This window comes from Micromonospora sp. NPDC049203 (genome assembly GCF_043197215.1).
Lineage (GTDB): Bacteria > Actinomycetota > Actinomycetes > Mycobacteriales > Micromonosporaceae > Micromonospora.
In genome coordinates this window covers 1-224559 of the sequence record NZ_JBICSV010000006.1, presented here as the reverse complement: position 1 = coordinate 224559, position 224559 = coordinate 1, and the positions used below count along the sequence as shown (strand labels likewise).

The following is a 224559-nucleotide window of genomic DNA, read 5'->3' as shown; positions in this document are numbered from 1 at the left end:
GTATGCCCACTGTCGCCCGGGTGATTGGCCCGGTTGCCGAGGTCCGTCACCGGCCGACCGACGCCGGGGCGACATGTCCGCTTTATGCTGGCCAAAGTGTGGCGAGGGCCACTCAATCGGCCTGGGTGATCCCGGTTTGCCCTGCCTAGCCTCGTCGGATGCGTAACGACGGCAACCTCGACGACCCGTTCGGCTCCGGCCGCCCGGCTGACCGTTCGGACGATACCTCCTCCACCAACCGGTCGGCGACGCTCCGACGGCTCTTCCCACGTACCCGCTTCTGGGCACCGACGAACCCCCGGCCCGGCCGGACGAAGCTCGCGGTCGCCACTGGCGCGGCCTGCTGCCTCGGCCTGGTCGGCGTCAGCCAGGCCGGCTTCGGCGCCCCGGAGCGCGCCGCGAGCCCGGCGCCCTCGGCGGAGGTCGCCGAGCGCGCGGCGGTCGACCCGGCCTCCCGGGCCATGGCCCGCCCGAGCACCGCCCCGGCCACCCCCAGCGCCTCCCCGTCCGCTACGGCGAGCCCGAAGGCGACCGCCAAGCCCAAGCCGAAGAAGACGGTCCGGCAGATCGTCCCGGTCGCCGGCCTCGACCGCACCCAGATGAACAACGCCAAGAAGATCGTGCAGGCCGGCCAGAAGATGGGCATGCCGCGCCGGGCCCTGGTCATCGCGGTGGCGACCGCCATGCAGGAGAGCACCCTGCTCAACTACGCCAGCGGCGTGCTGCCCGAGTCGCAGAGCTACCCGCACCAGGCGATCGGCTGGGACCACGACTCGGTCGGGCTGTTCCAGCAGCGCCCGAGCAGCGGCTGGGGCACCGTCGAGCAGCTGATGGACCCCGAGTACGCGACGAAGGCGTTCCTGTCCGCGCTGGCGGAGATCCCCGGCTGGCAGAACCTGCCGCTCTCGGTGGCCGCGCAGGCGGTGCAGATCTCGGCGTTCCCGGACGCGTACGCCCAGCACGAGTGGCGGGCCGGCGAGGTGGTGGCCGAGATCCTGGGCTGACCCGGACGGGGGTTGCCGAAGGGGCGATTCGGGTATCAGAGGGCTTGCCGGTCCCAGGTACACATGAAGGGGACCGCGGGACGGGAGGACCCTCATGTCACTGATGCAACGGATCACCGCCTTCCTGCGGTCGCCGCGGGGCCAGCAGCTGGTCGAGCGCGGCCGGCGTGAGATGTCCAAGCCGGAGAACCAGGCCCGGCTTCGGCAGATCGCGACCCGGCTCCAGTCGCGCCGGCGCTGACCCGCGTCGCCCCCCGCCGCACGAGCCCTCCGGAGCCCTTCGTGACCGACCCCGCCCCCGTCGACGGGGAGCCCAACGCCGTCCCCACCGCCCCCGTCCCGCCGGTGGAGGCGCCCGAGGCGCCACCGGCCAAGCTGTGGGACCGGATGCGGGCGGACCCGCAGTACGCGCCGGAGCACCTGGCCCTGGAAGCGGTACGCCGGCTCGGCCCGGAGGCCGCGCAGTGGGCCGCCCGGGAGCGGGCGCTTCGGCCCGACACGCCACCGGAGCAGCTCGCCGACCAGGCGGTACGCAAGTTCGTCAACCACGCCCGGCTCTCCGGCGCGGTGTCCGGCGCGGCCGGGCTGCCCGGCGCGGTGATCGACGTGGGCGTGCTGGCCTGGACCCAGGCCCGGCTGGTGCTGCACGTCGCGGCCGCCTACGGCGCCGACCCGACGGACCCCGAGCGGGCCACCGACCTGCTGGTGCTCCAGCGGGTGCACAAGGCCGCCCAGGCCGCCCGCCTGGCGCTCGGCGTGGCCGCCGGCCGGGAACGGGCCGGCGCGCTGTTCGGCGCCGCCGGTGACCGGGCGCTGGGCCGGGTGATGCTCCAGCTCGGCGTCCGGCTGGCCCGGATGGCCGGGGTACGCGCCGCCAAGCGGATGTTCGCCAAGATCGTGCCCGGCGCCGCCATCGTGCTCGGCACCTGGGCCAACTCGTCGGCGACGAAGGAGCTGGCCGACCGCACGCGCGCCCTCTACCGCGCCGCCGGCCACCAGCAGCTACCCGGCCCGCGCCGGCCCTGACCCGCCGCGCGCCGGCCGACCCGCCCCGGGCGGCCGGTGCCGGCCGGTCAGCTCGCCCAGCCGGAGGCGTTCCAGGCCACCTCCGCCAGCCGGTCCTGCCCGGCCGCGTTCGGGTGGAACCAGTCCAGCACGTTCACCTGCTCCAGCGTGAAGCGGTGGCGGTGCACCGCGCCGCCGTCGAAGCGGCAGCGCGAACCGTACGCCCGGCAGGCGGCACGGAGTTGCCCGTCGTACGCCTCGATCCGGTCCCTGACGCGGGCCCGGCGGGCCGCCGCGGCGGGCGCGCTCGACGTGGCGTCGGCCAGCAGCGCCGGGCAGACGCCCCGCGACCAGGCCCGCACCGCGCGGGGCTCGGTGTGCCCGATCTGCCAGAGCCGGTACAGGTCCGGGATGCTCGTCACCAGCACCCGGGCCTTCGGCCGGCCCTCGCGCAGCACCGCCAGCGCCGCGTCCACCTGGTCGCGGAAGGTCGCCACCGCAGTCATGTCGTCGACGTCGCCCCGGCAGGCGTCGTTCGCCCCGATCAGCACGGTGACCAGGTCGGCCTTGTCGCGTACCGCCGACCGGGCCTGGCCGCTCAGCGCCGTCGCGCGAGCCCCGGGCGCCGCCCGGTTGTACGCCCGCAGCCCCGGCACGTCGGCGCGCAGCCGCCGGTAGACGCTCCCCACCCGCAGGCCGTCCCCGGTCGACCAGGAGTTGCGTTCGCAGCTCACCAGCACCAGGCAGGAGCCGTAGCCGGTGGTCACCGAGTCGCCGAGCGCGGTCAGCACCCGGGGCTCGCCGGGGCGGGGCGTGCCGGAGGGCCGGGGCGACGCCTCGCCGGCGCCGTCACAGGCGAGCGCGACGAGCGCCGCCAGGCAGGCCAGCGCGGCGATCCAGCGTCTCATCGGTCCCCCGTCCGGCGGCGGCAACGGGCGCGTCGACCCTATGCCCCGGCGGGGTCCCGGCGGCGGTTCTGTCGACTATCGGGCATCGACGACTGTCGTTCACATCTGCCGTGTGGGCGCCGACCGGCCGTGCAGCCACCGGTGCAGCACCCGGGTGATCCGGGGCAGCACCAGGTAGGTCATCAGCGGCGTGAGCACGAGCGTCATGAGCAGCGTCCGGCCGGCCAGCGGCACGCCGGACAGGAACCTCGTGGTCAGCAGCGTGGCGGCCAGGCTGAGCGGGAAGAACGCCAGCCAGATCGTGACGGCCTGCTTCCAGCGCGGCGGCGCGGCCGGCTCCGGCCCGCCGAACGTCTCGACCACGTGGTCCACCGGCGGGGCGAACCACCCCTCGATGCCGGTCCGCCGCTCCACCCGCGTGTGCTCGACGATGCCCTGCGCGGAGCTGAGCCACCAGCGCCGCTGCGGCGACTCCTCCCAGTCGCGCAGCGTGTCCGCGTCGGCGAACCGGTACATCACGTGCCACTCGCCCGAGCCGGGGGCGCTGCGGACGAAACCGGCGCCGAGGAAGCCCGGGAAGCCCTCCGCCAGCGCCGTCCCGGCCCGCATCCACGCCACCACCTCGTGGGTACGCGCCGGGTCAGCGCGCCGGGACACGGCGACGGTCACGGGTACGGCCTGAGTCGTGGTCATGCCATCCTCTCCACCGGCCCGCGGGATCTCCGCCGGAACCGGCAGACCGATGTAACGCACCCGTCCACCGGGCGCATCCGGCGGCCACCCGCCGGGTGTCCCGGATCACCGGCGTTCCCCCGCCCGCCGGTTATCCCCGCCCGAGCCGGGGTAGGCGACAGGAATGACCCGATCACAGCCCCGTCGCGCCCGTGGCACGGTCGGCCACGCGAACAGCGCTCTGAACCTGCGGCTCGCGCTCGCCACGTTCGGTCTGGTCGTGATGACCGTCTTCGCGGTGCTCGCGTTCGCCGCCGACATCGCCTGGCTGGGTGTCGTCTGCGCGCTGCTCGCCGTGGTGGCGGTGGTCGACCTGGTCGTGATCCAGCGCCGCCGCGCCGCGCGCCGCCGGGAGGAGCCGGGCGTGCGGCACTCGCTGTTCGAGTGACAGGAGTACGAGATGCCCATCGCCACCACCAATCCCGCCACCGGACAGGTGCTCAAGACGTACGAGGCGATGTCGGACGAGCAGATCGACGCCGCGATCGAGCGGGCTGACCTCGCCTTCCGGCAGTTGCGGGACACCACAATCGCGCAGCGGGCCCGCTGGCTCCTCGCCGCTGCCGACCTGCTCGACGCCGAGCGCGACGAGACGGCCCGGTTGATGACCACCGAGATGGGCAAGACGTACGCGGCGGCGAAGGCCGAGGTCACCAAGTGCGCCACCGCCTGCCGCTTCTACGCCGGCAACGCGCCGCGGATGCTCGCCGACGAGCCCGCCGACGCCGCCGCGGTCAAGGCCAAGCGGGCGTACGTGCGCTACCAGCCGATCGGCCCGGTGCTGGCGGTGATGCCGTGGAACTTCCCGCTGTGGCAGGTGATGCGGTTCGCCGCCCCGGCCCTGATGGCGGGCAACACCGGCCTGCTCAAGCACGCCTCGAACGTGCCGCAGACCGCGCTCTACCTGGAGGATCTGTTCCGCCGGGCCGGGTTCCCCGAGGGCGCGTTCACCACGCTGCTGGTCGGCTCCGACGCGGTCGACCGGATCCTGCGCGACCCCCGCGTGCGCGCCGCCACGCTCACCGGCAGCGAGCCGGCGGGCCGGTCCATCGCCCAGATCGCCGGCCGGGAGATCAAGAAGACGGTGCTGGAGCTGGGCGGCAGCGACCCGTTCGTGGTGATGCCCTCGGCCGACCTGGACACCGCCGCCGAGGTCGCCACCACCGCCCGCTGCCAGAACAACGGGCAGTCCTGCATCGCCGCGAAGCGGTTCATCGTGCACACCGACGTCTTCGACGCGTTCGCCGAGAAGTTCGCCGCCCGGATGGCGGCGCTGCGCGTCGGCGACCCGATGGACGACGGCACCGACGTCGGCCCGCTCGCCAGTGAGCGCGGTCGCGACGAGGTGCACGCCCAGGTCACCGACGCGGTGGACCAGGGCGCGACGGTGCTCTGCGGCGGCGAGAAGCCGGCCGGGGACGGCTGGTACTACCCGCCGACTGTGGTCACCGACCTGCGCCCGGAGATGCGGATGTGGAGCGAGGAGGTGTTCGGGCCGGTCGCCGGGCTCTACCGGGTCGGCTCGTACGAGGAGGCGATCGAGGTCGCCAACGGCACCAGCTTCGGCCTCGGCTCCAACGCCTGGACCAACGACCTGGCCGAGCAGGAGCGCTTCGCCGTCGACCTGGACGCCGGGAACGTGTTCATCAACGGCATGACCACGTCCTACCCGGAGTTGCCGTTCGGCGGCGTGAAGAACTCCGGGTACGGCCGCGAGCTGTCCGCCGCCGGCATGCGCGAGTTCTGCAACACCAAGACCGTGTGGATCGGCGAGGGCCAGGCCGGCGCGGGGGCCGGCGCGCACTCCGAGTGAGGTGTTAACAGGGGCCCCTTCCTCTACCGGAGGCGTTAAGAAGGGGCCCCTGCTTACATCCGGACCGGGGTGGGTAGGAGTGGCGACCATGACGGCGTTCGGCTTCCACGCATCCCACGAGCAGATCCATCCGGCCCGGCTGCTGGAGGCGGTGATCCACGCCGAGCGCGCCGGCTTCGACGCGGCCATGTGCTCCGACCACTTCTCGCCGTGGAGCGAACGGCAGGGGCAGTCCGGGTTCGCCTGGTCGTGGCTCGGGTCCGCGCTCCAGGCCACGAACCTGTCCTTCGGCGTGGTGAACGCGCCCGGCCAGCGCTACCACCCGGCGATCATCGCGCAGGCCATCGGCACGCTCGGCGCCATGTACCCGGGCCGGTTCTGGGCCGCCCTGGGCACCGGCGAGGCGGCGAACGAGCACATCACCGGCGAGGTCTGGCCGCGCAAGGACGTGCGCTCCGCACGGCTGCGTGAGTGCGTCGACGTGATCCGGGCGCTGCTCGCAGGCGACGAGGTCAGCCACGACGGGCTCGTCACCGTGGACCGGGCGAGGCTGTGGACCCGGCCGGAGGAGCCGCCCGCGCTCGTCGGCGCCGCCGTCAGCGTCGCCACCGCGCGCTGGTGCGCCGAGTGGGCGGACGGGCTGATCACCGTCAACGCGCCGGTCGAGCACCTGCGGCAGATGATCGACGCCTACCGGGACGCGGGCGGGCGCGGCCCGCTGCACCTCCAGGTGCACGTGAGCTGGGCGCCCGAGCAGGCCGAGGCCGAGGCGATCGCGTACGAGCAGTGGCGCAGCAACGTGTTCGCCCCGCCGGTCTGCTGGGACCTGGAGACCCCCGAGCACTTCGACGTGGCGAGCGCCGACGTGCCGATGTCCAAGGTCGCCGAGACCGTGAACGTCTCCGCCGACCTGGGCCGGCACATCGGCTGGCTGGAGGAGTACGTGGCGCTGGGCTTCGACCAGATCGCCCTGCACCACGTCGGGCAGGAGCAGCGCGCGTTCATCGACACGTTCGGCGCCGAGGTGCTGCCGAAGCTGCGCTCCGCCGCCTGATCCCACAACGGCCCGCCGCCGCATAGGCTCGACGGTCGTGGATGCACTGTTCGAGGTCGTGGTCTTCCTGGCCATCGCGACCTTCGGCGCGGCGCTGGCCCGCCGGCTCGGCCTGCTGGCACCGATCCTGCTGGTGGTGCTCGGCCTCGCCTTGTCCTTCCTGCCGTTCTTCCCGCACGTGCGGCTGGACCCGGACCTGGTGCTGGTGGGCATCCTGCCGCCGCTGCTCTACGTGGCGGCGCTGGAGACGTCCGTACCGGCGTTCCGGCTCAACCTGCGGCCGATCCTGCTGCTCGCCGTCGGGCTGGTTGTCTTCACCGCGTTCGTGGTGGGCACCGTCGTGCACTGGTTCCTGCCCGAGCTGCCGTACGCGATCTGCCTGGCGCTCGGCGCGGTGGTGGCGCCGCCGGACGCGGTCGCCGCCACCGCGGTGGCCCGCCGGGTCGGACTGCCCCGCCGGGTCGTCACCATCCTGGAGGGCGAGAGCCTGGTGAACGACGCCACCGCGCTGGTGCTGCTGCGGGTGGCGATCGTCGCCGCGACAGCCACCACCGGCGGCGTCGGCGTCGGCGCGGTGGCCCGGGAGGTGGTCGTCGCGGCCGGTGGCGGCATCCTGGTCGGTCTGCTGGGCGTGGTGGTCTTCGGCTACCTGCACAAGCGCATCACCGACCCGGTTCTGGACAACGCGCTGTCGCTGATCGTGCCGTTCGCCGTGGTCTTCGCCGCCGAGGAGATCCACGCCTCCGGTGTGGTCGCCGTGGTGGTGACCGGCCTCGGCATCGGGCACCGGCTGCCCACGCTGCTGTCGGCCGCCTCCCGCCTCCAGGTGACCGCGTTCTGGCGGCTCATCCGGTTCCTGCTGGAAGGGCTGGTGTTCCTGCTGGTCGGCCTGCAACTGCCGGAGGTGGTACGCGACCTCGACGAGCCGATCGGCTCGCTGGCCGCGATCACCGCCGGGGTGCTGGCCGCGGTCTTCCTGTCCCGGTTCGCCTGGGTGTTCCCGGCCACCTACCTGGCCCGCCTCGTGCCCCGGATCCGCCGGCGCGACCCGGCGCCGCCGGTGCAGTTTCCCGTCGTCGTCGGCTGGGCCGGCATGCGGGGCGTGGTGACGCTGGCAGCCGCGCTGGGCCTGCCGCTCACCCTCGCCGGCGACACGCCGTACCCGCGTGCGCTGCTCATCTGGCTGGCCTTCGCGGTGATCGTCGCGACGCTGGTCGGCCAGGGCGCCACGCTGCCCTGGCTGGCCCGGCGGCTGCGGCTGCCCCCGGACGACCCGGTGCAGGACGCGCTGTCCGCCGCCGGGGTGCAGCAACGGGCCAGCCGGGCCGCCCGGGAACGCCTCGACGAGCTGGCCGCCGGCGCGCCGGAGGCGGTGGTGGAACGCCTGCGCGGGCTGACCACCTCCCGCGCCAACCTGGCCTGGGAACGGCTCGGCGGCACGGAACGGGAGACCCCGTCCCAGGCGTACGCCCGCCTGCGGCAGGAGATGATCGACGCCGAGCGGGAGGTGTTCCGGGCTGCCCGCGACTCCGGCCGGATCCCGGAGGAGGTGCTCACCCGCGCCTATCGTGACCTGGATCTGGAGGAGTCCCTGCTGCGACAGGAGGTCGTTGAATGAGTTGCGAGCACCTGGCCGAGGCCGGTACGGCCGAACCCGGCACCACCACCGAGTGCCCCGACTGCGTGGCGATCGGCAACCCGGACTGGGTGCACCTGCGCGCCTGCCTGACCTGCGGGCACGTGGGCTGCTGCGACTCGTCGCCGTACCAGCACGCCACGAAGCACTTCGAGTCGAGCGGGCACCCGGTGATGCGGTCGGTCCAGCCAGGGGAGTCGTGGCGTTGGTGCTTCGTGGACGAGGAGATCGGCTGACTCAGCCGACCCGGCGCTCCAGCACCTGCCCGGTCCACGTCGGGCGGCCCGGCCGCTCCACGGTGAACGGTTCGGTGGCGGTGAACCCGCAGCTCTCGTAGAACCGCACGAGCGCCCGGTCGGGGCTGCGGAAGCAGTCCACCCGCAGCAGGCCGACACCGCGCTCGCGGGCCAGCTCCGCCGCGTACTCCAGCAACCGCGCCCCGACCCCGCGCCCCGCGTACGCCCGGTCGGTGACCAGCAGGTTCACGTACAGCTCAGGCCCGGTGGCCGGCGGCACATACTCGGTGGCCGCACCCACCACGAGCGCGCCCACCACAGTCGCGTCGATCTCGGCGAGGTACAGCCCGTCCCCGGCGGCCCACGCGTCGGCCTGGGCGATGCGACGCGGGTCGATCGACGCCGGCTCGCTGCCCCACTGGTCGGTACGCCCGAGTTCCGTCAGCCAGGCGGTGGCGCTGTCGAGCAGCCGCAGCAGCGTGGGGGCGTCGCCGGGTCCACCCGGGCGGATCGTGATGCTCTGCCGGTCGGTCATCCCGCCATGCTGCTACACCGCGCTCAGCCGGGCACGCCGGCGGGTCGCCTCGCGGGCGCGGCCCGGCTCGCCACCGCGCGGCGGGTCAGCGCCGGGGCGGTCAGCCCGGCGGCGGCGAAGATCCCGCCGAGCACCAGCCAGCCGACCGGACCGCCGCCGAGCACCAGCAGCGTGAGCAGGCCCCGGCCGAGCGCCTGGGCCAGCCCGGCGACCAGGCCGTCCGCGCCCTGGTAGGCGCCGATCGCACCCGGTGGGGCCAGGTCGTAGGCGAGGCCCGCGCCGGCCGCGCCGTGCCACAGGTCGCCCACCGTCCACACCGCGGTCGCGACGAGCAGCAGGACGACCGCCGGGAGCACCGGCAGGACGCCCGTCACGGCGTAGAGCGGTGTCGCCGCGGCGAGCACCAGCCCGGCCCGGCGCAGCTTCCGGGCGGCCGGGGCGGCACGCTCCGCGCCCCGGCTCAGCCGTACCGCGAGCAGCACGGTGAGGACCGTGTTGACGAGCAGCACCGCCGACACCACAGGCGGTGGCGCGCCGGCCCGGTCCACCATCCACAGTGGCACGACGAGCACGAGCACCGTCACGTGCGTGCTCAGCACCGCCGACGCGCCGCTGACCGCGAGGAACCGTCCGTCCCGTAGCGGCCCGCCGCGTCGCAGCCGATTGCCGCGCTTCAGGGTGCCGGGCGTGCGTCGCGCGCCGTCGGCGGCCGGCTGCGGCGGCAGGCGCAGCAGCAGCGCCGCCGAGAGCAGGTAGGTGGCCGCGTTGCCGACGATCAGCACCTGGTACGCCCGGTGCGTGTCCACGGCGAGGGCGATCCCGGCCAGCGCGGTACCGACGGTGATGCCGAGGTTCGCCACCGCGCGCAGCGTGGCGAAGGCGTGCACCCGGCCGTCCGGGCCGCCCACCGCGGCGACGAGCGCCGCCCGTACCGCCAGGTTGCCGGCCGCGAGCAGCGCCTCCGGCACCGCCACCGCCAGGAACACCGGGAACGAGCCGACCATCAGGTACGCCAGCGCGACGACCGCCTGGCCCACCTGGAGGGCGGCCCGGAGCGTACGCGGATCCCACCTGTCGGCCAGCCCGCCCAGCGGCACGCTCGCGCTCAGCCCGATCAGCCCGGCGACGGTGAGCCCGGCACCCACCGAGGTCGCGGAGAGCCCCACGTCCCGGGTCAGGTAGAGCGCCCCGCCCGCCAGCCACAGCCCTGCGCCGACGGTGTTGGCCAGCGTGGCGTACGCGAGCGTGCGCAGCGGCCCGGGCGGCGGGAGCGGCGAGACGCGCCCCATCAGCGGGGTCCGGCGAGGGCCATGGGGTCGACGCTAGGACTGTTCCGGTCGGCCCGGAGCCCCGCTCGGGGCGACGCCTGTCACACCGCGAGCCCAGCGGGGCGTCGCCGGCGCTGGTCGCCGCCGGAACACCCGGAGCACGACACGGGAAATCCGCTCGCCCGCCGGTCCCCGCTCTGCCAGGGTCGGCGCCGTGGAGCGCAGCAGGATCGCCCGGGCCGACGAGTTGACCGAGGTGCAGCGGATCGAGGTGGCCTCCGGTGCCCCGTTCCGGGAGATCGGCATGACCCTGGTGGCCGACATGCCGCCGCTGCCGGTGGAGGCGCTGGCCGCCGGGCAGCGCGCCGGCCGGCTGTGGGTGGCGACCGACCCGGCCGACCGGCCGATCGCGTTCGTGCTGGCCGACGTGGTCGACGGCGCGGCGCACGTGCAGCAGCTCAGCGTCGACCCGGCGTACGCGCGGCGTGGCATCGGGCGGCGTCTGCTCGACCGGGTGGCGGGGTGGGCGTCGTCGCAGGGGTTGCCGGCGTTGACGCTGACCACGTTCCGCTCGGTGCCGTGGAACGGGCCCTACTACGTGCGGTGCGGATTCCGCGAGCTGCGCGGGACGGAGCTGACCGCGGGCCTGATCGAGCTGCTGGCCGCCGAGGCGGCACTGGGCCTCGACCCGGCCGAGCGGATCGCGATGCGCCGCCCCGTCCCCCGCACGGGGGCCGGGAGCGGTCAACCGGTCGACCGGGACCGCGTCCCGTGCCACGATCGCGCGGTGTCCGCCCCCGTGAACACCCTGCTGCGCCGGCAGTTCGACCTGACCTGGGCGCTCGCCGAGTACCACCTCGACCGGCTGGAGCCGGCGGACTTCCTCTGGGAGCCGGGCGGACTCTGCTGGACCATGCGTCCCGGCCCGGACGGCGGGTGGCGTCCCGACTGGGCCGACACCGAGCCGGACCCGGTCCCGGTGCCCACGATCGCGTGGCTGAGCTGGCACATCGGCTGGTGGTGGTCGGTCGCCGCCGACCACGTGCGGCAGCGACCGGCGCGGGAACGCGACGACATCCGGTGGCCCGGGCCGGGCGACGACACGGTCGCCTGGCTGCGGGAGCTGCGGGCGGAGTGGACGGACGTGCTGGACGGGCTGACCGCGGCCGACCTGGATCGGCCGGCCGCGTACCCCTGGCCCGCCGACGCGGGGCTCACCGTCGCGCACCTCGCCGGCTGGGTGAACGCCGAGCTGATGAAGAACGTGGCCGAGATCGGGCAGCTCCGGCTGCTGCGGGCGGCGGGGCGGCCGGCCTGAGCCGGGCCGTGCTCAGTGCGCGCCGCCGAGGTTGAGCACCACCACCCCGGCGATGACCAGCCCAGCCCCGACCACCTTCGCCACGCTCAGCGGCTCACCCAGGAACGCCGCGCCGATCGCCATGATGGCGGCGGTGCCGAGGCCGGACCAGACCGCGTACGCGACGCCGACCGGGATGTCCTTCACGGCCAGCGAGAGCAGCCCGAACGCGGACAGGTACGCCACGGCGAGGCCGAGCGTCGGCCAGAGGCGGGTGAAGCCGTCGGTGGCCTTGAGCAGACTGGTGCCGATCACCTCGGCGGTGATCGCGCCGAGCAGGAACAGGTACGCCATCGCAGGACCGTACCCGGTCCTGCGATGGCGCCCGATCCGCCCGGTCAGGAGACCGTGCAGGCCTTTCCGTTCAGCGTGACCAGCCCGGGGTCGGGATTGGGGCCGGGGGAGGAGACGCCGTTGAAGCCGAACGTGGTGCTGGCGCCGGGCGCCAGCTTCGCGTTCCACGACAGGTTCTTCGCGGTGACGGTGGCGCCGCTCTGGCCGACCTGCGCCGACCACGACTGGCTCACCTTCTGGCCGCTGAGGAAGGCCCAGCGCAGGGTCCAGCCGTTCACCGCCTTCGTGCCGGTGTTGCGCACCGTCACCTGGGTGGTGAAGCCGGACGGCCAGCTCCCGTGGGTGGTGTAGGTGACCGCGCAGGACGGCGCCGGCACCGCGCCGGCGTCACCCTGGTCGGCCAGGAACGACGCCAGCCAGGCCAGCGCCGAGTTCCAGTTGATCGCCACCTCGTTCGTCGCGTACGAGTTGATGTCGTCGACGTAGCAGAACATCGGCGCGCATCCGGCGAGCAGGTTCGCCGCGAACGGGTCCTGGAGCGCGGCGTTCGGGCCACCGGCGAGCGAACCGGCCGGCGGGCGCGGCAGGTCCGGGTTCAACTGGTGGGCGAAGATGCGGCTGTGCTGGTTGCGGGCGTGCTGCTCGCCCCAGCCGGTCACGTACGACATGTTCAGCGCGTTGCGGCCGAACAGGTAGTCGGCGGCCTGCACCGCGCCGTCGCGGTACTTCGCGTCCCGGCTCAGGTCGAACGCGGTGGCCAGCACGATCGCGTTGTTCACCAGGTTGCTGTTGCTGCCCCAGACGTACGCGTCGGCGCTGCCCGGGAACGGCAGCCCGTACGCCTGGCCGGCGATGGTGGCCAGGTAGCTGTCGGCGGCGGCGGTGATGGACTCGCGGATGCGGGTCTTCTCGGCGGCGGGCAGCGTGTTCGGCACGGTGGCCAGGTCCAGGCGGCCCAGCGCGGCGACGCTCTGCCAGCCGAACGCGCCGTTCGCGGCGAACACGTCGGCGGTGTGCAGCGGCGAGCCGGTGACGTCGGCCAGGTATGCCTTGTCGCCGGTGGTCAGCCACAGCTCGACGGCGGCCCAGTAGAACTCGTCGCTGACGTTCGTGTCGTCGTACGCGCCGCCGCCGGTGCCGTCGGTGGCCGAGGCGTAGATCGCCGGGTGCGCCTTGGCTGCCGCGTACGCGGTCTTCGCGGCGGTGCCGCAGCGGGCGGCGAACGCGGCGTCGTACGGGGCGTACAGGCGCTGGCACTGCGCCGCGACGGCGGCGAGGTTCAGCGTGGCGGCGGTGGACGGCGCGTGCAGCTCGCGCGGCTGCGGGTCGTCCTGGGGCTGCAGCGGCAGGCCGGTCCAGTTCCGGTCGTGGATCTTGTGGTGGACCATCCCGGCCAGCGGCTTGCCGGCCGGGACCTGCATGCGGAGCAGGAACTCCACCTCCCAGCGGGCCTCGTCGAGCACGTCCGGCACGTCGTTGCCGCGCTCGGGCACCCGCAGCGTGGCGTCGCCCAGGGCGGCGCCGCCGTCGGCGGTCTCGGCGGTCTTGGTCCGCTCGAACGTGCTCAGCAGCTGGTAGGCGGCGATGCCGCCGTTGACGACGTACTTGCCGTGGTCGCCCGCGTCGTACCAGCCGCCGCGCACGTCCAGCGAGTAGTCGCAGACGCCGGCCTGGCACGGCACGTCGGTGTCACCCTGGTTGGGCTCGACGCCGAGGTGGCCGGCCGGGCGGGCGTACTCCTCGCCGATCAGGTCGCCGTCGATCTCGATGCCGCTGCGCTGGGCGTAGAAGAACTGCAGCGAGTCGGCGCGCAGCCGGTCGTAGAGCGCGCCGGAGATGTCGAACGGGTGGCTGGTCTCGCCGTCCACTGTGAGCGTGTAGCCGGTGCCCGGCGTGCGGTACGCGGAGAAGTCGACAGTCTGCACGTTCTGCGCCGAGGCGGCGTCGGTGCCGCGCGGAGCGGTCTGCCCGCTGGCGACCACCGAGCCGGCGGCCGACTTGAGCTGCCAGGGCAGCGCCTCGGTGGCCTCGGTGACCACAGTGGCGTGCTTCGGGCCGCCGGGCAGGTAGCCGACCTGGTTGACCCGGACCCGCGGACCGGTGTCCGGCTCGTACGGCGGCGCCGGCTCCCCGCCGCGCAGCGACACGTTGTCCAGGCAGAACGTCTGCGCCTGGGCGCTGCCGCCGACCTGGAAGATCAGCTGGGCGGTGGGGTTGTCGGCCGGCGAGGTGAAGGTGGTGGTGACGTGCTTCGCGGTGCCGGTGGCGGTCGCGTCGACGCTCGCGTACGTGGTGTAGGGGGCGCTGCCGAGCTGGAGCACCGCCTTGACGGCCGCGCCCGGGGTGGCGGAGACGTCGAAGGAGAGTTCGTACTCGGCGCCCTGGGTCAGCGGCACCGCGTCCTGGCCGATGCCGGCGTCCCACGGGTTGGCGGTGCCGGCGGCGACTGAGGTGCAGAGCCGGCCGTCGACGACAGCGAGGTCGCCGGTGCCGTACGAGAACCAGGGTGAGACACCGGCGCTGAAGTCGCCGTTGCGTAGTTGTTCGGGGGCGTCCGGCGGCACCTCGGCGCTCGCCGGGCCGGCGGTGAGGCCGGTGAGCGCCAGCGTGGTAGCCGCGATCGCGGCGAGCCGACGACGGGATCGGGTCACGGAGGTTCCTTCCGTGCTCGGGGGTGGTGGGGGAGACCGGGAACTGGGAGCGCTCCCAATATCAGCCCGATGTTTCCACCGCGTTCCGTCGCTGTCAATCGATCCGGCCCGATGAGCTGCCGCGCGCCCGCGCGCGGCGGGATTCCGCGCGCCACGTACGATGTCAGTGATCTCCTAGAGACATCCGAGCCCTAGACCTGGCAGGCTGCGACCCATGACCCTGAAGCTTCGTTCCGTCGGAGCGAGCGACCGTGGGCTGATCCGCAGCGGCAACCAGGACGCGCAGCACGCCGGCGCCTGGCTGGTGGCGGTCGCCGACGGCATGGGCGGCATGGCGGCGGGCGACCTGGCCAGCCGCATCGCCATCGACGCGATCGCCCCGCTGGACGTGGAGACGCCGGAGGACGCGCTCGTCGCCGCGCTCCAGGGCGGGATCGAGGTGGCCACCGCGCGGATCCGCCAGGCCGTCGAGGAGGATCCGGAACGCCAGGGCATGGGCACCACGCTCACCGCGTTGCTGTTCGCCCGCACCGGCAGCTGCCTGGCGGTGGCGCACGTCGGCGACTCCCGGGCCTACCTGTACCGCGAGGGCGTGCTCAAGCAGGTCACCCGCGACGACACGTTCGTGCAGATGCTCGTCGACCAGGGCGTCATCACCGCCGAGCAGGCCAGCAGCCACCCCCGGCGGGCAGTGGTGACCCAGGCGTTGCAGGGCGACGAGGTCTCCCCGTCGTACGCCACGATGGTGCCCCGGGCCGGTGACCGCTGGCTGCTGTGCAGCGACGGCCTCTCCAACGTGGTCCGCGCGGACACGCTCACCGAGGTGCTCAGCGAGCAGCCGGAACGCGACGCCTGCGCGGCCCGGCTGATCGACCTGGCGCTGCGGGCCGGCGGCCCGGACAACATCACCGTCGTGATCGCCGACGTGGTCGAGGAGTAGCAGCCCTCACCGCCGGCGCGGGCTGGCCCGGCGGGTCGGCTCGGCGGTGGTCGGGTCCTCCGGCCACGGATGGCGCGGGTAGCGTCCGCGCAGCTCCGCCCGTACCTGCGGGTATCCGGTGCGCCAGAACGACGCCAGGTCGGCGGTGACCGCCACCGGCCGTCCGGCGGGGGAGAGCAGGTGCAGCAGCACCGGCACCCGCCCGTCGGCGACGCGTGGCACGTCCCGCCAGCCGAACGTCTCCTGGAGCTTCACCGCCAACACCGGGGCGGCCGGATCGGCGTAGTCGACCCGGATCCGCGAGCCGCTGGGCACCGCGAGCCGCTCCGGGGCCAGCTCGTCCAGCCGCGCCGCCTGCCGCCAGTCCAGCAGCCGCCGCAGCGCCGTCGCCACGTCCGCCCGGCCGAGGTCGGCCCGGCGGTGGGCGCGGGCCAGCTCCGGGCCGAGCCAGACGGGCGCGCCGGCGAGCAGCGCCGCGTCGGTGACGTCCGGCCAGTCGTCGCCGAGCGCCTGGCGGCAGAACGCCAGCCGCTGGCGCAGCCCGGTTGCCTCCGGCGTCCAGCGCAGCAGGCCCGTCCCCTCCTGCCGCAGCCCGTCCAGCAGCGCCGCCGCGACCAGCTCCGGCTCCGGCGCGGTCAGCGGCCGGTCGACCAGTTCGACGGCACCGAGCCGCACCACCTCCCGGGCCACCACGTCCCCGCCGGACCAGGTCACCTCCCGTCCGGAGCGCAGCAGCGCCGTACCGGCCTCCCGGGCGGTCGCCTCGTCGATCGGCGCGGCCAGCCGCACCCGGGCGGACGGCGCGCCGGGGGAACGGTCGGCCACCGCGACGGCCAGCCACGCCGCTCCGGCCAGCCCCGACCCGGGCGCCAGCTCCGCGGCGGTCCCGCCGGCCATCAGGTACGCGGACCCGCCCGGCCGCCGTGCCCGGGCCAGCCGTTCCGGGTACGCCAGCCCGGCGAGCAGCCCCGCGGCCAGATCGTCGGGCAGGCGCTCCCGCTCGTCGCCGGCCGACGGTTCGCCGCTCCCGCTGCGGTGCGGCGTCGATCCGGCCGGGGTGCCGGCGGGGTTCCGGTCGGCGGGCAGGGCGGCGCGCAGGCGGCGTACCTCGGTGCGCCAGCGCGCGGTGGCGCCCGGATCGGTGCCGTCGCGCAGCCGGCGCCAGCGTGCGGGCAGGTCGTCTCCCGTCCCGCCCAGCGTGTCCTCGCCGAGGATCGCCACCACCTGGGCGGCCCGGTCGGCACCGACCCGGGGCGCGCCGTCCAGCAGCGCCCGCGCCAGCCGGGGATGCGTGCCCGCCGCCGCGACCGCCCGTCCCCGCGCGGTGATCCGGCCGTCGTGGTCCACCGCGCCGAGCGTGGTCAGCGTCTCCCGCGCCACCGTGAGCGCGGCCGGCGGCGGTGGGTCGGGCAGCGCCAGCCCGGTGCCGTCCGGTGTGCCCCAGGCCGCCAGCTCCAGCGCGAACCCGGTCAGGTCGGCGGTGGCGATCTCCGGTTCGGGCTGCGGGGCGAGCCGCTCGTGCGCCGCCTCCGACCAGCAGCGGTAGACAGCGCCGGGCGCCTCCCGTCCGGCCCGGCCGGCGCGCTGGGTGGCCCCGGCCCGCGACACCGGCACCGTCACCAGCGCGCCCAGCCCTCGGGCCAGGTCGGTGCGGGGCACCCGGCTCAGTCCGGCGTCCACCACCACCCGGACGCCGGGGACGGTCAGGCTGCTCTCCGCCACCGCCGTCGCGAGCACCACGCGCCGTCCGGCAGCAGGGGTGAGCGCCGCGTCCTGGGCGGGCCCGGGCAGCCGTCCGTGCAACGGCAGCACCGCGATGTCGCGGAGATCGGCCAGGCGGCGCGCGACGGCGCCGATCTCACCGGCGCCGGGCAGGAAGACGAGCACGTCACCGTCGCGTTCACGTAGCGCCCGGCGGACCGTGGCGGCCACGTGGTCGAGCAGTGCCGGGTCGACCCGGCCGGCGCCGGGCGGCGTCACCGGGCGCGGTGGCGGCGCCCACACCCGCTCGACCGGGTGCAGCGCCGCCTCGGCGCGTACCACGGGAGCGGGGTCGCCGGCGCCGAGCAGCGCGGCGAACCGGTCGGTCTGCGGGGTGGCCGACATCGCCAGCAGCCACAGGTCGGGGCGCAGCGTCGCCCGGGCCTCGACGCTGAACGCCAGCGCCAGGTCGGCGTCGAGGTGCCGTTCGTGGCACTCGTCGAGCAGCACCGCGGCCACGCCCGGCAGCTCCGGGTCGTGGTGCAGGCGGCGGACCAGCAGGCCGGTGGTGACCACCTCCACCCGGGTACGCGGCCCGGTCCGGCGCTCACCGCGCACCGCGTACCCGATCCGGTCGCCGACCCGCTCGCCGAGCAGGGCGGCCATCCGGTGCGCGGCGGCGCGGGCGGCCACCCGCCGGGGCTGGGCGATCACCACGCGGCCGGTGACCGCGTCGGCGACCGCGAGCGGCGCGGTGGTGGTCTTGCCGGTGCCCGGCGGCGCCACCAGGACTGCGGCGCCCCGCTCGCGCAGCGCGTCGACGAGCGCCGGCAGGACCGGGCGGACCGGCAGGTCGAGCGGGATGTCGGCGAGCACTGACCCACTCTCGCACCGCACCGCTGGACGGTCCGCGCTGCCCCCGGGAACGCGGAACGGCCCGGCCGGCGCACCGCCGACCGGGCCGGGTGGCCGCGACGCCGGGTCCGCCGACCCGGCCGCCGCCCCCTTGCTAGTACGTTCCGTCGAGCTGACCGCGCAGCTTGGTCAGCGCCCGGGCCAGCAGGCGGGACACGTGCATCTGCGAGACGCCGATCTGCTCGGCGATCTGCGACTGGGTCAGGTTGCCGTAGAAGCGCAGCGTGAGGATCTTCTGCTCGCGCTGGTCGAGCGTGGCGAGCGCCGGGCCGAGGGCGACCCGCATCTCGGCCAGCTCGAACTCGCCGTCCTCGCCGCCGAGCAGGTCGCCCAGCTCGGTGGCCCGCTCGCCGTCGCCGGTCGGGGTGGACAGCGACACCGCGTTGTAGGCGCGAGCGCCCTCCAGGCCCTCCAGGACCTCTTCCTCGGTGAGCTTGAGGTGGGCGGCGATGTCGGCGACAGTCGGCGAGCGGCCGAGCGTCTGGAGCAGCGTGCTGTTGGCGTCGGAGATCGCCAGCCGCAGCTCCTGGAGCCGGCGGGGCACCCGGATGTCCCAGGTGCGGTCGCGGAAGTGGCGCTTCAGCTCCCCGATGATGGTCGGGATGGCGTAGCCGGCGAAGTCGACGCCGCGCGACGGGTCGAACTTGTCGATCGCCTTGATCAGGCCGATGGCGGCGGTCTGCGCCAGGTCGTCGTTGGGTTCGCCCCGGCCGCTGTAGCGGTGGGCCAGGTGGTTCGCCAGCGGCAGCCACGCCTCGATGGCGCGGTCGCGCAGCGCGGGCCGGGACGGGTGGTCGGCGGGCAGCGCGGCCATCGCGGCGAGCAGGTCGGCGGCGCTGTCGGTGAGCGAGCGGGGGTCGAGCTTCGCGGAGCCGGCCGGCGTGGTCGCCGGGGCGCTCGTCGTGGGAGCGGTCATGGGTGGTCCTCCCTGCACCTCGTCCACGGAAGAAAAAAGACGTGACGCTTAGGTTTAGGTGTTGGTCCTACGTTTGGAAGCCACCATAGCCCGATCGTCCTGCGGAAATCTAGCCGAAAGTACGATGTACTTAAGGTGTAGGCGGGTGTGAACGGTGTGAAGCGGTTGATTCGGGTCTCACCAGGTACCGGCTCGCCGGGCCCGCAGCGGCCTGCCGTCCGGGTCGTAGACCAGCCGGTACGCGGGCAGCGCCCAGAGCCGCGTACGCCAGGGCAACCGCTCCGGGTGGTGCGGCCGCAACCGGCCCGGCGGGCGGGGACCGACGCGCCCGCCGGCGTGCCAGCGCTCCAGTTCCTCCGCCGTCGTGGTGATCGCCGCCACCGCGTCCGCCGGGTCCAGCAGGTCGTCGTCCTGCCCGCCGCCGGGATCGCGGTCCAGGTGCTCGCGCCACAGCCACAGCCGCAGGTCGCGGGCGAACACCCGGGCACCGTCGCCCAGCCCGGCCGGGTCGGCCGGCGTGCGGGTGTCGCGGGTGTCGTCGAGGACGGCGCAGGACAGCTCGCTGTCGTGCGTCCAGGACCGGCGGTTGAAGTTGTCGCTGCCCACGCTGGCCCAGACGTCGTCCACCACGCAGACCTTGGCGTGCACGTAGACCGGCGTGCCCTCGCGGTTCTCCACGTCGAAGACGTGCACCCGTTCCGGCGCGGCCCGGTGGCACAGCGACAGCGCCTGTTCCCGGCCCACCATGTTCGGCGGCAGCGCGAGCCGGCCGTCCACGTCCGGGTGCCGGGGCACGACCGCCACCAGGTGCAGGTCCGGGTGCTCCCGTAGCGCCTGCGCGAACAGCTCGGCCACCTCGGTCGACCAGAGGTACTGGTCCTCCAGGTAGATCAGTCGCCGGGCCCGGCGTACCGCCTTTGTGTAGCCGCGGGCCACCGTGCGCTCACCGTCCGGGGCGAATGAGTAGCGGGGCCGCACCGCCGGGTAGGTGCGCAGCACCTGCACGTGGTGCGGCCCGCACGGCGGCGGGTCGGCGGGCTGCGCGGGCAGCGGGTCCGGGCGCAGGTCGGAGCCGCGCAGCCGGTCCCGCAGGTACGCCGTCGGGTTCTCCGAGTCCAGCGGCATCGGGTCGGTCCACCGTTCCCGGAACGTGGTGTCCAGCGCGCCGACCACCGGCCCGCGCACCGCGAGCTGCACGTCGTGCCAGGGCGGCGTGGGGCCGTACCGGGGGGACATGCCGACAGGTTGCGGGTCGCCCGCGTGGTCGGCGTCGTCGCGGCGGCTGTGGCACAGGTCGATGCCGCCGGCAAAGGCGACGTCGCGACTCGGGTCGCCGGGGCGGCGCAGCACCACCAGCTTCTGGTGGTGCGAGCCGCCGCGCCGGACCCGCTGGTCGAGCAACACCTCGCCGCCGGCCGCGCGGATCGCCTCGCTGAGGTCGCGGTTCTCCGCCTCGCTGTAGGAGAGCGTGTCGAGGTGGGAGCGCCAGATCAGGCCCTTGACGATCACCCCGCGCTGGGCGGCCTGGGCGAACAGCTGCGCCACAGTCGGGCCGTCCGGGCGCATCCGCTCGTCCGGGTCGCCACGCCAGTCGGTGAAGAACAGGTGGTCGCCCGCCGACAACGACTCCACCTCGCTGACCAGGCGGTCAAAGTACGCGGCACCGTGAATCAGTGGCTCGGCGAGGTTTCCATCGGTCCAGGCGGGTAACTCAGACCTCGGGTTGGCGCGTTCCTGTGCGGTGAGGAACCAGTCCCGCAGAGTCACGTTCCACCCCCCGAGGTCGACGACGTCCTCACACGGTAGGACCCCCGGCAGGGCCCCGCACGTCGAGCAGCAGGTCGGCGTCGGCGCCGCGCGCCAGGGGTGCGCCGGACCCCTGGATCGCGAAACCGAGGAGGCACCGACATGCCCGCCGAGACGACGAACACCGTGACCGACCGCGACCAGGCGGTGGAGGGGGAGCGGGGTGCGCTGGTGGCGGTCCTGTTGATGGTGATCCTCGGAGTGGCCGGGATCTTCGCCGTCTCCTGAGGCCGCCGCCGGGGCGCCCCGGCGAACCGGGGCGCCCGGAGCGGGTCAGGGCCGGTCGCCCTGGCCGTCGCTGTGCGGCACCCGCCCGGTCGGGATCACCCCGAGCCGGCCGGCCTGGAAGTCCTCGACCGCCTGGATCAGCTCGGCCCGGGTGTTCATCACGAACGGGCCGTAGTGCGCCACCGGCTCGCGGATCGGCTGGCCGCCCATCAGATAGAGCTCCAGCGCCGGGGTGTTGGAGTCCTGCGTCGGGTCGGCGGTGATCCGCAGCGCCTCGCCCGGCCCGTGCACGGCGAGCTGGCCGAGGTGGATCGGCCGCCGGTCGGTGCCGACAGTGCCACGGCCGGCAAGCACGTACACCAGCGCGTTGAAGTCAGACCGCCACGGCAGGCTCAGCTCGGCGCCGGGCTGCAACGTGACGTGCGCGATGGTGATCGGCGTGTGCGTCGAGCCCGGGCCCCGGTGCCCGGCGACCTCCCCGGCGATGACCCGGATCAGGCCACCGCCGTCGGGCGTGGTCAGCAACGCCGACTCCCGGCCGCGGATGTCCTGGTAGCGGGGCGCGCTCATCTTGGCCACCCGGGGCAGGTTGACCCAGAGCTGGAGGCCGTGGAACAGCCCGCCGCTCATCACCAGGTGCTCCGGCGGCGCCTCGATGTGCAAAAGACCACTACCTGCCGTCATCCACTGGGTGTCGCCGTCGGTGATGGTGCCGCCGCCACCTGTCGAGTCCTGGTGGTCCATGATCCCGTCGATCATGTAGGTCACCGTCTCGAAGCCGCGGTGCGGGTGCCAGGAGGTGCCCTTCGGCTCGCCCGGCGCGTAGTCGACCTCGCCCATCTGGTCGAGGTGGATGAACGGGTCCAGCTCGGTCATCGGCACGCCGGCGAAGGCCCGGCGGACCGGGAAACCCTCGCCCTCGTACCCGCTGGGGGCGGTGGTGACCCGGCGGACCGAGCGGTATTCGGTGGCCTCGCCGAGCTTCGGCAGGCGGGGCAGGACGAGGACGTCGTCGACGGTGATCGCGGGCATCGCGGGGCTCCTTACTTGTCGGCCGGGGTGGACGACGCGGTGCGGTCGACGCGCAGGCGCCGGCCGAGCCGCTCGAAGACCCGGGTGAGGCAGGCGACCTCGGCGTCGTCGAGGTCGTCGATCAGGTGGGCGCGCACGGAGCGCAGGTGGTGCGGCGCGGCCTCGCGCAGGGCGAGCAGGCCGGCGGCGGTGAGGACGGCCTCGCTGCCGCGCCGGTCCGCCGGGCACGCCTCCTTCGCCACCAGGCCGCGCTTCTGCATCGTGGTGATCTGGTAGGTCAGCCGGCTCGGTGAGAACACCAGCCGGTCGGCCAGCTCACCCATGCGCAGCCGCTGGCCGGGCACCTCGGAGAGCAGCACCAGCACGTGGTAGTCGGCGAAGCTCAGGTCGCTGTCGGCGCGCAGGTCGTCCTCGAGCCGCGTGAACAGCCGCTGGCTCGACTCGATGTACGCACGCCAGCAGGCGATCCGCTCCGCGTCCAGGCTCTCCGTCATGGCTCCGAGAGTAGCACTATTTAAAATTTAAACAAGCGCCTCTGCCGCATGCGGCATCGTGCCTGATGCCGCCCTTCTTGAAAACTGAAGATAGGGTCGGGGGATGGACGATCTCGACCTGCTCGACTGGCGGGAGCGGGTGGCCCGGCTCTATCTGTCCGGCCTCGACCTGGCTGGGTTCCGGGCCGCGCGCGACGAGCTGTTCCGCACCCACCCCAGCAGCCCGGTGCCGCCCGCCGACCGGCCCGGCTTCACCGGGCTGCGCTGGTACCCGCCCGACCCGTCGGCAGTGGTCGAGGCGCCGCTGCGCGCCGCCTCCGGCGAGCTGCGCATCGACACCGGCGGCCCGGACGGGGTGGTCGCGTACCGGCGGGTCGCGGTCGCCGAGACGCCCTGGGGACCGCTGACGCTCTGGTGGATCGAGGCGTACGGGGGCGGGCTGTTCCTGCCGCTGCGCGACGGCACCTGCGGCGACGGCTCGTACGGCGGTGGCCGGTACCTCACCGACACGGTGAAGGGCACGTTCGGGCGGGGCCTGACCGTGCTGCCCGGCGGCCGGGTCCGGCTGGACGCCAACTATCTCTACAACCCGAGCTGCGCCTACGACGACAGGTGGGCGTGCCCGCTGGCCCCGCCGGAGAACCGGGTGGACGTGTCGCTGCGGGCGGGCGAGCGGGCGTACCACTGACGCGACGAGGGAGGACCCCGGCGGGGCCCTCCCTCGATGTCGCGTACCCGCGTCAGCGGGCGGTCGCGCCGGTCGGTGTCAGGTGCATCCGGCTGAGCAGCTGCTGGGCCTGACCGGCCAGATCCGCGTCCACAGTGACCGCGTACTGGGCGGCCCGCAGCGAACTGGCCGACGTGAAGTCACGCTTCCCACCGCTCATGGCGTGCGCGACGGCGCCGAACACGGCACCCCAGATCGCGCCGATCACCAGCCCGACCAGGATCACCGCCAGCCAGTTGCCGGCGGTGAAGATGCCGAACAGCAACCCGATGAACAAACCGAACCAGGCGCCGGTGCCGGCGCCCAACAGGGCTGCCCGGCCCGTGGTGAGCCGTCCCATCACGGTCTCCACGAGCGTGAGGTCCGTCCCGACGATCGAGGTACGTTCCACCGGGAACCGGTTGTCGGCGAGATAGTCCACCACGCGCTGGGCGGACGGATAGTCCGGGTACGAGCCGATCGTGACGGTCGCCGAACCGGCCTGTGGGCCGTGCCCGTCCCCGCTCGGCGGCGTCGGGCGACCGCCCGGGCCGGACGGGAGGTTGTCGCTGCCCGGCATTCCGGGTTGCCAGGCCGCGGTCGGAGTCGAGGGTCTGGTCATGAGCATCCTCCTTCGTCAACCCGCCGCGTTCCCGCCGCCGGGCAGCGGTAACGCGCCGGGCCGGACCGATGTGGCGAGGCATGCCGGTGCCCCGGGCCGGGTAGCCACACCCGTGCCGACCCGACACATCAGCGAGCACGGCTTCCTCGCCGACGGGCGCAGCGCGGCGCTTGTCGACAGCGACGGCTCGGTCAACTGGTGGTGCCCGCCCCGGTTCGACGCGCCGTCGGTGTTCGGGCGGCTGCTCGACGCCGACGCCGGGCACTGGAGCATCCGCCCGGAGGGCGCGGCCACCAGCAGCCGGTCGTACCTGGACGACACGCTGGTGCTGCGTACCGTCTTCACCACGGCGACCGGCACTGTCGCCGTCACCGACGCGCTGGCGCTGGAGCACGGCGCGCGGGGTCACGACATCGGGATGCGCTCGCCGCGGGTGCTCGTCCGGCTGGTCGAAGGGCTCACCGGCGAGGTGCCGATGCGTGTGGAATACGCGCCGCGATTCGAGTACGGCCGGGTCGGCGCCTACCTCACCGAGCACGACGGGGTGGTGGCCGCCACCGCCGGGGCCTGCCGCCTGGAGCTGCGCGCCGACGTCCCGCTGACCATCGCCGAGGGGGCCGCCGCCGGACGGTTCACCGCCCGCGCCGGCAGCGCTCACCGCTTCACCCTCGGGTACGCCCCGACGTACGCCGGGGGGCGACCGGCGCTGCCCGACGCCGCCGAGGTGGTGGCCGAGACGGTCGCCGGCTGGCGGTCCTGGTCGGCGCTGCACGACTACCAGGGCGAGTACCGCGACGAGGTGCGGCGCAGCGCGCTCGCCGTGCAGGGCATGACGTACGCGCCGAGCGGCGCCGTCGTCGCGGCGGCCACCACCTCGCTGCCGGAGAGGCTCGGCGGCGACCGCAACTACGACTACCGCTACGTGTGGCTGCGCGACTTCAGCCTCACGCTCCAGGCCCTCTGGCGGGCCGCCTGCCCGGACGAGGCGGACCGGCAGTTCACCTGGGTGGCGCGGGCGATGGGCCGGATCGGCGACGAACCGGTGCCGATCATGTACGGCGTCGAGGGGGAGCGGGACCTGACCGAGCACGACCTCGACCACCTGGCCGGGTACGAGCACAGCCGCCCGGTGCTGGTCGGCAACGACGCCTGGCGGCAGCGGCAGAACGACGTGCTGGGCGAGGTGCTCGACGCCGCCTGGCTGATGCGGTATTACCTCGATCCGATGTCACCAGAGGTCCGTGACCTGCTGCGGACGCTCGCCGACCAGGCCGAGCGCGGCTGGCACCGGCCCGACGCGGGGATGTGGGAGGGGCGTGGTCCGCAGCGGCACTACGTGTCGTCGAAGGTGGAGTGCTGGACCGCGCTGGACCGGGCGGTCCGGTTCGGCTCCCGCATCGGCGAGCCCGCCGACGTGGCGCGCTGGGCCGCCGCGCGCGACGAGATCCGGGCGGCCGTGCTCACCCACGGCTGGAACGAGCGCGTCGGTGCGTACACCGGGGCGTTCGGTGCCGACGACCTGGACGCCTCGGTGCTGGTCATGCCGCTGGTCGGTTTCCTGCCGGCGGACGATCCGCGGATGCGCGCCACGATGGACGTGCTGGAGCGGCGGCTGTCCCGCGACGGGCTGCTGCGCCGCTGGGACGGCGACCCGGCCGGGTTCGTGATCTGCTCGTTCTGGCTGGCCGCCTGCCTGGCCGAGGCGGGGGAGCTGGACCGGGCCCGGCGGCTGTTCGAGCGCCTCGCCGCCCGCACCAACGACCTCGGCCTCTACGCCGAGCAGATCGACCAGGACACCGGCGAGCAGGTGGGCAACTTCCCGCAGGCGTACTCGCACATCGGCCTGATCATCGCCGCCGGCCGCATCACCGACGCCGCCGCCCGCGCCCCCTCCGCCCGCCACCCCGCTACCGCTTCGCGTCGATCATGAGGTTGACGGCGAAGTCGATCTCCCTGAGTGCCGCCAAGTTCATGATCGACGCGGCGAAGAGGGCGGGTGGGGGAGGATGAGGGGGTGGATCTGGTCTTGATGGCGGACACGCATGTGCCGAAGCGGGCGCGGGACCTTCCGGCGGCGCTGTGGGCGGCCGTCGAGGCCGCGGACGTGGTGGTGCACGCCGGGGACTGGGTTGACGTGGCGCTGCTGGACGCACTGGAGGAGCGGTCGCGCCGCCTGATCGCCGTGTACGGCAACAACGACGGACCGGAGCTGCGCGCCCGGCTGCCCGAGGTGGCCCGGGTCGAGCTGGACGGCCTGCGGGTCGCCGTGGTGCACGAGACCGGCCCGAAGACTCGCCGCGAGGAGCGCTGCGCCGCCGCGTACGGCGACCGCGACCTGCTCGTCTTCGGACACTCGCACATCCCGTGGGACAGCGTCGCCCCTGGTGGCCTGCGCCTGCTCAACCCCGGCTCGCCCACCGACCGGCGGGCACAGCCGTACGCCACCTTCCTGACCGCCCGGGTGGCGGCGGGGCGGCTCGACCGGGTCGAGCTGCACCGCCTGCCCCCACGTTGACCTCAGCGGCCCCGGCCGGTCTCCGCCTGGAGCTCGTCGATCCGCCGGGACGCCTCGGCCTTGGTCAGGCCCTCCGGCACCGGCTCGCCCGCCTCCTGGGCCAGGGTGTGCAGATACGACTCCTGGGCGGCGGTGGGCGGCTCGTCGCCGGTGACCCAGTCGTCCGGGTCCTTGACGGCGGCGTCCGGGTTCACGTTCCTGCCGCTGGCGTTGTCGCGGTCGGCCATGCTGATCACCTCTCCTCGAACAGGTGTACCACTACCCCCGGTCGGGCGGGTTCATGCCGCCAACCGCCTAGGATCACCTGGTGACGGCGGACCGGGCGGGCGTGGTGGTGGTCGGTGCGGGCATCGCCGGGGTGGCCTGCGCGGCCGAGCTGGCGCGGGCCGGTGTCCCGGTGCGGGTGCGCGAACGCGCCCGGGTCAGCGGCGGGCGGCTGGCCAGCAAGCGCTTCGACGGCCGTCCCGCCGACCTGGGCGCCGCGTACTTCACAGTGGACGATCCGGACTTCGCCGCCGTGGCGGACCGGTGGCGGGCCGCCGGGCTGGCCCGGGAGTGGACCGACACGCTCGTCGCGTACGGGCCGGGCGGCCGCGAGCGGGTCAGCGGCCCGATGCGCTGGGCCGCCCCGCGCGGGCTGCGCTCGCTCGTCGAGCACCTCGCCGCCGATCTTCCGGTGACGCACGAACGGCTGGTGACGCGCGTCGAGCCGGGCCCCCGGGTGGACGGCGTCGAGGCGGAGGCGGTCGTGCTGGCCATGCCCGGCCCGCAGGCCGCGCCGCTGCTGGACCCGGCCCTGGCCGACGCCACCCGGGCGGTGGCCGCGCAGCGCTGGTCGTCGGCGCTGACCGGGGTGCTGCGGTACCCGGCCCGCCGCTGGGCGGACTTCCACGGCGCGTTCGTCAACGACCACCCCGTGCTCAGCCTGGTCTGTGACGACGGCGACCGGCGTGGCGACGCCGCCCCGGTGCTCGTCGCGCACACCACCGCCGGGTTCGCCGCCGGGCACCTGCGCCAGCCCGCCGCCGCCGGCCCGGCGATCGAGCAGGCGGTCCGCGACCTGCTCGGACTGCCCGAGCCGGCCGCGTCGACACACGTGCACCGCTGGACGTACGCGACACCTGCCGCGCAGTCCGGGAGCGCCACGTACCACCTGGACGACGACGGGATCGGGCTGGCCGGCGACGCGTTCGGCCGGCCGCGCGCGCAGACCGCCTGGCGTTCCGGCCGCGACCTGGGCCGCGCGCTCGCCGCCCGGCTGGGCTGATCCAGGCCACAACTCGACGCGTGCTCAGCCGGTGGCGGCCACCGGTTGCGCCGCCGAGCCGGCCCGCGCGCCCTCGCCGGTGCGTTCGCCCGCCCGGTCCAGCAACTGCATGACCGGTGTCGCGGCGATGCCGTGCGCCACCACCGACACCACCACCACGAGACCGACTGTGGCCCAGACCAGATCCGCCTGCGGGAAGTCGGTCTTGCTGGTGGCGTACGCCAGGTAGTAGAACGAGCCGACGCCGCGGATGCCGAACAGCGCGATCACCCAGTGCTCGGCCGGCTTGCCCGGCGCCCCGCGCAGTGACAGCCACCCGGCCAGCGGCCGGATCACCAGCACCAGGGCCAGCCCGGCCAGCGCCGCCGGCCAGGTCAGCGGCGCGAGCAGCCCGCCGATCACCGCCCCGCCGAACAGCAGCAGCAGCAGCACCGTGAGCAGCCGCTCCACCTGCTCGGCGAAGTCGTGCAGCACGGAGTGGAACTCGTGCGTGCGCTCGGCGGCCCGGATCGCCCGGGCGGCCACGAACACGGCCAGGAAGCCGTACCCGCCGATCACCTCGACCAGCCCGTACGCCAGGAACGTCGCGGCCAGCGCGAGGAACCCTTCGGAGTGCCGGGCCAGCCGCAGCTTGCTCGGGGCGCGGAAGAACAGCTTGCCGAGCAGCCAGCCGACGAGCAGCCCGCCACCCACCCCGGCGGCGAGCTTGTAGAGCACGTCCACCGCGAACCACTCGGCCAGCCAGCCGGACGGCGCGAGCCCGGTGGTGGCGATCGCGATGGCCGCGTACACGAACGGGAAGGCGAGCCCGTCGTTCAGGCCCGCCTCCGAGGTGAGCGCGAAGCGCACCTCGTCCTCCGAGTCCTCCACATCGGTCGGTTCGCCCACCTGCACGTCCGAGGCGAGCACCGGGTCGGTGGGGGCGAGCGCCGCGCCGAGCAGCAGCGCCGCGGCCGGCACCAGGCCGGCCCACCACCACCCGAGCAGCGCCACCGCGGCGATGCACAGCGGCATGGCGATCGCCAGCAGCCGCCAGGTCGACGACCAGCGGGACCAGCTCAACGGACGGTCGATCTTCAGGCCGGCGCCCATCAGCGCGACGATCACACCGACCTCGGTGAGGTGGGTGGTCAGTTCCGGCCAGCGCAGCGGGTCCGGTGTGGGCAGGCCGGTGGGCAGCACGAACACGAGCATGCCGAGCCCGAGGAACGCGATCGGCATCGACAGTGGCCGTCGCTCCAGCACGCGGGGCAGCACCCCGGCCAGCAGCGCACCGACGCCCAGCAGAGCGAACGCGACATCCACCGGTTCCACGACACCACCCTTCCGTCGCCCGGCGGCCGGGCGGTGGAGTCCAGCAGTGCCCCGAAGCGGGTCCGGCTAAGCCTGCGCGCGCCGGCCGGTTGAGCCGCCCGTCAGCCGAGCGACGCGATGGCGCTGTCACCCAGCGCGCCCAGCAGCGCGGCCGGGTCCTCGTACACCGCCACCGCGCCCGCGCCGGCCAGTTCGGCGCGGCCGGTGCCGCCGCAGGTCAGCCCGATGCAGGGGATGTCGAGCTTGCCGGCGGCGGCCACGTCCCAGACCGAGTCGCCGACGAACACCACCCGCTCGGCGGCCAGGCCGGACTGCTCCAGCGCGGCGACCAGGATGTCCGGTGCCGGCTTGCTCTCCTGCGCGTCGGCCGACGAGGTGACCGAGTCGATCACGTCGTCCGCGTCCAGCGCCGCCCGCAGCGCTGTCACCTCGTGCTCGGCGGCCGAGGTGGCGAGCACCACCCGCAGCCCGCGCTCCGCGCAGGCGCGCAGCAGCTCACGGGCGCCCGGCAGCGGAGCCAGCCGCTCCCAGTACTCGGCGTAGAGCGCGTCGTGCGCGTCGCGCAGCCTGCCGTCGGCGCTCCGGTCCCGCTCGGCGCCGAGCAGGTGGTCGAGGAGCTTGTCCGAGCCCATGCCGATGGACCTGTGGATCCGCGCCATCGGCACCCGGTGGTCGCCCTGGCGCAGCGCCTCCCACCAGCTCACCGTGTGCAGGTACGTCGTATCGACCAGGGTGCCGTCCACGTCGAAGAGGACACCGCGTCGCTTGTCGTCGGCCATGTCCGGCTCCTACCCGGCCGCAGCGTCGCCGACGCGCGACTCACCCGGCGGAATGAGGATCTCGAACCAGACCGTCGAGCCGCGTACGGTCGGGTCGGTGCCCCAGGCGTCGCTCAGCTCCTCGATCAGGCCGAGCCCGCGGCCCCGGCTGCTGAGCGTGTCGGTCTGCGCCCGGGTGACCTGACCCCGGGTGCCCGAGTCGGCCACCGACACCAGCAGCCGCTCGGCGGACAGGTCGACCTCGACCCGGGCGGCCGTGCCGGCGTGCAGCAACGCGTTGGTGGTCAGCTCGCTGGTGCACAGCACCGCGGCGCCGATCACCGCCTCCGGCACCCGCCACTCGCCCAGCTGCGCGGTCATCCAGTGCCGGACCCGGCTCGGCGCGGTCGGCTCGGCCGGCACCTCCATGCTCGCCGACCGGCTGGGGCGCACCGCGTACTCCACCGCGAGCACCGCCACGTCGTCCTCGGTGGCGCCCGGCACCGACGCGGACGCCACCGCGCACAGCGCGCGCGGGTCACCGCCTGCCGCCCCGGTCACCGCCGCGCCCAGCCCGGCCATCCCGGCCGCGAGGTCCTGCCAGCGCCGCTCCACCACGCCGTCGCTGTAGAGCAGCAGGGTGTCGCCGGGACGGAACGGCACGGTGGCGGTACGCGCACGCCCGCCCAGACCCAGCGGAGGGGCGGGCGGCACGTCGACGAACTCGGCCGCCGCCGCGTCGGGTCCGGCGCGCCGGATCAGCGGCGCGGGATGACCGGCGCTCGCGAGCGTGATCAGCTCCCGGTCCGCCTCGACCACGCCGAAGATCACCGTCACGAACAGCTCCTGGGTGCCGCCCTCGACGCCGAGGCTGCTGACCAGCCGGTCCAGTCCGTCGAGCACCGCGTCCGGGCGGGAGTCGACGAGGGCGAGCGCGCGCAGCGCGGCGCGTACCTGGCCCATCCGGGCGGCGGCCTGCACGTCGTGTCCGGCCACGTCGCCCAGCACCACGCCCAGCGCGCCGGTGGGCAGCAGGAACGCGTCGTAGAAGTCGCCGCCCGCGGCGTTGCCGTCCACGCCCGGGTCGTACCGCGCGGCGATGCGCAGCCGGGGCAGGTCCGGCAGCCGTTCCGGGAGCATGCTGCGTTGCAGCATCTGGGCGGTGCCGTGCTGGGTCTCGAACCGGCGGGCCCGCTCGGCGGCCTGGCCGACCAGCTCCGCGGACGCGGTCAGCAGCGCCCGTTCCGCTGGGGACCAGGGGCGCGGCGCCCGGTAGCCGACGGTCAGCGAACCCCGGACCACAGTCGTCCGCAGCGGCAGCGCCGCGAGCGCGCGGATCTTCTCGTCGTGCCGGTCCGCCGCGACACCGCGCAGCGGCTGCCCGTCGGCGGTGAACGAGGCCACGCCACTGCGCGCGGACACCACCGCCGGCAGCGCCGACTCGGCGGACATCCGCCGCCACAGCGGGGGCAGCCGCTCGTCGGCCTCGTCGAGCAGCTCGCCGCGGATGCGGCGGACCAGCCGCCACGCGCTGCCCTCGTCCACCGCGAACGACACCCGGTCGGCGTCGAAGGTGTGCAGGCAGTAGCGCAGCGTCACCCGCGCCACGTCGTCGAGTGTGAGCGTGCCGGCCAGCGCCGCCGCGAAGTCGCTCAGGCTCTGCAACTGCTGGGTCAGCTGGGTGGTCTGCGCCGAGACGGTGAGCACGCCGACGATGCGGCCGCCGGAGTCGCGGACCGGGCAGTGGCCCCTGGTGAACACGGCCGGCTCGGCCGGGCCCTGCCGGTCGGCCGGCAGCACCGCCTCCCGTTGCAGGAACGGCTCGCCGTGCCGGTAGACCCGTTCCAGCGCCTCGCCCGCGCCCGGGTCGCGCCACACCTCGGCGAACGCCTCAGCCGCCGGCCGGCCCAGCGCGTCCGGGTGCCGGTCGCCGATCAGCTCGGCGTACCCGTCGTTGTAGAAGACCACCAGGTCGTCGCCGAGGAGCAGGGCCATCGGCACCGGGGAGGCGAGCACCACGTCGGCCACCGCGCGGACCGCGGGATCCCAGGTGTCCGGGGGCCCCAGCGACGTGCCGGCCCAGGGGTGAACGGCACCGGCCGCCGGCCCGCCGACGACGGGATCGGTGGGCGCTCCCGGTGCGGGGGCGGACGGAGTGGGAACCCGACCGACGGTGCCTGGCATGACCGCAGCCTAACCGGCGCGTGGCCGGCTGGTTCCGATCATGTGTCCGTGGCGGACGCGGGCACCCGACGACGCGGATGTTCGAGCAGGTCAGGGCCGGTTAGGCAGGCTATGTCGGGAAATTGCCCCGGTCCGGCCCGGCGTGCTGCCCAGGCCATCGGGTATGCGGGCGGCGCAGTTCACGCGACAGGAGGGACATCATGCCGAAAACCCTCGCGGTCGGACAGGTCGACATCAGTGCGGCCTGGACCGACTTCTGGAGGTCGGTGCTGCTCTTCGTACCGCGGGCGATCGCGTTCATCGCGATCCTCGTCGTGGGTTGGCTCATCGCCCGAGCCGTCCTCAAAATCGTGGACGCGGCACTGGAACGGGTCGGGTTCGACCGCGCCGTGGAACGCGGCGGTGTCAAACGGGCCCTGGAACGCACCAAGTACGACGCCAGCGACATCCTGGCCAAACTGGCCTACTACGCGGTCCTGTTGTTCACCCTGCAGTTCGCCTTCGGGGTGTGGGGACCAAACGCGATCAGCGACCTGATTCGCGGGGTGGTGTCCTGGCTGCCGCGGGCCTTCGTGGCGATCGTGATCGTGGTGATCGCCGCCGCCATCGCCAACGCCGTCCGGGACCTGGTCTCCGGCGCGCTCGGCGGGCTCTCGTACGGCCGGGTGCTGGCCGACGTGACGGCGATCTTCATCCTGGCGCTCGGCATCATCGCCGCGCTGAACCAGGTGGGCATCGCCACCACGGTGACCACACCGGTGCTTGTGGCGTTCCTCGCCACAGTGGCCGGCATCCTGATCGTGGGTGTCGGTGGTGGTCTGGTCAAGCCGATGCAGGACCGCTGGGACGGCTGGCTGCACCGGGCCGCCGAGGAGTCCCGGGCGATCCGGCAGCAGCGGCAGGCGCAGCAGGCCGGCCGCGGCGACTACGAGCGGCGGATGGCCGACCGGGGCGGGCAACCGGCACCGGCGGCGCCGCAGTCGTCCATGTCGGGGGCGGGCACGTACCGCTCCGGCGAGGCAGGGGACGAGACGCAGCAGTTCCGCCGGCCGAACGGCTGACGGCAACGGGTTACGGGGTGTCCGCGGGGCGATCGCGGGCGCCCCGTAGCCGTGCCCGGGTCAGGCCAGGTGGCGCGGGTCCAGCCCGCGGGCCAGCAGGCAGACCGCGAGCAGGCGGGTGAGCATCCAGTCCGGCTCGGACCAGTCCACCTCCGCCCCGGCCGGCGGCGTCCAGCCGTGCTCGGCCGCCGCCTCGCGCAGCCCGTCGACGTACCCGGCCAGCGCCGCGACGGTGAGCGGCTGGCGGTCGCCGTCGAGGCTGTCGCGTACCCCGGCGGCGTGCTGGTCGACCTCGGCGAGCAGCCCGGGGTTCGCGTGGGCCGCGGCGAGGCCGGCGGTGCCGACGGCGGCGGTGAGCGTGGTGAGGGTCGTCCGCGCGGCCACGGCCGCAGAGCGGCGGGTCGCGACCCGGTTCTTCGGCGCGCGCATGGTGTCCGAGGCTAACGCCGCCCACCGGGGGCCGACCTCGGCCGAGCGGCGGATGCCCGGATCGTCCGGGGGAGCGGCCGCCTCCTCCGCCAGGGTTGAGTCGCCCGTGCGGGGGCAGAAGTCCGGTACGCAGACCACGCGATCGGGTCACGGAGGGACAGGATGGGACAACGGGCCGACGGACCGGACCGGGCGCACCGGCGCCCGGAGGGAGTGAGTGACGCCACCGTCGAGGCGCTGGGCAAGCTCAGCGAGGCCCTGGAGTGCGTCGAGCGGGCCCGGGGCCACCTGTACGAGCTGCACCAGCTCATCGGCCACGCCGACCTGATGCTCGACGACGCGGTGGAGATGTTCCGCTCCGCCGGCCACCCGGCGATCGCCGAGCGGATCGACAGGGAACTGCTCGGCCGCAACGTCATCGCCGGACGGTGGACGTTCCAGATCGTCGAGGACTTCGACGACGGGTACTACGCGCTCTTCCGGGAGCTGGACCGGCGGGCCCGCGACGAGCTGGTCGAGGGCCGGCGGCACCTCTACGAGGCGGAGATGAAGGAGCGCCGCCGCAGCCGGGGGGTGCCGGGGCACGAGGCGCGCCCCGGCGGAAGCTGACTCAGTCGGAGGCGCGGGCGTCGGCCGGGCGGCGGCGGGCGCCGTCGTCGGCGATGATCACGGTCGCTACCATCAGCGCCACCACCAGGCTGAACAGCCAGGAGCTGTCGTCGGTGAACCGGGCCGAGACCGGAGCCTGGATCGCGGCGAGCAGGAAGCCCAGCCAGGCGAGCTTGCGCTGACGGTTGGAGAGAAAACCGGAGCCCTGTTGCATCCCGAAAGTCTTGCGCGCATCGAGGTGAGTGCCGTCAGCCGTTCGGCCGATTCTGGATGGGCTGTCCGTTTTCCCGACCGTCCGTACCGCACTTTATGTCGCTTCGGCCGAGCATGAATCCGGCGGCTGCGGGCACCGCTACGGGTGCCCGCAGTCACCCGGGGATCACATGCTGTCGGGGCCGGTCCGCCCGATCGTCGACGGCCGGTAGGCCCGGTCCGCATCGGTCATCTCACGCCGCTCGGCCTCCGGGCCGGCACCCCGGTCCACCGCCTCCGGGCCGTGGCCGAACGCGGCCTCCTCGCCGGCGTCGTTGGCGGTGACGTCGTCGCCCTGGCCGTCCGTGGCCGACCGGGCGATGGCCTGGTCCAGCTCGTGCAGGGGAGTACGGTCCTCGTCGCGCCACACGTGGCGGTCGTTGTCGGTCATTACCCTGCGGTACCCGGACCGGATGATCGCAAACGGCCGGGCACGGTGATGGCCGCCGGCGGTGCCGGCGGCCATCGGAGACTCGGTACGGGGGAGGGTGCTCAGGGGGTGGGGCGGTCGACGGCGCCGCGCCAGGCGCCCGTCTCCTGACCGCGCCGCTCGATGAACTGCTTGAACCGCTCCAGGTCGCCCTTGGCACGCCGGTCGACCACGCCCAGCTTGTCGCCGGCCTGCTCGACCACGCCGTGCGGCTCGAACTCCATCTGGAGCGTGACCCGGGTGTGCCCCTCGTCGAGGCGGTGGAAGGTCACCACGCCCGCCTGCTGGGTGCCCCCGGTGGAGCGCCAGGCCACCCGCTCGTCCGGCAACTGCTCGGTGATCTCGGCGTCGAACTCGCGCTTCACGCCCGCGATCTCGACCGTCCAGTGGGTCATCCTGTCCGAGAGCTGCCGGACCTCCTGCACACCCTCCATGAAGTGCGGGAACTCCTCGAACTGGGTCCACTGGTCGTACGCGGTCCGGATCGGGACCTTCACGTCCACATGCTCGGTAACGCCACTCATGTCGGGGTTCCTCCTGTTCCGCCGGTGTCTCGTCGCGGGCCGTGGGCCGGCCCGCTCACCAGCGCGTCGTCTCGTTCCGGTGCCCGAGTGCGGCCCACACCTCGGAGATCGTCTGGTAGGTGGTGCCCTCGGGCAGGGTCTCCAGGGCGGCGACGATGTCCGTCGGCGCCTCGTTCTCCAGCGCGTTGGCAAGCAGCGCCTCCCGGTCGCCGGGCAGGGCGGTCATCGTGATGAACCGCCCCAGGCGGCTGCGCGCCTCGACGTCCTCGGAGCTCATGCCCTGCGGCGCGCCGCTGCGCAGCTCCCCGGCCGGCGCCGTGGTGGCCTCCGGCTGGTCCTCGCCGGCCGGCTCGGGGATCCGGAACTCCTCGGCCCGGGAACCGCCGGTGCCGGCGCTCTGGACGAGACCGCTGACCTCACTGCTCATCTGGTCGTCGACCCTGGGCGAGTGCTTGCTGCTGCCACGTTCCATGCCTTGGGAGATGCCCCCGAGGGCCGCCGGTAAACCGGCGCCGGCCGGGGGAGCCGGTCATCCGGGCGGCAACCGGTCGGCGGTCTTCTCGCTGTCCGCGTTCTCCTTGTCCTCGTCGGCCGGGGCGCGCGGCGGCAGCACCGGGTCGTCCGGCTCCTCGATCCCGGCCTGCATCGCCCGCCCGCGCTGCAGCTCCGCGTTCACCTGCACGCCGAGCATCAACGCGCAGTTGGACAGGTAGAGCCACACCAGGAACGCGATGACCGCGCCGAGACTGCCGTACGTGACGTCGTACGAGCCGAAGTTGGCCACGTACAGGCCGAAGCCGAAGGAGGCGAGCACCCAGGCCACGAGCGCCAGCGCGCCACCCGGGGTGAGCCAGCGGAACCGCGGCTGGCGGACGTTCGGCGCGATCCAGAACAGCAGCGACAGCAAGGTCATCGCGACCACCGCGAGCAGCGGCCACTTCGCCACCGACCACGTGGTCCGGGCCACCGCCCCGGCGTGCAGCAGGTCACCCACCGCGTCGGTGACCGGGCCGCTGACGATCAGCCCGGTGGCCACCACCGCCAGCAGCACGATCGTCACCGCGGCCATGCCGATCTGCAACGGGCGCAGCCGGTAGAACGGCCGCCCCTCCCGCACCCCGTAGATCGCGTTCGAGGCCCGGGTGAACGCGCCGATGAACCCGGACGCGGACCAGAGCGCGCCGAGCAGGCCGAAGCTCAGCAGCACCTTCGCCGAGCCCTGCTGTTCGACCACGTTGCGCACCACACCGACGAACGCGTCGTTGCCGACCACCGAGCCGGCGCCGATCTCCCGGGCCAGGTCGATCACGGTGTCGACGGTGCGTGGGCCGTCGGAGACCAGTCCGACCAGCGCCACCACCACGATCGTGGACGGGAACAGCGCCAGCACCCCGTAGTAGGTGAGCGCCGCCGCCCAGTCCGCGCAGTTGTCGGTGACGAAACCCTTGCCGCTGCGCATCAGCACGCCGCGCCAGGTGCGCCAGTTGAGCTGGCGGATCCGCCGGGGGAAGCGGGATCGCGTCCGGCCGCCGACCGTCTGTGGTGTGGTCACGGTCATGTCCGCCTCCTCCAGGCCCCGCCACCGGGCGTGGGCGGGCGGTACCCGCCGGTGGAAATCGACAAACCGGGTGCCGGTTTGCCCGCCGGGCGGGAGGGAACCACACCAGACAGCCGATCGATACTCCAGGAGGACGAGATGCCCGGGCGCGAGGTACTGCCCAGCACGCTGCGGCGCTCGCCGGCGAAGGCGCAGCGGACCTGGGAGAAGACGCACGACTCGGCGGTCGAGACCTACGGCGAGGGGGAGCGGGCGCACCGCACCGCCTTCGCCGCGGTCAAGCACGAGTTCGAGAAGGTGGGCGACCACTGGGAGCCCAAGGGCCGCAAGGGCCCCAGCGACAAGCAGGCCGAGGGCGGCGGCCCGGCCCGGCGCGCGCCGACGGCCGGCGGGGTGGACGCCAACGCCACCAAGGACCACCTCATGGAGGTGGCGAAGAAACTGGACGTGCGCGGCCGGTCCCGGATGACGAAGCCGGAACTGGTCAACGCCATCGAGAAGGCCAACAACAACGCGACCCGCAAGGCCCGCGGGGGTCGCTGACCCCTTCGGGTACGCGTCGAGCCCGGGACCGCCTCGGTCCCGGGCTCATTCGTGCCGTCTCACCAGTGGCCGCCGCCCGGCGCCTCCAGGTGCACCGCCTTGACGGTGCTGAACTCGTCCAGCAGCTCCGGGCCGTACCCGAAGCCCTGGCCGCTGCCCCGGCGCGGCTGGGCCGCGCCGCCCGGCGCCCCGCCGAACACCGAATTGATCTTCACGGTGCCGACCGGCAGCTCCCGCCAGGCGCGCTGGGCGTGGCTCATGGAACCGGTCAGGACGGTGGCGGCCAGGCCGTACGGCGAGTCGGCCGCGCAGCGCAGGCCCTCGCTGAACGAGTCGACCACCACCACGGGGGCGACCGGCCCGAACGTCTCCTCCCGGACCAGCGCCATGTCGTGGCGGCAGCCCTCGACCACGGTGGCCGGATAGAACGCGCCGGGGCCGTCGGGCAGCACGCCGCCGGCGCGTACCCGGGCCCCGTCCGCCAGCGCCGCGGTGACCTGCCCGTGCACGTGGTCCCGGTGCCGCCTGTCGACAAGCGGCGCGAGCTGCGTGCCCGGATCGCGGCCGGGGCCCACGGTCAGGGCCTCGGCGCGTGCCACGAGCGCGTCGGTGAAGCCCTCGGCGACGTCGCGGTGCACGTAGATCCGCTCCACCGCCACGCAGATCTGCCCGGCGTTGGCGAAACAACCGAGCGCCGCCTGCTCGGCCGCCCAGACCGGGTCGACGTCCGCGTCCACCACCAGCGGATCGCTCCCGCCGTTCTCCAGCAGCACCTTCGCGCCGGTCCGCGCGCCCGCGACGGCGATCGCCCGGCCGGTGGCGGTGGAGCCCACGTGGGCGATCACGTCCAGTTCCTGCCCGGCCAGCGCGGCGCCGACCTCGCCGCCGCCGGTGAGCAGCGACAGCACCCCGGCCGGCAACGCCGAGTCCAGCGCGCGGGCCAGCAGCCACCCGGTGGCGGGGGTCCGCTCGCTCGGCTTGTACACCACCACGTTGCCGGTGACCAGGGCCGCGCCGAGCAGGCCGCAGGACACCGCCACCGGGTCGTTCCACGGGGTGATCGCGGCGACCACGCCGCGCGGCTCGGGAGCCATGAAGTCCAGTGCGCCGTGCGCGCCGTGCAGGGTCCGGCCGCCGCGTACCGGGGCGAGTTCGGCGTACTGTCGCAGCGTGCCGATGCCCGCCGCCACCCCGCCCCGCGCGTCATCGAGGGGCTTGCCCATCTCCGCCGTGGTCGCGTCGGCCAGTTCCCCGGCCGCCGCCTCGACCGCGTCCGCCGCCCGGTGCAGCGCCGCGGCCCGTTCCGCGGGGGCGGTCGCCGCCCACTCCGCCGCCACGCCCCGGGCCGCCTCCACCGCCTTGGCCACCTCGTCGGCGGTGGCGACCGGCGCCCGGGTCACCGGCGACCCGTCCGCCGGATCGTGGACGACCAGCTCACCGCCCTCGCCGCCGGCGCCCCACACTCCACCAATGAGCTGCGCAACCGTGTACATGCGGCCGTGCTTGCCCCGGCATGGGCAGGGCAAACGCGTTTCGCCCGGTGACCGGCCGGGTAGGCGGATCCGATGACCTCCACCGCGGACGCCGTCGTCATCGGAGCCGGGCACAACGGACTGGTGGCCGCGAACCTGCTGGTGGACGCCGGATGGGACGTCGAGGTCCTGGAGGCCACCGAGGCGCCCGGCGGGGCCGTCCGCTCCGCGTACGTGACAGCGCCCGGTTATCTCAGCGACCTCTACAGCTCGTTCTATCCGCTCGGCTACGCCTCCCCGGTGCTCGACGGGCTGGGCCTGGAACAGCACGGCCTGTCCTGGACGCACGCGCCGGACGTGCTGGCGCACCTGCTCCCGGACGGCCGGGCCGCCGTGGTCAACCGCGACCTGGACACCACCGCCGCGTCGCTGGAGGCGTTCGCCCCCGGCGACGGGGAGCGCTGGCGACACGCGTACGCCGACTGGCGTCGGGTGGCCGAGCCGATGCTGCAGGCCATCACCACCCCGTTCCCCCCGGTGCGCGGTGGTCTGGGCCTGCTGCGGCAGCTCCGCGTCGGCGGCGCGCTGCGGCTGGCCCGACGCCTCGTGCTCCCGGTCCGCAAGCTGGGTGCCGAGCTGTTCGAGGGCGAGGGCGGTCCGGTCCTGCTGGCCGGCTGCGCCCTGCACACCGACCTGTCCCCGGAGGATGCCGGCTCCGGGGTGTACGGCTGGCTGCTCGCCATGCTCGGCCAGCAGGTGGGCTGGCCGGTGCCGGTCGGCGGCGCCCAGCGGATCACCGACGCGCTGGTGGCGCGGCTGGTCGAGCGGGGCGGCCGGATCACGTACGGCGCCCGGGTCGAGCGGGTGCTCACCGCCCGGGGCCGGGCGATGGGCGTGCGCACCGCCGGCGGCGCCGACTGGCGGGCCCGGCGCGCGGTGCTCGCCGACGTGCCGGCCCCGGCGCTCTTCCTCGACCTGGTCGGCGCGGCGGCGCTGCCGCCCCGGATGGTCGAGGATCTGGCGCACTTCAAGTGGGACGGCTCCACGCTCAAGGTCGACTGGGCGTTGTCCGCGCCGGTGCCGTGGAAGAACCGCGACCTGGCCGGTGCCGGCACCGTGCACCTGGGCGCCGACATGGACGGCCTGACCACGTACGCGGCCGAGCTGGCCCGCGGCGAGATGCCCCGGGATCCGTTCCTGCTGGTGGGGCAGATGTCGGTGGCCGACCCGAGCCACTCACCGCCCGGCACCGAGTCGCTCTGGTCCTACACCCACCTGCCGTTCCGCCGGGACTGGCGCGCCGAGGAGGTGGCCGGGCACGTGGAGCGGATGGAAGAGACGCTGGAGGCGGCGGCACCCGGGTTCCGGGCGTCCGTCGTCGGGCGGCACGTGGCCGGCCCGGCCGACCTGGAGGCCGCCGAACCGAGCCTGGTCGGGGGCGCGCTGGGCGGCGGCACGGCCGCGGCGTACCAGCAGTTGTTCCTGCGGCCGATCCCCGGCCTGGGCCGGGCCGACACCCCGGTGGACCGGCTCTACCTGGCCAGTGCCTCCGCCCACCCCGGCGGCGGCGTGCACGGCGCGCCGGGCGCGAACGCGGCGCGGGCCGCGCTGGCCCGCGACCGGGCAGTCACCGGAGCGGTGTACGCCCGGACGATCGCCGCCGCCCACCGCACCGTCTACCGCTGACCCGGCCGCACCTTCACCGCTGCCGCTGCCGCTGCCGTTGACCGCTTCCCGCGCCACCGGGGGAACACCTGGCAACCTCGTCGACGGAACCGCAGACCGGCGCAGTCTCCCGGCAAACGAGATCGGCAGTCGGGGCCGAGGCGCTCAGCGGCAGCGACCGACCACCACTACGTCGAGTGCGTCACGCTGAGTGGTCGGCAGTGCCTCGACGGGATAACCGCGCCGCCGCCTTTGCTCTGCAGCCTTATATGCATCGGTTACGCATCGTGACCAACGTGCGCTGTGAACGGAACGGCCGCACGGAAAGCCTCCCTGCTCAGGGCGGTGCTGCGCCGGTGGCGGCAGAGCAAAGGGCGCGGCGGGAGATGTGGCTGAGCGGGCGCGCCCTCACGCGCGGTGACAGTTACGCGGCGTGAGGGCGCGGTGGAACGCGGAAGCGCTCAGGAGTCGAGGTTGCGGTGCCGGCTGCGCAGCTTGAACGGCATCAGCGCGCTCTCGATCTTCGTGGCGGTGGTCATCTTCGAGTCGCCGTCGCGGCGTTCCTCGAAGCGGATCGGCACCTCAAGGATCGTGTGGCCGAGCTTGGTGGCGAGGTAGTGCATCTCCACCTGGAAGCTGTAGCCGTTCGACTGCACCCGGTCCAGCCCGATCGCGCGCAGCGCGTCGGCCCGCCAGATCTTGAAGCCGGCGGTCAGGTCGCGGATGCGTACCCGCAGCAGCGTGTGCACGTACAGGTTGGCCCAGCCGCTGAGCGCGCGCCGGTACAGCGGCCAGTTCTCGTCCAGCTCGCCGCCGGGCACGTAACGCGAGCCGATGACCACCGAGGCCTGGGTGGACAGCAGCGCGCCGAGCATGCCGGGCAGCGCCTCCGGCGGGTGCGACAGGTCGGCGTCCATCTGGGCGACGAAGTCCGCGCCGTCGTCGAGCGCGCGGCCGATGCCGTCCACGTACGCCCGGCCGAGGCCCTCCTTGCCCGGGCGGTGCAGCACCGTCACCCGGTCCGGGTGCTCGATGGCCAGCTTGTCGGCGACCTCACCGGTGCCGTCCGGGGAGTTGTCGTCCGCGACCAGCACCTTCAGCCCCGGCAGCGGCAGCGCGAGCAGGCGCTCGACCAGCACCGGAAGGTTGCCCGCCTCGTTGTAGGTCGGAACGACGACGGTCAGGCGCGCATCCCCCCACGGGGAGGGTAACTGCACGGGTTCGATCATCACGGACATCCTCGGTCAGCCGACAGGTTCACCTGAGAGGGTAGCCAGTCCCTCGTACGGCAGCCGCACAGACGCCCCGCCGGGCGATCGATCACGGCTCCGGCTTCTGCCGCGTCGCGATGTCGGAGAGCCGGGCCAGCGTCTCCCGGTTGCGCAGGTGCAGCACCAGGTCGTTGAGCTTGGTACGGACCCACCGCAGCGGCCCGGCGGCGAAGTCCTCGCCGATCGTCACCCGGGTCCGGCCGCCCTCCAGCGGCTCCAGGGCGAACGCCACGATCGCCTCCCCGGCCGGCCACAGCCCGGCGCGCAGCACCAGCCGGTGCGGCGCCTCGCATTCCAGCACCGTCGACTTGTCCTGGAGGGAGAACGGCCAGGGCCCGGCCCGGTGGTGCAGGTTGGTGCCGACGCGGGGCCACGCGTCGTCCACGTCCCGCACGTGTGCGGTGCCGACCACCCAGTCGCTGTACGTCCACCCGTCCGCGAGCACCTCGAAGACCTGCTCCGGGGGCGCGTCGATCACCTTCTCCACAACCGCCATCACCGAGCGGTACCCCGCCATGGGCCGTCGCTAACGGCGACAGGGGTTAGCTTCTCCGGGGCGGCGGGTATCGCCGCACCGGGCCGGTCGTGGCAGTCGTGCGCCCCGGCCGTGCGGCACCGGCGGGGCGGCCTGGCGCCGACGTTGACGTTTACTCCTCGGGGCGTCGGGAACCCGCCGCCCGTGCGACGGGACCAGGAGCGGGATCAGTGCAGGTCAGCCCGGGTTGACCCGGGTGCTGACCGGTTCCCGTCCGGCCTGTACGACGCGGTGCTGCTGGACCGCGACGGCACGCTGGTGGAAGACGTGCCGTACAACGGCGATCCGGAGAAGGTACGGCCGGTGCCGGGTGCCCGGGAGGCGCTGGACCGGTTGCGGGCGGCAGGGTTGCGGCTGGCCGTGGTGACGAACCAGTCCGGGCTGGCCCGGGGCCTGTTCACCGAGGCGCAGATGCGTGCCGTGCACGCCCGGATCGAGGAGTTGCTGGGTCCGTTCGACCACTGGGCGATCTGCCCGCACGCGGAAGCCGACGGTTGCGCCTGCCGCAAACCCGCGCCCGGCCTGGTGCACGAGGCCGCCCGCGCGCTCGGGACGACGCCGACCCGGTGCGTGCTGATCGGTGACATCGGCGCGGACACGGGCGCCGCCGCCGCGGCGGGCGCCGCCGCGATCATGGTCCCCACGCCCGCCACGAGGACCGCCGAGGTGGCCGCCGCGCCGACAGTCGCCGCCGACCTGCCGGACGCGGTGGGCATCGTGCTGGCCCGGATGCGCCTGACGGCCGCGCCGCGGCCCGCGCGCCGGTCGCGCCGGGGCACGGTGCTGGTGGTGCGCAGCGACGCGGCCGGGGACGTGCTCGTGACCGGGCCGGGCATCCGGGCGGTAGCGGCGGGCGCGGAGCGGGTGGTGCTGCTGTGCGGGCCACGCGGCCGTGCCGCCGCCGAACTGCTCCCCGGCGTGGACGAGATCGTCGAGGCGTCGCTGCCGTGGATCGACGCGCCCGCCCCGCCCGTCGACCCCCACGCCGTCCGCGCGCTGACCGACAGGCTGTCGGGGGTACGCGCCGACGAGGCGGTCGTGTTCACCTCCTTCCACCAGTCCGCCCTGCCCCTGGCCCTGCTGCTGCGCCTGGCCGGGATACCCCGCATCAGCGCGATCAGCGACGACTACCCGGGCAGCCTGCTCGACGTGCGCCACCGCGTCCCGCCCGGCGTACCCGAACCCGAACGCGCCCTGTCCCTCGCCGCCGCCGCCGGCTACGCGCTGCCCGACCACGACGAACCGGCACTGCGCATCCGCACCGACCGGCTGCCGCCGCCCGCGGAGGCCGCCGGGCCGCCCGGCTACGTGGTCCTGCACCCGGGATCGTCGGTGGAGACCCGCGCCTGCCCGGAGGAACTGGCCACCCGCGTGGTCCGGGTGCTCGCCGCCTCCGGTCACCGGGTCGTGGTCACCGGAGGGCCGGACGAGCGGGAGCTGACCGCGCGGGTCGCCGCGGCGGGCGGCGTCGACCTGGGCGGGCGGACCGGGCTGGACGAGCTGGCGGCGGTGATCGCCGGGGCCACCGCGCTGGTGGTCGGAAACACCGGCCCGGCGCACCTGGCCGCCGCACTCGGCGTGCCGGTGGTGAGCCTGTTCGCGCCCACCGTCCCGTTCGGGCAGTGGGGGCCGTACCGGGTGCCGACGGTGCGGCTGGGTGACGCGGGCGCGGCGTGCCGGGACACCCGCGCCACCGTCTGCCCGGTCCCCGGGCACCCCTGCCTGTCGGCGGTCGAGCCGGGACGGGTGCTGGAGGCGCTGCGGCTGCTCGGCGTGCCGGCGCCGGTGGCGGGCGGGGTGGCCGGATGAACATCCTGCTGTGGCACGTCCACGGGTCGTGGACGACCTCCTTCGTGCACGGCAAGCACCGCTACCTGGTGCCCGTCACCCCTGACCGGGGCCCGTACGGGCTGGGCCGGGCGCGCACCTACCAGTGGCCGGACAACGCCGTCGAGATCGCCCCGGAAGACCTGCGCGACGCCGACGTGGACCTGGTGATCCTGCAACGCCCGGAGGAACTCGACCTGGCCACCGAGTGGCTCGGCCGCCGGCCCGGCAGCGACCTGCCCGCGATCTACGTCGAGCACAACACCCCGAAAGGCGACGTGCCGAACACCCGGCACCCGATGGCCGACCGGGACGACCTGCTGCTCACCCACGTCACCGCGTTCAACGAGCTGTTCTGGGACAACGGCGCCACCCGCACCACAGTGGTCGACCACGGCGTCGTACCACCGGCCGTCGAGTGGACCGGCGAACTCGACCGCCTCGCCGTGGTCATCAACGAGCCGGTACGCCGCTGGCGGGTGACCGGCACGGACCTGCTCGCCCGCTTCGCCGCGCTGGCGCCACTCGACGTCTACGGGATGAAGGTGGACGGTCTCGCCGCCCACCTCGGCCTGCCGGCGGACCGGCTGACCAGCCACGACGACGTACCTCAGCACGCGATGCACGCCGAACTCGCCAAACGGCGCGCGTACCTGCACCTGTGCCGCTGGACCTCACTCGGCCTCAGCCTCATCGAGGCCATGACCATGGGCATGCCCGTGGTGGCACTGGCCACCACCGAGGCGGTGGAGGCGGTGCCACCCGCCGCGGGCGCGCTGTCCACCCGCGTCGACACGCTCGTCGACGCCGCCCGTGGCCTGCTGGACGACCCGGAGTCCGCCCGCCGGGCGGGCGCCGTGGCCCGGGCCGCCGCCCGGGACCGCTACGGCCTGGAGCGATTCCTCGCCGACTGGGACCGGCTGCTGGAGGAGGAAGTATGCGCATCGCGATGATCTCGGAGCATGCCAGCCCGCTCGCCGTCCTCGGCGGGGAGGACGCCGGTGGCCAGAACACGCATGTCGCGGAGCTCTCCGCCGCGCTCACGGCGGCCGGTCACGACGTACGCGTCTACACCCGGCTCGACGCGGTGGACCTCCCGGTGAGCGTCCGCACCCCGGACGGGTACGAGGTGGTGCACGTACCGGCCGGGCCGGCCGAGCCGGTGGCCAAGGACGACCTGCTGCCGTACATGCCGGCGTTCGGGCAGTGGCTGGCCGACCGGTGGCGCACCGGCGACTGGCAGCCCGAGGTGGTGCACGCGCACTTCTGGATGAGCGGGCTGGCCGGTCTCGCCGCGGCCCGCCGGGCGGGCGTGCCGGTGGTGCAGACGTTCCACGCGCTCGGCACCGTCAAGCGCCGCCACCAGGGCGTGCAGGACACCAGCCCGCCGGGCCGGGTCGAGCACGAGCGGAGGCTGGGCCGCTCGGTGGACCGGGTGGTCGCCCAGTGCCAGGACGAGGTCGCCGAACTGGTCCGGATGGGCGTGCCCCGGACGCGGATGACAGTTGTGCCGTCGGGGGTGAACCTGACGACGTTCTCCCCGCTCGGCCCGGTCGCCGACCGCGGCGGCGACCGGGCCCGCATCCTCACCGTCGGCCGGCTGGTCGAGCGCAAGGGCTTCCAGGACGTCATCCGGGCCGTCGCCGAGGTGCCCGACGCCGAGTGCGTGGTGGTCGGCGGGCCGCCGGCCGGACTGCTGGAGACCGACCCGTACGCGTTGCGCCTGCGCGCGCTGGCCCGCTCCCTGGGCGTCGCCGACCGGGTACGCCTGGTCGGCGCGGTGCCCCGGGAGGAGATGGGCCGCTGGTACCGGTCGGCCGACGTGCTCGTCGCCGCACCCTGGTACGAACCGTTCGGGCTCACCCCACTGGAGGCGATGGCCTGCGGCGTACCGGTGGTCGCGACGGCTGTCGGCGGGCTGATCGACACGGTGGTGGCCGGACGCACCGGCGACCTGGTGCCGCCCCGGGAGCCGGCGGCCCTCGGCGCGGCCCTGCGCGGCCTGCTCGGCGACCGGATCCGCCGCTTCGCCTACGCCACCGCCGCGCTGGAGCGGGCCCGCACCCGCTACTCCTGGGCCACCACCGCGGACCGCCTCACCGAGCTGTACGGCGAGGTGGCCACCGTGCGCCGCCCGACCCGGGTGGTCGCCTGATGACGCCCGCCACGCCGGCCGCCGGCGCGACGGTGCTCGAGGACCACCTGAGCCGGCTGGCCGCCGCGCTGCTGCCCCTGCGGGAGGCCGAACACATGCTGGCCCGCTGGGGTGCGGAGCTGGCGCGGGGGCTCGCCGCCGGTGGCCGGCTGCTGGTGGCCGGCAACGGGGGCAGCGCCGCCGAAGCCCAGCACCTCACCGCCGAACTCGTCGGCAAACTCCACCACGACCGCCAACCCCTCTCCGCCATCGCCCTGCACGCCGAAACCAGTGCCCTCACCGCCATCGCCAACGACTACGGATACGACGAAACCTTCGCCCGGCAGGTCCGCGCCCACGGCCGACCCCACGACCACCTCCTCCTCATGACCACCAGCGGCACCAGCGCCAACCTCCTCACCGCCGCCCACGCCGCCCACCAGACCGGCCTACGCACCTGGGCCTTCACCGGACCCGCACCCAACCCCCTCGCCGACCTCTGCCACGAGCACCTGGCGATCGACTCGGCGGACGGGCAGGTGGTGCAGGAACTGCACCTGGTGGCCTCGCACGTGCTCTGCGAGTACGTCGAACTGGCGCTGCCCGCCGCGCTCGCCCCGCAGACTCCGGCCGGGCCGGTACGCGCCGGTGTCGAGGTCGTCGTCGGCGAGCCGGATCCGACGGCGCCGGTCGGCCGGGGAGGTACGGCATGAGGGGACCGGTGGTGGTACTCGGTGACACGCTGCTGGACCGCGACGTCGAAGGTCTGGTGAACCGGCTCTGCCCGGACTCCCCGGTGCCGGTGCTGGACGAGACCGTGTCCCTCGACCGGCCCGGTGGCGCCGGGCTGGCCGCCGTCTTCGCCGCCGCGCAGGGCGCCGAGGTCGCGCTGGTCACCGCCGTCGCCGACGACGCGGGCGGCGCCCGGCTGGGCACGTTGCTCGCCGCCGCCGGGGTGCGGTTGTACGCGCTTCCGCTGGCCGGCGCCACCCCGGAGAAGATCCGGTTGCGGGCGCGCGGCCGGGTGCTGCTGCGCCACGACCGGGGCGGGACCGCCGGTGCGCCGGGCCAGCCGAGCGACGCCGTGCTGCGGCTGCTCGCCGACGCGTCCGCCGTGCTGGTGAGCGACTACGGCCGGGGCGTGGCGGGGCATCCGGCGCTGCGCGCCGCGCTGACCGCGACCCGGGCGCCGGTGGTCTGGGATCCGCACCCGCGAGGGCCGGCTGCCGTACCGGGGGTGCACCTGGCCACCCCGAACGAGCCGGAGGCCCGCGACCTGGCCAAGACGCCGCCGGGCGGCTCCCGCCTGGCCGTCGCGTCCCGCAGCGCCCACACGCTGCGCCGCCGCTGGCAGGCGCGCGCGGTGGCGGTGACGCTCGGCGGGGACGGCGCGCTGCTCAGCCACGCCGGCGCCACGCCCCTCGTGGTGCCGGCGCCGCCCGCCGAGGGGGACACCTGCGGGGCCGGCGACCGGTTCGCGTCCACCGCGACGCTGGCCCTGGCCCGGGGCGCGCTGGTGTCCGAGGCGGTGCAGGAGGCGGTCGCCGAGGCGTCCGCGTACGTGGCCGCGGGTGGGGTGGCCACCGCGCTGCCCGCACCGGTGCGGGCGGTGGCCCCCGCCGTGGTCACCGGCGGCGGGGACCGCATCGGCGCTGGCGCGGCCGGCGAGGTGGTGGCCCGGGTACGCGCGGCCGGCGGCACCGTGGTGGCCACCGGCGGCTGCTTCGACCTGCTGCACGCCGGGCACGTAGCGACGCTCCAGGCGGCCCGGCAGCTCGGCGACTGCCTGGTGGTCTGCCTCAACTCCGACGCCAGCGTGGCCGGGCTCAAGGGGCCGGAACGTCCGGTCGTGCCGCAGGGCGACCGGGGGCGGCTGCTCGCCGCGCTCGGCTGCGTCGACGCGGTGCTGATCTTCGACGAGCCGACTCCGGAGGCGACGCTGTCCTGGTTGCGCCCGGACATCTGGGTCAAGGGCGGCGACTACGCCAGCGGCGGCGGGCCGGAGACGCTGCCCGAGACGGAGATCCTGGCCCGCTGGGGCGGCCACACGGTGGTCGTGCCGTACCTGGACGGGCGCTCCACCACCGACATGATCGCGGCGGCGCGGGCCGGGCGCGGCAGCGGCGGCTGGCCGGTCGACGCGGCCGAGGCCGTCACGCGGGTCCGGTCCACGGCGAAGGGAGCACGATGAACGAGCGACGCATCCGACCCGGCACGGCCGCTCCCGCCGGCCCGACGGTGGCGGCGTGAGCACCGGCGCGCCCGGCGCCGGGCCGACCGTCCTGGTCACCGGCGGTTCCAGTGGGCTCGGGGCGGCGGTGGTCGCCGCGGTGGCCCGCGCCGGTGGTCGCCCGCTGGTGCTGGACCGGCAGCGGCCCGCCGACGGGGTGCCCTGGGCCGAGTGCGACCTGGCCGACACCCGGGCCGCCGAGGCCGCCACCCGCGACCTCGCGGAACGCTCCGGCGGGCTGGACGCCGTGGTCACCGCCGCCGGGATGGACGTGCCCGGGAAGCTCGCCGACATCCCGGCCGAGACCTGGGAACGGATCGTCACCGTCGACCTGCTCGCCACCGCCGCGGTGATCCGGGCCGCCCTGCCCTGGCTGGAGGCCTCCCGGGGCAGCATCGTCACCGTCGCCTCCACGCTCGGCGTGAAGGCGGTCAGCGACGCGACGGCGTACTGCGCGGCGAAGTTCGGGGTGGTCGGGTTCACCCGGGCGCTCGCCGCCGAACTCGCCGGAGCGGTCGGCGTGACGCTGCTGATCCCGGGCGGGATGCGGACCGCGTTCTTCGACGAGCGGGACGCGCAGTACCGCCCCGGCCCGGACGCGGTGCTCAACGAGCCCGCCGACACCGCCGCCGCGGTCATGTTCGCGCTGTCCCAGCCGGCCGGCTGCGCGGTACGCGAGATGGTGGTCTGCGCCGCGCGGGAGTCCTCGTACCCGTGATCCTGGTGCTGCGGGCGCTCGGGGTCGGCGACCTGGCCACCGCCGTGCCGGCGCTGCGCGGTCTGCGCGCCGGCCTGCCGGGCCGGGAGCTGGTGCTCGCCGCGCCGGCCTGGCTGGCGCCGCTGGCGGAGCTGACCGGGGCGGTCGACCGGGTGCTGCCCACCACCGGGCCGGACCGGATCGGGTGGACCGGACCGCCGCCGGAGGTGGCTGTCAACCTGCACGGCCGGGGACCGCAGTCGCACCGGGCGCTGGCCGCCGTCCGCCCCGGCCGCGTGCTGGCCTACCGCAACCCGGGCGCCGGGCACCCGGACGGCCCGGCCTGGGACGACGACGAGCACGAGGTCCGCCGCTGGTGCCGGCTGCTGCACGCGTACGGGCTGCCGGCCGACCCGGGGGACCTGGCGCTGCGGCGTCCGGCGGCGGCCGGCGTGCCGGCCGGGGTGACGCTGCTGCACCCGGGCGGCAAGATCCCGGCGAAGCGCTGGCCGGCGGACCGGTTCGCCGGGCTGGCCCGGGAACTGGCCGCGCGCGGGCACCGGGTGGCGGTGACCGGCTCGCCGGACGAGCGGGCGCTGGCCGAGCGGGTCGCCCGCGACGCCGGGCTGCCGCCGCAGGCGGTGCTGGCCGGGCGGACCGGACTGGCCGAGATGGCCGCGCTCGTCGCGGGCGCGCGGCTGGTGGTCAGCGGGGACACCGGCGTGGCGCACCTCGCCACCGGCTACGGCACCGCCTCGGTGGTGCTGTTCGGCCCGGTGCCGGCGGCACACTGGGGTCCACCGCCGGACCGCCCCCGCCACCGGGCGCTGGGTGCGATCGAGCCTGCGCCCGTCAACCCGGATTCGACCGGGTCGGGCGGGGTAGGAACCCACCCGACATTGGATGCCATCGGGATCGACGAGGTGGTGGCCGCGGTGGCCGACGTGGAACGGGTATCCGGTGCGGTTGCGGCGTAGCGATCCGGGCCGGCCGGGGTACGCCCGTCGGCGGCGTGGCAAGGGCTGGCTGTTCCTCGACCCGGCCGGCGAGCCGGTGCGCGACGCCGAGGAACTGGTACGGCTGCGCGAGCTGGTGATCCCGCCCGCCTGGCGGAACGTGTGGATCTCGCCGTACCCGAACGGCCACATCCAGGCCACCGGGATCGACGCGGCGGGCCGCAAGCAGTACCTCTACCACCCGGGCTGGCGGCGCAAGCGCGACGAGGCCAAGTTCGACCACGTGCTGGAGGTGGCGCACCGGCTGCCGGCGCTGCGCGACCGGGTGACGCAGGACCTGGCGCTGCGCGGCCTGCGCCGGGAACGGGTGCTGGCGACTGTCGCCCGGCTGCTGGACATGGGCGCGTTCCGGGTCGGCAGCGACCAGTACGCCACCGGTGACGACCCCACGTTCGGGGTGGCCACGCTGCGGCCCGAGCACGCCCGTTCCCGGGGCGGCTGCGTGGTGTTCGAGTTCCCGGCCAAGGGCGGGATCGAGCAGGTCCGCCGGATCGAGGACGCGGAACTGTGCCAGGTGCTGCTCAACCTGCGCCGGCGGCGGCGGGCGCAGGAGCGGCTGTTCGGGTACTGGGACGGCCGGGCCTGGCGCGACGTGCGCAGCGACGAGGTGAACGACTACCTGCGCGACGCCAGCGGCGGCGAGATGACCGCGAAGGACTTCCGCACCTGGCACGCGACGGTGCTGGCCGCCGCCGAACTGGCCACCGTGGGCCCGCAGCGCTCCGCCACCGCCCGCAAGCGCGCCGTGGCGGCGGTGATGCGTTCGGTGGCCGAACTGCTCGGCAACACCCCGACGGTGGCCCGGACCTCATACGTGGACCCGCGCGTGGTCGACCTCTACCACGACGGGGTGCTGGCGCCGGTACGGCCGGAGATGCCGCGCGAGGCGGTGGAGAAGTCGGTGCTGGCGCTGCTGGAGGAGGAGGCCGGCTGAGTGCCGACCGGCCCCGCCGGTCCTGGGGGGGATGCGCGACGGGGCCGGAAACCGTGGCCGCGGGTGCGGTGCCGGGGCTTTACCGGGCGGGGCCGCCCACGGCTGAACCGCCGCGGGCGCCACGCCGCGGCCCCCCGATATCCGTGGGCCACCGCGAGCGGTATCGGCCCGAGATCAGTATGTACGGGCCGAGTTGACGGCGGATGCCGTGGTGTTGACGATCCGTGCCGATTCCAGGTGACGGGCCCGGTACGCCTGCGGCGTCTCCCCGTGCGCGGCCCGGAAGACCCGGCTGAAGTGCGCCTTGTCCCGAAAACCCCAGCGGGCGGCGATGACCTGGATCGAGCGGTCGCCGAGTGCCGGGTCGGTGAGATCGCGACGGCACCGGGCCAGTCGCTCGTCCCGGATGTACGCGGCCACGGTTGTCTCCTCGTCCTCGAAGAGCCGGTGCAGCGAGCGCAGCGAGATGTGATGCGCGTCGGCGATCCGGCCCGGGTCCAGCGTGGCGTCGCCGAGATGCTGGCGCACGTACCCGTGCACCTGTTCCCGCAGCGCACGCCGCCGGATCTCGGTGGGCACCGCGTCCTCGGAGACGAGGTTGCGCCCGAGCAGCGTGGCGACCAGGTCCAGCCCGACGGCGCCCAGCCGCTCCGCGTCCGCCGCGTGGTACTGCTCGGGGTGCGCGGTGATCCGGGTGAGGAAGTCGGCGACCAGCGCGCCGACGCCCTCGGAGCCGGACATCCGGCCGGCGAACAGGCGGGCTAGCCGGCGGTGCGGCAGTGGCAGCGCGTCGTACGGCATGAGGGCCACGATGGAGCGGGCGTACGCGGGACCGGCGGCGTCGGCGTGGTGGCTGACCTCGTGCGGGCGGGAGCAGTCGTAGAAGGTGAGGTCACCGGGGCGGCACCGGGCCCGCCGCCCCTCCTGGTCGGCCTGGCTGGTCCCGGTGAGCGTCAGCGCGAGCAGGTAGTAGTCCGGGTCGGAGCGCTGGATCAGCTTCGAGGTGCGCACGCAGTCCACCGACGGGTAGCGGTAGCGGATGAGCCGCATCGGGCCCAGTTCGATGAACTCCGCGCGGGCGACGAAGTCGTCGGCGTGCGCGGTGTGCACCCGCAGCGGCGTCGGGATGCCCGCCAGCATGTCCAGCCACATGCCGAAGCGTTCCCGTGGCGGCAGCGCCGCCGTGTCGAGGACCTGGCGTTGCAGCTTTCCGTCCATCAACGACCCCCGTGGCTCGTCACTCCTGCTCTAAGCAGGACGCCCCACGGGGTCGAAAAGCGACACCCGTGGGGCGTGACGTCCGTCATTGACGGATCGACGAGCCTTCTGTTAGGAGTCCGTTCAGTCGTTCAGCACGTGGGCCAGCCGGTCCCGGAACCGGCGCTCGGAATCGGTCACCGTGTCACCGCCCAGACCCAGGATGCCGCCGGTGGAGGCGGCGCCCACCACCTGCTCGGCGATCTCCACCAGCCAGTGCCGGTACGCCCCGGCCTGCCCCTCGTCCACCCGCGCGCCGAGCAGCGCGGACGCCTGCCCGGCCCGGGCCAGCACGTCCTCGATCATCGCCTTCGGGTCGTCCGGCGTGATCACCGGCAGCTCCGCCCCGGTCTCCGGGTCGCCCACCCGGTCGACGACCTCACCTGCCACCGCCGCGACCAGCGGGCTCGCCGACTCCCGGCCGGCGGCGATGGTCTCCAGCCCGGCGGCGTTCTCGGCCATGGTCCGGCGGGTGCCGTCGGACTCGGCGGCGGCCGCGGCGGTGATCACCGACTGCGGCAGCCCCACAAGCAGTCCCCACTCCTCGTCGGAGACGCCGAACCGGGTGTACGCCGGCTGCTCGATCACGATCAGGCCCCTTTCGCCGTGGTCGTCGTTGTCGACGGGCGCCCCCGTGGCGCCCGGGTCAGGCTAGTCCAGCGTCAGCAGGCCCTGTTCGGACACCACGCGCACGGACAGCGTCTTGTAGCCCACCTCGTCGAAGAGCACGGTCATCCGGTCCTCCTCGTAGCTGAGCACCAGGCCGGAGCCCCACTCCGGGTGGCGGACCTGACTGTGCACCGGGAACGGCCCGACCGCGCCGTCACCGGCCACACTGGTGCCCGCGTGGCAGTTGTCGCAGTGCGCGCAGACCTCGTTCATCTGCTCGCCGAAGTACGCCAGCAGAGCCTGGCCGCGGCAGCCGGTGGTCTCGGCGAAGGCGCGCATCATGTCGGTACGCGACCGGGTGACCGTCTGCTGCCGTTCCGCCTCGGCCAGCGCGGCGCGGCCGGCCTCGACCGCCGCCGGGGCGTACCGGGGAGCGCCGATGCGCTGCTTGGCCCGTGGCTCGGCGGCGCCGACCTGCTCCAGCAGGGACAGGTACTGCCCCAGCTTGCGTGGGCCGAGACCGGTCAGCTCACGCAGTTCCTTGCGGTTGCGGGCCTTGCCGCGCAGCACCGCCGCCAGTTCGGTCAGTTCCTTCTCGTCGGGCAGCCCGCCGCTGAAGTAGCGCTGGAGCCCGACGTCCTCGGAGCGCCACAGCAGCAGCACCCGGGCCGGCGAGCCGTCCCGCCCGGCCCGGCCGATCTCCTGGAAGTAGCTGTCCGGCGAGTCGGGCAGCGCCATGTGCACCACCCAGGCGATGTTCGGCTTGTCGATGCCCATGCCGAACGCCGACGTGGCCACCATGATCGGCACCCGGTCGGCCAGGAACGCCTCGTGCAGCTCGTGCCGGGCCGCAGTGGGCATGCCGCCGTGGTAGAACTCGGCCGGGAAACCGGCGCCGGTGAGCCGCTCGGCCAGTTCCTCGGCCGCCCGGCGGGTCGGCACGTAGATGATGCCGGGCCGCTCGTCGTCGCGCAGCAGGGCGATGAGCCGCCGCCACCGGTAGTCGTCGGTCGGGCAGTAGGCCACCTCCAGGAAGAGGTTGGGCCGGTCCAGCCCGGAGACCACCACCTCCGGCTCGCGCAGCCGCAGCCGGGCGATGATGTCGTCGCGCACCGGCGGGGAGGCGGTCGCGGTGAGCGCCACCACCGGCGGCCGTCCCAGGCCGTCGATCAGGTGGCCGAGCGCCAGGTAGTCCGGGCGGAAGTCGTGGCCCCACGCGGAGATGCAGTGCGCCTCGTCGATCGCCACCAGCGCCGGCTTCAGCTCGCGCACCTCGGCCAGGCGGTCCGGATTGCTCAGCGCCTCCGGCGTGATGAACAGGAACTCCGCGCGCCCGGCCCGGATGTCCTCGATCGCCTCGGCCTGCTGCGCGGCGCTCTCGTCCGAGCTGATCCGCACCGCGCGCAGCTCCGGGCGCTGCCGTTCGTTGAGCGCGGCGATCTGGTCCTGCTGCAACGCCAGCAGCGGGGAGATCACCACCGTCGGGCCGGGGATCAGGCTGGCCGGGATCTGGTAGATCGCCGACTTGCCGGCGCCGGTGGGCAGCACCACCAGGGCGTCGCGGCGCTTCATCACGGCGCGCATGGCGGCGAGCTGGTTGGGCCGCAGCGCGGTCCAGCCGAACAGGTTCCGCGCCGCCCGGCGCAGGCTGGTGGAGTGCGTGGTCAGTTTCATCAAGCGCCTCAGCTACCCCCGGCGATCCCGCCCGAAACCGGCACCGCCGCTCACCGCCCGGCGCGGGATCAGCGGCGGAACATGGCCCGGATCGCGATCAGCAGGAACAGGCCGCCGACCACCAGGCCGAGCAGGCGTACGCCGGGGATGTCGGCGGCGCTGGTGGCGTCGGCGAGCGGCAGGGCGGACATGTGGGAACTCTCCCACGGGTGGTCCCGGGACGCCAGCGGCTAACAGTAAGGATTGTTGACTATTTAGCTGCGCGGTGTGACCATGGCAGCACCCGCCGGTCCTGGCGGGTCCGTGGGGGAGACGGGGGTACGACAGCACATGAGCGAGCGGACCGTGGGATCGACCGGAGACCTGGCGGCGCTCGCCGCCGCCGTCCTGCAACCCGGGTTCGTCGGCACCACGCCGCCGCCGTGGGTGTGCCGCTGGCTCGGCGAAGGGCTCGGCTCGGTCGTCCTGTTCGCCCGCAACGTCGTCGACAACGAGCAGGTCGCCACGCTCACCGCGAACCTGCGCGCCGAGCGGCCGGACGTCATCGTCGCGATCGACGAGGAGGCCGGCGACGTCACCCGGATCGAGTCGGCCCGGGGCAGCTCCCGGCCCGGCAACTACGCGCTCGGCGCGGTCGACGACCCGGCGCTGACCGAGGAGGTCGCCCGCGACCTCGGCGCCGAACTCGCCGCCGTCGGCGTGACGCTCGACTACGCCCCGGACGCCGACGTCAACTCCAACCCGGCCAACCCGGTCATCGGGGTGCGCTCCTTCGGCGCCGACCCGGAACTCGTCGCCCGGCACACCGCCGCCTGGGTACGCGGCCTGCAGGCCGGCGGCGTGGCCGCCTGCGCCAAGCACTTCCCCGGCCACGGCGACACCCGGGTCGACTCGCACCACGACCTGCCGCGCATCGGCGGCGACCGGGCCCGCCTCGACGCTGTCGAACTCGCCCCGTTCCGTGCCGCCGTCGCGGCCGGGGCGCAGGCGGTGATGACCGGTCACCTGCTGGTGCCGGCGCTGGACCCGGAGTTGCCCGCCACCCTCAGCCCGCGCGTGCTCGGCGGCCTGCTGCGTGAGGAGATGGGCTTCGGCGGCGTGGTGGTCACCGACGCGGTGGAGATGCGCGCGGTGGCCGACCGGTACGGCTTCACCGGCGCCGCCGTGCGCGCGCTCGTGGCCGGGGCCGACGCGATCTGTGTGGGCGGGGAACGGGCCACCGAGGCGGACGCCCGCGAGCTGCGCGACGCGATCGTCGCGGCGGTGATCAGCGGGGAACTGCCCGAGGAACGGCTCGCCGAGGCGGCCAAGCGCGTCGGTCAGCTCGCCGCGTGGAGCGTCGCCGCCCGCGCCCGCCGGACCGCCGGCCCGCACTCGGCCGGGAACCCACCGATCGGGCTCGCCGCCGCCCGCCGGGCGGTACGGGTCACCGGCGACGCCGGGCTGCTGCCGCTGGCCGGTCCGGCGCACGTGGTGGAGTTCGCGCCCGCACGCAACATCGCCATCGGCGAGGAGACGCCGTGGGGCATCGCCGCGCCGCTGGCCCACCTGGCGCCGGGCACCACCACCGCCCGCTACGCCGCCGACGCCGTACCGGCCGATCCAGGAGCGGCGCCGGCCGGCCGGCCGCTGGTGCTCGTGGTGCGCGACCTGCACCGCCACGACTGGATGCGGGACGCGGTACGCCGGGCGCTCGCCGCCCGCCCGGACGCGGTGGTGGTCGAGCTGGGCGTGCCCGAGCTGGTCACCGGCGCGGTGCACCTGGCCACCCACGGCGCGACCGCCGCAGCGGCGCGGGCCGCCGCCGAGGTGCTGACCGGGGCACGCTGACTCCCGGCCCGGCCGGGTGGGGAGGTCCCCCGGCCGGGCCGGGCCTCACGGCTTGTCGGCCAGCAGGTCGGCGTACTCGGGGTGGCGTTCGATGAACGAGGCCACGAACGGGCACTGCGCCACCACCCGGCCGCCCCGGGCACGGACCTGCTCCAGCGCGCCCCGGACCAGCGCCGCGCCGACGCCCTTGCCCTGGAACCGGTCGTCGACCTCGGTGTGGGTGAAGACGAGCGTCTCGCCCCGGGGCGTGTACGCGGCGAACCCGCCCAGCGCGTCGTCCACCAGGATCTCGAAGCGGCGCTCGGCGGTGTTCTCCTCGACCAGAAAACTCACCGGATCATTCTCCCTCCGGGCCCGGCCAGCCGGTCCAGTTCGGCCAGCAGCCGGTCCACCTCGTCGACAGTGTTGTAGTGGTAGACGCTGGCCCGCACCGCGCCGCCGTCGGCGCGCAGGCCCATGCCCTCGAAGTACTCGTAGGCGTAGTAGTCGCCGTGCGACAGGCACAGGCCCGCCTCGCCGAGCGCCGCCGCCGTCCGTGCCGGGGCCAGACCGGCCACCCGGAACGACACCGTGGGGCAGCGCCGGGCCGGTGCGGCGTACACGGTCACGAACGGGCGGTCGGCGAGCCCGGCGAGCAGCCGGTCGAAGACCGCCTCCTCGTGCGCCCGCGCGGCGGCCAGCCCGGCGCGCAGGCGTTCCCGGCGATCGCCGGTCGCCTCCGGGTCCAGGCCGGCCAGGTGGTCCACCGCGGCGGTCACCCCGGCCAGCAGCGGGAAGCTCGGCGTGCCGTACTCGAACCGGTCCGGCACCGCGTCGGCGGAGGGGAGCAGCTTCGCCGGGCGAAGCTCCGCCCACCGCCGCGGATCGGCAACCATCGCCGCCAGGTGCGGACCGGACCACTTGTACGCGCTGGTCACCAGGAAGTCGGCGCCGAGCGAGGCCAGGTCGGTCGGGCCGTGCGGCACGGAGTGCACGCCGTCCACGCAGAGCAGCGCCCCGGCCGCGTGCGCGGTCTTGGCGATCGCCGCCACGTCCGGCACGGTGCCGATCGCGTTGCTGCCGGCGGTCACCGCCACCAGCCGGGTGCGGTCGGTGACCAGGTCGGCGTACTGCCCGGCGGGTAGCTCGCCGGTCGCCGGGTCGAACTCGGCCCAGCGCACCGTGGCGCCGGACGCCTGCGCGGCCTGCACCCACGGGCGGACGTTGGCGTCGTGATCCAGCCGGGACACCACCACCTCGTCGCCCGGACGCCAGCCCGCGCCGAGCGTGCGGGCCAGCGTGTACGTCAGCGCCGTCGCGCTCGGCCCGAGCACCACGCCCGACGGCTGCGCGCCGAGCAGGTCGGCGACCGCGGCCCGCGCCCCGGCGACCAGGTCGAGCGCCCGGCGGCCGGGCGGGAACGCGGTGCTGCGGTTACCGGTGGCGGCACGCATCGCCCCGGCCACGGCCTCGACGACGCCGGCGGCGGTCTGGGTGCCCCCGGCGCCGTCGAAGTGGGCGAATCCCTCGCCCAGGGCAGGGTAGGCGGCCCGGACCCGGGCGACGTCGAAAGCCATTCCGGCACCCTAGCGCGCACCCCGGACACGCCGCCCGGCGTGGCCTCCCGGCACCGGTGGGCGAAGGCGCCGTGGCGCGGGCCGCCTATCCTTGGGCCGGTGACGATCCGACGCGCCACCTCCGCCCCCGCCCGCCGCGCCGCCGGTCTGCTCGCCGGCCTGGCCCTCGGCGTCGCACTGCTCGCCGGATGCAGCTCCGAGGGCGCCGAGACCGACTGCGGTCTGGACGCCTGCACGATCACCTTCGACCGCGGCGTCGAGGCCAGCGCGCGGATCCTCGGCGTCGAGGCCAAGCTGGTCGGCGCCCAGGGCGACCAGGTGACGGTCGAGGTGGCCGGGGAACAGCTCTCGCTCACCGTCGGCCAGCAGGCCACCGAGGTCGCCGGCTTCCAGGTCAGCCTGGACAGCGTCACCGACCAGCAGGTGGTGCTGCGGGTCGCCCGCGACCTCAACGGCTGATCCGTTTCGGCCGTCCCGGCGGGCGCGGACGTTTGGAAAATCGCCCGCCGGGAGATTGAGGGCTCATGTCTCTCACCCGGAATGCCGGAGCCACCGCCGCCCAGGCTCGAAACAGCCGGTGGCTCGAACTGTTGACCCGTGCCGGATTCATCGGTTACGGAGTTGTGCACCTGCTCCTCGCCTGGCTGGCGCTGCAGATCGCCTTCGGGAACTCGGGCGAGGAGGGTAACCAGAACGGCGCGCTGCGCACCCTCGGTGAGCAGCCGCTCGGGAAGTTCCTCCTGATCGCGATGGCGGTCGGCCTGTTCGCCATGGCGATCTGGCAGGCCTTCGAGGCGATCTCCGGCCACGTGTCCCGCACCGGCAAGGAACGGCTGTTCGAGCGGATCGCCTCGGCGGTCCGGGTCGTCGTGTTCGTCTGGCTGGGCTGGACCGCGATCAAGGTCTTCCAGGACGCCAGCGAGAACGCCTCCGACCAGCAGCAGCAGTTCTCCGAGAAGCTGATGGCCTCCGACGGCGGCCGGTGGCTGGTCGGGCTGGCCGGCCTGGCGCTCGCCGCGCTCGGCGTCGGCATGGTGATCTACGGCCTGAAGAAGAAGTTCGAGCGCAACCTCAAGACCGGCGAGATGAGCCCGAAGACCCGCCAGCTCACCCGTCGGCTCGGCATGGCCGGGTACGCCTCCCGGGGCGCGGTGTTCGCCATCGCCGGCGGGCTGGTCGTGGTCGCCGCGGTGAACTACGACCCGGAGAAGGCGCGTGGCCTCGACGCCGCCCTGCGTACGCTGCGCGACCAGTCGTACGGGCCGTGGCTGCTGGCGCTCATGGCGCTCGGCATCGCGGCGTTCGGTGTCTACTGCTTCTTCCAGTCCCGGTACCGCAAGGTCTGATCCTGGTCGATACCCGGGCCGCCGGGCACCATTGGGCCCTTGCCCGATTCCGCCCGGTCGGAGGGAGAGAGAGTTCGTGCAGAGTTACGTCGTGACCGTCGCCGCCGCGCTCGCCGCGGCGGCGATCGCGTTGGTGCTGGCCCAGGTGGTGCACCGGGTCATCCGCCGCCTCGGCCGCCGCTCGCTGCTGATGACCGAGCTGACCGAGCACGCGCACCGCGCGTTCCAGGTCGCGCTCACGGTGGCCGCGGTGCAGTTCGCGGTCCGGTTCACCACCGGGTACGCGGTCGGCAGCCCGTGGCGGCAGTTCGTCCTGCACACGCTGGTGCTGGCGACGATCGCGGCCACCGCCTGGCTGGTGGCCTCGCTGCTGGTGGTGGCGGAGGACACCGCGCTGGCCCGGTTCCGGGTCGACGTGCCGAACAACAGGCACGCCCGCCGGGTGCGTACCCAGGTGGTGCTGCTGCGCCGGCTGACCATCGCGGTGATCGTGATCCTCACGGTCGGCGTGATGCTGATGACCTTCCCGGCCGTCCGCGGGGTGGGCGCCGGTGTGCTGACCTCGGCCGGTGTGATCGCCGCGGTCGCCGCGCTGGCCGCGCAGAGCCTGCTCGCCAACGTCTTCGCCGGTCTCCAGCTCGCGTTCAGCGACGCGGTGCGCCTGGACGACGTGGTGGTGGTCGAGGGGGAGTGGGGCCGGATCGAGGAGCTGACGCTCAGCTACGTGGTGGTGCAGGTCTGGGACGACCGACGGCTGATCCTGCCCACCTCGTACTTCACCAGCCGGCCGTTCCAGAACTGGACCCGTACCGAGGCGGCGGTGCTCGGCACCGCCGAGTTCGAGCTGGACTGGGCCATCCCGGTGCAGGCGATGCGGGAGGAGCTGCGCCGCCTGTGCGAGGGCACCGAGCTGTGGGACGGACGGGTCTGCGTGCTCCAGGTGACCGACGCGACGGGTGGCCTGGTCAAGGTCCGCGCGCTGGTCAGCGCCGCCGACGCGGGCAGCCTGTGGGACCTGCGGTGCCTGGTCCGCGAGCACCTGGTGGCCTGGGTACGCGACCAGCGCCCGACCGCCCTGCCCCGGCTGCGCGCCGAGATCGGCGAGGCCACCGGGCCGCTGCCCTGGCAGGCGGCGCAGCCGCGCCGCCCGGTACGCCGCCCGGCCGGCACCGAGGCGCCCGACGACGCGCGGGTCTTCGGCGGCAGCGACGACGGCGACGCCCGCAGCGAGGTGTTCGTGGGCCGGGAGGAGCACGCCGAGGCGCGCGGCTGACCCCGTACCCCGATCGGAGCCCCCGGCCGCCCACGGCGCCGGGGGTTCGGCGCGTACGGGCGGCTTTCCGGCCGCACGGGTTTGGCCGGGCCGTGGCGGGGGACGTGGTGCGCACGCCCCGGATCCGGTGCCCGGCACCGGCTTGCGGCGGCGCGCGGCCGGACGTACCGGCCGCGCCGCGCAGGATTGACGAGCGGCGACTCCGGGCATACAGCGCGGTGATGACGAAAGGAGGACAGCATGGCTGACGTCGCGAGTCGCAGCACGTCGCGGACCGGGAGCGAGCCGTCCACCGCCGAACTGGTACAGCGCGCCACCGAGCAGGTCACCCGCCTGGTGCGGGACGAGCTGGCCCTGGCCCGTGCGGAGCTGACCGAGAAGGGCAAGCACGCCGGGATCGGGATCGGTCTGTTCGGCGGCGGCGGGGTGATGGCGCTCTACGGCGCCGGGGCCCTGGTCGCCACCGTGATCCTGCTGCTGGCGCTGGTCATGCCGGCGTGGCTCGCCGCCCTGATCGTGGCGGTGGCGTTGTTCCTGCTCGCCGGGATCCTGGCGCTCGTGGGCAAGAAGCAGGTCAGCCGTGCCGTCCCGCCGGTGCCCCAGGCGACGGTCCGCAGCGTTCGGGCGGACGTCGAGACGGTCACCGCCGCGGTGAAGGACGGGAGGCGGGCATGACCGGTAACGGGACCGGGGACGTGGCGGCGCTCCGGGAGGAGATCCGCCGGACCCGGGTGGAGCTCGGTGAGACGGTGGAGTTGCTCGCGGCCAGGGCCGATCCGAAGGCGCTGGTGCGGCACTCGGCCGAGCAGGCGAAGGCGCGGATGCGTGAGCAGGCGTCGCTGACCGCGGCCCGGGTGCGCGGGCGGGCGGCCCAGCGGGCCCGGCTGGTCCGGGCGCAGGCGTACGAGAAGGGCGAGGCGGTCGGGCGCAACCCGTTGCCGTGGGCGGCCATCGCGGCCGGCGCGCTGGTGACGGCGGTGGTGCTGGTGATCGTCCGAGGGAGGCACAGGTGAGCGGCAGGGTCGGCAAGGCGGCGTACAAGCCGGTGGGGGTGCTGCTCGGCCTGGCCGCCGGCGCCGTCGCGGGGGCGGTCTTCCGCCAGGTCTGGAAGGTGACGGCGGGCGACGGCGAGGCGCCGAGCGCCACCGACGAGGACCGCCGCTGGGGCGAGGTGCTGGCCGCCGCGGCCCTGCAGGGCGCCATCTTCGCGGTGGTGCGGGCCGCCGTCGACAGGGGCGGAGCGGTGGGCGTACGCCGGTTGACCGGTCGCTGGCCGGACTGACGAGAAGGCCGGAAAAGGCCCCTTTCCCGAGCGCGGGGAAGGGGCCTTTCGCATGGCTCCGTCCGGTCCGCGCGGCGGCGCTCGCGCGACCTTCAGGTCACATGTCGGAGAAATTTCCTCCGCTAGGCTGTGCGAAGTTTTTGCGTACGTGGTTTGCTTTCTCACGCTGTTGAGAGACGCGTGGGTTGAGAGAAGTCTCCCGCATGGGGGCCGCCTCAGGCGCCGCTGCTCGAAAACGGCCAATCGGCCGCACGGCGTGCTCGGCCGCCAGTTTTAGAAGGAGATACACATGGCGCAGGGAACCGTGAAGTGGTTCAACGCTGACAAGGGCTTCGGCTTCATCACCGTCGACGGCGGGGGTGCTGACGTGTTCGTCCACTTCTCGGCCATCCAGACCAGCGGCTACCGCACGCTGGAGGAGAACCAGCGGGTGGAGTTCGAGATCGCCCAGGGTCAGAAGGGTCCGCAGGCCGAGCAGGTCCGCCCCATCTGAGCTGACCGCACCGGCCGCGCCGGCCGGTGCCGGAAGCCCCGCATCCCGTACGGGAGGCGGGGCTTCGCCTTGCCCGGTGGCTCAGCGGCGCCGCGCCCGCATCCCCCACCAGAGCCCGGCCAGTCCGAACAGGATCAGCACCGGGCCGACCACCGCCCAGATCCGCCTGTCGCTCATCGCGCTGCCCTCGACGTACCCGAGACCCAGCACCGTCCACAGCGCACCGATCACCACGGCGAGCAGCCCCAGGGTGAGCCGGAACCAACCCCTCATCGTTCCCCCTCCGACGACGACAGTCCCGCTCCAGCATGCCCGCCGCCGCGTACACCCGGCGACGCCGCGCCGGCCGGTCGGTTCACCACCGGTCGTGCACCTGCGGGCGGATCAGCTCGTCGTAGGTGGCCCGCACCGCGGCCAGCTCCACCTCGGTCAGCGCCGGCTGCCCGGCCGCCTCGGCGTTGCGCCGCGCCTGCTCGGGGGAGCGGGCGCCGGGGATCACCACAGTCACGCCGGGCTGGTCGAGGATCCACCGCAGCGCGAACTGCGCCATCGTCCGGTCGTCGCCGACCAGCGGCGCGAGCCGGCGTACCGCGGCGAGGCCGCTGTCGTAGTCGACGCCGGAGAAGGTCTCGCCCACGTCGAACGACTCGCCGTGCCGGTTGAACGTGCGGTGGTCGTTCGCCGGGAACGTGGTGTGCTCGTCGTACCGGCCGGAGAGCAGGCCGCTCGCCAGCGGCACCCGGGCGATGATTCCCACCCCGGCGGCAGCGGCGGCGGGCAGCACCCGCTCCAGCGGCTTGTGCCGGACCGCGTTGAGGATGATCTGCACGCTCGCCACGCCGGGCCGGGCGATGGCGGTGAGCGCCTGGTCGCAGGTCTCCACGCTGACGCCGTACCCGGCCACGCGACCCTCGGCGACAAGCGTGTCGAGCGCGTCGAAGACCCGGTCGTCGGCGAAGACGGCGGTCGGCGGGCAGTGCAGTTGCACCAGGTCGAGCGTGTCGACGCCGAGGTTGGCCCGGGACCTGTCGGTCCAGGCCCGGAAGTTGTCGAGCGTGTACGCCTCCGGCGTCTGCTCCACCCGGCGGCCCATCTTGGTCGCCACGGTCAGCCCGTGCCCGGGACGGGAGCGCAGGAACCGGCCGATCAGCGCCTCGCTGCGGCCGTCGCCGTACACGTCGGCGGTGTCCAGGAAGGTGACGCCCGAGTCGACGGCGGCGGCCAGGACGGCGAGCGCCGCGTCCTCGCTGACCTCGCCCCAGTCCGCGCCGAGCTGCCACGCGCCGAGTCCGATGATGCCGACGTGCCGGCCGAGCCGGTCGAAGCTGCGCTGTTCCACCCGGCCGAGCCTAGTGAGCGGCTTGCCGTCGCGCTCGGCGGGCCGTACGGTCTAACAAGACGTACGTACGGTTTGGAGGCTGTCATGTGGGATCCGCGCACCTACCTGCGCTACGGCGACGAGCGCTCCCGGCCGTTCCACGACCTGCTGGCCCGCGTCGGGGCCGAGCAGCCGCGCGCCGTTGTCGACCTCGGCTGCGGCCCCGGCACGCTCACCGCCACGCTCGCCGCCCGCTGGCCTGGCGCCCGGGTCACCGGCCTGGACTCCTCTCCGGAGATGATCGCCCGGGCGACCGCCGAGGGCGGACCGGTCACGTACGCCGTCGCCGACGTCCGCGACTGGCGGCCGGAGCCCGACGTGGACGTGCTGGTCGGCAACGCCGTGCTCCAGTGGGTGCCGGAACACCGCGATCTGCTCCGCCGCTGGGCGCACGCGCTGCCGGCCGGCGCCTGGATGGCGTTCCAGGTCCCCGGCAACTTCGACGCGCCGTCGCACCGGCTGCTGCGCTCCGTCGCCCGGCAGGACCGGTGGCGCGACGCGCTCGCCGGTGAGCTGCGCGAGGCGCCAGTCGACGAGCCGGTCGGCTACGCCACGCTGCTGACCGGGGCGGGCTGCGCGGTGGACGCCTGGGAGACTACGTACGTGCATCTGCTGCCCGCCACCGGCGCCGACCACCCGGTGCTGACCTGGATGGAGGGCACCGCGCTGCGCCCGGTCCGCGCCGCGCTGGACGCCGCCGGCTGGGCCGCCTTCCGCGCCGAGCTGGGGGTACGGCTCGCGCAGGCGTACCCGGTGCGGCAGGGTCAGGTGTACTTCCCGTTCCGCCGGATCTTCATGGTGGCCCGCACCGGCGCCCGCGCAGAGGAGAACTCGTGACCGACCTGCCCACCTTCATCGCCGGACTGCCCAAGGTGGAGCTGCACGTGCACCACGTCGGCTCGGCCTCACCCCGGATCGTCGCCGAGCTGGCCGCCCGGCACGAGGGGCGCAGCCCCGTCCCGGCCGACCCGGAGGCGCTCGCCGACTACTTCGCGTTCCGCGACTTCGCCCACTTCATCGAGGTCTACCTGAGCGTGGTCGACCTGATCCGCGACGCCGACGACGTCTGGCTGCTCACCCACGAGGTCGCCCGGGAACTGGCCCGCCAGCAGGTCCGCTACGCCGAGTTGACGGTCACGCCCTACTCGCACGTCAACCGCGGCATCCCGGCGCCGGCGTTCTGCGAGGCGATCGAGGACGCCCGCAAGCGCGCCGAGGCCGACTTCGGCATCGCGCTGCGCTGGTGCTTCGACATCCCCGGCGAGGCCGGCCTGCCCGCCGCCGAGCAGACGCTGCGGATCGCGCTCGACGAACGACCGGACGGGCTGGTCAGCTTCGGCCTCGGCGGCCCCGAGATCGGGGTGCCCCGGCCGCAGTTCAAGCCCTGGTTCGACCAGGCCCGGGCGGCCGGGCTGCGCTCGGTGCCGCACGCCGGTGAGACCACCGGCCCGGAGACGATCTGGGACGCGCTGCGCGAGCTGGGCGCCGAGCGGATCGGCCACGGCATCTCCGCCGCGCAGGACCCGGCGCTGCTGGCCCACCTCGCCGAGCGGCGGATCCCGCTGGAGATCGCACCGACCTCCAACGTGCGCACCCGGGCCGTGCCGAGCCTGGACGCCCACCCGCTGCCCCGGATCGTCGAGGCCGGTGTGCCGGTCAGCATCAACTCCGACGACCCGCCGATGTTCGGCACCACGCTCGACGACGAGTACGCGGTGGCCGCCCGGCTGCTGCGGCTCGGCCCGGACGGGGTGGCGGCACTGGCGCGCGACGCCGTCTCGGCCGCGTTCCTGACGCCGGCCGAGCAGGCCCGGATCACCGCCGAGATCGACGCGTACCTGGCGAACGCGGCCCGCTGAGCGGCCGTACGGGCGCCGGCCGCCGGGACATCCGGGGCGGCCGGCGTCGCGCGGTCAGCAGCATCCCGGCCACCGCCAGCGCGGTGAGCGCGACGTTCGGACCGGCCGCGGCCGGCGCGGGCCGGACGGGACCGTGCGCGAGCACCGGGTCCTGCCAGACCGCCAGCGTGAGCGCGATGCCCAGGCCGATGACGGCGGCCCAGCGGAGCAGACGGCTGACAGCCGGTGGCATGACGGTCACCTCGCGCCCGGGCTCGACGGGAGAGCGCGCGCGACGGGAGCGAGGTGTGGGGGGACCGGACTCCCGCCGCGCGCATGATCCGCCGGCCGGAAGGTGTTACGGGGCGTCCCGGCCGACGGAACTGATGGGTTCTGTCAGCGATCCTGCCAGTTCACGCCGGTTTCGCGGCCGTCGTTAAACCACCTTTAAGGAGAACTTGCGCCGGTACACAGTCACCGGTCAGCGCGGACGCGGCCAGCGCCGCCCGGCGCGCGGCTCGCGTGCCTCCCGGGCCATCCGGCCGACCAGCCCGAACCGGTTCACCGGCCGGGGCGCCGCGTCCGGATCGGCCAGCAGCATCACCACGCTCGCCCCGCCGAGCCGGGCCCGGTCGATGCTCACCGAACCGTTCGCCTGCAACGCGACCCGCTTGGCGATGTCCAGCCCGAGCCCGGTGGAGCCCCTGTCGCTCTCGCCCCGGCGCAGTGCCCGGTCCGGGTCGGCGATGCCCGGCCCGGCGTCGTCGACGCGGATCGCCACCCAGCCGTCCCGGCGGCTCACCGCCACCTCGAACGCCGTGCCCTGCGGCGTGTACCGGAACACGTTGCCGATCACCGCGTCCAGCGCGGCGGCCAGCTCGGCGCGGGGCACCGGCGCCGGGATGCGCAACTGCGCACCGACCACCCGGTGCGGGCGGTTCTGGTCCCCGGCCAGCGCCGACCAGAAGACCATCCGGTCCCGGACCACCTCGCTCACGTCGCACGACGCCGGCGCCGTCTCCTGGCTGACCGCCTTGCGGGTCGTCTTGATGAGCTGGTCGACCTCGCCCTCCAGCGTGACGATCGCCTGCCGGATGCGCCGGATGCCGCGCCGCCGGTCCAGCTCCGCCTCGCTGAACGTGCCGATGCTGGTGTCGTCGGACTCCAGCGCCTCGGCGTCCAGCCGCAGCGCGGTCAGCGGCGTACGCAGCCGGTGCGACAGGTCGGCGACCAGTTCGTGCTCGTCGGCGCGCAGCGCCACCAGCCGTTCCGTCATCCGGTTGAACGCGTGCCCGGCCTCGGCCAGCTCGCGCGGGCCGGTCGGCTCGACGCGTACCCCAAGCTCGCCGTCGCCCACCGCGAGCGCCGCCTTGACCAGGTCGCCGGTGGCGTCCACGGCCCGCGCGGCCACCCGGTCGACCACTGCCACGGCCGCGCCGACCAGCGCCAGGCCGATCGCGAGCAGCAGCAGCCACCGCCCGCCGTCGCCGGAGTCGAGCACCTCGTCGGGGACGAAGACCTCCACCACGGCGACCCGGTCACCGAGCACCACCGGGTCCAGCCGCAGCACCCCGCCGTCCACGTCGGTCACCACCGACCGGCGCTGCGTGGCGGCGTCGGCGAGCACCCGCGGGTTGGCGCGGCCGGCGGACTCGTCCGCCCCGATGCCGTGCACGACCGGACGCAGGGCCGGATCGTCGCCGGCCGCGGCGGCCACCGCCCGTTCGATCGTCGCGGTGTCCGTGCTGGCCGCCAGCGCGCCGGTCACCAGCGCGGCGCGGCGCTCGGCGTCCGCCAGCTCCGCCTCCCGGGTCCGGTCGGCGAGGGTGAGCCCGAGCGGGACGAGGAACGCGAGCGCGATCAGCCCGCACAGGCCGGCGGTGAGCCCGGCCAGCGTGAGCCTCAGTCCGGCGCCACCAGCCGGAAGCCGACCCCCCGCACGGTGCGCAGGTAGCGCGGCTTCGCCGCGGACTCGCCCATTTTGCGGCGGAGCCAGTACAGGTGAACGTCGATGGTCTGGTCCTCGCCGACCGATGGCTGCCGCCATACCTCCTCCAAGAGTTCCCGCCGGGACACTACCCGGCCGGGACGCGCGGCGAGATACGCCAGCAGGTCGAATTCCTTACGGGTCAGCGCCAGCGCCTCCCCGTCCAGCACCGCGCTGCGCTCACCCACGTCGACCCGCAGGCCGCCGACCGTGTGCGCGGCCGGCGCGACGGTACGGCTGGCCCGCCCGGCCCGGCGCAGCACCGTGGTGATCCGGGCGTCCAGGTGCGCCCCGGTGAACGGCTTGACCATGTAGTCGTCCGCGCCGGCGCGGAGCAGCCGTACCACCGACTGCTCGTCGTCGCGGGCGGTGGCGATGATGATCGGCACGTCGGTGATGCCGCGCAGCATACGCAGCGCGTCCGAGCCGTCCAGGTCGGGCAGTCCGAGGTCGAGCACCACCAGATCCGGTGTCTCCGCGGCGACCCGGCGCAACGCGTCCAGCGCGGTGCCGACGGCGTGCACCGCGTGCCCCCGGTCGGTCAGCGACCGCAGCATGGCGCCGCGCACGACGTGGTCGTCTTCGACCAGCAGGACGGTTGCCACGTCAGCACCGTACTCGGCGTGGCAAGCCGGCAGCGTTGCGGAGCTCCGGCGAAGCGGGCAAGCTGGGGCGGCGATGACGTTCACGCTCTTTCCCGACGCCCGCCTCACGCTCGCCCGCGACGCGCTGGCCGGCCTGTCGGTGGGCGACGCCCTCGGCTCCCAGTTCTTCGTCCCCGGACGGCACCCGGACGACCTCGCCGCCGGGCGGCTGCCCGAGCCGCCGTGGGAGTGGACCGACGACACCGAGATGGCCTGCTCCGTGGTGGCCGAGCTGGCCGCCGACGGGCACATCGACCGGGACCGGCTGGCGCTGGCGTTCGCGCACCGCTGCGAGCCGTACCGGGGGTACGGGCCGGGTGCGGTGACCGTGCTGCGGCTGATCCGCACCGGCACGCCCTGGCCGGTGGCCGCCGCGTCCGCGTTCGACGGGCAGGGCTCCTGCGGCAACGGCGCCGCGATGCGCGTCGCGCCGCTCGGCGCCTGGCACGCCGACTCCACCCGGCGCGCCGCCGAACAGGCCCGCGCCTCCGCCGAGGTGACGCACGCCCACCCGGAGGGCGTCGCCGGTGCGGTGGCGGTCGCGGTGGCCGCCTCGCTCGCCGCCCGCGCCCGCCTCGACGGTGACCGGCCCGACCCGGCCCGGCTGCTCATCGCCGTCGCGGGGGCGCTCGACCCGGCCGGTGAGGTGCACCGGGGGGTACGCCGGGCCGCCGCGCTGCTCGGTCACTCCGCGGCCGGGGCGGCCGACGCGCTCGGCAACGGCTCCCGGGTCACCGCGCAGGACACCGTGCCGTTCACGCTCTGGGTCGCCGCCACGCTGCTGCACGACTATCCCGCCGCGATCCGCGCCTGCGTCCAGGCGGGCGGCGACGTGGACACCACGGCCGCCATCGTGGGCGGGATCGTGGCCGCGTACACCGGAGCCGGCACCCCGGGCGGCGTGCCGGCGGACTGGCTGGCCGCCCGCGAGCCGCTGCCCCACTGGCTTCCCACCCCCGCCTGACGGGTCCGTCCCCGCCCCGTTCAGGAGTGTGTGGGGGCGCCGACGGTCACCGGCTCGCCGGCTTCCGGGGTCGCGCTGGCGGGGGCACCGTCGGTGTCGGAGGGCGTGCCGCTGTCGGCGGTCGCGGTCGCGGTCGCGGTGGTGTCGGAGGTGCCGTTGCTGCCCTGCGGGAGGGCCATGGTGTCGCGCCGGCGGCGGCTGAGCAGCCAGCCGATCGCGGCGCCGCCGGCCAGCCCGGCGAGCAGGCCGCCACCGAGCAGCAGGTCCGCGCTCGGCCCGTCGTCCGCCGTACCGGCCGCCGTGCCGCCCGGAGCGCCGTCCTGCGCCCCATCGGCAGCGCCGGGTCCGCCCGCCGCGCCGTGACCGCCGTGCGCACCGCCGTTCGCCCCCGCGCCGGGGCCGCCGTCGTGCGTCACGGTGCCCGGCAGCGGCGGCAGCAGATCGAGCGTCGGCGCGGGGTGCGCGCCACCCGCCGGGTCCGCCCACCGGACCACGGTGCCGTCGTCGTACGTCTGCACGACTGTGAACGTGAGCCGGTCGGTGGCGGGCATCGGTCCCATGCCCAGCGGCAGCCGGCCCGGCCCGGTGCCGGTGCCGGGCATCCGCAGCCAGCTCACCGAGTGGGTCACCTGGTTCAGCTCGGCCGCGTGCATGCCGGGGACCGGCTGGTCGAGCGTGCGGGTGGTGATGGTCGGCGCCCAGTCCGGCACCGACAGCGGGTACACCTCCCCGATCGGGGCGTCCGCGGGCATGGTCAGCTCGATCCGGGTGGTCCGGGTGCCGGGCTTGTCCGCCGGCACCAGCACCGACAGTTCGATCGCGTCGCCCTGGCGTACCTGGGCGGGCGAGGTCGTCACCGTCACCCCGGCCGCGTTCGCCGCGCCCGGCCAGCCCACCGCCCCGGCGAGTACGGCCGCCAGCAACGCCGCCGCCCACCGGCCCCGACGGGTCATCCTCATGGTCGTCCCCATCCCTGTCGACTGGGGCCGGCACCGGCTCCGGCCCCACCTGGTAGTTCGGGCTGCGGGGCGAAAAGGTTCAACACGGCACGGAACTCGCCGGGAACGGGCACCGGCGTCGGCGGCGGCGCGGATCCGGGCGACCGATAGCATCGCAGAGGCCGGTCACCGGCCGATCCGTACCGTCGACGACTAGGAGTCACCGTGTCCGCACCCCGTACCCCCGTCGTGGCCGACCCCGTCGTCGTCGCCGCCGGGACGACGGCGGCCGACGCGGTGGCCGCGGCCGGCCTGCCGACGAGCGGGCCGAAGGCGATCGTGGTGGTCCGCGACCCGCAGGGCCAGCTCCGCGACCTGGACTGGCGCCCGGCCGAGGAGGTCGCGGTCGAGCCGGTGCCGCTGGACAGCCCGGACGGGCTGAACGTGCTGCGCCACTCCACCGCGCACGTGCTGGCCCAGGCGGTGCAGGACATCTTCCCGGAGGCGAAGCTCGGCATCGGCCCGCCGATCGAGAACGGCTTCTACTACGACTTCGGCGTCGACAAGCCGTTCCAGCCGGACGACCTGGCCAAGCTCGAGAAGCGCATGCAGGAGATCGTCAAGTCCGGCCAGCGGTTCCGCCGCCGCCGCTTCGCCGACCTGGACGAGGCCCGGACCGAGCTGGCGGCCGAGCCGTTCAAGCTGGAACTGATCGAGGTCAAGGGGGAGGGGCTGGACTCCTCCGAGGTGATGGAGGTGGGCGGCGGCGAGCTGACCATCTACGACAACCTGGCCGCCAACGAGGACAAGGTCTGCTGGTCGGACCTGTGCCGCGGCCCGCACCTGCCGAACACCCGCCTGATCGGCGCGTTCAAGCTGATGCGCTCGGCCGCCGCGTACTGGCGCGGGTCGGAGCGCAACCCGCAGCTCCAGCGCGTCTACGGCACCGCGTGGCCGACCCGGGACGAGCTCAAGGCGTACCTGAAGCTGCTCGAGGAGGCCGCCCGCCGCGACCACCGCAAGCTCGGCGCGGACCTCGACCTGTTCAGCTTCCCCGACGAGATCGGCTCCGGTCTGCCGGTCTTCCACCCCAAGGGCGGCGTGCTCAAGCGGGTGATGGAGGACTATGTCCGGGCCCGCCACATCGAGGAGGGCTTCGACTACGTCGGCACGCCGCACATCTCCAAGGAAGGTCTCTTCCACACGTCGGGACACCTGCCGTACTACAAGGACACGATGTTCCCGCCGATGGAGATGGAGGGCAGCGACTACTACCTCAAGGCCATGAACTGCCCGATGCACAACCTGATCTACCGTTCGCGCGGTCGGTCCTACCGGCAGTTGCCGATCCGGCTGTTCGAGTTCGGGACGCTCTACCGGTACGAGAAGTCGGGCGTGATCCACGGCCTGACCCGGGTGCGCGGCTTCACCCAGGACGACTCGCACTCCTACTGCACTCAGGAGCAGGCGCCGTCCGAGATCAAGCACCTGCTCGGCTTCGTGCTCAGCCTGCTGCGCGACTTCGGCATCGACGACTTCTACCTGGAGCTGTCGACCCGCGACGAGTCGAAGCCGGACAAGTTCGTCGGCTCCGACTCCGACTGGGCGACCGCCACCGCCGTGCTGGAGCAGTGCGCGCTGGAGACGGGCCTGGAACTGGTGCCGGACCCGGGTGGCGCGGCCTTCTACGGCCCGAAGATCTCCGTGCAGGCCAAGGACGCGATCGGCCGTACCTGGCAGATGTCGACCATCCAGTACGACTTCAACCAGCCCAAGGGCTTCGGGCTGGAGTACCAGGCCGCCGACGGCACCCGGCAGCAGCCGGTGATGATCCACTGCGCCAAGTTCGGCTCCATCGAGCGGTTCATCGGCGTGCTCACCGAGCACTACGCGGGCGCGTTCCCGGCCTGGCTGGCACCGGTGCAGGTGGTCGGCATCCCGATCCGCGAAGAGCACGGCGACTACCTGGTCGACTTCGCCGCGACGCTGCGGCGGCACGGCGTCCGGGCCGAGGTCGACCTGGGCGACGACCGGATGCAGAAGAAGATCCGCAACGCGCAGCAGCAGAAGATCCCGTTCATGGTGATCGCCGGGGACGACGACGTGGCCGCCGGCACCGTCTCGTTCCGCTACCGCGACGGCTCGCAGCGCAACGGTGTGCCGATCGACGAGGCGGTGGCGCACGTCCGCGAGGTGGTGGATTCGCGCACCAACGCCGGTCCCACCGCCACCGCCGCCGAGTAGGCGGCCCGGCGACCGCGCCGCCCGGGCGGCGGCGCGGTTCGCCCCGGATCGTAGGATCGCCTGTGTGACAGGGGCGGAGCGGGACACCGGGTACGGCGGCGACAACGGTCTGGCGGACGGACTCGACCGGCTCTGGACGCCGCACCGGATGACCTACATCTCCGGCGAGGACCGGCCCGAGGGCGGGTACGAGAAGCCGGCCGGCTGCCCGTTCTGCCTCGCGCCCGGGCTGCCGCCGGAGAAGTCCCTGGTGGTGGCCCGGGGCGAGCACGTCTTCGCGGTGCTCAACCTCTACCCGTACAACCCCGGCCACCTGCTGGTCTGCCCCTACCGGCACGTGGCCGACTACACCGAGCTGGACGAGCCGGAGACGGTCGAGCTGGCCGCGTTCACCAAGGCCGCCATGCGGGTGATCCGGCACGTGTCCAGCGCGCACGGCTTCAACCTGGGCATGAACCAGGGGGGCGTCGCGGGCGCGGGCATCGCCGCGCACCTGCACCAGCACGTGGTGCCGCGCTGGGGCGGCGACGCCAACTTCATGCCGGTGATCGGCCGGACGAAGGTGCTGCCGCAGCTGCTCGCCGACACCCGGGACCTGCTCGCCGGGGCGTGGGCGGCGGCCTGACGGCGGCGGGCCCCGACAGTACGATCTCGCGCATGGCTCTCCTGCACCGCGCGGAACTGCGCCCCTCGAAACTGGAGCTGCTCGCCTCCTGGCTGCCCGGCCGACAGTGGTTCGCCGGCGAGGCCGGCGCGCCGGTCAGCCGCGTGGCGGCGTACCGCTTCGACGACCCGGCCGGCGAGGTCGGCGTCGAGACGCTGCTCGTGCGCGCCGGCGACGGCCCGGTGCTCCAGGCGCCGCTCACCTACCGGGCCGCGCCGCTTGCCGGAGCTGACGAGCACCTGGTGGGCGTCATCGAGCACTCGGTGCTCGGCCGCCGCTGGGCGTACGACGCCTGCGGCGATCCGGTGTACCCGCCGCTGCTGGCCGCCGCGGTGCTCGCCGACGCCGGTCAGGCCGAGGAGTACTTCGAGGTCGACGGAAAGCGCGAGGTGCGACCGGCGAGCATGACGCTGACGGGCAGCCGTACCGGCCGTCCGTCGCCGGTCGGTCCGGTGTCCGCCGGTCCGGTGTCGGCCGGTCCGGTTCTGCCTGGTCCGGGTTCGGCCGGTCCGGTCGGCGGCGGCGTGACGGTGGTCCGGGTCGGGGAGGTCGAGCTGGCGGTGGTCCGGCGTCCCGTACCGGCCGACGTCCCGGCGGCGGGCGGTCTCGCCGGCACCTGGCCCGGTCAGGACGCGCCGGTGCTGCTGGCCTACGCGCGCTGACGGCTCGCCGGGCGGCGGCGTCCCACCGTCTGACGTCACGGGGCGTGACCGTGGCCGGACTCCTCGGCTACGAACCGGCCCGCAGTCGCCGGGAAGGTGACAGGATGCGGCGGTGGCAGTCGACACACGACAGTTGGGGCGCAGCGGCATCGAGGTGAGCGCCCTCGGCATGGGGTGCTGGGCGATCGGCGGCCCGTGGGCCGAGGGCGCCCGCCCGCTGGGCTGGGGCCGGGTCGACGACGACGAGTCGGTACGCGCCGTCCGCCGTGCGCTCGACCTCGGTGTCACCCTGTTCGACACCGCCGACACGTACGGCGCCGGGCACGGCGAGCGGGTGCTCGGGCGGGCGCTGGCCGGCCGGCGCGACGAGGCGATGATCGCCACGAAGTTCGGCTACACGTTCGACGAGCACGCCCGGCAGGCCACCGGCGAGAACGCCTCGCCGCACTACCTGCGCCGGGCGGTGACCGACTCGCTGCGCCGGCTCGGCACCGACCGCATCGACCTCTACCAGCTGCACCTGGGTGACCTGCCGCTGCCCCGGGCCGAGGCACTCGTCGGCACGCTCGACGAGCTGGTCGACGTGGGCCTGATCCGGGCGTACGGGTGGAGCACCGACCGGGCCGACCGGGCCGCCGCCTTCGCCCAGGTCGCCCGTGGTGCCGCCGCCGTGCAGCACGCGCTGTCGGTGCTGCGCGACGCCCCGGCCATGCTCGACGTCTGCGACAAGCACGACCTGGCCAGCCTGGCCCGGGGGCCGCTCGGGATGGGCCTGCTCACCGGCAAGTACACGCCGGAGTCCACGCTGCCCCGCGACGACGTACGCGGGCTCGGGCCGACCTGGCTGGAGTGGTTCCGCAGCGGCCGGCCCGCCCCGGAGTGGCTGCGCCGGGTCGCCGCCGTCCGCGACGCGCTGACCGCCGACGGCCGCACCCTCGCGCAGGGAGCGATCGGGTGGATCTGGGCGCGCAGCGACAGGGCGGTGCCGATCCCCGGCGCCCGTACCGTCGCCCAGGTCGAGGAGAACGCCGCCGCGCTGGCCCGGGGTCCGCTCGCCCCGGACCACTTCGCCGAGGTGGAGCGGCAACTGGCGGCGGTACGGCGGGCCGCCCTGCGGGACGCCGACCGCCCCCACTGGCCGATGCCCCCGGTCCCCGCCGTCCGCCCCTGACCGCACTTCCACCCACCAGCCGACCCCGTCGAGCCGACCCCTGCCCCGGCCGACCCGCCCGCCGAGCCGACCGCTCCCACGCGACGAGATCGGTGTCCCAAATCCTGAGGGCACCGCAGATCTTGGTACGAAAGGGCCCTTATGGGGGCCCCTATGAGGGCCACTTCCTACCAAGATCTGCGCAGTCCTGACCCGACCCCGCCCTCGGCGGCGTCGATCTTGCACTCGGTGCCCTTTCGTTGCCGGAAATGCACCGCTTGCCGGGGCCGCAAGTGCAAGATCGCGGGGCCGAGGCGGGGGAAAGGGGAGGGGAGAGGGTGGGGTCAGCGGGTGGTGGATTCCTTGCGGGCCTGGTCGGCCAGGTGGGCGGGCATGGGTTCGTGGCGGGCGAACTCGCGGCGGAACGTACCGGTGCCGGCGGTCATCGAGCGCAGCTCGACCGCGTACCGCAGTAGTTCCGTCGCGGGCACCTCGGCGCGGACCAGTGTGCGGCCCTCGGCCTCCGGGTCCGGCTCGGTGCCGAGCACCCGGCCGCGCCGCCCGGAGAGGTCGCCCATCACCGCGCCGACCGACGTGTCGGGCACCCGTACGGTGATCTCGTCCACCGGCTCCAGCAGCGTCGGCTGGCCCTTCTCGGCGGCGTCGCGCAGCGCCAGCGCGCCGGCGGTCTGGAACGCCGCGTCGGAGGAGTCGACGCTGTGCGCCTTGCCGTCGACGAGCGTGACCCGCAGGTCCACCACCGGGTAGCCGGCGACCAGACCGCGTTCCATCTGGGCCCGGACGCCCTTCTCGACCGACGGGATGTAGTTGTGCGGGACCGCGCCGCCGACCACCCGGTCGACGAACTCGAAGCCGGCGCCCCGGGGCAGCGGCTCCACCTCGATGTCGCAGACCGCGTACTGGCCGTGGCCGCCGGACTGCTTGACGTGCCGGCCGTGCCCCCGCGCGGCGGCGCCGAACGTCTCGCGCAGCGGCACCCGGACCGGCTCGGTGTCCAGCTCGACCCCGCCGCCGCGCAGCCGGTCGAGCACCACGTCGGCGTGTGCCTCGCCCATGCACCAGAGCACGAGCTGGTGGGTCTCCGGGTTGCGTTCCAGCCGCAGCGTCGGGTCGCCGGCGACCAGCCGGGACAGGTTGCGGGCCAGCGCGTCCTCGTCGGCCCGGCTGCGCGCCGTGATCGCCACCGGCAGCAGCGGTTCCGGCATCTCCCAGGGGGCGATCAGCAGCGGGTCGTCCTTGGCGGAGATGGTGTCGCCGGTCTCCGCGCTGCCCGACTTGGTGATCGCGCACAGGTCACCGGCGACGCAGGCGGCCACCTCGCGCAGCGTCGCGCCGAGCGGGCTGTAGACGTGACCGACCCGCTCGTCGGCGTCGTGGTCGGGGCGGCCGCGCTCGGCCATGCCGTGACCCGACACGTGGATCACCTGGTCGGGGCGGAGCGTGCCGGAGAAGACGCGTACCAGCGAGACCCGCCCGACGTGCCTGTCGACTGTCGTCTTGACCACCTCGGCGACCAGCGGGCCGTCCGGGTCGCAGGTCAGCGGCGGGCGGGGTGAGCCGTCCACGCCGGTGACCGCGGGCAGGTCGTGCTCCAGCGGCGACGGGAACGCCGCGACCAGGCCGTCGAGCAGCGCGTCCAGGCCGACGCCGGTCTCCGCGCAGACGGGCACCACTGGATAGAAGTGGCCCCGGGCGACGGCGGTCTCCAGGTCGGTGATCAGCACCTCGGGGTCGATCTCCTCGCCGCCGAGGTAGCGGTCCATCAGGGTCTCGTCCTCGCTCTCCGCGATGATCCCCTCGATCAGCTCGTTGCGGGACTCCTGGATGGCCGGCAGGTGCTCCGGGTCCGGCTCGCGCACCGCCGCCGGCAGCCCGGCGGAGTAGTCGAACACCCGGCGGGTGATCAGCCCCATCAGGCCGGCCACCGACTCGCCGTCGTCGCCGAGCATCGGCAGGTAGAGCGGGAGCACGTTGTCGCCGAAGACCCGCTGGCACAGCGCCACCGCCTCGTCGAAGTCGGCCCGCGGGTGGTCCAGCCGGGAGACCGCCACCGCCCGGGGCATGTCGACGGCGGCGCACTCCTCCCAGAGGGCGGCGGTGGCGGCGTCCATGCCGTCCACGGCGGAGACCACGAACAGGGCCGCGTCGGCGGCGCGCAGCCCGGCGCGCAGCTCGCCGACGAAGTCGCCGTAGCCCGGCGTGTCCAGCAGGTTGACCTTGACGTCGCGGTGCACCAGCGGGGCGCAGGCGAGGCTCACCGAGCGCTGCTGGCGTACGGCGGCGGGGTCGTGGTCACAGACTGTGGTGCCCTCGGTGACGGCGCCGGCGCGACTGATCGTGCCGCTGGCGGCCAGCAGCGCCTCGACCAGCGTGGTCTTGCCGGCGCCGGAGTGCCCGACGAGCACCACGTTGCGGACCCTGCCGGGCTCGGTCACCACCGGCGCGCCGCCGGTGACACCCTTCTCGTTCTTCTGCGCCATCGCGGCGCACCTCCCTCAACCGGTGGTGGTGGCGACCGCCGCGGGCGACGGGGAGCGGACCCGGGACGGGCGCCGCGGCGATATCTTCCGGTGATCTGCTGCCGGATGCGAACGCGGACCGGTGATCCGGTGAACTGGCTCACCTCCTGGCTCGATCTCACACCCGCGCGGGTGCCGGCACAAGGGCCGTCGGGCGGGTCGCACGCCCGGCTGTGTCCCCGGCCGTTGCGGGCCGTTATCGTGGGACCGCCATGGCGAAGATCTTCCAAGTGACGGCCCGCGCGGGCATGACCCGCGTCGTGGAGCCGATCGCCCGTACGCTGCTGCGTGCGGGCGTGTCCCCCAATGCGGTCACCGTGACCGGCACCCTCGGCGTGCTCGCCGGCGCGCTCGGCTTCGGCGCGCGCGGCCACCTGGTCGCCGGCGCGCTGATCGTCACGGTCTTCGCTCTCACCGACCTGCTCGACGGCACGATGGCGCGGATGAGCGGCGGGTCCACCCGGTTCGGGGCGTTCCTCGACTCGAGCATGGACCGGATCGCCGACAGCGCGGTGTTCGGCGCCGTCGCGTACTGGCTGGCCACCGAGCACGACTACTCGGGCGTGGCGGCGGCGCTGATCTGCCTGGCCGCGGGTGGGCTCGTCTCCTACGTCAAGGCCCGCGCCGAAGGGCTCGGGATGACCTGCAACGTGGGCATCGCCGAGCGCACCGAGCGGCTGCTCATCGTCGGCGTCGGCGGCCTGCTCACCGGCGTCGGCGTCCGGCACGCGCTGGAGATCGCGCTCTGGCTGCTCGCCGCCGTCTCGATCTTCACCGTGGGGCAGCGGATGGCGCACGTCTACCGCCAGGCCCAGCGGGTCGGCGCCGAGTGAACCTCACCGAGGCGGGCTTCGTCGCGGGCTGGCGCCTGGTCCGGGCGCTGCCCCGGCCCGTCGCGGCGGCGGCCTTCCGGATGGGCGCCGACCGCGCCCACCGCAAGGACGGCGGGGGTACGCGCCGGCTGCGCGCCAACCTGCGCCGGGTGGTCGGACCGGAGATGCCCGACGCGGAACTGGACGCGCTGGTGCGCGAGGGCTTGCGCTCGTACGCCCGGTACTGGATGGAGGCGTTCCGGCTGCCCGGCCTGAGCCGGGCGGACATCCTCGCCGGGTTCCGCCTGGACGGGCAGGAACTGCTCGCCGCCGACGTGGCGGCCGGGCGGGGGGCGGTGGTGGCGCTGCCGCACGCCGGCAACTGGGACGCGGCCGGTGCCTGGGTGGCGGCCACCGGCTGGCCGATGACGACTGTGGCGGAACGGCTTCCGGACGGCGTCTACGAGCGGTTCGTCGGGTTCCGGGAAGGGCTGGGCATGGAGATCCTGCCCAACCAGGGCGGCCCGCGTCCCGCGTTCGACGTGCTGGTGGACCGGCTGCGCGCCGGTTACGTGGTGCCCCTGCTCGCCGACCGGGACCTGTCGGCCCGGGGCGTCGAGGTGGACTTCTTCGGCGGCCGGACCCGGATGCCGGCCGGGCCGGCGCTGCTGGCCATCCGCACCGGCGCACCGCTCTACGTGGCCTCGATGTGGTACGAACCGGACACCGCGTGCGCGTCGCTCGAGGGTCCGCTGCCGCTGCCGGACCCGGACAGCGCCCCGCTCGACGCGCGGGTGCGCGCGGTGACGCAGCGGATTGCCGACGGTCTGGCGGCGGGCATCGCCCGGCATCCGCAAGACTGGCACATGTTGCAACGGATGTGGCTGGACCAGGGCCGGGACGGCACGCCCGCGTCGGCGCAGCCGCCGGCCACCACCGGGACGGTCTAGGGGGACGCCATGCGGATCGGCATCGTGTGCCCGTACTCCTTCGACGTGCCGGGCGGCGTGCAGAACCACGTCATGGACCTGGCCGAGGCGCTGCTCGGGCTCGGTCACGAGGTGAGCGTGCTGGCACCCGCCGACGAGGACTCGGCGCTGCCCCCGTACGTGGTGTCGGCCGGCCGGGCGGTGCCGCTGCCGTACAACGGTTCGGTGGCCCGGATCGCGTTCGGCCCGGTCTCCACCGCCCGGGTGCGGCGCTGGATCACCCGGGGCGACTTCGACGTGCTGCACGTGCACGAGCCGCTCACCCCGAGCCTGTCGATGCTGGCGGTGCTCTGCGCGCGCGGCCCGGTGGTGGCCACATTCCACACCGCGATGACCCGCTCCCGGGTGCTGTCGGCCGCGCAGGGCGCGCTCCAGATCGTGCTGGAACGGATCACCGCCCGGATCGCGGTCAGCGCGCTGGCCCGCAAGGTGCAGGTCGAGCACATGGACGGCGGCGCGGTGGAGATCCCGAACGGGGTGGCGGTGGCGAAGTTCGCCGGGGTGCCGCCGCTGCCGGGCTGGCCGGGGGAGTGCGCCCCGGGCACCGGCGGCACGCTGGGGTTCCTGGGCCGGTTCACCGAGCCGCGCAAGGGCTTCCCGATCCTGCGGGACGCGTTCGTCGCGCTCGCGCCGCACCGCCCCGGGCTGCGTCTGCTGGTCGCCGGGCCTGGTGACGCCGACGAGCTGTACGGGCGGTTCCCGGCCGGCCTGCGCGACCGGGTCACGTTCCTCGGCCTGGTCTCCGAGGCGGACAAGGCACGCATGCTGCGCAGCGTGCACCTCTACGTGGCACCGAACACCGGAGGGGAGTCCTTCGGGATGATCCTCACCGAGGCGCTGGCCGCCGGCACCACGGTGGTCGCCAGCGACCTCGACGCGTTCCGCCGGGTGCTCGACGGCGGGCGGGCCGGGTGGCTGTTCCCGACCGGCGACGCGACCGGGCTGGCCGCCGCGCTGTCCGATCTGCTCGACGACGACGGCCGCCGCGCCGGGCTGACCGCCTGCGGCGACCAGGTGGTGGCGAATTTCGACTGGCCCGTGGTTGCCCGCCGCGTTCTGGAGGTATACGCAGCCGCGATCGAGGCCACCGACGGCCGGGTCATGGACCAGGAGTGGGCGGGACTGGGCTGACCGCTGTGGCCGCCGCGGCCGCTGTGACGAGCGCGTCGACCGGTGCGAGCGCCGGCCGGCCGGGATGAGGAGCAGCACTACGATGCCGGGCATGTGGTGGGTGGTGGGCGCGGTCATGGTGCTCGGGCTGCTCTCGGCGTACCTGATCTGGACCTCCGGGCGGGTGCAGCGGTTGCAGGTCCGCGCGGACTCGGCGGCCCGCGCGCTGGACGCGCACCTGCTGCGCCGCGCGGCCGCCGCCGCGGTCCTGGCCGAGCAGCGGTACGGCGTGGAGCTGTACGCCGCCGCCCGGATCGCGCTGGACGCCGTGCCGGAGGAACGCGAGGCGGCGGAGAACGACCTGACCCGGCAGCTGCGCGCGGTGCGGCTGGACCCGGACGACCCGGCCTGCGCGGCGGTGATCGCGGCGAGCCGGCGGCTGGCGCTGGCCCGGCAGGTGCACACCGATCTGGTCCGCGACGCCCGCTCGGCGCGCGGGCGTCCGGTGGTGCGCCTGTTCCGGATGGGACGCGGGCGGGAGTGGCCGCGCTACTTCGACATCGACGATCCCACGCTGGCGTCGCACGCGGACGTGACCACCGGCTGATCCACCGGCCGTGACCGGGGCCACACGGCAGGCCACCGGGGGTTCGATTGGCGCTCGGACCGGCGCCGCGCCGGTCGTAGCATTCCTGCGCAGTCACCTCCCGAGTGCGCCGAGGAGCGATGTCCCGTGTCTGAATCCGCAGCCCCGACCGCCGCCACCGCCGTCGGCACCGCCCGCGTCAAGCGCGGCATGGCCGAGATGCTCAAGGGCGGTGTGATCATGGACGTGGTCACCCCCGAGCAGGCGAAGATCGCCGAGGACGCCGGCGCGGTGGCCGTGATGGCCCTGGAACGCGTGCCTGCCGACATCCGCGCGCAGGGCGGCGTGTCCCGGATGAGCGACCCGGACATGATCGACGGCATCATCCAGGCCGTCTCGATCCCGGTGATGGCAAAGGCCCGCATCGGTCACTTCGTCGAGGCGCGGATCCTCCAGGCGCTCGGCGTCGACTACGTCGACGAGTCCGAGGTGCTGACCCCGGCCGACTACGCCAACCACATCGACAAGTGGGCGTTCACCGTCCCGTTCGTGTGCGGGGCGACGAACCTGGGTGAGGCGCTGCGCCGGATCACCGAGGGCGCCGCGATGATCCGCTCGAAGGGCGAGGCGGGCACCGGCGACGTCTCCAACGCCACCACCCACATGCGGAGGATCCGGCAGGAGATCCGCCGGCTCCAGACGCTGCCCGACGACGAGCTGTACGTCGCGGCCAAGGAGCTGCAGGCCCCGTACGAGCTGGTCAAGGAGGTCGCCGAGCTGGGCAAGCTGCCGGTCGTGCTGTTCACCGCCGGTGGCATCGCGACCCCCGCCGACGCGGCCATGATGATGCAGCTCGGCGCGGAGGGCGTCTTCGTCGGCTCGGGCATCTTCAAGTCCGGCAACCCGGCCCAACGGGCCGCGGCGATCGTCAAGGCGACCACGTTCCACGACGACCCGGACGTGCTCGCCAAGGTGTCGCGCGGGCTGGGCGAGGCGATGGTCGGCATCAACGTCGACGAGATCCCCCAGCCGCACCGCCTCGCCGAGCGCGGCTGGTGAGCGCAAGGAAGGGCCCCCTGTTAACGCCTGCGGTAGAGGCGGGGCCCCCTCTTAACACCCCGGAGGGAGCATCGTGGCCGTACCGGTGATCGGCGTGCTCGCGCTTCAGGGCGACGTACGCGAGCACGTCGCGGCGCTGACCGGCGCGGGCGCCGACGCCCGGCCGGTGCGGCGCCCGGGCGAGCTGGACGCGGTCGACGGCCTGGTGGTGCCCGGCGGCGAGTCGACCACGATCAGCAAGCTGGTGGACATCTTCGAGATGCGCGAGCCGATCGACAAGCGGATCGCCGCCGGCATGCCGGTCTACGGCTCCTGCGCCGGCATGATCATGCTGGCCGCGCGGGTGCTGGACGGCCGACCCGACCAGCGTGGCTTCGCGGGCGTCGACATGACGGTGCGGCGCAACGCGTTCGGCCGTCAGGTCGACTCGTTCGAGGCGCCGGTGGCGCTCACCGGCGTCGATGGCGGCCCGTTCCACGCCGTGTTCATCCGCGCGCCCTGGGTCGAGCGCGTCGGCCCGGACGTCGAGGTGCTCGGCCGGGTGACCGACGGCCCGGCCGCGGACCGGATCGTCGCGGTACGGCAGGGCAACCTGCTGGCCACCTCGTTCCATCCGGAACTGACCGGTGACCTGCGCCTGCACCGCCACTTCGTGGAGCTGGTCCGGGCCGCGTCCTGACCACCCGATCTGCCGTGCTTGTGCCGGTTCGGGCGACCTGGGGCGGGCCGGTGCCGTGCGGCGCGTGACAGCCACCCGCCGCGCGCCGGTAGGATTGCCGAGATTCGGCAGGGCCATCAGCCCGCCGCGGCTCCCAGCAGAGATCACGGCACCTCGGCGTCGGCGTGAGCCGGCGGGGGAGCGGGGCGTGTGGTGCGGTCGATGCAGACGGCGGGTAGCAACGGAGGTAACAGATGTCCGGCCACTCAAAGTGGGCGACGACCAAGCACAAGAAGGCGGTCATCGACGCCAAGCGCGGCAAGATGTTCGCCAAGCTGATCAAGAACGTCGAGGTGGCCGCCCGTACCGGCGGTGGTGACCCGGCCGGCAACCCGACTCTCTACGACGCCATCCAGAAGGCGAAGAAGAACTCGGTCCCGAACGACAACATCGACCGCGCGGTCAAGCGCGGCTCCGGCCTGGAGGCCGGCGGCGCCGACTGGCAGACCATCATGTACGAGGGCTACGGCCCGAACGGCGTGGCGATGCTGATCGAGTGCCTCACCGACAACCGCAACCGGGCGGCGACCGAGGTGCGCACCGCGCTGACCCGCAACGGCGGCTCGCTGGCCGACGCGGGCTCGGTGTCGTACATGTTCTCCCGCAAGGGCGTCGTGATCGTCCCCAAGGCCGGCACCAGCGAGGACGACGTGATGATGGCCGTCCTCGACGCGGGCGCGGAGGAGGTCAACGACCTCGGCGAGGCGTACGAGGTGGTCTCCGAGCCGGGTGACCTGGTCGCGGTCCGCACCGCTCTGCAGGACGCCGGCATCGAGTACGAGTCGGCCGAGTCCTCCCTCATCCCCAGCGTGAACGTGCCGCTGGACGAGGAGGGCGCACGCAAGATCTTCAAGCTGATCGACGTGCTGGAGGACTGCGACGACGTGCAGAACGTCTTCGCCAACTTCGACGTCTCCGACGAGGTCATGGCCGCCGTCGGCTGACCCCGCCCGACGTGCCGAGCGCCGGCCACCCCGTGATCGGGTGGCCGGCGCTCGGCGTCTCGCGTGGTCAACTCCGCGTCTCGCGTGGTCAGCCGATCGGCTCGCGCTGCCGCCACGCCGTCCGCACCGAGGTCCGCCCGTTGGTGCGCAGCAGCGAACCCTCGTAGATCCGGGCCCCGGCGAGCAGGAACCCGGCCGCCGCGAGCAGCAGCAGCGCCAGCGACACGAACGGCTCCCACGTGGCCGCGTCGCCGGTGAACAGCCGTACCGGCATCGCGGTCGGCGCGGAGATCGGCAGGTAGGACAGGATCCGCATCGCGGTGGCGTTGTCGTTGAGGAACACCACCGCGAAGAACGGCGCCATCACGGCGAGCTGCACCGGGGTGGACGCCCCGGCAATGTCCTCCTGGCGGTTCACCAGCGCCCCGGCGGCCGCCCACATCGCCGCCAGCAGCAGGAAACCGCACAGGAAGAACGGCACGAACCAGCCGATCGCGGGTGCGATCAGGCCGAGCAGGTCGCCGCCGTCGGTCAGGCGCATGCCGATCAGCGCGACGGCCGCGATCAGGGTGATCTGTCCCAGCGCCAGCGCGCCCGCCGCGAGGATCTTGCCGGCCAGCAGCGCCCGGGCCGGCACGGCGGCGACCAGGATCTCCACGATCCGGGTCTGCTTCTCCTCGGTGACGCTCTGCGCGATCTGCAACCCGAACGTCTGGGACATGAAGAAGAAGACGAACGCGAAGGCGAACGGCACCAGGTAGCCGACGAGCGGATCCACCGCGTCCGGGTCCAGCAGCTTCACCTGCGGGGCCGCGCTGAGCGCGGAGACCACGTCGTCCGGGGCCCGCTCGTCGGCGACCACGACCGGACCGGCGACCACCGCGGCGTCCGCGTCGCCGTCGCGTACCGCCTGTTCGGCGGCGCCGTCGTCGGCGACGAACATGACGTCCAGCCCGGCCGCGCGCAGCGGATCGGCGCCGGCCGCGGTCACCGCGACCGTGGACGGACCGCTGCTCATCAGCGCCGGCACCACAGTGGCGACGACGGCGAGCAGCAGGAAGATAAGCGTGCTGTAGAGGAACGTCTTGTCGCGGATCTTGACCTTGATCTCGCGGGCCGCGACCAGCCGGGTGGCCTGGAACGTGTTCACTGGTTGACCTCTCGGAAGATCTCGGCGAGGGACGGGGTGACCGGGCCGAACGCGCGGACCGGGCCGCGCTCCAGCGCCGCGCGCAGCACCGCCTGGTCGTCGGCGGGCGGGTCCACCTCGAACACGGCGCGCGCGCCGTCGAGGTCGACAAGCCGCACGCCGGGCTGGTCGCGCAGCCAGCCGGCGTCGCCGTCGACCACGAGCGAGAACCGGGGCAGGGTGTACGCGGCGCGCAGCTCCTCGCGGGCGCCGGCGGCCCGGATCGTGCCGCCCGCGATGAGCACCAGGTCGTCGCAGAGCCGCTCCACCACGTCGAGCTGGTGGCTGGAGAACAGCACCGGCGCTCCGGCGGCGGCGCGCTCCCGCAGCACCGCCACCACCATGTCGACGGCGAGCGGGTCGAGCCCGGAGAACGGCTCGTCCAGGATCAGCACCTCCGGGTCGTGCACCAGCGCGGCGGCGATCTGCGCGCGCTGCTGGTTGCCGAGCGACAGCGTCTCCAGCAGGTCGTCGGCCCGCTCGCCCAGACCGACCCGCTCCAGCAGCGCGTCGGTACGCCGGCGCGCACCTGCGGCGTCCAGCCCGTACAGGCGGCCGAGGTGGACCACCTGCTCGCGGGGCGTCATCTTGGGATAGAGGCCGCGTTCCTCCGGCATGTAGCCGAACCGGGCCCGGGCCTCGCGGGTGAGCGGCCGCCCCCGCCATGTCACCTGCCCGGCGTCCGGGGCGAGCACGCCGAGAACGATCCGCATGGTGGTGGTCTTGCCGGCGCCGTTGCCGCCGACGAATCCGGTCATGCGCCCGGCGGTCACGTCGAAGGAGACGTCCTTGAGCACCTGACGGCCGCCGAAGCTGCGGTCGACGCCGTCGAGGCGGAGCACGCTGGTCATGATCCCGACGCTACGGCCGGCCGTCGCTCCCGTCGTCCCACCGTGGGGCGATCACGAGGTCCGTCGCGTGGGGGACGGGCGTCATCCCCCGGGCCGCACCACGCCGTGCTCGTACGCGAACACCACCGCCTGCACCCGGTCGCGCAGCCCCAGCTTCGCCAGGACGCGGCTGACGTGGGTCTTCACCGTCGCCTCGCCGACGCGCAGGACGTCCGCGATCTCGGCGTTGCTGGCCCCGCTCGCGACCAGCTCCAGCACCTCCCGCTCGCGCGGGGTCAGGTCCGCCGTCGCCGCGTCGTGCCGGGGGTCCGGCGGCGCCGCGCCGGGCCGGGCGAACGTGGAGATCACCCGCCGGGTGAGCGACGGCGCGATCAGCCCTTCGCCGCGCGCCACCACCCGCACCGCCTCGACCAGGTCCTCCGGGGTGCCGTTCTTGAGCAGGAAGCCGCTCGCCCCGGCCCGCAGCGCGGCGAACAGGTAGTCGTCGTGGTCGAACGTGGTGAGGATCAGCACCGCCGGGCCGCCCGGCGTCGCGTCGGCGGTGATCCGGCGGGTGGCCTCCAGCCCGTCGAGGACGGGCATCTCCACGTCCATCAGCACCACGTCCGGCCGCAGCGCGGTCGCCATCGACACGGCACGCTGCCCGTCGGCGGCCTCGCCGACCACCTCGATGTCGTCCTCCACCTCCAGGATGACCCGGAAACCGGTCCGGACCAGGTGCTGGTCGTCGACGAGCAGCACCCGTACCGGCGCGGTCACGCCGCCCGCCCGGTGGCCTCGACCGGCAGCGGCATGCGGGCCCGGACCCGGAACCCGCCGCCGGGGCGTGGCCCGGCCTCCACCTCACCGCCGTGGGCGGCGACCCGTTCCCGCATGCCGATCAGGCCGAGCCCGGCCCCGGCGGCCGGCGCGCCGCCGTGCCCGTCGTCGCTCACGTCGATCTCCAGTTCCCTCGCCAGATAGCGGATGCGCACGTCGAGCGTGGTCGCGTGGGCGTGCTTGACCACGTTCGTCACCGCCTCCTGCACGATCCGGTACGCCGCCTGCGACACCGAGCGCGGCAGCGGCACCGGCTCGCCGTACACCCCGAGTTCGGCCCGCAGCCCGGTCTCCCGGGCCCGGTCCACGAGCGCGCGGACGTCCTCGATGCCGGCGGTGTCCTCCGGCGCGGCGGCCGCGCCGGCCGGGTCGCGCAGCACACCGAGCATCCGGCGCAGCTCGTCGACCGAGGTGCGGGCCGTCTCCTCGATCGCGGCCAGCGCGGTACGCGCCTTGTCCCGGTCGCGGTCGAAGACACGCCGGCACGCGGCGGCCTGCACGCCCATCACCGAGACGTGGTGGGCCACCACGTCGTGAAGCTCCCGGGCGATGCGGACCCGCTCGCCCATCACCGCGCGCTCGCGCGCCTCGGCCTGTGACCGGCGCAGCTGCTCGGCCTGCTCCCGCAGTTCGTGCCGGCGGCGGGCGGCCACCCAGGCGGTCTGCCCGGAATAGTAGGCGAACCCGAAGAACAGCACGTTGTAGAACACCCCGTTGACCACCGCCGCGAGTACCGGCGGCACCGGGCCGGCGGCGTCGGCGAAGGAGGCCGCCGAGATCTGGTCGGCCCGCAGCGCGAGCGACAGCGCGAGCCAGCCGAACATCGCCACGATGATGCCGGCGCGCAGCCGCCCGGCCAGCCGCCGGTCGGCGCCCCACGCGCCGAGCGTGAACAGGGCGGCGAACAACGCGCCCGAGGGGAGCTGGGCGAGCGGCACCGCCCGTGCCTGCCCGGCGATGAACGCGATCGAGACGAGCACCGCGACGGTGGCGGGCCACCGCCGCCGTACGGTGAGCGGGGCGGTCACCGCCACCGTCCACCAGACCTGCTCGCCGAGGCTCGGCGGCGGCCCGAGCAGGAAGGCCCCGGTGCTGTGCGCCAGCGTCAGCTCGAACAGGGCCAGCACGGTGACCGCGAGCCCGACCCAGAGGTCGGCGCGCAACTGCGCGGCGGTGGGAACCGGCCGGCGCCAGGCGGTGGTGGTTGCGGTGCTCACCGTACGACCATGCCACCGCCGCGCCCGGTGCGGTGCCCGGGGCGTAATCGGGTGGGCCGGACGACAACCGCGACGTAGCCTGCCGGGGTGTTCGTGCCCGATCTGCCGTTGCGCACCGAGCGCCTGGTGCTGCGCGCCTTCACCGCCGACGACCTCGCGGTGGTCCGGGACTACCGGGGCCGCCCGGAGGTGACCCGCTACCTCTACCACCAGCCGTACGACGACGCCGCCGCCCGCGCCGCCATCGAGCGGCTGGTCCGGCGGACCGCGCTGCGTGCCCCCGGCGACGTGCTCAATCTCGCCGTGACGCTGGCGGGCACCGGCGAGTTCGCCGGGGACGTGCTGCTGAGCTGGACCAGCGGGGAGCACCGGCAGGGCGAGATCGGGTACGTGGCGCATCCCGCGCACACCGGCCGGGGGTACGTCACCGAGGCGGCCCGGGAACTGCTGCGGATCGGCTTCGACGGGCTGGGGCTGCACCGGATCGTCGGCCGGCTGGACGCCCGCAACACCGCGTCGGCCCGGGTGCTGGAGCGGCTGGGCATGCGCCGGGAGGCGCACCTGCGGGAGAACGAGTTCGTCAAGGGGGAGTGGACCGACGAGGTGGTCTATGCGGTGCTGGCCCGCGAGTGGCGGGCGGCGACCTGAGCGGCCGCCGGACGCGGGCCCGGCACGACGGCCGGGCCCGCCGCCCTCAGCAGCAGCAGCCCTGCCGGAACCCCCGCTCGACGTACGACGCCAGACCGGCCTCGTAGTAGCCGGCCCCGGGCCGGATCGGGTGGTCGCTGAACAGCTCGACCCGCGACCCGAACCGGACCAGGTACGCCTCGGCGTCACCCGCGTCGTTGCGGATCATGCTGCCGCGCGGTCCGTAGACGTGCTCCAGCTCGGCGAAGGACATCCCGACCGACCCGCCGGCCGGGGAGCGCGGCGGCGCGGTGGCCGTGCCCACCGACACGAGCCGGCCGTCCCGGAAGGCCAGCAGGATCGCGCCGGCCCAGGAGCCGGTGACACCGGCGTGCACGACTCCGGGGCAGCCGGGCGCCGTCCAGTCGATCAGGCCGGCCGCGACGAGCCGGTCCAGCCGGGCGCCGATCCGGAACGGGCCGGCGCCCCGGACACTGAGCACCGCGTTCTCCGGGACCGCCGACCGGGCGCGCACCGGCGTGCCGGCATCGCCACCGGTGGCCGCCGTGCGCACCGGTGCGGCGGAGGCGGCCGGTGCGGCGACCGGCACGGCGGCGGCCAGCGCCAGTAGAGCGGCGAGGACGGTGGACGCGAGACGGTTCATGGTGGATCTCCTTCCGTCGGGTTCTCCTGTCCTGTTGGTCTCCGGCCGCGGCGGTTCGGTTCGGTGGATCGTCTACCGTCGACGTGGTGGCCCGGGTGGCGGTCCCGGAGGTGGTGCGGTGATCACGCCGACGTGGATCGGGGCGTACCGGGTGGAGCGCCTGCTCGGCACGGGGTCCTTCGCCACGGTCTGGCTCGCGTACGACCCCGCCCTCGCCGGCCGGGTGGCGGTCAAGGTGCTGGCCGAGAACTGGAGCCACGACCTGCGGGTGCGGGAACGGTTCCTCGACGAGGCCCGGCTGCTGCGGCGGCTGGACCACGACCGCCTGGTCCGGGTGCACGCCGTGGGGGAGCTGCCCGACGGCCGCCCGTACGCCGTGCTGGCCTGGGCCGACGGCGGCAGCCTGCGGGACCGGCTGGCCCGGGGCCCGCTGCCGGTGACGGAGGCCCTGTCGGTGCTGGACGAGATCGCGGCCGGGGTGGCGGTGCTGCACCGGCACCGGGTGGTGCACCGGGACCTGACACCGAGCAACGTCCTGTTCCACTCCGGCCCGGACGGTGAGCGGGTGCTCATCGCCGACCTGGGGCTGGCCAAGGCGCTCGCCTCCGCCTCCGGGCTGACCGCCCGGGCCGGCACGCCCGGCTACATGGCGCCGGAGCAGGACGACCCGCTGGCGGTGGTCGACACCCGCGCCGACGTGTTCGGACTGGGCCGCCTGGGACTGCGGCTGCTCGGCCGGGCGGGCCCACCGGGCGGGCCGGTCGAGCAACGGCCGGCCGGTTCACGCCTGCGTCCCGGGGTGCCGGCCGCCGTGGACGCCGTGCTGCGGACCGCCACCGCCGTACGCCCGGCCGACCGCCACCCGGACGCGGACGCGTTCCGGCGGGCGCTGCGGCGCGCGGTGGCGGGTGGGCCCGCCCCGCCCCCGCCCCGGCGGGCACCGCGCCCGGTGCCGGCCGTCGCCGCGGTCGCGGTGACGCTCGCCGTCGCCGTCACGGGCGCGGGGGACGCGATCCACCCCGTTGCGGCCGGTGCGGTGGGCCGCAGCGGGCCGCTGACCGTGCTCCTGCCGTCGGGCTGGCGGGCCGAGGGAACCGGCTGGGCCGGACGGTACAGCGACGACGGCCGCCTCGAACCGGCGCTGGTGATCTCCCCGGACCCGGGGAACTGGGCGGCCGACCCCATGCTGCCCGGCGCGTTCGTCGGTCTCGCCACCGGTGCGGCTCGCCGGACCGGTCCGGCGGCCTTCCTCGCCGGACGGCCGCACGCCGACTGCGTCGCGGCACCGCCGCGGCGTACCCGGCAGGGCGGCGTCGAGTGGACCGTCGTCACGTACACCTGCCCCACCGGCCGCCCGGTGATCGTCGAGGCGGCCGGGCCGGCGACCGGCCGGGCCGGCCTGCTCTACGTCCAGCTCGTCCCGCCGCCGGACGCGGGCGCGGACTTCGTCGACGGCGTGCTCGCCGGGGTACGGGCCGGGTAGGCGGCGCGGTCAGACCACCACCACTGTGATGGGGTACGCCCGCCCGTCCTGCGGGATGGTGACGACGACGGTGCCGGTGCGCACGAACCGGATGTCCACCACGCCGGCCTCGTAGCTCTGCGAGGCTAGATCCTCGCGGTCCACCGTCACCTCACCCGGGCCGATGCCCCGGATACGCAGGATTCCACCGGCGGCGAAGCAGAGCGACCGCACCAGCGCCAGTTCGGTCTCGGCCAGGATCAGGTCGTGGCGGACCGGCCCGAAGCACGCGGCCGGGGCGGTGGTGCGTACCGGCGGGGCGGGCTTTGTGGTCCGGGGCGCGGCCGGTGGTCGTGGCCGCGTACGCGGGACCGCCGGTCTGCTGCTCGACGGGGCCGGCGTGCTCCCCGGCGGTGCCGGGGTGGGCCCGGGCGGCCTCGCGGTGGTGGGTGGCGCGGCGGCGACGGCGCTTGTCACCGCCGGCCGTGCCGGAAGTGGCGAGACCGGGCGGCCGGCGCAGGCGGGCGTCGCGGCGAGGGCGGCGAGTACGACGAGCGCGACGCCGCCCCGCCGGCGGGCCGGCTCACGCATCGGACAGCCGTAGCCGCAGTTGCCGCCGGGCCTCGTGGATGCGGGACTTGACGGTGCCCTCCGGCACGTCGAGCAGGCCGGCGATCTCCCGGTAGCTCAGCCCGAGCACGTCGCGCAGGGTCACCGCCTCGGCGAGGTCCGGCGGGACCGCGTCGAGCGCGTCCAGCAGGTCGAGCCGGGTGCCGGCGACCACGCTCGTCCGGCGGGGGTCGGGCGGGTCCGGCAGCGGGACCCCGCCGGCCTCCCGCTGCCACCGTCGCCGCAACGTGCGGTAGGTGGAGCGGGCCCGGTTGGCGGTGATCCGGTAGAGCCAGGTGTCGAACGACGACCGCCCCTCGAACCCGGTGATCCCGTGCGCGAGCGCGAGCAGGGCGTCCTGGCAGGCCTCCTCGGCGTCCTGCCGGTGGGGCAGCAGCCGCGCGCACTGCCGCAGCACCTCTGGCCGTACGGCGGCCAGCAGGGCGTCGAGGGCCGTGCGGTCGCCGAGTGCCGCCGACCGGGCCAGCTCGTCCGTGCCGTCGGGGAGGGGCATCAGGGCGTCCCAGTGCTCGCCGGTGGTCCGGACCTCAGGCTATGCCCCGGGTGGCCGGTCCGCCCCGGCTGAGTCGGGCAGCCGACGGCGTCTCGCCCCGGCGCCGACGGCACCGGGGCGAGAGCGAGGTCGCGGGGACCGTAGCCGGGCGTCAGCGGGTGGCGCGTCCGGCCTTGATCGCGCTGTCGATCACATCCCAGATCGCGACCAGCACGACCACCGCGCCCGCCACCCGGGCGAACTCGACGGTGCCGCCGTCGCGCAGCCAGGCGAACCGCTCGACCAGCTCCGGGTTGAGCAGCCGGTCGGTGGCGAGCAGCCAGAGCACCGGGGCGGCGAAGGCCACGTTGAGCACCGCGTTGACCGCCACCAGCGGCCAGGTCCACCGGCCGGACCGGTATTTGGCGATCTCCAGGCCGACGGTGGCCAGCAGCACCACGATCAGGGCCGGCAGCCAGAAGCTCCAGAGCGCCGGGTCGAGCACCGGCATCCGGGAGCCGCCGTCGGTGGTCCAGCGCTGGAAGTGCTGACCGATCAGACCACCGACGGTGGCGAGCAGGAACACCACCGAGGCGATGCTGTCGGAGTGGCTGATCTGCCGCTCCCGGCTCTCCTCGGGGAGCTGGTCGACGGTCCACTCGGGCAGCCCGAGCGGGGTCCGGGTGCGCTCCAGCAGGGCGAACACCAGCGTGACCCAGAACGCGATCTGCACCGCGGTCTGCATCGCGGCCACGACCGCCGTGCCGATCGCCGCGCCCGGCTCGCCGTCGACAAGCGCCTTGGTGAGGCCGGCGAGCACGCCGACGATCGCCGGGATGTACGTGAGCAGCAGCCGCAGCAGCCGCCACCACGTCAGGTAGTAGCGCGGGCCGATGAGTTGCAGGGTGCGGTCGCTGTAGCGGGCCGCGAGCTTCTCCGGATGGCCCAGCTCGGTGAGCACCTCGCGCTCGGCGGAGGCGTGGTCCTGCCCGCCCGAGGTCCGGTCGTCGATCATGTCGGCGATGGAGCCGCGCAGCTCCTCGGCGAGCTCCAGGCGGCGTTGCGCGGGCACGGCCCGCATGGTGGCGGCGACGTAACGGTCGGTCAGGGAACTCATCGTTCCGCTCCTTCGATCAGTTCGGTGACGGACGTCCGCACCGCGGTCATGTCGTCGAGCAGGAGGTTCAGCACGGCGTCGCCGTCGGCGCTGGTCCGGTAGAACTTGCGCGGCCGGCTCTCCTCGGTGTTCCACTCGCTGGTGAGCAGGCCCTGGTCCTCCAGGCGGCGCAGCAGCGGGTAGAGCGTGTTGGCGTCGACCGCGAAGCCGTGCGCGGCCAGCCGTTGCAGCAGGGCGTATCCGTAGTCGGGGCGGCGCAGGGCGACCAGGCTGGCCACCACGACCGTGCCGCGCCGTAGCTCCTGGAGGTGGGTCCGGAGGACCTCGTCGCTGACCATGCTCAACACGATAGTGTGTGTCACACACTATTGCAATAGAGCAGAACGCCGCGTGCCGCACACCTGTCGGTCGGAGAGAGACGGAGCACCCTCGGTGTGGGCGGTGGAGCCCGCAGGGCCGCCTCGGTAGGGTGGGTCGGTCGACTCCGACGCAGCTTGATCCACAACCCGGGGGGCGCCACGCATGGGCGATTCGTTCGCGCATCTGCACGTACACACCGAGTACTCGATGCTGGACGGGGCGGCCCGGCTCAAGGACCTCTTCGCCGAGGCGGCGCGGCTCGGCATGCCGGCGGTGGCGATCACCGACCACGGCAACATGCACGGCGCGAACGACTTCTACAAGCAGGCCATGGACGCCGGGGTCAAGCCCATCCTCGGCGTCGAGGCGTACGTCGCGCCGGAGTCGCGCTTCCACAAGGCCCGGGTCAAGTGGGGGCGCCCCGAGCAGAAGAGCGACGACGTCTCCGGTAACGGCGCGATCACCCACATGACCATGTGGGCGGCCAACCGCGACGGCCTGCACAACCTGTTCAAGCTCAACTCCCGCGCCTCCATGGAGGGCCACTACGTGAAGTGGCCCCGGATGGACATGGAGCTGATCGCCGAGCACGCCGAGGGCATCATGGCCACCACCGGCTGCCCCTCCGGCGCGGTGCAGACCCGGCTGCGGCTGGGCCAGTTCGACGAGGCGCTCAAGGTCGCCGCCGCGTACCAGGACATCTTCGGCAAGGACAACTACTTCCTGGAGATCATGGATCACGGCCTCGACATCGAGCGCCGGGTCCGCGACGGGCTCACCGAGATCGCCCGCAAGCTCGACATCCCGCCGGTGGTCACGAACGACTCGCACTACACCCACGAGGCGCAGGCCGAGGCGCACGACGTGCTGCTCTGCGTACAGACCGGCAGCAACGTGGCCGACCCGAACCGGTTCCGCTTCGAGGGCGGCGGCTACTTCGTCAAGTCCGCCGACCAGATGCGCGCCGTCGACTCCTCCGAACTGTGGCAGCAGGGCTGCCGCAACACGCTGCTGGTGGCCGAGAAGGTCGACCCGGCCGGCATGTTCACGTTCCACAACCTGATGCCGCGGTTCCCGATCCCCGAGGGCGAGACCGAGGAGTCCTGGTTCCGCAAGGAGACCTTCGCGGGGCTCAAGCGCCGCTTCCCGAACGGCATCCCCGAGGGCCACGTCGTCCAGGCCGAGTACGAGCTGGGCGTCATCATCCAGATGGGCTTCCCGTCGTACTTCCTCGTGGTCGCCGACTTCATCCAGTGGGCCAAGAGCCAGGGCATCGCGGTCGGCCCGGGGCGTGGCTCGGCGGCCGGCTCGCTCGTGGCGTACGCGCTGGGCATCACCGACCTCGACCCGATCCCGCACGGCCTGATCTTCGAGCGGTTCCTGAACCCCGAGCGCGTCTCCATGCCGGATGTCGACATCGACTTCGACGAGCGCCGGCGCGGTGAGGTCATCAAGTACGTGACCGACAAGTGGGGCGAGGACAAGGTCGCGCAGATCGCCACGTTCGGCACGATCAAGGCGAAGGCCGCGATCAAGGACTCGGCCCGGGTGCTCGGCTTCCCGTACGCGGTAGGCGACCGGATCACCAAGGCCATGCCCCCGGCGGTGATGGGCAAGGACATCCCGCTGTCCGGCATCTTCGACCCGAAGCACCCGCGCTACGCCGAGGCCGGCGAGATCCGTGGCCTCTACGAGTCCGACCCGGACGTCAAGAAGGTCATCGAGACCGCCAAGGGCATCGAGGGCCTGATCCGGCAGACCGGTGTGCACGCCGCCGGCGTCATCATGTCCGCCGAGCCGATCATCGAGCACATCCCGCTCATGCGGCGCGACTCCGACGGCGTCATCATCACGCAGTTCGACTACCCGACCTGCGAGTCGCTCGGACTGCTGAAGATGGACTTCCTCGGCCTGCGCAACCTGACGATCATCGACGACGCGGTAAAGAACATCCAGCTCAACCACGGCCGGGAGCTGGACCTGCTCGGCCTGCCGCTTGACGACAAGGCGGCGTACGAGCTGCTGGCCCGTGGTGACACGCTCGGCGTGTTCCAGCTCGACGGCGGGCCGATGCGCTCACTGCTGCGGCTGATGAAGCCGGACAACTTCGAGGACATCTCCGCCGTCCTGGCGCTCTACCGGCCCGGTCCGATGGGCGTGGACTCGCACACCAACTACGCGCTGCGCAAGAACGGCCTCCAGGAGATCACCCCGATCCACCCGGAGCTGGAGGAGCCGCTGCGGGAGATCCTCGCGCCCACGTACGGCCTGATCGTCTACCAGGAGCAGGTGCAGCGCGCCGCGCAGATCCTCGCCGGCTACACGCTCGGCCAGGCCGACCTGCTGCGCCGGGCGATGGGCAAGAAGAAGAAGGAGATCCTGGACAAGGAGTTCATCCCGTTCCGGGACGGCTGCCGCGAGCGCGGCTACTCCGACGAGGCCATCCAGGCCGTGTGGGACGTGCTGGTGCCGTTCGCCGGCTACGCGTTCAACAAGGCGCACTCCGCCGCGTACGGCCTGGTCTCCTACTGGACCGCGTACCTCAAGGCGCACTACCCGGCCGAGTACATGGCCGCCCTGCTCACCTCCGTCGGTGACGACAAGGACAAGATGGCGCTCTACCTTTCCGAGTGCCGCCGGATGCGCATCCAGGTGCTCCCGCCGGACGTCAACACCTCGGCCGGGCCGTTCACCCCGGTCGGCAAGGAGATCCGCTTCGGCCTCGGCGCGGTGCGCAACGTCGGCGCGAACGTGGTCGCCTCGATCATGCGCTGCCGCGAGGAGAAGGGCGACTACGCCGACTTCTACGACTTCCTGTCCAAGGTCGACGCCGTGGTCTGCAACAAGAAGACGATCGAATCGCTGATCAAGGCCGGGGCGTTCGACGTGCTCGGCCACCCGCGCAAGGGCCTGCTCGCCGTGCACGCCGACGCCATCGACGCGTACGCCGACGTCAAGCGCAAGGAGGCGGTCGGCCAGTACGACCTGTTCGGAGCCGGCTTCGGCGAGGCGGAGACCGGCGGCACCACCACTGTCATGCCGGTCATCGGCGAGGGGGAGTGGGACAAGCGCGACAAGCTCGCGTTCGAGCGCGAGATGCTCGGCCTGTACGTCTCCGACCACCCGCTGTTCGGCCTGGAACACGTGCTCGGTGCCGCAGCCGACACCACCATCGCCGCGCTGTCCGAGGAGGGCACCGTGCCCGACGGCGCGGTGGTCACGCTGGCCGGCATCCTCTCCGGCGTGCAGCGCCGAGTCACCAAGCAGGGCCGGGCGTGGGCGTCGGCCACCCTGGAAGACCTGGCCGGCGGCGTGGAGACGCTGTTCTTCCCGAACACGTACGAGGTGATCGGGCAGTACATCGCCGAGGACGCCATCGTGGTGGTCAAGGGCCGGGTGGACCGGCGCGACGACACCCCGCGCATCATGGCGATGGACATGTCCATGCCGGATGTCAGCAGCACCCCGGGGAGCAAACCGGTCACGCTCACCATCCCGGTGCACCGCTGCACGCCGCCGCTGGTGGAACGGCTCAAGGAGACGCTGGTGCTGCACCCCGGCGACACCGAGGTGCACGTCAAGCTGCTCAACGGCGGCAAGGTGACCACGCTGCGCCTCGGCCCGTTCCGGGTCGCGGCGACCACCGCGCTGATGGGTGACCTGAAGAGCGTGCTCGGCCCGGCCAACGTGAGCTGACCGGGCCGAGCGCCTCCGGCTCAGCGAGCTAGACGCGGGTGACGCGGATGGCGTCGGCGATCACGTACCCGGTGCTGCCGGACCACCGGCTGACACCCACCTTGTTGGCGTCCCCGGCGGCCAGGGTGAAGGTGCCCAGCGAGCGCCAGGCGCCGCCGTTCGCCGTCTGGTTCACCGAGACCGTCTGGTTGCCGCTCGTCGTCGCGACGATGTACGGCGTGGAGGTGTTGTAGCCGGCCACGGCCGGATACCAGACCTCCACCCGGTAGGTGGCTGTCGCCGGGATGTTCACCTTGTACCAGGCGGTGTCGCTGGCCGCGACGGGGTTGGCGTACCGGTAGTCGGCGCCGTAGCGCTGCGCCGAGTACGTCGAGGTGCTCCAGTTGGCGCTCGCCGTGAACCGGCCGGCGGTGGTGTTGTCCACGATGGTCGACCAGGCGGTCGGCGGGGGCGTGGTGTCGCCGGTGACCAGCTGCATGTAGTAGGTCCAGTTCCAGTTCGACCCCGGGTCGGTGTGCGTGGCGCCCGGCACCTGGTTGTGCCCGATGATGTTGGTGCGGGTCTTCGGGATGCCGTACTTGTCGCACAGGTAGCGGGTCAGCGCCGCCGACGACCGGTACATCGCGTCGGTGTACCAGGAGGCGTTGTCGACGTACCCCTCGTGCTCGATGCCGATCGACTGGGTGTTGTAGGTCCAGTTGCCCGCGTGCCAGGCGATGTCCTTGTCCCGGACCATCTGCGTCACCGCACCGTCGGAGGAGCGGAGCAGGTAGTGCGCGCTGGCGCCGGCGGCGGGGTTCTGGAACCAGCTGATCGAGCCGGAGTAGCTGCCCTGCATGGTGTGGATGACGATGTAGTTGATCGGGTACGCCGACTCGCGGCTGGAGGCCGTGTAGTTGGACGAGCTGGCCGGCACCCAGGCCGCCGGGCCGTAGTCGGTGCTCAGGGTGCCGAAGTCGCCGCTGCCCAGCGGCGCGACGTCGGTGTACCGGCCCCGCTGGGGTGCGACCGGACGGCCGGCCACGCTGACCTCGCCGGTGGCGGTGGTCGCGATGAAGCCCCTGGCGAGCAGGTCGTACACGGAGTCGGCGTACAGCCGTGCGGTCGCCGGGTCCGTCGCGCCGCCGTAGCGGGCGATCGGGCCGTACCACTGGTTGACGTCGTCCCGCTGCGCCGCGGTGAGCCCGGCCTCGTCGGCGTACGAGCGCAGGACCGCCGCCGCGCCGGCCACGTTCGCCGCGTCCCGGGTACGCAGTTCGGCGCGGTCCAGCCGGGTCCGGCGGGCCGCCTCGTCGAGGGTCCGCACCTTCGGGTTGCTGGTCAGGTGCATCACGCCGTATCCGCCGGAGGCGCTGGGCTCGCCGCCGTGGCCGTCCAGGCGGGTCTCGGCGTACCCGAGCGCGGCGAGCAGGTCGCGCGGCACGTCGGAACCGGCGGCGGCCCGGTCGAAGGCGGCGGCGAGCGGCTGCGCGCGGTGCTGTGGCGCTGCCTGGGCCGGCTGACCGGTCAGGCCGATCGTGAGGATCATGGCGCCGCCGAGCAAGGTGCTCACCCGACGCGAGGGTCTCCGAATTGTCACGTCACTCCTCGTCGACTACATGGGGCGACTGGGCTCCCGTCGCCGGTTCGCCGCACCTTATAGCGTGACGCTCATCAATGTCGATACCTTGCACAAGAGGGCTTCATCGTGAAGACTTCCTTCAGTTGGGGCGAGATCCCCGGCGCGGTCGCGCCGGGGGCCCGTACCGTCCCGGTGTTGCCCGGCGGGACGCGGCCGGGCAGCATCGTGCGGATGCCGCCCGCCGACCTGCTCCGCGTCCGTGACCTGGTGCCCGACTTCCTGGCCTGCGCCGAGTCGTTCGCTTCGCCGCAGCCGTGGACCTCCCGCTACCTGGCCGGGCATCCGGACGTGCTCCGGGCGCTGCGCCGCGACGGCGACTGGTCCGACGCCGCGCGCGTGGCCGCCGTCCTGGACGGACTCCGCGACCGCGCCGCCGATTTGGCGGCAACCGCCGGGACGGTACGCGCGCTGCTGCCCGACGGCGTCGCGGCGGTGGCCGGTGCGCTGGGCTGGTCCGGCGAGGGCGGGCCGGTCGAGTGCGTGGTGCTGGTCGGGCTGCACCAGGCGAACGGCTGGGCCGGCGAGATGGACGGCAGGTACGCGCTGTTCCTCGCCGTGGAACAGCTCGGGCCGCCCGAGGACCTCGGCCTGCTGGTGCGGCACGAGGCCGCGCACGTGGTGCACGACCGGTGCGCGGCGATCCGCGACTGGCCCGAGTACGGCGTGGCGAACGCGCTGTTCACCGAAGGGCTCGCCACCCAGGTCACCGCGGAACTGGATCCCGGGCGGCCGGACGAGGCGTACCTCTGGTTCGGCCGCCCCGGCCACCGCCCCTGGCTCGACGAGTGCCGCCGCCGCTGGCCGGCGATCCTGCGCCGGGTCCGCGCCGACCTCGACGCCACCGACGTGGACCACCACGCCCCGTACTTCCTCATGCGGGACTCGCCGCTCGCAGGTGACCTGCCCAAACGCTGCGGCTACCTGGCCGGCCTGACCGCGGTACGACACCTGCGCCGGCGCCACACCCTGCGGGACCTGGCCACCTGGCCCCTGCCGAGGGTGCGAACCGAACTGGCCGCAGCCCTCACCGACCTCCCCCCACCCCGCTGAGCCTCAGCGCGACGATCATGAGGTTGACGGCGGCAATTCGGACCACAATCGCCGCCAACCTCATGATCGCCCGGCCGGCCGCCCTGGTGCGGCGCCCCGGCTCCGGCTCCGCGCTTCCGCCCCACCCCGCCCCGCGCCGCCCCTCACGCGCCCCGATCACGCGATCTTGCGGTTTCGGCCCTGTGGATGGCGGCTTTGCGCCAATTGCCGGGGCGGAAAGTGCAAGATCGCGGGCCGGGGTGGGCCAGGCCGGGGCGGGCGGGGTCGGGGGCGGGGGCGGGGGCCACGGGGGTGGGATTGGTGGTGCCGGGGGTGGGGTGGGGGTGGTTAGCGTCGGGGAATGGAGCTGGAGCAGGCGCAGAAGTTGTGGCAGCCGGAGCCGGGCTGGTTGAACACCGCCACCTACGGGCTGCCGCCCGAACCGGTGTGCGACGCCGTGGAGCGGGTGCTCGCCGACTGGCGGACCGGGCGGGTGTCGTTCGAGGTGTGGGACGAGTCGGTCGGGCGGTCCCGGGCCGCGTTCGCCCGGCTGACCGGTGTGGACGCCGCCGACGTGAGCATCGGCTCCGCCGTGTCGCAGCTGGTCGCGCCGATCGCCGCGAGCCTGCCGGCCGGCGCCTCGGTGGTGGTGCCCGAGGGCGAGTTCACCTCGATCCTGTTCCCCTGGCTGGTCCAGCGGGAGCGGGGCGTGCGGGTCCGCACCGTGCCGCTGGCCGGACTGGCCGACGCGATCGACGCCGGCACCGACCTGGTGGCGTTCAGCGTGGTGCAGTCCGCCGACGGCACCGTGGCCCCGTACGACGAGATCGTCGCGGCGGCCCGGGCGCACGGCGCGTTCGTGGTGGTCGACGCCACCCAGGCGTGCGGGTGGCTGCCGTTCGCGGCGGACCGCGCGGACGCGGTGGTCGTGGGGGCGTACAAGTGGTTGATGTCGCCGCGCGGCGCGGCGTTCGCCTACCTGGCCCCGGCGCTGCGCGAGCGGATACGCCCGGACGCGGCCGGGTGGTACGCCGGAGAGGACCCGCACGCCTCCTACTACGGGACGCCGCTGCGGCTGGCCGACGACGCCCGGCGCTTCGACATCTCCCCGTCCTGGCTGTGCTACGTCGGGGCCGCGCCGGCGCTGGAACTGCTCGCCGACCTCGATCCGGAGGAGGTGCGCGCGTACGACGTGGCGCTGGCCAACCGGTTCCTCGCCGGGCTGGGCCGCCCGCCGGGCGACAGCGCGATCGTCAGCGTGGACGTGCCGGACGCACAGGAGCGGCTGGCCCGCGCCGGGGTGCGCGCGGCGGTACGGGCCGGCCGGGTCCGCGCCTCGTTCCACCTCTACACGACCGAGGCGGACGTGGACCGGGCGATCGAGGCGCTGACCGGCTGACCCGGGGCCGGGGCGGCCGGAGAACGACCGCAGACCACCCGGAGTACGGCCGGCCCGCCACCGCGCGCCGGCCGTACCTGTGGGTCAGCAGACGGCGAAGGTCGCGGACGTGTAGGAGAGCAGCTTCCACTCCTGGTCCGGGCCGAGGCTCATGTCCCACCTGCCGTCGGTCCGGCGACCGAGCTGGAAGTAGTCGGTGGCTCCGTCGTAGTAGTACCAGCCCTCGCTCTCCCAGACGCCGAGGCGGGTGGCCGCCCGGGACAGGGTCCTGGCCCCGACGACGCCGTCGGCGACGAGGCCCCGGGCGCTCTGCCACCGCTTCGTGGCGGCCGTCGTCTGCGGCCCGAACCGGCAGTCGACCTCGGAGCGGGTGAGGTAGCCGTCGGCCCACAGGATCATCTGCCACATGGCGACGACGTTGCTGTACGAGCGCGTCGACGCCGAGAACGGGCCCTCGTCGCCCCAGTCGTCCCGCCAGTCGCCGGAACCCGCGATGTACCCCTGACTCACGCTCGCCGAGGCCGGTGCGGCCGAGAGCGCGAGGACTCCGAGCATGGCGGCGGCCGTCGTGAGCGCGACCGCCCTGGTTCGTGTGCGCATGTGCATCCCCTCCAGCTGGTGGTGCCTGTGCCGGGGACACACCCCAGACCTGCGCGTGGTTGCGCAGAGTCAGGATTGAGACACGACGCGTCAGGCCAGATGGCCGCCGATCTTCGTGTACCCGCGCAGCAGGTCCCGGGAGATGATCAGCCGCTGCATCTCGTCGGTGCCCTCGAAGATCCGGTACAGCCGCACCTGCCGGTACCAGCGTTCGATCGGCAGCTCACGGGTGTAGCCCATGCCGCCGTGGATCTGCAGCACCCGGTCCACCACCCGGTTGACCATGCCGGCGCCGTAGAGCTTGCCCATGGAGGAGGCGTGCCGGGGGTCGAGGCCCGCATCGACGGTCCAGGCCGAGCGCAGGATCAGCCAGCGGGCCGCCTCCAGCTCGGTCTCCGAGTCGGCGATCATCCACTGGATGGCCTGGTTGGTGGCGATCGGCGCGCCGAACGTCTCCCGCGTGTTGGCGTGGTCGATGGCCATCTGCAGGACGCGTTCGGCGATGCCGATGGCGTGCGACGGGATCGTGTAACGACCCTTGCCGATCCACTCCATGCCGAGCGTGAAGCCCTGCCCGATCTCGCCGAGGATGTTGCGGTGCGGCACCCGTACGCCGTCGAAGATCAGCGAGGCCGGGCCGCCCTCGCCCATGGTCTGGATGAACTCGGATCGCCAGCCCATCGTGCGGTCCACCAGGAACGCGGTCGCGCCGCCGCGACGGGCGCCCTTCTCCGGGTCGGTCACCGCGACCACGATGGCGAAGTCGGCGTCGTTGCCGTTGGTGATGAACGTCTTCTCGCCGTCGAGGACCCAGTCGTCGCCGTCGCGGCGGGCACGCAGCTTGATGTTCGCCGCGTCGGAGCCCGCGCCGGGCTCGGTGATGGCGAAGCAGGAGATCCGTTCGCCCTCGATGGTGGGGATCAGGAACTCGCGCTTCTGCTCCTCGGTGGCGTGGAACAGGATGTTGTCGGCCTCGCCGCCGAAGCGGAACGGCACGAAGCTGCGGCCCAGCTCGGTCCAGATCAGCGACTGCATGACCGCCGGGAGGGCCATCCCGCCGTACTCCTCCGGCGTGGCCAGCCCCCAGAAGCCGAACTTCTTCGCCTTGAGCTGGAGTTCGCGCAGCTCGGAGCGGTCCAGGCCGGGCTGGTGGGCGCGCTCGCGGCGCAGCACCTCCGCCTCCAGCGGCATCACCTCACGGGTGACGAACGTGCGAACGGTGTCCCGGATCGCGCGTTCCTCGTCGGACAGTGCGAAGTCCACGGTGCCCCCTCAGGTCGACTGGCTCTAAACTAGCGCTGGAAGTTTTCCCGCGTCCAGACCCGATGTCGAAGGGAGGATGATGACCAGGTGCCCAGACCCCGGCAGGCCCTGCTCACCCGCGATCGGATCGTCGAGACCGCGTTGGCCCTGATCGACGCCGACGGGCTGGACGCGCTCTCGACCCGGCGGCTCGCCGCCGCGCTCGGCGTACGCGGTCCCTCGCTCTACAACCACTTCGCCACCAAGGAGGAGATCCTCGACGCGGTGGCCGACGGCGTCGCGGCCACCGTCGACACCGGCGTCTTCGACGAGTACGACTGGCTTGACGCGCTCGGCCGCTGGGCGCACTCGTACCGGGCCGCGCTGGCCGCGCACCCGAACATCGTGCCGTACCTGGCGCAGGGGCCGGGCCGCCGTCCGGCCGCGCTCGCCATGGCCGACGCGGTCTACGGCGCGCTGGTGCGGGCCGGCTGGCCGCCCGCGCGGGCCACCCACATCGGCGCCGCCATGCGCTACTTCGTGGCCGGGTCCGCGCTCGGCTCGTTCGCCCGCGGCTTCGTCGAGGACCCCTCGCTCTACGCCGCGCACCCGCACCTCAACCAGGCGCACCGGCTCGCCGGCCACCAGCGCAGCGTGGACGAGGGCGCGTTCGCGCTCGGCCTGGACGCGCTGCTGCACGGGCTCGCCGCCGAGTACGCCGCCACCGTCGCCCCGCTGGAACGGGTCGGCGGTCCGGAGTAGCGTAGAAACTCCCACCGCTAGTTTCCCCCGCCCCCGAAGGACGCCATGGATCTCGCCGCCGCCCCGCCCGCCCTGCTGACGCGCCGCCACCTGCACATCGCCGGTGACTGGGTCGACCCGTCGTCGGGCGACACCATCCCGGTGGAGAATCCGGCCACCGCGAGCACCGTCGGCGAGGTGCCCGCCGGCACACCGGCCGACGTGGAGCGCGCGGTCGCCGCCGCCCGCGCGGCGTTCCCCGGCTGGGCCGCCACCGCCCCCGAACAGCGGGCCGCGCACCTCGACCGGCTGCACAGCGCGCTCGCCGCCCGCGCCGACGAGATCGCCCGTACGGTGGCGACCGAGCTGGGCACCCCGCTCAAGCTCGCCACCCGCGTCCAGGCCGGCCTGCCGCTCACCGTGCTGCGGAGCATGGTCGACCTGGCCGCCCGCCCGGCCGCCGAGCACACGGTCGGCAACTCGCTCGTGGTCCGGGAGCCGGTCGGCGTGGTCGGCGCGATCACCCCGTGGAACTACCCGCTGCACCAGGTGGTCGCGAAGGTCGCGCCCGCGCTCGCCGCCGGGTGCACTGTGGTGCTCAAGCCCAGCGAGCTGACGCCGCTGACCGCCTACCTGCTCTTCGACGCGATCGTCGACGCCGGCCTGCCACCGGGAGTGGTGAACCTGGTGCCCGGCACCGGCCCGGTCGTCGGCGAGGCGCTCGCCGCGCACCCCGACGTCGACCTGGTCTCGTTCACCGGCTCCACCGCCACCGGCCGGCGCATCGCCCATCTCGCCGCCGAACGGCTCGCCCGGGTGTCGCTGGAACTCGGCGGCAAGTCGGCGAACGTCATCCTGGCCGACGCCGACCTGCCCACCGCGGTCAAGGTCGGCGTCGGCAACGCGCTGCTCAACTCCGGGCAGACCTGCACCGCCTGGACCCGGATGCTCGTCCACCGCGACCGCTACGCCGAGGCGCTGGACCTGGTCGCGGCGGCGGTGGCCGGCTACCGGCTCGGCGACCCCTTCGACCCGGCCACCCGGCTCGGCCCGCTGGCCTCCGCCGCGCAGGCCCAGCGGGTACGCGACCACGTGGACCGCGCGCTCGCCGACGGCGCCCGGCTCGTCGCCGGTGGCCCGGACGCGCCACTGCCGCCGCAGGGTCACTTCGTCGCGCCCACCGTCTTCGCCGATGTCCACCCGGACAGCGCGCTCGCCCAGGAGGAGGTGTTCGGTCCGGTGCTCGCGGTGATCCCGTTCGCCGACACCGACGAGGCGGTCGCCATCGCCAACAACTCCCGGTACGGGCTGGCCGGCGCGGTCTGGTCCGCCGACTCCGACGCGGCGCTGGCGGTGGCCCGGCGGATGCGTACCGGCCAGGTGGACGTCAACGGCGGCGCGTTCAACCCGCTCGCCCCGTTCGGCGGCTACAAGCAGTCCGGCCTCGGCCGAGAGTTGGGCGCGTACGGCGTGGAGGAGTTCACCGAGCTGAAGGCGATCCAGCGGTGAGGGCGCTCGTGGTGCGCGGCCGGGGCGCCACCCCGGCGGTCGAGGAGGTACGCCTGCCCGCGCCGGGCCCGGGCGAGCTGCGGGTACGCATCCGCGCCGCCGGCATCTGCCACTCCGACCTGGCCATGGTGGACGGCACGCTGGCACCCACGTACCCGCTGGTGCTGGGGCACGAGGCGACGGGCGTGGTGGCCGAGGCCGGGCCGGGCACGACACTGGCGGTCGGCACGCCGGTGGTGCTCAACTGGGCGCCCGCCTGCCGGGAGTGCTGGCACTGCCGGCACGGCGAACCGTGGCTCTGCGCGGCCAACCCCAACCCGTCCACGCCCCGGGGCGAGACGGCCGCCGGTGAGCCCCTGCAGGTCACGCTCGGGCTCGGCGCGCTCGCCGAGGAGGTGGTGGTGCCGCAGCACGCCGCCGTACCGGTGCCGGCCGGGCTGCCGCCGGAGCAGGCGGCGGTGCTGGGCTGCGCGGTGCTCACCGGCGTCGGCGCGGTCCGCAACACCGCGCGGGTCGCACCCGGCGAGTCGGTCGCGGTGATCGGCCTCGGCGGGGTGGGCCTCGCGGTGCTGACCGCCGCGCGGCGAGCCGGCGCGGCGCCGATCCTCGCGGTGGACGTCGTGGAGGCCAAGCGGGACCTGGCGCTCGCCGCCGGGGCCACCGACTTCCTGCGCTCGGACGACCGGCTGGGCAAGGAGATCCGGGCCCGCACCGACGGGCGCGGCGTGGACCACGCGTTCGAGTGCGTCGGCCGGTCCGCCACCATCCGCGCCGCCTGGCGGGCGACGCGGCGCGGGGGAGCGGTCACAGTGGTCGGCATGGGCGGCAAGGACGACCTGCTCAGCCTCTCCGCGCTGGACATCTTCCACTCCGCGCGCACGCTGCGCTCCTCGGTGTACGGCTCGACCGACCCCGATCTGGAGGTGCCGGAGCTGGCCGCCGCGCTCGCCGCCGGCGACCTGGACCTGGGGCCGCTGGTGAGCGGCACGGTGCCGCTGACCGAGGCGCCCGCGGCGCTGGACCGGCTGGCCCGGGGCGAGGGCGCCCGCTGGGTGGTCACCTTCCCGGACTGAGGTTGCCTCGATCAGGGCGGCCCGAGCGCATCCAAGCGGTGCCGTTCCGCCGAATCCCTGGGTAGTGACCGTCTACCCGGGAGGTGCTTCTGGTGACCGAGGCGATGCCCGGCGACGCCGTCGAGGGCGTCCGCAAGCACCTCACGCTCGCCGCGGAGGATCTGGACGGTGACCGGGTGGCCGGGCTGGTCGTCGAGGCCGCCGGGCGGTGGGGCGTGACGGCGGTGTGGGAGCGGGTCTGCGCGCCGATGCTGGCCGCGCTGCCCGGGCACAGCGCGGTCGAGGTGGCGGTGGAGCACGCCTTCTCCGAGGGGATCCGGTCCGGCCTGGACGCGCTGCTGCGGGAGCCGGGGCGGGGGTTGCCGTCCGGGGGGATCCTGCTCGCCGCGGCCGAACAGGAGCTGCACTGTCTCGGCCTGCACGCGCTCGCCGCCGCGCTGCGGGAGGCGAACATGGGCAGCCTGTTCCTGGGCGCTGCCCTGCCCTGGCCGGCGCTGGCCAGTGCGGTGCGCCGCAGCCGGCCGCACACGGTGGTGGTGTGGTCGCAGACTCCGGTGACCGGCCGGGCGTACCGGATGGCCCGGTTCGCGCGGGAGTTCCCGTCGGTGTGGGTGCACAGCGCCGGACCGGGCTGGATCACGCCGCCGGCGGGGCATCTGAGGACCCTGTCCGACGCGCTCACCTCCTGCCGCGCCGCGGCCGGGCGCCGCGCCGCCATGCCCTAGGGGACCCGGACGTGACCTGAGACACACTCGATACGAACCGGTACCGTATCGAAATCCGCTCGCCTACGCTCGGCATGGTTACGAGTCCGACCCGTATCGTATTTCGGCGCGGGTGAACCGGGGGGAGAGCGGCAAGTGGAACCACACGAGAACACGGGACACCCGAGGAGGTGGGTGATCCTCGGGGTGCTGGTGATCAGCCTCCTCGTGGTCGTCCTCGACAACACCATCCTCAACGTCGCGCTGCGCACCCTGGCCGACCCGGTGCACGGCCTCGGCGCCACGCAGGGCGAGCTGGAGTGGGCGATCAACTCCTACACACTGGTCTTCGCCGGGCTGCTGTTCACCTTCGGCGTGCTCGGTGACCGGCTCGGCCGCCGCCGCTTCCTGATCCTCGGGCTGGCGCTGTTCGGCCTGTCCTCGCTGCTGTCCGCGTACGCGCAGGATCCGGGCCAGCTGATCGCGGCCCGCGCGCTGATGGGCGTCGGCGGCGCGGCCATCATGCCGGTGACGCTCTCGATCATCTCCAACGTCTTCGACCCGCGCGAGCGCGCCAAGGCGATCGGCGTCTGGGCCGGCGCGGTCGGCCTCGCGGTGGCGATCGGCCCGGTGCTCGGCGGCGCGCTGCTGGAGCACTTCTGGTGGGGCTCGGTATTCCTGATCAACGTGCCGGTGGTGGCGCTCGGCGTGGTGCTCGTCGCGGCCCTGGTCCCCGAGTCCCGAGACCCGAAGCCCGGCCGGGTCGACCTGCTCGGCGTGCTGCTGTCGGTGGTCGGCCTGGTCGCGCTCACCTACGGCATCATCGACGGCGGCGAGCACGGCTTCGGTCGCCCTCAGGTGTGGATCGCGGTCCTCGGCGGCCTCGCGGTGCTCGGCTGGTTCGTCGCCCACGAGCTGCGCAGCGACCACCCGTCGCTGGACGTACGGCTGTTCCGGGTGCCCCGGTTCGCCGCGCCGGTGGCCCTGGTCGGGCTGATCTTCTTCGCCGCCATGGGCGTGCTGTTCTTCGGCGCGTTCTATCTCCAGCTCGTGCGTGGCTACAGCCCGCTGGAGAGCGGCCTGCTGTTCCTGCCGTTCGCCGCGGCCCAGCTCATCTTCGCGCCGCGCAGCGCGGCGATGGTCCGCCGCTACGGCGGCCGGGCGGTCGCGGCCGCCGGGCTGCTTCTCACCACAGTGGCGCTCGCCGCGTTCGTCTTCATCGACGCGGACACCCCGATCTGGATCTTCTCGGCGCTGGGCTTCCTCCAGGGCGCCGGGATGGCGAACATCATGCCGCCGGCCACCGAGTCGATCATGTCGTCGCTGCCCCGGGAGAAGGCCGGTGTCGGTTCGGCGGTGAGCAACACCGTGCGTCAGGTCGCCGGCGCGCTCGGCGTGGCGGTGATCGGCTCGGTGCTCTCCGCCGTCTACCGCGACCAGGTCGGCCCGGCGGTGGCCGAACTGCCCGCCCCGGTACGCGACGCGGCCCGCGAGTCGGTCTCCGGGGCGTACGCCGTCGCCGGCCGGCTCGGCCCCGACGCGCCGCGACTGATCGACGCGGCGAACGACTCGTTCGTGTCGGCCATGCACTGGGCCGCGGGCGCCTCCGCGTTTGTGGCCGCGCTCGGCATCGTGATCGTGCTGCGCTGGATGCCGGGCCGTCCGGTCGTCGCCGCGCCCGGCGCGACGCCGGTCACGGACCGGGAGTTGGCCGGTACCGCGTAGGTTCGTGGACAATGTCTGACATGACTTCCACGGCGGATGCTCCGCGGTCGCCCGGGCGACCGCGGAGCACCCGCGCGGACGAGGCGATCATCGACGCCGCCCTCGACCTGCTGGCCGAGGGCAGCACCGTCGAGTCGCTGTCCATCGAGGCGATCGCGAACCGCGCCGGAGTCGGCAAGGCCACCATCTACCGCCGCTGGCCGGGCAAGGACGCGCTGCTGCTGGACGCGTTGCGCACGCTCAAGGGACCCGCGCCCCGCACTGCCGGGCGCTCCGTCCGCGACGACCTGGTGGTGCTCGTCGGCGCGGTGGGCCAGCACGCCGACCCCCGCGTCCGCAAGATCATGCCCTGCCTGGTGCCGGAGGTGAACCGCAGCTCCGCCCACCGGCAGGCGTACGAGGCGATCATCGGGCCCCGGCGCGCGGCGATGCGCGAGGTGCTGCGCCGTGCCGTCGACCGGGGCGAGCTGCGCGCCGACCTCGACATCGAGGTGGCGATGGCACTGCTGACCGCGCCGATGCTCACCCAGCGGATGCTGCGCTGGCACCCCGAGCGCGACGAGCGGCTGCTGCCGGAGCGGATCGTGGACACGGTCCTGGACGGCCTGCGCGTCCGCTGACCCGGCCGGCGCCCGGTCAGCGGCCGGGCGTGCGCAGCCGGTGCAGGCGCAGCGCGAGCTGCACCTCCAGCGCCCGCTCCGGCCGCTGCCAGTCCGCGCCGAGCAGGTGCCCGACCCGCTCCAGCCGCTGGGTGACGGTGTTGACGTGCACGTGCAACTGCTCGGCGGCCCGGGCCAGGCTGCCGCCCACCCCGAAGTACGCCTCCAGCGTCTTCACCAGCGCCGTGCCCCGCCGGGCGTCGTAGTCCAGCACCGGCCCCACGGTCGTGGCGAGGAACCGGGCCACGTCCCGGTCCCCGGCGTCGCCGACCGCACCGAGCAGCAGCCCGACGAAGCCCAGCTCGGTGGTGCTCGCCCCCTGCCCGGCCCGGCCCAGCGCACCGAGCGCGGACAGGCAGCGCTCCGCCTCGGCGAACGTGACCGCCAGCGACGCCGGACCGGTCGACGGGCCGCTCGCCCCGGCGGTCACCGGGCGGCCGGTCACCCGGGACAAATCCCGGGCCACCGCGCGGGCCGCGCCGCCGGCGTCGTTGCCGGGCAGCATCAGCACCACCCGCCCGTCGCGCGCCGCGGCCAGGCCACCCCGGGTCGAGGCGTACGTGGTGGCCCAGGACAGCACCCGCTGCCGGGCCGACCCGGTCTCGGCGAACGCGTCGTCGCCGACCGCCACCAGCACGTGCGGGGCGTCCAGGTCCACGGCGATCCGGCGGGCCCGCGCTCGTAGCGCGTCGGCGTCACGCAGCGGCCGGGCGATCAGGTCGTCAAGCAGCTCGCCGCGTACCCGACCCTCCGCCTCGGCCACGGTCCGGCGGAACAGCAGCAGCAGCGCGGTCACCAGCGCGGCCCGCTCCAGGATCCGCTGGTCGGCGTCGACCAGCTCGTCGTCCGGGCGCAGCACCAGCGCGCCCAGGTTCTCCGCGCCGGCCACCACCGCGGCGTACCAGAGCGGGCCCCGGCGCACGCTGCGCCCCTCGGTACGCGACGCGGCGACCGCCTCCACGATGTCCGCCCGGTCCGGCTCCTCGATCTCGCCGACCCGGGCCAGCCGCCGGCCCTCGGCGTCCAGCGCCAGCAGCGCGCCGCCGAGCACCTCGGTGACCGCCGCCGCCACGTCCTCCATCCCGCCGCCGCGCAGCACGAGCGCGGTCATCCGGTCGTGCGCGGCGGCGGCGCGCTCCACCGAGCTGCTGTGCGCCCGGATGGTGCTGTTCGCCGCGGAGAGCTCGGCCAGCGCCGCGCGCGTCTCGGCGAGCAGCCGGGCGGTGTCGATCGCCACCGCCGCGTGCGCCGCCAGCGACACCAGCAGCGACACCTCCTCGCGGGCGAACGGCCGGGCCGAGCGGTTGGCCGCGTACAGCACGCCGATCACGCTGGACCCGAGCCGCAGCGGCACGCCGAGGATGGCCACCAGGCCCTCCTCGCCCACGCCGCCGTCGATCTCCCCGGTGTGCCGGAACCGCTCGTCCTCCTGGTAGTTCGAGGTGACGTACGGGGTGCCGGTCTGCGCGACCAGCCCGCCGAGCCCGTCGCCCAGCTCCAGCCGCAGCCGCTGGAACCGGGCCGAGATGGAGCCGTCGGTGACCCGCATGTACGTGTCGCCGCGCTCGTCGTCGTTCAGCGTCATGTACGCCACGTCGGTGCCGAGCAGGATCCGCGCCCGGTGCACGATCGCGCGCAGCACGTCGTCCAGATCCCGCAGGCCGGCCAGGTCGCTCGCGGTGTCGTACAGGCCGGACAGCTCGGTCTCCCGGCGGCGCCGGCGCGCCAGCAGCGCCCGTACCCGCAGCGCCACCACCTTCGCCTGCTCCAGCTCGGCCAGCCGTTCGGCGGGCAGGCCGGCGGCGCGCGCGGCCACCAGCGGGCCCTCGAACTCGACAGCGGCGGCCTCGCGCGCCAGCAACTCCAGGAACTCCACCGGCGACGACATGAGCGACATTGTGCGCGAGGCCACTAGTTCGCCGTCCAGCCCCCGTCGAGGGCGATCGAGGTGCCGGTGAGGAACGCCGCCGGCGGGGAGCACAGGTAGGCCACCAGTTCGGCCACCTCGGCCGGCTCGATCAGCCGCTTGATCGCCGCCCGGGCCAGCATGATCTTCTCGACCACCTCGTCCTCGCCGATGCCGTGGGTGGCCGCCTGGTCGGCGATCTGGCTCTCCACCAGCGCGGTGCGCACGTACGCCGGGTTGATGCAGTTGGCGGTGACGCCGTGCGCGGCGCCCTCCAGCGCGACCACCTTGGACAGGCCCTCCAGCGCGTGCTTGGCCGAGACGTACGCGGCCTTGAACGGCGAGGCGCGCAGCCCGTGCACCGAGGAGATGTTCACGATCCGGCCCCAGCCGTTCGCGTACATCCGGGGCAGCGCGCGGCGGATCAGCAGGAACGGCGCCTCGACCATCACCCGCTGGATGTACTCGAAGCGCTCGACCGGGAAGTCCTGCACCGGCGCGACGTGCTGCAGGCCGGCGTTGTTGACCACGATGTCGGCGTCGACGTCGAGCCGGTCCACCGCCGCCGGGTCGGCCAGGTCGATCCCGACCGCCCGGCCGCCCGCCTCGGCGGCCACCGCCTCGGCCGCCGCCACGTCGCGGTCCAGCACCACGACCGTCGCGCCGGCCGCGGCCAGGCGCAGGGCACAGGCCCGGCCGATGCCGCCGCCACCACCTGTGACCAGCGCGATGCGATCGGTCAGGTCGACGTGTACGACGTGGGGGGCCGCCACTGGTTCTGCCGTCATGGCGCATGAACGTACGAGCCGGGTGCCCCCCGGCACATGGGGCGGCGACACATACTCCACCGCCCGCCTGTGTGGTGCGCCGCGTCACCACCCGTGCCCGGCGTGTCCGGCCGACCCGCCGTCGGCGGCCACCAGTAGGGTGTGTCGAACACACGTACTGCTGGCGGCTCGGGGAGGAGGCGGCGTGCGCGTGCTGGGCGTCGACCCGGGGCTGACCCGGTGCGGGGTCGGCGTGGTCGAGGGCGTGCCGGGCCGCCCCTGCACGCTCGTGGCCTACTACGTGGTCTACACCGACCCGGCCGACGACCTCGCGCTGCGCCTGCTGCACCTGGACCGCTCGCTCACCGACCTGGTCGCCGAGCACCGGCCGGACGCGGTAGCCGTGGAGCGGGTGTTCAGCCAGCACAACGTCCGCACCGTGATGGGCACCGCGCAGGCCAGCGGCGTGGCCGTGCTCGCCGGGGCGCGGGCCGGGCTGCCGGTGACGACGTACACGCCGAGCGAGGTCAAGGCCGCGGTGACCGGCTCGGGGCAGGCGGACAAGAAGCAGATGACCGCCATGGTGACCCGGCTGTTGCGGCTGCCCGAGCCGCCGAAGCCGGCCGACGCCGCCGACGCGCTGGCGCTGGCCATCTGTCACGTGTGGCGCGGGGGCACCCGGTCCAAGCTGGCCGCCGCCGCGCAACAGGCTCGACGAGGAGGGACGCGATGATCGCGAGCGTACGCGGCACGGTGACCGCCACCGGCCCGGATCACGCGGTGGTGGAGGTGGGCGGCATCGGCCTGGCCGTGCAGTGCGCCCCGGGCACGCTCGCCGACCTGCGCGTGGGCCAGCCCGCCCGGCTGGCCACCAGTCTTGTGGTCCGGGAGGACTCGCTCACCCTCTACGGCTTCGCCGACGACGACGCCAAGCAGTTGTTCGAGCTGCTCCAGACCGCCAGCGGGGTCGGTCCCCGGCTGGCCCAGGCGGTGCTCGCCGTGCACACGCCGGACGCGGTCCGCAAGGCCATCGCCAACGCCGACACCGCGGCGCTGACCCGGGTGCCGGGCATCGGCAAGAAGGGCGCCGAGCGGCTGGTGCTGGAGCTGCGCGACCGGGTCGGTCCGGTGCCGGTGGGCGCCGACGGCGCGGCCGGGGTGACCGGGGGCGCCTGGCCGGAGCAGGTGCGCCAGGCGCTGGTCGGGCTCGGCTGGACGGCGGGCCAGGCCGAGCAGGCCGTGGCCGCGGTGGCGGAGACGGTCGACGGCGAGACCCCGCCGGTGCCGGTGCTGCTCAAGCAGGCCATCCGCCTTCTGGGCCGGACGCGGTGACGGGCCCGCGCGGATGAGCGACGACAACCTGGTCTCGGCGTACGTGGACGACGCCGAGCGGGACGCCGAGGCGAGCGTCCGCCCGAAGCGGCTCGACGAGTTCATCGCCCAGCACCGCGTCCGCGACCAGCTCGACCTGCTGTTGCAGGGCGCGATGCGGCGCGGCTCCCCGCCCGACCACATCCTCCTGTCGGGCCCGCCGGGTCTCGGGAAGCCGGTGTCCGTGGAGGCTCTGGTCCTGTTGGAGAACGGATCACGGCGCCGGCTCGGTGACATCGAGGTGGGTGACCGGGTCATCACCCGAACCGGGGCGGGCGCCACCGTGCTGGCGGTGCACGAGCAGGGTGAACTGGAGTCGGTCAGGATCCGGACCACGAGCGGGCGGGATGTCGTCGCGGCACCCGACCACCCCTTCTGGACCACCGAGGGCTGGACGAAGGCGGGAGATCTCACCGACCGCGACTTCGTCGCCAATGTCCTGTGCCCGGAACTGGTCGCGGACACCGTTCAGGATGTCGCCGAGTACAAGCTCGCCGGCTATCTCATCGGCGACGGATGCACGACGAATCAGGTCACCTTCACGGGGGGTGACGAGGACGTGCTGGCCGACTTCCGGTCTGTTTGTGACCGGATCGGGCACAGTCACGTGACCAGGCCCAACAGTGCCCGCAGTTCGATGATCCGTATCTCGGGTCTTCAGCCCTGGCTGGCCGAACATGGCCTGCTCGGCAAGAACGCCTGGCAGAAGCGAGTGCCCGACTTCGTCTTCGAAGGTGACGCCTGGCAGGTGTCGGCGTTTCTCGGCGCCTACTTCGCCTGCGACGGTACGGTGAGCCGCCGGGGACGTGACCGGTACGACGTGGTCGTCGAGTTCTACAGCGTCTCACGGGGGCTGCTGGAGGACGTACAACACCTGCTGCTGCGGCTCGGTGTTCAGTCACGGCTCAAGCTCAAGCGCGGGCGTTACCAGGGTCGGCCGCACGAGTCCTGGCGGTTGAGCGTCACCAGCCAGGACGATGTGGCGCGGTTCGCGCAGCGTGTGACGGTGATCGGTGAGCGAGGTCGGCGGCTCGCCGAGTGGATGCCGCGTCGAGATCGATTCGACGAACGGCTCGCCGCCGACCGGGTGGCCTCCGTCGAGGCGGTCGGCCTGCAGGAGTGCCGGTGCCTGACCGTCGACGGCGACCACACCTTCACGGTTAACGACTTCGTGGTGCACAACACAACGTTGGCCAACATCGTCGCCGCCGAGCTGGGCACCGGGATCCGGGTGACCAGCGGCCCGGCCATCGAGCGTTCCGGTGACCTGGCCGCGATCCTGACCGGCCTCGCCGAGGGCGACGTGCTGTTCATCGACGAGATCCACCGGATCGCCAAGCCGGCCGAGGAACTGCTCTACAGCGCCATGGAGGACTTCCGGGTCGACGTGGTGGTGGGCAAGGGTCCGGGTGCGACCGCTATTCCGCTGGACGTGGAGCCGTTCACGCTGGTCGGCGCCACCACCCGCTCCGGCCTGCTGACCGGCCCGATGCGCGACCGGTTCGGCTTCGTCGCGCACCTGGACTTCTACGCGCCGGCCGACCTGGAGACGCTGCTGCACCGGTCGGCCCGGATCCTCGGCGTGCCGATCCGGGCCGAGGGGGCGGCGGAGATCGCCGGCCGGTCCCGGGGCACCCCGCGCATCGCCAACCGGCTGCTGCGCCGGGTGCGGGACTACGCCGAGGTACGCGCCGACGGCGTGGTCACGCTGGAGACGGCGCGGGCCGCGCTGACCGTCTACGACGTGGACGCGCTCGGCCTGGACCGGCTGGACCGGGCGGTGCTGACCGCGCTCGTCGACTCGTTCCGGGGCGGCCCGGTGGGCCTGTCCACGCTCGCCGTGGCGGTGGGCGAGCAGCCGGACACGGTCGAGGAGGTCTGCGAGCCGTTCCTGGTCCGGGCCGGGCTGCTGGCCCGTACCCCGCGCGGGCGGGTGGCGACGGAGGCCGCCTGGCGCCATCTGGGCCGCACGCCCCCGAATGGTACATTTGGGATGGATGCCCCTCCGGGGCCCGATCTGTTCTCGGTGCAGACCGACCAGCCGTGATCCGTTCGTGATCTGTGCCGCATTCGGTCTTCTCAGGAGCAGGGACTAGACTTCGCCGCGTTTGTACAGGACGTGAGAATTCGCTTCCGCTGCGGCGCCCTCCGGCGCCGGGGCGGACGCCAACCGGAAGGTCTACACCGTGCTTTACGCAGCAGCGAGTGGCGGAGGAGCCGGCGGTCTGACGCCGATCCTCATGATCGCTCTGCTCTTCGTCGTCATGTACTTCATGATGATCCGTCCGCAGCAGAAGCGCCGCCGCGAGGCTGAGCAGATGCAGTCCGCCCTCGCCCCGGGCGACGAGGTGGTCACCATCGGCGGCCTGCACGGCACGGTCACCGCGGTCGAGGACGAGACGGTCCTGCTGGAGGTCGCGCCCGGCGTGCAGACCCGGTACGCCCGCCCCGCCGTCGCGCGGGTGATCAAGCGCGCCGAGGCTCCGGCTGAGGAGACGATCACCGAGGACGCCGAGCCGGTCAAGGAGTGACCACCCGCCCCGGACGGGGCAGCGGATTCATCCGTACAAGTGGATAGTTGGGGTCGGCGCCCGGCGTCGGCATCCGGCCGGGCCGTGCGGCGCCCCCACGCCGCGCACCAGCCGGCGTGCCGTGCTCCGGTGCCGACCCGCCGGAGCAGTCGGGCGGACACCCCCGGCCCGACAGTTGTCGCCGCCGCGGAAGCGGCGCGACCGTACAGGGAGACAGGACAGCCGTGGCACCACCTCAGGGACAGATGCGGCCCGGACGGCAGCTCGCCGTACTCGGCTTCATCTTCGTCGTCCTCTATCTTTTGGTGTTCTTCTCGGGCGGCGCCAGCGGCGGCTGGAAGGACCGGCTGGAGCCCCGGCTCGGCCTGGACCTCGTCGGCGGCACCCGGCTGACGCTCGAGGCCACGAACACCGTGGACGGCAAGCCCCCGACCGCCGACAACCTCGAGGAGGCCCGGCAGATCATCGAGAGCCGGGTCAACGCCTACGGCGTGGCCGAGGCCGAGGTGGTGACCGAGGGCAACCGCAACATCGTCATCTCCCTGCCCGGCCAGAACCGCGACCTGACCGACGTCGGTGAGGCCGCCGAGCTGCGCTTCCGCAAGGTGCTCAAGGCCACCGACGGCAGTGGCGCCGCAGCCGCGCCCGCGCCGGTGCCCAGCGCCACCCCGTCCGGGTCCGCCAGCCCGGCGCCGTCGGGCAGCGCGTCGCCGAAGGCGAGCGCGAGCCCCAAGGTGAGCGGGTCGCCGAGCGCCGGCGGCCAGGGCGGCATGGCCCCGGCCTCCCCGTCGGCGACGCCGAGCGCCGCCGCGCCGAGCGCGAGCCCGAGCGCCGCCAGCCCGAGCCCGAGCGCCAGCGCCGAGCCGGTGCCGCAGAGCATCGAGCAGCAGCGCAAGGCCGTCGAGCAGAAGGTCGGCGCGCCCGCCTGGGCCGCCGCCTCCGGCCTGCAGGCCCCGGCGGACCTGACCACCGACCCGTCGCTGGCCGACAAGCTCAAGCCGTTCGGCACGCTCTCCCCGCAGGAGGTCGCGGTCCTGCCGGTGGAGATGCAGTTCAACGTCCCGACCATCACCTGCGCCCAGCTCGACACGCGGCCCGCCGCCTCGATCAAGGACGAGAAGCAGAAGGCGGTCGCCTGCGAGTCCGGCGCGAAATACCTGCTGGACGTGGCGAAGGTGCTCGGCACCGATGTCAAGGACGCCTCCGCCCAGCTCGACCAGACCAGCTCCTGGGTGGTCAGCCTGAACTTCACCGGCAAGGGCCAGGAGAAGTGGACCGCGCTGACCCGCGAGGCGTTCAACAACGAGGGCCAGGCCTGCGACCAGACCGCGCTCGGCCAGGACGGCAAGTGCCGCGTCGCCGTGGTGCTGGACAACGAGATCGTCTCGTCCCCGGAGATCCAGGGCGTGCTGACCGGTGACTCGCAGATCACCGGCAGCTTCGACAGCAAGGCCGCCAACGCGCTGGCCAGCCAGCTGCGCTACGGCGCGCTGCCGGTCACCTTCGAGCCGCAGGAGCAGCAGAACGTCACCGCCACGCTCGGCGACAGCCACCTCAAGGCGGGTCTGCTGGCCGCCGGCATCGGCATGCTGCTGGTCATCATCTACTCGTTCTTCTACTACCGTCTGCTCGGCTCGGTCATCTTCCTGAGCCTGGTGCTCTCCGCGCTCCTGGTGTTCGGCGCGCTCGTGGTGCTCGGCCGGTCGATCGGCTTCACGCTCACGCTCGCCGGCATCGCCGGCATGATCGTGTCGCTGGGCGTCGCCGCGGACTCGTTCGTCATCTACTTCGAACGACTGAAAGACGAGATCCGGGAGGGCCGCAGTCCACGCAGCGCGGTGCCGCGCGCCTGGATCCGGGCCCGACGGACGATCATCTCGGCCAACGCCATCACGCTGATGTCGGCGGTGGTGCTCTACATCGTGTCGGTCGGCGCGGTGAAGGGCTTCGCCTTCGCGCTCGGCCTGGCGACCGTGCTGGACCTGGTCGTCGTGTTCCTCTTCCGCCACCCGATCATGACGATGTTCGCCCGTACCAAGGCGTTCCTGTCGCCGCGGGTCAGCGGTCTGGGCCGGGCGCTCCCGGCCCGGTCGGCCGAGCCGGGCACCGCCCGCAACCCGCGTGTGAAGGAGGCCTGAGATGGCTAAGAGCGGTCTTGCCGCCCGGCTCTACCGGGGCGAGGCGGATCTCAACATCGTCGGGCGCCGCAACGTGTGGTTCGGCGTGGCGGGCCTGCTCGTGCTCGTCGCCGTGCTCAGCTTCGCGATCAGCGGGTTCAAGCTCGGCATCGAGTTCGCCGGCGGCAACTCGTTCCAGGTGCCGGCCAGCGTCGGGACGCTGGACCGGGCCGAGCAGGTGGTCGACGAGGTGCTGGCCGACGAGGCGCCCGGCGTCGAGGTGGTGAGCGCGCAGAAGGTCGGCGGCACCAGCGGCGAGTTCTACGAGATGCGCACCGGGCAGCTCTCCGCCGAGCAGGCGAACGAGGCCAAGGCCGCGATCGCTCAGGAGTTCGGCATCCAGGCCGACCAGATCAGCGGCAGCCAGGTCTCCGAGGCATGGGGCAGCCAGGTCACCTCGCGTGCCTTCCTCGGTCTGCTGATCTTCATCGCGGTCGTGTCGATCTACCTGGTGCTGCGCTTCGAGTGGCGGATGGCGGTCGCCGCCATCATCTCGCTGCTGACCAACCTGGTCCTCACCGCCGGCATCTACTCGCTCGTCGGCTTCGAGGTCACCCCGTCGACGATCATCGGCTTCCTCACGATCCTGGGCTTCGCGCTCTACGACGTGGTGGTGGTCTTCGACAAGGTGCAGGAGAACACGCGCGGCATCACCGCGAACAACAACGTCACCTACGGCGAGGCGTCCAACCTGGCGCTCAACCAGAGCCTCATGCGGTCACTGAACACCTCGGTGGTGGCGCTGCTGCCGGTCGGCGGTCTGCTCTTCATCGGTGCCGGCCTGCTCGGGGCGGGCACGCTGAAGGACCTCGGCCTGGTGCTGTTCGTCGGTATGGCGGTGGCGTTCCTGACCTCGATCCTGCTGGCCACGCCGCTGCTGGTGCTGCTGAAGAACATGGACCCCCGGATCAGCGCGCACAACAAGCGGGTGCAGGCCCGCCGGGCCGCGCTCGCCCGCGGCGAGATCACGCCGAAGGGCCGGCCGGCCGCCGCGCCGGTCGCCGACGCGCCGATCGACCCGGAGGCGGCCGCGCTGGCCGGCGCCGCGCCCAAGGTGGGCGCCCGCCCGACCGGCAAGCGCCCCAGCGGAGCCCGCGGCGGTCGTCCCGCCGGTGGTGGCGGCAACCGGCCCGGCGGCAAGCGCCGCTGACCGTAGGACCGGACGGAATTGGTTCGACGGCGTCCGCCATGCTGATGTCACGGCATGACGGACGCCGTCGTCGTTTCGAGAGGACATGGGACATACCGTGACGGAGACCCACACCGCAGGGATACGCGGAGACATCGGCCCGGAGGTCGCCCAGCTCGTCGCCAGTCGGCTGCTGGACGTGCCGGACTTCCCCAAGCCGGGTGTCGTGTTCAAGGACCTGATGCCGCTGTTCGCCGACGGTGAGGCGTTCCGGGCGGTGATCGACGGCATCATCGCCCACCACGGGCCGGACTCGTTCGACACCGTCGCCGGCATCGAGGCGCGCGGGTTCGTGCTGGCCGCGGCGGTCGCGTACGCCACCGGGGTCGGCGTGGTGCCGGTGCGCAAGGCCGGCAAGCTGCCCCGGGCCACCCTTTCGGCCTCCTACGCGCTCGAGTACGGCGAGGCGACGCTGGAGGTGCACCAGGACGCCTTCACCGCCGGTCACCGGGTGCTGGTGCTCGACGACGTGCTCGCCACCGGCGGCACCGCCGAGGCGACGCTCGACCTGGTGGAACGCGCCGGCGGGACGGTCTCCGGGTTCACCGTGCTGCTGGAGCTGGGCTTCCTGGCCGGCCGTGAGCGGCTGGCACCGCGCCCGGTCCATGCCCTGTTGACCGTTTGACCAGGCCGGCCCGTCCGGGCGGTCGGCACCGACCGCCCGGGGGAGCGGTGGCGTACCCTGCGTGCGGGTAGCATTGCCCTTTGCCCGCCCCGGCCGAGCTGTCCGGGGCGGCGAAGGCGCCGGGGCCCGGCCCCCGGCGACCGCGTGGAACAACACCGGCCCCCGGGCCGGTTGAACCAGACGTCGGCCGGACGGCCGGCGCATTCCGGCGAGCGGTGAGGAGGCCGGTGTCCCACGATGTCGTCCCTCCGGTGGAGGGCACGGTGCACCCGACAGGCGACGCGGACGGCTCGGTGACCGAGCGCAGCGGCAACCCGCCGGCGCGGGCGATCGGTGCCACCGGCGCGTCCGACGCGACCGCCGACGGCGGGGCGGTCGTGGTGCCGTTCCCGACCGAGGGCTCCACCGAATCCCCGGCCGGCGGCGGTTTCGCCCTCTCCAACGCGCCCACCGGCCGACGGGTACGCGCCCGGCTGGCCCGGTTCAACGCGCCCTGGCAGACCTCGCAGGTCAGCGAGGTGCTGGAGCCGCTGATCGCGACGCACCGGGAGAACCACCCCAAGGCCGACGCGCGGCTGCTCCAGCGCGCGTTCGACACGGCCGCGCGGTGGCACTCGGGGCAGTACCGCAAGTCCGGCGACCCCTACATCACGCACCCGCTCGCGGTGGCGACCATCCTGGCGAACCTGGGCATGGACACCACCACGCTGGTGGCGGCGCTGCTGCACGACACCATCGAGGACACGGAATACACGCTCGACCAGATGCGCGCCGACTTCGGTGGTGAGGTCGCGCTGCTCGTCGACGGCGTCACCAAGCTCGACAAGGTCAAGCTCGGCGACGCGGCCAAGGCCGAGACCATCCGCAAGATGGTCGTGGCGATGGCGAAGGACCCCCGCGTCCTGGTGATCAAGCTGGCCGACCGGCTGCACAACATGCGGACGCTCACCTTCCTGCCCCGCCCGAAGCAGGAGCAGAAGGCCAAGGAGACGCTGGAGATCCTGGCCCCGCTGGCGCACCGCCTCGGTATGAACACGATCAAGTGGGAGCTGGAGGATCTCGCCTTCGGCACGCTGTTCCCGAAGCGGTTCGAGGAGATCAACCGGCTGATCGGGGAGCATCAGCCGCAGCGCGAGGCGTTGCTGCGCCAGGTGACCCAGAAGGTGTCCACCGACCTGAAGGCCGCCAAGATCAAGGCGGAGACGACCGGCCGGCCGAAGCACCTCTACTCGATCTACCAGAAGATGATCGTGCGGGGACGCGACTTCAACGACATCTACGACCTGGTGGGTGTGCGGATCCTGGTCGACACGGTGCGGGACTGCTACGCGGCGCTTGGGGTCATCCACGCCAACTGGCAGCCGGTGCCGGGCCGGTTCAAGGACTACATCGCGATGCCCAAGTTCAACATGTACCAGTCGTTGCACACGACTGTCATCGGGCCCACCGGCAAGCCGGTGGAGATGCAGATCCGCACGTACGCGATGCACCGCACGGCCGAGTTCGGCATCGCCGCGCACTGGAAGTACAAGGAGCACAAGGGCACCCCGGTGGTGGGCCCGCCGGCGCACATCGACGAGATGACCTGGCTGCGGCAGCTGCTGGACTGGCAGCGCGAGGCGGCCGACCCGAGCGAGTTCCTGGACGCGCTGCGGTTCGACCTGTCCAGCCAGGAGGTGTACGTCTTCACCCCCAAGGGCGACGTCATCCCGCTGCCGACCGGGTCGACGCCGGTGGACTTCGCGTACGCGGTGCACACCGAGGTCGGGCACAAGTGCATCGGCGCGCGGGTCAACGGCAAGCTGGTGCCGCTGGAGTCGACGCTCTCAAACGGCGACGTGATCGAGATCTTCACGTCGAAGTCCGACACCGCCGGCCCGACGCAGGACTGGCTCGGCTTCGTCAAGAGCCCGCGCGCGCGTACGAAGATCCGCCAGTACTTCAACAAGGAGCGGCGCGAGGAGGCGATCGAGGCCGGCAAGGACGCGATCGTCAAGGCGATGCGCAAGCAGGGCATGCCGTTGCAGCGGATGCTCACGTCGGACGCGCTGATGGCGATCGCCCGGGACCTGCACCTGGCCGACGTGGCCTCGCTCTACGCCGCGGTCGGCGACAGCCAGGTCTCCGCGCAGTCGGTGGTGCAGAAGCTGATGGCCTCCTACGGCGGCGAGGAGGGCGCGGCGGAGGACATCGCCGAGACCGCCGTCGCCACCCGGCCGCCGCGCAGCCGGCAGAGCAGCGCCGACCCGGGCGTGGTGGTCCGCGGCGTCAGCGACGTCTGGATCAAGCTGGCCCGCTGCTGCACGCCGGTGCCGCCGGACTCGGTCTTCGGGTTCGTCACCCGCTCCGGCGGGGTGAGCGTGCACCGGGACGACTGCGCCAACGCCGAGGACCTGCGTGCCCAGCCGGAGCGGGTGGTCGAGGTGAGCTGGAAGCTCACGTCGGCCTCGACGTTCCTGGTCGCCATCCAGGTCGAGGCGCTGGACCGGCACAAGCTGCTCGCCGACGTGACCCGGGTGCTGTCCGAGGAGCGGGTGAACATCCTGTCGGCGACAGTCACCACCACCCGGGACCGGGTGGCGGTGAGCCGGTTCAGCTTCGAGATGGCCGACCCGAAGCACCTGGGGCACCTGCTGGCCGCCGTCCGCAAGGTCGACGGCGTGTTCGACGCGTACCGGGTCACCTCGGGGGCCTGAGCCACCCACGACGCACGCGAAAGCGCCCGCCGGCTGGATCCGCAGCCGGCGGGCGCTTCGTCGTCGTGGGTGCGGTCAGCCGCCCTGGATCGGGCTCATGGTCACCTTGGTCATGGTGATCTCCTTCTTCGGGTGGCCGCCGCCGGCCTGCTTGGCGAACGCGCCGTCGTCACCGGCCGCGGCGACCTGCTTCACCACGTCCATGCCGTCGGTGATGGTACCCAGCACCGTGTAGTTCGGGTCGAGCGGCGAGTCGCCGTACACGATGAAGAACTGGCTGCCGGTGCTGCCCGGCTGGTTGGACTTCGCCATCGCGATGACGCCCTCCGGGTACGGCGGGCGCTTGTCGGTGGGCAGGTTCTCCTCGGCCAGGTTGTACGACGGCCCGCCGATGCCGTCGGTGTCCCGCCAGCCCTTCCCGGTGGCGCTCGGGTCGCCGCACTGGAGCACCTTGATGCCCTCGGTAACCAGCCGGTGGCACTTGGTGTTGTTGTAGAAGCCCTTCTCCGTCAGATGCGTGAAGCTACCGGCGGTGCAGGGCACCTTGGCGCGGTCGATCTTGGCGGTGATCTGGCCCAGGTTGGTGTCGATGGTCAGCGTCTGGGTGCCCTTGCCCGCCTGCTGGGCCGGCGGCAGGCCGACGTCCTTGATCTGCGGCGGCCGGCCCTCCTTGGGCACCTCCGTGTACGCGCACTGCACGGAGCCCGCGCCGGTGGCGCCGCCCGCCTGCTGCTCGTCGTCGTCACCGCCGAGCGAGGTGGCCAGCCAGACCGTGCCGGCCACGACGAGCACAAGCACCGCGGCGGCTCCGACGATCGCCTGGGTCTGCCGGCGCTTACGGGCCCGGCCGGCCCGCTCCGCCATCTCCCGTTCGAGCTTGGCTCGCGCCGCCGCGCGCTGGCGGTCTCTGGTGGACGTCACGGTCACTCCTCACCTGCTGCGTATGGGTCGGCGCGCGCGCCGGATCATGTCTGACACCGCCGGCGGCCGCCGGATCGGCTTGTCGGGTCAGCCCGCGCTGGCGCTGGGCGACGGCGCGGGGCTGCCGGCCGGTGCCGCGCCGGGCTCGCCGACGGTCACGCTCTGGACCAGCACCTGCGTCTTCGGCTTGACCTTGGCGCCATTGCCATTGTCCATCGTCGGCAGGGCGCCGATCTTCTCCACCACGTCGAGGCCGCCGGTGACCTTGCCGACCACGGAGTAGGCCGGCTTGGCCGGGCTGGCGTCCTTGAAGAAGATCAGGAACTGGCTGCCGTTGCTGCCCGGCGGGTTGCCGATCATGGCGACCGTGCCCTTCGGGTACGCCGGGGGCTGCCCGGGCGCCGGGGAGGCCGACGGGTCGGGCTCCGGCGCGGTCGGGACGTTCTCGTCGTAGAACGAGTAGGTCGGGCCGCCGAGCCCGGTGCCCGTGGGGTCGCCGCAGCGCAGCGCGCCCTCGGCGGTGATCTCGTGGCAGGTGGTGTTGTCGAAGAACGACCGGCCGGCCAGGTAGCTCAGGCTCGCCGCGCCGCACGGCGCGTCGGTCTGGTCCAGCTCCACCGTGATCGGCCCACCCTGGTTGGTGGTGATCGTCATCGGGCGGGTGCCCGAGGTGGGCAGGCCAGTGGTGGGCGGCTGGCCGACGTCCTTGAGGTTGGTGTTGACGGCGCCGTCCTCGGCGGTCCAGAGGCAGACGTCCTCGGCGGCCTTCTTCTCCGGCTCGGAGTCGAACGCGCCGAGCGCCCAGGCGGAGCCGGCCACGATCAGCACGAGCACCACCGCGGCACCGACGCCGGCCCGGATCTGCCGGCGGCGCTTCGCGGCCGCCGCCCGCCGGGCGAGCTGCCGATCGAGTTTGGCGCGCGCCAGTTTGCGCTGCCGGTCCCTGCTGGAAGCCACGTGTGCTCCCCTTCCTCTGCCTGATCGCCGCCGGCGCCGGGCGCCGTCCGCCGTTCCGATCGGGGTGCGCCACGCCACACGCCCGCCAGAGTGTACGGGTAGCGACTGTGAATGTGGTGTACGAGGTCCCGCCGTCTCAGCCCGGCCGGGGCAGGCGGGGCCGGTGGCGGGCGAAACCCGCTCGCCGCTGCGACTAGGCTGCAGGGGACGACGACCGGACGGAAAGGGGAGCGACGTGCTCGTGGCCGGCTTTCCCGCAGACGCCTTCGGCACCAACTGCTATGTGGTGGCGACCGGGCCGGGGGAGCAGTGCGTGGTGGTCGACCCCGGCATCGGGGTGCTCGACCAGCTCGACGCCGTGCTCGCCGAGCACCGCCTGCACCCGGCCGCCGTGCTGCTCACCCACGGCCACCTGGACCACACGTTCTCCGTCGCCCCGGTCTGTGGCGCGCGGGGCATCCCCGCCTACGTCCACCCGGACGACCGGGAACTGCTGGCCGACCCGAGCAAGGCGCTGTCGATGGACCTGACCCAGTTGTTCGGCGGCCGGCTGCCGTACGCCGAGCCGGACGACGTGGCCGAGCTGACCGACGGCGCGACGCTGTCGCTCGCCGGGTTGGAGATCACCGTCGACCACGCTCCCGGCCATACCGGCGGGTCGGTGCTGTTCCGGTTGCCCGGCGCCGGCTCGCCCTGGGAGGCGGAGCAGATCTGCCTCTCCGGTGACGTGCTGTTCGCCGGCTCGATCGGCCGTACCGACCTGCCGGGCGGCAGCATGCCCCGGATGCTGTCCAGCCTGCGGGACAAGGTGCTCCCGCTGGCCGACGACACGGTCGTCCTGCCCGGCCACGGCCCCGCGACCACGATCGGCCGCGAGCGCGCGACAAACCCGTTCCTCGTCGAGGTGGCGGGCACCGGCGGCGCGCGCCCGGCCGCGCCCACCCGAGGCCTCTAGACCCTCGCCCGCGCCCGCGCGGGTTCTCAAGGAGTTCGTGATGAGCAAGCCCACGCCCATTTCCGGCTTCCCGGAGTGGACCACCGCCCAGCGGATGATTGAGCAGTTCGTTCTCGATCGCATCCGCGCCACGTTCGAGCTGTACGGCTTCGCGCCGCTGGAGACCCGCTCGGTCGAGCCGCTGGATCAGTTGCTGCGGAAGGGGGATACCGCAAAGGAGGTCTACCTGCTGCGCCGGTTGCAGGCCGACGCCGACGGCCCGGCCGGTGACGACGCGCTCGGCCTGCACTTCGACCTGACCGTGCCGTTCGCGCGGTACGTGCTGGAGAACGCCGGCAAGCTGCAGTTCCCGTTCCGCCGCTACCAGATCCAGAAGGTCTGGCGGGGCGAGCGCCCGCAGGAGGGCCGGTACCGCGAGTTTCTCCAGGCCGACATCGACATCGTCGACCGGGACACGCTGCCGGCGCACTACGAGGCCGAGATGCCGCTGGTCATCGGCGACGCGCTGCGGTCGCTGCCGATCCCGCCGGTGCGCATCCAGGTCAACAACCGCAAGATCTGCGAGGGGTTCTACCGGGGCATCGGGCTGACCGACACGGAGGCGGCGCTACGTGCCGTGGACAAGCTCGACAAGATCGGTCCGGCCGGGGTGACGGAGCTGCTGGCGAGCACCGCCGGGGCGAGCGAGGCACAGGCCAAGGCCGTGCTGTCGCTGGCCGAGATCTCCGCGCCGGACGCCTCCTTCGCCGACGCGGTGCGCGGCCTCGGGGTGAGCGACCCGCTGCTTGACGAGGGCGTCGCTGAGCTGACCGCGGTGGTGGAGACCGCGGCCGCGCACGCGCCCGGCCTCTGCGTGGCCGACCTGCGCATCGCGCGGGGCCTGGACTACTACACGGGTACGGTCTACGAGACGCAGATGATCGGCTACGAGCGGTTCGGCTCGATCTGCTCCGGCGGCCGGTACGACAACCTGGCCAGCTCGGGCAACGTCCGGTTCCCCGGGGTGGGCATCTCGATCGGGGTGACCCGGCTGCTGGGCCTGCTGTTCGGCGCCGAGGCGCTGTCGGTGTCCCGTTCGGTGCCGACCTGCGTGCTGGTGGCGGTCACCGCCGAGGAGGACCGGGCGGCCAGTGACGCGGTCGCGGCGGCGCTGCGCTCGCGCGGTGTGCCCACCGAGGTGTCCCCGTCGGCGGCCAAGTTCGGCAAGCAGATCCGGTACGCCGAGCGGCGCGGCATCCCGTACGTCTGGTTTCCCGGCGCGGACGGTGACGAGGTCAAGGACATCCGTTCCGGCGAGCAGGTGCCGGCCTCGGCGGGGGAGTGGACGCCGCCCCGGGCGGACCTGAAGCCGCTGGTCGGCCCGGCCGGCACTGGCGTCTGAAGACGTTTCGACCTACGGTGGCGTAAGTTACGCCACCGTAGGGAGAACGTCGTGACCGTGCTCAGCCAGACCGCTCTGCTCACCGAACTCGAGCCGGTGGTCGAGAAGAACCTCGACCGCCACCTGTCGCTGGCCAAGGAGTGGTTCCCGCACGAGTACGTGCCGTGGAGCGAGGGCCGCACCTTCGACGGCCCGCTGGGTGGCGAGGCGTGGTCGCCGGAGGACTCGACGCTGCCCGAGGTGGCGCGGACCGCGCTGATCGTCAACCTGCTCACCGAGGACAACCTGCCCTCGTACCACCACGAGATCGCCACGCTGTTCGGGCGCGACGGCGCGTGGGGCACCTGGGTGCACCGGTGGACCGCCGAGGAGGGCCGGCACGGCACCGCGATCCGCGACTACCTCACGGTGACCCGGGCGGTGGACCCGGTGGGGCTGGAGCGGGCCCGCATGGTGCACATGTCGGCGGGCTACCAGAACGCGCACGACCAGGAGATGCTGCACTCGCTGGCGTACGTGTCGTTCCAGGAGCTGGCGACGCGCATCTCGCACCGCAACACCGGCCGGGCCACCGGCGACCCGACGTGCGAGGCGCTGCTGGCCCGGGTGGCCGCGGACGAGAACCTGCACATGGTCTTCTACCGCAACCTGCTCGGTGCCGCGTTCGAGCTGGCCCCGTCGCAGGCCATGCGCGCGGTCGCCGACGTGCTGGCCGACTTCCAGATGCCGGGCGTGGGCATCGACGGCTTCGCCCGCAAGTCGGTGGCGATCGCGCTGGCCGGCATCTACGACCTGCGCCAGCACCGCGACGACGTGGTGATGCCGGTGCTGCGCCAGTGGAACCTGTTCGACGTGACCGGCCTGAACGCCGACGGCGAGGCCGCCCGCGACCAGATCGCCGAGCACCTCGACACCCTGGAGACCCAGGCGTCCCGCTTCGAGGAGAGGCGCGCGGCCAGGGCCACTCGCCTGCTTGCACGCTAACCCCACGCCGCGCCTCCCCGCCCGAAGCGAGCTACCGAGAATCCTCGGTACGGCATGGTGAAGGGCGCCGGACGAGGCGTCGCTCAACGGATCGAAGCCGCAGCTCGGCACGTATTTGCTGCAGCCGGTAAACGCAGTGCGTAAATCGGTTGACATCATGGAGAAGGCGATGGTTTCGATCAAAGGTAGTCATGCATCTACCTTCATGATAGCGTTCTTCTCAACGCGCGGAGTTGTCGAATGGCAACCTCGTGTGCCGGAATCTGCCGACGAGAAAGGTGCTACCTATGCGACGAGGGGTAAAGCGAGCGATCACCGCAGCGGCCGCCACGGGGCTCGCTCTGGCTGCTATTCCCGGCACGCCCGCCTTCGCCATCTCGAAGGTGTCATGCACCAGTTCTACCGTGGACATCATTACGGCTCTCAACTATCACCACTGCTACAGTGGTGCGGGTACGGCGTACACGACCATCAACGGTGTGGTTCGTATCAAGGCCGGGAACAACACGGCTTTCGTGACGCTCTCGAACGGAGACATGATTTACTACAACCCCGGTGAGTCCACGACTTTCCCGGCCCCCGGCAAGACTATTACGGCGGTCAGGATCGTCTAGTCGCGCCTGCGCTGACTCGCGCCCGGCGCGTTGTTTTTTCAGACGCCCAGACCGGAGCTTGTCGCGCATCCTCGAACAAGGCTGGTATGCCTGAAGCAAGCCCTGAACGCCCTAGTGGGCGTCCAGGGCTTGCTTCATTGTCTGGGGAATTGTTCCCTGTCGGATGCGCACCCTGGTCGTACTCCGCCCGATCTTCGGCGGCGTGCGCCGTTGAGGGCATACGGGCCTCCCGCGCTCGGCAATGACCAGGTGCTCGGCTGGGGTGGGCGCCGCCTGGCCGACCTGGAGGGCTCGCTTGCTGAGCGTGCGCACCGCGACTGTGGCGGCGAGGTCCGGTCGGCTCGGGCCGCGCCGAGGGCGCGAGATCGCCGAGCCGCGCGGTGCCGGGTCCCACCGCCGCGACCCTGAACCGGTTCTGACAGATGGTGTCGATGTTGTTGCTTCGGTGTTACATCGCGCGCGGGTGCGAATCCGGGCAAAGCCATGTCTTGCTTATGATCTTAAATGTGTGAATACTTTGGGCATCCGGGAGGTTTCCCCAGGTCACCCGGGTTGTCCTCGGGCGCGCCCCCATGACAGCGCCCGTTCACCCCCATTCGGAGGTTGTTACATGCGACCCACGAGGTCCACGCTCCGCCGCGCCGCCGCAGTAGCCGTCGCCGGCACCCTGGTCACCGGCTCGCTCCTCGGCGCACCCGCGCAGGCCGCCCCCACGGCCCTCTCGCCGGACGCCGCCGCCACCCTCGTCGAGAAGCTCGGTGCCCGCGCGGCCGGCACGTACGCCGACGCCAGCGGGAAGATGATCGTCACGGTGACCGACACCGCGACAGCCCGCCAGGTGCGTGACGCCGGCGCCATCCCGAAGATCGTGGCGCGCGGCGCGGACAAGCTCAACGCCGCCACCGGTGAGCTGGAGCGCTCCGCGAAGATCCCCGGCACCGCCTGGTGGACCGACCCGGCCACGAACCAGGTCGTCGTCTCCATCGACAGCACCGTCACCGGCGCCAAGCTGGAGCGGGTCAAGGCCGCCGCCGCCCGGCACAACGGTGCGATCCGCATCGAGGCCGAGGCCGGCGTGCTGAGCACCCGGATCTCCGGCGGCCAGGCGATCTACGCCGGCGGCGGGCGCTGCTCGCTCGGCTTCAACGTGCGTAGCGGCTCGACGTACTACTTCCTCACCGCCGGGCACTGCACCAACATCGGCTCGACCTGGTACTCGAACTCCAGCCGCACCACGGTGCTCGGCACCCGGACCGGCACCAGCTTCCCGGGCAACGACTACGGCATCGTGCGGCACAGCAACTCGGCCAACGCGGCCGGCAACGTCTCGCTCTACAACGGCAGCACCCAGGACATCACCTCGGCCGGCAACGCGTACGTCGGCCAGTCCGTCCGCCGTTCCGGCAGCACCACCGGCGTGCGCAGCGGCAGCGTCACCGCGCTGAACGCGACCGTCAACTACGCCGAGGGCAGCGTCTCCGGCCTAATCCGCACCACCGTCTGCGCCGAGCCGGGCGACAGTGGCGGCTCGCTGTTCGCCGGCACCACCGCCCTGGGCCTCACCTCCGGCGGCAGCGGCAACTGCTCCTCCGGTGGCACGACCTACTTCCAGCCGGTCACCGAGCCGCTCAGCGTCTACGGCGTGAGCGTCTTCTGATCCACGCACTCCCACGAACGGGCCGCCGGGCGACCGGCGGCCCGTTCCGCGTACCCGATCAGGCGCCCGCGCCCCGGCGGCCGGGACTGACCGGCGGCCCGCCCGGCCGCGGAGGCTCGGCCGGCCGGGCCGCCCAGTGCCGGTGCGCCAGCCGCGCGGACAGCACGGCGGCCAGCGGCCAGAGCGTCACCGCGAGCGCCGCCACCCGTTCGGCCAGCCCGGTCCGGGAGCCGCCCGTCACCTCGACCACCGACCAGCCGAACAGCGCCAGCAGCACCGCCGTCGCGGCCAGCGCCACCGGCCGGCGGAACGCCCACGGCGGCCGGCCCGCCGGGGAGGCGGCCACCTCGCGCGGCACCCGCAGGGGCAGGCGCAGCGCCGTTCCGGCCGGCCAGAGCGCCAGCGCGAGCACCGCCACCGTGGCCACCACGCCGTGCGCCGGGGAGCCGCCCACCTGCGGGCGGGGGAACGCGATGAGCGCGACGGTGGCCACCCCGCCGATCGCCAGCAGGAAACGGCTGGGCAGCCCGGCGGCGTGCAGCGCGGCGGCGGTGGCGCAGTAGCAGCAGCCGAGCAGCACCAACGCGCCGCCCATCAGCCACGGATCGGTAGCGCCCTCGCCGGCCAGCTCGCTGATCGTGTCGCGGACCGGGTCGTATCCCGCCGGCTGGCGGGCGCCGGCCACCGTCCAGCCCGCCACCAGCAGCGCGGGCGCGGCGGCCGCGGTGGCCACGGCCCAGCTCGGTACGGCACGCACCCGGCCACGGTAACCGCCGGCGACGCGCGCCACCGGGCTTTGTCGCCTCCCGGGAGGGGCCGGGCTCGACGGGTGCCCGGGAACGGGCCCGCCCGCCCTGACAGAATGCGGGGAGCAGTGAGTGGACCAGATTGAGGAGACGCCAGCCGTGATCCGTACCCACAATGCCGGAAGCCTGCGCGCCGCGGACGCCGGCTCGACGGTGACCCTCGCCGGGTGGGTGGCCCGCCGGCGCGACCACGGCGGCGTCATCTTCGTCGACCTGCGCGACGCCTCCGGCGTCGTGCAGGTGGTCTTCCGCGAGGAGGACGCGCACGCGCTGCGCAACGAGTTCTGCGTCAAGGTCACCGGCGAGGTGACCCGCCGTCCGGAGGGCAACGAGAACCCGGACCTGCCCACCGGCGAGGTCGAGGTGACCGCGTCCGCGCTGGAGGTGCTCTCCGAGGCCGCGCCGCTGCCGCTGCCGGTGGACGACCAGATCGAGGCCGGTGACGACATCCGGCTCAAGTACCGCTACCTGGACCTGCGGCGGGGCGGCCCGGCCAAGGCCATGCGGCTGCGCTCGCGGGCCAACCAGATCGCCCGGGGCGTGCTGCACGAGCGCGACTTCCTGGAGATCGAGACGCCGACGCTGACCCGCTCCACCCCGGAGGGCGCCCGCGACTTCCTGGTGCCGGTGCGGCTCCAGCCGGGCAGCTGGTACGCGTTGCCGCAGTCGCCGCAGCTGTTCAAGCAGCTGCTGATGGTCGGCGGCATGGAGCGGTACTACCAGATCGCCCGCTGCTACCGCGACGAGGACTTCCGCGCCGACCGGCAGCCGGAGTTCACCCAGCTCGACATCGAGATGTCGTTCGTCACCGAGGACGACGTGATCGACCTCGGCGAGGCGATCGTCTCGGCGCTGTGGAAGGACCTCGCCGGCTACGAGATCTCGCGGCCGATCCCGCGCATCACCTGGCACGACGCCATGTCCCGGTACGGCTCGGACAAGCCGGACCTGCGCTACGGCGTGGAGCTGACCGAGCTGACCGACTACCTGCGCGGCACCGCGTTCCGGGTGTTCGCGGGCGCGATCGACGCGGGCGGCTACGTCGGCGCGGTGGTCATGCCCGGCGGCGCGGCGCAGACCCGCAAGGAACTGGACGGCTGGCAGGACTGGGCCAAGGCGCGCGGCGCGCGCGGCCTGGCGTACGTGGTGCTGGACGCCGAGACCGGCGAGCCGCGCGGCCCGGTGGCGAAGAACCTGTCCGAGGCGCACCTGGCCGGCCTGGCCGACGCGGTCGGCGCGAAGCCCGGCGACGCCATCTTCTTCGCCGCGAGCACCAACACCCGCGAGGCGCAGGAGCTGCTCGGCGCCGCCCGGATCGAGATCGCCAAGCGGGCGAACCTGGTCGACGAGAGCGCCTGGGCGTTCTGCTGGGTGGTCGACGCGCCCATGTTCGAGCCGACCTCCGACCAGGAGAACGGCGGAGCGGGTGGCTGGACCGCCGTGCACCACCCGTTCACCTCGCCGAACGCCGAGTGGGTGGACCGGTTCGAGTCCGCGCCGGACCGGGCGCTGGCGTACGCGTACGACATCGTCTGCAACGGCAACGAGATCGGCGGCGGCTCGATCCGTATCCACCGCGGCGACGTGCAGCAGCGGGTGTTCGACCTGCTCGGCATCACCGCCGACGAGGCGCAGGACAAGTTCGGCTTCCTGCTGGAGGCGTTCAAGTACGGCGCCCCGCCGCACGGCGGCATCGCGTTCGGCTGGGACCGGGTCTGCATGCTGCTGGCCGGCGCGGACTCGATCCGCGAGGTGATCGCGTTCCCGAAGACCCGGGGCGGCTTCGACCCGCTGACCGGCGCGCCCACCCCGATCACCGGGCAGCAGCGCGCCGAGGCCGGCATCGACGCCAAGCCGAAGGCGCCGGCCGGTCCGCACGCCGGCACCGCCGGCCCGGCCGCCCCGGTGGCCGACCCCACCTGATCGTCACCTGCCGGAGAGGCCCGCGTCATGATGACGCGGGCCTCTTCGATCTTCAGGGGGAGTGATGAGACTGCTCGTGGTGCGTGCCAGCGGCCGGTGAGGTGGTGCTCGACTCCACCCGCGCCACCGGGCTGCTGCGGACCCGCCTGCGGGGGATCTTCGAGCTGTACGTCTAGTTGCACGGATTCTTTGCAAGCATCTTGTGCATGGAAAGTGTGCACAGATATTGTGCATCTCATGGAGGAGAAGAAGGAGCGCACCGTACGCATCGACCACCGCCAGGTCCGTGCCCTGGCGCAGCCGCTGCGCATGCGGCTGGTCGGGGCGCTGCGCGTGGGCGGCCCGGCCACCGCCACCGCCCTCGCCGAGGCGCTCGGCACCAACAGCGGCGCGACCAGCTACCACCTGCGCCAACTCGCCGAGGTCGGACTCGTGGTGGAGGACCCGAGCCTCGGCACCGGCCGCCAGCGCTACTGGCGGGCCGCGCACGACGTCACGAACTGGGAATCAAGCGACTTCGACGACGACCCCGACGCGCGGGCGGCCATCGAGTGGATCGAGGCGGACTACGTCCGCTTCTTCGCCCAGCACGCCGAACGCTGGTTCGCCCAGCGGCACCGGTGGTCGCCGGCCTGGCGCGACGGCTTCGGTATGGGTGACTTCTTCATGCGGATTCCGGCCGACCGCCTCAAGGTGATCCAGGACGAGGTCTTCGCGGTCTTCGAGCGGCACCGCGACGCCACCGACCCCGACGACCCCGACGCCGAGACGGTGCAGTTCTACCTCGCCGCCCTGCCGATGGACGCGGCCTACCCACGGTCCACCCCGCCGCCCGCCGAGGAGAAGCCGTGACCACGCTGTCCGTACGCCAGATCCGGACCCGCTACCTCACGCTGTACGGCCTGCGCTGGCTGCCCAGCGGCCTGCTCATGCCGGTGATGATCCTGCTGATGCAGGAGCGCGGGCTCACGCTGTCCCAGATCGGCCTCGTCGCCACCGCGCAGGGCCTCGTCGTGCTGGCGCTGGAGCTGCCCACCGGCGGCTTCGCCGACGCGCTCGGGCGCAAACCGGTGCTTGTCGTCGCCTGGGTGCTCGGCCTGGGCTCGCTGGCGCTGATGGCGGTGGCCGACTCGTTCTGGATGTTCTTCCTGGTCTGGGCATTGCAGGGCGTCTACCGGGCGCTCGACAGCGGCCCGATGGAATCCTGGTACGTCGACGCCACGCTCGCCGTCGACCCGAAGGCCGAGTACGAGCGCGGCCTCGGCTGGGCCGGCACCGTGATCGGTGTCGCCATCGGCGCGGGCGCCCTGCTCAGCGGCGGCCTGGTCGCGCTCGGCCCGGTCGGCCCGGTCAGTGCCCTCGCGCTGCCGGTGATCGTCGCCGCCGTCCTCCAGGCCGTCTCCGTCGTGGCGCTGCTGGCGCTGATGGCCGAGCGGCGGCCCGCGTCCGGCCCGGCCGCGCTGCGCGCCTCCGTGGTCGACGCGCCCCGGATGGTCGGGCAGGCAGTCGGGTTGCTGCGCCGCAACCGGGTGCTCGCGGCCCTGGTCGCCGTCGAACTGTTCTGGGGCTTCGGCATGGTCACCTTCGAGTCGCTGCTGCCGGTGCGCCTCGCCGAGGTGCTCGGCGACCCGGACCGCGCTGCGGCGCTGCTCGGCCCGGCCAGCACGGCGGCCTGGCTCGCCAACGCCGCCGGCGCCGCGCTCACCCCGTTCCTGCTGCGCCGTCTCGGCGCCGCCCCGGCCGCCGCGCTGATGCGGATCCTGCAGGGCGTGACGGTGGTCGGCATGGGCCTGCTGGCCGGCCCGGTCGGCATCCTCATCGCGTACCTGGCCTGCTACACCGTGCACGGCGCGTCGAACCCGCTGCACATGGGACTGCTGCACCGGCAGGTCGACGGGCCGTACCGGACGAGTGTGCTGTCGCTCAACTCGATGGCCGCCCAGCCGGCCGGCGCGCTCGGCGCGGTCACGCTCACCGCGCTGGCCGACGCCACGAGCGTCGGCGTCGCCATGGTCGTCGGCGGTGTGGTGCTGGCAGTAGCCGCGCCGCTCTACCTGCCGGCCTGGCGCGCCGGTCGCCGTACCCCGCCGGACACCACTGTGGAACCGGAGGTGACCGGCGGCGGCCCCGGCCACGCCGGCCTGGTCGCCGAGCCCGGCCCGTCCCACGACGCGACCGCCGCAGCGGCCCCCGCCGGCCGCGCCTGAGCCCGGCCCCCGCACCCGGCCCGGGCCCCCGTTGCGAGCCACTCACGCGGAAGCGGGCCCGGGCGGGCGCTGCGGGTCAGGCGAGCGCGACGGAGGTGCGGCGTTAGGCGGCGGTGAAGCCGAGCCGCCGGTACAGCCGGATCGCGCCCACGTTGTCCGGGTGGACGCCCAGCGCCACGACGTCGTACCTGCCGAACAGGGCACGCGTCATCCCGGCGGTCAGCGCCGCGCCCAGCCCTCGGCTGCGATCCGCGCCGCAGGCGAGCAGCGCGGCCCGCCCGGTCAGCACCTCGTCGACCGTGATCATTCCGTCAGCGTACGAGCATCAGGGCCGGTGCCGGAGGTCGAGCCACCGTCCGTTCCACGGTGGAGATTGACGAACAGACCGATTGGGTACATCCGTCGCCGACCTGCTGGGAACCCCCACCGGAGGAACGACATGCTCGCCATTCTCGCGGCCATCGTGTTCGGCTTCGCGCTGCTGCTCGACTTCATGAACACCGACCTCGGCGCGCCCGATCTGTTCAGCACCTCGACCCTCATGCTCATCGGCTTCCTGCTGCTCTCGCTCTACCTGGCCGGCGTCGGCTCCGGCCCGCGCGGCGGCGGTGGCGGCCGGTGGTACCGGGGCCGGCGGCCGGGTCGCGGCTGACCGGAAAAGACCACCCGGGTCGGGTCGGCGGCGCGATTCCGGCGTCGTCGGCCCGGCCCGGTACTGTTCTCGTGATGGAATCGGACGCCCTCTTCACCCTCGGCGAGCCGGCCGGCGCACCCGCGGGCGCGGGCGGCACCGACGGCTTCACCGACACCCGGGCGGATTCGCCCCTGCCTGTGCGGATGCGGCCGGCGGGCATCGACGAGCTGGTCGGGCAGGAACACCTGCTCGCGCCGGGGGCGCCGCTGCGTCAGCTGGTCGAGGGCGCGGCGCCGTTGTCGGTGATCCTCTGGGGGCCGCCGGGCAGCGGCAAGACCACCATCGCCCACCTCGTGGCCCGGGCCACCGACCGGCGGTTCGTGGCGATGTCCGCGCTGACCGCAGGCGTGAAGGACGTCCGTGCCGTGATCGACACCGCCCGTCGCCAACGCCGGTCCGGCGGCCCGCCCACGGTGCTGTTCATCGACGAGGTGCACCGGTTCAGCAAGACCCAGCAGGACTCGCTTCTCGCCGCCGTCGAGGACCGTACCGTCACGCTGCTCGCGGCGACCACGGAGAACCCGTACTTCTCGGTCATCTCGCCGTTGCTGTCACGCTGCGTGCTGCTCACCCTCCAGGCGCTCGACGACGACGACGTACGCGGGCTGCTGCGCCGTGCGGTGGCCGACGAGCGCGGGCTCGGCGGCGCGCTGGTGCTGGCCGAGGAGGCGGAGGACCACCTGGTCCGGCTCGCCGGGGGCGACGTGCGCAAGGCGCTCACCGCACTGGAGGCGGCGGCGGCCACCGCCACAGCGCTCGACACCGGCCGGATCGACCTGGCCGTGGCCGAACAGGCGGTCGACGTGGCGGCCGTGCGATACGACCGGGACGGCGACGCCCACTACGACGTGACGAGCGCGTTCATCAAGAGCATGCGCGGCTCGGACGTGGACGCGGCACTGCACTGGCTGGCCCGGATGCTGGTGGCCGGGGAGGACGCCCGGTTCATCGCCCGCCGGCTGGTGATCTTCGCGAGTGAGGACGTCGGCATGGCCGATCCCACCGCCCTGACGGTGGCCACCGCCGCCGCCCACGCGGTCGAGTACGTGGGCCTGCCGGAGGCACAGCTCAACCTGGCCCAGGCGGTCATCCACCTGGCCACCGCGCCGAAGTCCAACTCAGCCACCACAGCTATCGGCGCCGCCGTCACCGACGTACGCGCCGGTCGTGGTGGCCCGGTGCCGCGCGGCCTGCGCGACGCCCACTACTCCGGCGCGCGGGGCCTCGGTCACGGCGCCGGCTACCGCTACCCGCACGACGACCACCGGGGGGTGGTCACCCAGCAGTACGCTCCGGACGACCTCGTCGGAACCGACTACTACCAGCCCAGCGGGCACGGCGCGGAGCGGGCGGTGGCCACCCGGCTGCCGCTGCTGCGCCGGATCGTCCGCGGGCTGCCGGCTCCGGCGACCCGCGCGGAGGCCGGCGCCCCGGCCGCCGCGAACGGGGCCCGGGTGGGGGGCGGCGAGCAGTCCAGCGGGGCGAGTGAGGGCGGCAGCGACGCCGCCGAGGGGGGTCAGTAGTGATGGCGCGTGGTCCGGAGCGGCCGGCGGACGGCCCCGACGAGCGGCGCGACCCGCGGGGCAAGGGCCGCCGGTGGGGACGCGGCCGGGCCGAGTCCGAGCTGGACCCGACAGTCGTCGGCGAGGAGCTCGGCTGGATCGACGACCTGCGTACCGCCAAGCAGCAGGGCGGTGAACTCGGGCCGGACGGGGATCTCCCGGCGTCGCATCCCGGCACCGACCCGTCGCGTCCCGGCCCGGCCCGGCCGGCCGCCCCGAGCCCGGGCCCCGGCATGCCGCCGGCCGCCGGCCGCACGGCCCCGCGGCCCCCGGCTCCGGGCGCGCCGCAGCCCTCGACCGGTCAGCCGGTGCCGCCTCCGTCGGCAGCCCCGCCCGGTGCGCCGTCGGCCGCCGTGCCCTCGGGTCCCGGCCGGGCCGTACCGCCCCCGGCCACCGCACCCCATGGTCCCGGCCGGCCCGTACCGCCCCCGGCGGCGCCACCCCAGGCTCCGGGCCGGTCCGTACCGCCGTCGCCCGTCGCGCCACAGACCGCGGGTCGTTCCCGGCCGGGCGGTCCCGTCCCGGGCGACCGAACCGACCCGGCGATGCCCCCCGCGACCGGCCGTTCCGGCCCGGCTGCGCCCCCGGCCGCGGGCCGCCCCGGCGCCGCAGTGCCTCCGACCCCCGGACGGCCGGGCGTGGACCCGCCCGCGTTCCCGGGTCGGGCCGGCATGGACCCGTCACCGCCGGCCGGCCGGCCCGGCATGGACCCGCCCCCGGCCGGGGGCCCGTCGTCGGGGGTCCGCCCACCTGTGGTGGACGCGCCCTCCGGCGGTGGCCGGCCCGGTCCGGAGACGCCCGGCGACGGCCGGCCTGGTCCACGTCCCCCGGTCATGCGCCGCCCCGGCGGGCCTGCTCCGGCCGCGCCGCCGGTGCGACCCACCGGCCCCGAGACCGGCGCCCCGCGCCGGGCCGCCGACGGTCCCTGGCCCGGCGGCCCCGAAACCGCCGCCCCGCGCCGGCCCGCCGACGGTCCCTGGCCCGGCGTGCCCGAGGCGCCCCGGCCGCCCGATGCGCCGTACCGCCGCCGCGCGGACGGACCGACCGGCCAGCAGCCGCCGGTCGCCGGCACCCGCGTCCCACCCGGCCCGCCGCCGCCGTCCGGCCGGGTACCCGCCGACCTGGGCCGGCCGCCCGTCGACGGCGACACCCGCGTACCACCGACCCCTCGCGGTCGGCACGGCGCCGGGCCGGAGGGCCCGCATCCGGCCGGAGGCGACCCGGCGATGCCGCCGGCCCCGGTCGGACGACGAGCCCGGCCGGACGACACCGCCGGCATCCAGCCGGTCTCCGGTGGGGCCCGCCGGGCCCGCGCCGAGGACACCGGAGCCGTCCAGGCGGTCCCCGGTGGAGCGCGCCCGGCGCGGCCCGACGACGTGGCCCCCGGCACCCGGCCGGTCTCGGGGGCGGGCCGCCGGACCCGTTCCGACGATGTTCCACCAGGCACCCGGCCGGTCTCCGGCGCGGGCCGTCGCGCCGCGCCGGAAGGCGGCGTGCCCGGCGGGCCGGCCGGTCGCGCCGTTCCGGACGCCGCTCCCGTCTCTGGTGGCGGGCGACGCGCGCGGCGCGAGGAGCCCACGGCCGGTCACCACGTTCCCGCACCCGCGCCGGGTGCCGGCCGGCGGGCCGCCCAGGACCGAGCCCCGGTCGTGCCGCGCAGCGGAAACGCGCCGGACCTGCCGGGCGCGCCGGTGTCCGGCGGTCCGACGACCGGCCCGACCCCGCCGGCCGCCCGTCGTGGCACGCCCGGCGGCCGGAGCGCCGCACCCGAGGCACCAGGCGGCCGGAGCGCCGCACCCGAGGCACCAGGCGGCCGGAATGCCGCACCCGAGGCACCCACCGGCCGGAATGCCGCACCCGACGTGTCCCGTGGCCGGGATGCCGCACCCGACGTGTCCCGCAGCCGGGGCGCCGTGCCGGAGGCGCCCGGCGGCCGGGCCGGCGTCGCCGTCCCGCCGGTGCGTCCCGAGCCGGGCTCCCGGCGACCCGGGCAGTCCGGTCCCGGTGCGCCGGAGCATGCCGAACCGGCCGGCCCGGCGCGCCGCCCCGACCAGTCCGGTCCGGTCGTGCCGTCGGCCCGCCCCCAGCCGTCCGATCCGGGACCGGCCCGGCCCGCCCCGGCCCGAGGCGCGGCCCGCCCCGGTGTCCCGCCCGTTGCCGGTGGCGGTCCGGCCGGGCCGGGTCCGCGCGGCGACCGTGAGCGCACCGGCGGGATTCCGGTGGGCGGTGGACCTCCCGGTGGCGCTCCGGTCGCCCCCGGCCCGCGCGGCGACGGCGAGCGCACCGGCGGTATCCCGATCGGTGGCGGGCGACCCGGTGGTGCTCCGGCCGGTGGCGACGGGCGTGGGGTGGCCCGCCCCGACGACACCCTCCGGCCCGGTGCCGCGCCTCGTCCGCCGGTGGCCCCCGGCGCGCGGGGACCGTCGGGCGACGGCCCGGTGCCGCCCGGTGCGCCGGTGACCGCCCGCGCGGCGGCGGGTGTGGCCCGTCCGGTGGCGCCGGACGAGCGGACCGCCGCCCGGGCGACACCACCGGGAGCGGACCCGGACCGGCCCGGACCGGGCAACGCGGTGGCGGCCCGGGCGGCTGTGGCCGTACCCCCGGGGGAGCCGGCGGGACCACGGCCCGGCGCGGTCGGCGCACCGCGGCCCGGCGGTCCCGGCGCGGACGACAGCGGTGCGGAGGCCGGGGGCCTGCGCGGCGCCCGGTCCGAGCTGCGCCGGCAGATGCGCGAGCGCAGCCGGCTTCGGCTGGGCATCCTCGCCCTGGTCAGCCTCGTGCTACTGGGGGCGGTGCCGCTCTACTTCGGCATTCGCACGCTCAGCCACGATCCGGTCTTCGACACCCTCGACGAGCTCAAGGTGCCCGGCTGGGCGCAGAGCAACACGGTGGACAACGTCAGCGGCAGCCGCTGGTGCCTGCAGGACTGCCGCCTGCGGGAACGCTCCGTCGAATCGGAACAGGGGTGGAAGGAGACGGTGGCGGTCTACGAAAAGGCGCTGGCCGGCGACGGGTGGCGGCGCTGGAAGGTCGACCGTTGCCCGGACGAGAAGGTCCCGGGTAGCTACACCTGCTGGCGTCGGGACGAGCTCACGCTCGACCTGTGGGTACGCGACCGCACCTGCACGCCCCCGCCGGTCGACGGTGCGCCCGCGCCGTCCGCGCCGGCCGAGCCCGCAGCGGCGGACTGCACCGGCTCGTTGGTGTCGGTGAAGGTGCGTAACGCGATCGACGACGAGCGCACCGGGCCGACGCCGACCACCGACCCGTCACTCACCGGCGAGGATCCGTATCCGACCCTGACCGACGACCCGCTGGGCGAGGCGACCCCCTCACCGTCGTGAGCCGACTTTCATCACGGACGGTAGGGTCTGGGGCTGGCACGCCCGTCCGCGCCCGGTGACCGGGTCGGCGTGGCGCGAAGTGGGTAGGTACGGTCGCGCGTTCCGGGGCGTCGGGTTCCGGGACACTGCTTGAGGAGGACTTACGCGTGAGTGGTGGAGAGATCGCTGCGCTGATCGCGGCCGGCGCGTTCCTGATGCTGGTGCTCGTGCTGGCGGTGCCGATCCTGCGGCTGCGGCACACCGTGGACGCGACGACCCGCATGATCACCGACGTGAACGAGCGCACCACGCCGCTGCTCGGTGACGTGAACACCACGGTGAAGAACGTCAACGTGGCGCTGGAGCAGGTGCAGACCTCGCTGGACGGGGTGAACCTCCAGCTCGCCAAGGTGGACACCATGACCAGCCACGCGCAGAACGTCACCGCGAACGTGGCGAACCTGGCCACGGTGGTCTCCGCCGCCGCCGCGAACCCGCTGGTCAAGGTGGCCGCGTTCGGGTACGGCGTGCGCCGGGCCGCCTCCGCCCGCCGGCACGCCGAGACCGAGCGCGAGGTGCGCGACACGATCAAGCAGCAGCGTCGCGCCGCCAAGCGCGGCAACCGCTGACCCCGACCGGCGTACGCGGGAAGGATGAGAACATGAGGCGGTTGTTCTGGCTGGGCATCGGGCTGGCCGTGGGCGTCCTGGTGGTGCGTAAGGCCACCCGGACGGCGCAGGCGTACACCCCGGCCGGCATCGCCAGCGGGCTGTCCGAGTCCGCCGGCGGTCTGGTCGAGTCGGTCCGGGCGTTCATGGACGACGTCCGGGTCGGCATGGCCGAGCGTGAGCAGGAGATCCACGAGGCCTTCGCCCGCGGCGAGGTGTACGACGACCAGTTCGCCGAGCTGCGGGAGGACCCGCGCATCGGTGATCGAGAGATTTTCCCGGAGGACCACCAGCGATGAAGACGGCGGAGATCAAGCGGCGGTTCCTCGCCCACTTCGAGGCGAACGGGCACACCGTGGTGCCGTCCGCTCCGCTGCCCGCCATCAGCGACCCGAACCTGCTGTTCATCAACGCGGGCATGGTGCAGTTCGTGCCCTACTTCCTGGGCCAGCAGACCCCGCCGTACGCGCGGGCGACGAGCGTGCAGAAGTGCATCCGTACGCCGGACATCGACGAGGTCGGCAAGACCAGCCGGCACGGCACGTTCTTCCAGATGAACGGCAACTTCTCCTTCGGTGACTACTTCAAGTCCGGGGCGATCCCGCTCGCCTGGGACCTGGCCACCAAGCCGGTCGAGGCGGGCGGCTTCGGGCTGGACCCGGAGCGGATCTGGGCGACCGTCTACCTGGACGACGACGAGGCGTACGACATCTGGCGGGCCACCGGCGTGCCGGCCGAGCGGATCGTGCGCCGGGGCAAGGCCGACAACTTCTGGTCGATGGGCATCCCCGGCCCGTGCGGCCCGTGCTCCGAGCTGTACTACGACCGCGGCCCGGCCTACGGCCGCGAGGGCGGGCCGGAGGTCGACGAGGACCGCTACCTGGAGTTCTGGAACCTCGTCTTCATGCAGTTCGAGCGGGGTCCGGGCACCGGCAAGGAGGACTTCCCGATCCTCGGTGACCTGCCGGCGAAGAACATCGACACCGGCATGGGCCTGGAGCGGATGGCCTCGCTGCTGCAGGGCGTGGACAACCTCTACGAGATCGACGAGGTCCGGCCGATCCTGGACAGGGCCGCCGAGCTGACCGGCAAGCGCTACGGCGCGCACTCCGGCCAGGCGGCCAACCAGTCGCACCCGGACGACGTGCGGCTGCGGGTGATCGCCGACCACGTGCGCACCTCGCTGATGCTCATCGGCGACGGGGTGACCCCGTCGAACGAGGGCCGTGGTTACGTGCTGCGGCGGATCATGCGCCGGGCGATCCGGGCGGTGCGGCTGCTGGGCTACGCCGACCGGGCTCTGCCCGAGCTGCTGCCGGTGGCCCGTGACTGCATGGCGCCGTCGTACCCGGAGCTGGCCGAGGACTTCGGCCGGATCTCCCAGTACGCGTACGCCGAGGAGGACGCGTTCCTGGCCACGCTGCGCGCCGGCACCACGATCCTGGACACCGCCATCGCCGAGACCAAGTCGGCCGGCAAGGCGGCGCTCTCCGGTGACAAGGCGTTCCAGCTGCACGACACGTACGGCTTCCCGATCGACCTGACCCTGGAGATCGCGGCCGAGCAGGGCTTGCAGGTCGACGCGGAGGGCTTCCGCCGGCTGATGGCCGACCAGCGCAGCCGGGCCAAGGCCGACGCGCAGGCGCGCAAGACCGGGCACACGGACGTGTCGGCGTACCGGTCGGTGCTCGACGGCGGCGGGCCGGTGGAGTTCACCGGCTACACCGAGCTGAGCCGGGAGTCGCGGGTGCGCGCGCTGCTGTCCGGCGGTGCCACGGTGGCGGCGGCTGCCGAGGGCGACACGATCGAGCTGGTGCTCGACACCACCCCGTTCTACGCCGAGGGCGGCGGGCAGCAGCCCGACCAGGGCCTCATCACCGTCGGCGGCGGCCAGGTCGAGGTCTTCGACGTGCAGCAGCCGGTGCCCGGCCTGATCGTGCACCGGGCGAAGGTGGTGCGCGGCGAGGTGCGGGCCGGGGAGACCGGGTACGCCGAGATCGATGCGTCCCGCCGCCGGGCGATCTCCCGTTCGCACACGGCGACGCACCTGGTGCACCAGACGATGCGTAACTTCCTCGGCGAGTCGGCGACCCAGGCGGGTTCGCTCAACGCGCCGGGCCGGCTGCGGTTCGACTTCAACACCCCGACGGGTGTGGCGCCGAGCGTGCTGCACGACGTCGAGCAGCAGGTCAACGAGGTGCTGCTGGCCGACCTGGAGGTGCACGCGTTCGTCACCAGCCAGGAGGAGGCCCGCCGGATCGGGGCGATGGCCCTGTTCGGTGAGAAGTACGGCGAGCGGGTCCGGGTCGTCGAGGTCGGCGACTACGCCCGTGAGCTGTGCGGCGGCACGCACGTGGCCCGCTCCGCCCAGCTCGGCCTGGTGAAGATCCTCTCCGAGGCGTCTGTGGGTTCCGGGGTCCGCCGGATCGAGGCGCTCGTCGGCATGGACGCGTTCGGCTTCCTGGCCCGTGAGCACCTGCTGGTGTCCCGGCTGGCGGAGCTGTTCCGGGTGCCGGGGGAGCAGGTGGCCGACCGGGTGGAGCAGACGGTCACCCAGTTGCGCGACGCGGAGAAGGAACTGGAGAAGCTGCGCGCCCAGCTCGTGCTCGGCGGCGCCGGCGCGCTCGCGGCGCAGGCGAAGGACGTGCGCGGGGTCGCGTACGTCGGGACCGAGGCGCCGGAGGGCGCGGCCGCGAACGACGTGCGGACCCTCGCCCAGGAGATCCGGGGCCGGATCGACGCGGCCCGCCCGGCGGTGGTCGCGGTGGCGGCCCGGGCCAACGGCAAGGCGTCGCTGGTGGTGGCCGTCAACCAGGCCGCCCGGGGGCGGAACCTGAGCGCGAAGGACCTGGTCAAGGCGGCGTTCTCCGGCCGGGGCGGCGGCAGCGACGACCTGGCCCAGGGCGGCGGCCTGCCCGCGGCGGAGGCGCCGAACCTGCTGGTCACCGTCGAGCGGGCGGTCGCCGACGCGGCATGAGCGAACGCACCGAGCGGAGCGAGGGCCGTGAGGGCATGCCCAGCCGGCACGGCATGAGCGCACGGATGTACGCCAGGGCGGACCACCCGGTCCGCCCTGGCCCGTATCGGCGGGGAGGTGTCCGTCAGTGACCGAGCTGTCCCGAGGTGTCCGGCTGGGTGTCGACGTCGGCCAGGTGCGGGTGGGGGTGGCCCGCTGTGATCCGCACGGCATCCTCGCCACGCCCCTGGTCACGCTGGCCCGTGATCTGACGGCGGAACCGGACGCGGTGCCCGGCGACATGGCCGAGCTGGTCCGGCTCGCCGCCGAGCACGAGGCGGTGGGGATCGTGGTCGGGCTGCCGGTCAATCTCGCCGGGAAGCACGGACCCGCGGCGGCGAACGTATCGGCATATGCCAGCCGTTTGGCTGATGTGATGCGGCCGATTCCGGTGACGCTGACGGACGAGAGGATGTCTACCGTCGTCGCGAGTCGTAGGCTTGCCGAACGGGGCGTCCGGGGAAAGCGCCAACGGGCGGTGGTCGACCAGGCTGCCGCGGTGGAGATTCTGCAGAGCTGGCTGGACGCACAGCGGAGGCGGACGCAATGATCGACGATCTTGATCTGGGGTTCGACGAGCCGGACAGGGGGGAGAAGGGCCGGCACCGGCGCGGCGCGGTGCGCCGGCGTCAGGGCAAGTCCGGCGGCGGCCGGGGCAAGACCCTTCTCGCCCTCGCGCTCGCTCTGGTCCTGCTGGGTGGCATCGGCGGCGGCGCGTTCTACGGCTTCGACCGGGTCCAGAACTACTTCGTCACGCCCGACTACGACGGCTCCGGCACCGGCGAGGTGACGGTCGAGATCAAGCAGGGCGCGCTGATCGCCGACATGGCCGACGCGCTCGTCGCGGCCGACGTGGTGAAGAGCACCAAGGCGTTCATCGAGGCCGCCGAGGAGAACTCGCGCAGCAAGAACATCCAGCCCGGCACCTACAAGCTGCGCAAGCAGATGAGCGGTGACGCGGCGGTCGTGGCGCTGCTGGACCTCAAGAACAAGATCGTCAACGGGATCACCATCCCCGAGGGGCTCACCGCGAAGACGGTCTACAAGCGGCTGTCCGAGAAGACCGACATCCCGGTCAAGGACTTCGAGGCCGCCGCGAAGGACCCGGAGGCGCTCGGCGTACCGGACTGGTGGTTCAAGCGCTCCGACGGCAAGAAGGCCAAGCCGTCGGTCGAGGGCTTCCTGTTCCCCGACACCTACGAGATCCCGCCGAAGGCCACCGCCGAGACGGTGCTCAAGCTGATGGTGGACAACTTCCTCACCGTCACCGGGAACCTGAAGTTCGCCGAGAACGTGCAGGCGAACCGCGGCGGCATCAGCCCGTACGAGGTACTGACCGTGGCGTCGCTCGCCCAAGCCGAGGCGGGCAACAAGGACGACCTCGGCAAGATCGCCCGCGTCGCCTACAACCGGGCCTACAGCGGCAACTTCCCCTGCAACTGTCTGCAGTTCGACGTTTCGGTCAACTACTACTGGGAGCTGACCGGCAAGCCGACGAAGGCGTCGAAGGACATGCGCAGAGAGGAACTGTACGACGAGAAGAACCCGTACAGCACCCACGCCCGCCCGGGTCTGCCCCCGACCCCCATCAACAACCCGGGGAAGCAGGCCCTGGAGGGGGCGCTGAGCCCGCCGGACGGCAAGTGGCTCTTCTTCGTCGCCATCGACAGGCAGGGACACTCGGCCTTCGCGACGACAAACGCCGAGCATGAGCGCAACATCGAGAAGGCCAAGGAGAACGGCGTTCTCTAGGCACGACGTCACCCGGGAGACAGAGGCAGTGCACATTTCGGCTCCCCGTCGTGCCGCTGTGGTCGGCAGGCCGATCGCCCACTCGCTGTCCCCGGTGATCCACACCGCCGGGTACGCGGCGGCCGGGCTGACCGGCTGGTCGTACACCCGGATCGAAGCCGGCGCCGACGAGCTGCCCGGCCTGGTCGCGGGCCTCGGCCCGGAGTGGGCCGGCCTGTCGGTGACCATGCCGGGCAAGGAGGCGGCGCTCGCGCTCGCCGACGAGGTCTCGCCGGTCGCCGCCGCCGTCGGCGCCGCCAACACGCTGGTACGCCGGCCCGACGGCACCTGGTACGCGGACAACACCGACGTCACCGGCATGGTCGAGGTGCTCACCGGCGCCGGCTGCGTGGCCGGGGCGGTCGTCACCGTGCTCGGCGCGGGTGGCACGGCCCGGGCCGCGATCGCGGCGGCGGCCCGGATCGGGGCGGCCGAGGTGACAGTGGTGGCCCGCCGCCCGGAGGCGGTCGACGAGCTGCGCCCGGTCGCGGCGGCGGCCGGTGTGCCGCTGGCGGGCGCGGAGTGGGACGGGGCGCCGGCGCACGCCCGCGCCGACGTGGTGATCTCCACGGTGCCGAAGGGCGTCGCCGACCCCCTGGCCGACAACTTCGACTGGCGGCCGGAGTCCGTCTTCTTCGACGTGGTCTACGACCCGTGGCCGACGCCGCTCGCCGCGGCGGCGCTCGCCGCCGGCTGCCGGGTGGTCTCCGGGCTGGACCTGCTGCTGGCCCAGGCGTTCGGTCAGTTCGAGCAGTTCACCGGCGTCCCCGCTCCACGGGCCGCGATGCGCGCCGCGCTTGCGGTGTAAGGAAGGGCCCCTTCTTAACGCCTCCGGTAGAGGAAGGGTCCCCTGTTAACACCTCACGCCGCCCGGTGGGAGACCAGCGCGCGGAGGTGGCCTGTCCGCAGGGCGGGACGCGGCGGGCGGCGTACGCCGGCGACCACCGGACGTGACACACTGACCGTCGTGTTGCGCTGGCTGACTGCAGGTGAATCGCACGGACCCGCCCTCGTCGCGATGCTGGAGGGCGTACCCGCCGGCATCGAGGTGACCACCGGGGAGATCTCCGGCGAGCTGGCCCGGCGCCGGCTCGGGTACGGCCGGGGCGCCCGGATGTCGTTCGAGCAGGACGAGGTCGAGATCATCGGCGGGCTCCGGCACGGCGTCACGCTGGGCAGCCCGGTGGCGATCCGGGTCGGCAACTCCGAGTGGCCGAAGTGGCGCACCGTGATGGCCGCCGACCCGGTCGACCCGGAGGAGCTGGCGAGCCAGGCCCGCAACGCGCCGCTGACCCGCCCTCGCCCCGGTCACGCCGACCTGGCCGGCATGCAGAAGTACGGGCACACCGACGCCCGGCCGATCCTGGAGCGCGCCAGCGCCCGGGAGACGGCCGCCCGGGTCGCGGTGGGCACCGTCGCCAAGGCGCTGGTGCGGCAGGCGCTCGGCGTGGAGATCGTCTCGCACGTGGTCGAGCTGGGCCCGGTGGCGGTCAAGCCAGGGCTGCGCCCCACGCCGGAGGACGCCGCGCGCATCGACGCCGACCCGCTGCGCTGCCTCGACGCCGAGGCCAGCGCCCGGATGGTCGCCGAGGTCGACGCCGCGAAGAAGGCCGCCGACACACTCGGCGGCGTGGTCGAGGTGCTCGCGTACGGGGTGCCGCCGGGTCTGGGCAGCCACGTGCAGTGGGACCGCAAGCTCGACGCCCGCCTGGCCACCGCGCTCATGTCTATCCAGGCGATCAAGGGTGTGGAGATCGGTGACGGGTGGCAGCAGGCGCGCTCGCGCGGCTCCGAGGCGCACGACGAGATCGTGCCCACCGCCACCGGGGTACGGCGGATCACCGACCGGGCCGGCGGCCTGGAGGGCGGCATCACCACCGGTGAGCCGCTGCGGGTGAAGGCGGCCATGAAGCCGATCTCGTCGCTGAACCGGGCCCTCGCCACGATCGACGTGACCACCGGCGAGCCGGCCACCGCGATCAACCAGCGTTCCGACGTGTGCGCGGTGCCGGCCGCCGCGGTGGTGGCCGAGGCGATGGTCGCGCTGGTGCTGGCCGAGGCGGCGGTGGAGAAGTTCGGCGGCGACTCGGTCGCCGAGATGCGCCGCAACCTGGCCGGTTACCTCGACAGCCTGGTGATTCGGTGAGCGCGAGGAACGCAGCGCAGCGGAGTCCCGCAGTCGCGAACGAAAGGTGGCAACGGTGAGCACCCGGCCGGTCTGCGTGCTGGTCGGTGCGCCCGGCTCCGGCAAGACCACAGTCGGCACGGCGCTCGCCGAGGCGCTCGGCGTCGGCTTCCGGGACACCGACGCCGACATCGAGAACCTCGCCGGCAAGCCCATCCCGGAGATCTTCGTGGACGAGGGGGAGGAGCACTTCCGTACCCTCGAACGGGCCGCCGTGGCGGCGGCGCTCGCGTCGCACGCGGGCGTGCTCGCGCTCGGCGGCGGCGCGGTCCTGGCCGAGGAGAACCGGGCCGCGCTGATCGGCCACACGGTGGTGCACCTGTCGGTGGAGCTGCCGGACGCGCTCAAGCGGGTCGGTCTGGGCGCCGGCCGGCCGCTGCTCGCGCTGAACCCGCGCGCCACGCTCAAGCACCTGATGGACCAGCGCCGCCCGCTCTACGCCGAGGTGGCGACCGCGACTGTGGTCACCGACGGGCGTACCCCGCAGGAGCTGGCGGCGGAGATCGCCGCGCTGCTCAAGCCCTGACCCGCACGGCCGCGACCGGCGCGGACCGCGCGGCGCGGCGGCGCCGGGCCGGTTCGGGCCGCCAGGTGGCGAGCAGCGCCAGCGCCAGCGCGATCTCGGCCAGGTCGCCGAGGTAGTACATGAGCGTGGCCCCGGCCCGCAGCTCGGCGGCGGTGGCGGGCACGTCCACGAACAGCCCGGCGTAGAGCAACTGGGCGATGGTGGCGTGCGCCGCGACCCCGAACCCGATCACCACAAGCCGCACCGGTACGCGGGGACGGTGCGGTCCCGGGTCCGGCCCGGCGATCGACCAGGCGAACAGGCAGCCGCTGAGCAGGAAGTGCAGGTTCACCAGCGTGTGCAGGGCCGGGTTGTCCAGCGTGGCCCGGTACAGCGGGGTGAGGTAGAGCAGCCAGAGCCCGCCCGCGGTGAGCAGGAGCCAGGTCACCGGGTGGCCGAGCACCCGCGCGACCGGGTGCCGCAGCAGGTGGACCAGGGCCCGGCCGGTACGCCGGTCCAGCGTGCGCAGCAGCAGCGTGACGGGGGCGGCGAGCACCAGCGCCAGCGGCGCGAGCATGCCGATCAGCAGGTGCTGCCACATGTGCCCGACGAAGTCACCGGCCGGCCAGAGCAGCCCCGCCACCAGCAGCAACGTGCCCAGCCCGAAGCTCGCCGTGCGGGCGTGCGGCCAGCCCGGTCCGCCCGGGGCGCGCAGGCGCAACGCGGCGGCCAGGTACGCCCAGAACAGCACCAGCGGCAGCAGCGCGACGGCCGGGAAGCCGCCGTCGGCGTGCCCGGCGTGGGCCGGGATCACCGCCGCTCCGGCGCGCAGAGGTCCACGTCGCGGGCCCGGCGCTGGATCGCCCAGCCCGCCGCGATCAGCACCACGCCGAGGGCGAGGAACCCGAGGTCCCACCAGAGCTGGTTCGGACCGCCGCGGACGTGGTGGATGCCGAGCAGGTGGTGGTCGACGACGCCCTCGACCAGGTTGAACAGGCCCCAGCCGATCAGCGCCCAGCCCCACAGCATGGGCGAGCGCCACAGCCGGCCCCGCGAGGTGGTGACCCGGGCGTAGAGCAGGGCCAGGCCGGTCAGCACCGCGACCCAGGTGACCACGTGGAACAGCCCGTCCCAGAGCGTGTTCATCTGCAACCCGGCCACGGTGTCGACCGGGTACTCGCGGATGCCGGCCCGGTCGCTGCCGGTGCTGCTGAGCATGTGGTGCCACTGGAGGACCTGGTGCAGGACGATGCCGTCGACGAAGCCGCCCAGCCCGACGCCGAGGATGGTGGCGGGCAGCCGGATGCTCGTCGCGGACTCCGGTCGGGTCGCGGGTGCCGTCGTCTCGCTCATTCCGGCCGCCCTACCCGGCGTGCGGCCGGGCAAACACCCAGCCAGTGGACAGTCGCCCCGCGAGGGCGGCGCGCTGGACTAGGCTGCCCGCGATGGACGAGGTGACCCGGATCCCGGTCGGCGGCGAGCGGCCGTACGACGTGCTCGTGGGACGTGACCTGCTGGACCCGCCGCCGGCGCTGCTACCCGGCGCCGAGCGGGTGGCCTTCCTGCACTCGCCGCCGCTCAAGGCGCTGGCCGACCGGCTCGCCGCCGGCGTCCGCGAGGCCGGCGTGACTCCGCTGCTCATCGAGGTGCCGGACGCGGAGGCGGGCAAGCACGTCGACGTGGCGGCGGCCTGCTGGGATCGGCTCGGCGAGGCCGGGTTCACCCGTACCGACGCGGTGGTCGGGGTGGGCGGCGGCGCGGTCACCGACCTGGCCGGTTTCGTCGCGGCCACCTGGCTGCGCGGGGTGCGCTGGGTGCCGGTCGCCACGTCGCTGCTCGGCATGGTCGACGCCGCCGTGGGCGGCAAGACCGGCATCAACACCGCCGCCGGCAAGAACCTGGTCGGCGCGTTCCACCCGCCGGCCGGCGTGCTGGCCGACCTGGCGACGCTGGACAGCCTGCCCCCGGCCGACCTGGCGGCCGGGATGGCCGAGGTGGTCAAGTGCGGCTTCATCGCCGACCCGGTCATCCTCGACCTGGTCGAGCGGGATCCGGCCGCCGCGCTGGACCCGGCCGGGCCGGTGCTGCGGGAACTGGTCGAGCGCGCGGTCCGCGTGAAGGCCGGCGTGGTCGGCGGGGACCTGCGCGAATCCGGGGTACGCGAGGTGCTCAACTACGGGCACACGCTGGCGCACGCGATCGAGAAGGTGGAGGGGTACCGCTGGCGGCACGGTCACGCCGTGGCGGTCGGCCTGGTGTACGCCGCCACGCTGGCCCGGCTCGCAGGCCGCCTCGACGCGGCCGACGCCGAGCGGCACCGCCGGGTGCTGACCGCGCTCGGCCTGCCCACCGGCTACCGGGCCGACGCCTGGCCGGAGCTGCTGGCGGCGATGCGGGTGGACAAGAAGGCCCGGGGGAGCCGGCTGCGGTTCGTGGTGCTCGACGGGCTCGCCCGCCCGGCGATCCTGGAGGCACCGCCGGACGACCTGCTCGCCGCCGCGTACGCGGAGATCAGCTCGTGAGGGTGTACGTGCTCAACGGGCCGAACCTGGGCCGGCTCGGCACCCGCCAGGTCGACGTGTACGGGGTGACCAGCTACGCCCAGCTCGTGGCCGACTGCGAGCGGCATGGCCGGGAGCTGGGCCTGGACGTGGTGGTCCGGCAGACCGACGCCGAGCACGAGATGCTGGCCTGGCTGCACGAGGCGGCCGACGAGGCGGCGGCGGTGGTGCTCAACCCGGCCGCCTGGTCGCACTACTCGATCGCGGTGCGGGACGCCTGCGCCATGCTGCGCGGCCCGCTGGTCGAGGTGCACATCTCCAACATCCACGCCCGGGAGGAGTTCCGGCACCACTCGGTGGTCTCCGCCGTGGCCACCGGCGTGATCTGCGGCCTGGGCGTGGACGGCTACCGGCTGGCACTGCACCACCTGGCCGCCCGGCTCGCCGCGGGTGCCTGAGCCCCTCAGTTCCGTGGCGCGAGTCCGATTCGACAGAGCGAGTAGACTTGGACGGTCTGTCCGCCAATTGATGATCAAGGCAGGAAATGGCCACCACCAACGACCTGAAGAACGGCCTGGTACTCAACCTGGACGGCGAGCTGTGGGCCGTCGTCGAGTTCCAGCACGTCAAGCCCGGTAAGGGTGGTGCCTTCGTGCGCACCACGCTGAAGAACGTGCTGTCCGGCAAGGTGGTCGACAAGACCTTCAACGCGGGCACCAAGGTCGAGACCGCGACCGTGGACAAGCGCACCATGCAGTACCTGTACGCCGACGGCGAGGACTACGTCTTCATGGATCTGGAGACGTTCGACCAGATCACCGTCATGGGCGGCGTCGTCGGCGAGGCCGCCAACTACCTCCTCCCCGAGGCCGAGGCGACGGTCGCCACCCACGAGGGTGTGCCGCTGTACATCGAGCTGCCGACCTCGGTCGTGCTGGAGGTCACCTACACCGAGCCGGGCCTGCAGGGCGACCGGTCGACCGGCGGCAACAAGCCGGCCACCGTCGAGACCGGCGCGACGGTGCAGGTGCCGCTGTTCATCACCACCGGTGAGAAGATCAAGGTCGACACCCGCGACGGCCGTTACCTCGGCCGATCCTGATGGCCGAGGGTCCCAAGCAGCAGATGCCGGCGCGCCGTAAGGCGCGCAAGCGGGCGCTGGACGTGCTCTTCGAGGCCGACCTGCGGGACCGCCCGCCGGTCGAGGTGCTCGCCGGTTACCTGCAACGGATCGAGCAGCCGCGCCCTGACCACCTCGGCTACGCGATCGGGCTGGTCGAGGGCGTGGCGGCGCACCTCGACCGGATCGACGAGACGATCGCCAGCTACGCCGAGGGGTGGACGCTGGAGCGCATGCCGGTGGTCGACCGCAACCTGGCCCGGATCGCCGTGTACGAGCTGCTCTACGTCGACGAGATCGACGACGCGGTGGCGATCAGCGAGGCCGTGGAGCTGGCCCGGCAGATGTCGACAGACGACTCGCCCCGCTTTCTCAACGGCATCCTCGGCCGGATCGCCGAGTACGCCACGCGCTGACGCGTGCCGGATCGACGAAGGGCCCGTGCCAGGCGGCACGGGCCCTTCTCGTCGTACGGGGGTGTCAGGAGGCGAAGAACGCCCGCGGGTCGGCGACCAGCACGCCGTGCTCGGTCAGCCGCTCGATCAGGCCCGACGGCGAGGCGTCGTAGACGATCGCGAGGGCGCGCAGGTCGTCGGCGCGGATCGAGAGCACGCGGCCGTTGTAGTCACCGCGCTGCTGCTGGATGGCACGCGCGTACCGGGCCACGTACGCGAGGTCCTCGGAGGCCTCGTCGTAGAGCCGCTCCAGGTCCAGCACGATCTTGCTGGTGGGCTCGTGACGCACCCCGCTGCCGTCGGGCAGCAGCTCCGAGACGGGAACGCGGTAGAAGTCGGCCAGCTCCGCCAGGCGGGACACGGTGACGGCGCGGTCGCCGCGCTCGTACGAGCCGACCACCACGGCCTTCCACCGCCCGTTCGACTTCTCCTCCACCCCCTGCAGGGACAGACCCTGCTGCTGGCGGATGGAGCGCAGGCGGGCGCCCAGCGACTTGGCGTATTCAGAGGGCATTCGGACACTCCCAGTGCTGTTCGGGTTCTCCGAGCTATCGCTACGGAGCGTGACGGTACGGGGATTGCGACAAGTGGTCAAGTGTTGCCGTCCACCGGGTCCCGCACCCCTGTGTGGCTTGTCCCCATTTCTCCGGGCTGACCAGCAGGTCAGTACCGGCGGCGGGCAGCCCGGTGACCGCTGGTAACGTGGCGTGAAGCCCCGGTCCGGGCCCGCGCGGGCCGGCCGGAGCCGACCAGACGTCCTTTAACGACCCGTCCCGTGAGGCGGGGAAGGAGGTCCGCCGTGGCCTACCCACCGGCTGCCCACTCGTCGCCGCCGCGACAACCCTCGGTGAAGGTGATCCTCGCCGCAGCGGACGTTTCGCGGGTGGTCGACCGCATCGCCCACCAGATCCTGGAGAAGACCCAGGGCGCCGCCGACACCGTGCTGCTCGGCATCCCCACCCGGGGCGTGCCGCTGGCCCACCGCCTCGCGGCCCGGATCAGCACCTTCGAGGACGTCACAGTCCCGGTCGGCGTGCTCGACATCACGCTCTACCGCGACGACCTGCGCCGGCACGCCACCCGCGCGGTCGGCCCGACCGACCTGCCGCCCGGCGGGATCGACGGCAAGCGGGTGATCCTCGTCGACGACGTGCTGTTCTCCGGCCGCACCGTGCGGGCCGCGCTGGACGCGCTCAGCGACGTGGGCCGCCCGGCGTCAGTGCAGCTCGCGGTCCTGGTCGACCGCGGCCACCGCCAGCTGCCGATCCGCGCCGACTACGTCGGCAAGAACATCCCCACCGCGCTGGCCGAGAACGTCAAGGTCACCCTCGCCGAGACCGACGGCACGGACGAGGTCAAGTTGTACGGGGGGTCACTGTGAGCGCGAGGAGTGCAGCGAAGCGGAGCCCCGCAGTCGCGAACGAAAGGCGGCTCTGCGCATGATCCGGCACCTGCTCTCCGGCGCCGACCTGGACGCCGGCACCGCCACTCTGGTCCTGGACACCGCCGCGGAGATGGCGACGGTGGCCGGGCGTGAGGTCAAGAAGCTGCCCGCGCTGCGCGGGCGCACCGTGGTCAACCTCTTCTACGAGGACTCCACCCGGACCCGGATCTCGTTCGAGGCGGCGGCCAAGCGGCTCAGCGCCGACGTGATCAACTTCTCCGCCAAGGGCTCCAGCGTGGCCAAGGGGGAGAGCCTGAAGGACACCGCGCTCACGCTCCAGGCGATGGGCGCGGACGCGGTGGTCGTCCGGCACCCCGCCTCCGGCGCCCCGCACCGGCTCGCCGAGTGGGTCGACGGCTCGGTGGTAAACGCCGGTGACGGCACCCACGAGCACCCCACGCAGGCGCTGCTCGACGCGTACACGATGCGGTCCCGGCTGGGCCGGCTCGACGGCCTGCACGTGGCGATCGTCGGCGACGTGCTGCACTCCCGGGTGGCCCGCTCCAACGTGCTGCTGCTGTCCACGCTCGGCGCGAAGGTCACCCTGGTCGGCCCGCCCACGCTCATCCCGGTCGACATCGCCGCCGCCCTGGCCCCCGGTACCGACGTCTGTTACGACCTCGACGCCGTTCTCCCAGATGTGGACGTGGTGATGATGCTGCGGGTGCAGCGTGAGCGGATGGGTGACTCCTACTTCCCGTCGGCCCGCGAGTACGCCCGCCGCTACGGGCTCGACGGGCCGCGCATGCGCCGGCTGCCCGGGCACGCGATCGTCATGCACCCCGGCCCGATGAACCGGGGCATGGAGATCACGCCCGAGGTGGCCGACTCGCCCCGCTCCACCATCGTCGAACAGGTCGCCAACGGGGTCTCCGTGCGGATGGCCGTGCTCTACCTGCTGCTCGGAGGGAACAACCGGTGACCGCGTACCTCATCACAGGCGTCAGCATCGTCGGCGGCGAGCCGACCGACCTGCTCATCCGCGACGGCGTGGTGGCCGCCGTCGGCGACGCACCCACCACCGACGACGCCACGGTCATCGACGCGACCGGCCTGGTCGCGCTGCCCGGCCTGGTCGACCTGCACACCCACCTGCGCGAGCCCGGCCGGGAGGACGCCGAGACTGTCGAGTCCGGCTCCCGGGCGGCGGCGCTCGGCGGCTACACGGCGGTGTGCGCGATGGCGAACACCTCGCCGGTCGCCGACACCGCGGGCGTGGTGGAGCAGGTCTGGCGGCTCGGCCGCGAGGCCGGCCTGGTCGACGTGCAGCCGATCGGCGCGGTCACCGTCGGGCTGGCCGGCGAGCGCCTGGCCGAGCTGGGCGCGATGGCCGACTCGGCCGCCGGGGTGCGGATCTTCTCCGACGACGGGCACTGCGTGTCCGACCCGCGGCTGATGCGCCGCGCGTTGGAGTACGTCAAGGCGTTCGACGGCGTGATCGCCCAGCACGCCGAGGAGCCCCGGCTGACCGAGGGCGCGCAGATGCACGAGGGCGAGGTGTCCACCCGCCTCGGCCTGACCGGCTGGCCGGCCGTCGCCGAGGAGGCGATCATCGCCCGGGACGTGCTGCTGGCCGAGCACGTCGGCAGCCGCCTGCACGTCTGCCACGTCTCCACCGCCGGCAGCGTCGAGGTGCTGCGCCAGGCCAAGGCGCGCGGGGTACGCGTCACCGCCGAGGTGACGCCGCACCACCTGCTGCTCACGGACGCCAAGGCGGAGAGCTACGACCCGGTCTTCAAGGTCAACCCGCCGCTGCGTACCGCCGCCGACATCGCCGCGCTGCGCGACGCGCTGGCCGAGGGCGTGATCGACATCATCGCCACCGACCACGCGCCGCACGCCGTGGAGGACAAGGAGTGCGAGTGGGCGTACGCCCGGCCGGGCATGGTCGGCCTGGAGACGGCGCTGTCCATCGCGCTCGACGTGTTCGGTCCCCGCTGGGACCTGATCGCCGAGCGGATGTCCCGCACACCGGCCCGGATCGCCGGGCTGACCGGGCACGGCCTCGACCCGGCGCCCGGCGTACCGGCCAACCTGACCCTCGTCGACCCGGCCGCCCGGCGCGTCATCGAACCGGCGGAGCTGGCCAGTCGCAGTCGCAACACCCCGTACGCCCGCATGACGCTGCCGGGTCGCATCGTGGCGACCTTCCTGCGCGGCGAGGCGACGGTCCTGGACGGAAAGGCTGTTAAGTGAAGAGACGTCCTGCGATCCTCGTCTTGGAGGACGGGCGCACGTTCCACGGCGAGGCGTACGGCAGCGTCGGGGAGACCTTCGGCGAGGCGGTCTTCAACACCGGCATGACCGGCTACCAGGAGACGCTCACCGACCCCTCCTACCACCGGCAGGTGGTGGTGCAGACCGCGCCGCACATCGGCAACACCGGCGTCAACGGCTCCGACGACGAGTCCGACCGGATCTGGGTGGCCGGGTACGTGGTGCGCGACCCGGCCCGGATCAGCTCGAACTGGCGGGCCACCGGCGGCCTGGAGGACCGGCTCGCCGCCGAGGGCGTGGTCGGCATCAGCGGGGTGGACACCCGGGCGCTGACCCGGCACCTGCGTGAGCGCGGCGCGATGCGGGTCGGCATCTCCAGCGTCGAGGACGACCCGGCCGCCCTGCTGGAGCGGGTACGCCGTTCGCCGCAGATGGTCGGCGCGAACCTGTCCGACGAGGTGACCACCGCCAAGCCGTACGTGGTGCAGGCGCAGGGCGAGCACCGGTTCACGGTGGCCGCCGTGGACCTGGGCATCAAGCGCAACGTGCCGCGCCGGCTCGCCGCCCGCGGCGTCACCACCCACGTGCTGCCCGCCGGGTCGACGATCGAGGACCTGCTCGCCACCGGCGCGGACGCGGTCTTCTTCTCGCCCGGCCCGGGCGACCCGGCGACCGCCGACGGCCCGGTGGCGCTGGCCCGGGAGGTGCTGGCCCGGCGGATCCCGCTGTTCGGCATCTGCTTCGGCAGCCAGATCCTCGGCCGGGCGCTCGGCTTCGGCACCTACAAGCTGGGGTACGGCCACCGTGGCATCAACCAGCCGGTGCTCGACCGGGCCACCGGCAAGGTCGAGGTGACGAGCCACAACCACGGCTTCGCGGTGCAGGTGCCCGGTGCCGGGGACGGCGCCGTGGTGCCGGATCAGGTGATCCAGACCGAGTTCGGCGGTGTCCAGGTGTCACACGTCTGCCTCAATGACAACGTGGTCGAGGGGCTGCGGGCCGTGGACGTGCCCGCCTTCACCGTCCAGTACCACCCGGAGGCGGCGGCCGGCCCGCACGACGCGGACTACCTCTTCGACCGTTTCGCCGAGTTGATCGAAGGCCGTGGCTTCGACCGGCAGCAGAGTGAAGGCGGCAAGAATGCCTAAGCGGACCGACCTCAAGCACGTCCTGGTGATCGGCTCCGGGCCGATCGTGATCGGACAGGCCTGCGAGTTCGACTACTCCGGCACTCAGGCCTGCCGGGTGCTGCGCAGCGAGGGGATCCGGGTCAGCCTGGTCAACTCGAACCCGGCGACGATCATGACGGACCCGGAGTTCGCCGACGCCACGTACGTCGAGCCGATCACGCGTGAGTTCGTCGAGCTGGTCATCGCCAAGGAGCGCCCGGACGCGCTGCTGCCGACGCTCGGCGGGCAGACCGCGCTGAACACCGCCGTCGCCCTGCACGAGGCGGGCGTGCTGGAGAAGTACGGCGTCGAGCTGATCGGCGCGAACATCGAGGCGATCAACCGGGGCGAGGACCGGCAGCTGTTCAAGGAGATCGTCGCGAAGGCCGGCGTACGGCTGGGCCTGGAGGACCCGTCGGCGCTGGTGCCGCGTTCGCGGGTCTGCCACTCGATGGACGAGGTCCGCGAGACGGTCGCCGACCTGGGCCTGCCGGTGGTCATCCGGCCGTCGTTCACCATGGGCGGCCTCGGTTCCGGCATGGCGCACACCGACGAGGACCTGGAGCGCATCGCCGGTTCCGGCCTGGCGGCCAGCCCGGTGCACGAGGTGCTCATCGAGGAGAGCGTGCTCGGCTGGAAGGAGTACGAGCTCGAACTGATGCGCGACCGCCACGACAACGTGGTGGTGGTCTGCTCGATCGAGAACGTCGACCCGATGGGTGTGCACACCGGTGACAGCGTCACCGTCGCGCCGTCGATGACGCTCACCGACCGGGAGTACCAGCGGCTGCGTGACCTCGGCATCGCGGTGCTGCGCGAGGTCGGTGTGGACACCGGCGGCTGCAACATCCAGTTCGCGGTGAACCCGGCCGACGGCCGGATCGTCGTGATCGAGATGAACCCGCGCGTGTCGCGCTCCTCGGCGCTGGCGTCGAAGGCCACCGGCTTCCCGATCGCGAAGATCGCCGCGAAGCTCGCCATCGGCTACACGCTGGACGAGATCCCCAACGACATCACGCTCAAGACGCCCGCCGCGTTCGAGCCGACGCTCGACTACGTGGTGGTGAAGATCCCCCGGTTCGCGTTCGAGAAGTTCCCCGGCGCGGACCCGGAGCTGACCACCACGATGAAGTCGGTGGGCGAGGCGATGAGCCTGGGCCGCAACTTCACCGAGGCGCTGAACAAGGCGATGCGCTCGATGGAAACCAAGGCGTCCGGTTTCTGGACCACTCCGGATCCGGAGGGCGCGACGAAGGAGAACACCCTCGCCGCGCTGCGCGTGCCGCACGACGGCCGGCTCTACACGGTCGAGCGGGCGCTGCGTCTCGGCGCGTCGATCGCCGAGGTGTCCGAGGCGTCCGGCGGCATGGACCCGTGGTTCCTGGACCAGATCGCCTCGCTGGTCGAGCTGCGCGCCGAGATCGTGGACGCGCCGGTGCTCGACGCCGCGCTGCTGCGCCGGGCCAAGCGGGCCGGGTTGTCCGACCGGCAGCTCGCCGCGCTGCGTCCGGAGCTGGCCGCCGAGGACGGCGTCCGCACGCTGCGGCACCGGCTCGGCGTCCGGCCGGTCTACAAGACGGTGGACACCTGCGCGGCCGAGTTCGAGGCGACCACGCCGTACCACTACTCGACGTACGACTCGGAGACCGAGGTGGCGCCCTCGGCCCGGCCCAAGGTGCTCATCCTGGGCTCCGGGCCGAACCGGATCGGGCAGGGCATCGAGTTCGACTACTCGTGCGTGCACGCGGTACAAGCGCTCCGGGACGTGGACTACGAGACCGTCATGGTCAACTGCAACCCGGAGACCGTCTCCACCGACTACGACACCGCCGACCGACTCTACTTCGAGCCGCTGACGTTCGAGGACGTGCTGGAGGTCTGGCACGCCGAGGACTCCTCCGGCAAGGAGGCGGGCGGGCCCGGCGTCATCGGGGTGATCGTGCAGCTCGGCGGTCAGACCCCGCTCGGCCTGGCCCAGCGGCTCAAGAACGCCGGGGTGCCGATCGTCGGCACCTCGCCGGAGTCGATCCACCTGGCCGAGGAGCGCGGCGCGTTCGGCGCGGTGCTGGCCCGGGCCGGCCTGCGCGCGCCCGCGCACGGCATGGCCACCTCGTACGACGAGGCGAAGGCGATCGCCGACGAGATCGGGTACCCGGTGCTGGTCCGCCCCTCGTACGTGCTCGGCGGGCGCGGCATGGAGATCGTGTACGACGACGCCACGCTGCGTGACTACATCGGCCGGGCCACAGCGATCTCGCCGGACCGCCCGGTGCTGGTGGACCGGTTCCTGGACGACGCCATCGAGATCGACGTGGACGCGCTCGTGGACGCCGACGGCGACGTCTACCTGGGCGGCGTGATGGAGCACATCGAGGAGGCCGGCATCCACTCCGGCGACTCGTCCTGCGCGCTGCCGCCGATCACCCTGGCCGGTTCGCACCTGGCCCAGGTGCGGCACTACACCGAGCAGATCGCCCGCGGCGTCGGGGTGCGCGGCCTGCTCAACGTCCAGTACGCGTTGCAGGGCGACATGCTCTACGTGCTGGAGGCCAACCCGCGCGCCTCCCGGACCGTACCGTTCGTCTCGAAGGCCACCGCGGTGCCGCTGGCGAAGGCGGCGGCCCGGATCGCGCTCGGCGCCACCATCGCGCAGCTGCGCGCCGAGGGGATGCTGCCGCCGGCCGGCGACGGCGGCACCATGCCGGCCGACGCGCCGATCGCGGTCAAGGAGGCGGTGCTGCCGTTCAAGCGGTTCCGCACCCCGTCCGGCAAGGGCATCGACGTGCTGCTCGGCCCGGAGATGAAGTCCACCGGCGAGGTGATGGGCATCGACACCGGCTTCGGGCAGGCGTTCGCCAAGTCGCAGGCCGCCGCGTACGGGTCGCTGCCGACCGCCGGGAAGATCTTCGTCTCGGTCGCCAACCGGGACAAGCGCGGCATGATCTTCCCGATCAAGCGCCTGGCCGACCTGGGCTTCGAGATCGTGGCCACCACCGGCACGGCCGAGGTGCTGCGCCGGCACGGCATCGCCTGCGAGCAGATCCGCAAGCACTACGAGTCGGGTGAGGGCGCGGACGCGGTCTCGCTGATCCTCGGCGGCGACGTGGCGCTGGTGGTGAACACGCCGCAGGGCTCCGGCGCGAGCGCCCGTTCCGACGGGTACGAGATCCGCAGCGCGGCGGTGAGCGTGGACATCCCGTGCGTCACCACGGTGCCCGGCGCCGCCGCCGCCGTCATGGGCATCGAGGCCCGCATCCGGGGTGACCTGAAGGTCCGCCCGCTGCAGGACCTGCACGCCGCCCTGCGGGCGGGCGAGTGACAGCGCGCCTTCACGCGCCGATCATGAGGTTGGCGGCGATGTGGATCTCCAAATCCGCCGCCAACCTCATGATCGACGGGGAGACCGGGCGGGGGGCCGAGGCGTGATCTTCGAGAAGGTGGTGCGGCCCCGGCTGTTCTCGCTCGCGGGCGGGGACGCCGAAGGCGCGCACGAGTGGACGCTGGAGCGGCTGGCTGCGGTGTCGCGGCGGCCGGCCGTTCTCGCGGCGCTGCGCGCGGCGTACTTCCGGCCGGCGCCGCGCACCGTGTTCGGGGTGCGCTTCCCCAACCCGGTCGGGCTGGCCGCCGGCATGGACAAGAACGGACTCGCGTTGCCGGCGTGGCCGGCGCTCGGCTTCGGCTTCGTCGAGGTCGGCACCGTGACCGCGCACGCCCAGCCGGGCAACCCCCGGCCCCGGCTGTTCCGGCTGCGCGACAGCGAAGCCGTGATCAACCGGATGGGCTTCAACAACGCCGGCGCCGCGGCGCTCGCGGACCGGCTGGCCGCGTTGCCGCGCCCGCTCGGCGTGCCGCTGGGCATCTCGCTGGGCAAGTCCAAGGTGACCCCGCTGGACGAGGCGGTCGAGGACTACCTCGCGTCCTACCGGGCGCTCAAGGACCACGGCGACTACTTCGCCGTAAACGTGTCCTCACCGAACACTCCCGGCCTGCGGTCGCTTCAGGACCGATCACATCTGGACGCGTTGCTCGCCGCGCTGGTGGGGGAGAAGCCGGTGCTGGTGAAGATCGCCCCGGACCTCACCGAGCCGGCCGTGGCTGAGCTGCTGGAGGTGTGCCTCGACCGGGGCGCGGCCGGGGTCATCGCCACGAACACCACGCTCGCCCGCGACGGGCTCGCCCCGGCCGACCGGGAGCGCGCCGCCGAGGCCGGCGGGCTGTCCGGCCGGCCGCTCACCGCCCGGGCCCGCGACATGGTCGCGTTCGTGCACCGGGAGACCGGCGGCCGGCTGCCGGTGATCGGCGTCGGCGGCATCCTGCATCCCGACGACGCCACCCGCATGTTCGACGCCGGCGCCGCCCTGCTCCAGCTCTACACCGGCTTCATCTACCGCGGCCCCGCCCTCACCCGAGCCATAACCCGAGCCACCCCCTGACCCCCCCGCCCCGCCCCCCGACCCTCGCGATCTTGCACTTCCGGCCCCGGCACACCGCCTCATTCCGGGCGCGGCCGGGGCAGCAACCGCAAGATCGCGGGGGAGGGAGAGGGCGGGGGCGGGAGGGGGAACGAGGAGGAGTCATGACGCCTGAGGAGATCCTGGAGGCGGACCGGCGGCACGTGTGGCACCCGTACGCGGCGATGCCCGGCGTTAACGCGCCGTACGTGGTGGACAGCGCCGAAGGGGTGCGGCTGCGGCTCGCCGACGGGCGGGAGCTGGTCGACGGGATGTCGTCGTGGTGGGCGGCGATCCACGGCTACCGGCACCCGGTGCTGGATGCCGCGGTGACCGACCAGCTCGGGCGGATGAGCCACGTCATGTTCGGCGGGCTCACCCACGAGCCCGCCGTACGCCTGGCGCGCACGCTCGTCGAGCTGACCCCGGACGGCCTGGAACACGTCTTCCTGGCCGACTCCGGCTCGGTGAGCGTCGAGGTCGCGGTGAAGATGTGCCTGCAGTACCAGCGGGCGCTGGGCCGCCCGCAACGCCGCCGGCTGGGCACCTGGCGCGGCGGCTACCACGGTGACACGTTCCACCCGATGAGCGTGTGCGACCCGGAGGGCGGCATGCACCACCTCTGGGGCGACGTGCTGCCCCGGCAGGTGTTCGCGCCGGTGCCCCCGCCCGGCTTCGACGCGCCACCGGATCCGGCGTACGAGGCGGCGCTGGTGGAGGCGGTCGAGCGGCACGCCGACGAGCTGGCCGCGGTGATCGTCGAGCCGGTGGTCCAGGGCGCCGGGGGCATGCGGTTCCACCATCCGCACTACCTGCGCGTGCTGCGCGAGGTGACCCGCGGGCACGGCATCCTGCTGGTCTTCGACGAGATCGCCACCGGCTTCGGCCGGACCGGCCGGATGTTCGCCGCCGAGCACGCCGGAGTCGCCCCGGACGTGCTCTGTGTCGGCAAGGCGCTCACCGGCGGGTACCTGACGCTGGCCGCGGCGCTGTGCACGCCGGAGGTGGCGCGGGCGATCTCCGCCGACGGGGTGCTGGCGCACGGGCCGACGTTCATGGGCAATCCGCTCGCCTGCGCGGTCGCGAACGCCTCCCTGGACCTGCTGCGGGGCGGGGACTGGGCGGGACGGGTGGCGGGCGTCGAAGCCGGCCTGCGGGCCGGCCTGGAACCGTTGCGGGACGCGCCCGGCGTGGCCGACGTACGCGTGCTCGGCGCGATCGGCGTGGTGCAGCTCGACCACGAGGTGGACCTGCCCCGGGCGACCGCCGCGGCGGTCGCCGAGGGGGTGTGGCTGCGCCCGTTCCGGGATCTCGTCTACACGATGCCGCCGTACGTCTGCGACGACGCGGACGTGGCGCGGATCGCGGCCGGAGTGGCCGCCGCGGTCAAGGCCGGCTGAGTCCGGCCGATTTCGACAGGGCGCGACGGGAGGCCGTCGCCGGACACGCCAGGCGGCCCCGGGGCCGTCGGGAGAGGGAGAGACACGATGGAGACGTTCGGCGCCCGCCTGCACCGGGCCGTGGCGGAACGAGGGCCGCTCTGCGTGGGGATCGACCCGCACCCGGGGTTGCTGACCGCCTGGGGCCTGTCCGACGACGTGACGGGCCTGGAGCGGTTCTGCCGCACCGTGGTGGAGGCGATCGGTGACCGGGTCGCCGTGATGAAGCCGCAGTCGGCGTTCTTCGAGCGTTTCGGCGCGCGTGGCGTCGGTGTGCTTGAGTCAACTATCCGACAGTTGCGAGATTTGGGAACGTTAACTCTGCTTGACGTCAAGCGCGGCGACATCGGCTCGACAGTCGCCGCGTACGCCTCGGCGTACCTAGATCCATCCAGCCCTCTGTATGTCGACGCGGTCACCGCTAGCCCCTACCTGGGAGTAGGTTCGCTCGCCCCGATGTTCTCCACCGCCACCGCGCACGGTGGTGGGGTCTTCGTGCTGGCGCTCACCTCCAACCCGGAGGGGGCCTCCGTGCAGCGCGCCGTGGGTGCCGACGGGCGCACCGTGGCGCAGACCGTGATCGACGAGATTTCCCAGCTCAACCGGGATGCGGAGCCGCTCGGCAGCTTCGGTCTGGTGGTCGGCGCGACGGTCGGTGAGACAGGTCACGATCTGGAATCGTTCAACGGTCCGCTGCTCGCCCCGGGGATGGGCGCGCAGGGCGGGACGCCGGCCGGGCTGCGTACCGTGTTCGGCGCCGCGCTGCCGTCGGTGCTTCCCTCGTACTCGCGGGAGGTGCTCGGCGCGGGCCCCGACCCGGAGCGCCTACGGGCCGCGACGGAGCGGGTGCTTGCCGACTGCCGGGCCGCCCTGGGCGTCGCCGACTGACTGACGGCTCGGTCACTTTGTGTTGATCATCGCGCGTCCACGTTGCCGAAATCTCCGTTGACCGCTAGTTTTCCCCGCGCTGGGAACCACGGACCCCTTTGGTTTCCAGCGACACCACGTTTCACAGATGCGGTGGGGCGCTCAGCCCGCCGTACTAGGGACCTGAGGAGAACTGGTGCCGCTCCCGTCACTGACCCCCGAGCAGCGCGCTGCCGCGCTGGAGAAGGCCGCGGAGATCCGCAAGGCCCGCGCTGAGCTGAAGGAGCAGCTCAAGCAGGGCAAGACCACCCTCGCCACCGTCCTCGAGCGGGCCGAGTCCGACGACGTCGTGGGCAAGCTGAAGGTTTCGGCCGTGCTCCAGGCGATGCCGGGCATCGGCAAGATCCGGGCCACCCAGATCATGGAGAAGCTCAAGATCGCGGACAGCCGTCGCCTGCGCGGCCTCGGCGAGCAGCAGCGCAAGGCTCTGCTCGGAGAGTTCGCCGCGAACTGAACGGCCCGCCGTGTAGAAACAAGCGGTGAGCACGGATGACGAGGCGCGCTCGGTGGCTCGGCTCACTGTCCTGACCGGTCCCTCCGGGTCCGGCCGGAGCAGTGTCGTCGAGGCCGTCCGGGCGCGCCTTGCGTCTGTCTGGGTCCCGGTGGTCGCCACCACCCGGCCACCGCGCCCGGACGAGCGCGACGGCGTGGACCGCGTCTTCCTCGACGCGCCCGGCTTCGACCGCCTGATCGCCGCCGGGGAGCTGCTGGAGTGGTGCCGGATCGGGCCGTACCGCCGGGGGGTGCCCCGGGCCCAGGTGCGCGCGCGGCTGGCCGAGGGGCGGCCGGTGCTGCTGCCGCTCGACCCGGCCGGCGCGCTGGCGGTACGGGCGGCGGCGCCCGGCGCCCGGTTGGTGCTGCTCGCGCCGCCGGCGTACCGGGCCGCCCCGGACGTCGCGGCCCTCCTCGCCCACGAGGTCTCACACGACCACACCGAGCGCGCCGCGGCGGAGCTGGTAGGATTACTCGGTTCGTCCTTCCTGGCTCCGGCCCGACCGCCCGCGGGCGGCGCACGAGACGCAGAGGTTTAATTCGTGGGATCCATCGCCACCAACCCCGAGGGCATCACCAACCCGCCGATCGACGAGCTGCTCGAGAAGACCACCTCGAAGTACGCGCTCGTCATCTTCGCCGCCAAGCGTGCCCGTCAGGTGAACGCCTACTACAGCCAGCTCGGTGAGGGCCTGCTGGAGTACGTCGGCCCGCTGGTGGAGACCACCCCGCAGGAGAAGCCGCTCTCCATCGCCATGCGCGAGATCAACGCGGGCCTGCTCACCGCCGAGCCGACCGACCAGCCGTAACCACGCCCGCGCCGATGCCCGCCGAGATCGTCCTCGGGGTCGGCGGCGGCATCGCCGCCTACAAGGCGTGTGAGCTGCTCCGGCTCTTCACCGAGTCGGGTCACCGGGTCCGGGTGGTGCCGACCGCCTCGGCGCTCCGCTTCGTCGGGGCGCCGACCTGGGCGGCCCTGTCCGGCCGGCCGGTCGCCGACGACGTCTGGTCCGACGTGCACGAGGTGCCGCACGTGCGGCTCGGGCAGCACGCCGACCTGGTCGTGGTCGCCCCTGCCACCGCCGACCTGATCGCCAAGGCCGCTCACGGCCTCGCCGACGACCTGCTCACCAACACGCTGCTGACCGCGCGCTGCCCGGTGCTGCTGGCCCCGGCCATGCACACCGAGATGTGGGAGCACCCGGCCACCGTGGCGAACGTGGCCACGCTGCGCTCGCGCGGCGTCCGCGTGATCGAGCCCGCGGTGGGCCGGCTCACCGGGCGGGACACCGGCAAGGGCCGGCTGCCCGACCCGGCGGAGATCTTCGCGGTGGCCCGCCGGGCGCTGGCCCGCGGCGCCGAGGCCGACCTGGCCGGCCGGCACGTCGTGGTCACCGCCGGAGGCACCCGCGAGCCGCTGGACCCGGTCCGGTTCCTGGGCAACCGGTCGTCCGGCAAGCAGGGGTACGCGTTCGCCCGCGCGGCCGTGGCCCGGGGCGCCCGGGTCACGCTCGTCGCGGCCAACGTGGCGCTGCCCGACCCGGCCGGGGCGGACGTGGTGCGGGTGGGCACCACCGAGGAGCTGCGCGCCGCCACGATCGCGGCGGCCGCCGACGCGGACGCCGTGGTGATGGCCGCCGCGCCGGCGGACTTCCGGCCCGCCACCTATGCCAGCGGGAAGATCAAGAAGTCAGACGACGGCGTCGCGCCGACCATCGAGCTGGTCACCAATCCCGACATCGCCGCCGAGCTGGGGCGCGTCCGCCGGCCCGGGCAGGTGCTTGTGATCTTCGCCGCCGAGACCGACGACGCGGAGGCCAACGGCCGGGCCAAGCTGGCCCGCAAGAGGGCCGACCTGATCGTCGTCAACGAGGTCGGCGTGGACAAGGTCTTCGGCGCCGACACCAACGCGGTTACCGTGATCGGCGCCGACGGCGCCGTGCACCGGCTGGCCGAGCAGCCCAAGGAGGCCGTCGCCGACGCGGTCTGGGACCTCGTCCGCCAGCGATTGCCGTTGCCTTCCTGACGGTTGGTCAGCACGTTTTAAGAGGGTCACGGCGTAACGAGGACGGTTAAACTGCCGCCGAGCGACCTTTAGAAGTCTTCACATGCTTAGGAGTGCCGTGACACGTCTCTTCACGTCCGAATCGGTCACGGAGGGCCACCCGGACAAGATCGCCGACCAGATCAGTGACGGCATTCTCGACGCCCTGCTCGCCCAGGACCCGCACAGCCGGGTCGCGGTGGAGACGTTGATCACCACCGGCCAGGTGCACGTGGCGGGCGAGGTGACCACGAAGGCGTACGCCGACATCCCGACCATCGTCCGCGAGACCATCCTCGGCATCGGCTACGACTCGTCGAAGAAGGGCTTCGACGGCGCGTCCTGCGGCGTCAGCGTGTCCATCGGCGCCCAGTCGCCGGACATCGCCCAGGGCGTCGACAACGCCTTCGAGCTGCGTACCGGCGGGTCGGAGAGCGCGCTGGACGCGCAGGGCGCCGGCGACCAGGGCATGATGTTCGGCTTCGCCTGCTCGGAGACGCCCGAGCTGATGCCGCTGCCGATCGCGCTGGCGCACCGGCTGTCCCGCCGGCTCGCCGCGGTGCGCAAGGACGGCACGGTTCCCTACCTGCGGCCGGACGGCAAGACCCAGGTGACGATCGAGTACGACGGGCTGCGCCCGGTCCGGCTCGACACCGTGGTCGTGTCCAGCCAGCACGCGGCGGACATCTCGCTGGAGTCGCTGCTCACCCCGGACATCCGGGACCACGTCATCGCCCCCGAGCTGGAGGGCCTCGGCCTGGACACCGAGGGCTACCGGCTGCTGGTGAACCCGACCGGGCGGTTCGAGATCGGCGGCCCGATGGGCGACGCCGGCCTGACCGGCCGGAAGATCATCGTGGACACGTACGGCGGATACGCCCGGCACGGCGGCGGCGCGTTCTCCGGCAAGGACCCGTCGAAGGTCGACCGGTCGGCCGCGTACGCGATGCGCTGGGTGGCCAAGAACGTGGTCGCCGCCGGGCTGGCCGAGCGGTGCGAGGCGCAGGTCGCGTACGCGATCGGCAAGGCGCACCCGGTGAGCCTGTTCATCGAGACGTTCGGCACCGAGACCGTGCCGGTCGCCTCGATCGAGAAGGCCGTGGCCGAGGTGTTCGACCTGCGTCCGGCCGCCATCATCCGGGACCTGCACCTGCTGCGCCCGATCTACCAGCAGACCGCCGCGTACGGCCACTTCGGCCGGGAGCTGCCGGAGCTGACCTGGGAGGGCACCGACCGGGCCGCCGACCTCAAGTCGGCCGCGGGAGCCTGACCGCCACCACGCGCCGCGACCGGCGACCCGCACCGGGGTCGCCGGTCGCGCGCGTCTGCGTGGACGTCCCGCTGCCGCACCTCGACCGCCCGTTCGACTACCTGGTGCCCGAGGCGCTCGACGCCGACGCCCGGGCCGGGGTGCGGGTGAAGGTGCGGTTCGCCGGGCAACTCGTCGACGGCTGGCTGCTGGAGCGCGCCGAGTCGTCCGAGCACCCGAAGCTCGCGTACCTGGAGAAGGTCGTCTCCCCGGTGCCGGTGCTCTCCCCGGAGGTGGCCCGGCTGGCCCGCGCGGTCGCCGACAGGTACGCCGGCAGCCTGGCCGACGTGCTCCGGCTCGCGGTGCCGCCCCGGCACGCCCGCGCCGAGAAGGCAGTCACGGACGCCGCCGCGCCGTCCACCGACGGGCCCGCACCCGACGGCGGTCAAGCGCCCGCCGAGAGCACCGCGTCCGCCCGGGCGGAGGTGGACCCGCGCGGCTGGCGGGACTACCCGGCCGGGACGGCGCTGCTGCGCGCGCTCACCGACGGCCGGCCCGCCCGCGCGGTCTGGTCCGCGTTGCCGGGGGAGGACTGGGCCGACCGGTACGCCGACGCGGTCGCGGCCACTGTGGCCGGCGGCCGGGGCGCGGTGGTCGTGGTGGCCGACGCCCGCGACCTGGACCGCCTCGACGCCGCCCTGACCGCCGTGCTCGGCGCGGGACGGCACGTACGCCTCACCGCCGCCGACGGCCCGGCCCGCCGCTACCGGGCCTTCCTCGCCGCCCGCGCGGGCGAGGCCGACGTGGTGATCGGCACCCGGGCGGCGATGTTCGCCCCGGTGCGGCGGCTCGGCCTGGTGGCGATCTGGGACGACGGCGACGACCTGCACGCCGAGCCCCGCGCGCCCTACCCGCACGCCCGGGACGTGCTGCTCACCCGGGCGCGGCTCGGTGAGGCCGCCGCGCTGGTCGGCGGTTACGCGCGTACCGCGGAGGCGCAGTTGCTGGTGGAGACCGGCTGGGCGCGCGAGGTGACGGCCGACCGGGCGGTGGTGCGCGCGCGTACCCCGGCCATGGCGCCCACCGGCGACGACCCGCAACTGGCCCGCGATCCCGGCGCGGCCTCGGCGCGGCTGCCGAGCCTGGCCTGGACCACCGCCCGGGACGCGCTGCGCGCGGACCTGCCGGTGCTGGTGCAGGTGCCCCGCCGGGGCTACGTGCCGTCGGTGGCCTGCGCCGAGTGCCGCGCCCCGGCCCGCTGCCCGCACTGCGCCGGGCCGCTCGCCCTGCCCTCGGCGCAGGGCACGCCCGCCTGCCGCTGGTGCGGCCGGGTGGCCGCCGCGTACGCCTGCCCGGAGTGCGGCGGGCGGCGGCTGCGCGCCTCGGTGACCGGCGCCCGGCGGACCGCCGAGGAGCTGGGCCGGGCGTTCCCCGGCGTGCCGGTGCGCACCTCGGGGCGCGAGGAGGTGCTGGCGAGCGTGCCGGGCGGTGCCGGGCTGGTCATCGCCACCCCGGGCGCCGAGCCGGTCGCCGAGGGCGGCTACGGCGCGGTGCTGCTGCTCGACTCGTGGGCGCTGCTGACCCGGGCCGACCTGCGGGCCGGCGAGGAGGCGTTGCGGCGGTGGATGGCCGCCGCCGCGCTGGCCCGGCCCGGTACGGCGGGCGGCCGGGTGGTGGTGGTCGCCGACGGCGCGCTGGCCCCGGTGCAGGCGCTGCTGCGCTGGGACTCCGCGTGGTTCGCCGCCCGGGAACTGGCCGAGCGGCGGGAGCTGGGCTTCCCGCCCGCCGTGCGGATGGCGAGCGTCACCGGCGCGGCCGAGGCGGTGGCCGACCTGCTCGCCGGCGCCCGGCTGCCGGGCGACGCCGAGGTGCTCGGCCCGGTGCCGGCCGACGAGGGCAGGGAGCGGATGCTGGTACGGGTGCCCCGGTCCCGGGCAGTCGCGCTGGCCGAGGCGCTGCACGCCGCCGCCGGGCAGCGCAGCGCCCGCAAGGCGCCTGACCCGGTGCGGCTCCAGGTCGATCCGCTCACCCTGTTCTGACAGACGCGAGCGGCGTGACGGTGCGCACGCGCACCCTCGCGCACGGTCGTGAGCTGGGGTTTGCCGCACACCTGGTCCGGCAATCGAGTGGCGGGCGGTGATAGCATCGCCCGTCATGCCCAGCCGCGCGGTTTCCCCGCGCGGGACGCGGCGCGGCGGGTGCCAGAGCACGTCGGGCCGACACTCGATGTCGTCAGTCAGCCGGTGAGCAGGGGTGGACCAGTCGTGACCGTTCGTCAGTCGATCGTCTTCAACGGTGACCTCGGCAGTGGCAAGAGCACCGTCTCGGTCGAGATCGCCAAGCGGCTCGGGCTGCGCCGCGTCAGCGTCGGCGACCTCTACCGCCAGATGGCCCAGGAGCGGCAGATGACCGCCCTCCAGCTCAACCTGCACGCCGAGCTGGACCAGGCTGTCGACGGCTACGTCGACCAGCTCCAGCGCGACATCGCCGCCTCGGGCGAGTCCCTGGTCATGGACTCCCGCCTGGCCTGGCACTTCTTCACCGACGCGCTCAAGGTGCACATGATCACCGAGCCGAGCGAGGCGGCCCGGCGGGTGCTGGCCCGCCCGTCCGGCCCGGCCGAGAGCTACACCTCGCTGGAGGAGGCGCGGACCAAGCTGCGCGAGCGCAGCGAGAGCGAGCGCGGCCGGTTCATCGTCCGGTACGGCGTCGACAAGGCCCGCCTGCGCAACTACGACCTGGTCTGCGACACCACCCGGGCCAACCCGGAGCAGGTCATCTCGCACGTCATCGACGTCTACGAGGGCCGCCTCGGCGCGGACGTGCTGCGTGCCGGCCGGCCGCTGCTGCTGCTCGACCCGAACCGGGTGTACCCCACCGAGGACGTGTCGACGCTGCGCGGCCTCTGGGACGCCGACGCCGCCGCCGAGGCGGCCGACAGCGGCGACGAGCCGGAGCCGCTGAGCATCGGCTACACCGGCGAGTACTTCTTCGTCGTCGACGGGCACCGGCGGCTCAGCGCGGCCGTGCGCGCCGGCCTGCCGATGGTCGCGGCCCGGCTGGTCGCCGAGGTGGACGAGCCGGTGGTCGGCGGGATCAGCGCCGTCGACTACTTCACCGCGCAGGCCCGGCCGGGGCTGATCCACGACTGGGAGGACGCCCACGGCATCACCCTGCCGCTGCCGGAGCACGCGCTGCTCGGCGGCGGCCCGGTGCTCGCCGGGGAGCCGGGCGCCGGCGCCTGACCGCGCGGGGACACCGCCACCTCGCCGGCACGGGTTCACCCGGCCCGGCGGGCCGGAGCATGATGAAGGCCTCCGATGCCTGGGGAGGCGGAATCGTGGATCCGACCGACGCGCTCGCGCTGCTGATGTCCCCCGAGGGTCGCGTCGACCCCTATCCGACGTACGAGCGGCTGCGCGCGCACGGCCCGGTGGTCCAGGCCGGGCCGGTCTTCTACGTGGTCACCGGCTACGCCGAGGCCGACGCGATCCTGCGCGACCCCCGGTTCGGGGTGATGGACGACGCGCTGCGCGACCAGTTCATGCCGGGCTGGCGGGAGAGTCCAGCGGTGATGTCGATCTCCCGGTCGATGCTGCGCACCAACCCGCCCGACCACAGCCGGATGCGGCGGCTGGCCGCGGGCGCGTTCACCCCGCGCCGGATCGCCGCCATGCGCGACGTGGTGCGGGCACAGGCCGACGAACTGGTCGACGCGATGCTCGCCGCCGACGAGCCGGTCGACTTCATGGCCGCGTTCGCGTACCCGCTGCCGGTCGGGGTGATCTGCGCGCTGCTCGGCGTGCCGGCGGCGGACCGGCCGCTGTTCCGGCGCTGGGCCACCGACCTGACCGGCGTGCTCGAGCCGGAGATCACCGCCGACGAGCTGGCGGTGGCCGACCGGGGCGCGGCGGAGCTGCGCGCCTACTTCACCGAGCTGGTGGCGGCCCGCCGCCGCGCGCCGGCCGACGACCTCACCACCGCGCTGGTCCAGGCACACGACGGCGGTGACCGGCTCTCCGGCGACGAGCTGCTGGCCAACCTGATCGTGCTGCTGGTGGCGGGCTTCGAGACCACCACCAACCTGCTCGGCAACGGCCTGGTGGCGCTGCTGGAGCATCCGCGCGCCGCGGCGGCCCTGCGCGAGCGGTCCGACCTCGCGTCCGCCTACGTCGACGAGCTGCTGCGCTACGACTCGCCGGTGCAGCTCACCTCGCGGATGAGCACCGCGCCGTCCCGGTACGGCGACGTCGACCTGCCGCCGGAGAGCTGGGTCATCGTGCTGCTCGGCGCGGCCAACCGCGATCCCCGCCGCTATCCCGATCCGGCCCGCTTCGACCCGTGGCGGGCGCAGAGCGCGCCGCTGTCCTTCGGCGCCGGGCCGCACTACTGCCTCGGCGCGGCGCTGGCCCGGCTGGAGGCGCAGGTGGCGTTCCCGCTGCTGCTGCGCCGGCTGCCGGAGCTGGCCCTCGCGGGCCGGCCCGAACGGCGGGTCCGGCTCACCCTGCGTGGCCACGCCACGATGCCGGTGCGCGTGGGCCGGGAGGCGTCCCCGGTCACCGTTGCCGGTACGCCACCCGGGGCGGCCGGGCCGACTCCGTAGACTGGACGCGCATCGTTCGACCCAGACAAGGAGCCACGCCGAGTGACCGTCCAGCCCATCCGTCTGTTCGGCGATCCGGTGCTGCGCACGCCGGCCGACCCGGTCGTCGACTTCGACGCCGAGCTGCGCAAGCTGATCGCCGACCTGACCGACACGATGCGCGAGCAGAGCGGTGCCGGCCTGGCCGCGCCGCAGCTCGGGGTGGGCCTGCGGGTGTTCACCTTCGACGTCGACGACGTCCTCGGCCACCTGGTCAACCCGGTGCTGGAGTTCCCCGACGAAGAGGAGCAGGACGGCCCGGAGGGCTGCCTGTCCATCCCCGGGCTCTACTTCGACACCAAGCGCCGGCAGAACGTGATCGCCAAGGGCTTCAACGGCTACGGCGATCCGTTGCAGATCGTCGGCACCGGCCTGATGGCCCGCTGCGTGCAGCACGAGACCGACCACCTCGACGGCGTCCTCTTCGTCGACCGGCTCGACCCGGCCGGCCGCAAGGAGGCCATGAAGGCGATCCGCCAGGCCGAGTGGTACGACCAGGCCGCCCCGCCGACGGTCAAGCTCAGCCCGCACGCCGCCGGCAACCCGTTCGGCCTGGGGCGGTGACCCGGATGCGCCTTGTCTTCGCCGGCACGCCGGCTGTCGCCGTACCGGCCCTGGACGCGATCGCCGCCTCCGGGCACGAGCTGCTCGCCGTGGTCACCCGCCCCGACGCCCCGGCCGGTCGTGGCCGTGGGCTGGTCCGCTCGCCCGTGGGCGCGTGGGCCGACGCGCACGGCGTCGAGGTGCTCACCCCGGCCCGTCCGCGCGAGCCGGAGTTCCTCGACCGGCTGCGCGAGCTGGCGCCGGACTGCGTACCGGTGGTCGCCTACGGCGCGCTGGTGCCGCCGGTGGCGCTGGAGATCCCCCGGCACGGCTGGATCAACCTGCACTTCTCGCTGCTGCCCGCCTGGCGCGGCGCCGCGCCCGTGCAGCACGCCGTGCTGCACGGTGACGAGCTGACCGGGGCCAGCGTCTTCGAGCTGGAGGAGGGGCTGGACACCGGCCCGGTCTACGGCACCGTCACCGACGAGATCCGCCCCGCCGACACCTCCGGCGACCTGCTGGAACGGCTCGCGCACTCCGGTGCCGGGCTGCTGGTCGCCGTGCTGGACGCGATCGGCGCCGGCACCGCCCGGGCCGTGCCGCAGCCCGCCGACGGCGTCTCGCTCGCCCCGAAGCTGACGGTGGAGGACGCCCGGGTCCGCTGGGGCGACCCCGCGTTCGCTGTCGACCGGCGCATCCGCGCCTGCACGCCCGCGCCCGGCCCGTGGACCACGTTCCGCGACGACCGGGTCAAGCTCGGCCCGGTCACCCCGCTGCCCGAGGGCCCGGAGCTGAAGCCGGGGGAGTTGCACGTGGAGAAGTCCGGCGTGCTCGTCGGCACCGCCACCACGCCGGTGCGCCTCGGCGAGGTGCGCGCCGCCGGCAAGAAGGCGATGCCCGCCGGCGACTGGGCGCGGGGCGCCCGGGTCACCGCGGGCGAGGTGTTCGCGTGACGGGGCCGTCGCGTCCGGACCGGCCCGCCGGGGACGAGCGCTCCCGGGGGTACGCCGACCGGCCCGGCTCCGAGCGGCCCGGCTCCGAGCGACCTGGCGGCGACCGGTTCGGCGACCGTGAGCGCGGCGCCCGGCAGCCTTCCGACCGGCCCGCCGCGGACCGGCGTGCCGGCGACCGGTTCGGCGGTGACCGTGAGCGCGGTGACCGGCGGGGCGGGGACCGGCGGGGCGGGCGCCCGGTCCGTCCGGCCGTCGACCTGCCCCGGCAGATCGCCTACGAGGCGATCGCCGCGGTGCACCGCGACGACGCGTACGCCAACCTGGTGCTCCCGGCGATGCTGCGCGAGGCCGGCCTGTCCGGCCGGGACGCCGCGTTCGCCACCGAGCTGACCTACGGCACGCTGCGGCACACCGGCACCCTCGACGCGATCGTCACCGACGCGGCCGGGCGGGACGTGCAGCGCATCGACCCGCCGGTGCGCGACGCGCTGCGGCTCGGGGCGTACCAGATCCTGCACACCCGGGTGCCCCCGCACGCGGCGGTGTCGTCGACTGTGGACCTGGTCCGGTCCGTCGGGCCGGGTGCCACCGGGTTCGCCAACGCCGTGCTCCGCGAGATCACCACCCGGGACGCCGACGCCTGGGTGGCCAAGCTCGCCCCGGCGCCGGAGACCGACCCGATCGGGCACCTCGCGCTGGCGTACAGCCATCCGCAGTGGATCGTGCGGTCGTTCGCCGAGGCGCTCGGCGGCGACATGGGTGAGACGACCCGGCTGCTCATCGAGGACAACGAGCGCCCGCCGGTGCACCTGTGCGCCCGGCCGGGCCTGGCCGATCCGGTGGCGCTCGCCGACGAGGTGGGCGGCGCCCCCGGCGCGTTCTCGCCGTACGCGGTCTATCTGCCCGGCGGCGCGCCGGGTGACCTGGCGGCGGTGGCCGAGGGCCGCGCGCACGTCCAGGACGAGGGTTCCCAGTTGGTGGCGGACGCGCTGGCGGCGGCCCCGCTGGACGGTCCGGACGGCCGCTGGCTGGACCTGTGTGCCGGTCCGGGCGGCAAGTCGGGCCTGCTCGGCGCGCTCGCCGCGATCCGTGGCGCGCGGCTCACCGCGGTCGAGGTGGCCGAGCACCGGGCCCGACTGGTGGAGCAGGCGACCCGTGGGCTGCCGGTGACGGTGCTGCACACCGACGGACGCACGGTGGGCGGCGACCCGAAGCTGCCGGAGGCCCACTTCGACAGGGTGCTCGTGGACGCGCCGTGCACCGGGCTGGGCGCGCTGCGCCGCCGCCCGGAGTCGCGGTGGCGCCGCCAGCCGTCGGACCTGCCGCCGCTGACCCGGTTGCAGCGCGAACTGCTCACCGCCGCGCTGCGGGCGGTCCGGCCGGGCGGCGTGGTGGCGTACGTGACGTGTTCGCCGCACGTGGTGGAGACGCACGTGACGGTGACCGAGGCGGCCCGGCGGTGCGGTTTCGCCGTCGACTTCGTCGACGCGCGTCCGCTGCTGCCGGCCGGCATGCCGGGCCTGGGTGACGGCCCCACGGTGCAGCTGTGGCCGCACCGCCACGGCACCGACGCCATGTTCCTGGCGGTCCTGCGCCGGGCCTGACCCACACCTCTCGCAGTCGATCAAGGAGTTCGTGTCCCCGGGCCGTGCCCGGACACGAACTCCTTGATCACCATGCGGAGAAATGGGGAGGGATGGAGCGTGTGCGGCATCCCGGTGGGCAGAGGGGGTCGGTGGGATGTGACAGCCCGTTGACTGCGTGATCGATGCATGTAACTGTTTCGACCACCGGTCCCGGCACCCCGCCCGCCGAACCCCCACGAGGAGTCTCCATGAGACGCAGAACGCCGACCACGAGCCTCGCGCTCGCCCTCGTCGCCACCCTGACGACGGCGAGCCTGGCCGGCACCGCCTCCGCCGCGCCCGCCCCGGCCGCCCCCGCCCCGGCCGTCGCCGCGCTCGCCGCGCCGGACGTCTCGCTGAGCAACGTCCAGGCCCACCTCACCCAGTTCAACTCCATCGCCACCAGCAACGGCGGCAACCGGCGGGCCGGCTCGGCCGGCTACACGGCGTCGGTCAACTACGTCAAGAGCAAGCTCCAGGCCGCCGGCTACACGGTCACCGAGCAGAACTGCTCCACCTGCACCTACCCGGGCAACAACCTGATCGCCGAGTGGCCGCAGGGCCCGTCCGACCAGGTCGTCATGTTCGGCGCCCACCTGGACGGCGTCGCCGCCGGCCCCGGCATCAACGACAACGGCTCCGGCTCGGCCACGCTGCTGGAGAACGCCCTGGTGCTCGCCGCGCAGAACCCGACCATGACCAAGCGGGTCCGGTTCGCCTGGTGGAACGGCGAGGAGCAGGGCCTGCAGGGCTCCAAGCACTACGTCAACCAGCTCAGCTCCACCCAGCGCGGCTACATCAAGGGCTACTACAACTTCGACATGGTGGGCTCGCCGAACGGCGGCTACTTCATCAACCGGATCACCTCGGCCACCGCCGCCCCGCTGAAGGCGTACTGGGACTCGTTCGGCATCTCGCCGGAGGAGAACACCGAGGGGCAGGGCCGCTCGGACGACTACTCGTTCGCCAACGCCGGCATCCAGACCTCCGGCTACGCGGCCGGCGCCAGCTACACCAAGACCTCGGCGCAGGCCAGCAAGTGGGGCGGCACCGCGGGCGCGGCGTACGACGGGTGCTACCACCGCTCCTGCGACAACACCAGCAACATCAACACGACCATCCTCAACCGGGCCGCGGACGGCGTGGCGTACACGATCTGGGCGCTCGCGGTCGGCGGCGGCACGCCGACGAACGACTTCTCCGTCTCGGTGAGCCCCACCTCCGGCAGCGTCGCCCGGGGCGGCTCCACCACCGCCACCGTCAGCACCGCCACCACCGCCGGCAGCGCGCAGACCGTGGCGCTGTCCGCCAGCGGCGCCCCGAGCGGCGTCTCGGTGAGCTTCAGCCCGTCCTCGGTCACCTCGGGCGGCTCGGCCACCATGACCGTCACCGCCTCGTCGTCGGCCACCACCGGCACGTTCACCCTCACCGTGACCGGCACCGGCTCGGCCACCCGCACCGCCAGCTACACGATCACCGTGACCGGCGGCAGCGGCGGCTGCACCGGCGGCCAGCTCATCGGCAACAGCAGCTTCGAGTCCGGCACCGCGCCGTGGACGGCCAGCTCCGGCGTGATCACCAACAGCTCCAGCCAGGCGGCCCGCACCGGGTCGTACAAGGCGTGGATGAACGGGTACGGCTCCTCGCGTACCGAGTCGCTGTCCCAGTCGGTCACGCTGCCGGCCGGGTGCAGCAGCTACACGTTCTCGTTCTGGCTGCACATCGACACGGCCGAGACAACCACCTCGACCGCGTACGACAAGCTGACCGTGCAGGTCGGTTCGACCACGCTGGCCACGTACTCGAACCTGAACAAGGCCACCGGCTACACCCAGCGCACCTTCAACCTGGCCGCGTACGCCGGTCAGACGGTCACGCTGAAGTGGACCGGGGTCGAGGACGCCTCGTTGCAGACCAGCTTCGTCGTTGACGACGTGACGCTGCAGGTCGGCTGAGCGGTACCGGGCGGGGTGGGCGAGCGTGCCCGCCCCGCCCGGGCCTCAGTTGATCGGCAGCGCCTTGGCGCCAGCGCCCTTGACCGAGCGGGTCAGCGCCCGCCCGGAGACCCACAGGAAGCACTGCACCCCCCGGTCGCCGTCGCGCCACTGCTCCTCGTACGGGTGGTAGATGATGGTGCCGGCCCGGTACTGCATGTTGCCGTCGTTCGGCAGCCCGGCGTACTTGGCGATCAGGCCGCGGCAGGCCTTGTGCGTCCGCAGCGACGTGCGGTCGAACTCCGCGTAGCTGATGTCCGGCGCCTGGTAGACGCCGACGAACTCGGCGTGGTGCTTGCTCGTGCAGGCCACCGGCCGCATCGACTGCACCTCGTTCTTGCTCAGCTTCGGGTTGAAACAGCCGAGCGCGAGCTTGGAGCCGGGCTTCAGCGCGCCCCGCAGGCTGCCGGTGCGCTGCGACACGGCGCCCTCGTCCAGATCGGTGATCTCCGCGACGTCGCAGCGGTACCAGCGGGCGCCGCCGGACCACGCGAGCGCCGAGGGGAGGACCACGGCCAGGCGCAGCCGCCCGCCGCGCCAGTCCCCGCCGACGGCCCGGGTGACCTGGCGGGCGCAGTCGGCGTGCGCGGCACGCATTCCCGCCGAACCGGTACGCGGGGGCGCGGAACGCTCCGCCTCCGCGCCGGTCATCGTGCCGACGTGCAGCGTCTCGGTGCGGTGCGGGGTGGCGCAGTCGACCGGCTGGTAGCCGCTGAGGTAGCCGACGTCGGCGACCGTGGGATGGCAGGCCCCGGACTTCGGCACGAAACCGACCGGCGCGGCGAACGCGGGCCAGTCGTCGACCAGGTCGCGGTCCACTCCGGCCGGCGCCGCGCAGCCGCCGAGCGCCAGCGTCAGCGCCGCGCCCACGGTGACCGCCACCCACCATCGCCGCATCCCGACCGACCTCCCCGCGCGTCCGGCGCCGTCCGGTCACCCGGTACGCCTCGGCGGTGCAGCATACGGCAGCCGTTCAGGTGACAGGGAGTCCCTCGGGTCCGGCGCCGCGCACCGAGCGGTTCAGCTTGCGGTCGTCGCTCCACAGGAAACAGCGCACGCCCCGGTCGCCCTCCTCCCACTCCCGCTGCGACGGCGGGTAGAAGATGGACCCGGCCCGGTAGGGCAGTTCGGCGTTGTCCGGCACCTCGGCGAACGCGGCGATGAGCGTCATGCAGCGCCGGTGTGTGGCGGGCGCGCCCCGGGTGAACTCCGCCCAGCTCATGTCGCGTTCCTCGTACACGCCGACGAACTCCGCCCGGTGCGGTTCGGTGCACAGCACCGGGGCCATGTAGTTGAGGTTCTGGCCGATCAGTTTCGGGTCGAAGCACCTGTGCAGCAGCGGGTTGTCGCCGACGAGCGCGCCGCGCAGGCTGCCGACCCGGTTGACCGGGCGGGTGTTGTCGATGCTGTCGGTCTCGGCCAGGTCGCAGCGGAACCAGCGGGCGCCGGACGTCCAGGCGGTGACTGTCGGCAGCGCGATGTTCAGGGTCAGCCGGGCGGCCCGCCAGTCCCCGCCGATCATCTCCCGGGCCCGCTGGTCGCACTCGGCGCGCGCGGTGCGCAGCGCCGGGGAGCCGGGTTCCGGGCGTACGCCCCGCGCCGCCGCGCCGGAGAAGCGGCCGACGTGCACGGTCTCGGCCAGGTGGCTGCCCGCGCAGTTCACCGTCTCGTACGTGGCGGCGGCGACCACTGTGCTCAGCCGCGGCAGGCACGCCTCGGTCGCCGGGACGAACAGTTGCGGCGCCGGCAGTGCCGCCCAGTCGTCGATCAGGTCGCCGTCGGCCCGGTGTGTCTGAGCGCAACCCGCGAGCACCGCGGTCGCGGCGCCGGCCAGCGCGAGCACGAGGAGCCACCGTCGCATCGTCCGCCCCTTCCGGGAGAGATGGCAGCCGGTCGACACAGGCCCGACCGGCGTCCCCCGCGCCCGGGCGTGCAGCATACGTGACCGTCCCTGTAGGAGTTTCGTCATCTTTCAATCGATCGGCCAGTCACCGGCGACTATTCGTGCCGACTTTCTCTCCGGACGGCCGGATTGTGCACCGCGGGTGACGGCGGGGTGACCGATGGTCGTTCCGGGAGGCGTGCCGCGACCTCCGGATCATCGCGTTCGTACACTGGCCCGGTGACCGTACCGCCGCCGATCGTCGCGCCCAGCATCCTGGCCGCCGATTTCGCCCGCCTCGCCGACGAGGTCCGTGCCGTGGAGTCCGCCGCCGACTGGCTGCACGTGGACGTCATGGACAACCACTTCGTGCCGAACCTGACCATCGGGCTGCCCGTGGTGCAGAGCCTGCGCGCCGTCACCGGGATCCCGTTCGACGTGCACCTGATGATCACCGACCCGCGCCGCTGGGCGCCCGGGTACGCCGACGCCGGGGCGTACAACGTCACGTTCCACGCCGAGGCGTGCGACGACCCGGTGGCGCTGGCCAAGGACCTGCGTTCGGCCGGGGCGAAGGCGGGGCTGGCGATCGACCGGGACACCCCGATCGAGCCGTACCTGGAGCTGCTGCCGAGCTTCGACACGCTGCTGATCATGACGATCAAGGCCGGCTTCGGCGGCCAGCGTTTCCTGCCGCACCTGCTGGACAAGGTGCGCGCGGCCCGCCGGTACGTCGACAGCGGGCACCTGGAGCTGCGCATCGAGGTCGACGGGGGCATCGCCGCGGACACCATCGAGCAGGCCGCCGAGGCCGGCGCCGACGCGTTCGTCGCGGGCACCGCCGTCTACGGCGCCGACGACCCCGCGGAGGCCGTACGCCGCCTGCGGGGCCTGGCGGAACGTGCGATGACCGGGGCCTGAGATGGACCCGGCCGGCGAGCGACCCGACGTGATCCTCGTCGTCGACGACGACGAGGACATCGCCCGCTTCGTCGAGTTCAATCTGCGCCTGCACGGCTTCGAGGTGCTGCACGCCGCCGACGGCCAGGAGGCGCTGGAGATCATCGAGCGGCAGCGGCCCGACCTCGCAGTGGTCGACCTGATGATGCCGCGCGTCGACGGGCTGGAGCTGACCCGGCGGCTGCGCGCCGACCCGATGACCTCGGCCCTGCCGGTGATCATGCTCACCGCCAAGGGGATGACCCAGGACAAGGTCAACGGGCTCAGCGTCGGCGCCGACGACTACCTGGTCAAGCCGTTCGACACGCTGGAGCTGGTGGCCCGGGTCAACTCCACGCTGCGGCGCAACAAGGAGTTCCGGGAGGTCTCGCCGCTGACCGGCCTGCCCGGCAACAGCCGGATCCGGCGGGAGATCAGCGACCGGGTACGCACCGGCGTCGACTACGCCGTCGGCTACATCGACATCGACCGGTTCAAGAGCGTCAACGACCGGTACGGCTTCGTGCGCGGCGACGAGTTCATCTCGGCCCTGGCCCGCAGCCTGCACCGGGCGGTGGTGTCGATCGGGGTGCCGCCGGCGTTCCTCGGTCACGTCGGCGGCGACGACTTCGTCATCGTCTGCACCCCCAGCCAGGTCCGGCCGCTGACCAGCCGGGCCGTCGTCGACTTCGAGAAGGCCGCGGACGCGCTCTACGACCCCACCGACCGGGAACGCGGCTTCGTGGAGCTGAAGGACCGGCGGGGCAACATCCGCCGCGCCGCGCTCGTCACGCTCTCCATCGGCGTGTCGCTCTCCGATTCCGGCAAGCGGTTCACCGACCCGCTGGAGGCGATCGCGGTGGCTTCGGAGATGAAGACGGTGGCCAAGAGCCAGCCCGGCTCGTACGTGGCGGTGGACCGCCGCCGCGGCGTTACGTGATCGTGCGGTCCTGCTGTGAGGTAGCTCGCCTCTGTGGCGCGCGCCGCGGTGGAACGTGTAAGACTTCCCGTATACCCACCACGCGCTGGCGGGGCTCGGTGAAATTCCGAACCGGCGGTGATCCACGGTCCGACCGTGGTAAGCCCGCGACCCGGACGGCTTCGGCCGGACGGTGGACCTGGTGAGAATCCGGGGCCGACGGTTGGGGTGCGGCTCGTCCGCCCCCAGACAGTCCGGATGGGAGACAGCGCGCGGAACGGGGGAGGCCCCTGCCGGCCGCTGAGCACCCTCAGCCGCCGCCCGGGCTCCCCGGGGTCGGCGTAGCCGTCCCCGGGTCTCTCCGCCGCCGCGTGTCCGCGGCTCTCGTGGCCGTCGTCTCCCGACCCGCCCGCGCGTGACCGGCGAGCGGGAGGACAGGCGGCCATGGCGAGCGTCTCCGTCGACGAGGCGATGCGTCGTGCCATCGACCTGGCCGCGCGCGGTCTCGGCACCACGAGCCCCAACCCGGTGGTCGGCTGCGTGCTGCTCGACGCCGACGGCGAGGTCGTCGGCGAGGGCTTCCACGCGTACGCCGGCGGCCCGCACGCGGAGATCGTCGCGCTGGCCCAGGCCGGCACCCGGGCCCGTGGCGGCACCGCCGTGGTCACGCTGGAGCCCTGCGACCACACCGGCCGCACCGGCCCGTGCAGCCACGCGCTCATCGCCGCCGGGGTGTCCCGCGTGGTGATCGCGGTGCCCGACCCCAACCCGGTCGCCTCCGGCGGGGCGGCCACGCTGCGCGCCGCCGGGGTCCAGGTCGCGCTGGGGGTACGCGCGCAGGAGGCCGAGGCCGGCAACGTCGCGTGGCTCACCTCGATGCGCCGCGGCTGGCCGTACCTGATCTGGAAGTACGCGGCCACGCTCGACGGGCGCTCCGCCGCCGCCGACGGGACCAGCATGTGGATCACCTCCGAGGCGGCCCGGATCGACGTGCACGCGCTGCGCGGCACCGTCGACGCGGTGCTCGCCGGGGTGGGCACCGTGCTCGCCGACGACCCGCGCCTGACCGCCCGCAACCTGCGTGACGGCACCATGGCCATCCGGCAGCCGCTGCGGGTGGTGGTGGACAGCTCGGGGCGTACCCCGGCCGACGCCCGCGTGCGCGACGGCGCCGCCCGCACCTGGGTGGCCACCGCCGCGGAGGTCGGCGCCGGGCCGGACGGCCGGGTCGACCTGGCGGCGCTGCTCGCGGAGCTGCACCACCGGGGCGTGCGGGCCGCGCTGCTGGAGGGCGGTCCCACGCTGGCCGGCGCGTTCCTCGCCGCCGGCCTGGTCGACAAGATCGTCGGGTACGTCGCGCCGAAGCTGCTCGGCGCCGGTCCCACCGCGCTGCTCGACGCCGGCGTGACGACAATCGCCGACGCCATCGACCTGGAGATCACCGACGTTACGCGGGTCGGTCCCGACCTGCGGATCACCGCGCTGCCCCGGAAGAGGGAGGCCTGACATGTTCACCGGCATCGTCGAGGAGCTGGGCGAGATCGTCCGGAGCACCGAGACCGGCGACGACTCCGCGCTGGTCGCGATCCGCGGCCCGCTCGTCACCTCGGACGCCCGGCACGGCGACTCCATCGCCGTGAACGGCGTCTGCCTCACCGTGGTCGACGTCGACGGCGGCGTGTTCACCGCCGACGTGATGGGCGAGACGCTGCGCCGCACCGCGCTCGGGGCACTGCGCCCCGGCGACCCGGTCAACCTGGAACGCGCCGCCGCGCTCAACAGCCGGCTCGGCGGGCACCTGGTGCAGGGCCACGTCGACGGCGTCGGCGAGGTCGTCGCCCGGGAGCCGGCCGCGCAGTGGGAGACGGTGCGGTTCCGGCTGCCCGCCGGGCTGGCCCGGTACGTGGTGGAGAAGGGCTCGATCACCGTCGACGGCGTGTCGCTGACCGTGGCGGAGGCCGGCGACGACTGGTTCTCCGTCGGGCTGATCCCCACCACGCTCAAGCTCACAGTGCTCGGCACGAAGCAGGTCGGCGACCCGGTCAACCTGGAGGTGGACGTGCTGGCCAAGTACGTCGAGCGGCTGCTCGGCGACCGCGGCGCGGGGAGCGTGCGGTGATGGGCCCGCTCGGCTGGCTGCTCGACGCCCAGGTGCACGTGGCCGGTTCGCCGGTGCTGGTCCGGGAGATCGTCGGCAACGGCTTCGGGCTCGCCTCGGCGCTGCTCGGGCTGCGCCGGGTGGTCTGGGCCTGGCCGGTCGGCATGATCGGCAACGCGCTGCTGCTCACCGTGTTCCTCGGCGGCGTCTTCGTCACCCCGCAGGCGCACGACCTCTACGGCCAGGCCGGCCGGCAGGTCTTCTTCTTCGCCGTCAGCGCGTACGGCTGGTGGCGCTGGTCGCGCAACCGCCGAGCCGGCGGCGGGCACGAGCCGGCCGTGGTGCCGCGCTGGGCCACCTGGCCGGAACGGCTCGGCCTGCTCGTGGCCGCCGCCGTCGGCACCGCCGCCGCGTACCCGGTGCTGGCCGCGCTGGGCTCGTGGGGCCCGCTGCCGGACGCCTGGATCCTGGTCGGCAGCCTGCTCGCCACCTACGGCATGGCCCGCGGCTGGGTCGAGTTCTGGCTGATCTGGATCGCCGTCGACGCGGTCGGCGTGCCGCTGCTGCTGCGCGGCGGCTTCTACCCGTCAGCCGCCATGTACCTGGTCTACGGCGCGTTCTGCGCCGCCGGCCTGTACAGCTGGTGGCGCACCTCCCGGGCCGTCGCGACCGCGCCCGCCCCGATCCCGGCGACGTACTCGGAGGCCGTGGCATGACCACTTTCGGTTCGATCGAGCAGGCGGTGGCGGACATCGCCGCCGGGCGTCCCGTGGTCGTGGTCGACGACGAGGACCGCGAGAACGAGGGCGACCTGATCTTCGCGGCCGAGCTGGCCACGCCGGAGCTGGTCGCGTTCATGGTCCGCTACACCTCCGGCTACATCTGCGTGCCGCTGACCGAGGACGAGTGCGACCGGCTGGACCTGCCGCCGATGCACCACACCAACCAGGACCGGCGCGGCACCGCGTACACGGTGACTGTGGACGCCCGGGAGGGCGTCAGCACCGGCATCTCCGCCGCCGACCGGTCGCACACCATCCGGCTGCTCGCCGACGCCGCCACCGGCCCGGCCGACCTGGCCCGGCCCGGTCACGTGGTGCCGCTGCGCGCCCGCGCCGGCGGGGTGCTGCGCCGCCCCGGGCACACCGAGGCGGCGGTGGACCTGACCCGGCTCGCCGGGCTGCGTCCGGCCGGGGTGCTCTGCGAGCTGGTCAACGACGACGGCACCATGATGCGCCTGCCGGACCTGGAGAAGTTCTGCGCCGAGCACGGCCTGACGCTGGTCACCATCGCGGACCTGATCGCCTACCGGCGGCGTACCGAGAAGCAGGTCGAGCTGGCCGCCGACGCGCGCATGCCCACCCCGTACGGCGTGTTCCGGGCGCTCGGCTACCGCGCCGAGCACGACCCGGCCGAGCACGTCGCGCTGGTCATGGGCGATCTCGGCGACGGGCGGGACGTGCTGGTGCGGGTGCACTCCGAGTGCCTCACCGGCGACGTGTTCGGCTCGCTGCGCTGCGACTGCGGGCCGCAGTTGCAGGCCGCGCTGGCCCGGGTCGCGCAGGAGGGCCGCGGCGTGGTCCTCTACGTGCGCGGCCACGAGGGGCGCGGCATCGGCCTGCTGCACAAGCTCCAGGCGTACCAGCTCCAGGACCAGGGCCGCGACACCGTGGACGCGAACCTCGACCTGGGCCTGCCGGCCGACGCCCGGGACTACGGCACCGGCGCGCAGATCCTCTACGACCTGGGCGTCCGGTCGATGCGGCTGCTCACGAACAACCCGGCCAAGCGGGCCGGGCTGGAGGGGTACGGCCTCACCGTGACCGGCCGGGAGGGGCTGCCCGTGCGGTCCAACCCGGAGAACGTGCGCTACCTGCGCACCAAGCGGGACCGGATGGGTCACCTGCTGGACGGACTGGACGAGGTGACCGAGGCGCCGATGGGCCGCCCGGTCGCCGGTGACGAGATCGGAGCGTAGGGCGATGGCGGGTTTCGGCGAGCCGGGCGTGACCGCGGTGGACGCCGCCGGGATGACCGTCGGCGTGGTGGCCGCCCGGTGGCACGGCGACCTGACCGACCACATGACCGAGCGGGCCGTGGCCGCGGCGCAGGCGTGCGGCGCGCGGGCCGTGGTTGCCCGGGTGGCCGGTTCGGTGGAGCTGCCGGTGGTGGCCCAGGCGATGGCGCGCCGCTTCGACGTGGTCGTCGCGCTCGGCGTGGTGGTACGCGGCGCGACGGCGCACTTCGACTACGTCTGCCAGTCGGTCACCGAGGGGCTGACCCGGGTGGCGCTGGACGAGGGCAAGCCGGTGGCGCACGGGGTGCTCACCGTGGACACCATCGAGCAGGCCCGGGACCGGGCCGGGCTGCCCGGCTCGGCCGAGGACAAGGGCTGGTCGGCGACCGTCGCCGCGCTGGACGCCGCCCTGGCGGTCCGCGCGCTGGACGCGCAGTCCGCCCACCGGGTCGGCTTCGCCTGACCCACCCGGCCCGTCACCCGGGGCGGCTGGAAGAATCGCCTTCCGTGAAGACGTTCGAGGAGTTGTTCGCCGAGCTGCAGGCCAAGGCCGCCGCCGGCACCCCGGGCTCGGGCACCGTGGAGGCGCTCGCCAAGGGCGTGCACTTCATCGGCAAGAAGGTCGTCGAGGAGGCGGCCGAGTCGTGGATGGCCGCCGAGCACGAGGGCCCGGAGCGGGCCGCCGAGGAGATCTCCCAGCTCCTCTACCAGGCGCAGGTGCTGATGCTCGCCACGGGTCTGGAACTGAAGGACGTCTACCGACATCTCTGAGTGCCCGTCCGCTGATCACCCGATCGAACGAAGGAGCACTCCCATGCTGCGTGTCGCAGTACCCAACAAGGGCGCCCTGGCCGAGAAGGCCGCCCAGATGCTGCGCGAGGCGGGCTACCGCCAGCGCACCGACCCGAAGGACCTGGTCTGCCGGGACGAGGCCAACGACATCGAGTTCTTCTACCTGCGCCCCAAGGACATCGCGACCTACGTCGGCTCCGGTGACCTGGACGTCGGCATCACCGGGCGGGACCTGCTGGTCGACTCCGGCGCGCCGGCCGAGGAGATCGTCGACCTCGCCTTCGCCCGGGCCACGTTCCGGTTCGCCGCCCGCCCGCAGGACGTCGACGACGTACGGGAGCTGGGCGGGCACCGCATCGCCACCGCGTACCCCGGTCTGGTCGAGCGGCACCTGGCCGAGCTGGGCGTCAAGGCCGACGTGATCCGCCTGGACGGCGCGGTGGAGAACGCCATCCGCCTCGGCGTGGCCGACGTGGTCGCCGACGTGGTGGAGACCGGCGCGACGCTGCGCCAGGCCGGCCTGGTGGTCTTCGGCGAGCCGCTGCTGCGCTCCTCGGCGGTGCTGGTCCGCCGCGCCGGCGCGCCCGGCGGCGCCCAGCAGGAGCAGTTGCTGCGCCGGCTGCACGGTGTGCTGGTCGCCCGCCGGTACGTGATGCTCGCCTACGACGTCCCGGCCGGCCTGCTCGACCGGGCCAGCTCGCTGACCCCCGGCATCGAGTCGCCGACAGTCTCGCCGCTGCACCGGGAGGGCTGGGTCGCGGTGCAGGCGATGGTGCTCCGCGACGACGTGCACCGGATCATGGACGAGTTGTACGAGCTGGGTGCCCGCGCGATCCTGGTCACCAACATCCACGCCTGCCGGCTGTGAGGCCGCTGCCGCTCCGTGTGGCGGCCGGAGGCGCGCGTGAGCCGGATGGCAGACTGGTCGGGTGAGCGATTCCGTGGTGACCGTGCGACCCCGCCGCGTCCGGGTCGTCTGCTGGGTGTCGGCCGTCACGCTGCTCGTGGTGTTCAGCCTCGTCGCGACGTCGCTGACCGGCGCCACCGGCAACGGCTACGGCACGTTCCAGCGCGGCGACCAGTTCGCCATGATCGGCCTGGGTGTCTTCGGCGCGCTCGGCTTCCTGCTGTTCACCCGCCCCCGCGTGATCGCCGACGCCAGGGGCGTACGGGTGCGCAACGTGTTCAGCTCGTACGAGCTGCCGTGGGAGGTCGTCCGCGGGGTCCGGTTCGACAGGGGCGCCCCGTGGGCCAGCCTGGAGCTGCACGACGACGACCTGCTGCCGGTGGTCGCGTTGCAGGCCGCCGACAAGGAGAGCGCGGTCGAGGCCGTCCGCGCGCTGCGCCGCCTGCACCAGGCGCACCTGGCGGCGCTGTCCGCCAACCAGTCGGCACCCCGCTGACCAGCGAGCCCGGTTTGGGCGGGCCTGGGCCGAGGGTGTAGTGTTGCGGAGTCGACCAGACTGCCCCCGTCCCTGACGCGCGGGCGGTCGAGAAGCGGAGCGCCCGCTCCCACCCGAGTCGCCGCCACGGTGGCCGGGTCCGGTCCCCGGTTTCGGGCACGTCCCGACGCCGGATGCGCGATCCTGTGATCGTGCCGACCGGTCGAGTGGGCCCTGGCATACGCCGGGGCCTTCTGCTTTCCGGGTCGGCTCCCACCCGGGAGCCTGCGGAGTCGGCACCGTAGGACACTCGACTCGAGGAGGCCCCATCAGCGTCGAACCACGCGTGAACGAGCAGATCCGGGCACGTGAGGTCCGACTGGTCGGTCCTGAGGGTGAGCAGGTGGGCATCGTCCCGCTGGAGCGCGCCCTGCAGCTGGCCGCGGACGTCGACCTGGACCTGGTCGAGGTTGCGCCGATGGCGCGCCCGCCGGTGTGCAAGCTCATGGACTTCGGCAAGTTCAAGTACGAGAGCGCACTGAAGGCGCGCGAAGCGCGGCGTAACCAGCAGCAGACCGTCATCAAGGAGATGAAGCTCCGGCCGAAGATCGACCCGCACGACTACGAGACCAAGAAGGGTCACGTGGTGCGGTTCCTCAAGGCCGGCGACAAGGTCAAGGTGACGATCATGTTCCGCGGTCGGGAGCAGAGCCGCCCGGAGCTGGGCTACCGGCTCCTGCGCCGGCTCGAGTCCGAGATCACGGACCTTGGATACGTCGAGGCCGCGCCGAAGCAGGACGGCCGAAACATGATCATGGTTCTCGCTCCGCACCGGGCCGTCAAGGCCTCCGCGGTCGCCGCCACGGCGTCCCGCGGTGGACCGCGCGACCGGGCCGCGGAGGAACCGGCCGCTCCGGCCGGCGAGACCCCGGCGGCCGGCGACACCGCAGCAGCCGGCGAGACCGGCACGACCGCTGAGACCAGCGGCCAGTAACAGGGGAGAAGACGTTCCAATGCCGAAGATGAAGAGCCACACGGGTATGGGCAAGCGGGTCAAGGTGACCGGCAAGGGCAAGATCGTTGCCCAGCAGGCCGGCCTTCGCCACAACCTGGAGAAGAAGCCCAGCACCCAGACCCGTCGGCTGACCGGCACCGTCGAGCTGGCCAAGGCCGACACCAAGCGCATCAAGAAGCTGCTCGGCCGCTGACGCGAGCCACCTGAACCGAAGAAGGAGTTGAGATGGCACGCGTCAAGCGGGCTGTGAACGCCCAGAAGAAGCGTCGTACCCTGCTGGAGACCGCGAGCGGCTACCGCGGTCAGCGCTCCCGGCTGTACCGCAAGGCCAAGGAGCAGGTGCTGCACTCGATGCAGTACTCCTACCGGGACCGTCGCGACCGCAAGGGCGACTTCCGGCAGCTCTGGATCCAGCGGATCAACGCCGGCGCCCGGGCCAACGGCCTGACCTACAACCGGCTGATCCAGGGCCTGCGCCTGGCCGGCATCGAGGTCGACCGGAAGATCCTGGCCGACATGGCCGTCAACGACGCCGCCTCGTTCGCGGCGATCGTCGAGCTGGCCCGCGCCGCCGTGGCGGCCGAGGGCACCGGTGGCGCCGCGGCCCAGGCCGCCTGACCCACCCCGTACGGCAGATCGAGGCGTCTCCCATGCAGTCACCGTCGCAGGGGAGGCGCCTCGACGCCGTTCCCGGACCGTTCACCCCGCGTACCCCCAGGGTCATCGCGGCCCGCCGGCTACAGCGCCGGCGCGACCGCGACCAGGCCGGCCGGTTCCTGGCCGAAGGGCCGCAGGCGGTCCGGGAGGCGCTCGCCCGCACCGGCACCGTGGTCGAGCTGTTCGGCACCCCGGCCGCGCTGGACCGGTACGCCGACCTCGCCGCCACCGCCGCCCGGGCCGACGTGCCGGTCTCCGAGGTGACCGACGACGCCCTGGCCGCGCTGGCCGAGACCGTCGCCCCGCAGGGCCTGGTGGCGGTGTGCCGCCACCTCGACGTACCCCTGGAGCACGCGGTGGCGCGCGGGCCGCGCCTGGTAGCGGTGCTCGCCGGGATCCGTGACCCGGGCAACGCCGGCACCGTGCTGCGCACCGCCGACGCGGCGGGCGCGGGCGCGGTGATCTTCGCGGGCGAGGCGGTCGACCCCTACAACGGCAAGTGCGTGCGGGCCTCCGCCGGCAGCCTCTTCCACGTCGACGTGGTGCGCGCCGCCGACCCGCTCGCCGCCGTCGAGGCGCTGCGGGCCGCCGGGCTCACGATCCTCGCCACCACCGGGTACGGCGACAGCGACCTGGACGACCTCGCCGACTCCGGACGGCTGGCCGGCCCCACCGCGTGGCTGTTCGGCTCGGAGGCGCACGGTCTGCCCGAGGAGCTGACCGGCGCCGCCGACGCCCGCGTCCGGGTGCCGCTGCACGGGCGCGCGGAGAGCCTGAACCTGGCTGCGGCGGCGGCCGTCTGCCTGTATTCTTCCGCCAGAGCACTGCGTGTCCCCCGGGGCACGCGAGAGACAGCAGGGGAGTCCGCCTCGTCATGAACGCGCCACGGCGTTCGTTTAGCCAGCCCGCCGGTGTCGGCGGGCGGCGGGCCTGACCCTTCCCCCTGCACGACTCCCCACCGGCGGGCTGCGGCGAAGCCGCGCGTCCGTAGACTCGCCTAGCCACCCGCGAGGGTCGGCGCCGCCGTGAGGGAGTGCCCGTTCACCATGAGCTACCGCAACGATCCGTACGACCCGAAGCAGGTCGCCCTGCTCGACCCGGACGCCCTGGCCGGGGCCGTGGCCGACGCCGAGAAGGCGTTCGCCGACGCCGCCGGCCCGGACGCGCTCACCGCGCTGCGCCCCGCGCACCTCGGTGACCGGTCCCCGGTGTCGCTGGCGCGCCGGGAGATCGGCGCGCTGCCGCCGGCCGCGAAGGCCGACGCCGGCAAGCGGGTCAACGAGGCACGCCGGGCCATCGAGTCCGCGTACGCCGCCCGGCAGGAGATCCTGGACCGCGAGCAGGCGGAGCGGGTGCTGGTCGAGGAGCGGGTCGACGTGACCCTGCCGTACGACCGCCGGCCGCGTGGCGCCCGCCACCCGCTGAGCGTGTTGATGGAGCAGATCAGCGACCTGTTCGTCGGCATGGGCTACGAGGTGGCCGAGGGCCCCGAGGTCGAGCTGGAGTGGACCAACTTCGACGCGCTGAACATCCCGGCCGACCACCCGGCGCGCGGCCTGATGGACACGTTCCACATCGCACCCGAGGGCAGTGGCCTCGTGCTGCGCACGCACACGTCGCCGGTGCAGGCGCGCACCATGCTCAGCCGCAAGCCGCCCATCTACGTGGTGGTGCCCGGCCGGGTCTACCGCACCGACGAGCTGGACGCCACCCACGCCCCGGTCTTCCACCAGGTCGAGGGCCTGGTGGTGGACAAGGGCATCACGATGGCGCACCTGCGCGGCACGCTCGACCACTTCGCCCGGGCCATGTTCGGTGAGGGGGCGAAGACGCGATGGCGTCCGCACTACTTCCCGTTCACCGAGCCGTCGGCGGAGTTCGACGTCTGGTTCCCGGAGCACCGGGACGGTCCGCAGTGGGTCGAGTGGGGCGGCTGCGGCATGGTCAACCCGCGGGTGCTGCGCGCCTGCGGCATCGACCCGGAGGTCTACTCCGGATTCGCGTTCGGCATGGGCATCGACCGGACCGTGATGGTCCGGCACGGCGTCAGTGACATGCGGGACATGGCCGAGGGCGACGTGCGGTTCACCCGCGCGTTCGGCGCCTGAGCTACGGGAACGGTGGTTTAACAGTCATGCGAGTCTCTGTCAGTTGGCTGCGGGAGTACGTGGACCTGCCGGCCGACCTGCCCACCGGCGACCTGGAGCAGGCGCTGGTCGACCTCGGCATCGAGGTCGAGTCCGTGGTGGACCTGCGCGAGTCGGTGAGCGGCCCGCTGGTCGTCGGCGAGGTCCTGGAGATCGAGGAGCTGACCGGCTTCAAGAAGCCGATCCGCTTCTGCCGGGTGGACGTCGGTGCCGCCAACGGCACCGGCGAGCCGCAGGAGATCGTCTGCGGGGCGCGTAACTTCGCCGTGGGCGACAAGGTCGTGGTGATCCTCCCCGGCGGCGTGCTGCCCGGCGGGTTCGCCATCGGCGCGCGCAAGACGTACGGGCGCAACTCCCACGGGATGATCTGCTCGGCGCAGGAGCTGGGGCTCGGCGACGACCACTCCGGCATCGTCGTGCTGCCCGAGGACGTCAAGGCCCAGCCCGGCGACGACGCCCGGCCCGTCGTCGGCCTGGACGACGTCGTGGTCGAGATGGAGATCACCCCGGACCGCGGGTACGCGCTGAGCGTGCGCGGCATCGCCCGGGAGCTGTCGCACGCGCTCGGCGTGCCGTTCCGCGACCCGGCCGACGCGCCCGCGCCCGGCGCGACCGCCGAGCCGGCGTACCCGGTGGAGGTCCGCGACCCGGTCGGCTGTGACAGGTTCGCGGCGCGGATGGTGCGCGGCGTCGACCCGACCGTGCAGACGCCCGGCTGGATGCGGCAGCGGCTCACCGCCGCCGGGGTGCGCAGCATCTCGCTGCCGGTCGACATCACCAACTACCTGATGCTCGAACTCGGCCAGCCGATGCACGCCTTCGACGCGGACCGGATCGCCGGGACGCTCGTGGTGCGCCGCGCCGAGGTGGGGGAGAAGCTGACCACGCTGGACGGGGTGAGCCGCACGCTGTCCGCCGAGGATCTGGTCATCTGCGACGCCGGGCTGCCCGGGGGCCTCGCGGGCGAGGACGGCGGGGTTCCGATCTCGCTCGCGGCGGTGATGGGCGGCGAGACCAGCGAGGTGCTCGCCTCCACCACGAACGTGCTGTTCGAGGCGGCGCACTGGGATCCGGCGACGGTCGGTCGTACCGCGCGGCGGCACAAGCTGTTCAGCGAGGCCGCGAAGCGGTGGGAGCGGGGCGTCGACCCGGCGCTGCCGCTCGTCGCGCTGGAGAAGGCGGTCCGGCTGCTCACCGGCCTGGCCGGCGGCACCGCCGGCGCCGAGGTGCTCGACATCGACCACGTCGCGCCGCGTACGCCGGTGACGCTGCCGGTGGACCTGCCGTCGCGGCGCGTCGGCGTGGCCTACTCGCCGGATCGCGTGGTGGAGCTGCTGGAGCAGGTCGGCTGCACCGTCGCGCGCGGCGCCGACCGGCTCGCCGAGGACCCGGGCACGGTGGGCGTGACCGCCGGCGGCGGCTCGGGCGCCGGTGCCGACGACGTGCTGACCGTGACGCCGCCGAGCTGGCGGCCCGACCTGACCGACCCGGCCGACCTGGTGGAGGAGGTGGTACGCCTCGACGGCTACGACCGTGTGCCGTCGGTGCTGCCCACCGCGCCGCCCGGGCGGGGCCTGACCTGGCAGCAGCAGCGCCGCCGGGCCGTCGCCCGCTCCCTCGCCGAGCGTGGCTACGTCGAGGTGCTGGCGCAGCCGTTCGTCGCGCCGGAGCTGGCCGACCAGCTCGGCCTGCCCGCCGACGACCCGCGCCGCCCGGCGGTACGCCTGGCGAACCCGCTGTCCGAGGAGGAGCCCCTGCTGCGTACCACGCTGCTCGGCCCGCTGCTCGGCATCGTCAAGCGCAACGTCGGCCGGGGCCAGCGGGACGTGGCGATCTACGAGATCGGCACGGTCTTCCACCCGCGTCCCGGCGCCGGTGCCCCGCCCGCGATGGGCGTGGACCGGCGGCCCACCGACGAGGAGTTCGCCGCAGCCGACGCGGTGGTGCCGGTCCAGCCGCGGCACGTCGCGGTGGCGCTGACCGGCGAGATCGAACCGGCCGGCTGGTGGGGCGCGGGCCGGACGGCCGGCTGGGCGGACGCGATCGAGGCGGGCCGGGCGGTGCTCGACGCCGCGGGCATCCCCGCCGGCCGGGTGACGGTACGGGCCGGGGAGCGGGCGCCGTGGCACCCGGGCCGCTGCGCCGAGCTGGTGGTGGACGACGTGGTCGTCGGTCACGCCGGTGAGCTGCACCCGGCCGTGCTGGCCGCGCTGGAGCTGCCCCGGCGCACCTGCGCCATGGAACTGGACCTGGACGCGCTGCCCGCTGCCCCGCTGGCGTCCGGCCCGGCCATCTCCACGTTCCCGCCGGCCCTGATCGACGTGGCGCTGGTGGTGGACGACTCGGTCCCGGCGGCCGAGGTGCGGGCGGCTCTGGTCGAGGGCGCGGGCGCGCTGCTGGAGGACGTCCGGCTGTTCGACGTCTACACCTCCGAGCAGCTCGGCGCGGGGCGCAGGTCGCTTGCGTACAAGCTGACGTTCCGGGCCCCGGACCGGACCCTCGCGGGCGAGGAGGCGGTGGCCGCCCGGGACGCCGCGGTAGCGGTGGCCGCCGAGCGCTTCGGTGCCACCCTGCGCGGCGCATGAAAGGAGGGGCCCCCTCTTAACGCCTCCGGTAGAGGAGGGGGCCCCTTTTAACACGCCGGCTCACGCGAGCCGCTGGTGAACGTCATCTCATGGCTATGCAACGCGCCGTATGACCTTGCGGCAGCGCTGCCCCGACCGGTACTCTTCTCTGCATAGTCATGCGGAGGTGGGTATGGGCATTCGGGTTGCCGTGGCCGGGGCGAGTGGATACGCCGGGGGCGAACTGCTGCGCCTGCTCGCCGGTCACCCCGAGTTCGAGCTGATCACCGCCACCGCGCACAGCCAGGCCGGTCAACCGGTCACCGCCGTACACCCGCACCTCGCCGGCCTCGACCTGGTGTTCGCCGCGACCGAACCGGCGACCCTCGCCGACGCGGACCTGGTCTTCCTGGCCCTGCCGCACGGCCAGTCCGCGGCGCTTGCCGCGGCGCTGCCCGGCACGGCCAAGGTGGTCGACCTCGGCGCGGACCACCGGCTGCGCGACGCCGCCGCCTGGGCTCGCTACTACGGCGGGGAGCACGCGGGCGCCTGGACCTACGGGCTGCCCGAGCTGCCCGGGCAGCGGGCCGAGATCGCCGCCGCGTCGCGCGTGGCCAGCACCGGCTGCTACGCGGTGGCGACCACGCTGGCGCTGGCGCCGCTGATCGCCGCCGGTGCGGTACGCCCCGACGACGTGGTGGTGGTCGCGGCCTCCGGCACCTCCGGCGCGGGCCGGGCCGCCAAGGCCCACCTGCTCGGCAGCGAGGTGATGGGCGACCTGACCCCCTACAAGGTGGGCGCGCACCAGCACGTGCCGGAGATCAAGCAGGCCACCGGCGCGACCGGTCTCTCCTTCACCCCGGTGCTCGCGCCGATGCCCCGGGGCATCCTGGCCACCGTCACCGCCGTGCCCACCGGCGACGCCGACCCGCGCGCGGTGCTGGCCGCCGCCTACGCCGACGCGCCGTTCGTGCACCTGCTGCCGGAAGGATCCTGGCCGCACACCGCCGCCACCGCCGGCTCCAACTCCTGCCACCTCCAGGCGACGGTGGACGTCGACTCGGGGCGGGTGATCGTGGTCAGCGCGATCGACAACCTCGGCAAGGGCGCGGCCGGCCAGGCCGTGCAGAACGCCAACCTGATGGTGGGTCTCCCCGAGACCACCGGTCTGTCCGTGTTTGGAGTGGCCCCATGAGCGTCACCGTCCCCCGGGGGTTCCGCGCCGCGGGTGTCGCCGCCGGACTGAAGTCCTCCGGCGCCGCCGACGTCGCCCTCGTGATCAACGACGGCCCGGACGCCGGTGTGGCGGGTGTCTTCACCGCCAACCGCGTCAAGGCCGCCCCGGTGCTGTGGAGCCAGCAGGTCGTGCACGGCGGCGTCGTGCGCGCCGTGGTGCTCAACTCCGGCGGCGCGAACGCCTGCACCGGTCCGGCCGGCTTCCAGGACACCCACGCCACCGCCGAGCACACCGCCGCCGCGATCACCGCCGCGAACGCCCGGCTGATCGTCGGCGCGGGCGAGGTCGCCGTCTGCTCGACCGGCCTGATCGGTGAGCGCCTGCCGATGGACAAACTGCTTCCCGGCGTACGCGAAGCCGTGCGCGGCCTGTCCCGCGACGGCGGCCCGGCGGCCGCCGAGGCCATCATGACCACCGACACCCGGCCCAAGACGACAGTGGCCCACGGTACGGGCTGGACCGTCGGCGGCATGGCCAAGGGCGCGGGCATGCTGGCGCCGGCCATGGCCACCATGCTCTGCGTGCTCACCACCGACGCGGTGGCCGGGCCGGACGCCCTGGACGCCGCGCTGCGCGCCGCCACCCGGATCACGTTCGACCGGATCGACTCCGACGGCTGCATGTCCACCAACGACACGGTGCTGCTGCTGGCGAGCGGCGCCTCCGGCATCGAGCCGACCGGGGCCGAGCTGACCGCCGCCGTCACCGCCGCCTGCCACGACCTGGCCCAGCAGCTCCTGGCCGACGCCGAGGGCGCGACCAAGGAGGTCGCGATCGAGGTGGTCGGCGCGGCGAGCGAGGACGACGCGGTCGAGGTGGGCCGCACGGTGGCCCGCAACAACCTGGTGAAGACCGCGCTGTTCGGCAACGACCCGAACTGGGGCCGGATCCTCGCCGCCGTCGGCACCACCGCCGCCGTGTTCGAGCCGGACGGCGTGGACGTCGCGGTGAACGGCGTCTGGGTGTGCCGGGGCGGCGCCGCCGCCGAGGACCGCGCCAAGGTGGACCTCACCGGCCGTGCCGTGACCGTCCGGATCGACCTGCACGCCGGCGCGGACGCCGCCACCATCTGGACCAACGACCTGTCCCACGCGTACGTACACGAGAACTCGGCTTATTCCACATGAATCTGAGTGCTGACCTCACCCGGGCCCAGGCCAAGGCCGCCACGCTGATCGAGGCGCTGCCCTGGCTGGCCCGTTTCTCCGGCGCCACGGTCGTGGTCAAGTACGGCGGCAACGCGATGGTCGACCCCGAACTCCAGCGGGCCTTCGCCGCCGACATGGTGTTCCTGCGGTACGCCGGACTCAAGCCGGTCGTGGTGCACGGCGGCGGCCCGCAGATCTCCGCGATGCTGCGCCGGCTCGGCATCGCCAGCGAGTTCCGGGGCGGCCTGCGGGTCACCACCCCGGAGGCGATGGACGTGGTCCGGATGGTGCTCGTCGGCCAGGTCGGCCGGGAACTGGTCGGGCTGATCAACGCGCACGGCCCGTACGCGGTCGGCCTCTCCGGCGAGGACGCCGGGCTGTTCACCGCGGTGCGCCGCCAGGCGTACGTGGACGGGGAAGCGGTCGACGTGGGGCAGGTCGGCGACGTGGAGTCGGTGAACGCCTCGGCGGTCACCGACCTGATCGAGGCCGGCCGGATCCCGGTCATCTCGACGGTCGCGCCGGACGCCGACGGGGTGCTGCACAACCTCAACGCGGACACCGCCGCCGCCGCGCTCGCGGTCGCGCTGGACGCCCGCAAGCTGGTCGTGCTGACCGACGTGCCCGGCCTGTACGCCGACTGGCCGGACACGTCCAGCCTGGTCAGCGAGATCAGCGCGGACGACCTGGCGAAGCTGCTGCCGTCCCTGGAGTCGGGCATGGTCCCGAAGATGGAGGCCTGCCTGCGGGCGGTGCGCGGGGGAGTGCCCGCCGCGCACGTCGTCGACGGCCGGGTCGCCCACTCCACGCTGCTGGAAGTGTTCACGTCGGAGGGCTTCGGAACGATGGTGATCGACTCATGAGCACGCTCGTGCAGCGGTGGAACGCCACCATGATGGACAACTACGGCACGCCGCCGCTGGCGCTCGTCTCCGGCTCCGGCGCCGTCGTGGTCGACGAGACCGGCCGGGAGTACGTCGACCTGCTCGGCGGCATCGCCGTCAACGCGCTCGGCCACGCCCACCCGGCGGTGGTGGCCGCCGTCAGCAGGCAGGTCGCCACGCTCGGGCACGTGTCCAACCTGTTCGTCGCCGAGCCGCCGGTGGCGCTGGCCGAGCTGCTGCTCGCGCTGGCCGGCCGGCCGGGCCGGGTGTTCTTCGCCAACTCCGGCGCGGAGGCGAACGAGGCCGCGTTCAAGCTGTCCCGGCTCACCGGCCGCCGGCACGTGGTCGCCGCCCACGGCGGGTTCCACGGCCGGACCATGGGCGCGCTGGCGCTGACCGGGCAGCCCGCGAAGGCCGACCCGTTCCGCCCGCTGCCCGGCGACGTGACACACGTGCCGTTCGGCGACGCCGACGCGCTGGCAGAGGCCGTCACCGGCGACACCGCCATGCTGATCATCGAGCCGATCCAGGGCGAGAACGGCGTGGTCGTCCCGCCTCCCGGCTACCTCGCCGCGGCCCGGCGGATCACCGCCGCGCACGGCGCGCTGCTGGTGCTGGACGAGGTGCAGACCGGCGTCGGCCGCACCGGCCACTGGTTCGCCCACCAGGCCGAGGGCGTCGAGCCGGACGTCGTCACGCTCGCCAAGGGCCTCGGCGGCGGCCTTCCGCTGGGTGCCTGCCTGGCCTTCGGCCGGGCCGCCGACCTGCTCACCCCCGGCTCGCACGGCACCACGTTCGGCGGCAACCCGATCAGCTGCGCCGCCGCGCTCGCCGTCGTCTCCACGATCGCCCACGAGGGCCTGCTCGACCACGTCAAGCGCGTCGGCGAACGGCTACGGCGCGGCGTCGAGGCGCTCGGGCACCCGCTGGTCCGCGAGGTGCGCGGCGCCGGCCTGCTGCTCGGCATCGTGCTCGACCAGCCGGTCTCCGGTGCGGCAGCGGCGGCGCTGCGCGAGGCGGGTTTCCTGGTCAACCCGGTGCAGCCGGACGTGCTGCGGCTCGCCCCGCCGCTGATCCTCACCACGGCGCAGGCCGACGCGTTCCTGGCCGCCCTGCCGGCCGCGCTGTCCGCCGCCGCGCCGGCCACTTCCGCCGACGCCGCCGCGCCGCCCTCTTCCGCCGACGCCGCCGCGTCCGACGCCACGACCCCGACGGAGGCTCCCGCATGATCCGCCACTTCCTGCGCGACGACGACCTCACGCCCGCCGAGCAGGCCGCCGTGCTCGACCTCGCCGCCCGGATGAAGACCGACAGGTACGGCCACCAGCCGCTGGCCGGGCCGAAGTCGGTGGCGGTGCTGTTCGACAAGCAGAGCCTGCGCACCCGGATCTCGTTCGACGTGGGCATCGCCGAGCTGGGCGGGCACCCGCTCGTCGTGGACACCCAGGTCACCCACTTCGGCCGGGGCGAGACGCTGGCCGACGCCGGCCGGGTGCTGTCCCGCTACGTCGCCGCGATCGTGCTGCGCACCCACGGCGACGACCGGATCGCCGAGGTCGCCGCGCACGCCACGGTGCCGGTGGTGAACGCGCTCACCGACACGTACCACCCGTGCCAGCTGCTGGCCGACCTGCTCACCGTGCGGGAGCGTTTCGGCGGCACCGCCGGGCGGATCCTCACGTACGTGGGCGACGCGGCGAACAACATGGCCCACTCGTACCTGCTGGCCGGCGCGACCGCCGGGATGCACGTACGGATCGCCGGCCCGGCCGGCTTCCAGCCCGACCCGGAGATCGTGGCCCGCGCCGAGAAGATCGCCGCCGTCACCGGCGGTTCGGCGCGGGTGCTCACCGACCCGGGCGAGGCGGTACGCGGCGCGCACGTCGTCGCCACCGACACCTGGACGTCGATGGGGCAGGAGTCCGACGGGCTGGACCGGATCACCCCGTTCCTGCCGTACCAGGTGAACGCCGCGCTGCTCGGCCACGCCGACGCCGACGTGATCGTGCTGCACTGCCTGCCCGCCCACCGGGGCGAGGAGATCACCGACGAGGCGCTGGACGGCCCGCACAGCGCGGTGTTCGACCAGGCGGAGAATCGGCTGCACGCCCAGAAGGCGCTGCTGACGTTTCTCCTGGAGGAATCCGCATGACCGCTCCGCTGACCCGCGCCGCGCGGCACGCCCGCATCGTCGAGCTGATCCGCGACACCCCCATCCACTCGCAGACCGAGCTGGCCGACCTGCTCGCCGGGGACGGCATCCAGGTCACCCAGGCCACCCTGTCGCGGGACCTGAAGGAACTGGGAGCGGTGACCGCGCGCGGCGGCGACGGGCGGGGCGTCTACCTGATCCCGGAGGACGGGCACCGGCCGCTGCGCGACGCCGAGGGTGCGCCGGCCCGGCTGGTCCGGCTGCTGCGTGAGCTGCTCAACGGCGTCGACTCCAGCGGCAACATCGCGGTGCTGCGTACCCCGCCGGGTGCCGCCCAGTACCTCGCCAGCGCGCTCGACCGGGCCGGCCTGACCGAGATCGTCGGCACCATCGCCGGCGACGACACCATCCTCGTCGTGTCCCGCGACACCGACGGCGGCGCCGCGCTGGGTGAGCGGCTCGCCGCCTGGGCCCGCCGGGACGACACAGCCGAAGGGGGCACCCCGTGACCGAGCGGGTGGTGCTGGCGTACTCCGGGGGCCTGGACACCTCGGTCGCCATCCCGTACCTGGCCGAGCGGACCGGCGCCGAGGTGATCGCGGTAGCCGTCGACGTCGGCCAGGGCGGCGAGGACATGAACGTGATCCGGCAGCGCGCGCTGGACTGCGGCGCCGTCGAGTCCGAGGTGGTCGACGCCCGCGACGAGTTCGCCGCCGACTACTGCCTGCCGGCGATCCGGGCCAACGCCCTCTACATGGACCGCTACCCGCTGGTGTCCGCGCTGTCCCGGCCGCTGATCGTCAAGCATCTGGTCGCGGCGGCGCGCGCCCACGGCGGCACGATCGTGTCACACGGCTGCACCGGCAAGGGTAACGACCAGGTCCGGTTCGAGGTGGGCCTGGGCGCGCTCGCGCCCGACCTGAAGGTCGTCGCACCGGCCCGGGACTTCGCCTGGACCCGGGACAAGGCGATCGCGTACGCCGAGGAGAAGGGACTGCCGATCGACGTGTCGGCGAAGTCGCCGTACTCGATCGACCAGAACCTGTGGGGCCGGGCCGTGGAGACCGGCTTCCTGGAGGACATCTGGAACGCCCCGGTCGAGGACCTCTACGCGTACACCGGGGATCCGGCGTCGGAACGCGACCCGGACGACGTGGTGATCACCTTCGACGGCGGTGTGCCGGTCGCCATCGACGGCGAGACGGTCACGCCCTACGAGGCGATCCGCGAGCTGAACCGGCGGGCCGGGGCGCACGGCGTGGGCCGGCTGGACATGGTCGAGGACCGGCTGGTCGGCATCAAGAGCCGCGAGGTGTACGAGGCGCCCGGCGCGGTCGCCCTGATCACCGCCCACCAGGAGCTGGAGGCGGTCACCGTCGAGCGGGACCTGGCCCGGTTCAAGCGCGGCGTCGACCAGCGCTGGGGTGAGCTGGTCTACGACGGGCTCTGGTTCTCGCCGCTGAAGCGGTCGCTGGACGCGTTCATCGACGACGCCCAGCGGCACGTCAGCGGCGAGGTACGGCTGCGCCTGCACGGCGGCCGGGCGGTGGTCACCGGCCGGCGCTCCGAGGCGAGCCTCTACGACTTCGGCCTTGCCACCTACGACACCGGCGACACGTTCGACCAGTCGCTGGCGAAGGGATTCGTACGACTGTGGGGACTGCCCAGCACGATGGCCGCGCAACGGGACGCCCGGATGGGAGGGGCCTGATGGGGGGCACCACAATGGGTGGGGTGGACGACAAGAGCCTGACCGAGAACAGCGCCCCCGCCAACCGGACGAGCCTCTGGGGCGGCCGGTTCGCCGGCGGTCCCGCCGAGGCGCTCGCGCGGCTGTCGGTGAGCGTCCAGTTCGACTGGCGCCTCGCCCCGTACGACATCGCCGGTTCCCGCGCGCACGCCCGGGTCCTCGCCGGCGCCGGCCTGCTCGACCCGGACGAACTGGGCCGGATGCTGGCAGCGCTGGACGACCTGGAGGCGGCCTGCGCCTCCGGCGCGTTCCGCCCGACGGTGGACGACGAGGACGTGCACACCGCGCTGGAACGCGGCCTGCTGGAACGGCTCGGCAGCCTCGGCGGCAAGCTGCGCGCCGGCCGGTCCCGCAACGACCAGGTCGCCACCGACCTGCGGCTCTACCTGCGCGATCACGCGCGCGGCGTGGCGGCCCGGCTGGTCGAGCTGGCCGAGGCCCTCGTCGAGCAGGCGGAGCGGCACGTGGACACCGCCGCGCCGGGCATGACGCACCTCCAGCACGCCCAGCCGGTGACGTTCGGGCACTGGCTGCTGGCCCACGTGCAGCCGCTGCTGCGCGACCTGGAACGGATGCGCGACTGGGACGAGCGGACCGCGATCAGCCCGCTCGGCGCGGGTGCGCTGGCCGGCTCGGGGCTGCCGCTGGACCCGGTGGCCGTCGCCAAGGAGCTGGGTTTCCGCACCTCGTTCGCCAACTCGATGGACGCGGTGGCGGACCGCGACTTCGTGGCCGAGTTTTTGTTCGTCACCGCGATGATCGGCGTGCACCTGTCCCGCCTCGGCGAGGAGGTGGTGCTCTGGACGTCGCAGGAGTTCGGCTGGGTCGAGCTGGACGACGCCTTCGCCACCGGCTCGTCGATCATGCCGCAGAAGAAGAACGCGGACATCGCCGAGCTGGCCCGGGGCAAGTCCGGCCGCCTGGTCGGCGGCCTGATGAGCGTGCTCACCATGCTCAAGGGCCTGCCCATGACGTACGACCGGGACATGCAGGAGGACAAGGAGCCGGCGTTCGACGCGGTCGACACGCTGGAACTGCTGCTGCCCGCGCTGGCCGGGATGATCTCCACGATGACGGTCCGGGTGGACCGGCTGGTGGCCAGCGCGCCGTCCGGTTTCTCGCTGGCCACCGAGGTCGCCGACTGGCTGGTGCGGCGCAACGTGCCGTTCCGCGACGCGCACGAGATCACCGGCAAGCTGGTGGCGCTCTGCGCGGCCCGCGACTGCGCGCTGGACGAGGTGTCCGACGCCGACCTGGCCGCCGTCAGCGAGCACCTGGACCCGTCGGTGCGCGACGTGCTCTCGGTGCGCTCGGCGCTGGCCGCCCGCATCACGCCGGGTTCCACCGGCCCCGGTCCGGTCGCCGACCAGCTCGCCGCCGCCGCGGACAAGCTGACCGGCTGGCGGGAGTGGGCCGCCGAGCGGGTCGTCCCCCGCTGAGCCACAGCTGATCCGGGGCAGGCACACGCCTGCCCCGGACCAGCCCGGCACCCATCCGCTGCCCTCCCGCGCTCCCGCGCTCCCGCGCCCCGCGCCGCGCGCCCCGCGCCGAGATCTTGGTACGAAATGGCCCCCATAGGGGCCGTAAGCTTCCAAGATCTACAAGAGTTCTGCTTCATGGAACGCGGATCCCGCTTGCTGGACGATCTGAAGGGCCCGGACTTCGGACTTTGCCGCACGGGCGGTTTCCGCTGGTGCCCGGATCTGCCGCACCATCAGCGGCGCCAGTCGGTCTGCGCGAGTTCGGCCGGCCCGGGCGGTCGGTGCTCCGTCCGCGTTCTCCGGTCAGCCTGTGGGGCGCTCGCGTTTGGGTAGCTTCGCCACCACCGCGTCGTACGAGCCGTCGACGGCCTCGGTCAGCTCGTCGTCCGGGATGTCACCGGCCAGCCGCAGCGTGTTCCAGCCGGAGCGGCCGATGTAGGGGGAGGGGCGCGCGTCGGCCGGGAACCGGTGCAGCCACTCGTCGGCCACCTCCCGGGACGCCCCGCACTTCACCCCGACCCGGCCCTCGCCGTCGGGGGAGCCGAGGAACGCGAAGATGCGGCTGCCCACCTTCACCACCTCGTCGCCCTCCCACGGCCGATCGAGCCAGGCTCCCGGCTTGGCCAGGCAGTAGGCCAGCATCTCCTCGCGCGTCATCGCGTCCTCCCGTGCCGTCGTCCGGCACAGTCTCGCCCGCCGCTGTGACAATCCGCGGGCCCGGCGCCGGCGGCGTGCCGGTCAGTCGCCGGTGCCGGTGCGGACGGTGAGCCGCTCGTAGCGCTGCCGGGCCGCCTGGGCGCTGCCCAGCCCCAGCCCGAAGGCGATCGCCTGCCAGGTCATGCCCCGCCCACGGGCCACCTGCAACAGGCCGGCCTCCAGCGCGTCCACCTCGGCCCGCACGTGCGGGATCAGCGTCAGCGCGGCCATCAGGTCGGCCTGGTCGACGGGCTCCTCACCCTCGTCCAGCTCGGCGCCGCCGGCCAGCGCCATCACCAGCGTGGCCGCCTCGTACGCGTCGGGCACGTCGGGGTGGGCGTAACGGCGACGACGGGAGTTCGAACCGGCGTGCCGCTCGGCGATCCGCAGCAGCGCCGCGTAGTTGCGGTGCGCGCGGGCCTGAGCAGCATCCGGAGCGGTGAACGGGTCGTTGTCCACGGTGACCATGACGTCCATCCCACACCTAAGAATGGCCCGTTGTCAACACCCCGTTGAAAGCCCTTCGTGTAAGACGCCGTGCCCTCGGGATGTGGGTGAGAAGTCGGCGCGTCATGTCCACCAGACGCGCCGACGGGTGTTCCGGGTTGCGCGGAACGGCCGATTCAGGCCGGTGAGTTCCGCACCGGGGCGGCCGGCGCGGGGCGGCGGCGCGGGGTGTGCCGCCGGTAGACGCTCACGCTCGGCTCGTCCGCCAGCCAGAACCGCCACGGCAGGTCGTGCGCGGCGGCGACCCCGACGCGCGGCCCGGCCACGATCCGCGCCGGTTCGACCGGCTCGGCCGGCGGTGTCAGGAGCAGCGGTCCGCTGCCGTCGATCGCCGAGGTGCCGTTGGCGTCCCGCCCGATCCCGAGCGCGGTGACCAGCCGGGCCGGGCCCCGGGCCAGATCCCGGTCGGCGGCGCGAGGCCGGCGCTCGCGGGCGATCTCGACGCCGTCGACCACCTCGCCCGCGCGCAGCAGCACCGCCGCCGCCTCGCCGTCCCGGCCGCAGACGATGTTCGCGCACCAGTGCATGCCGAACACGAAGTACACGTAGACGTGCCCGGCGGGCCCGAACATGACCTTGTTGCGCGGCGTCGGCCCGCGGTGGGCGTGCGACGCCGGATCCTCGCCGGTGCCCGCGTACGCCTCGACCTCGGTGAGCCGGACGGCGACGCCCCCGGCCGACACGGTCCATCCGAGCAGCGTCCGCGCGGTGCCGGCGACCTGCGCGGCGGGCGCGTCGAGCCAGGGGTACGTCATCGCGGCAAGGGTAGTCGGTGGGTGGCGCGTGATCCGGGCCACGCCGGCGCCCGCAGCAGGCGGAATAGTTGACTCGTCAAATATGTTGTGAGGAGCGATCCCGGGCCGACCGGTCCGGACCCCACGCGAGGAGCTGGTCATGCAGTTCGGAGTCTTCACCGTCGGTGACGTCACAGTCGACCCGACGAACGGGCGGCTGCCGTCCGAGCGTGAGCGGATCAAGGCCATGACCGCCATCGCGCTCAAGGCCGAGGAGGTCGGCCTGGACGTGTTCGCCACCGGCGAGCACCACAACCCGCCGTTCGTGCCGTCGTCGCCGACCACCATGCTCGGCTGGATCGCCGCGCGCACCGAGCGGCTGGTGCTGTCCACCGCGACCACGCTCATCACCACGAACGACCCGGTGAAGATCGCCGAGGACTACGCGATGCTCCAGCACCTGGCCGACGGCCGGGTGGACCTGATGCTGGGCCGCGGCAACACCGGCCCGGTCTACCCGTGGTTCGGGCAGGACATCCGCAACGGCATCCCGCTGGCCATCGAGAACTACGACCTGCTGCACCGGCTGTGGCGCGAGGACGTGGTCGACTGGAAGGGCCGGTTCCGTACGCCGCTGCAGTCGTTCACCTCGACGCCGCGCCCGCTCGACGGCGTGCCGCCGTTCGTCTGGCACGGCTCGATCCGCAGCCCGGAGATCGCCGAGCAGGCCGCCTACTACGGTGACGGCTTCTTCGCCAACCACATCTTCTGGCCCAAGGAGCACACCCAGCGGATGGTCGGCCTCTACCGGGAGCGGTACGCGCACTACGGCCACGGCTCGCCGGACCAGGCCATCGTCGGCCTCGGCGGGCAGGTCTTCATGCGCCGCAACTCCCAGGACGCGGTACGCGAGTTCCGCCCCTACTTCGACAACGCCCCGGTCTACGGCCACGGCCCGTCGCTGGAGGAGTTCACCAGGGAGACGCCGCTGACAGTGGGCAGCCCGCAGCAGGTCATCGACCGCACGCTGGGTTTCCGCGAGTACGTCGGCGACTACCAGCGGCAGCTGTTCCTGATGGATCACGCCGGGCTGCCGCTGAAGACGGTGCTGGAGCAGCTCGACCTGCTGGGCGAGGAGGTGGTGCCGGTGCTGCGCAAGGAGTTCGACTCGCTGCGTCCCGCGCATGTGCCCGAGGCGCCCACCCACGCGAGCCTGCTCGCCGCCGCGCCGGTGGGCGGGGAGCAGCGATGACCAGCCGTACCCTCGCGGTCGTCTCGGCCGGGCTCGGCCGGCCGTCGTCGACCCGCCTGCTCGCCGACCAGCTCGCCGCGGCCGCCCGCGACGAGCTGGCCGCCCGCGGCGCCACCACCGTGGAGCTGCGGACGGTGGAGCTGCGCGAGCACGCCCACGACGTGGTGAACCACCTGCTCACCGGCTTCCCGCCGGCCGCGCTGCGGCAGACGCTCGACGACGTGGCCGCCGCCGACGGGCTGATCGCGGTGACGCCGATCTTCAACGCCTCCTACAACGGGCTGTTCAAGTCGTTCTTCGACGTGGTCGACCGGGAGGCGCTCGCCGGCAAGCCGGTGCTGATCGGGGCGACCGGCGGCACCGCCCGGCACTCGCTGGCGCTGGAGCACGCGGTCCGGCCGATGTTCGCGTACCTGCGAGCGGCGACGCTGCCCACCGCGGTGTTCGCCGCGCCCGAGGACTGGGCCGGCGACGACGGCGACAGCGCGCTGCGGTCCCGGATCCGCTGGGCCGCCGCCGAGCTGGCCGAGCAGGTGGACCGCCGTCCGCCCGCGACCGGCCCGGCCGACCCGTTCGCGCTCACCACCGACTTCGCCGACCTGCTCGCCGGCCGCGACCCGGCCTGACACCGGGGGGAGGCGGGCGCAACCCGGGCCGCCCCGGGCAGGCCGCACGCAGCGCGCGCGAGGCCGAGCGGGTCAGTCGTCGGCCGGCTCGGGCCGGTGGGCGACCAGCACCGGGCAGTGGGAGTGCTGCACCAGGGCCTGGCTGACCGAGCCGAGCAGCAGCCCGACGAAGCCGCCCCGGCCCCGGGAGCCGACCACCAGGAGCGCCGCCTCGCCGCTCGCCTCCCGCAGGGCGGTCTCCGGCGAGGCCGCGGTCACGGAGCGCTCGGTCACCCGCAGGCCCGGGTGCGCCGCCCGGACCCGCGCCGCCGCGTCGGCGAGCAGCCCCTCCGCCTCGGCCCGCTCGGCGGTGGACGCCTCCGCCGCCACCTCCGGCGTGACCGCGCCGCGTTCCGGCGACCGGACGTGCATCAGGACCAGCTCCGCGTCGCGTCGCTCGGCCTCGTCGGCGGCCAGCTCGATCGCGTACGCGGACGGGTCGGAGCCGTCCACGCCGACCAGCACCGGGCCGTCCACCGGGATCGGCTGCTCCTCGGGACGGACGATCAGCACCGGGCAGTGCCCGTGCTGCGCGAGCTGACCGCTGACCGAGCCGAGCAGCAGGCCGGCGAAGCCGCCGACGCCCCGGCTGCCCACCACCACCAGCTCGGCGCGGCGGGACTCCTCGACCATCGTCGCGCCCGGACCGCCCGCCACCTGGCGTACCTGCACCCGCAGGCCCGGGTGCCGCTCGGCCAGGTCGGCGGCGACCGACTCCAGCATCTTCTCCGACTCCGCGGTGGGCGCCGGCACCCCCAGGTCGTACGGGTTGAGCGGCACCCCGTAGCCGAGCGGGTGCAGGTAGCCGTGCACCAGCAGCAACGGCCGGGAACGGGCGACGGCGGTCGCGGCGGCCAGGTCGGCGGCGGCAAGGCTGGACGGCGATCCGTCCACTCCCACCACGACAGGTCGGTTCATCTGGTGCTTTCCCTCCGGTCGGCTCAGGCCATTGTGGCGGTGCCGGCCCGGCCCGGGCCGGGGAACCGGCTCAGTGGGCCCGGTTCCCCCGGTGCCGGACGACGGCGAGCGGGCTGTGGCAGTGGTGCAGCACGGCGTGGCTGACCGAGCCGAGCAGCAGCGCACCGAGGCTACCGCGCCCGTGTGCGCCGACCACCGTCAGCTGGGCGCCGACGGACTCCTCGACCAGCACCCGGGACGGGGTGGCGGCGGCGACCAGCTTCGGCCGTACCGTCACCTCCGGGTAGCGCTCGGCCCAGCCGGCGACCGCCTCGGCCAGCACCCGCTGCTCGTCGGCGCGCAGCTCCTGCGGGTCGTACGCCAGCGGCACGACGTCGCCGAACGCCTCCCGGTAGGTGACCGGCTGCGGGTACAGCCAGGTGTGCACCACCACCAGTTCGACGCCGCGCGCCGCGGCCTCGGCGAACGCGAAGCCGACCGCCTCGTCGGAGAGCGCCGAGCCGTCCACGCCGACCACCACCGGGCCGTCGGCGCGGGCCTCGCCCCGGGCCACGAGCACCGGGCAGTCCGCGCGGGCGGAGAGCTGCACCGCGGCGGAGCCGACCAGCAGTTCCGCGAAGCCGCCGAGTCCCCGGTGACCGAGCACGAGCAGCGCGGCGTCGCGGCTCTCCCGCAGCAGCACCGCGACCGGTCCGCCGTCGACCACCGCGCCGGTCACAGCCAGCTCGGCGTCGACCTTGCGGGCCTCGTCCACCGCCTCCTCGACCAGCTTCTCGGCCTCCTGACGCAGCTCGATGTCGGGCAGCACCGGGGCGACCATGCCCAGCGGCGTGCCGACGAGCGGCCAGAGGAAGGCGTTCACCACCCGCAGCGGCCGGTGCCGCAGCACCGCCTCGCGTGCGGCCAGCCGTACCGCGTCCAGCGCGGACGGGGAGCCGTCCACGCCCACCACGACGGGGGCACCGGTCCTGTCGGTCATCACGTCCTCCTTCGGTTCACCCTCAGCCTGCGCCGACGGCTCCCACCTGGGCAGAGTCGATCCGCCCGACCCGGCCGGGACCATCGGCCCCTACCGCCCGGGGCGGTGGCGGGGTGAAATGGAACCACTGCTCCCCTCCTGTCGATCCTGGAGGCGCGATGACCCCGCTGGAGATGCTCCGCGTCCATCCGTTCCTGGCCGGGCTGCCCGACGAGTGGCTGCCCCGGCTCACCGGCTACGCCCGCCCGGTGGTCTGGCACCCCGGGCACCGGCTGTTCCGCGCCGGCCAGCCGGCCGACCGGTTCTGGCTGGTCCGCGGCGGTCAGGTGGCGCTCGACTTCCCGGTGCCGGGTCGCGGTGACGTGGGCATCGAGACGATCGGGCCGGGCGGGGTGCTCGGCTGGTCGTGGCTGTTCCCGCCGTACCGCTGGCAGTTCGGCGCGGTCGCCACCCAGCGCAGCAACGCCGTCGAGCTCGACGCCGACGGGGTGCGCCGGCTGATGGAGTCCGACGACACGCTCGGCCGTCAGCTCACCAGCCGGTTCATGAGCGTGGTGGTGGACCGCCTCCAGGCGTCCCGGGTCCGGCTGCTCGACCTGTACGGCTATCCGACGTCCATGGCGGGCTGAGCCCTCGCCCGCGCGGGTGTGGCCTTGACGGTTCACTCAATTCCCGGAATGCTGTCCGTCAATGCTCCACATCTTGGGGTCACGGGGGAACCACGGCCGCGAGGGTGTTCATTCGATGTCGCTGTCCGCCGCGGCGCGCACATACGCGTCCGGCGAATGGCCGACGAATCGTGGTGAGCTGTCCCTCTGTCGGCACGCTTCTTCGTGCTCCGGTGCGCGCAAGTCGCGCTCGAAGACGAAAGGAAGCACCTTGATCAGACGAGTCATCCGGGTCGCTGTCATGTCGGCGTTGCTGTTCGCGCTGCCGCACCTCGCCTCACCGGCCGCCGCCGAGCCGGCCGGCACCTCGGCGCAACTCCTCTCCGCCTGTTACGACGGTGCGGTGACCGGCTACGTGACGGCCGGTTCGGGCAAGGCCTACCTGCCGTCCTCCACGGGCTACTACACGACTTCGAGTCGCTGTGGCGACATCAACTTCAGCAACCGGTCGTACGACAACCAGAACATCAACGCGCAGATCCGCGTCTGCTTCGTCAGCGCCGGATACTGCCAGAGCACGTGGAAGCACTACACGTCGACCACCGGCGCCTGGATGGTCATCGCCTCCAATGTCGCCGACGGCACCCGATTCCGGCTCGAATTCACTTTCGCGTCGAACACGTGGGGCTCGCACTACGGCAATCTCATCGCTTACTGACATTGGACACGGTGAATTGCTGGGAGCGCGGTGCCGGCAATTCACCGCACGGCCGACCGGGGCTCCCCGGTCGGCCGTGCGGCCCGTGCGGGCCGGTCAGGTGACAGTCAGGCCACGCTCGGCGAACTGCCCGCGTACCCGCTCCAACAGCTCCGGGGTGGGCGGCGCGGTGTCCGCCAGCGGGAAGGTGAGGCCGAGCTCGGCGTACTTGTGCGCGCCGAGGCGGTGGAACGGCAGCACCTCGACCCGCTCGACGGTGGCCAGCTCGGCGGCGAAGTCCGCCACCCCGGCCACGTTGGCCTCGCCGTCGGTGAGGCCGGGCACCAGCACGAACCGGATCCAGACCGGTACGCCCCGCTCTGCCAGCCGGCGACCGAAGCGCAACGTCGGCCCGATCCGCCCGGTGCGGGTCACCTCCCGGTAGGTGGCCGGGTCGCGGGACTTCACGTCCAGCAGCACCAGGTCGGTGGCGTCGAGCAGGGCGTCATCGGCGCGGGCGCCGAGGAAACCCGAGGTGTCCAGCGCGGTGTGCAGCCCGAGCTCCTTGCAGCGGCGCAGCACCTCGCCGGTGAACCGGGGCTGTAGCAGCGGCTCCCCGCCGCTGATGGTGACCCCGCCGCCGGCCACCGTGACGAAGCGGCGGTAGCGCCCCACCTCGGCCATCAGCTCGTCGACGGTACGGCTGCGGCCGCTGCGCCGGTACCAGGTGTCCGGGCTGTGGCAGTACCGGCAGCGCAGCGGGCAGCCGGCGAGGAACGCCACGAACCGGGTGCCGGGCCCGTCCACCCCGATCGACAGGTCCCACGAGTGCACGCTGCCGGTGAGCGCCCCGCCGGGCCCGGGCCGGACCGGCCCGGGCTGCGGCGTCGACAGCGTGTTCACAGCGACCCGTGGAAGGTCCGCGAGACGACGTCCTGCTGCTGCTCACGGGTGAGCCGGACGAAGTTCACCGCGTACCCGGAGACCCGGACGGTGAGCTGCGGGTACCGCTCCGGGTGCGCCATCGCGTCCAGCAGCGTGGCCCGGTCCAGCACGTTGACGTTGAGGTGGAACCCGCCGGCGTCGGTGTAGCCGTCGAGCACCCCGGCCAGGTTGGCGATCCGCTCGTCGCGGGTGTGGCCCAGCCCGTCCGGCGTCACCGTGCCGGTCAGCGAGATGCCGTCGCGGGCGGCGTCGTACGGCAGCTTCGCCACCGACAGCGCGGCGGCGACCAGGCCGTGGCTGTCCCGGCCGTTCATCGGGTTCGCCCCCGGCGCGAACGGCTCACCGGCGCGCCGGCCGTCCGGCGTGTTGCCGGTGTGCTTGCCGTACACCACGTTCGAGGTGATGGTGAGCACCGACATGGTCAGCTCCGCGTCGCGGTACGTGCGCTGCCGGCGCAGCTTCTCCGCGAACGTCTCGACCAGCCACACCGCGATCTCGTCCGCCCGGTCGTCGTCGTTGCCGTACGTCGGGAACTCGCCCTCGACCGCGAAGTCGACGGCCACGCCGGACTCGTCGCGCAGCACCTTGACCCGGCCGTACCGGATGGCCGACAGGCTGTCCACCGCGACCGACAGCCCCGCGATGCCGGTGGCCATGAACCGGCGCACCGGGTGGTCGTGCAGCGCCATCTCCAGCCGCTCGTAGGCGTACCTGTCGTGCTGGTGGTGGATCACGTTCAGCGCGTCCACGTACGTCTCGGCCAGCCAGTCCAGCGTCCGGTCGTACGCGGCAAGCACCTCGTCGTAGTCGAGCGTCTCGCCGCCGACCGGCGCGGCCGGCGGGGCGACCTGCGCGCCGGACAGCTCGTCCCGGCCGCCGTTGATCGCGTACAGCAGCGCCTTGGCGAGGTTCGCCCGCGCGCCGAAGAACTGCATGTCCCGCCCGACCCGCATGGCCGACACGCAGCAGGCGATCGCGGTGTCGTCGTCGTACGCGGGGCGGATCAGCTCGTCGTTCTCGTACTGGATGGCGCTGGTGTCCAGCGACACCTGGGCGCAGAACCGCTTGAACCCCTCCGGCAGGCGCGGCGACCAGAGCACCGTCAGGTTCGGCTCCGGCGCCGGGCCCAGGTTGTACAGCGTCTGGAGGTAGCGGAACGTGGTGCGGGTGACCAGCGGCCGTCCGTCCGTGCCCATGCCGCCGAGCGACTCGGTGACCCAGGTCGGGTCGCCGGAGAAGAGCTGGTCGTACTCCGGCGTGCGCAGGAAGCGGATGATCCGCAGCTTGATCACGAAGTCGTCGATCAGCTCCTGGGCGCCGCTCTCGTCCAGCCGCCCCTCGGCGATGTCCCGCCGCAGGTACGCGTCGAGGAACCCGGCGGTGCGGCCGAGCGACATCGCGGCGCCGTTCTGCTCCTTCGTGGCGGCCAGGTAGGCGAAGTAGAGCCACTGGATCGCCTGCGCGCCGGTGGCGGCCGGGCGGGAGATGTCGAAGCCGTACGCGGCGGCCATCTCCTTCAGCTCACCGAGCGCGCGGATCTGCTCCGCCAGTTCCTCCCGGTCGCGGATCACGTCGTCGGTGCTGCGCCGCCCGTCCAGCGCCGCCTTGAGCGCGCGGCGCTCCTCGACCAGCCGGTCCACGCCGTACAGCGCCACCCGGCGGTAGTCGCCGATGATCCGTCCGCGCCCGTACGCGTCGGGCAGGCCGGTGATGACGTGCGAGCGCCGGGCCGCGAGCACGCTCTCCGGGTACGCGTCGAAGACCGCGTCGTTGTGGGTGCGGCGGTACCTGGTGAAGATCTCGTGCACGCGCGGGTCCGGTTCGCGCCCGTACGCGCGCAGCGCCGTCTCCACCATCCGCAGCCCGCCGGCCGGCATGATCGCCCGCCGCAGCGGCGCGTCGGTCTGCAACCCGACGATCAGCTCCCGCTCCCGGTCGATGTAGCCGGGCGCGTGCGAGGTGATCGTCGACGGGGTGGCCGCGTCGACGTCGTACACGCCGCGCCGCCGCTCCTCGCCGAACATCTCCTTCAGCCGGTCCCACACCGCGAGGGTGCGCGGCGTCGGCCCGGTCAGGAACGACGCGTCCCCGGTGTACGGCTCGTGGTTGTGGCGGACGAAGTCGGCCACGTCTACTGTCTCCTGCCACGCTCCGGCGTGGAATCCACGCCAGGGGGCCAGGGGTTCGGTGGCGGTCATGTCGGTCCTTCCCGGGGCGTCGACTGTGGGCCCGGTCCCCGCCGGCGCGGGGACCGGGGCGGGGTTCAGGGCTGGAGCACGAGCCGGGCGGCGACCCGGCCGGCGAGGACGTCGTCCACCGCGTCGTTGATCTCGTCCAGCTTGCGGATCTCGTAGACGACCCGGGTGCGGCCGGCGGCGTGCAGCGCGAAGACCTCGGCCAGGTCGGCGCGGGTGCCGACGATCGAGCCGAGCACCGTGATGCCCTTGAGCACCGTCTCGAAGACGGGCAGGGTGATCGCGTTGTCGGCGGGCAGCGACACCAGCACCAGCCGGCCGCCGCGACGCAGCGAGCGGTGCGCCTGCTCGATCACCCGGGGGCTCGCGGCGAGCACGATCGCCACGTCCACGCCGCCCAGGGCGGTGATCCGCTCGACCGGGTCGGTGGTGGCGGCGTCGACAGTGTGGGCCGCGCCGAGCGAGGTGGCCAGTGCCAGCTTCTCGGCGGTCACGTCGACCGCCACCGTCTCGGCGCCGAAGATCTGCGCGTACTGCTGGGCGAGGTGACCCAGGCCGCCGATGCCGAAGATCGCGACCCGTTCGCCCGGCCGTACCCCGGCGACCTTGACGGCCTTGTACGTGGTGACGCCCGCGCAGGTCAGCGGCGCGGCCTCGAACGGGTCCACGCCGTCGGGCACGCGCACCGCGTACCGGGCCGAGGCGACCGCGTACTCGGCGTGCGCGCCGTCGATGCTGTAACCGGTGTTGCGCTGCGACTCGCACAGCGTCTCCCAGCCGGTCACGCAGTACGCGCAGGTCCCGCAGGCCCAGCCGAGCCAGGGCAGCGCGACCCGGTCGCCGACGGCGTGCTCGGTGACGCCGGGGCCGACCTTCTCGACCAGGCCGACGCCCTCGTGCCCGGGTACGAACGGCGGGGTGGGCTTCACCGGCCACTCGCCGCGGGCGGCGTGGATGTCGGTGTGGCAGAGTCCGCTGGCTTCGATGCGGACCAGGATCTCGCCCGGGCCGACCTCCGGCACGGGACGCTCGGTGATCTCCATCGGACGGTCGAACGCGGTGACGACACTGGCGCGCATCGGGGGCCTCCCTCTGTCTCGTTCTCCCCTCAAGCGTCGTCCGGCCGGGCGCGGCCGGGCAGGGGCGCAGGACCACGGAGACCCGGGACCAACGGCCCCTCCGGGGCCGCAACGGCGGTACGGCCGCCGGTGACGTACCGGCGGCCGTACCCCTGGGGTGCTCAGCGGTCGACGACCAGGCGGCGGGCCCGCAGCAGGCGCGCCCACCGGGGCCGGTGGTCCGGGCGCAGCCGCGGCGCCGGCACGCCGCGCAGGCTGACCCATCCGCCCGGTCCCATGGTGACGGTGCCGACCGACGGCGGGCGGCGCCGCGACCACAGCGCCACGGCGGCGGTGAGCGCGGCCACCGCGAACGCGCCGGTGGCGGCGGCGACGAGCCGGTCGGGTTCGACCACGCGCCGGTAGCGGACCCGGCCGCCGGCCGCGACGAACACGCCCACCGGGTGGCCGTCGCGGTTCACCGGCACCAGCGCGGCGTCGCCGGGCAGTTCCAGCACCGGGCCGACCGGCCCCGCCGGGGCCGGGGCCACGGCGGGCGTCGTGGTCGGCGGTGGCGCGGGCCGGGGGACCGGCGTCACAGCCGGGCCGGTCGGGTTGAAGATGGCGGTCATGGCACTGCCCTCCTAGCGGGAGTCGGACTTCTCGGTACGGGCCGCGACAGCGGCCCGCCCGGCGGCCAGCCGCGCCACCGGCACCCGGTACGGCGAGCAGGACACGTAGTCGAGCCCGGCGTCGGCGAAGAACCCGATCGAGTCCGGGTCGCCGCCGTGCTCACCGCAGACGCCGACGGTCAGCTCCGGCCGGGCCGCCCGCCCCTCGGCGACGGCGAGGCGGACCAGCCGGCCGACCCCGGCGGCGTCGATGCTCTCGAACGGCGACACCGGGAAGATCCCCCGGGCCAGGTACGCGGGGAAGAACGCGCCCTCCACGTCGTCCCGGGAGAACGCCCAGGTCATCTGCGTCAGGTCGTTGGTGCCGAAGGAGAAGAAGTGCGCCTCGGCGGCGATCTCCCCGGCGGTCAGCGCCGCCCGGGGCGTCTCGACCATGGTGCCGATCGGGATCTCCGGCGCGCCCGGCACCTCGGCCAGCACCCGCCGCGCCTCGTCCGCCACCGCGGCGAGCTCCCGCACGTCACCGACCAGCGGCACCATGATCTCCGGGCGCGGGTCACCGCCGGCCCGGACCCGCTGCGCGGCCGCCTCGGCCAGCGCCCGCACCTGCATCGCGAACAGCCCCGGCACCACCAGTCCGAGCCGCACGCCGCGCAGCCCCAGCATCGGGTTCGTCTCGTGCATCCGCCGCACCGCCGCCAGCAGCACGCCGTCGTGGCCCGGCTCCTCGCCGCGCGCCTGCGCGCCCGCCACCCGGGCGGTCAGCTCGGCCAACGGAGGCAGGAACTCGTGCAGCGGCGGGTCGAGCAGCCGGACCGTGACCGGCAGCCCGTCCATCGCGGTGAGCAGCCCGAGAAAGTCGGCGCGCTGCAACGGCAGCAGTTCGTCCAGCGCCGCGCCGACCTCGGCCGGGCCCTCGGCCAGGATGAGCCGCTCGACCAGTTCCCGGCGCTCGCCGAGGAACATGTGCTCGGTGCGGCACAGCCCGATCCCGGCGGCGCCCAGCTCGCGGGCGCGGCGGGCGTCGTCCGGGGTGTCCGCGTTGGCGCGGACGCCGAGCGTGCGCACCGCGTCGGCGTGCCCGAGCAGCCGGTGCACGGCGGCGACCAGCGGGTCGGCCTCCGGCCGCAGCTCACCGGTCAGGTAGCGGGCCACCGGGGACGGCTGCACCGGCACCTCGCCGAGCCAGATCCGCCCGCTGGTGCCGTCGATCGAGATCACGTCGCCGGCCCGCACCACCCGCTCGCCGACAGTGAACTCGCCGCGCTCGACGTCGATGCCCAGGGCCTCGGCCCCGCAGACGCAGGTGCGGCCCATGCCCCGCGCCACCACGGCGGCGTGCGAGGTCTTGCCGCCGCGCGAGGTGAGCACCCCGGTCGCGGCGATCATGCCGGGCAGGTCGTCCGGGTTCGTCTCCGGCCGGACGAGGATCACCGGTCCGTCGGCCGCAGCCGCGGCGGCGGAGTCGAACACCACCCGCCCGACGGCCGCGCCGGGCGAGGCGCCGACGCCGACCGCGAGCGGCTCGGGCGCGCCGGCCGTGTCGAAGGCCGGGAACATCAGCTGGGCGAGCTGCGCCCCGGTGACCCGGGTCAGCGCCTCGTCGGCGGTGATCAGCCCCTCCTCGGCCAGTTGCGCGGCGATCACGAACGCGGCCGCCGCGGTGCGCTTGCCGACCCGGGTCTGCAGCATCCACAGCCGGCCGCGCTCGATGGTGAACTCGACGTCGCACAGGTCGCGGTAGTGCCGCTCCAGAGTCGTCATGATCTCCCGCAGCCGGTGGAAGCTCGCCGGGTCCAGCCGTTCCAGCTCGGTCAGCGGCACCGTGTTGCGGATGCCCGCCACCACGTCCTCGCCCTGCGCGTCGGTCAGGTAGTCGCCGTACACGCCGGGGGCGCCGGTGGCCGGGTCACGGGTGAACGCGACACCGGTGCCGGAGTCGGAGCCGAGGTTGCCGAACACCATCGCCATCACGTTGACGGCGGTGCCCAGGTCATCCGGGATGCGCTCCTGCCGCCGGTAGATCCGGGCCCGCTCCGAGTGCCAGGACTCGAACACCGCGCGCACGGCCAGGAACAGCTGCTCGTGCGGGGCCTGCGGGAAGTCGTGCCCGACGTGCCGAAGGAAGATCTTCTTGTACGTCTCGACCAGGTCGTGCAACTGCCCCGCGCTCGGCCCGTCCGGCCCGGCGGTGGCCCGCAGCGCGGCCAGCTCGTGCTCGAACTCCTCGACCGGGATGCCGTGCACGGTGCGGCCGAACATCTGGATCAGCCGCCGGTACGAGTCCCAGGCGAACCGCTCGTCGCCGGTGCGCTCGGCCAGCCCGACGACTGTGGTGTCGTTGAGCCCGATGTCGAGGATCGTCTCCATCATCCCCGGCATCGAGTACCGGCCGCCGGAGCGCACCGCCAGCAGCAGCGGGTCACGCGGGTCGCCCAGCCACCGGTCCAGCCGCGCCTCCACCTCCCGCAGATGCGCGTTCATCTCCTCGTACAGGCCCGCCGGCGGCGCCCCGGTGGCCAGGTACGCCCGGCAGGCGTCGGTGGTGACGGTGAACCCGGGCGGCACCGGCAACCCGAGCCGGGTCATCTCGGCGAGGTTGGCGCCCTTGCCGCCGAGCAGGTCGGCCCGGCTGCGGTCACCTTCGATGAAGTCGTAGACGTACTTCGACATGATCCGGCCTCCTCGACTGCGTCGTTACACCTCCTTGGTAACCGGGCCGCCCGGCCGGACGTCAGGGCCGGACGGGACACACACCGGGCCGGAGGTCCCGACCGTGTCGGTGGGTCCACGTATCGTTCCGGCCGTGACCGACCACCTGCTGCTCCGCCCGGTGCGCGACGACGACCTGCCCGCCTTCTTCGCTCACGAGCAGGACCCGCAGGCGAACTGGATGGCCGCGTTCGGCCCGCAGGACCCGTCCGACCGGGCCGCGTTCGAGGCGCACTGGGCGCGCATCCGCGCCGACGAGCGCATCGTGAACCGGGCCGTCACCGTCGACGGAGAGCTGGTCGGGCGGGTGGCGGCGTTCCCAGTCGGCGAGCAGACCGAGGTCAGCTACTGGATCGACGCGGCGCACTGGGGGCGCGGCCACGCCACCGCCGCGCTGCGCGCGCTGCTGCGCGAGGTGCCGCGCCGGCCGCTGCGCGCCCGCGCCGCGAAGGACAACGCCGCCTCGCTCGCGGTGCTGCGTAAGTGCGGCTTCGTCGTGGTCGGCGAGGACTCGGGGTACGCCCCGGCGCGCGGCGCCGAGGTCGAGGAGTACGTGCTGGAACTGCCCGCCGAGGGGTCTGACCAGGCAGGCGGCTAGTCTCCCCGGGTGAACTGGCTGGAACTCGTCGGCTGGGCCGGCTCCGCGCTGCTGGTCTGGTCCCTGCTGCAGACCCGGATCCTGCGGCTGCGCGCGCTCAACCTGGTCGGCTGCCTCATCCTGATCGGCTACAACGCCGCCGTGCAGGTCTGGCCGATGGTGGGGCTGAACGTCGTGCTCACCGTGATCAACGTCTGGTACCTGCGCAAGCTGCTGGCCACCCGGCACGACGAGCAGACCTACCAGGTGGTCGAGGTGGGCACCGCTGACGCGTTCCTGGCGCACACGCTGCGGGTGCACGCCGCCGACATCGCCCGGTTCAACCCGGGCTTCCGCTGGGACCCGGCCGCCGACGACCGCTCGGCGTTCCTGGTGGTACGCGCCGACGAGGTGGTCGGCGTGATGCTCTCGCACGCCGAACCGGGCGGCGTGGCCCAGATCGACCTGGACTACGTGACCCCGCCGTTCCGCGACTTCACCCCGGGGGAGTTCGTCTACCGGCGCAGCCGGCTGTTCACCGACCGGGGCTTCCGCCGGGTGGTCAGCCCGCCCGGCATGATCGCCCCGTACTACCACCGGCTCGGGTTCCGCCCGGAGGGCGGCGCGTACGTGCTCGACCTGCCGGTCCCCGCCACGCGGGGGTGAATCGCGGCGCTCCCGCCCGGCGCTCAGTGATCGCACAGGATTCAGGCGCGGGCCCGCGGGGCAACAGAGGGCCACGCCGACCGGATCTGCCGGCCGGCGGGTCGGCCGTCGGCCGACCCGGATCGGGCCGAGGGAGATAACCGGTCGTGCAGAGCTACTGGAGCCAGCTTGCCCTGGTCGGTGTGCTGGTGATCCTCAACGCGGTGTTCGCCGGCAGCGAGATGGCGCTGGTGTCCCTGCGCGACAGCCAGGTGCAGCGGCTGGAGCGCAGCAGCCGCGGCGGACGGACCCTCGCCCGTCTCGCGAAGGACCCGAACCGGTTCCTGGCCACCATCCAGATCGGCATCACACTCGCCGGGTTCCTGGCCTCCGCCGCCGCCGCGGTGTCGCTGGCCCGGCCGCTCGTCCCGCTGCTGGGCGTCTTCGGCAACGCCGCCGAGACCGTCGCCATCGTCGCTGTCACGCTGGTGCTCACGTTCGTCACGCTCGTCTTCGGCGAGCTGGCCCCGAAGCGGATCGCCATGCAGTCGGCCGAGCGGTGGGCGCTGCTGGTGGCCCGCCCGCTGGACGTGCTCTCCAGCGTCACCCGGCCCGCCGTCTGGCTGCTGGGCGCGACCACCGACCTGGTGGTACGCCTGTTCGGCCTGGACCCGAAGGCCGAGCCGGACGAGATCGGCCCGGACGAGCTGCGCGACATCGTGGTCGGCAACCACGGCTTCACCAAGGAACAGCGCATGATCATCGCCGGTGCGGTGGAGATCGCCGACCGGCAGCTGCGGGCGGTGCTCGTACCCCGGTTGCAGGTCTTCACGCTCGACAGCGGCACCACCGCGGAGGCCGCCCGGCTCGTCCTGGCGGCGACCGGCCACTCCCGGGCGCCGGTGGTCCGCCACGGCGGCCTGGACGAGGCGGTGGGCGTCATCCACCTGCGGGACCTGGTCGGCGTCTCCGACGACCGGCCGGTCGACGAGATCGCCCGCCCGCCGATGCTGCTGCCCGACTCGCTGCCGGTGGTCGACGCGCTGCGCCAGTTCAAGGCCGAGCGGCAGCACATCGCGCTGGTGGTCGACGAGCGCGGCGCGGTCGACGGGATCGTGACGCTGGAGGACATCCTGGAGGAGATCGTCGGCGAGATCTACGACGAGACCGACCGGGACCTGCGCGCCGTGCGCACCGAGGCCGACGGCACGCTCGTGCTGCCCGGCACGTTCCCGGTGCACGACCTGACCGACCTCGGGGTGGAGCTGCCGAACCGGCCCGCGGGCGACTACACCACTGTCGCCGGGCTGGTGCTGATCTGCCTCGGGCACATCCCGACGGTGGCGGGGGAGCAGGTCACCGTGGACGGCTGGGAGTTGTCGGTGGCCGGCGTCGACCAGCGGGCGATCACCGAGGTGCACGTCCGCCGCCGCAGCCGCGGCGAGGACTCGGCGGACGACGACACCACGGGCGACGCGGCCGACCCGGCCGACGCCCCCGAACTCGACGACGCCCGTCGCTGACCGGCGCCGGTCGCGGGCTGCCCGGCGCGCCGCCGCCCGGGGCCTCAGCGGCCTCCGGCCGGCGGGCCGAACGGGAAACCGGGCACCGGCGGCAGCAGCTGCACCGCGTCGGCGGGCAGTTGACGGGTGCTCCGCCCGACCAGCCGGGCCGTCACCCGCAGCAGCCACGGCCCGGACGGATGCAGCTCGGGGCCGATCAGCCGGCTGATCACCCGGGTCCACCAGTGCCCGGCGACTATCACGTCGGTGATCCGCAGCCGGTCCGGCGGCCACCCGCCGCGCACCACCACGTCCACCACCCGGCCCAGCCGCCGCCCGTGCAGGTCGTACGCGGTGCGGCCGAGCAGCTCACCCGCTCGCACGGCCGGACCCCGGGATCCGCTCGATCAGGTGCCGGCGCAGCCACGCCTCCACCGGCGACGGCGGCAGGTCCGCCGCCGGGCAGCGCAGCCGCACCGCGCTGTCCACGCGGGCGACCTGCGACAGCGGTACGCGCAACGGCGGTACCGGCGGGTCGTCGGTGAACCGGTCCGCCACCGCCACCAGCAGCCGCCCGATCCGGCCGCCGATCCGCTCCCCGAGCGCGCCCTGCCCGGTGAGCAGGCAGTCCACGTACGGGACGCCGTCGTCGTCGATCGCGAACGCGATGTCGTCGACCCGTCCGACCAGCAGCCCGTCCACGTCGACGATCTGCCGGTCGAGCAGCCGCTTGGCGAGCTGAACCCTCATGGCCCCATCCCCGTCATGATCGCCAGTGGGATCGCGGCCACCGAGGCCGCGACGATGAGCAGCAGGAACACCGCGCCGAGCAGGTTCGTCCACCGCCCGTTGACCCGGTCGCCGAGATACCCGCGGTCGTTGGCGACCACGAGGATCGGCAGGTACGTCAGCGGCAGCACCACCGCGCTGAGCACCAGCATGTACTCGGTCAGCCGCACCGGGTCCACCGTCGTCATCAGCATCACCACGCCGAGCAGCAGCCCGACCAGCAGCACGCTGTGGAACCGGGCCGCCTCCCGGGGGCGGACCCGCTTGCCCCACTGCCACCCGAAGTACTGCGCCGCCGCGTACGCCGCCGACAGCCCGGTCTCCAGCGCCGCGCCGAACGTCACCGCGAAGAACGCCAGCACCGCGGCGGCCAGGCCGGCCCCACCGAGCGCCGTCGCCACCGGCCGCGCCACCTCGTCGAGCGTGCTCAGCGACGCCCCGGACGGGTGATAGGCCACCGTCGCCACGGCGACCAGCGACAACGCCAGGAACCCGCCCACCGGGAAGCCGATCAGCACGTTCGAACGGGCCCGCGCCAGGTCCGCCGCGCCCCACCGCTCCTCGACGCCGCCGGAGGAGAAGAAGAACACCTCGTACGGGCTGACCGTGGAGGCGAACAGCGCCACCGCCACGAACCAGTAGAGCGGCCAGCCGTGCCCGGACGCGCTGACCTGCCACGCGCCCCGGCCGAGTTCCGGCCAGTCGGTCGGCAGCGCCACCAGCGCGACAGCGAACACCAGCAGTGCCAGCCCGGCCAGGCCGAAGATCCGTTCCATCAGCTCGAACCGCAGCCGCCACAGCACCAGCCAGACCGCCAGCGCGGCGAGCGGCACCCAGAACAGGTGGCTGAGCCGGGTCGCCAGTTGCAGCGCCAGCGCCACACCGCCCAGCTCCGCGGCGAGCGTGACCACCGTGACCAGCCACGACGCGACCAGGTTGAGCAGCGCCACACGCGGACCGAGCCGCTCCCGGACCAGATCGAACACCGCCCGCCCGCTCACCGCCGCGATGCGTCCGGCCATCTCCGCGTACGCGCAGATGCCGACCACCCCGGCCAGCAGCACCCAGGTGTGGGCCATGCCGAACAGCGCGCCGGCCTGACTGGCCGCCACCAGGTCGCCGATGTCGACGAAGCCGCCGACGGCGGACAGGACGCCGAGCGTGGCGGCGAACAGCTTCCTCACGTCGGGCCGGGAGCGGACGTCCTCACCGAGGCGACGATATCGGCGTTACTGCGCCTTTTGGGCCGAAACAGCCAGCCGGGTCAGGCGGCGGTGAGGTTCTGCAGCCGTACCTGGCCGCGCGCCACCAGCCGGCCGTCGGCGTCGGCGATCTCCACCAGCCAGAGTTGCTGGCTGCGGCCCCGGTGCACGGGCGTGCCGACAGCCGTCAGCTCGCCGTCGCGCACCGCGCGCAGGAAGTCCGTCTGGTTCGACACCCCGACCACGTTGCCCTTGTCGCCCAGCCAGAGCGCGCCGCCGATGCTGGCCGCCGTCTCCACCACCGAGCAGTAGACGCCGCCGTGCTGGATCCCGTACGGCTGGTGCAGCTCCGGGCGTACCTTCCAGCGGATCACCACCCGGTCCCCGCTGACCTCGTCGAACGTCAGGCCCAGCAGGGCCACGAAGCCACCGGTCAGGTTCGGCATGTCCACCGCTGTTCCTCCTCGCGTTCGACGGCGCCGCCAGCCTAGTCGGCCGCACCTCGGCAAACCCGGTACGGGCCGGTCCCGGTAATGGGGGAGAATCGGTGACCGTGACCGACAGCAACCTCCCGCCGGGGCGGGACTCCCTGACCGACGACCTGCTGTGGCGGGGCCTGATCCAGGACTCGACCGGCCTCGACGAACTGCGCGAGCTGCTCGACGGCGGGAGCACCACCTTCTACGTGGGCTTCGACCCCACCGCGCCGAGCCTGCACATCGGCAACCTGATGCAGGTCGTGATGGCCCGCCGGCTCCAGCAGGCCGGGCACCGTCCGCTGCTGCTCGTCGGTGGCGCCACCGGGCAGATCGGCGACCCGAAGGAGAGCGCCGAGCGGACGCTGAACCCGCCCGAGGTGATCGCCGGCTGGGTCGAGCGCATCCGCGAGCAGCTCTCGCCGTTCGTCACGTACACCGGGGAGAACGCGGCGCAACTGGTGAACAACCTGGACTGGACCGGCGAGATGTCGGTGGTGGAGTTCCTCCGGGACGTCGGCAAGCACTTCCCGGTCAACAAGATGCTCGCCCGCGAGGTGGTGAAGGCGCGGCTGGAGACCGGCATCAGCTACACCGAGTTCAGCTACCAGCTCCTGCAGGCCAACGACTACTTCGAGCTGCACCGCCGGCACGGCTGCCGGCTGCAGTACGGCGGCTCCGACCAGTGGGGCAACATCACCGCCGGGGTGGACTACGTCCGGCGGCGCGGCGCCGGTCCGGTGGAGGCGTTCACCACGCCGCTGGTGACGAAGGCCGACGGCACCAAGTTCGGCAAGAGCGAGACCGGCACGGTCTGGCTCGACCCGCAGATGACCAGCCCGTACGCGTTCTACCAGTTCTGGGTCAACGCCGACGACCGGGACGTCAGCCGCTACCTGCGGTACTTCAGCTTCCGCTCCCGCGAGGAGCTGGAGGAGCTGGAGAAGGCCACTGCGGAACGGCCGCAGGCGCGCCTGGCCCAGCGGGCGCTCGCCGAGGAACTGACCACGCTCGTGCACGGCGAGCGGGAGATGGCCCAGGCGGTGGCCGCGAGCCAGGCGCTGTTCGGGCGCGGCTCGCTCGACGAACTGGCGCCGGAGACGCTGCGCGCCGCGCTGACCGAGGCCGGCCTGGTGCACCTCGACGAGCTGCCGGACGTGGCAGGCCTGCTCAAGGAGTCGGGCCTGGTGCCGAGCATGAAGGAGGCACGGCGGGTGATCGCCGAGGGCGGCGCGTACGTCAACAACACCCGGATCGCCGAGGTGGACGCCACCGTCTCCGCGGACGACCTGCTGCACGGCCGGTACCTCGTGCTGCGCCGGGGCAAGCGCTCCTTCGCGGGTGTTGAGCTGCGCAAATAGTCGCCCCTCCATTGTGTGACGCGGGACGCGCCCAGCGGATTTGACGATCACTCCGCTGGGCGCGTAACTTTCTCTCTGCCAGCGCGGAACGGACGAAACAGGGCGAAAGACCTGATAGGCCGGAGCGCAGGACCTGAGAACCGGGTGGTGCCCCGGATTCGCCGGGAGGCGGATTTGGCGAGGCGGAACCGACCGGGTAAGGTTGTCGGCTGGTAGGGAAACGGACGAGCCAGCGGGAAACCGCGGGCGGCCGGCCTACCGAATTCCTCGGAACGACCGGCGGAAGCCGGTTGAATCGGGGTGCCCGGTAAAAGGGTGTGACGCACGACAAACCGGTTGACACCGGTTTGACACGGCAGAAACCACCGGGTAACGTAGTAAAAGTGCCCGGCGCGAGAGCGGCGGGTGTTTGAACGAGATGCCCCGGCTGGGGGTTCCGCTGATGCGGGGCCTTGTGGTTGGTGTGTGGTTGTTCTTTGAGAACTCAACAGGGTGCTTGTAAAGCCAGTGCCAATTGTTTTATACCCCGGACTGGTCAGGTTTTTGTCTGGCTGGTTGGGATTCCTTTGGCAACACTTTTGTTGTCAGGATGCTGTTCGACAAGTTTTTGTTGGAGAGTTTGATCCTGGCTCAGGACG

At 73.7% G+C, this 224559-nt stretch carries 218 protein-coding genes, 2 pseudogenes and 1 riboswitch; of the genes and pseudogenes, 145 read left to right on the top strand and 75 right to left on the bottom strand.

What is annotated here, in order from left to right; translation table 11 throughout:
* Positions 1–158: 158 nt before the first annotated feature.
* From ACGFIA_RS18725 to ACGFIA_RS18715, 3 genes are all read left to right on the top strand, one after another.
* Positions 159–1004 (top strand): peptidase M23, encoded by an 846-nt coding sequence (locus ACGFIA_RS18725; protein ID WP_357386983.1) that lies wholly within the window; start codon positions 159–161, stop codon positions 1002–1004.
* 94 nt (positions 1005–1098) lie between these two features.
* Positions 1099–1245 carry a hypothetical protein gene (locus ACGFIA_RS18720; protein ID WP_357386985.1) on the top strand — a complete coding sequence of 49 codons (147 nt, stop codon included), beginning with the start codon at positions 1099–1101 and terminating at the stop codon, positions 1243–1245.
* A 41-nt stretch (positions 1246–1286) separates the two neighbouring features.
* Positions 1287–2030: an EcsC family protein gene (locus tag ACGFIA_RS18715; protein WP_357386987.1), complete on the top strand. Its 744-nt coding sequence runs from the start codon at positions 1287–1289 to the stop codon at positions 2028–2030.
* A 47-nt stretch (positions 2031–2077) separates the two neighbouring features.
* Here ACGFIA_RS18715 and ACGFIA_RS18710 read toward each other — a convergent pair whose 3' ends face one another.
* On the bottom strand, positions 2078–2917 hold the full coding sequence (locus tag ACGFIA_RS18710; RefSeq protein WP_357469305.1) for a GDSL-type esterase/lipase family protein: 840 nt from the start codon (positions 2915–2917) through the stop codon (positions 2078–2080).
* 99 nt (positions 2918–3016) lie between these two features.
* Positions 3017–3610 carry an antibiotic biosynthesis monooxygenase gene (locus tag ACGFIA_RS18705; RefSeq protein WP_357386991.1) on the bottom strand — a complete coding sequence of 198 codons (594 nt, stop codon included), beginning with the start codon at positions 3608–3610 and terminating at the stop codon, positions 3017–3019.
* Positions 3611–3773: 163 nt separating this feature from the next.
* Here ACGFIA_RS18705 and ACGFIA_RS18700 point away from each other — a divergent pair, with 163 nt between their 5' ends.
* From ACGFIA_RS18700 to ACGFIA_RS18680, 5 genes are all read left to right on the top strand, one after another.
* Entirely contained in the window at positions 3774–4037 is a 264-nt protein-coding gene (locus ACGFIA_RS18700; RefSeq protein WP_013285356.1) for a DUF6343 family protein, read from the top strand.
* A 12-nt stretch (positions 4038–4049) separates the two neighbouring features.
* Positions 4050–5462: an NADP-dependent succinic semialdehyde dehydrogenase gene (locus ACGFIA_RS18695; protein ID WP_357469302.1), complete on the top strand. Its 1413-nt coding sequence runs from the start codon at positions 4050–4052 to the stop codon at positions 5460–5462.
* 88 nt (positions 5463–5550) lie between these two features.
* Positions 5551–6516: a TIGR03885 family FMN-dependent LLM class oxidoreductase gene (locus ACGFIA_RS18690; protein ID WP_357477558.1), complete on the top strand. Its 966-nt coding sequence runs from the start codon at positions 5551–5553 to the stop codon at positions 6514–6516.
* Positions 6517–6553: 37 nt separating this feature from the next.
* The gene (locus ACGFIA_RS18685) at positions 6554–8134 is read left to right on the top strand and encodes a Na+/H+ antiporter (RefSeq protein WP_357477561.1); all 1581 of its coding nucleotides are present in this window, start codon (positions 6554–6556) and stop codon (positions 8132–8134) included.
* Positions 8131–8388, top strand: coding sequence for a UBP-type zinc finger domain-containing protein (locus ACGFIA_RS18680; RefSeq protein ID WP_357386997.1), 258 nt, complete (start codon positions 8131–8133; stop codon positions 8386–8388). The genes ACGFIA_RS18685 and ACGFIA_RS18680 overlap by 4 nt, the downstream gene beginning before the upstream one ends.
* 1 nt (position 8389) lies before the next feature.
* Here the strand turns inward: ACGFIA_RS18680 and ACGFIA_RS18675 are convergent, their stop codons facing one another.
* Together ACGFIA_RS18675 and ACGFIA_RS18670 are read right to left on the bottom strand one after the other, a co-directional pair.
* Positions 8390–8923 carry a GNAT family N-acetyltransferase gene (locus ACGFIA_RS18675; RefSeq protein WP_357386999.1) on the bottom strand — a complete coding sequence of 178 codons (534 nt, stop codon included), beginning with the start codon at positions 8921–8923 and terminating at the stop codon, positions 8390–8392.
* A 23-nt stretch (positions 8924–8946) separates the two neighbouring features.
* The gene (locus ACGFIA_RS18670; protein WP_393261078.1) at positions 8947–10212 is read right to left on the bottom strand and encodes an MFS transporter; all 1266 of its coding nucleotides are present in this window, start codon (positions 10210–10212) and stop codon (positions 8947–8949) included.
* Between the two features lie 193 nt (positions 10213–10405).
* On the opposite strand from ACGFIA_RS18670, the gene ACGFIA_RS18665 reads away from it, so the two are divergent.
* On the top strand, positions 10406–11509 hold the full coding sequence (locus ACGFIA_RS18665; protein WP_357477567.1) for a GNAT family N-acetyltransferase: 1104 nt from the start codon (positions 10406–10408) through the stop codon (positions 11507–11509).
* Positions 11510–11521: 12 nt separating this feature from the next.
* On the opposite strand, the gene ACGFIA_RS18660 is transcribed toward ACGFIA_RS18665, so the two are convergent.
* Positions 11522–11842, bottom strand: a complete 321-nt coding sequence (locus ACGFIA_RS18660; protein WP_069089914.1) for a multidrug efflux SMR transporter — start codon at positions 11840–11842, stop codon at positions 11522–11524.
* Positions 11843–11886: 44 nt separating this feature from the next.
* Positions 11887–14493 (bottom strand): glycoside hydrolase family 9 protein, encoded by a 2607-nt coding sequence (locus tag ACGFIA_RS18655; protein WP_357469293.1) that lies wholly within the window; start codon positions 14491–14493, stop codon positions 11887–11889.
* A 214-nt stretch (positions 14494–14707) separates the two neighbouring features.
* On the opposite strand from ACGFIA_RS18655, the gene ACGFIA_RS18650 reads away from it, so the two are divergent.
* Entirely contained in the window at positions 14708–15433 is a 726-nt protein-coding gene (locus ACGFIA_RS18650) for a protein phosphatase 2C domain-containing protein (RefSeq protein WP_357387007.1), read from the top strand.
* 6 nt (positions 15434–15439) lie between these two features.
* Here the strand turns inward: ACGFIA_RS18650 and hrpB are convergent, their stop codons facing one another.
* The 3 genes from hrpB to ACGFIA_RS18635 form a co-directional block, all read right to left on the bottom strand.
* Positions 15440–18010, bottom strand: coding sequence for an ATP-dependent helicase HrpB (hrpB, locus tag ACGFIA_RS18645; RefSeq protein WP_357469290.1), 2571 nt, complete (start codon positions 18008–18010; stop codon positions 15440–15442).
* A gap of 133 nt (positions 18011–18143) precedes the next feature.
* Positions 18144–18965 carry a SigB/SigF/SigG family RNA polymerase sigma factor gene (locus ACGFIA_RS18640; protein WP_357387011.1) on the bottom strand — a complete coding sequence of 274 codons (822 nt, stop codon included), beginning with the start codon at positions 18963–18965 and terminating at the stop codon, positions 18144–18146.
* Between the two features lie 177 nt (positions 18966–19142).
* A complete protein-coding gene (locus tag ACGFIA_RS18635; protein WP_357387013.1) occupies positions 19143–20732 on the bottom strand; it encodes a phospholipase D-like domain-containing protein in 1590 nt (529 codons plus the stop codon).
* Positions 20733–20873: 141 nt separating this feature from the next.
* On the opposite strand from ACGFIA_RS18635, the gene ACGFIA_RS18630 reads away from it, so the two are divergent.
* Positions 20874–20999: a hypothetical protein gene (locus ACGFIA_RS18630; protein WP_013285371.1), complete on the top strand. Its 126-nt coding sequence runs from the start codon at positions 20874–20876 to the stop codon at positions 20997–20999.
* 45 nt (positions 21000–21044) lie between these two features.
* Here the strand turns inward: ACGFIA_RS18630 and ACGFIA_RS18625 are convergent, their stop codons facing one another.
* Together ACGFIA_RS18625 and ACGFIA_RS18620 are read right to left on the bottom strand one after the other, a co-directional pair.
* Positions 21045–22031 carry a pirin family protein gene (locus tag ACGFIA_RS18625; protein ID WP_357387015.1) on the bottom strand — a complete coding sequence of 329 codons (987 nt, stop codon included), beginning with the start codon at positions 22029–22031 and terminating at the stop codon, positions 21045–21047.
* Between the two features lie 11 nt (positions 22032–22042).
* Positions 22043–22525, bottom strand: coding sequence for a MarR family winged helix-turn-helix transcriptional regulator (locus tag ACGFIA_RS18620; protein ID WP_393261071.1), 483 nt, complete (start codon positions 22523–22525; stop codon positions 22043–22045).
* A 103-nt stretch (positions 22526–22628) separates the two neighbouring features.
* On the opposite strand from ACGFIA_RS18620, the gene ACGFIA_RS18615 reads away from it, so the two are divergent.
* Complete coding sequence (locus ACGFIA_RS18615) at positions 22629–23213, top strand: DUF1684 domain-containing protein (protein WP_357387019.1); 585 nt, start codon at positions 22629–22631, stop codon at positions 23211–23213.
* A gap of 52 nt (positions 23214–23265) precedes the next feature.
* Here ACGFIA_RS18615 and ACGFIA_RS18610 read toward each other — a convergent pair whose 3' ends face one another.
* Positions 23266–23853, bottom strand: a complete 588-nt coding sequence (locus tag ACGFIA_RS18610; RefSeq protein ID WP_393261067.1) for a general stress protein — start codon at positions 23851–23853, stop codon at positions 23266–23268.
* Positions 23854–23965: 112 nt separating this feature from the next.
* Here ACGFIA_RS18610 and ACGFIA_RS18605 point away from each other — a divergent pair, with 112 nt between their 5' ends.
* Positions 23966–25783, top strand: coding sequence for a glycoside hydrolase family 15 protein (locus ACGFIA_RS18605; protein ID WP_357387142.1), 1818 nt, complete (start codon positions 23966–23968; stop codon positions 25781–25783).
* Between the two features lie 84 nt (positions 25784–25867).
* Complete coding sequence (locus ACGFIA_RS18600) at positions 25868–26368, top strand: YfcE family phosphodiesterase (protein ID WP_357387022.1); 501 nt, start codon at positions 25868–25870, stop codon at positions 26366–26368.
* Between the two features lie 2 nt (positions 26369–26370).
* Here ACGFIA_RS18600 and ACGFIA_RS18595 read toward each other — a convergent pair whose 3' ends face one another.
* Positions 26371–26595: a DUF3072 domain-containing protein gene (locus tag ACGFIA_RS18595; RefSeq protein WP_357387024.1), complete on the bottom strand. Its 225-nt coding sequence runs from the start codon at positions 26593–26595 to the stop codon at positions 26371–26373.
* A gap of 101 nt (positions 26596–26696) precedes the next feature.
* Between ACGFIA_RS18595 and ACGFIA_RS18590 the strand changes: the two genes are divergently transcribed.
* Complete coding sequence (locus ACGFIA_RS18590) at positions 26697–27635, top strand: NAD(P)/FAD-dependent oxidoreductase (RefSeq protein WP_393261283.1); 939 nt, start codon at positions 26697–26699, stop codon at positions 27633–27635.
* Positions 27636–27659: 24 nt separating this feature from the next.
* Here ACGFIA_RS18590 and ACGFIA_RS18585 read toward each other — a convergent pair whose 3' ends face one another.
* The 3 genes from ACGFIA_RS18585 to ACGFIA_RS18575 form a co-directional block, all read right to left on the bottom strand.
* Entirely contained in the window at positions 27660–28949 is a 1290-nt protein-coding gene (locus ACGFIA_RS18585; protein WP_357477582.1) for a cation:proton antiporter, read from the bottom strand.
* A 101-nt stretch (positions 28950–29050) separates the two neighbouring features.
* Entirely contained in the window at positions 29051–29728 is a 678-nt protein-coding gene (locus ACGFIA_RS18580) for an HAD family hydrolase (protein WP_357477584.1), read from the bottom strand.
* Positions 29729–29737: 9 nt separating this feature from the next.
* Positions 29738–31891 carry a SpoIIE family protein phosphatase gene (locus ACGFIA_RS18575; RefSeq protein ID WP_357477587.1) on the bottom strand — a complete coding sequence of 718 codons (2154 nt, stop codon included), beginning with the start codon at positions 31889–31891 and terminating at the stop codon, positions 29738–29740.
* 200 nt (positions 31892–32091) lie between these two features.
* On the opposite strand from ACGFIA_RS18575, the gene ACGFIA_RS18570 reads away from it, so the two are divergent.
* On the top strand, positions 32092–32952 hold the full coding sequence (locus ACGFIA_RS18570; RefSeq protein ID WP_013285384.1) for a hypothetical protein: 861 nt from the start codon (positions 32092–32094) through the stop codon (positions 32950–32952).
* Positions 32953–33012: 60 nt separating this feature from the next.
* Here ACGFIA_RS18570 and ACGFIA_RS18565 read toward each other — a convergent pair whose 3' ends face one another.
* On the bottom strand, positions 33013–33381 hold the full coding sequence (locus tag ACGFIA_RS18565; protein ID WP_393261062.1) for a DUF6401 family natural product biosynthesis protein: 369 nt from the start codon (positions 33379–33381) through the stop codon (positions 33013–33015).
* Positions 33382–33543: 162 nt separating this feature from the next.
* Between ACGFIA_RS18565 and ACGFIA_RS18560 the strand changes: the two genes are divergently transcribed.
* On the top strand, positions 33544–33990 hold the full coding sequence (locus ACGFIA_RS18560) for a hypothetical protein (RefSeq protein WP_393261059.1): 447 nt from the start codon (positions 33544–33546) through the stop codon (positions 33988–33990).
* Position 33991: 1 nt separating this feature from the next.
* Here ACGFIA_RS18560 and ACGFIA_RS18555 read toward each other — a convergent pair whose 3' ends face one another.
* From ACGFIA_RS18555 to ACGFIA_RS18535, 5 genes are all read right to left on the bottom strand, one after another.
* On the bottom strand, positions 33992–34204 hold the full coding sequence (locus ACGFIA_RS18555) for a hypothetical protein (RefSeq protein WP_357387036.1): 213 nt from the start codon (positions 34202–34204) through the stop codon (positions 33992–33994).
* Between the two features lie 165 nt (positions 34205–34369).
* Positions 34370–34633, bottom strand: coding sequence for a hypothetical protein (locus ACGFIA_RS18550; RefSeq protein ID WP_030270328.1), 264 nt, complete (start codon positions 34631–34633; stop codon positions 34370–34372).
* Between the two features lie 101 nt (positions 34634–34734).
* The gene (locus ACGFIA_RS18545) at positions 34735–35196 is read right to left on the bottom strand and encodes an SRPBCC family protein (protein ID WP_357387038.1); all 462 of its coding nucleotides are present in this window, start codon (positions 35194–35196) and stop codon (positions 34735–34737) included.
* A gap of 55 nt (positions 35197–35251) precedes the next feature.
* Entirely contained in the window at positions 35252–35668 is a 417-nt protein-coding gene (locus tag ACGFIA_RS18540; RefSeq protein ID WP_354867132.1) for a DUF2795 domain-containing protein, read from the bottom strand.
* A 57-nt stretch (positions 35669–35725) separates the two neighbouring features.
* Entirely contained in the window at positions 35726–36754 is a 1029-nt protein-coding gene (locus tag ACGFIA_RS18535) for a YihY/virulence factor BrkB family protein (protein ID WP_357387042.1), read from the bottom strand.
* 138 nt (positions 36755–36892) lie between these two features.
* Here ACGFIA_RS18535 and ACGFIA_RS18530 point away from each other — a divergent pair, with 138 nt between their 5' ends.
* Positions 36893–37297 (top strand): ChaB family protein, encoded by a 405-nt coding sequence (locus ACGFIA_RS18530; RefSeq protein ID WP_357387044.1) that lies wholly within the window; start codon positions 36893–36895, stop codon positions 37295–37297.
* Positions 37298–37356: 59 nt separating this feature from the next.
* Here the strand turns inward: ACGFIA_RS18530 and ACGFIA_RS18525 are convergent, their stop codons facing one another.
* Entirely contained in the window at positions 37357–38790 is a 1434-nt protein-coding gene (locus tag ACGFIA_RS18525) for an aldehyde dehydrogenase family protein (RefSeq protein WP_393261053.1), read from the bottom strand.
* 72 nt (positions 38791–38862) lie between these two features.
* On the opposite strand from ACGFIA_RS18525, the gene ACGFIA_RS18520 reads away from it, so the two are divergent.
* Positions 38863–40455 (top strand): phytoene desaturase family protein, encoded by a 1593-nt coding sequence (locus tag ACGFIA_RS18520; RefSeq protein ID WP_393261050.1) that lies wholly within the window; start codon positions 38863–38865, stop codon positions 40453–40455.
* Positions 40456–40895: 440 nt separating this feature from the next.
* On the opposite strand, the gene ACGFIA_RS18515 is transcribed toward ACGFIA_RS18520, so the two are convergent.
* On the bottom strand, positions 40896–41663 hold the full coding sequence (locus ACGFIA_RS18515) for a polyprenol monophosphomannose synthase (protein ID WP_013285395.1): 768 nt from the start codon (positions 41661–41663) through the stop codon (positions 40896–40898).
* A gap of 91 nt (positions 41664–41754) precedes the next feature.
* Positions 41755–42201: an SRPBCC family protein gene (locus tag ACGFIA_RS18510; protein ID WP_357387146.1), complete on the bottom strand. Its 447-nt coding sequence runs from the start codon at positions 42199–42201 to the stop codon at positions 41755–41757.
* 183 nt (positions 42202–42384) lie between these two features.
* Between ACGFIA_RS18510 and ACGFIA_RS18505 the strand changes: the two genes are divergently transcribed.
* Genes ACGFIA_RS18505 through ACGFIA_RS18470 form a run of 8 tightly spaced genes read left to right on the top strand, consistent with a single transcriptional unit; the run spans position 42385 to position 51078 of the window.
* Positions 42385–44049 (top strand): HAD-IIIA family hydrolase, encoded by a 1665-nt coding sequence (locus ACGFIA_RS18505; RefSeq protein ID WP_393261047.1) that lies wholly within the window; start codon positions 42385–42387, stop codon positions 44047–44049.
* A complete protein-coding gene (locus ACGFIA_RS18500) occupies positions 44046–45020 on the top strand; it encodes a glycosyltransferase (protein ID WP_357469266.1) in 975 nt (324 codons plus the stop codon). The genes ACGFIA_RS18505 and ACGFIA_RS18500 overlap by 4 nt, the downstream gene beginning before the upstream one ends.
* On the top strand, positions 45005–46222 hold the full coding sequence (locus tag ACGFIA_RS18495; RefSeq protein WP_357387052.1) for a glycosyltransferase: 1218 nt from the start codon (positions 45005–45007) through the stop codon (positions 46220–46222). Before ACGFIA_RS18500 ends, ACGFIA_RS18495 begins: the two co-directional genes overlap by 16 nt.
* Positions 46222–46914 (top strand): SIS domain-containing protein, encoded by a 693-nt coding sequence (locus tag ACGFIA_RS18490; protein ID WP_357387054.1) that lies wholly within the window; start codon positions 46222–46224, stop codon positions 46912–46914. Before ACGFIA_RS18495 ends, ACGFIA_RS18490 begins: the two co-directional genes overlap by 1 nt.
* 11 nt (positions 46915–46925) lie before the next feature.
* Positions 46926–48392, top strand: coding sequence for a PfkB family carbohydrate kinase (locus tag ACGFIA_RS18485; protein ID WP_393261278.1), 1467 nt, complete (start codon positions 46926–46928; stop codon positions 48390–48392).
* Positions 48393–48447: 55 nt separating this feature from the next.
* On the top strand, positions 48448–49149 hold the full coding sequence (locus ACGFIA_RS18480) for an SDR family oxidoreductase (protein ID WP_357387058.1): 702 nt from the start codon (positions 48448–48450) through the stop codon (positions 49147–49149).
* The gene (locus ACGFIA_RS18475; RefSeq protein WP_357469260.1) at positions 49146–50105 is read left to right on the top strand and encodes a glycosyltransferase family 9 protein; all 960 of its coding nucleotides are present in this window, start codon (positions 49146–49148) and stop codon (positions 50103–50105) included. The genes ACGFIA_RS18480 and ACGFIA_RS18475 overlap by 4 nt, the downstream gene beginning before the upstream one ends.
* Positions 50089–51078 (top strand): DNA topoisomerase IB, encoded by a 990-nt coding sequence (locus ACGFIA_RS18470; protein WP_357387062.1) that lies wholly within the window; start codon positions 50089–50091, stop codon positions 51076–51078. Before ACGFIA_RS18475 ends, ACGFIA_RS18470 begins: the two co-directional genes overlap by 17 nt.
* Positions 51079–51252: 174 nt before the next feature.
* Here ACGFIA_RS18470 and ACGFIA_RS18465 read toward each other — a convergent pair whose 3' ends face one another.
* From ACGFIA_RS18465 to ACGFIA_RS18450, 4 genes are all read right to left on the bottom strand, one after another.
* Positions 51253–52296, bottom strand: coding sequence for a helix-turn-helix domain-containing protein (locus ACGFIA_RS18465; RefSeq protein ID WP_357387064.1), 1044 nt, complete (start codon positions 52294–52296; stop codon positions 51253–51255).
* A gap of 123 nt (positions 52297–52419) precedes the next feature.
* Positions 52420–52923: a hypothetical protein gene (locus ACGFIA_RS18460; RefSeq protein ID WP_357387066.1), complete on the bottom strand. Its 504-nt coding sequence runs from the start codon at positions 52921–52923 to the stop codon at positions 52420–52422.
* Positions 52924–52986: 63 nt separating this feature from the next.
* Complete coding sequence (locus ACGFIA_RS18455; RefSeq protein WP_357387067.1) at positions 52987–54618, bottom strand: RecQ family ATP-dependent DNA helicase; 1632 nt, start codon at positions 54616–54618, stop codon at positions 52987–52989.
* Positions 54619–54686: 68 nt separating this feature from the next.
* Positions 54687–54809, bottom strand: a complete 123-nt coding sequence (locus ACGFIA_RS18450) for a hypothetical protein (RefSeq protein WP_013285408.1) — start codon at positions 54807–54809, stop codon at positions 54687–54689.
* A 139-nt stretch (positions 54810–54948) separates the two neighbouring features.
* Between ACGFIA_RS18450 and ACGFIA_RS18445 the strand changes: the two genes are divergently transcribed.
* A complete protein-coding gene (locus tag ACGFIA_RS18445) occupies positions 54949–56448 on the top strand; it encodes a glycoside hydrolase family 3 protein (RefSeq protein WP_357469257.1) in 1500 nt (499 codons plus the stop codon).
* Positions 56449–56493: 45 nt separating this feature from the next.
* On the opposite strand, the gene ACGFIA_RS18440 is transcribed toward ACGFIA_RS18445, so the two are convergent.
* Both ACGFIA_RS18440 and ACGFIA_RS18435 read right to left on the bottom strand, forming a co-directional pair.
* Positions 56494–56781, bottom strand: a complete 288-nt coding sequence (locus tag ACGFIA_RS18440) for a GNAT family N-acetyltransferase (protein WP_357387072.1) — start codon at positions 56779–56781, stop codon at positions 56494–56496.
* The gene (locus ACGFIA_RS18435) at positions 56778–58004 is read right to left on the bottom strand and encodes a cysteine desulfurase-like protein (protein ID WP_357469254.1); all 1227 of its coding nucleotides are present in this window, start codon (positions 58002–58004) and stop codon (positions 56778–56780) included. The genes ACGFIA_RS18440 and ACGFIA_RS18435 overlap by 4 nt, the downstream gene beginning before the upstream one ends.
* Positions 58005–58103: 99 nt before the next feature.
* On the opposite strand from ACGFIA_RS18435, the gene ACGFIA_RS18430 reads away from it, so the two are divergent.
* The 7 genes from ACGFIA_RS18430 (at position 58104) to ACGFIA_RS18400 (ending at position 62398) form a co-directional block, all read left to right on the top strand.
* A complete protein-coding gene (locus tag ACGFIA_RS18430) occupies positions 58104–58463 on the top strand; it encodes a hypothetical protein (protein ID WP_357469251.1) in 360 nt (119 codons plus the stop codon).
* Positions 58464–58528: 65 nt separating this feature from the next.
* Positions 58529–59350 (top strand): DUF1206 domain-containing protein, encoded by an 822-nt coding sequence (locus ACGFIA_RS18425; protein ID WP_357387076.1) that lies wholly within the window; start codon positions 58529–58531, stop codon positions 59348–59350.
* A gap of 76 nt (positions 59351–59426) precedes the next feature.
* Entirely contained in the window at positions 59427–60623 is a 1197-nt protein-coding gene (locus ACGFIA_RS18420) for a mechanosensitive ion channel family protein (protein ID WP_357387078.1), read from the top strand.
* A 240-nt stretch (positions 60624–60863) separates the two neighbouring features.
* A complete protein-coding gene (locus ACGFIA_RS18415) occupies positions 60864–61298 on the top strand; it encodes a phage holin family protein (protein ID WP_357387080.1) in 435 nt (144 codons plus the stop codon).
* Positions 61295–61636: a DUF3618 domain-containing protein gene (locus tag ACGFIA_RS18410; RefSeq protein ID WP_357387082.1), complete on the top strand. Its 342-nt coding sequence runs from the start codon at positions 61295–61297 to the stop codon at positions 61634–61636. Before ACGFIA_RS18415 ends, ACGFIA_RS18410 begins: the two co-directional genes overlap by 4 nt.
* A complete protein-coding gene (locus ACGFIA_RS18405; protein WP_357387084.1) occupies positions 61633–61905 on the top strand; it encodes a DUF4235 domain-containing protein in 273 nt (90 codons plus the stop codon). The genes ACGFIA_RS18410 and ACGFIA_RS18405 overlap by 4 nt, the downstream gene beginning before the upstream one ends.
* A 289-nt stretch (positions 61906–62194) precedes the next feature.
* Positions 62195–62398 (top strand): cold-shock protein, encoded by a 204-nt coding sequence (locus tag ACGFIA_RS18400; RefSeq protein WP_007075740.1) that lies wholly within the window; start codon positions 62195–62197, stop codon positions 62396–62398.
* 81 nt (positions 62399–62479) lie between these two features.
* Here the strand turns inward: ACGFIA_RS18400 and ACGFIA_RS18395 are convergent, their stop codons facing one another.
* A complete protein-coding gene (locus ACGFIA_RS18395; protein ID WP_357387086.1) occupies positions 62480–62671 on the bottom strand; it encodes a hypothetical protein in 192 nt (63 codons plus the stop codon).
* An 82-nt stretch (positions 62672–62753) separates the two neighbouring features.
* Positions 62754–63737, bottom strand: coding sequence for an aldo/keto reductase (locus tag ACGFIA_RS18390; RefSeq protein ID WP_357387088.1), 984 nt, complete (start codon positions 63735–63737; stop codon positions 62754–62756).
* A gap of 84 nt (positions 63738–63821) precedes the next feature.
* On the opposite strand from ACGFIA_RS18390, the gene ACGFIA_RS18385 reads away from it, so the two are divergent.
* Both ACGFIA_RS18385 and ACGFIA_RS18380 read left to right on the top strand, forming a co-directional pair.
* Positions 63822–64613, top strand: coding sequence for a trans-aconitate 2-methyltransferase (locus ACGFIA_RS18385; RefSeq protein WP_357387090.1), 792 nt, complete (start codon positions 63822–63824; stop codon positions 64611–64613).
* The gene (locus ACGFIA_RS18380) at positions 64610–65635 is read left to right on the top strand and encodes an adenosine deaminase (RefSeq protein WP_357387092.1); all 1026 of its coding nucleotides are present in this window, start codon (positions 64610–64612) and stop codon (positions 65633–65635) included. Before ACGFIA_RS18385 ends, ACGFIA_RS18380 begins: the two co-directional genes overlap by 4 nt.
* Here ACGFIA_RS18380 and ACGFIA_RS18375 read toward each other — a convergent pair.
* The 3 genes from ACGFIA_RS18375 to ACGFIA_RS18365 form a co-directional block, all read right to left on the bottom strand.
* A complete protein-coding gene (locus ACGFIA_RS18375) occupies positions 65592–65867 on the bottom strand; it encodes a hypothetical protein (protein ID WP_357387094.1) in 276 nt (91 codons plus the stop codon). The two genes, ACGFIA_RS18380 and ACGFIA_RS18375, sit on opposite strands and share 44 nt — an antisense overlap.
* A gap of 228 nt (positions 65868–66095) precedes the next feature.
* Entirely contained in the window at positions 66096–67487 is a 1392-nt protein-coding gene (locus ACGFIA_RS18370; RefSeq protein WP_357387150.1) for a HAMP domain-containing sensor histidine kinase, read from the bottom strand.
* Positions 67488–67516: 29 nt separating this feature from the next.
* The gene (locus ACGFIA_RS18365; protein ID WP_357387096.1) at positions 67517–68206 is read right to left on the bottom strand and encodes a response regulator transcription factor; all 690 of its coding nucleotides are present in this window, start codon (positions 68204–68206) and stop codon (positions 67517–67519) included.
* Between the two features lie 73 nt (positions 68207–68279).
* Here ACGFIA_RS18365 and ACGFIA_RS18360 point away from each other — a divergent pair, with 73 nt between their 5' ends.
* Positions 68280–69209, top strand: a complete 930-nt coding sequence (locus ACGFIA_RS18360) for an ADP-ribosylglycohydrolase family protein (protein ID WP_357387098.1) — start codon at positions 68280–68282, stop codon at positions 69207–69209.
* Positions 69210–69229: 20 nt separating this feature from the next.
* Here the strand turns inward: ACGFIA_RS18360 and ACGFIA_RS18355 are convergent, their stop codons facing one another.
* A complete protein-coding gene (locus tag ACGFIA_RS18355; protein ID WP_393261035.1) occupies positions 69230–70168 on the bottom strand; it encodes a DUF1775 domain-containing protein in 939 nt (312 codons plus the stop codon).
* Positions 70169–70372: 204 nt separating this feature from the next.
* On the opposite strand from ACGFIA_RS18355, the gene thrS reads away from it, so the two are divergent.
* From thrS to ACGFIA_RS18335, 4 genes are all read left to right on the top strand, one after another.
* On the top strand, positions 70373–72391 hold the full coding sequence (gene thrS / locus ACGFIA_RS18350; RefSeq protein WP_357469236.1) for a threonine--tRNA ligase: 2019 nt from the start codon (positions 70373–70375) through the stop codon (positions 72389–72391).
* A gap of 64 nt (positions 72392–72455) precedes the next feature.
* Positions 72456–73016, top strand: coding sequence for an HIT family protein (locus ACGFIA_RS18345; RefSeq protein WP_393261032.1), 561 nt, complete (start codon positions 72456–72458; stop codon positions 73014–73016).
* Positions 73017–73048: 32 nt separating this feature from the next.
* Positions 73049–73717, top strand: coding sequence for a hypothetical protein (locus ACGFIA_RS18340; RefSeq protein WP_393261029.1), 669 nt, complete (start codon positions 73049–73051; stop codon positions 73715–73717).
* Positions 73718–73829: 112 nt separating this feature from the next.
* A complete protein-coding gene (locus ACGFIA_RS18335) occupies positions 73830–74888 on the top strand; it encodes an aldo/keto reductase (RefSeq protein WP_393261026.1) in 1059 nt (352 codons plus the stop codon).
* 323 nt (positions 74889–75211) lie between these two features.
* Here ACGFIA_RS18335 and ACGFIA_RS18330 read toward each other — a convergent pair whose 3' ends face one another.
* Positions 75212–77368 carry an elongation factor G-like protein EF-G2 gene (locus ACGFIA_RS18330; protein ID WP_393261023.1) on the bottom strand — a complete coding sequence of 719 codons (2157 nt, stop codon included), beginning with the start codon at positions 77366–77368 and terminating at the stop codon, positions 75212–75214.
* Positions 77369–77619: 251 nt separating this feature from the next.
* On the opposite strand from ACGFIA_RS18330, the gene pgsA reads away from it, so the two are divergent.
* The 7 genes from pgsA (at position 77620) to ACGFIA_RS18295 (ending at position 83625) form a co-directional block, all read left to right on the top strand.
* Entirely contained in the window at positions 77620–78240 is a 621-nt protein-coding gene (gene pgsA, locus ACGFIA_RS18325; protein WP_357387110.1) for a phosphatidylinositol phosphate synthase, read from the top strand.
* Positions 78237–79169 (top strand): phosphatidylinositol mannoside acyltransferase, encoded by a 933-nt coding sequence (locus tag ACGFIA_RS18320; protein ID WP_357477656.1) that lies wholly within the window; start codon positions 78237–78239, stop codon positions 79167–79169. The genes pgsA and ACGFIA_RS18320 overlap by 4 nt, the downstream gene beginning before the upstream one ends.
* 9 nt (positions 79170–79178) lie before the next feature.
* A complete protein-coding gene (locus tag ACGFIA_RS18315) occupies positions 79179–80339 on the top strand; it encodes a glycosyltransferase family 4 protein (RefSeq protein ID WP_393261020.1) in 1161 nt (386 codons plus the stop codon).
* An 82-nt stretch (positions 80340–80421) separates the two neighbouring features.
* Positions 80422–80925 carry a hypothetical protein gene (locus ACGFIA_RS18310; protein WP_393261018.1) on the top strand — a complete coding sequence of 168 codons (504 nt, stop codon included), beginning with the start codon at positions 80422–80424 and terminating at the stop codon, positions 80923–80925.
* A 126-nt stretch (positions 80926–81051) separates the two neighbouring features.
* On the top strand, positions 81052–81963 hold the full coding sequence (pdxS, locus tag ACGFIA_RS18305; protein ID WP_357387118.1) for a pyridoxal 5'-phosphate synthase lyase subunit PdxS: 912 nt from the start codon (positions 81052–81054) through the stop codon (positions 81961–81963).
* 73 nt (positions 81964–82036) lie between these two features.
* Positions 82037–82642, top strand: coding sequence for a pyridoxal 5'-phosphate synthase glutaminase subunit PdxT (gene pdxT / locus ACGFIA_RS18300; protein WP_357387120.1), 606 nt, complete (start codon positions 82037–82039; stop codon positions 82640–82642).
* Between the two features lie 233 nt (positions 82643–82875).
* Complete coding sequence (locus ACGFIA_RS18295; RefSeq protein WP_357469221.1) at positions 82876–83625, top strand: YebC/PmpR family DNA-binding transcriptional regulator; 750 nt, start codon at positions 82876–82878, stop codon at positions 83623–83625.
* 88 nt (positions 83626–83713) lie between these two features.
* On the opposite strand, the gene ACGFIA_RS18290 is transcribed toward ACGFIA_RS18295, so the two are convergent.
* The 4 genes from ACGFIA_RS18290 to ACGFIA_RS18275 form a co-directional block, all read right to left on the bottom strand.
* A complete protein-coding gene (locus ACGFIA_RS18290; RefSeq protein ID WP_393261015.1) occupies positions 83714–84775 on the bottom strand; it encodes an ABC transporter permease in 1062 nt (353 codons plus the stop codon).
* Positions 84772–85665 carry an ATP-binding cassette domain-containing protein gene (locus ACGFIA_RS18285; protein WP_357387126.1) on the bottom strand — a complete coding sequence of 298 codons (894 nt, stop codon included), beginning with the start codon at positions 85663–85665 and terminating at the stop codon, positions 84772–84774. The genes ACGFIA_RS18290 and ACGFIA_RS18285 overlap by 4 nt, the downstream gene beginning before the upstream one ends.
* A gap of 81 nt (positions 85666–85746) precedes the next feature.
* Positions 85747–86424 (bottom strand): response regulator transcription factor, encoded by a 678-nt coding sequence (locus tag ACGFIA_RS18280; protein WP_357387128.1) that lies wholly within the window; start codon positions 86422–86424, stop codon positions 85747–85749.
* Positions 86421–87701 (bottom strand): sensor histidine kinase, encoded by a 1281-nt coding sequence (locus ACGFIA_RS18275; protein WP_357469217.1) that lies wholly within the window; start codon positions 87699–87701, stop codon positions 86421–86423. Before ACGFIA_RS18275 ends, ACGFIA_RS18280 begins: the two co-directional genes overlap by 4 nt.
* Before the next feature lie 87 nt (positions 87702–87788).
* Between ACGFIA_RS18275 and ACGFIA_RS18270 the strand changes: the two genes are divergently transcribed.
* Positions 87789–88349: a GNAT family protein gene (locus tag ACGFIA_RS18270; RefSeq protein WP_357387132.1), complete on the top strand. Its 561-nt coding sequence runs from the start codon at positions 87789–87791 to the stop codon at positions 88347–88349.
* A 46-nt stretch (positions 88350–88395) separates the two neighbouring features.
* Here the strand turns inward: ACGFIA_RS18270 and ACGFIA_RS18265 are convergent, their stop codons facing one another.
* Positions 88396–88992, bottom strand: coding sequence for a hypothetical protein (locus ACGFIA_RS18265; RefSeq protein ID WP_357387134.1), 597 nt, complete (start codon positions 88990–88992; stop codon positions 88396–88398).
* Between the two features lie 118 nt (positions 88993–89110).
* Between ACGFIA_RS18265 and ACGFIA_RS18260 the strand changes: the two genes are divergently transcribed.
* A complete protein-coding gene (locus ACGFIA_RS18260) occupies positions 89111–90475 on the top strand; it encodes a serine/threonine-protein kinase (RefSeq protein ID WP_393261010.1) in 1365 nt (454 codons plus the stop codon).
* Positions 90476–90484: 9 nt separating this feature from the next.
* Here ACGFIA_RS18260 and ACGFIA_RS18255 read toward each other — a convergent pair whose 3' ends face one another.
* The 4 genes from ACGFIA_RS18255 to ACGFIA_RS18240 form a co-directional block, all read right to left on the bottom strand.
* Positions 90485–91045, bottom strand: coding sequence for a hypothetical protein (locus ACGFIA_RS18255; RefSeq protein WP_357386577.1), 561 nt, complete (start codon positions 91043–91045; stop codon positions 90485–90487).
* Positions 91038–91577, bottom strand: coding sequence for an RNA polymerase sigma factor (locus ACGFIA_RS18250; RefSeq protein WP_357386575.1), 540 nt, complete (start codon positions 91575–91577; stop codon positions 91038–91040). Before ACGFIA_RS18250 ends, ACGFIA_RS18255 begins: the two co-directional genes overlap by 8 nt.
* 151 nt (positions 91578–91728) lie before the next feature.
* Positions 91729–92673: a permease prefix domain 1-containing protein gene (locus ACGFIA_RS18245; RefSeq protein ID WP_357386573.1), complete on the bottom strand. Its 945-nt coding sequence runs from the start codon at positions 92671–92673 to the stop codon at positions 91729–91731.
* A complete protein-coding gene (locus ACGFIA_RS18240; protein WP_357386571.1) occupies positions 92670–93011 on the bottom strand; it encodes a PadR family transcriptional regulator in 342 nt (113 codons plus the stop codon). The genes ACGFIA_RS18245 and ACGFIA_RS18240 overlap by 4 nt, the downstream gene beginning before the upstream one ends.
* Positions 93012–93195: 184 nt before the next feature.
* On the opposite strand from ACGFIA_RS18240, the gene dnaE reads away from it, so the two are divergent.
* Positions 93196–96729, top strand: coding sequence for a DNA polymerase III subunit alpha (gene dnaE, locus ACGFIA_RS18235; RefSeq protein ID WP_357386569.1), 3534 nt, complete (start codon positions 93196–93198; stop codon positions 96727–96729).
* Positions 96730–96757: 28 nt separating this feature from the next.
* On the opposite strand, the gene ACGFIA_RS18230 is transcribed toward dnaE, so the two are convergent.
* Positions 96758–97699 (bottom strand): N-acetylmuramoyl-L-alanine amidase, encoded by a 942-nt coding sequence (locus ACGFIA_RS18230; RefSeq protein WP_393261275.1) that lies wholly within the window; start codon positions 97697–97699, stop codon positions 96758–96760.
* A 717-nt stretch (positions 97700–98416) separates the two neighbouring features.
* Between ACGFIA_RS18230 and ACGFIA_RS18225 the strand changes: the two genes are divergently transcribed.
* Entirely contained in the window at positions 98417–99400 is a 984-nt protein-coding gene (locus tag ACGFIA_RS18225) for a hypothetical protein (RefSeq protein ID WP_393261005.1), read from the top strand.
* Between the two features lie 340 nt (positions 99401–99740).
* Complete coding sequence (locus ACGFIA_RS18220) at positions 99741–100778, top strand: aminotransferase class V-fold PLP-dependent enzyme (protein WP_357386563.1); 1038 nt, start codon at positions 99741–99743, stop codon at positions 100776–100778.
* 84 nt (positions 100779–100862) lie between these two features.
* On the opposite strand, the gene ACGFIA_RS18215 is transcribed toward ACGFIA_RS18220, so the two are convergent.
* Together ACGFIA_RS18215 and ACGFIA_RS18210 are read right to left on the bottom strand one after the other, a co-directional pair.
* Positions 100863–101378, bottom strand: a complete 516-nt coding sequence (locus ACGFIA_RS18215; RefSeq protein ID WP_357477702.1) for a peptidoglycan-binding domain-containing protein — start codon at positions 101376–101378, stop codon at positions 100863–100865.
* Positions 101379–101468: 90 nt separating this feature from the next.
* Complete coding sequence (locus ACGFIA_RS18210) at positions 101469–102641, bottom strand: acyl-CoA dehydrogenase family protein (RefSeq protein WP_393261002.1); 1173 nt, start codon at positions 102639–102641, stop codon at positions 101469–101471.
* Between the two features lie 87 nt (positions 102642–102728).
* Between ACGFIA_RS18210 and ACGFIA_RS18205 the strand changes: the two genes are divergently transcribed.
* The 6 genes from ACGFIA_RS18205 (at position 102729) to ACGFIA_RS18180 (ending at position 108992) form a co-directional block, all read left to right on the top strand.
* Entirely contained in the window at positions 102729–103382 is a 654-nt protein-coding gene (locus tag ACGFIA_RS18205; RefSeq protein WP_357386557.1) for a TetR family transcriptional regulator, read from the top strand.
* A gap of 45 nt (positions 103383–103427) precedes the next feature.
* Positions 103428–104870, top strand: coding sequence for an aldehyde dehydrogenase family protein (locus tag ACGFIA_RS18200; RefSeq protein ID WP_357469200.1), 1443 nt, complete (start codon positions 103428–103430; stop codon positions 104868–104870).
* The gene (locus tag ACGFIA_RS18195) at positions 104867–105943 is read left to right on the top strand and encodes an alcohol dehydrogenase catalytic domain-containing protein (protein WP_357386553.1); all 1077 of its coding nucleotides are present in this window, start codon (positions 104867–104869) and stop codon (positions 105941–105943) included. Before ACGFIA_RS18200 ends, ACGFIA_RS18195 begins: the two co-directional genes overlap by 4 nt.
* Before the next feature lie 92 nt (positions 105944–106035).
* Positions 106036–106668, top strand: a complete 633-nt coding sequence (locus ACGFIA_RS18190) for a transcriptional regulator (RefSeq protein ID WP_357386551.1) — start codon at positions 106036–106038, stop codon at positions 106666–106668.
* Positions 106669–106803: 135 nt separating this feature from the next.
* Entirely contained in the window at positions 106804–108372 is a 1569-nt protein-coding gene (locus ACGFIA_RS18185) for an MFS transporter (RefSeq protein WP_357469196.1), read from the top strand.
* 11 nt (positions 108373–108383) lie between these two features.
* Entirely contained in the window at positions 108384–108992 is a 609-nt protein-coding gene (locus tag ACGFIA_RS18180) for a TetR/AcrR family transcriptional regulator (protein ID WP_357386547.1), read from the top strand.
* Positions 108993–109008: 16 nt separating this feature from the next.
* Here ACGFIA_RS18180 and ACGFIA_RS18175 read toward each other — a convergent pair whose 3' ends face one another.
* Together ACGFIA_RS18175 and ACGFIA_RS18170 are read right to left on the bottom strand one after the other, a co-directional pair.
* On the bottom strand, positions 109009–110928 hold the full coding sequence (locus tag ACGFIA_RS18175; protein ID WP_357469193.1) for a helix-turn-helix domain-containing protein: 1920 nt from the start codon (positions 110926–110928) through the stop codon (positions 109009–109011).
* Between the two features lie 14 nt (positions 110929–110942).
* Positions 110943–111725 carry a 3-hydroxybutyrate dehydrogenase gene (locus tag ACGFIA_RS18170; protein WP_357469190.1) on the bottom strand — a complete coding sequence of 261 codons (783 nt, stop codon included), beginning with the start codon at positions 111723–111725 and terminating at the stop codon, positions 110943–110945.
* A gap of 184 nt (positions 111726–111909) precedes the next feature.
* On the opposite strand from ACGFIA_RS18170, the gene ruvC reads away from it, so the two are divergent.
* The 10 genes and pseudogenes from ruvC (at position 111910) to ACGFIA_RS18120 (ending at position 122293) form a co-directional block, all read left to right on the top strand.
* Positions 111910–112437: a crossover junction endodeoxyribonuclease RuvC gene (ruvC, locus tag ACGFIA_RS18165; RefSeq protein ID WP_357386543.1), complete on the top strand. Its 528-nt coding sequence runs from the start codon at positions 111910–111912 to the stop codon at positions 112435–112437.
* A complete protein-coding gene (gene ruvA / locus ACGFIA_RS18160; protein ID WP_030271013.1) occupies positions 112434–113036 on the top strand; it encodes a Holliday junction branch migration protein RuvA in 603 nt (200 codons plus the stop codon). Before ruvC ends, ruvA begins: the two co-directional genes overlap by 4 nt.
* A 13-nt stretch (positions 113037–113049) precedes the next feature.
* A pseudogene (locus ACGFIA_RS18155) lies at positions 113050–113260 on the top strand (Holliday junction branch migration DNA helicase RuvB); the annotation flags it as partial.
* Positions 113261–113712: 452 nt separating this feature from the next.
* Positions 113713–114066: pseudogene (locus ACGFIA_RS18150) on the top strand (LAGLIDADG family homing endonuclease); the annotation flags it as partial.
* A 51-nt stretch (positions 114067–114117) separates the two neighbouring features.
* A complete protein-coding gene (gene ruvB, locus ACGFIA_RS18145) occupies positions 114118–115122 on the top strand; it encodes a Holliday junction branch migration DNA helicase RuvB (protein ID WP_357386596.1) in 1005 nt (334 codons plus the stop codon).
* Positions 115123–115261: 139 nt separating this feature from the next.
* Complete coding sequence (gene yajC, locus ACGFIA_RS18140) at positions 115262–115606, top strand: preprotein translocase subunit YajC (protein ID WP_357386541.1); 345 nt, start codon at positions 115262–115264, stop codon at positions 115604–115606.
* A gap of 224 nt (positions 115607–115830) precedes the next feature.
* Entirely contained in the window at positions 115831–117744 is a 1914-nt protein-coding gene (gene secD / locus ACGFIA_RS18135; protein WP_357386539.1) for a protein translocase subunit SecD, read from the top strand.
* Position 117745: 1 nt separating this feature from the next.
* The gene (gene secF, locus ACGFIA_RS18130) at positions 117746–118933 is read left to right on the top strand and encodes a protein translocase subunit SecF (RefSeq protein ID WP_357469186.1); all 1188 of its coding nucleotides are present in this window, start codon (positions 117746–117748) and stop codon (positions 118931–118933) included.
* A 97-nt stretch (positions 118934–119030) separates the two neighbouring features.
* Positions 119031–119597 carry an adenine phosphoribosyltransferase gene (locus tag ACGFIA_RS18125; protein ID WP_357386535.1) on the top strand — a complete coding sequence of 189 codons (567 nt, stop codon included), beginning with the start codon at positions 119031–119033 and terminating at the stop codon, positions 119595–119597.
* Between the two features lie 227 nt (positions 119598–119824).
* Positions 119825–122293 carry a RelA/SpoT family protein gene (locus ACGFIA_RS18120; protein ID WP_393260992.1) on the top strand — a complete coding sequence of 823 codons (2469 nt, stop codon included), beginning with the start codon at positions 119825–119827 and terminating at the stop codon, positions 122291–122293.
* 75 nt (positions 122294–122368) lie between these two features.
* Here ACGFIA_RS18120 and ACGFIA_RS18115 read toward each other — a convergent pair whose 3' ends face one another.
* Complete coding sequence (locus ACGFIA_RS18115; RefSeq protein ID WP_357386533.1) at positions 122369–123214, bottom strand: peptidylprolyl isomerase; 846 nt, start codon at positions 123212–123214, stop codon at positions 122369–122371.
* Positions 123215–123301: 87 nt separating this feature from the next.
* The gene (locus ACGFIA_RS18110; protein WP_357469180.1) at positions 123302–124171 is read right to left on the bottom strand and encodes a peptidylprolyl isomerase; all 870 of its coding nucleotides are present in this window, start codon (positions 124169–124171) and stop codon (positions 123302–123304) included.
* 235 nt (positions 124172–124406) lie between these two features.
* On the opposite strand from ACGFIA_RS18110, the gene ACGFIA_RS18105 reads away from it, so the two are divergent.
* From ACGFIA_RS18105 to ACGFIA_RS18085, 5 genes are all read left to right on the top strand, one after another.
* Positions 124407–125126 carry an MBL fold metallo-hydrolase gene (locus ACGFIA_RS18105; protein ID WP_357386529.1) on the top strand — a complete coding sequence of 240 codons (720 nt, stop codon included), beginning with the start codon at positions 124407–124409 and terminating at the stop codon, positions 125124–125126.
* Between the two features lie 40 nt (positions 125127–125166).
* Positions 125167–126507, top strand: a complete 1341-nt coding sequence (gene hisS / locus ACGFIA_RS18100; protein ID WP_357386527.1) for a histidine--tRNA ligase — start codon at positions 125167–125169, stop codon at positions 126505–126507.
* Between the two features lie 51 nt (positions 126508–126558).
* Entirely contained in the window at positions 126559–127491 is a 933-nt protein-coding gene (locus ACGFIA_RS18095) for an acyl-ACP desaturase (RefSeq protein WP_357469177.1), read from the top strand.
* A gap of 287 nt (positions 127492–127778) precedes the next feature.
* Entirely contained in the window at positions 127779–128105 is a 327-nt protein-coding gene (locus ACGFIA_RS18090) for a beta/gamma crystallin domain-containing protein (RefSeq protein ID WP_357469174.1), read from the top strand.
* A gap of 610 nt (positions 128106–128715) precedes the next feature.
* A complete protein-coding gene (locus ACGFIA_RS18085) occupies positions 128716–129762 on the top strand; it encodes an alpha-lytic protease prodomain-containing protein (RefSeq protein ID WP_357386523.1) in 1047 nt (348 codons plus the stop codon).
* Between the two features lie 58 nt (positions 129763–129820).
* Here ACGFIA_RS18085 and ACGFIA_RS18080 read toward each other — a convergent pair whose 3' ends face one another.
* On the bottom strand, positions 129821–130519 hold the full coding sequence (locus ACGFIA_RS18080; protein ID WP_357386521.1) for a DUF998 domain-containing protein: 699 nt from the start codon (positions 130517–130519) through the stop codon (positions 129821–129823).
* A gap of 148 nt (positions 130520–130667) precedes the next feature.
* Between ACGFIA_RS18080 and aspS the strand changes: the two genes are divergently transcribed.
* From aspS to ACGFIA_RS18065, 3 genes are all read left to right on the top strand, one after another.
* Positions 130668–132491 (top strand): aspartate--tRNA ligase, encoded by a 1824-nt coding sequence (aspS, locus tag ACGFIA_RS18075; protein WP_357386592.1) that lies wholly within the window; start codon positions 130668–130670, stop codon positions 132489–132491.
* 237 nt (positions 132492–132728) lie between these two features.
* Positions 132729–133343, top strand: coding sequence for a helix-turn-helix domain-containing protein (locus ACGFIA_RS18070; RefSeq protein WP_357386519.1), 615 nt, complete (start codon positions 132729–132731; stop codon positions 133341–133343).
* Entirely contained in the window at positions 133340–134698 is a 1359-nt protein-coding gene (locus ACGFIA_RS18065; RefSeq protein WP_357386517.1) for an MFS transporter, read from the top strand. Before ACGFIA_RS18070 ends, ACGFIA_RS18065 begins: the two co-directional genes overlap by 4 nt.
* A 103-nt stretch (positions 134699–134801) precedes the next feature.
* On the opposite strand, the gene ACGFIA_RS18060 is transcribed toward ACGFIA_RS18065, so the two are convergent.
* Positions 134802–135005, bottom strand: a complete 204-nt coding sequence (locus ACGFIA_RS18060) for a GNAT family N-acetyltransferase (RefSeq protein WP_357386515.1) — start codon at positions 135003–135005, stop codon at positions 134802–134804.
* A 132-nt stretch (positions 135006–135137) separates the two neighbouring features.
* Between ACGFIA_RS18060 and ACGFIA_RS18055 the strand changes: the two genes are divergently transcribed.
* From ACGFIA_RS18055 to ACGFIA_RS18005, 11 genes are all read left to right on the top strand, one after another.
* Complete coding sequence (locus ACGFIA_RS18055; protein WP_018785054.1) at positions 135138–135350, top strand: hypothetical protein; 213 nt, start codon at positions 135138–135140, stop codon at positions 135348–135350.
* 74 nt (positions 135351–135424) lie between these two features.
* Positions 135425–136915, top strand: a complete 1491-nt coding sequence (locus ACGFIA_RS18050; RefSeq protein ID WP_357386513.1) for a replication-associated recombination protein A — start codon at positions 135425–135427, stop codon at positions 136913–136915.
* Positions 136916–139680: 2765 nt separating this feature from the next.
* Complete coding sequence (locus ACGFIA_RS18045) at positions 139681–140298, top strand: hypothetical protein (protein ID WP_357386590.1); 618 nt, start codon at positions 139681–139683, stop codon at positions 140296–140298.
* Between the two features lie 146 nt (positions 140299–140444).
* Complete coding sequence (locus tag ACGFIA_RS18040; protein WP_357386511.1) at positions 140445–140906, top strand: DUF948 domain-containing protein; 462 nt, start codon at positions 140445–140447, stop codon at positions 140904–140906.
* A 32-nt stretch (positions 140907–140938) separates the two neighbouring features.
* Complete coding sequence (locus ACGFIA_RS18035; protein WP_354866963.1) at positions 140939–141244, top strand: DUF6167 family protein; 306 nt, start codon at positions 140939–140941, stop codon at positions 141242–141244.
* Positions 141241–143922, top strand: coding sequence for an alanine--tRNA ligase (gene alaS / locus ACGFIA_RS18030; RefSeq protein WP_357386508.1), 2682 nt, complete (start codon positions 141241–141243; stop codon positions 143920–143922). The genes ACGFIA_RS18035 and alaS overlap by 4 nt, the downstream gene beginning before the upstream one ends.
* Positions 143923–144049: 127 nt before the next feature.
* Positions 144050–144511, top strand: coding sequence for a Holliday junction resolvase RuvX (ruvX, locus tag ACGFIA_RS18025; RefSeq protein ID WP_194802882.1), 462 nt, complete (start codon positions 144050–144052; stop codon positions 144509–144511).
* Positions 144508–145713, top strand: coding sequence for an endolytic transglycosylase MltG (mltG, locus tag ACGFIA_RS18020; protein WP_357386505.1), 1206 nt, complete (start codon positions 144508–144510; stop codon positions 145711–145713). Before ruvX ends, mltG begins: the two co-directional genes overlap by 4 nt.
* A gap of 34 nt (positions 145714–145747) precedes the next feature.
* Entirely contained in the window at positions 145748–146560 is an 813-nt protein-coding gene (locus ACGFIA_RS18015) for a shikimate dehydrogenase (RefSeq protein ID WP_357386588.1), read from the top strand.
* Between the two features lie 159 nt (positions 146561–146719).
* A complete protein-coding gene (aroC, locus tag ACGFIA_RS18010) occupies positions 146720–147898 on the top strand; it encodes a chorismate synthase (protein ID WP_357386503.1) in 1179 nt (392 codons plus the stop codon).
* 55 nt (positions 147899–147953) lie between these two features.
* Positions 147954–148463, top strand: coding sequence for a shikimate kinase (locus ACGFIA_RS18005; protein WP_091424298.1), 510 nt, complete (start codon positions 147954–147956; stop codon positions 148461–148463).
* On the opposite strand, the gene ACGFIA_RS18000 is transcribed toward ACGFIA_RS18005, so the two are convergent.
* Together ACGFIA_RS18000 and ACGFIA_RS17995 are read right to left on the bottom strand one after the other, a co-directional pair.
* The gene (locus tag ACGFIA_RS18000; RefSeq protein WP_357386501.1) at positions 148453–149256 is read right to left on the bottom strand and encodes a cytochrome c oxidase assembly protein; all 804 of its coding nucleotides are present in this window, start codon (positions 149254–149256) and stop codon (positions 148453–148455) included. The two genes, ACGFIA_RS18005 and ACGFIA_RS18000, sit on opposite strands and share 11 nt — an antisense overlap.
* On the bottom strand, positions 149253–149795 hold the full coding sequence (locus tag ACGFIA_RS17995) for a DUF2243 domain-containing protein (RefSeq protein WP_357386499.1): 543 nt from the start codon (positions 149793–149795) through the stop codon (positions 149253–149255). The genes ACGFIA_RS18000 and ACGFIA_RS17995 overlap by 4 nt, the downstream gene beginning before the upstream one ends.
* A 92-nt stretch (positions 149796–149887) precedes the next feature.
* Between ACGFIA_RS17995 and aroB the strand changes: the two genes are divergently transcribed.
* The 4 genes from aroB to nusB all read left to right on the top strand — a co-directional run bounded on the left by aroB (position 149888) and on the right by nusB (position 152479).
* Positions 149888–150964 (top strand): 3-dehydroquinate synthase, encoded by a 1077-nt coding sequence (aroB, locus tag ACGFIA_RS17990; protein ID WP_357386498.1) that lies wholly within the window; start codon positions 149888–149890, stop codon positions 150962–150964.
* Positions 150961–151401, top strand: coding sequence for a type II 3-dehydroquinate dehydratase (gene aroQ, locus ACGFIA_RS17985; RefSeq protein WP_013285502.1), 441 nt, complete (start codon positions 150961–150963; stop codon positions 151399–151401). The genes aroB and aroQ overlap by 4 nt, the downstream gene beginning before the upstream one ends.
* Positions 151402–151487: 86 nt before the next feature.
* Positions 151488–152045 carry an elongation factor P gene (efp, locus tag ACGFIA_RS17980; protein ID WP_357386495.1) on the top strand — a complete coding sequence of 186 codons (558 nt, stop codon included), beginning with the start codon at positions 151488–151490 and terminating at the stop codon, positions 152043–152045.
* Positions 152046–152068: 23 nt separating this feature from the next.
* Positions 152069–152479, top strand: a complete 411-nt coding sequence (nusB, locus tag ACGFIA_RS17975) for a transcription antitermination factor NusB (protein ID WP_357386586.1) — start codon at positions 152069–152071, stop codon at positions 152477–152479.
* Between the two features lie 64 nt (positions 152480–152543).
* On the opposite strand, the gene ACGFIA_RS17970 is transcribed toward nusB, so the two are convergent.
* On the bottom strand, positions 152544–153032 hold the full coding sequence (locus ACGFIA_RS17970; RefSeq protein ID WP_013285505.1) for a transcriptional regulator: 489 nt from the start codon (positions 153030–153032) through the stop codon (positions 152544–152546).
* Between the two features lie 285 nt (positions 153033–153317).
* Here ACGFIA_RS17970 and pyrR point away from each other — a divergent pair, with 285 nt between their 5' ends.
* The 20 genes from pyrR to ACGFIA_RS17870 all read left to right on the top strand — a co-directional run bounded on the left by pyrR (position 153318) and on the right by ACGFIA_RS17870 (position 177668).
* Positions 153318–153899 (top strand): bifunctional pyr operon transcriptional regulator/uracil phosphoribosyltransferase PyrR, encoded by a 582-nt coding sequence (gene pyrR, locus ACGFIA_RS17965; RefSeq protein ID WP_357386493.1) that lies wholly within the window; start codon positions 153318–153320, stop codon positions 153897–153899.
* Positions 153900–153957: 58 nt separating this feature from the next.
* Positions 153958–154884, top strand: coding sequence for an aspartate carbamoyltransferase catalytic subunit (locus tag ACGFIA_RS17960; RefSeq protein ID WP_091424316.1), 927 nt, complete (start codon positions 153958–153960; stop codon positions 154882–154884).
* Positions 154881–156158, top strand: coding sequence for a dihydroorotase (locus ACGFIA_RS17955; RefSeq protein WP_357386491.1), 1278 nt, complete (start codon positions 154881–154883; stop codon positions 156156–156158). Before ACGFIA_RS17960 ends, ACGFIA_RS17955 begins: the two co-directional genes overlap by 4 nt.
* Entirely contained in the window at positions 156155–157327 is a 1173-nt protein-coding gene (carA, locus tag ACGFIA_RS17950; RefSeq protein WP_357469167.1) for a glutamine-hydrolyzing carbamoyl-phosphate synthase small subunit, read from the top strand. Before ACGFIA_RS17955 ends, carA begins: the two co-directional genes overlap by 4 nt.
* Entirely contained in the window at positions 157320–160667 is a 3348-nt protein-coding gene (gene carB, locus ACGFIA_RS17945; protein ID WP_357386487.1) for a carbamoyl-phosphate synthase large subunit, read from the top strand. The genes carA and carB overlap by 8 nt, the downstream gene beginning before the upstream one ends.
* Positions 160668–160770: 103 nt before the next feature.
* A complete protein-coding gene (locus ACGFIA_RS17940; RefSeq protein WP_357386485.1) occupies positions 160771–161781 on the top strand; it encodes a quinone-dependent dihydroorotate dehydrogenase in 1011 nt (336 codons plus the stop codon).
* A gap of 143 nt (positions 161782–161924) precedes the next feature.
* Positions 161925–163199 (top strand): adenosylmethionine--8-amino-7-oxononanoate transaminase, encoded by a 1275-nt coding sequence (locus tag ACGFIA_RS17935; protein WP_357386483.1) that lies wholly within the window; start codon positions 161925–161927, stop codon positions 163197–163199.
* A gap of 87 nt (positions 163200–163286) precedes the next feature.
* On the top strand, positions 163287–164126 hold the full coding sequence (gene pyrF / locus ACGFIA_RS17930; RefSeq protein WP_393260974.1) for an orotidine-5'-phosphate decarboxylase: 840 nt from the start codon (positions 163287–163289) through the stop codon (positions 164124–164126).
* Positions 164127–164301: 175 nt separating this feature from the next.
* A complete protein-coding gene (gene mihF / locus ACGFIA_RS17925) occupies positions 164302–164619 on the top strand; it encodes an integration host factor, actinobacterial type (RefSeq protein ID WP_013285515.1) in 318 nt (105 codons plus the stop codon).
* 25 nt (positions 164620–164644) lie between these two features.
* A complete protein-coding gene (locus tag ACGFIA_RS17920; protein WP_357386479.1) occupies positions 164645–165196 on the top strand; it encodes a guanylate kinase in 552 nt (183 codons plus the stop codon).
* 3 nt (positions 165197–165199) lie between these two features.
* Complete coding sequence (rpoZ, locus tag ACGFIA_RS17915; protein ID WP_013285517.1) at positions 165200–165466, top strand: DNA-directed RNA polymerase subunit omega; 267 nt, start codon at positions 165200–165202, stop codon at positions 165464–165466.
* Between the two features lie 14 nt (positions 165467–165480).
* Positions 165481–166683, top strand: a complete 1203-nt coding sequence (gene coaBC, locus ACGFIA_RS17910; RefSeq protein ID WP_357386477.1) for a bifunctional phosphopantothenoylcysteine decarboxylase/phosphopantothenate--cysteine ligase CoaBC — start codon at positions 165481–165483, stop codon at positions 166681–166683.
* A gap of 97 nt (positions 166684–166780) precedes the next feature.
* Positions 166781–167971, top strand: a complete 1191-nt coding sequence (gene metK / locus ACGFIA_RS17905; RefSeq protein ID WP_357386475.1) for a methionine adenosyltransferase — start codon at positions 166781–166783, stop codon at positions 167969–167971.
* A 59-nt stretch (positions 167972–168030) separates the two neighbouring features.
* Positions 168031–169989, top strand: coding sequence for a primosomal protein N' (locus ACGFIA_RS17900; protein ID WP_357386473.1), 1959 nt, complete (start codon positions 168031–168033; stop codon positions 169987–169989).
* 225 nt (positions 169990–170214) lie between these two features.
* Positions 170215–171195, top strand: a complete 981-nt coding sequence (locus ACGFIA_RS17895; RefSeq protein ID WP_357477781.1) for an AAA family ATPase — start codon at positions 170215–170217, stop codon at positions 171193–171195.
* A gap of 95 nt (positions 171196–171290) precedes the next feature.
* Complete coding sequence (locus ACGFIA_RS17890) at positions 171291–172553, top strand: cytochrome P450 (RefSeq protein ID WP_357386469.1); 1263 nt, start codon at positions 171291–171293, stop codon at positions 172551–172553.
* Positions 172554–172595: 42 nt separating this feature from the next.
* On the top strand, positions 172596–173156 hold the full coding sequence (gene def / locus ACGFIA_RS17885; RefSeq protein ID WP_043324943.1) for a peptide deformylase: 561 nt from the start codon (positions 172596–172598) through the stop codon (positions 173154–173156).
* 5 nt (positions 173157–173161) lie between these two features.
* Entirely contained in the window at positions 173162–174088 is a 927-nt protein-coding gene (gene fmt, locus ACGFIA_RS17880) for a methionyl-tRNA formyltransferase (protein WP_357386467.1), read from the top strand.
* Positions 174085–175692, top strand: coding sequence for an RsmB/NOP family class I SAM-dependent RNA methyltransferase (locus ACGFIA_RS17875; protein ID WP_393260967.1), 1608 nt, complete (start codon positions 174085–174087; stop codon positions 175690–175692). The genes fmt and ACGFIA_RS17875 overlap by 4 nt, the downstream gene beginning before the upstream one ends.
* A gap of 230 nt (positions 175693–175922) precedes the next feature.
* Positions 175923–177668 carry a M28 family peptidase gene (locus ACGFIA_RS17870; protein ID WP_357386463.1) on the top strand — a complete coding sequence of 582 codons (1746 nt, stop codon included), beginning with the start codon at positions 175923–175925 and terminating at the stop codon, positions 177666–177668.
* 45 nt (positions 177669–177713) lie between these two features.
* On the opposite strand, the gene ACGFIA_RS17865 is transcribed toward ACGFIA_RS17870, so the two are convergent.
* Both ACGFIA_RS17865 and ACGFIA_RS17860 read right to left on the bottom strand, forming a co-directional pair.
* On the bottom strand, positions 177714–178604 hold the full coding sequence (locus ACGFIA_RS17865; protein ID WP_357386461.1) for a septum formation family protein: 891 nt from the start codon (positions 178602–178604) through the stop codon (positions 177714–177716).
* Between the two features lie 76 nt (positions 178605–178680).
* Positions 178681–179568, bottom strand: a complete 888-nt coding sequence (locus ACGFIA_RS17860) for a septum formation family protein (protein ID WP_357386459.1) — start codon at positions 179566–179568, stop codon at positions 178681–178683.
* Positions 179569–179829: 261 nt separating this feature from the next.
* Here ACGFIA_RS17860 and rpe point away from each other — a divergent pair, with 261 nt between their 5' ends.
* The 24 genes from rpe (at position 179830) to argH (ending at position 202729) form a co-directional block, all read left to right on the top strand.
* On the top strand, positions 179830–180510 hold the full coding sequence (gene rpe, locus ACGFIA_RS17855) for a ribulose-phosphate 3-epimerase (RefSeq protein ID WP_393260963.1): 681 nt from the start codon (positions 179830–179832) through the stop codon (positions 180508–180510).
* A 1-nt stretch (position 180511) separates the two neighbouring features.
* Positions 180512–181468: a response regulator gene (locus ACGFIA_RS17850; RefSeq protein ID WP_393260960.1), complete on the top strand. Its 957-nt coding sequence runs from the start codon at positions 180512–180514 to the stop codon at positions 181466–181468.
* A gap of 80 nt (positions 181469–181548) precedes the next feature.
* Positions 181549–181721, top strand: a riboswitch (FMN riboswitch).
* Between the two features lie 170 nt (positions 181722–181891).
* Positions 181892–182953 carry a bifunctional diaminohydroxyphosphoribosylaminopyrimidine deaminase/5-amino-6-(5-phosphoribosylamino)uracil reductase RibD gene (gene ribD / locus ACGFIA_RS17845; protein ID WP_357477791.1) on the top strand — a complete coding sequence of 354 codons (1062 nt, stop codon included), beginning with the start codon at positions 181892–181894 and terminating at the stop codon, positions 182951–182953.
* 1 nt (position 182954) lies between these two features.
* The gene (locus ACGFIA_RS17840; RefSeq protein ID WP_073827704.1) at positions 182955–183566 is read left to right on the top strand and encodes a riboflavin synthase; all 612 of its coding nucleotides are present in this window, start codon (positions 182955–182957) and stop codon (positions 183564–183566) included.
* Positions 183566–184261, top strand: coding sequence for a nicotinamide riboside transporter PnuC (gene pnuC, locus ACGFIA_RS17835; protein ID WP_393261271.1), 696 nt, complete (start codon positions 183566–183568; stop codon positions 184259–184261). The genes ACGFIA_RS17840 and pnuC overlap by 1 nt, the downstream gene beginning before the upstream one ends.
* A complete protein-coding gene (locus ACGFIA_RS17830; RefSeq protein ID WP_357386451.1) occupies positions 184258–185523 on the top strand; it encodes a bifunctional 3,4-dihydroxy-2-butanone-4-phosphate synthase/GTP cyclohydrolase II in 1266 nt (421 codons plus the stop codon). Before pnuC ends, ACGFIA_RS17830 begins: the two co-directional genes overlap by 4 nt.
* 4 nt (positions 185524–185527) lie before the next feature.
* Positions 185528–186025, top strand: coding sequence for a 6,7-dimethyl-8-ribityllumazine synthase (gene ribH / locus ACGFIA_RS17825; protein ID WP_091424378.1), 498 nt, complete (start codon positions 185528–185530; stop codon positions 186023–186025).
* Positions 186026–186051: 26 nt separating this feature from the next.
* Entirely contained in the window at positions 186052–186333 is a 282-nt protein-coding gene (locus tag ACGFIA_RS17820) for a phosphoribosyl-ATP diphosphatase (RefSeq protein ID WP_198039659.1), read from the top strand.
* A 43-nt stretch (positions 186334–186376) separates the two neighbouring features.
* The gene (gene hisG, locus ACGFIA_RS17815; protein ID WP_357386449.1) at positions 186377–187222 is read left to right on the top strand and encodes an ATP phosphoribosyltransferase; all 846 of its coding nucleotides are present in this window, start codon (positions 186377–186379) and stop codon (positions 187220–187222) included.
* A gap of 61 nt (positions 187223–187283) precedes the next feature.
* A complete protein-coding gene (locus ACGFIA_RS17810; RefSeq protein ID WP_357386447.1) occupies positions 187284–187757 on the top strand; it encodes a PH domain-containing protein in 474 nt (157 codons plus the stop codon).
* A 325-nt stretch (positions 187758–188082) separates the two neighbouring features.
* A complete protein-coding gene (infC, locus tag ACGFIA_RS17805) occupies positions 188083–188730 on the top strand; it encodes a translation initiation factor IF-3 (protein WP_043324929.1) in 648 nt (215 codons plus the stop codon).
* A gap of 19 nt (positions 188731–188749) precedes the next feature.
* Positions 188750–188944: a 50S ribosomal protein L35 gene (gene rpmI, locus ACGFIA_RS17800; protein WP_007075851.1), complete on the top strand. Its 195-nt coding sequence runs from the start codon at positions 188750–188752 to the stop codon at positions 188942–188944.
* A gap of 32 nt (positions 188945–188976) precedes the next feature.
* The gene (rplT, locus tag ACGFIA_RS17795) at positions 188977–189369 is read left to right on the top strand and encodes a 50S ribosomal protein L20 (RefSeq protein ID WP_043324928.1); all 393 of its coding nucleotides are present in this window, start codon (positions 188977–188979) and stop codon (positions 189367–189369) included.
* A gap of 32 nt (positions 189370–189401) precedes the next feature.
* Positions 189402–190286 (top strand): RNA methyltransferase, encoded by an 885-nt coding sequence (locus tag ACGFIA_RS17790; protein WP_357386444.1) that lies wholly within the window; start codon positions 189402–189404, stop codon positions 190284–190286.
* 168 nt (positions 190287–190454) lie between these two features.
* A complete protein-coding gene (pheS, locus tag ACGFIA_RS17785) occupies positions 190455–191516 on the top strand; it encodes a phenylalanine--tRNA ligase subunit alpha (protein ID WP_357386442.1) in 1062 nt (353 codons plus the stop codon).
* Positions 191517–191542: 26 nt separating this feature from the next.
* Entirely contained in the window at positions 191543–194140 is a 2598-nt protein-coding gene (locus ACGFIA_RS17780) for a phenylalanine--tRNA ligase subunit beta (protein WP_357469134.1), read from the top strand.
* A 172-nt stretch (positions 194141–194312) separates the two neighbouring features.
* Positions 194313–195314, top strand: a complete 1002-nt coding sequence (gene argC, locus ACGFIA_RS17775; RefSeq protein ID WP_357469131.1) for an N-acetyl-gamma-glutamyl-phosphate reductase — start codon at positions 194313–194315, stop codon at positions 195312–195314.
* Positions 195311–196483, top strand: a complete 1173-nt coding sequence (gene argJ, locus ACGFIA_RS17770; RefSeq protein ID WP_357386436.1) for a bifunctional glutamate N-acetyltransferase/amino-acid acetyltransferase ArgJ — start codon at positions 195311–195313, stop codon at positions 196481–196483. The genes argC and argJ overlap by 4 nt, the downstream gene beginning before the upstream one ends.
* The gene (gene argB / locus ACGFIA_RS17765; RefSeq protein WP_357469125.1) at positions 196480–197367 is read left to right on the top strand and encodes an acetylglutamate kinase; all 888 of its coding nucleotides are present in this window, start codon (positions 196480–196482) and stop codon (positions 197365–197367) included. The genes argJ and argB overlap by 4 nt, the downstream gene beginning before the upstream one ends.
* Positions 197364–198617 carry an acetylornithine transaminase gene (locus tag ACGFIA_RS17760; protein ID WP_393260952.1) on the top strand — a complete coding sequence of 418 codons (1254 nt, stop codon included), beginning with the start codon at positions 197364–197366 and terminating at the stop codon, positions 198615–198617. The genes argB and ACGFIA_RS17760 overlap by 4 nt, the downstream gene beginning before the upstream one ends.
* Positions 198614–199540, top strand: a complete 927-nt coding sequence (argF, locus tag ACGFIA_RS17755) for an ornithine carbamoyltransferase (RefSeq protein ID WP_357386430.1) — start codon at positions 198614–198616, stop codon at positions 199538–199540. Before ACGFIA_RS17760 ends, argF begins: the two co-directional genes overlap by 4 nt.
* On the top strand, positions 199537–200049 hold the full coding sequence (locus tag ACGFIA_RS17750; RefSeq protein ID WP_357386428.1) for an arginine repressor: 513 nt from the start codon (positions 199537–199539) through the stop codon (positions 200047–200049). The genes argF and ACGFIA_RS17750 overlap by 4 nt, the downstream gene beginning before the upstream one ends.
* Positions 200046–201251 (top strand): argininosuccinate synthase, encoded by a 1206-nt coding sequence (locus ACGFIA_RS17745; protein ID WP_357386426.1) that lies wholly within the window; start codon positions 200046–200048, stop codon positions 201249–201251. The genes ACGFIA_RS17750 and ACGFIA_RS17745 overlap by 4 nt, the downstream gene beginning before the upstream one ends.
* Positions 201252–201265: 14 nt before the next feature.
* The gene (gene argH, locus ACGFIA_RS17740; RefSeq protein ID WP_030271078.1) at positions 201266–202729 is read left to right on the top strand and encodes an argininosuccinate lyase; all 1464 of its coding nucleotides are present in this window, start codon (positions 201266–201268) and stop codon (positions 202727–202729) included.
* Positions 202730–203074: 345 nt separating this feature from the next.
* Here argH and ACGFIA_RS17735 read toward each other — a convergent pair whose 3' ends face one another.
* The 3 genes from ACGFIA_RS17735 to ACGFIA_RS17725 all read right to left on the bottom strand — a co-directional run bounded on the left by ACGFIA_RS17735 (position 203075) and on the right by ACGFIA_RS17725 (position 204729).
* On the bottom strand, positions 203075–203428 hold the full coding sequence (locus ACGFIA_RS17735; RefSeq protein ID WP_357386424.1) for an MmcQ/YjbR family DNA-binding protein: 354 nt from the start codon (positions 203426–203428) through the stop codon (positions 203075–203077).
* 81 nt (positions 203429–203509) lie between these two features.
* Complete coding sequence (locus ACGFIA_RS17730; protein ID WP_393260947.1) at positions 203510–203944, bottom strand: DNA-binding protein; 435 nt, start codon at positions 203942–203944, stop codon at positions 203510–203512.
* Positions 203945–204090: 146 nt separating this feature from the next.
* Positions 204091–204729 (bottom strand): DNA-3-methyladenine glycosylase, encoded by a 639-nt coding sequence (locus ACGFIA_RS17725; RefSeq protein ID WP_393260944.1) that lies wholly within the window; start codon positions 204727–204729, stop codon positions 204091–204093.
* A gap of 139 nt (positions 204730–204868) precedes the next feature.
* Here ACGFIA_RS17725 and ACGFIA_RS17720 point away from each other — a divergent pair, with 139 nt between their 5' ends.
* Both ACGFIA_RS17720 and ACGFIA_RS17715 read left to right on the top strand, forming a co-directional pair.
* Positions 204869–205960 carry an LLM class flavin-dependent oxidoreductase gene (locus tag ACGFIA_RS17720; RefSeq protein WP_357477814.1) on the top strand — a complete coding sequence of 364 codons (1092 nt, stop codon included), beginning with the start codon at positions 204869–204871 and terminating at the stop codon, positions 205958–205960.
* Positions 205957–206586: a CE1759 family FMN reductase gene (locus tag ACGFIA_RS17715; protein WP_393260941.1), complete on the top strand. Its 630-nt coding sequence runs from the start codon at positions 205957–205959 to the stop codon at positions 206584–206586. Before ACGFIA_RS17720 ends, ACGFIA_RS17715 begins: the two co-directional genes overlap by 4 nt.
* Before the next feature lie 72 nt (positions 206587–206658).
* Here ACGFIA_RS17715 and ACGFIA_RS17710 read toward each other — a convergent pair whose 3' ends face one another.
* Together ACGFIA_RS17710 and ACGFIA_RS17705 are read right to left on the bottom strand one after the other, a co-directional pair.
* Complete coding sequence (locus ACGFIA_RS17710) at positions 206659–207543, bottom strand: universal stress protein (protein ID WP_357477820.1); 885 nt, start codon at positions 207541–207543, stop codon at positions 206659–206661.
* Positions 207544–207613: 70 nt separating this feature from the next.
* Entirely contained in the window at positions 207614–208522 is a 909-nt protein-coding gene (locus ACGFIA_RS17705; protein WP_357477823.1) for a universal stress protein, read from the bottom strand.
* A 158-nt stretch (positions 208523–208680) separates the two neighbouring features.
* Here ACGFIA_RS17705 and ACGFIA_RS17700 point away from each other — a divergent pair, with 158 nt between their 5' ends.
* Positions 208681–209151 (top strand): cyclic nucleotide-binding domain-containing protein, encoded by a 471-nt coding sequence (locus tag ACGFIA_RS17700; RefSeq protein ID WP_357386410.1) that lies wholly within the window; start codon positions 208681–208683, stop codon positions 209149–209151.
* A 115-nt stretch (positions 209152–209266) separates the two neighbouring features.
* Entirely contained in the window at positions 209267–209848 is a 582-nt protein-coding gene (locus tag ACGFIA_RS17695; protein WP_357386409.1) for a hypothetical protein, read from the top strand.
* Between the two features lie 96 nt (positions 209849–209944).
* Here ACGFIA_RS17695 and pflA read toward each other — a convergent pair whose 3' ends face one another.
* From pflA to ppdK, 5 genes are all read right to left on the bottom strand, one after another.
* Positions 209945–210721 (bottom strand): pyruvate formate-lyase-activating protein, encoded by a 777-nt coding sequence (gene pflA, locus ACGFIA_RS17690; RefSeq protein ID WP_357386582.1) that lies wholly within the window; start codon positions 210719–210721, stop codon positions 209945–209947.
* A gap of 5 nt (positions 210722–210726) precedes the next feature.
* A complete protein-coding gene (pflB, locus tag ACGFIA_RS17685) occupies positions 210727–212970 on the bottom strand; it encodes a formate C-acetyltransferase (protein ID WP_357469110.1) in 2244 nt (747 codons plus the stop codon).
* Between the two features lie 65 nt (positions 212971–213035).
* Entirely contained in the window at positions 213036–214046 is a 1011-nt protein-coding gene (gene adhP, locus ACGFIA_RS17680) for an alcohol dehydrogenase AdhP (protein ID WP_357469105.1), read from the bottom strand.
* Positions 214047–214207: 161 nt separating this feature from the next.
* Positions 214208–214657: a hypothetical protein gene (locus ACGFIA_RS17675; protein WP_393260936.1), complete on the bottom strand. Its 450-nt coding sequence runs from the start codon at positions 214655–214657 to the stop codon at positions 214208–214210.
* A 12-nt stretch (positions 214658–214669) separates the two neighbouring features.
* Entirely contained in the window at positions 214670–217330 is a 2661-nt protein-coding gene (gene ppdK, locus ACGFIA_RS17670; RefSeq protein ID WP_393260933.1) for a pyruvate, phosphate dikinase, read from the bottom strand.
* A gap of 133 nt (positions 217331–217463) precedes the next feature.
* On the opposite strand from ppdK, the gene ACGFIA_RS17665 reads away from it, so the two are divergent.
* From ACGFIA_RS17665 to ACGFIA_RS17655, 3 genes are all read left to right on the top strand, one after another.
* On the top strand, positions 217464–217967 hold the full coding sequence (locus ACGFIA_RS17665) for a GNAT family N-acetyltransferase (RefSeq protein WP_357386399.1): 504 nt from the start codon (positions 217464–217466) through the stop codon (positions 217965–217967).
* Between the two features lie 9 nt (positions 217968–217976).
* Entirely contained in the window at positions 217977–218612 is a 636-nt protein-coding gene (locus tag ACGFIA_RS17660) for a hypothetical protein (RefSeq protein ID WP_357386397.1), read from the top strand.
* Positions 218613–218758: 146 nt separating this feature from the next.
* Positions 218759–220114: a hemolysin family protein gene (locus ACGFIA_RS17655; protein ID WP_393260929.1), complete on the top strand. Its 1356-nt coding sequence runs from the start codon at positions 218759–218761 to the stop codon at positions 220112–220114.
* 44 nt (positions 220115–220158) lie between these two features.
* Here the strand turns inward: ACGFIA_RS17655 and ACGFIA_RS17650 are convergent, their stop codons facing one another.
* The 4 genes from ACGFIA_RS17650 to ACGFIA_RS17635 form a co-directional block, all read right to left on the bottom strand.
* On the bottom strand, positions 220159–220476 hold the full coding sequence (locus ACGFIA_RS17650) for a PRC-barrel domain containing protein (RefSeq protein ID WP_357386394.1): 318 nt from the start codon (positions 220474–220476) through the stop codon (positions 220159–220161).
* Positions 220463–220843: a hypothetical protein gene (locus ACGFIA_RS17645; RefSeq protein ID WP_357386392.1), complete on the bottom strand. Its 381-nt coding sequence runs from the start codon at positions 220841–220843 to the stop codon at positions 220463–220465. Before ACGFIA_RS17645 ends, ACGFIA_RS17650 begins: the two co-directional genes overlap by 14 nt.
* On the bottom strand, positions 220840–222066 hold the full coding sequence (locus tag ACGFIA_RS17640; RefSeq protein ID WP_357469093.1) for a divalent metal cation transporter: 1227 nt from the start codon (positions 222064–222066) through the stop codon (positions 220840–220842). The genes ACGFIA_RS17645 and ACGFIA_RS17640 overlap by 4 nt, the downstream gene beginning before the upstream one ends.
* Before the next feature lie 80 nt (positions 222067–222146).
* Complete coding sequence (locus tag ACGFIA_RS17635) at positions 222147–222530, bottom strand: PaaI family thioesterase (RefSeq protein ID WP_393261268.1); 384 nt, start codon at positions 222528–222530, stop codon at positions 222147–222149.
* Between the two features lie 107 nt (positions 222531–222637).
* On the opposite strand from ACGFIA_RS17635, the gene tyrS reads away from it, so the two are divergent.
* A complete protein-coding gene (gene tyrS, locus ACGFIA_RS17630; RefSeq protein ID WP_357386579.1) occupies positions 222638–223921 on the top strand; it encodes a tyrosine--tRNA ligase in 1284 nt (427 codons plus the stop codon).
* Positions 223922–224559: the final 638 nt, after the last annotated feature.

What these genes read in the sequence shown, in the direction of transcription:
- ACGFIA_RS18690 (WP_357477558.1), top strand. Translation starts at nt 5,551, where the DNA reads ATGACGGCGTTCGGCTTCCACGCATCCCACGAGCAGATCCATCCGGCC.
- ACGFIA_RS17675 (WP_393260936.1), bottom strand. Translation starts at nt 214,657, where the DNA reads ATGACCGCCATCTTCAACCCGACCGGCCCGGCTGTGACGCCGGTCCCC.
- ACGFIA_RS18555 (WP_357387036.1), bottom strand. Translation starts at nt 34,204, where the DNA reads ATGCAACAGGGCTCCGGTTTTCTCTCCAACCGTCAGCGCAAGCTCGCC.
- ACGFIA_RS17695 (WP_357386409.1), top strand. Translation starts at nt 209,267, where the DNA reads ATGTCGCTGTCCGCCGCGGCGCGCACATACGCGTCCGGCGAATGGCCG.
- ACGFIA_RS18340 (WP_393261029.1), top strand. Translation starts at nt 73,049, where the DNA reads ATGGCTCTCCTGCACCGCGCGGAACTGCGCCCCTCGAAACTGGAGCTG.
- ACGFIA_RS18530 (WP_357387044.1), top strand. Translation starts at nt 36,893, where the DNA reads ATGCCCGGGCGCGAGGTACTGCCCAGCACGCTGCGGCGCTCGCCGGCG.
- ACGFIA_RS18725 (WP_357386983.1), top strand. Translation starts at nt 159, where the DNA reads ATGCGTAACGACGGCAACCTCGACGACCCGTTCGGCTCCGGCCGCCCG.
- ppdK (WP_393260933.1), bottom strand. Translation starts at nt 217,330, where the DNA reads ATGTCGAAGTACGTCTACGACTTCATCGAAGGTGACCGCAGCCGGGCC.
- ACGFIA_RS18285 (WP_357387126.1), bottom strand. Translation starts at nt 85,665, where the DNA reads ATGACCAGCGTGCTCCGCCTCGACGGCGTCGACCGCAGCTTCGGCGGC.
- ACGFIA_RS17705 (WP_357477823.1), bottom strand. Translation starts at nt 208,522, where the DNA reads ATGACCGACAGGACCGGTGCCCCCGTCGTGGTGGGCGTGGACGGCTCC.
- ACGFIA_RS18395 (WP_357387086.1), bottom strand. Translation starts at nt 62,671, where the DNA reads ATGAGGGGTTGGTTCCGGCTCACCCTGGGGCTGCTCGCCGTGGTGATC.
- aroB (WP_357386498.1), top strand. Translation starts at nt 149,888, where the DNA reads ATGGACGAGGTGACCCGGATCCCGGTCGGCGGCGAGCGGCCGTACGAC.
- coaBC (WP_357386477.1), top strand. Translation starts at nt 165,481, where the DNA reads ATGCCCGCCGAGATCGTCCTCGGGGTCGGCGGCGGCATCGCCGCCTAC.
- ACGFIA_RS18265 (WP_357387134.1), bottom strand. Translation starts at nt 88,992, where the DNA reads ATGAACCGTCTCGCGTCCACCGTCCTCGCCGCTCTACTGGCGCTGGCC.
- ACGFIA_RS18055 (WP_018785054.1), top strand. Translation starts at nt 135,138, where the DNA reads ATGCTCGCCATTCTCGCGGCCATCGTGTTCGGCTTCGCGCTGCTGCTC.
- ACGFIA_RS18035 (WP_354866963.1), top strand. Translation starts at nt 140,939, where the DNA reads ATGAGGCGGTTGTTCTGGCTGGGCATCGGGCTGGCCGTGGGCGTCCTG.
- dnaE (WP_357386569.1), top strand. Translation starts at nt 93,196, where the DNA reads ATGGGCGATTCGTTCGCGCATCTGCACGTACACACCGAGTACTCGATG.
- ACGFIA_RS18660 (WP_069089914.1), bottom strand. Translation starts at nt 11,842, where the DNA reads ATGGCGTACCTGTTCCTGCTCGGCGCGATCACCGCCGAGGTGATCGGC.
- ACGFIA_RS18520 (WP_393261050.1), top strand. Translation starts at nt 38,863, where the DNA reads ATGACCTCCACCGCGGACGCCGTCGTCATCGGAGCCGGGCACAACGGA.
- ACGFIA_RS17935 (WP_357386483.1), top strand. Translation starts at nt 161,925, where the DNA reads ATGACGCCTGAGGAGATCCTGGAGGCGGACCGGCGGCACGTGTGGCAC.
- ruvA (WP_030271013.1), top strand. Translation starts at nt 112,434, where the DNA reads ATGATCGCGAGCGTACGCGGCACGGTGACCGCCACCGGCCCGGATCAC.
- pheS (WP_357386442.1), top strand. Translation starts at nt 190,455, where the DNA reads ATGAGCTACCGCAACGATCCGTACGACCCGAAGCAGGTCGCCCTGCTC.
- ACGFIA_RS18360 (WP_357387098.1), top strand. Translation starts at nt 68,280, where the DNA reads ATGACGTTCACGCTCTTTCCCGACGCCCGCCTCACGCTCGCCCGCGAC.
- ACGFIA_RS18200 (WP_357469200.1), top strand. Translation starts at nt 103,428, where the DNA reads ATGGATCTCGCCGCCGCCCCGCCCGCCCTGCTGACGCGCCGCCACCTG.
- ACGFIA_RS18050 (WP_357386513.1), top strand. Translation starts at nt 135,425, where the DNA reads ATGGAATCGGACGCCCTCTTCACCCTCGGCGAGCCGGCCGGCGCACCC.
- ACGFIA_RS17780 (WP_357469134.1), top strand. Translation starts at nt 191,543, where the DNA reads ATGCGAGTCTCTGTCAGTTGGCTGCGGGAGTACGTGGACCTGCCGGCC.
- ACGFIA_RS18435 (WP_357469254.1), bottom strand. Translation starts at nt 58,004, where the DNA reads ATGGCTTTCGACGTCGCCCGGGTCCGGGCCGCCTACCCTGCCCTGGGC.
- ACGFIA_RS18495 (WP_357387052.1), top strand. Translation starts at nt 45,005, where the DNA reads ATGCGCATCGCGATGATCTCGGAGCATGCCAGCCCGCTCGCCGTCCTC.
- pgsA (WP_357387110.1), top strand. Translation starts at nt 77,620, where the DNA reads ATGGCGAAGATCTTCCAAGTGACGGCCCGCGCGGGCATGACCCGCGTC.
- ACGFIA_RS17840 (WP_073827704.1), top strand. Translation starts at nt 182,955, where the DNA reads ATGTTCACCGGCATCGTCGAGGAGCTGGGCGAGATCGTCCGGAGCACC.
- ACGFIA_RS17735 (WP_357386424.1), bottom strand. Translation starts at nt 203,428, where the DNA reads ATGACGCGCGAGGAGATGCTGGCCTACTGCCTGGCCAAGCCGGGAGCC.
- ACGFIA_RS17635 (WP_393261268.1), bottom strand. Translation starts at nt 222,530, where the DNA reads ATGCCGAACCTGACCGGTGGCTTCGTGGCCCTGCTGGGCCTGACGTTC.
- ACGFIA_RS17700 (WP_357386410.1), top strand. Translation starts at nt 208,681, where the DNA reads ATGACCCCGCTGGAGATGCTCCGCGTCCATCCGTTCCTGGCCGGGCTG.
- ACGFIA_RS18570 (WP_013285384.1), top strand. Translation starts at nt 32,092, where the DNA reads ATGCCGAAAACCCTCGCGGTCGGACAGGTCGACATCAGTGCGGCCTGG.
- ACGFIA_RS17730 (WP_393260947.1), bottom strand. Translation starts at nt 203,944, where the DNA reads ATGGACGTCATGGTCACCGTGGACAACGACCCGTTCACCGCTCCGGAT.
- hisG (WP_357386449.1), top strand. Translation starts at nt 186,377, where the DNA reads ATGCTGCGTGTCGCAGTACCCAACAAGGGCGCCCTGGCCGAGAAGGCC.
- ACGFIA_RS18575 (WP_357477587.1), bottom strand. Translation starts at nt 31,891, where the DNA reads ATGCCAGGCACCGTCGGTCGGGTTCCCACTCCGTCCGCCCCCGCACCG.
- ACGFIA_RS18315 (WP_393261020.1), top strand. Translation starts at nt 79,179, where the DNA reads ATGCGGATCGGCATCGTGTGCCCGTACTCCTTCGACGTGCCGGGCGGC.
- ACGFIA_RS17970 (WP_013285505.1), bottom strand. Translation starts at nt 153,032, where the DNA reads ATGCCCTCTGAATACGCCAAGTCGCTGGGCGCCCGCCTGCGCTCCATC.
- ACGFIA_RS18060 (WP_357386515.1), bottom strand. Translation starts at nt 135,005, where the DNA reads ATGATCACGGTCGACGAGGTGCTGACCGGGCGGGCCGCGCTGCTCGCC.
- ACGFIA_RS18675 (WP_357386999.1), bottom strand. Translation starts at nt 8,923, where the DNA reads ATGACCGACCGGCAGAGCATCACGATCCGCCCGGGTGGACCCGGCGAC.
- secF (WP_357469186.1), top strand. Translation starts at nt 117,746, where the DNA reads ATGGCTAAGAGCGGTCTTGCCGCCCGGCTCTACCGGGGCGAGGCGGAT.
- ACGFIA_RS18650 (WP_357387007.1), top strand. Translation starts at nt 14,708, where the DNA reads ATGACCCTGAAGCTTCGTTCCGTCGGAGCGAGCGACCGTGGGCTGATC.
- fmt (WP_357386467.1), top strand. Translation starts at nt 173,162, where the DNA reads ATGCGCCTTGTCTTCGCCGGCACGCCGGCTGTCGCCGTACCGGCCCTG.
- ACGFIA_RS18240 (WP_357386571.1), bottom strand. Translation starts at nt 93,011, where the DNA reads ATGGTCAGCGACGAGGTCCTCCGGACCCACCTCCAGGAGCTACGGCGC.
- ACGFIA_RS18550 (WP_030270328.1), bottom strand. Translation starts at nt 34,633, where the DNA reads ATGACCGACAACGACCGCCACGTGTGGCGCGACGAGGACCGTACTCCC.
- ACGFIA_RS18410 (WP_357387082.1), top strand. Translation starts at nt 61,295, where the DNA reads ATGACCGGTAACGGGACCGGGGACGTGGCGGCGCTCCGGGAGGAGATC.
- ACGFIA_RS17710 (WP_357477820.1), bottom strand. Translation starts at nt 207,543, where the DNA reads ATGAACCGACCTGTCGTGGTGGGAGTGGACGGATCGCCGTCCAGCCTT.
- ACGFIA_RS18680 (WP_357386997.1), top strand. Translation starts at nt 8,131, where the DNA reads ATGAGTTGCGAGCACCTGGCCGAGGCCGGTACGGCCGAACCCGGCACC.
- ACGFIA_RS18400 (WP_007075740.1), top strand. Translation starts at nt 62,195, where the DNA reads ATGGCGCAGGGAACCGTGAAGTGGTTCAACGCTGACAAGGGCTTCGGC.
- carB (WP_357386487.1), top strand. Translation starts at nt 157,320, where the DNA reads ATGCCTAAGCGGACCGACCTCAAGCACGTCCTGGTGATCGGCTCCGGG.
- pnuC (WP_393261271.1), top strand. Translation starts at nt 183,566, where the DNA reads ATGGGCCCGCTCGGCTGGCTGCTCGACGCCCAGGTGCACGTGGCCGGT.
- ACGFIA_RS17870 (WP_357386463.1), top strand. Translation starts at nt 175,923, where the DNA reads ATGAGACGCAGAACGCCGACCACGAGCCTCGCGCTCGCCCTCGTCGCC.
- nusB (WP_357386586.1), top strand. Translation starts at nt 152,069, where the DNA reads ATGCCGGCGCGCCGTAAGGCGCGCAAGCGGGCGCTGGACGTGCTCTTC.
- ACGFIA_RS18295 (WP_357469221.1), top strand. Translation starts at nt 82,876, where the DNA reads ATGTCCGGCCACTCAAAGTGGGCGACGACCAAGCACAAGAAGGCGGTC.
- ACGFIA_RS18595 (WP_357387024.1), bottom strand. Translation starts at nt 26,595, where the DNA reads ATGGCCGACCGCGACAACGCCAGCGGCAGGAACGTGAACCCGGACGCC.
- ACGFIA_RS18500 (WP_357469266.1), top strand. Translation starts at nt 44,046, where the DNA reads ATGAACATCCTGCTGTGGCACGTCCACGGGTCGTGGACGACCTCCTTC.
- ACGFIA_RS18330 (WP_393261023.1), bottom strand. Translation starts at nt 77,368, where the DNA reads ATGGCGCAGAAGAACGAGAAGGGTGTCACCGGCGGCGCGCCGGTGGTG.
- ACGFIA_RS18545 (WP_357387038.1), bottom strand. Translation starts at nt 35,196, where the DNA reads ATGAGTGGCGTTACCGAGCATGTGGACGTGAAGGTCCCGATCCGGACC.
- ACGFIA_RS18630 (WP_013285371.1), top strand. Translation starts at nt 20,874, where the DNA reads ATGCCCGCCGAGACGACGAACACCGTGACCGACCGCGACCAGGCGGTG.
- ACGFIA_RS18535 (WP_357387042.1), bottom strand. Translation starts at nt 36,754, where the DNA reads ATGACCGTGACCACACCACAGACGGTCGGCGGCCGGACGCGATCCCGC.
- ACGFIA_RS18580 (WP_357477584.1), bottom strand. Translation starts at nt 29,728, where the DNA reads ATGGCCGACGACAAGCGACGCGGTGTCCTCTTCGACGTGGACGGCACC.
- ACGFIA_RS18455 (WP_357387067.1), bottom strand. Translation starts at nt 54,618, where the DNA reads ATGAAACTGACCACGCACTCCACCAGCCTGCGCCGGGCGGCGCGGAAC.
- argH (WP_030271078.1), top strand. Translation starts at nt 201,266, where the DNA reads ATGGGTGGGGTGGACGACAAGAGCCTGACCGAGAACAGCGCCCCCGCC.
- ACGFIA_RS18215 (WP_357477702.1), bottom strand. Translation starts at nt 101,378, where the DNA reads ATGCGCACACGAACCAGGGCGGTCGCGCTCACGACGGCCGCCGCCATG.
- ACGFIA_RS18385 (WP_357387090.1), top strand. Translation starts at nt 63,822, where the DNA reads ATGTGGGATCCGCGCACCTACCTGCGCTACGGCGACGAGCGCTCCCGG.
- argC (WP_357469131.1), top strand. Translation starts at nt 194,313, where the DNA reads ATGGGCATTCGGGTTGCCGTGGCCGGGGCGAGTGGATACGCCGGGGGC.
- ACGFIA_RS18250 (WP_357386575.1), bottom strand. Translation starts at nt 91,577, where the DNA reads ATGCCCCTCCCCGACGGCACGGACGAGCTGGCCCGGTCGGCGGCACTC.
- ACGFIA_RS18695 (WP_357469302.1), top strand. Translation starts at nt 4,050, where the DNA reads ATGCCCATCGCCACCACCAATCCCGCCACCGGACAGGTGCTCAAGACG.
- ACGFIA_RS18425 (WP_357387076.1), top strand. Translation starts at nt 58,529, where the DNA reads ATGTCTCTCACCCGGAATGCCGGAGCCACCGCCGCCCAGGCTCGAAAC.
- adhP (WP_357469105.1), bottom strand. Translation starts at nt 214,046, where the DNA reads ATGCGCGCCAGTGTCGTCACCGCGTTCGACCGTCCGATGGAGATCACC.
- ACGFIA_RS18415 (WP_357387080.1), top strand. Translation starts at nt 60,864, where the DNA reads ATGGCTGACGTCGCGAGTCGCAGCACGTCGCGGACCGGGAGCGAGCCG.
- ACGFIA_RS18220 (WP_357386563.1), top strand. Translation starts at nt 99,741, where the DNA reads ATGGAGCTGGAGCAGGCGCAGAAGTTGTGGCAGCCGGAGCCGGGCTGG.
- ACGFIA_RS18615 (WP_357387019.1), top strand. Translation starts at nt 22,629, where the DNA reads ATGGACGATCTCGACCTGCTCGACTGGCGGGAGCGGGTGGCCCGGCTC.
- ACGFIA_RS18640 (WP_357387011.1), bottom strand. Translation starts at nt 18,965, where the DNA reads ATGACCGCTCCCACGACGAGCGCCCCGGCGACCACGCCGGCCGGCTCC.
- pyrF (WP_393260974.1), top strand. Translation starts at nt 163,287, where the DNA reads ATGGAGACGTTCGGCGCCCGCCTGCACCGGGCCGTGGCGGAACGAGGG.
- ACGFIA_RS18070 (WP_357386519.1), top strand. Translation starts at nt 132,729, where the DNA reads ATGGAGGAGAAGAAGGAGCGCACCGTACGCATCGACCACCGCCAGGTC.
- argB (WP_357469125.1), top strand. Translation starts at nt 196,480, where the DNA reads ATGAATCTGAGTGCTGACCTCACCCGGGCCCAGGCCAAGGCCGCCACG.
- ACGFIA_RS17995 (WP_357386499.1), bottom strand. Translation starts at nt 149,795, where the DNA reads ATGAGCGAGACGACGGCACCCGCGACCCGACCGGAGTCCGCGACGAGC.
- mltG (WP_357386505.1), top strand. Translation starts at nt 144,508, where the DNA reads ATGATCGACGATCTTGATCTGGGGTTCGACGAGCCGGACAGGGGGGAG.
- ACGFIA_RS18710 (WP_357469305.1), bottom strand. Translation starts at nt 2,917, where the DNA reads ATGAGACGCTGGATCGCCGCGCTGGCCTGCCTGGCGGCGCTCGTCGCG.
- ACGFIA_RS18565 (WP_393261062.1), bottom strand. Translation starts at nt 33,381, where the DNA reads ATGCGCGCGCCGAAGAACCGGGTCGCGACCCGCCGCTCTGCGGCCGTG.
- hisS (WP_357386527.1), top strand. Translation starts at nt 125,167, where the DNA reads ATGAGCAAGCCCACGCCCATTTCCGGCTTCCCGGAGTGGACCACCGCC.
- ACGFIA_RS18355 (WP_393261035.1), bottom strand. Translation starts at nt 70,168, where the DNA reads ATGAGGATGACCCGTCGGGGCCGGTGGGCGGCGGCGTTGCTGGCGGCC.
- ACGFIA_RS17860 (WP_357386459.1), bottom strand. Translation starts at nt 179,568, where the DNA reads ATGCGACGGTGGCTCCTCGTGCTCGCGCTGGCCGGCGCCGCGACCGCG.
- ACGFIA_RS18610 (WP_393261067.1), bottom strand. Translation starts at nt 23,853, where the DNA reads ATGACCAGACCCTCGACTCCGACCGCGGCCTGGCAACCCGGAATGCCG.
- rplT (WP_043324928.1), top strand. Translation starts at nt 188,977, where the DNA reads ATGGCACGCGTCAAGCGGGCTGTGAACGCCCAGAAGAAGCGTCGTACC.
- ACGFIA_RS17960 (WP_091424316.1), top strand. Translation starts at nt 153,958, where the DNA reads ATGATCCGGCACCTGCTCTCCGGCGCCGACCTGGACGCCGGCACCGCC.
- ACGFIA_RS18525 (WP_393261053.1), bottom strand. Translation starts at nt 38,790, where the DNA reads ATGTACACGGTTGCGCAGCTCATTGGTGGAGTGTGGGGCGCCGGCGGC.
- ACGFIA_RS18490 (WP_357387054.1), top strand. Translation starts at nt 46,222, where the DNA reads ATGACGCCCGCCACGCCGGCCGCCGGCGCGACGGTGCTCGAGGACCAC.
- ribH (WP_091424378.1), top strand. Translation starts at nt 185,528, where the DNA reads ATGGCGGGTTTCGGCGAGCCGGGCGTGACCGCGGTGGACGCCGCCGGG.
- ACGFIA_RS18540 (WP_354867132.1), bottom strand. Translation starts at nt 35,668, where the DNA reads ATGGAACGTGGCAGCAGCAAGCACTCGCCCAGGGTCGACGACCAGATG.
- ACGFIA_RS18090 (WP_357469174.1), top strand. Translation starts at nt 127,779, where the DNA reads ATGCGACGAGGGGTAAAGCGAGCGATCACCGCAGCGGCCGCCACGGGG.
- ACGFIA_RS18560 (WP_393261059.1), top strand. Translation starts at nt 33,544, where the DNA reads ATGGGACAACGGGCCGACGGACCGGACCGGGCGCACCGGCGCCCGGAG.
- ACGFIA_RS18620 (WP_393261071.1), bottom strand. Translation starts at nt 22,525, where the DNA reads ATGACGGAGAGCCTGGACGCGGAGCGGATCGCCTGCTGGCGTGCGTAC.
- pflB (WP_357469110.1), bottom strand. Translation starts at nt 212,970, where the DNA reads ATGACCGCCACCGAACCCCTGGCCCCCTGGCGTGGATTCCACGCCGGA.
- ACGFIA_RS17830 (WP_357386451.1), top strand. Translation starts at nt 184,258, where the DNA reads ATGACCACTTTCGGTTCGATCGAGCAGGCGGTGGCGGACATCGCCGCC.
- alaS (WP_357386508.1), top strand. Translation starts at nt 141,241, where the DNA reads ATGAAGACGGCGGAGATCAAGCGGCGGTTCCTCGCCCACTTCGAGGCG.
- ACGFIA_RS18515 (WP_013285395.1), bottom strand. Translation starts at nt 41,663, where the DNA reads ATGATCGAACCCGTGCAGTTACCCTCCCCGTGGGGGGATGCGCGCCTG.
- ACGFIA_RS17645 (WP_357386392.1), bottom strand. Translation starts at nt 220,843, where the DNA reads ATGAGGGTTCAGCTCGCCAAGCGGCTGCTCGACCGGCAGATCGTCGAC.
- ACGFIA_RS17720 (WP_357477814.1), top strand. Translation starts at nt 204,869, where the DNA reads ATGCAGTTCGGAGTCTTCACCGTCGGTGACGTCACAGTCGACCCGACG.
- ACGFIA_RS18310 (WP_393261018.1), top strand. Translation starts at nt 80,422, where the DNA reads ATGCCGGGCATGTGGTGGGTGGTGGGCGCGGTCATGGTGCTCGGGCTG.
- ACGFIA_RS18045 (WP_357386590.1), top strand. Translation starts at nt 139,681, where the DNA reads ATGCGCGAGCGCAGCCGGCTTCGGCTGGGCATCCTCGCCCTGGTCAGC.
- ACGFIA_RS18375 (WP_357387094.1), bottom strand. Translation starts at nt 65,867, where the DNA reads ATGCCACCGGCTGTCAGCCGTCTGCTCCGCTGGGCCGCCGTCATCGGC.
- ACGFIA_RS17715 (WP_393260941.1), top strand. Translation starts at nt 205,957, where the DNA reads ATGACCAGCCGTACCCTCGCGGTCGTCTCGGCCGGGCTCGGCCGGCCG.
- ACGFIA_RS18700 (WP_013285356.1), top strand. Translation starts at nt 3,774, where the DNA reads ATGACCCGATCACAGCCCCGTCGCGCCCGTGGCACGGTCGGCCACGCG.
- ACGFIA_RS17725 (WP_393260944.1), bottom strand. Translation starts at nt 204,729, where the DNA reads ATGACGTACCCCTGGCTCGACGCGCCCGCCGCGCAGGTCGCCGGCACC.
- ACGFIA_RS18085 (WP_357386523.1), top strand. Translation starts at nt 128,716, where the DNA reads ATGCGACCCACGAGGTCCACGCTCCGCCGCGCCGCCGCAGTAGCCGTC.
- ACGFIA_RS18175 (WP_357469193.1), bottom strand. Translation starts at nt 110,928, where the DNA reads ATGTCGCTCATGTCGTCGCCGGTGGAGTTCCTGGAGTTGCTGGCGCGC.
- ACGFIA_RS18510 (WP_357387146.1), bottom strand. Translation starts at nt 42,201, where the DNA reads ATGGCGGTTGTGGAGAAGGTGATCGACGCGCCCCCGGAGCAGGTCTTC.
- ACGFIA_RS17750 (WP_357386428.1), top strand. Translation starts at nt 199,537, where the DNA reads ATGACCGCTCCGCTGACCCGCGCCGCGCGGCACGCCCGCATCGTCGAG.
- ACGFIA_RS18670 (WP_393261078.1), bottom strand. Translation starts at nt 10,212, where the DNA reads ATGGGGCGCGTCTCGCCGCTCCCGCCGCCCGGGCCGCTGCGCACGCTC.
- ACGFIA_RS18705 (WP_357386991.1), bottom strand. Translation starts at nt 3,610, where the DNA reads ATGACCACGACTCAGGCCGTACCCGTGACCGTCGCCGTGTCCCGGCGC.
- ACGFIA_RS18450 (WP_013285408.1), bottom strand. Translation starts at nt 54,809, where the DNA reads ATGTCCGCCCTGCCGCTCGCCGACGCCACCAGCGCCGCCGACATCCCC.
- ACGFIA_RS17790 (WP_357386444.1), top strand. Translation starts at nt 189,402, where the DNA reads ATGCAGTCACCGTCGCAGGGGAGGCGCCTCGACGCCGTTCCCGGACCG.
- ACGFIA_RS18170 (WP_357469190.1), bottom strand. Translation starts at nt 111,725, where the DNA reads ATGACGGCAGAACCAGTGGCGGCCCCCCACGTCGTACACGTCGACCTG.
- ACGFIA_RS18245 (WP_357386573.1), bottom strand. Translation starts at nt 92,673, where the DNA reads ATGAGTTCCCTGACCGACCGTTACGTCGCCGCCACCATGCGGGCCGTG.
- ruvB (WP_357386596.1), top strand. Translation starts at nt 114,118, where the DNA reads ATGCCGCGTCGAGATCGATTCGACGAACGGCTCGCCGCCGACCGGGTG.
- ACGFIA_RS18180 (WP_357386547.1), top strand. Translation starts at nt 108,384, where the DNA reads ATGTCTGACATGACTTCCACGGCGGATGCTCCGCGGTCGCCCGGGCGA.
- ACGFIA_RS17865 (WP_357386461.1), bottom strand. Translation starts at nt 178,604, where the DNA reads ATGCGGCGATGGTGGGTGGCGGTCACCGTGGGCGCGGCGCTGACGCTG.
- rpmI (WP_007075851.1), top strand. Translation starts at nt 188,750, where the DNA reads ATGCCGAAGATGAAGAGCCACACGGGTATGGGCAAGCGGGTCAAGGTG.
- ACGFIA_RS18465 (WP_357387064.1), bottom strand. Translation starts at nt 52,296, where the DNA reads ATGGACGGAAAGCTGCAACGCCAGGTCCTCGACACGGCGGCGCTGCCG.
- argF (WP_357386430.1), top strand. Translation starts at nt 198,614, where the DNA reads ATGATCCGCCACTTCCTGCGCGACGACGACCTCACGCCCGCCGAGCAG.
- ACGFIA_RS18445 (WP_357469257.1), top strand. Translation starts at nt 54,949, where the DNA reads ATGAGCGAGCGGACCGTGGGATCGACCGGAGACCTGGCGGCGCTCGCC.
- argJ (WP_357386436.1), top strand. Translation starts at nt 195,311, where the DNA reads ATGAGCGTCACCGTCCCCCGGGGGTTCCGCGCCGCGGGTGTCGCCGCC.
- ACGFIA_RS18720 (WP_357386985.1), top strand. Translation starts at nt 1,099, where the DNA reads ATGTCACTGATGCAACGGATCACCGCCTTCCTGCGGTCGCCGCGGGGC.
- ACGFIA_RS18625 (WP_357387015.1), bottom strand. Translation starts at nt 22,031, where the DNA reads ATGCCCGCGATCACCGTCGACGACGTCCTCGTCCTGCCCCGCCTGCCG.
- ribD (WP_357477791.1), top strand. Translation starts at nt 181,892, where the DNA reads ATGGCGAGCGTCTCCGTCGACGAGGCGATGCGTCGTGCCATCGACCTG.
- ACGFIA_RS18255 (WP_357386577.1), bottom strand. Translation starts at nt 91,045, where the DNA reads ATGCGTGAGCCGGCCCGCCGGCGGGGCGGCGTCGCGCTCGTCGTACTC.
- efp (WP_357386495.1), top strand. Translation starts at nt 151,488, where the DNA reads ATGGCCACCACCAACGACCTGAAGAACGGCCTGGTACTCAACCTGGAC.
- ACGFIA_RS17760 (WP_393260952.1), top strand. Translation starts at nt 197,364, where the DNA reads ATGAGCACGCTCGTGCAGCGGTGGAACGCCACCATGATGGACAACTAC.
- ACGFIA_RS17850 (WP_393260960.1), top strand. Translation starts at nt 180,512, where the DNA reads ATGGACCCGGCCGGCGAGCGACCCGACGTGATCCTCGTCGTCGACGAC.